Annotated in this window: 204 protein-coding genes and 5 pseudogenes (1 of these 209 only partly in view); 102 read left to right on the top strand and 107 right to left on the bottom strand. The window is 62.1% G+C overall.

All coding sequences use genetic code 11. The annotated features are described in order from the left end of the window. Window positions 1–952: 952 nt before the first annotated feature. Both LDZ21_RS22655 and LDZ21_RS22650 read left to right on the top strand, forming a co-directional pair. Complete coding sequence (locus LDZ21_RS22655) at window positions 953–1,687, top strand: Crp/Fnr family transcriptional regulator (RefSeq protein ID WP_035960356.1); 735 nt, start codon at window positions 953–955, stop codon at window positions 1,685–1,687. A gap of 268 nt (window positions 1,688–1,955) precedes the next feature. Then, window positions 1,956–3,758, top strand: coding sequence for a methyl-accepting chemotaxis protein (locus tag LDZ21_RS22650; protein WP_244796215.1), 1,803 nt, complete (start codon window positions 1,956–1,958; stop codon window positions 3,756–3,758). Between the two features lie 99 nt (window positions 3,759–3,857). On the opposite strand, the gene LDZ21_RS22645 is transcribed toward LDZ21_RS22650, so the two are convergent. From LDZ21_RS22645 to LDZ21_RS22635, 3 genes are read right to left on the bottom strand one after another with little or no spacing between them, the layout of a single operon-like run. Beyond that, a complete protein-coding gene (locus LDZ21_RS22645; RefSeq protein ID WP_244796214.1) occupies window positions 3,858–4,106 on the bottom strand; it encodes a pentapeptide MXKDX repeat protein in 249 nt (82 codons plus the stop codon). A gap of 59 nt (window positions 4,107–4,165) precedes the next feature. Beyond that, window positions 4,166–4,942 carry a molybdopterin-dependent oxidoreductase gene (locus LDZ21_RS22640; RefSeq protein ID WP_244796213.1) on the bottom strand — a complete coding sequence of 259 codons (777 nt, stop codon included), beginning with the start codon at window positions 4,940–4,942 and terminating at the stop codon, window positions 4,166–4,168. Beyond that, entirely contained in the window at window positions 4,939–5,586 is a 648-nt protein-coding gene (locus tag LDZ21_RS22635; protein WP_244796212.1) for a cytochrome b/b6 domain-containing protein, read from the bottom strand. The genes LDZ21_RS22640 and LDZ21_RS22635 overlap by 4 nt, the downstream gene beginning before the upstream one ends. Before the next feature lie 308 nt (window positions 5,587–5,894). Between LDZ21_RS22635 and LDZ21_RS22630 the strand changes: the two genes are divergently transcribed. Both LDZ21_RS22630 and LDZ21_RS22625 read left to right on the top strand, forming a co-directional pair. Beyond that, window positions 5,895–6,440, top strand: coding sequence for a sigma-70 family RNA polymerase sigma factor (locus tag LDZ21_RS22630; RefSeq protein ID WP_244796734.1), 546 nt, complete (start codon window positions 5,895–5,897; stop codon window positions 6,438–6,440). Then, window positions 6,437–7,078, top strand: coding sequence for a DUF1109 domain-containing protein (locus LDZ21_RS22625; protein ID WP_244796211.1), 642 nt, complete (start codon window positions 6,437–6,439; stop codon window positions 7,076–7,078). Before LDZ21_RS22630 ends, LDZ21_RS22625 begins: the two co-directional genes overlap by 4 nt. Here the strand turns inward: LDZ21_RS22625 and LDZ21_RS22620 are convergent, their stop codons facing one another. The 3 genes from LDZ21_RS22620 to LDZ21_RS22610 form a co-directional block, all read right to left on the bottom strand. Next, window positions 7,079–7,705: a TetR/AcrR family transcriptional regulator gene (locus LDZ21_RS22620; protein WP_244796210.1), complete on the bottom strand. Its 627-nt coding sequence runs from the start codon at window positions 7,703–7,705 to the stop codon at window positions 7,079–7,081. It lies immediately after the preceding gene. 13 nt (window positions 7,706–7,718) lie between these two features. Next, complete coding sequence (locus LDZ21_RS22615) at window positions 7,719–8,423, bottom strand: glutathione S-transferase family protein (protein WP_244796209.1); 705 nt, start codon at window positions 8,421–8,423, stop codon at window positions 7,719–7,721. A 371-nt stretch (window positions 8,424–8,794) separates the two neighbouring features. After that, a complete protein-coding gene (locus tag LDZ21_RS22610) occupies window positions 8,795–10,159 on the bottom strand; it encodes an MFS transporter (protein WP_244796732.1) in 1,365 nt (454 codons plus the stop codon). A 525-nt stretch (window positions 10,160–10,684) separates the two neighbouring features. On the opposite strand from LDZ21_RS22610, the gene LDZ21_RS22605 reads away from it, so the two are divergent. Further along, window positions 10,685–10,948: a DUF4148 domain-containing protein gene (locus LDZ21_RS22605; protein ID WP_244796730.1), complete on the top strand. Its 264-nt coding sequence runs from the start codon at window positions 10,685–10,687 to the stop codon at window positions 10,946–10,948. A 494-nt stretch (window positions 10,949–11,442) separates the two neighbouring features. Here LDZ21_RS22605 and LDZ21_RS22600 read toward each other — a convergent pair. Continuing rightward, a pseudogene (locus LDZ21_RS22600) lies at window positions 11,443–11,825 on the bottom strand (hypothetical protein). A gap of 249 nt (window positions 11,826–12,074) precedes the next feature. Between LDZ21_RS22600 and LDZ21_RS22595 the strand changes: the two are divergent. Then, on the top strand, window positions 12,075–12,515 hold the full coding sequence (locus LDZ21_RS22595) for an Hsp20/alpha crystallin family protein (protein WP_244796208.1): 441 nt from the start codon (window positions 12,075–12,077) through the stop codon (window positions 12,513–12,515). A 21-nt stretch (window positions 12,516–12,536) separates the two neighbouring features. Further along, on the top strand, window positions 12,537–12,944 hold the full coding sequence (locus LDZ21_RS22590) for an Hsp20/alpha crystallin family protein (RefSeq protein ID WP_244796207.1): 408 nt from the start codon (window positions 12,537–12,539) through the stop codon (window positions 12,942–12,944). Between the two features lie 424 nt (window positions 12,945–13,368). On the opposite strand, the gene LDZ21_RS22585 is transcribed toward LDZ21_RS22590, so the two are convergent. Further along, a complete protein-coding gene (locus LDZ21_RS22585; RefSeq protein WP_035960342.1) occupies window positions 13,369–13,596 on the bottom strand; it encodes a hypothetical protein in 228 nt (75 codons plus the stop codon). 476 nt (window positions 13,597–14,072) lie between these two features. Continuing rightward, entirely contained in the window at window positions 14,073–15,761 is a 1,689-nt protein-coding gene (locus LDZ21_RS22580; protein WP_244796206.1) for a methyl-accepting chemotaxis protein, read from the bottom strand. Window positions 15,762–15,884: 123 nt separating this feature from the next. Here LDZ21_RS22580 and LDZ21_RS22575 point away from each other — a divergent pair, with 123 nt between their 5' ends. The 3 genes from LDZ21_RS22575 to LDZ21_RS22565 all read left to right on the top strand — a co-directional run bounded on the left by LDZ21_RS22575 (window position 15,885) and on the right by LDZ21_RS22565 (window position 18,592). Continuing rightward, window positions 15,885–16,226: a cupin domain-containing protein gene (locus tag LDZ21_RS22575; RefSeq protein ID WP_244796205.1), complete on the top strand. Its 342-nt coding sequence runs from the start codon at window positions 15,885–15,887 to the stop codon at window positions 16,224–16,226. A gap of 160 nt (window positions 16,227–16,386) precedes the next feature. Next, complete coding sequence (locus LDZ21_RS22570) at window positions 16,387–17,196, top strand: class II aldolase/adducin family protein (RefSeq protein WP_244796204.1); 810 nt, start codon at window positions 16,387–16,389, stop codon at window positions 17,194–17,196. Window positions 17,197–17,287: 91 nt separating this feature from the next. Then, window positions 17,288–18,592 (top strand): MFS transporter, encoded by a 1,305-nt coding sequence (locus LDZ21_RS22565; protein WP_244796203.1) that lies wholly within the window; start codon window positions 17,288–17,290, stop codon window positions 18,590–18,592. Window positions 18,593–18,601: 9 nt separating this feature from the next. Here LDZ21_RS22565 and LDZ21_RS22560 read toward each other — a convergent pair whose 3' ends face one another. Then, window positions 18,602–19,513: a LysR family transcriptional regulator gene (locus LDZ21_RS22560; RefSeq protein WP_244796202.1), complete on the bottom strand. Its 912-nt coding sequence runs from the start codon at window positions 19,511–19,513 to the stop codon at window positions 18,602–18,604. Between the two features lie 166 nt (window positions 19,514–19,679). After that, complete coding sequence (locus LDZ21_RS22555) at window positions 19,680–20,684, bottom strand: NADP-dependent oxidoreductase (protein WP_244796728.1); 1,005 nt, start codon at window positions 20,682–20,684, stop codon at window positions 19,680–19,682. Window positions 20,685–20,925: 241 nt separating this feature from the next. On the opposite strand from LDZ21_RS22555, the gene LDZ21_RS22550 reads away from it, so the two are divergent. The 9 genes and pseudogenes from LDZ21_RS22550 to LDZ21_RS22510 all read left to right on the top strand — a co-directional run bounded on the left by LDZ21_RS22550 (window position 20,926) and on the right by LDZ21_RS22510 (window position 33,647). Next, window positions 20,926–25,791: an NAD-glutamate dehydrogenase gene (locus LDZ21_RS22550; RefSeq protein WP_244796201.1), complete on the top strand. Its 4,866-nt coding sequence runs from the start codon at window positions 20,926–20,928 to the stop codon at window positions 25,789–25,791. An 8-nt stretch (window positions 25,792–25,799) separates the two neighbouring features. After that, window positions 25,800–26,438 (top strand): annotated as a pseudogene (locus LDZ21_RS22545) (isocitrate lyase/PEP mutase family protein); the annotation flags it as partial. A 41-nt stretch (window positions 26,439–26,479) separates the two neighbouring features. Further along, window positions 26,480–26,872: a RidA family protein gene (locus LDZ21_RS22540; protein ID WP_244796200.1), complete on the top strand. Its 393-nt coding sequence runs from the start codon at window positions 26,480–26,482 to the stop codon at window positions 26,870–26,872. Between the two features lie 754 nt (window positions 26,873–27,626). Next, the gene (locus tag LDZ21_RS22535; RefSeq protein ID WP_244796199.1) at window positions 27,627–28,718 is read left to right on the top strand and encodes an ABC transporter ATP-binding protein; all 1,092 of its coding nucleotides are present in this window, start codon (window positions 27,627–27,629) and stop codon (window positions 28,716–28,718) included. Beyond that, window positions 28,705–29,829 carry an ABC transporter ATP-binding protein gene (locus LDZ21_RS22530; protein WP_244796198.1) on the top strand — a complete coding sequence of 375 codons (1,125 nt, stop codon included), beginning with the start codon at window positions 28,705–28,707 and terminating at the stop codon, window positions 29,827–29,829. The genes LDZ21_RS22535 and LDZ21_RS22530 overlap by 14 nt, the downstream gene beginning before the upstream one ends. Next, the gene (locus LDZ21_RS22525; RefSeq protein ID WP_244796197.1) at window positions 29,826–30,722 is read left to right on the top strand and encodes a carbohydrate ABC transporter permease; all 897 of its coding nucleotides are present in this window, start codon (window positions 29,826–29,828) and stop codon (window positions 30,720–30,722) included. The genes LDZ21_RS22530 and LDZ21_RS22525 overlap by 4 nt, the downstream gene beginning before the upstream one ends. Next, a complete protein-coding gene (locus LDZ21_RS22520) occupies window positions 30,712–31,524 on the top strand; it encodes a carbohydrate ABC transporter permease (protein WP_244796196.1) in 813 nt (270 codons plus the stop codon). Before LDZ21_RS22525 ends, LDZ21_RS22520 begins: the two co-directional genes overlap by 11 nt. Continuing rightward, window positions 31,524–31,805 (top strand): DUF2160 domain-containing protein, encoded by a 282-nt coding sequence (locus LDZ21_RS22515; RefSeq protein WP_244796195.1) that lies wholly within the window; start codon window positions 31,524–31,526, stop codon window positions 31,803–31,805. Before LDZ21_RS22520 ends, LDZ21_RS22515 begins: the two co-directional genes overlap by 1 nt. A 102-nt stretch (window positions 31,806–31,907) precedes the next feature. Continuing rightward, a complete protein-coding gene (locus LDZ21_RS22510) occupies window positions 31,908–33,647 on the top strand; it encodes an ABC transporter substrate-binding protein (RefSeq protein ID WP_244796194.1) in 1,740 nt (579 codons plus the stop codon). A 348-nt stretch (window positions 33,648–33,995) separates the two neighbouring features. Here the strand turns inward: LDZ21_RS22510 and LDZ21_RS22505 are convergent, their stop codons facing one another. The 4 genes from LDZ21_RS22505 to LDZ21_RS22490 are packed head-to-tail and all read right to left on the bottom strand — an operon-like array spanning window position 33,996 to window position 37,244. Then, on the bottom strand, window positions 33,996–34,691 hold the full coding sequence (locus tag LDZ21_RS22505; protein WP_244796193.1) for a hypothetical protein: 696 nt from the start codon (window positions 34,689–34,691) through the stop codon (window positions 33,996–33,998). 29 nt (window positions 34,692–34,720) lie between these two features. Continuing rightward, window positions 34,721–35,614: a fumarylacetoacetate hydrolase family protein gene (locus tag LDZ21_RS22500; protein ID WP_244796192.1), complete on the bottom strand. Its 894-nt coding sequence runs from the start codon at window positions 35,612–35,614 to the stop codon at window positions 34,721–34,723. Between the two features lie 9 nt (window positions 35,615–35,623). After that, window positions 35,624–36,436 carry a 2-keto-4-pentenoate hydratase gene (locus LDZ21_RS22495; RefSeq protein ID WP_244796191.1) on the bottom strand — a complete coding sequence of 271 codons (813 nt, stop codon included), beginning with the start codon at window positions 36,434–36,436 and terminating at the stop codon, window positions 35,624–35,626. Window position 36,437: 1 nt separating this feature from the next. Next, window positions 36,438–37,244: an IclR family transcriptional regulator gene (locus tag LDZ21_RS22490; protein ID WP_244796190.1), complete on the bottom strand. Its 807-nt coding sequence runs from the start codon at window positions 37,242–37,244 to the stop codon at window positions 36,438–36,440. Between the two features lie 86 nt (window positions 37,245–37,330). On the opposite strand from LDZ21_RS22490, the gene LDZ21_RS22485 reads away from it, so the two are divergent. From LDZ21_RS22485 to LDZ21_RS22460, 6 genes are all read left to right on the top strand, one after another. Continuing rightward, window positions 37,331–38,764, top strand: a complete 1,434-nt coding sequence (locus LDZ21_RS22485; RefSeq protein ID WP_244796189.1) for an MFS transporter — start codon at window positions 37,331–37,333, stop codon at window positions 38,762–38,764. Window positions 38,765–38,882: 118 nt separating this feature from the next. Beyond that, a complete protein-coding gene (locus LDZ21_RS22480) occupies window positions 38,883–39,335 on the top strand; it encodes a cupin domain-containing protein (RefSeq protein WP_244796188.1) in 453 nt (150 codons plus the stop codon). Between the two features lie 65 nt (window positions 39,336–39,400). Further along, window positions 39,401–40,237, top strand: a complete 837-nt coding sequence (locus tag LDZ21_RS22475; protein WP_244796725.1) for a shikimate dehydrogenase family protein — start codon at window positions 39,401–39,403, stop codon at window positions 40,235–40,237. 116 nt (window positions 40,238–40,353) lie between these two features. Further along, complete coding sequence (locus tag LDZ21_RS22470; RefSeq protein WP_244796187.1) at window positions 40,354–41,373, top strand: Gfo/Idh/MocA family protein; 1,020 nt, start codon at window positions 40,354–40,356, stop codon at window positions 41,371–41,373. 23 nt (window positions 41,374–41,396) lie between these two features. After that, a complete protein-coding gene (locus LDZ21_RS22465) occupies window positions 41,397–42,425 on the top strand; it encodes an alpha/beta fold hydrolase (RefSeq protein WP_244796186.1) in 1,029 nt (342 codons plus the stop codon). Between the two features lie 738 nt (window positions 42,426–43,163). Next, the gene (locus LDZ21_RS22460; RefSeq protein WP_244796185.1) at window positions 43,164–43,562 is read left to right on the top strand and encodes a hypothetical protein; all 399 of its coding nucleotides are present in this window, start codon (window positions 43,164–43,166) and stop codon (window positions 43,560–43,562) included. Window positions 43,563–43,809: 247 nt separating this feature from the next. Here LDZ21_RS22460 and LDZ21_RS22455 read toward each other — a convergent pair whose 3' ends face one another. The 5 genes from LDZ21_RS22455 to LDZ21_RS22435 form a co-directional block, all read right to left on the bottom strand. Then, entirely contained in the window at window positions 43,810–45,678 is a 1,869-nt protein-coding gene (locus tag LDZ21_RS22455) for a serine hydrolase domain-containing protein (RefSeq protein ID WP_244796184.1), read from the bottom strand. Between the two features lie 357 nt (window positions 45,679–46,035). Next, on the bottom strand, window positions 46,036–47,787 hold the full coding sequence (gene nikE / locus LDZ21_RS22450; RefSeq protein WP_244796183.1) for a nickel ABC transporter ATP-binding protein NikE: 1,752 nt from the start codon (window positions 47,785–47,787) through the stop codon (window positions 46,036–46,038). Further along, window positions 47,784–48,629, bottom strand: a complete 846-nt coding sequence (locus tag LDZ21_RS22445) for an ABC transporter permease (RefSeq protein ID WP_244796182.1) — start codon at window positions 48,627–48,629, stop codon at window positions 47,784–47,786. The genes nikE and LDZ21_RS22445 overlap by 4 nt, the downstream gene beginning before the upstream one ends. Then, window positions 48,626–49,564 carry an ABC transporter permease gene (locus LDZ21_RS22440; RefSeq protein WP_244796181.1) on the bottom strand — a complete coding sequence of 313 codons (939 nt, stop codon included), beginning with the start codon at window positions 49,562–49,564 and terminating at the stop codon, window positions 48,626–48,628. The genes LDZ21_RS22445 and LDZ21_RS22440 overlap by 4 nt, the downstream gene beginning before the upstream one ends. A 1-nt stretch (window position 49,565) precedes the next feature. Next, window positions 49,566–51,188: an ABC transporter substrate-binding protein gene (locus LDZ21_RS22435; RefSeq protein WP_244796180.1), complete on the bottom strand. Its 1,623-nt coding sequence runs from the start codon at window positions 51,186–51,188 to the stop codon at window positions 49,566–49,568. A gap of 626 nt (window positions 51,189–51,814) precedes the next feature. Between LDZ21_RS22435 and LDZ21_RS22430 the strand changes: the two genes are divergently transcribed. Beyond that, window positions 51,815–53,416, top strand: coding sequence for an ABC transporter substrate-binding protein (locus tag LDZ21_RS22430; RefSeq protein ID WP_244796179.1), 1,602 nt, complete (start codon window positions 51,815–51,817; stop codon window positions 53,414–53,416). Window positions 53,417–53,789: 373 nt separating this feature from the next. Here the strand turns inward: LDZ21_RS22430 and LDZ21_RS22425 are convergent, their stop codons facing one another. From LDZ21_RS22425 to LDZ21_RS22415, 3 genes are all read right to left on the bottom strand, one after another. Next, window positions 53,790–54,110, bottom strand: a complete 321-nt coding sequence (locus LDZ21_RS22425) for a hypothetical protein (RefSeq protein WP_244796178.1) — start codon at window positions 54,108–54,110, stop codon at window positions 53,790–53,792. Window positions 54,111–54,270: 160 nt separating this feature from the next. Beyond that, window positions 54,271–54,462, bottom strand: a complete 192-nt coding sequence (locus LDZ21_RS22420) for a hypothetical protein (RefSeq protein WP_244796177.1) — start codon at window positions 54,460–54,462, stop codon at window positions 54,271–54,273. Between the two features lie 189 nt (window positions 54,463–54,651). Beyond that, complete coding sequence (locus tag LDZ21_RS22415) at window positions 54,652–55,398, bottom strand: SDR family NAD(P)-dependent oxidoreductase (protein ID WP_244796176.1); 747 nt, start codon at window positions 55,396–55,398, stop codon at window positions 54,652–54,654. A gap of 216 nt (window positions 55,399–55,614) precedes the next feature. Here LDZ21_RS22415 and LDZ21_RS22410 point away from each other — a divergent pair, with 216 nt between their 5' ends. Continuing rightward, window positions 55,615–56,751: a CaiB/BaiF CoA transferase family protein gene (locus LDZ21_RS22410; RefSeq protein WP_244796175.1), complete on the top strand. Its 1,137-nt coding sequence runs from the start codon at window positions 55,615–55,617 to the stop codon at window positions 56,749–56,751. Between the two features lie 33 nt (window positions 56,752–56,784). After that, complete coding sequence (locus LDZ21_RS22405; protein ID WP_244796174.1) at window positions 56,785–57,930, top strand: acyl-CoA dehydrogenase family protein; 1,146 nt, start codon at window positions 56,785–56,787, stop codon at window positions 57,928–57,930. 116 nt (window positions 57,931–58,046) lie between these two features. Here the strand turns inward: LDZ21_RS22405 and LDZ21_RS22400 are convergent, their stop codons facing one another. The 9 genes from LDZ21_RS22400 to LDZ21_RS22360 form a co-directional block, all read right to left on the bottom strand. Then, window positions 58,047–58,949 carry an SDR family NAD(P)-dependent oxidoreductase gene (locus tag LDZ21_RS22400; protein WP_244796173.1) on the bottom strand — a complete coding sequence of 301 codons (903 nt, stop codon included), beginning with the start codon at window positions 58,947–58,949 and terminating at the stop codon, window positions 58,047–58,049. Window positions 58,950–59,000: 51 nt separating this feature from the next. Next, window positions 59,001–59,456, bottom strand: coding sequence for a MaoC family dehydratase (locus tag LDZ21_RS22395; RefSeq protein ID WP_244796172.1), 456 nt, complete (start codon window positions 59,454–59,456; stop codon window positions 59,001–59,003). Next, a complete protein-coding gene (locus LDZ21_RS22390; protein WP_244796171.1) occupies window positions 59,453–60,607 on the bottom strand; it encodes an acyl-CoA dehydrogenase family protein in 1,155 nt (384 codons plus the stop codon). The genes LDZ21_RS22395 and LDZ21_RS22390 overlap by 4 nt, the downstream gene beginning before the upstream one ends. A 13-nt stretch (window positions 60,608–60,620) precedes the next feature. After that, window positions 60,621–61,820, bottom strand: coding sequence for an acyl-CoA dehydrogenase family protein (locus LDZ21_RS22385; RefSeq protein WP_244796170.1), 1,200 nt, complete (start codon window positions 61,818–61,820; stop codon window positions 60,621–60,623). Between the two features lie 11 nt (window positions 61,821–61,831). Next, on the bottom strand, window positions 61,832–63,013 hold the full coding sequence (locus LDZ21_RS22380) for a lipid-transfer protein (RefSeq protein ID WP_244796169.1): 1,182 nt from the start codon (window positions 63,011–63,013) through the stop codon (window positions 61,832–61,834). A 19-nt stretch (window positions 63,014–63,032) separates the two neighbouring features. Then, window positions 63,033–64,160 carry an MBL fold metallo-hydrolase gene (locus tag LDZ21_RS22375; RefSeq protein ID WP_244796168.1) on the bottom strand — a complete coding sequence of 376 codons (1,128 nt, stop codon included), beginning with the start codon at window positions 64,158–64,160 and terminating at the stop codon, window positions 63,033–63,035. A 140-nt stretch (window positions 64,161–64,300) separates the two neighbouring features. Further along, window positions 64,301–65,443 (bottom strand): acyl-CoA dehydrogenase family protein, encoded by a 1,143-nt coding sequence (locus LDZ21_RS22370; RefSeq protein ID WP_244796167.1) that lies wholly within the window; start codon window positions 65,441–65,443, stop codon window positions 64,301–64,303. 28 nt (window positions 65,444–65,471) lie between these two features. Beyond that, complete coding sequence (locus LDZ21_RS22365; protein WP_244796166.1) at window positions 65,472–66,713, bottom strand: thiolase family protein; 1,242 nt, start codon at window positions 66,711–66,713, stop codon at window positions 65,472–65,474. A 27-nt stretch (window positions 66,714–66,740) separates the two neighbouring features. After that, window positions 66,741–67,511 (bottom strand): enoyl-CoA hydratase/isomerase family protein, encoded by a 771-nt coding sequence (locus LDZ21_RS22360; protein WP_244796165.1) that lies wholly within the window; start codon window positions 67,509–67,511, stop codon window positions 66,741–66,743. 183 nt (window positions 67,512–67,694) lie between these two features. Here LDZ21_RS22360 and LDZ21_RS22355 point away from each other — a divergent pair, with 183 nt between their 5' ends. Continuing rightward, entirely contained in the window at window positions 67,695–70,397 is a 2,703-nt protein-coding gene (locus LDZ21_RS22355) for a winged helix-turn-helix domain-containing protein (protein WP_244796164.1), read from the top strand. A gap of 27 nt (window positions 70,398–70,424) precedes the next feature. Here the strand turns inward: LDZ21_RS22355 and LDZ21_RS22350 are convergent, their stop codons facing one another. The 6 genes from LDZ21_RS22350 to LDZ21_RS22325 all read right to left on the bottom strand — a co-directional run bounded on the left by LDZ21_RS22350 (window position 70,425) and on the right by LDZ21_RS22325 (window position 78,486). Beyond that, the gene (locus tag LDZ21_RS22350) at window positions 70,425–70,712 is read right to left on the bottom strand and encodes a hypothetical protein (protein WP_244796163.1); all 288 of its coding nucleotides are present in this window, start codon (window positions 70,710–70,712) and stop codon (window positions 70,425–70,427) included. Between the two features lie 160 nt (window positions 70,713–70,872). Next, window positions 70,873–72,159 carry a DUF1254 domain-containing protein gene (locus tag LDZ21_RS22345; RefSeq protein ID WP_244796162.1) on the bottom strand — a complete coding sequence of 429 codons (1,287 nt, stop codon included), beginning with the start codon at window positions 72,157–72,159 and terminating at the stop codon, window positions 70,873–70,875. A gap of 322 nt (window positions 72,160–72,481) precedes the next feature. Continuing rightward, window positions 72,482–73,273 carry an SDR family oxidoreductase gene (locus tag LDZ21_RS22340; RefSeq protein WP_244796161.1) on the bottom strand — a complete coding sequence of 264 codons (792 nt, stop codon included), beginning with the start codon at window positions 73,271–73,273 and terminating at the stop codon, window positions 72,482–72,484. 32 nt (window positions 73,274–73,305) lie between these two features. Then, complete coding sequence (locus LDZ21_RS22335; protein WP_244796160.1) at window positions 73,306–75,168, bottom strand: acyl-CoA dehydrogenase; 1,863 nt, start codon at window positions 75,166–75,168, stop codon at window positions 73,306–73,308. Window positions 75,169–75,181: 13 nt separating this feature from the next. Next, window positions 75,182–76,360: an acetyl-CoA C-acyltransferase gene (locus LDZ21_RS22330; RefSeq protein ID WP_244796159.1), complete on the bottom strand. Its 1,179-nt coding sequence runs from the start codon at window positions 76,358–76,360 to the stop codon at window positions 75,182–75,184. A gap of 44 nt (window positions 76,361–76,404) precedes the next feature. Continuing rightward, window positions 76,405–78,486: a 3-hydroxyacyl-CoA dehydrogenase NAD-binding domain-containing protein gene (locus LDZ21_RS22325; RefSeq protein WP_244796158.1), complete on the bottom strand. Its 2,082-nt coding sequence runs from the start codon at window positions 78,484–78,486 to the stop codon at window positions 76,405–76,407. 290 nt (window positions 78,487–78,776) lie between these two features. Here LDZ21_RS22325 and LDZ21_RS22320 point away from each other — a divergent pair, with 290 nt between their 5' ends. After that, window positions 78,777–80,579 (top strand): acyl-CoA dehydrogenase, encoded by a 1,803-nt coding sequence (locus tag LDZ21_RS22320; RefSeq protein ID WP_244796157.1) that lies wholly within the window; start codon window positions 78,777–78,779, stop codon window positions 80,577–80,579. A 188-nt stretch (window positions 80,580–80,767) separates the two neighbouring features. On the opposite strand, the gene LDZ21_RS22315 is transcribed toward LDZ21_RS22320, so the two are convergent. The 9 genes and pseudogenes from LDZ21_RS22315 to LDZ21_RS22275 form a co-directional block, all read right to left on the bottom strand. Further along, window positions 80,768–81,442, bottom strand: a complete 675-nt coding sequence (locus LDZ21_RS22315; RefSeq protein ID WP_244796156.1) for a WS/DGAT domain-containing protein — start codon at window positions 81,440–81,442, stop codon at window positions 80,768–80,770. Window positions 81,443–81,617: 175 nt separating this feature from the next. Further along, window positions 81,618–82,376: pseudogene (locus LDZ21_RS22310) on the bottom strand (wax ester/triacylglycerol synthase domain-containing protein); the annotation flags it as partial. A 95-nt stretch (window positions 82,377–82,471) separates the two neighbouring features. Continuing rightward, the gene (locus LDZ21_RS22305) at window positions 82,472–82,852 is read right to left on the bottom strand and encodes a hypothetical protein (RefSeq protein ID WP_244796155.1); all 381 of its coding nucleotides are present in this window, start codon (window positions 82,850–82,852) and stop codon (window positions 82,472–82,474) included. A gap of 223 nt (window positions 82,853–83,075) precedes the next feature. Beyond that, window positions 83,076–83,867, bottom strand: a complete 792-nt coding sequence (locus tag LDZ21_RS22300; RefSeq protein WP_244796154.1) for an esterase/lipase family protein — start codon at window positions 83,865–83,867, stop codon at window positions 83,076–83,078. 158 nt (window positions 83,868–84,025) lie between these two features. Continuing rightward, entirely contained in the window at window positions 84,026–86,443 is a 2,418-nt protein-coding gene (locus LDZ21_RS22295; RefSeq protein WP_244796153.1) for an efflux RND transporter permease subunit, read from the bottom strand. Window positions 86,444–86,470: 27 nt separating this feature from the next. After that, window positions 86,471–87,580, bottom strand: a complete 1,110-nt coding sequence (locus tag LDZ21_RS22290) for a YCF48-related protein (RefSeq protein WP_244796152.1) — start codon at window positions 87,578–87,580, stop codon at window positions 86,471–86,473. Window positions 87,581–87,659: 79 nt separating this feature from the next. Next, window positions 87,660–89,036: a DUF1329 domain-containing protein gene (locus tag LDZ21_RS22285; protein ID WP_244796151.1), complete on the bottom strand. Its 1,377-nt coding sequence runs from the start codon at window positions 89,034–89,036 to the stop codon at window positions 87,660–87,662. Window positions 89,037–89,068: 32 nt separating this feature from the next. Next, window positions 89,069–90,823: a DUF1302 domain-containing protein gene (locus tag LDZ21_RS22280; RefSeq protein WP_244796149.1), complete on the bottom strand. Its 1,755-nt coding sequence runs from the start codon at window positions 90,821–90,823 to the stop codon at window positions 89,069–89,071. Window positions 90,824–91,206: 383 nt separating this feature from the next. Next, on the bottom strand, window positions 91,207–92,895 hold the full coding sequence (locus LDZ21_RS22275; protein ID WP_244796148.1) for an AMP-binding protein: 1,689 nt from the start codon (window positions 92,893–92,895) through the stop codon (window positions 91,207–91,209). Between the two features lie 519 nt (window positions 92,896–93,414). Here LDZ21_RS22275 and LDZ21_RS22270 point away from each other — a divergent pair. Further along, window positions 93,415–93,693, top strand: a complete 279-nt coding sequence (locus LDZ21_RS22270) for a hypothetical protein (protein WP_244796146.1) — start codon at window positions 93,415–93,417, stop codon at window positions 93,691–93,693. Between the two features lie 166 nt (window positions 93,694–93,859). On the opposite strand, the gene LDZ21_RS22265 is transcribed toward LDZ21_RS22270, so the two are convergent. From LDZ21_RS22265 to LDZ21_RS22245, 5 genes are all read right to left on the bottom strand, one after another. Further along, entirely contained in the window at window positions 93,860–94,141 is a 282-nt protein-coding gene (locus LDZ21_RS22265) for a hypothetical protein (protein WP_244796144.1), read from the bottom strand. Window positions 94,142–94,315: 174 nt separating this feature from the next. After that, the gene (locus tag LDZ21_RS22260; protein ID WP_244796142.1) at window positions 94,316–96,211 is read right to left on the bottom strand and encodes a putative bifunctional diguanylate cyclase/phosphodiesterase; all 1,896 of its coding nucleotides are present in this window, start codon (window positions 96,209–96,211) and stop codon (window positions 94,316–94,318) included. Next, window positions 96,208–96,732 (bottom strand): YfiR family protein, encoded by a 525-nt coding sequence (locus LDZ21_RS22255; protein WP_244796140.1) that lies wholly within the window; start codon window positions 96,730–96,732, stop codon window positions 96,208–96,210. Before LDZ21_RS22255 ends, LDZ21_RS22260 begins: the two co-directional genes overlap by 4 nt. Beyond that, window positions 96,732–98,777, bottom strand: a complete 2,046-nt coding sequence (locus LDZ21_RS22250) for a TonB-dependent receptor plug domain-containing protein (protein ID WP_404980708.1) — start codon at window positions 98,775–98,777, stop codon at window positions 96,732–96,734. Before LDZ21_RS22250 ends, LDZ21_RS22255 begins: the two co-directional genes overlap by 1 nt. Window positions 98,778–99,000: 223 nt before the next feature. Continuing rightward, window positions 99,001–102,069 carry a hybrid sensor histidine kinase/response regulator gene (locus tag LDZ21_RS22245; RefSeq protein WP_244796129.1) on the bottom strand — a complete coding sequence of 1,023 codons (3,069 nt, stop codon included), beginning with the start codon at window positions 102,067–102,069 and terminating at the stop codon, window positions 99,001–99,003. Here LDZ21_RS22245 and LDZ21_RS22240 point away from each other — a divergent pair. From LDZ21_RS22240 to LDZ21_RS22210, 7 genes are all read left to right on the top strand, one after another. Continuing rightward, window positions 102,068–102,349, top strand: coding sequence for a hypothetical protein (locus tag LDZ21_RS22240; RefSeq protein WP_244796128.1), 282 nt, complete (start codon window positions 102,068–102,070; stop codon window positions 102,347–102,349). The genes LDZ21_RS22245 and LDZ21_RS22240 overlap by 2 nt on opposite strands. 593 nt (window positions 102,350–102,942) lie before the next feature. Next, window positions 102,943–104,091: a porin gene (locus LDZ21_RS22235; protein ID WP_483305611.1), complete on the top strand. Its 1,149-nt coding sequence runs from the start codon at window positions 102,943–102,945 to the stop codon at window positions 104,089–104,091. An 82-nt stretch (window positions 104,092–104,173) separates the two neighbouring features. Next, window positions 104,174–104,503 carry a flagellar transcriptional regulator FlhD gene (locus tag LDZ21_RS22230; protein WP_244796127.1) on the top strand — a complete coding sequence of 110 codons (330 nt, stop codon included), beginning with the start codon at window positions 104,174–104,176 and terminating at the stop codon, window positions 104,501–104,503. Beyond that, window positions 104,500–105,042, top strand: a complete 543-nt coding sequence (gene flhC, locus LDZ21_RS22225) for a flagellar transcriptional regulator FlhC (RefSeq protein ID WP_244796125.1) — start codon at window positions 104,500–104,502, stop codon at window positions 105,040–105,042. Before LDZ21_RS22230 ends, flhC begins: the two co-directional genes overlap by 4 nt. A gap of 102 nt (window positions 105,043–105,144) precedes the next feature. Beyond that, the gene (locus LDZ21_RS22220; RefSeq protein WP_244796123.1) at window positions 105,145–105,447 is read left to right on the top strand and encodes a hypothetical protein; all 303 of its coding nucleotides are present in this window, start codon (window positions 105,145–105,147) and stop codon (window positions 105,445–105,447) included. 226 nt (window positions 105,448–105,673) lie between these two features. Then, entirely contained in the window at window positions 105,674–106,060 is a 387-nt protein-coding gene (locus tag LDZ21_RS22215; RefSeq protein WP_244796122.1) for a hypothetical protein, read from the top strand. Between the two features lie 9 nt (window positions 106,061–106,069). After that, window positions 106,070–106,627 (top strand): hypothetical protein, encoded by a 558-nt coding sequence (locus LDZ21_RS22210; RefSeq protein WP_244796121.1) that lies wholly within the window; start codon window positions 106,070–106,072, stop codon window positions 106,625–106,627. Window positions 106,628–106,759: 132 nt separating this feature from the next. Here LDZ21_RS22210 and LDZ21_RS22205 read toward each other — a convergent pair whose 3' ends face one another. The 3 genes from LDZ21_RS22205 to LDZ21_RS22195 form a co-directional block, all read right to left on the bottom strand. Then, window positions 106,760–107,575: a tyrosine-protein phosphatase gene (locus tag LDZ21_RS22205; protein ID WP_244796120.1), complete on the bottom strand. Its 816-nt coding sequence runs from the start codon at window positions 107,573–107,575 to the stop codon at window positions 106,760–106,762. Between the two features lie 77 nt (window positions 107,576–107,652). After that, on the bottom strand, window positions 107,653–108,990 hold the full coding sequence (locus tag LDZ21_RS22200) for an ATP-binding protein (RefSeq protein ID WP_244796118.1): 1,338 nt from the start codon (window positions 108,988–108,990) through the stop codon (window positions 107,653–107,655). Continuing rightward, on the bottom strand, window positions 108,990–109,718 hold the full coding sequence (locus tag LDZ21_RS22195) for a response regulator (protein WP_244796117.1): 729 nt from the start codon (window positions 109,716–109,718) through the stop codon (window positions 108,990–108,992). The genes LDZ21_RS22200 and LDZ21_RS22195 overlap by 1 nt, the downstream gene beginning before the upstream one ends. 155 nt (window positions 109,719–109,873) lie before the next feature. On the opposite strand from LDZ21_RS22195, the gene LDZ21_RS22190 reads away from it, so the two are divergent. Further along, entirely contained in the window at window positions 109,874–110,605 is a 732-nt protein-coding gene (locus tag LDZ21_RS22190; protein ID WP_244796115.1) for a response regulator, read from the top strand. Between the two features lie 12 nt (window positions 110,606–110,617). Here the strand turns inward: LDZ21_RS22190 and LDZ21_RS22185 are convergent, their stop codons facing one another. Genes LDZ21_RS22185 through LDZ21_RS22170 form a run of 4 tightly spaced genes read right to left on the bottom strand, consistent with a single transcriptional unit; the run spans window position 110,618 to window position 112,294 of the window. Beyond that, the gene (locus LDZ21_RS22185) at window positions 110,618–111,286 is read right to left on the bottom strand and encodes a flagellar basal body L-ring protein FlgH (RefSeq protein ID WP_244796113.1); all 669 of its coding nucleotides are present in this window, start codon (window positions 111,284–111,286) and stop codon (window positions 110,618–110,620) included. A 16-nt stretch (window positions 111,287–111,302) separates the two neighbouring features. After that, a complete protein-coding gene (locus LDZ21_RS22180; RefSeq protein WP_244796111.1) occupies window positions 111,303–111,929 on the bottom strand; it encodes a hypothetical protein in 627 nt (208 codons plus the stop codon). 1 nt (window position 111,930) lies between these two features. Next, window positions 111,931–112,113: a DUF6726 family protein gene (locus tag LDZ21_RS22175; protein WP_244796756.1), complete on the bottom strand. Its 183-nt coding sequence runs from the start codon at window positions 112,111–112,113 to the stop codon at window positions 111,931–111,933. A 7-nt stretch (window positions 112,114–112,120) separates the two neighbouring features. Beyond that, entirely contained in the window at window positions 112,121–112,294 is a 174-nt protein-coding gene (locus LDZ21_RS22170) for a hypothetical protein (protein WP_244796109.1), read from the bottom strand. A gap of 279 nt (window positions 112,295–112,573) precedes the next feature. Here LDZ21_RS22170 and LDZ21_RS22165 point away from each other — a divergent pair, with 279 nt between their 5' ends. Together LDZ21_RS22165 and LDZ21_RS22160 are read left to right on the top strand one after the other, a co-directional pair. Next, complete coding sequence (locus tag LDZ21_RS22165) at window positions 112,574–112,924, top strand: DUF6152 family protein (protein ID WP_244796107.1); 351 nt, start codon at window positions 112,574–112,576, stop codon at window positions 112,922–112,924. Between the two features lie 2 nt (window positions 112,925–112,926). Then, window positions 112,927–113,418: a DUF6644 family protein gene (locus LDZ21_RS22160; protein WP_244796106.1), complete on the top strand. Its 492-nt coding sequence runs from the start codon at window positions 112,927–112,929 to the stop codon at window positions 113,416–113,418. 13 nt (window positions 113,419–113,431) lie between these two features. Here LDZ21_RS22160 and argE read toward each other — a convergent pair whose 3' ends face one another. From argE to LDZ21_RS22140, 4 genes are read right to left on the bottom strand one after another with little or no spacing between them, the layout of a single operon-like run. Then, on the bottom strand, window positions 113,432–114,589 hold the full coding sequence (argE, locus tag LDZ21_RS22155) for an acetylornithine deacetylase (RefSeq protein ID WP_244796104.1): 1,158 nt from the start codon (window positions 114,587–114,589) through the stop codon (window positions 113,432–113,434). Beyond that, window positions 114,582–115,259 (bottom strand): DUF1028 domain-containing protein, encoded by a 678-nt coding sequence (locus LDZ21_RS22150; RefSeq protein WP_244796102.1) that lies wholly within the window; start codon window positions 115,257–115,259, stop codon window positions 114,582–114,584. The genes argE and LDZ21_RS22150 overlap by 8 nt, the downstream gene beginning before the upstream one ends. A gap of 10 nt (window positions 115,260–115,269) precedes the next feature. Continuing rightward, entirely contained in the window at window positions 115,270–115,707 is a 438-nt protein-coding gene (locus tag LDZ21_RS22145; protein WP_244796100.1) for a RidA family protein, read from the bottom strand. Between the two features lie 25 nt (window positions 115,708–115,732). Beyond that, the gene (locus tag LDZ21_RS22140; protein ID WP_244796098.1) at window positions 115,733–117,040 is read right to left on the bottom strand and encodes a flavin-containing monooxygenase; all 1,308 of its coding nucleotides are present in this window, start codon (window positions 117,038–117,040) and stop codon (window positions 115,733–115,735) included. A gap of 159 nt (window positions 117,041–117,199) precedes the next feature. On the opposite strand from LDZ21_RS22140, the gene LDZ21_RS22135 reads away from it, so the two are divergent. From LDZ21_RS22135 to LDZ21_RS22110, 6 genes are all read left to right on the top strand, one after another. Then, a complete protein-coding gene (locus tag LDZ21_RS22135) occupies window positions 117,200–118,126 on the top strand; it encodes a LysR family transcriptional regulator (protein ID WP_244796097.1) in 927 nt (308 codons plus the stop codon). Window positions 118,127–118,300: 174 nt separating this feature from the next. Continuing rightward, complete coding sequence (locus LDZ21_RS22130; RefSeq protein ID WP_244796095.1) at window positions 118,301–119,449, top strand: SRPBCC family protein; 1,149 nt, start codon at window positions 118,301–118,303, stop codon at window positions 119,447–119,449. A 30-nt stretch (window positions 119,450–119,479) separates the two neighbouring features. Next, window positions 119,480–120,661 (top strand): ABC transporter ATP-binding protein, encoded by a 1,182-nt coding sequence (locus tag LDZ21_RS22125; protein WP_244796094.1) that lies wholly within the window; start codon window positions 119,480–119,482, stop codon window positions 120,659–120,661. Between the two features lies 1 nt (window position 120,662). Next, window positions 120,663–121,709, top strand: coding sequence for an ABC transporter substrate-binding protein (locus LDZ21_RS22120; RefSeq protein ID WP_244796092.1), 1,047 nt, complete (start codon window positions 120,663–120,665; stop codon window positions 121,707–121,709). 43 nt (window positions 121,710–121,752) lie between these two features. Next, window positions 121,753–122,994 carry an ABC transporter permease gene (locus LDZ21_RS22115; protein ID WP_244796719.1) on the top strand — a complete coding sequence of 414 codons (1,242 nt, stop codon included), beginning with the start codon at window positions 121,753–121,755 and terminating at the stop codon, window positions 122,992–122,994. Window positions 122,995–123,019: 25 nt separating this feature from the next. After that, the gene (locus LDZ21_RS22110) at window positions 123,020–123,847 is read left to right on the top strand and encodes an ABC transporter permease (RefSeq protein WP_035960245.1); all 828 of its coding nucleotides are present in this window, start codon (window positions 123,020–123,022) and stop codon (window positions 123,845–123,847) included. A 13-nt stretch (window positions 123,848–123,860) separates the two neighbouring features. Here LDZ21_RS22110 and LDZ21_RS22105 read toward each other — a convergent pair whose 3' ends face one another. The 4 genes from LDZ21_RS22105 to LDZ21_RS22090 form a co-directional block, all read right to left on the bottom strand. Next, window positions 123,861–124,778: a LysR family transcriptional regulator gene (locus tag LDZ21_RS22105; protein WP_244796091.1), complete on the bottom strand. Its 918-nt coding sequence runs from the start codon at window positions 124,776–124,778 to the stop codon at window positions 123,861–123,863. 75 nt (window positions 124,779–124,853) lie between these two features. Further along, window positions 124,854–125,645 (bottom strand): phytanoyl-CoA dioxygenase family protein, encoded by a 792-nt coding sequence (locus LDZ21_RS22100; RefSeq protein ID WP_244796090.1) that lies wholly within the window; start codon window positions 125,643–125,645, stop codon window positions 124,854–124,856. Between the two features lie 148 nt (window positions 125,646–125,793). Beyond that, entirely contained in the window at window positions 125,794–127,464 is a 1,671-nt protein-coding gene (locus tag LDZ21_RS22095; RefSeq protein WP_244796089.1) for a cation acetate symporter, read from the bottom strand. Beyond that, window positions 127,461–127,766, bottom strand: a complete 306-nt coding sequence (locus tag LDZ21_RS22090; protein WP_244796088.1) for a DUF485 domain-containing protein — start codon at window positions 127,764–127,766, stop codon at window positions 127,461–127,463. Before LDZ21_RS22090 ends, LDZ21_RS22095 begins: the two co-directional genes overlap by 4 nt. A gap of 334 nt (window positions 127,767–128,100) precedes the next feature. On the opposite strand from LDZ21_RS22090, the gene LDZ21_RS22085 reads away from it, so the two are divergent. From LDZ21_RS22085 to LDZ21_RS22020, 14 genes are all read left to right on the top strand, one after another. Continuing rightward, window positions 128,101–129,177, top strand: a complete 1,077-nt coding sequence (locus LDZ21_RS22085) for a M4 family metallopeptidase (protein ID WP_244796087.1) — start codon at window positions 128,101–128,103, stop codon at window positions 129,175–129,177. Between the two features lie 42 nt (window positions 129,178–129,219). Further along, window positions 129,220–129,525 carry a protealysin inhibitor emfourin gene (locus LDZ21_RS22080; RefSeq protein ID WP_244796086.1) on the top strand — a complete coding sequence of 102 codons (306 nt, stop codon included), beginning with the start codon at window positions 129,220–129,222 and terminating at the stop codon, window positions 129,523–129,525. 278 nt (window positions 129,526–129,803) lie between these two features. Next, a complete protein-coding gene (locus tag LDZ21_RS22075) occupies window positions 129,804–132,728 on the top strand; it encodes a bifunctional glycoside hydrolase/polysaccharide deacetylase family protein (protein ID WP_244796084.1) in 2,925 nt (974 codons plus the stop codon). After that, entirely contained in the window at window positions 132,703–136,506 is a 3,804-nt protein-coding gene (locus tag LDZ21_RS22070) for a tetratricopeptide repeat protein (RefSeq protein WP_244796083.1), read from the top strand. The genes LDZ21_RS22075 and LDZ21_RS22070 overlap by 26 nt, the downstream gene beginning before the upstream one ends. Before the next feature lie 51 nt (window positions 136,507–136,557). Then, window positions 136,558–137,094 carry a penicillin-binding protein activator LpoB gene (locus LDZ21_RS22065; RefSeq protein ID WP_244796081.1) on the top strand — a complete coding sequence of 179 codons (537 nt, stop codon included), beginning with the start codon at window positions 136,558–136,560 and terminating at the stop codon, window positions 137,092–137,094. A gap of 6 nt (window positions 137,095–137,100) precedes the next feature. Then, window positions 137,101–138,528 (top strand): PelD GGDEF domain-containing protein, encoded by a 1,428-nt coding sequence (locus LDZ21_RS22060; protein WP_244796080.1) that lies wholly within the window; start codon window positions 137,101–137,103, stop codon window positions 138,526–138,528. Window positions 138,529–138,535: 7 nt separating this feature from the next. Continuing rightward, window positions 138,536–139,570, top strand: a complete 1,035-nt coding sequence (locus LDZ21_RS22055; RefSeq protein ID WP_404980723.1) for a tetratricopeptide repeat protein — start codon at window positions 138,536–138,538, stop codon at window positions 139,568–139,570. Then, on the top strand, window positions 139,567–141,138 hold the full coding sequence (pelF, locus tag LDZ21_RS22050; RefSeq protein ID WP_244796076.1) for a GT4 family glycosyltransferase PelF: 1,572 nt from the start codon (window positions 139,567–139,569) through the stop codon (window positions 141,136–141,138). The genes LDZ21_RS22055 and pelF overlap by 4 nt, the downstream gene beginning before the upstream one ends. 19 nt (window positions 141,139–141,157) lie before the next feature. Further along, a complete protein-coding gene (pelG, locus tag LDZ21_RS22045) occupies window positions 141,158–142,528 on the top strand; it encodes an exopolysaccharide Pel transporter PelG (RefSeq protein WP_244796718.1) in 1,371 nt (456 codons plus the stop codon). A gap of 243 nt (window positions 142,529–142,771) precedes the next feature. Beyond that, complete coding sequence (locus LDZ21_RS22040) at window positions 142,772–144,214, top strand: tyrosinase family protein (RefSeq protein ID WP_244796075.1); 1,443 nt, start codon at window positions 142,772–142,774, stop codon at window positions 144,212–144,214. 224 nt (window positions 144,215–144,438) lie between these two features. Continuing rightward, window positions 144,439–145,452: a zinc-dependent alcohol dehydrogenase family protein gene (locus LDZ21_RS22035; RefSeq protein ID WP_244796073.1), complete on the top strand. Its 1,014-nt coding sequence runs from the start codon at window positions 144,439–144,441 to the stop codon at window positions 145,450–145,452. Between the two features lie 68 nt (window positions 145,453–145,520). Continuing rightward, a complete protein-coding gene (locus tag LDZ21_RS22030; RefSeq protein WP_244796071.1) occupies window positions 145,521–145,811 on the top strand; it encodes a hypothetical protein in 291 nt (96 codons plus the stop codon). Between the two features lie 188 nt (window positions 145,812–145,999). Beyond that, on the top strand, window positions 146,000–147,670 hold the full coding sequence (locus LDZ21_RS22025) for an FAD-dependent oxidoreductase (RefSeq protein WP_244796069.1): 1,671 nt from the start codon (window positions 146,000–146,002) through the stop codon (window positions 147,668–147,670). 52 nt (window positions 147,671–147,722) lie between these two features. After that, on the top strand, window positions 147,723–148,289 hold the full coding sequence (locus LDZ21_RS22020; protein WP_244796067.1) for a hypothetical protein: 567 nt from the start codon (window positions 147,723–147,725) through the stop codon (window positions 148,287–148,289). On the opposite strand, the gene LDZ21_RS22015 is transcribed toward LDZ21_RS22020, so the two are convergent. From LDZ21_RS22015 to LDZ21_RS22005, 3 genes are all read right to left on the bottom strand, one after another. Continuing rightward, complete coding sequence (locus LDZ21_RS22015; protein WP_244796066.1) at window positions 148,286–148,591, bottom strand: DUF4148 domain-containing protein; 306 nt, start codon at window positions 148,589–148,591, stop codon at window positions 148,286–148,288. The genes LDZ21_RS22020 and LDZ21_RS22015 overlap by 4 nt on opposite strands. Window positions 148,592–149,284: 693 nt before the next feature. Next, a complete protein-coding gene (locus LDZ21_RS22010) occupies window positions 149,285–150,121 on the bottom strand; it encodes an alpha/beta fold hydrolase (protein ID WP_244796064.1) in 837 nt (278 codons plus the stop codon). A gap of 777 nt (window positions 150,122–150,898) precedes the next feature. Next, on the bottom strand, window positions 150,899–151,654 hold the full coding sequence (locus LDZ21_RS22005; RefSeq protein ID WP_244796062.1) for a FadR/GntR family transcriptional regulator: 756 nt from the start codon (window positions 151,652–151,654) through the stop codon (window positions 150,899–150,901). 501 nt (window positions 151,655–152,155) lie between these two features. Here LDZ21_RS22005 and LDZ21_RS22000 point away from each other — a divergent pair. Then, window positions 152,156–152,566 carry a hypothetical protein gene (locus tag LDZ21_RS22000; protein ID WP_244796060.1) on the top strand — a complete coding sequence of 137 codons (411 nt, stop codon included), beginning with the start codon at window positions 152,156–152,158 and terminating at the stop codon, window positions 152,564–152,566. A 25-nt stretch (window positions 152,567–152,591) separates the two neighbouring features. On the opposite strand, the gene LDZ21_RS21995 is transcribed toward LDZ21_RS22000, so the two are convergent. The 3 genes from LDZ21_RS21995 to LDZ21_RS21985 form a co-directional block, all read right to left on the bottom strand. Further along, window positions 152,592–152,840 (bottom strand): hypothetical protein, encoded by a 249-nt coding sequence (locus LDZ21_RS21995; RefSeq protein WP_035960221.1) that lies wholly within the window; start codon window positions 152,838–152,840, stop codon window positions 152,592–152,594. Between the two features lie 174 nt (window positions 152,841–153,014). Further along, a complete protein-coding gene (locus LDZ21_RS21990) occupies window positions 153,015–153,176 on the bottom strand; it encodes a hypothetical protein (RefSeq protein WP_244796059.1) in 162 nt (53 codons plus the stop codon). A gap of 32 nt (window positions 153,177–153,208) precedes the next feature. Continuing rightward, window positions 153,209–153,625, bottom strand: coding sequence for a hypothetical protein (locus tag LDZ21_RS21985; RefSeq protein WP_244796057.1), 417 nt, complete (start codon window positions 153,623–153,625; stop codon window positions 153,209–153,211). Between the two features lie 426 nt (window positions 153,626–154,051). Here LDZ21_RS21985 and LDZ21_RS21980 point away from each other — a divergent pair, with 426 nt between their 5' ends. The 5 genes from LDZ21_RS21980 (at window position 154,052) to LDZ21_RS21960 (ending at window position 160,155) form a co-directional block, all read left to right on the top strand. After that, the gene (locus tag LDZ21_RS21980) at window positions 154,052–154,303 is read left to right on the top strand and encodes an acyl carrier protein (protein WP_244796055.1); all 252 of its coding nucleotides are present in this window, start codon (window positions 154,052–154,054) and stop codon (window positions 154,301–154,303) included. After that, window positions 154,300–155,565 (top strand): acyl-CoA dehydrogenase family protein, encoded by a 1,266-nt coding sequence (locus tag LDZ21_RS21975; RefSeq protein ID WP_244796053.1) that lies wholly within the window; start codon window positions 154,300–154,302, stop codon window positions 155,563–155,565. Before LDZ21_RS21980 ends, LDZ21_RS21975 begins: the two co-directional genes overlap by 4 nt. A 4-nt stretch (window positions 155,566–155,569) precedes the next feature. Beyond that, window positions 155,570–156,628, top strand: coding sequence for an amino acid--[acyl-carrier-protein] ligase (locus tag LDZ21_RS21970; protein WP_244796051.1), 1,059 nt, complete (start codon window positions 155,570–155,572; stop codon window positions 156,626–156,628). Continuing rightward, on the top strand, window positions 156,625–157,617 hold the full coding sequence (locus LDZ21_RS21965; RefSeq protein ID WP_244796049.1) for a DUF1839 family protein: 993 nt from the start codon (window positions 156,625–156,627) through the stop codon (window positions 157,615–157,617). The genes LDZ21_RS21970 and LDZ21_RS21965 overlap by 4 nt, the downstream gene beginning before the upstream one ends. A 63-nt stretch (window positions 157,618–157,680) precedes the next feature. Next, entirely contained in the window at window positions 157,681–160,155 is a 2,475-nt protein-coding gene (locus LDZ21_RS21960; protein ID WP_244796048.1) for a glycosyl hydrolase 2 galactose-binding domain-containing protein, read from the top strand. A 9-nt stretch (window positions 160,156–160,164) separates the two neighbouring features. Here LDZ21_RS21960 and LDZ21_RS21955 read toward each other — a convergent pair whose 3' ends face one another. The 6 genes from LDZ21_RS21955 to LDZ21_RS21930 form a co-directional block, all read right to left on the bottom strand. After that, on the bottom strand, window positions 160,165–160,557 hold the full coding sequence (locus LDZ21_RS21955; RefSeq protein WP_244796047.1) for a tautomerase family protein: 393 nt from the start codon (window positions 160,555–160,557) through the stop codon (window positions 160,165–160,167). Window positions 160,558–160,680: 123 nt separating this feature from the next. Then, window positions 160,681–161,847, bottom strand: a complete 1,167-nt coding sequence (locus LDZ21_RS21950; protein ID WP_244796046.1) for an ABC transporter permease — start codon at window positions 161,845–161,847, stop codon at window positions 160,681–160,683. Between the two features lie 12 nt (window positions 161,848–161,859). Next, window positions 161,860–163,014: an ABC transporter permease gene (locus tag LDZ21_RS21945; protein WP_244796045.1), complete on the bottom strand. Its 1,155-nt coding sequence runs from the start codon at window positions 163,012–163,014 to the stop codon at window positions 161,860–161,862. Between the two features lie 3 nt (window positions 163,015–163,017). Next, window positions 163,018–163,710, bottom strand: a complete 693-nt coding sequence (locus LDZ21_RS21940; protein ID WP_244796044.1) for an ABC transporter ATP-binding protein — start codon at window positions 163,708–163,710, stop codon at window positions 163,018–163,020. 1 nt (window position 163,711) lies between these two features. Beyond that, window positions 163,712–164,866: an efflux RND transporter periplasmic adaptor subunit gene (locus LDZ21_RS21935; protein ID WP_244796043.1), complete on the bottom strand. Its 1,155-nt coding sequence runs from the start codon at window positions 164,864–164,866 to the stop codon at window positions 163,712–163,714. Between the two features lie 181 nt (window positions 164,867–165,047). Continuing rightward, a complete protein-coding gene (locus LDZ21_RS21930; RefSeq protein WP_244796042.1) occupies window positions 165,048–165,968 on the bottom strand; it encodes a LysR family transcriptional regulator in 921 nt (306 codons plus the stop codon). 117 nt (window positions 165,969–166,085) lie between these two features. Between LDZ21_RS21930 and LDZ21_RS21925 the strand changes: the two genes are divergently transcribed. The 4 genes from LDZ21_RS21925 to LDZ21_RS21910 all read left to right on the top strand — a co-directional run bounded on the left by LDZ21_RS21925 (window position 166,086) and on the right by LDZ21_RS21910 (window position 171,956). Then, the gene (locus LDZ21_RS21925) at window positions 166,086–167,171 is read left to right on the top strand and encodes a tartrate dehydrogenase (RefSeq protein WP_244796041.1); all 1,086 of its coding nucleotides are present in this window, start codon (window positions 166,086–166,088) and stop codon (window positions 167,169–167,171) included. Between the two features lie 140 nt (window positions 167,172–167,311). Further along, entirely contained in the window at window positions 167,312–168,643 is a 1,332-nt protein-coding gene (locus tag LDZ21_RS21920) for an MFS transporter (RefSeq protein WP_244796040.1), read from the top strand. 519 nt (window positions 168,644–169,162) lie between these two features. Then, window positions 169,163–170,218: a hypothetical protein gene (locus LDZ21_RS21915; protein ID WP_244796039.1), complete on the top strand. Its 1,056-nt coding sequence runs from the start codon at window positions 169,163–169,165 to the stop codon at window positions 170,216–170,218. Window positions 170,219–170,363: 145 nt separating this feature from the next. Further along, on the top strand, window positions 170,364–171,956 hold the full coding sequence (locus LDZ21_RS21910) for a sensor domain-containing diguanylate cyclase (RefSeq protein ID WP_244796038.1): 1,593 nt from the start codon (window positions 170,364–170,366) through the stop codon (window positions 171,954–171,956). Window positions 171,957–172,074: 118 nt separating this feature from the next. On the opposite strand, the gene LDZ21_RS21905 is transcribed toward LDZ21_RS21910, so the two are convergent. The 6 genes from LDZ21_RS21905 to LDZ21_RS21880 form a co-directional block, all read right to left on the bottom strand. After that, a complete protein-coding gene (locus LDZ21_RS21905; RefSeq protein WP_244796037.1) occupies window positions 172,075–173,223 on the bottom strand; it encodes a DSD1 family PLP-dependent enzyme in 1,149 nt (382 codons plus the stop codon). A gap of 120 nt (window positions 173,224–173,343) precedes the next feature. Beyond that, a complete protein-coding gene (locus LDZ21_RS21900) occupies window positions 173,344–174,582 on the bottom strand; it encodes a CaiB/BaiF CoA transferase family protein (RefSeq protein WP_244796036.1) in 1,239 nt (412 codons plus the stop codon). 142 nt (window positions 174,583–174,724) lie between these two features. Continuing rightward, window positions 174,725–176,014 (bottom strand): MFS transporter, encoded by a 1,290-nt coding sequence (locus LDZ21_RS21895; protein ID WP_244796035.1) that lies wholly within the window; start codon window positions 176,012–176,014, stop codon window positions 174,725–174,727. Window positions 176,015–176,244: 230 nt separating this feature from the next. Next, window positions 176,245–179,307 carry an FAD-binding and (Fe-S)-binding domain-containing protein gene (locus LDZ21_RS21890; protein ID WP_244796034.1) on the bottom strand — a complete coding sequence of 1,021 codons (3,063 nt, stop codon included), beginning with the start codon at window positions 179,305–179,307 and terminating at the stop codon, window positions 176,245–176,247. Between the two features lie 53 nt (window positions 179,308–179,360). Continuing rightward, the gene (locus LDZ21_RS21885; RefSeq protein WP_244796032.1) at window positions 179,361–180,143 is read right to left on the bottom strand and encodes a 2-keto-4-pentenoate hydratase; all 783 of its coding nucleotides are present in this window, start codon (window positions 180,141–180,143) and stop codon (window positions 179,361–179,363) included. Continuing rightward, a complete protein-coding gene (locus LDZ21_RS21880; RefSeq protein WP_244796031.1) occupies window positions 180,140–181,360 on the bottom strand; it encodes a pyridoxal-phosphate-dependent aminotransferase family protein in 1,221 nt (406 codons plus the stop codon). The genes LDZ21_RS21885 and LDZ21_RS21880 overlap by 4 nt, the downstream gene beginning before the upstream one ends. A 162-nt stretch (window positions 181,361–181,522) precedes the next feature. Between LDZ21_RS21880 and LDZ21_RS21875 the strand changes: the two genes are divergently transcribed. Next, a complete protein-coding gene (locus LDZ21_RS21875; protein ID WP_244796029.1) occupies window positions 181,523–182,266 on the top strand; it encodes a GntR family transcriptional regulator in 744 nt (247 codons plus the stop codon). A gap of 74 nt (window positions 182,267–182,340) precedes the next feature. Here LDZ21_RS21875 and LDZ21_RS21870 read toward each other — a convergent pair whose 3' ends face one another. Further along, entirely contained in the window at window positions 182,341–182,478 is a 138-nt protein-coding gene (locus tag LDZ21_RS21870) for a hypothetical protein (RefSeq protein ID WP_244796027.1), read from the bottom strand. 92 nt (window positions 182,479–182,570) lie between these two features. Between LDZ21_RS21870 and LDZ21_RS21865 the strand changes: the two genes are divergently transcribed. The 3 genes from LDZ21_RS21865 to LDZ21_RS21855 all read left to right on the top strand — a co-directional run bounded on the left by LDZ21_RS21865 (window position 182,571) and on the right by LDZ21_RS21855 (window position 186,305). Beyond that, window positions 182,571–183,494 carry a DNA-3-methyladenine glycosylase family protein gene (locus tag LDZ21_RS21865; RefSeq protein ID WP_244796025.1) on the top strand — a complete coding sequence of 308 codons (924 nt, stop codon included), beginning with the start codon at window positions 182,571–182,573 and terminating at the stop codon, window positions 183,492–183,494. Between the two features lie 151 nt (window positions 183,495–183,645). After that, the gene (locus LDZ21_RS21860) at window positions 183,646–185,655 is read left to right on the top strand and encodes an MFS transporter (protein ID WP_244796024.1); all 2,010 of its coding nucleotides are present in this window, start codon (window positions 183,646–183,648) and stop codon (window positions 185,653–185,655) included. Between the two features lie 197 nt (window positions 185,656–185,852). Continuing rightward, the gene (locus LDZ21_RS21855; protein ID WP_244796716.1) at window positions 185,853–186,305 is read left to right on the top strand and encodes a hypothetical protein; all 453 of its coding nucleotides are present in this window, start codon (window positions 185,853–185,855) and stop codon (window positions 186,303–186,305) included. Window positions 186,306–186,638: 333 nt separating this feature from the next. Here the strand turns inward: LDZ21_RS21855 and LDZ21_RS21850 are convergent, their stop codons facing one another. From LDZ21_RS21850 to LDZ21_RS31435, 5 genes and pseudogenes are all read right to left on the bottom strand, one after another. Next, a complete protein-coding gene (locus LDZ21_RS21850) occupies window positions 186,639–187,010 on the bottom strand; it encodes a hypothetical protein (RefSeq protein ID WP_244796022.1) in 372 nt (123 codons plus the stop codon). 203 nt (window positions 187,011–187,213) lie between these two features. Next, window positions 187,214–187,606, bottom strand: a complete 393-nt coding sequence (locus LDZ21_RS21845) for an AMP-binding protein (protein WP_244796021.1) — start codon at window positions 187,604–187,606, stop codon at window positions 187,214–187,216. A gap of 67 nt (window positions 187,607–187,673) precedes the next feature. After that, window positions 187,674–187,811: pseudogene (locus LDZ21_RS31440) on the bottom strand (AMP-binding protein); the annotation flags it as partial. Between the two features lie 68 nt (window positions 187,812–187,879). Continuing rightward, the gene (locus tag LDZ21_RS21840) at window positions 187,880–188,281 is read right to left on the bottom strand and encodes a hypothetical protein (protein WP_244796019.1); all 402 of its coding nucleotides are present in this window, start codon (window positions 188,279–188,281) and stop codon (window positions 187,880–187,882) included. Window positions 188,282–188,562: 281 nt separating this feature from the next. Continuing rightward, window positions 188,563–189,255: pseudogene (locus LDZ21_RS31435) on the bottom strand (condensation domain-containing protein); the annotation flags it as partial. Window positions 189,256–189,905: 650 nt separating this feature from the next. On the opposite strand from LDZ21_RS31435, the gene LDZ21_RS21830 reads away from it, so the two are divergent. The 4 genes from LDZ21_RS21830 to LDZ21_RS21815 all read left to right on the top strand — a co-directional run bounded on the left by LDZ21_RS21830 (window position 189,906) and on the right by LDZ21_RS21815 (window position 194,607). Further along, on the top strand, window positions 189,906–190,460 hold the full coding sequence (locus LDZ21_RS21830; RefSeq protein WP_244796016.1) for a TetR/AcrR family transcriptional regulator: 555 nt from the start codon (window positions 189,906–189,908) through the stop codon (window positions 190,458–190,460). A 285-nt stretch (window positions 190,461–190,745) separates the two neighbouring features. After that, on the top strand, window positions 190,746–191,504 hold the full coding sequence (locus LDZ21_RS21825; RefSeq protein ID WP_244796714.1) for a hypothetical protein: 759 nt from the start codon (window positions 190,746–190,748) through the stop codon (window positions 191,502–191,504). A 154-nt stretch (window positions 191,505–191,658) separates the two neighbouring features. Then, a complete protein-coding gene (locus tag LDZ21_RS21820) occupies window positions 191,659–193,014 on the top strand; it encodes a TAXI family TRAP transporter solute-binding subunit (RefSeq protein WP_244796014.1) in 1,356 nt (451 codons plus the stop codon). A gap of 12 nt (window positions 193,015–193,026) precedes the next feature. Continuing rightward, the gene (locus tag LDZ21_RS21815) at window positions 193,027–194,607 is read left to right on the top strand and encodes a phospholipase D family protein (RefSeq protein ID WP_244796013.1); all 1,581 of its coding nucleotides are present in this window, start codon (window positions 193,027–193,029) and stop codon (window positions 194,605–194,607) included. 31 nt (window positions 194,608–194,638) lie between these two features. Here LDZ21_RS21815 and LDZ21_RS21810 read toward each other — a convergent pair whose 3' ends face one another. The 4 genes from LDZ21_RS21810 to LDZ21_RS21795 form a co-directional block, all read right to left on the bottom strand. Next, on the bottom strand, window positions 194,639–195,616 hold the full coding sequence (locus tag LDZ21_RS21810; protein ID WP_244796011.1) for an aldo/keto reductase: 978 nt from the start codon (window positions 195,614–195,616) through the stop codon (window positions 194,639–194,641). A 177-nt stretch (window positions 195,617–195,793) separates the two neighbouring features. Further along, on the bottom strand, window positions 195,794–197,137 hold the full coding sequence (locus LDZ21_RS21805) for an MFS transporter (protein WP_244796010.1): 1,344 nt from the start codon (window positions 197,135–197,137) through the stop codon (window positions 195,794–195,796). Window positions 197,138–197,290: 153 nt separating this feature from the next. Then, window positions 197,291–198,199 (bottom strand): SMP-30/gluconolactonase/LRE family protein, encoded by a 909-nt coding sequence (locus LDZ21_RS21800; RefSeq protein WP_244796008.1) that lies wholly within the window; start codon window positions 198,197–198,199, stop codon window positions 197,291–197,293. Next, window positions 198,196–199,026 (bottom strand): NAD-dependent epimerase/dehydratase family protein, encoded by an 831-nt coding sequence (locus tag LDZ21_RS21795; RefSeq protein ID WP_244796007.1) that lies wholly within the window; start codon window positions 199,024–199,026, stop codon window positions 198,196–198,198. Before LDZ21_RS21795 ends, LDZ21_RS21800 begins: the two co-directional genes overlap by 4 nt. Before the next feature lie 185 nt (window positions 199,027–199,211). On the opposite strand from LDZ21_RS21795, the gene LDZ21_RS21790 reads away from it, so the two are divergent. Continuing rightward, window positions 199,212–200,222 carry a LacI family DNA-binding transcriptional regulator gene (locus tag LDZ21_RS21790; RefSeq protein WP_309774958.1) on the top strand — a complete coding sequence of 337 codons (1,011 nt, stop codon included), beginning with the start codon at window positions 199,212–199,214 and terminating at the stop codon, window positions 200,220–200,222. 29 nt (window positions 200,223–200,251) lie between these two features. Here LDZ21_RS21790 and LDZ21_RS21785 read toward each other — a convergent pair whose 3' ends face one another. Next, the gene (locus tag LDZ21_RS21785; protein ID WP_244796003.1) at window positions 200,252–201,541 is read right to left on the bottom strand and encodes an MFS transporter; all 1,290 of its coding nucleotides are present in this window, start codon (window positions 201,539–201,541) and stop codon (window positions 200,252–200,254) included. 388 nt (window positions 201,542–201,929) lie between these two features. Here LDZ21_RS21785 and LDZ21_RS21780 point away from each other — a divergent pair, with 388 nt between their 5' ends. Next, window positions 201,930–203,885 (top strand): methyl-accepting chemotaxis protein, encoded by a 1,956-nt coding sequence (locus LDZ21_RS21780; protein ID WP_244796001.1) that lies wholly within the window; start codon window positions 201,930–201,932, stop codon window positions 203,883–203,885. 368 nt (window positions 203,886–204,253) lie between these two features. Continuing rightward, window positions 204,254–204,511 carry a hypothetical protein gene (locus LDZ21_RS21775; RefSeq protein ID WP_035960173.1) on the top strand — a complete coding sequence of 86 codons (258 nt, stop codon included), beginning with the start codon at window positions 204,254–204,256 and terminating at the stop codon, window positions 204,509–204,511. 27 nt (window positions 204,512–204,538) lie between these two features. Here LDZ21_RS21775 and LDZ21_RS21770 read toward each other — a convergent pair whose 3' ends face one another. The 3 genes from LDZ21_RS21770 to LDZ21_RS21760 form a co-directional block, all read right to left on the bottom strand. After that, the gene (locus LDZ21_RS21770; RefSeq protein WP_244795999.1) at window positions 204,539–204,883 is read right to left on the bottom strand and encodes a response regulator; all 345 of its coding nucleotides are present in this window, start codon (window positions 204,881–204,883) and stop codon (window positions 204,539–204,541) included. 84 nt (window positions 204,884–204,967) lie between these two features. Then, window positions 204,968–205,762: an EAL domain-containing protein gene (locus tag LDZ21_RS21765; RefSeq protein WP_244795997.1), complete on the bottom strand. Its 795-nt coding sequence runs from the start codon at window positions 205,760–205,762 to the stop codon at window positions 204,968–204,970. 83 nt (window positions 205,763–205,845) lie between these two features. Beyond that, complete coding sequence (locus LDZ21_RS21760; RefSeq protein ID WP_244795995.1) at window positions 205,846–206,481, bottom strand: hypothetical protein; 636 nt, start codon at window positions 206,479–206,481, stop codon at window positions 205,846–205,848. 271 nt (window positions 206,482–206,752) lie between these two features. Between LDZ21_RS21760 and LDZ21_RS21755 the strand changes: the two genes are divergently transcribed. Both LDZ21_RS21755 and LDZ21_RS21750 read left to right on the top strand, forming a co-directional pair. Next, window positions 206,753–206,956: a cold-shock protein gene (locus tag LDZ21_RS21755; protein WP_008347993.1), complete on the top strand. Its 204-nt coding sequence runs from the start codon at window positions 206,753–206,755 to the stop codon at window positions 206,954–206,956. A 207-nt stretch (window positions 206,957–207,163) separates the two neighbouring features. Next, window positions 207,164–207,607, top strand: a complete 444-nt coding sequence (locus LDZ21_RS21750; RefSeq protein ID WP_244795994.1) for a hypothetical protein — start codon at window positions 207,164–207,166, stop codon at window positions 207,605–207,607. A gap of 218 nt (window positions 207,608–207,825) precedes the next feature. Here the strand turns inward: LDZ21_RS21750 and LDZ21_RS21745 are convergent, their stop codons facing one another. Continuing rightward, entirely contained in the window at window positions 207,826–208,593 is a 768-nt protein-coding gene (locus tag LDZ21_RS21745) for a sulfite exporter TauE/SafE family protein (RefSeq protein WP_244795992.1), read from the bottom strand. Between the two features lie 81 nt (window positions 208,594–208,674). Here LDZ21_RS21745 and LDZ21_RS21740 point away from each other — a divergent pair, with 81 nt between their 5' ends. Further along, window positions 208,675–209,559 carry a LysR substrate-binding domain-containing protein gene (locus tag LDZ21_RS21740; protein WP_244795990.1) on the top strand — a complete coding sequence of 295 codons (885 nt, stop codon included), beginning with the start codon at window positions 208,675–208,677 and terminating at the stop codon, window positions 209,557–209,559. Here the strand turns inward: LDZ21_RS21740 and ppk2 are convergent, their stop codons facing one another. Both ppk2 and LDZ21_RS21730 read right to left on the bottom strand, forming a co-directional pair. Next, window positions 209,560–210,624 carry a polyphosphate kinase 2 gene (gene ppk2, locus LDZ21_RS21735; RefSeq protein WP_244796713.1) on the bottom strand — a complete coding sequence of 355 codons (1,065 nt, stop codon included), beginning with the start codon at window positions 210,622–210,624 and terminating at the stop codon, window positions 209,560–209,562. A gap of 75 nt (window positions 210,625–210,699) precedes the next feature. Next, window positions 210,700–210,921, bottom strand: coding sequence for an HP1242/YdcH family protein (locus tag LDZ21_RS21730; RefSeq protein WP_244795989.1), 222 nt, complete (start codon window positions 210,919–210,921; stop codon window positions 210,700–210,702). A gap of 240 nt (window positions 210,922–211,161) precedes the next feature. Here LDZ21_RS21730 and LDZ21_RS21725 point away from each other — a divergent pair, with 240 nt between their 5' ends. The 3 genes from LDZ21_RS21725 to LDZ21_RS21715 all read left to right on the top strand — a co-directional run bounded on the left by LDZ21_RS21725 (window position 211,162) and on the right by LDZ21_RS21715 (window position 214,166). Beyond that, window positions 211,162–211,470: a hypothetical protein gene (locus LDZ21_RS21725; RefSeq protein WP_244795987.1), complete on the top strand. Its 309-nt coding sequence runs from the start codon at window positions 211,162–211,164 to the stop codon at window positions 211,468–211,470. 290 nt (window positions 211,471–211,760) lie between these two features. Next, window positions 211,761–213,134, top strand: a complete 1,374-nt coding sequence (locus LDZ21_RS21720; protein ID WP_244795985.1) for a sigma-54 dependent transcriptional regulator — start codon at window positions 211,761–211,763, stop codon at window positions 213,132–213,134. A 150-nt stretch (window positions 213,135–213,284) separates the two neighbouring features. Beyond that, window positions 213,285–214,166 (top strand): isocitrate lyase/PEP mutase family protein, encoded by an 882-nt coding sequence (locus LDZ21_RS21715; RefSeq protein WP_244795984.1) that lies wholly within the window; start codon window positions 213,285–213,287, stop codon window positions 214,164–214,166. Window positions 214,167–214,187: 21 nt separating this feature from the next. Here the strand turns inward: LDZ21_RS21715 and LDZ21_RS21710 are convergent, their stop codons facing one another. Beyond that, window positions 214,188–214,487 (bottom strand): DUF4148 domain-containing protein, encoded by a 300-nt coding sequence (locus LDZ21_RS21710; protein WP_244795982.1) that lies wholly within the window; start codon window positions 214,485–214,487, stop codon window positions 214,188–214,190. A gap of 223 nt (window positions 214,488–214,710) precedes the next feature. Between LDZ21_RS21710 and LDZ21_RS21705 the strand changes: the two genes are divergently transcribed. Continuing rightward, entirely contained in the window at window positions 214,711–215,004 is a 294-nt protein-coding gene (locus LDZ21_RS21705) for a DUF1330 domain-containing protein (RefSeq protein WP_244795980.1), read from the top strand. A gap of 45 nt (window positions 215,005–215,049) precedes the next feature. On the opposite strand, the gene treA is transcribed toward LDZ21_RS21705, so the two are convergent. Both treA and LDZ21_RS21695 read right to left on the bottom strand, forming a co-directional pair. After that, window positions 215,050–216,690 (bottom strand): alpha,alpha-trehalase TreA, encoded by a 1,641-nt coding sequence (gene treA, locus LDZ21_RS21700; protein WP_244795978.1) that lies wholly within the window; start codon window positions 216,688–216,690, stop codon window positions 215,050–215,052. Window positions 216,691–217,017: 327 nt separating this feature from the next. Further along, window positions 217,018–218,178, bottom strand: a complete 1,161-nt coding sequence (locus tag LDZ21_RS21695) for an aldose epimerase family protein (RefSeq protein ID WP_404980710.1) — start codon at window positions 218,176–218,178, stop codon at window positions 217,018–217,020. A gap of 145 nt (window positions 218,179–218,323) precedes the next feature. Between LDZ21_RS21695 and LDZ21_RS21690 the strand changes: the two genes are divergently transcribed. From LDZ21_RS21690 to LDZ21_RS21670, 5 genes are all read left to right on the top strand, one after another. Then, window positions 218,324–218,500, top strand: coding sequence for a hypothetical protein (locus LDZ21_RS21690; protein WP_244795977.1), 177 nt, complete (start codon window positions 218,324–218,326; stop codon window positions 218,498–218,500). 102 nt (window positions 218,501–218,602) lie between these two features. After that, window positions 218,603–221,239, top strand: a complete 2,637-nt coding sequence (locus LDZ21_RS21685) for a PAS domain-containing hybrid sensor histidine kinase/response regulator (RefSeq protein WP_244795975.1) — start codon at window positions 218,603–218,605, stop codon at window positions 221,237–221,239. Window positions 221,240–221,279: 40 nt separating this feature from the next. Continuing rightward, the gene (locus tag LDZ21_RS21680; RefSeq protein WP_244795973.1) at window positions 221,280–221,489 is read left to right on the top strand and encodes a hypothetical protein; all 210 of its coding nucleotides are present in this window, start codon (window positions 221,280–221,282) and stop codon (window positions 221,487–221,489) included. 54 nt (window positions 221,490–221,543) lie between these two features. Then, window positions 221,544–221,801: a hypothetical protein gene (locus LDZ21_RS21675; RefSeq protein ID WP_244795971.1), complete on the top strand. Its 258-nt coding sequence runs from the start codon at window positions 221,544–221,546 to the stop codon at window positions 221,799–221,801. A 65-nt stretch (window positions 221,802–221,866) separates the two neighbouring features. Next, entirely contained in the window at window positions 221,867–222,319 is a 453-nt protein-coding gene (locus tag LDZ21_RS21670) for a YaiI/YqxD family protein (protein WP_244795969.1), read from the top strand. Here the strand turns inward: LDZ21_RS21670 and LDZ21_RS21665 are convergent. Next, window positions 222,316–222,627, bottom strand: a complete 312-nt coding sequence (locus LDZ21_RS21665) for a hypothetical protein (RefSeq protein ID WP_244795968.1) — start codon at window positions 222,625–222,627, stop codon at window positions 222,316–222,318. The two genes, LDZ21_RS21670 and LDZ21_RS21665, sit on opposite strands and share 4 nt — an antisense overlap. Before the next feature lie 118 nt (window positions 222,628–222,745). Between LDZ21_RS21665 and LDZ21_RS21660 the strand changes: the two genes are divergently transcribed. The 4 genes from LDZ21_RS21660 to LDZ21_RS21645 all read left to right on the top strand — a co-directional run bounded on the left by LDZ21_RS21660 (window position 222,746) and on the right by LDZ21_RS21645 (window position 224,275). Continuing rightward, window positions 222,746–223,012, top strand: coding sequence for a DUF6566 family protein (locus LDZ21_RS21660; RefSeq protein WP_244795966.1), 267 nt, complete (start codon window positions 222,746–222,748; stop codon window positions 223,010–223,012). 62 nt (window positions 223,013–223,074) lie between these two features. Then, on the top strand, window positions 223,075–223,218 hold the full coding sequence (locus tag LDZ21_RS21655) for a hypothetical protein (protein ID WP_160174704.1): 144 nt from the start codon (window positions 223,075–223,077) through the stop codon (window positions 223,216–223,218). A 92-nt stretch (window positions 223,219–223,310) separates the two neighbouring features. After that, window positions 223,311–223,619: a hypothetical protein gene (locus tag LDZ21_RS21650; RefSeq protein WP_244795964.1), complete on the top strand. Its 309-nt coding sequence runs from the start codon at window positions 223,311–223,313 to the stop codon at window positions 223,617–223,619. 71 nt (window positions 223,620–223,690) lie between these two features. Then, the gene (locus tag LDZ21_RS21645) at window positions 223,691–224,275 is read left to right on the top strand and encodes a peroxidase-related enzyme (RefSeq protein WP_244795963.1); all 585 of its coding nucleotides are present in this window, start codon (window positions 223,691–223,693) and stop codon (window positions 224,273–224,275) included. A gap of 96 nt (window positions 224,276–224,371) precedes the next feature. On the opposite strand, the gene LDZ21_RS21640 is transcribed toward LDZ21_RS21645, so the two are convergent. Continuing rightward, window positions 224,372–224,899, bottom strand: coding sequence for a YdcF family protein (locus LDZ21_RS21640; protein ID WP_309774968.1), 528 nt, complete (start codon window positions 224,897–224,899; stop codon window positions 224,372–224,374). A 310-nt stretch (window positions 224,900–225,209) separates the two neighbouring features. Between LDZ21_RS21640 and LDZ21_RS21635 the strand changes: the two genes are divergently transcribed. The 4 genes from LDZ21_RS21635 to LDZ21_RS21620 all read left to right on the top strand — a co-directional run. Next, window positions 225,210–226,109 (top strand): LysR substrate-binding domain-containing protein, encoded by a 900-nt coding sequence (locus LDZ21_RS21635; protein WP_035960152.1) that lies wholly within the window; start codon window positions 225,210–225,212, stop codon window positions 226,107–226,109. Between the two features lie 93 nt (window positions 226,110–226,202). Continuing rightward, the gene (locus LDZ21_RS21630) at window positions 226,203–226,952 is read left to right on the top strand and encodes an SDR family NAD(P)-dependent oxidoreductase (RefSeq protein WP_244795961.1); all 750 of its coding nucleotides are present in this window, start codon (window positions 226,203–226,205) and stop codon (window positions 226,950–226,952) included. Window positions 226,953–227,038: 86 nt separating this feature from the next. Next, window positions 227,039–228,367, top strand: a complete 1,329-nt coding sequence (locus tag LDZ21_RS21625; protein WP_244795960.1) for an MFS transporter — start codon at window positions 227,039–227,041, stop codon at window positions 228,365–228,367. A 29-nt stretch (window positions 228,368–228,396) separates the two neighbouring features. Beyond that, window positions 228,397–228,653: the 5' portion of a transketolase gene (locus LDZ21_RS21620; RefSeq protein ID WP_244795959.1), read on the top strand. It continues 580 nt past the right edge of the window; 257 of the gene's 837 nt are visible here — the first part of the coding sequence; it begins with the start codon at window positions 228,397–228,399; the stop codon falls past the right edge of the window.

Here is a 228,653-nt window from a genome sequence, read left to right as displayed (position 1 = left end):
GGTTCGTCAGTGGCGTGCCGCGCACGAGGAAGCGATCTCGCGGATCGCTTTCTCACCCATCGCGACTGTCCGGCAGCTTGCCGTGAGTCCGCGGACGGCGCCGCACGCTGGGTAGCGGTCATGCCGCCCGCCTCCGCTTACAAGCGACGTGTGGACCGCTTAGCGGTCTATGCGCCTTTGTACATATGCCAAGCCGCTGACTTATCGCCTGCTACTGACTTTGCGTGGCGAGTGTCAGCGTCACGACTCAACCTCAGTAACGCGACCTACCGCGCGACCTGCCACCTCAATATCGGATGCGTCGCATTCGGCAGCATGCCCCATGTGCCACCGGCGTTGAAATCCCACGTGGGGCCGAAGCTCGCCCTCTTGCTCATCTGGACGGTCGTCGAGCCGTTGGCGACAGACACAGGCGTGCCCGAGCCGACGCCAGCGACGGTCGAACACGCGCAAGATTTTCGCCACCGTGCAAGTTTCTCTAGCCTCGTGCGATTTTGCGCATCGGAAGTCGCTTGGCCGGCTGACTGCCGCTTTCACGAGTCGCTCCGAACGCCTGTTTTTGATTCCTGCCTGCAACGTTTTGCAAACTGGGCGCGCTGGCCAATGGAAGCTCCCGAGTTCGAGAGAAGTGATCGATCAGACGGACAGCGCAAACGTTAAACATTTGGCGCATGCCACGGAATAAGTTAACCCGGCCATAGAAGCCGTCCATTTAGGGTTTCATGAATGAATCAAACCCGACGATTTGCAATTTTATTCGTCGGCTCGTATGAACTTTGGCACGACTCTCGCTTATGTATGACCAAGCACACAACAAATAACCAGCACTGTCTGCAAGCGGACAGCGCCAGCGTGCGGGGGCCGGATCGACACTTCAGCGCATTCAGCGCAATCGCGGATGAAGTGCGAGCCGGAGAAGCAAAAGTAAAAACGCATAGACCAACGAGAGAGTATGTTGACCCTTCAGTCGGACCTTCACGGAAATCACCTATTAGGCGCGCTTCCTACGCATGAATGGCAGGCCATCGCGTGCGATCTGGAGCTCGTTCAATTACGAGCGGGACAGCTGCTTTGTGATTCCGGCAAACGCATTCATCACGTCTACTTCCCCACTACGGCTGTCATCACTCTGCTTCACACCATGGAAGATGGTGGTTGCGTCGAGGTGGCCGCAGTAGGCCGCGAGGGAATGACGGGCGTGCCGATACTGACGGGCGGCGATACGATGCCGACGCGCGTTCAGGTCCAGGGCGCGGGGTCCGCGTATCGCATGAGCGCAAGCGCCCTGCGCAATCACTTCGGCCGTTCGGACCTTCTTCGGCGCATCACGCTGCTGTATATGCAGGCGCTGTTGACGCAGATCGCCCAGACCGCTGCCTGCAATCGTCACCATACGCTGAGCAAGCAACTCTGCCGTTGGCTGCTGATTCAGTCAGACCGCACCGGGTCGAACGAAATGCGAGTGACGCAGCAAATCATCGCTGACATGCTGGGCGTGCGTCGCGAAGGCGTCACCGAGGCAGCCGGGAAGTTGCACGACGCAGGGCTCATCCATAACAGCCGCGGCTGCATCAAGGTGCTCGACCGCGGCGCACTGGAGGCGAGTTCGTGCGAATGCTACGGCATCGTCAAGCGTGAATTTGACCGGATGCTGCCGCGAGCGCGTCAGGCCGAGGAGTTCGCGTGACCGGAGCGACTGCCTGACGCCCAGTGGGGAATCGGCAGAAGCGATCCTCCGCGACTGGGCGTCATCATCGAGAGAACGAGAAGCACGACTTGCGGGGCGCCGGCGACCGGATGCCCCCGCAACCACGCTGGCGAGCGTTCCGGCCAGAACTACGCGGCGTCGAGCCGGCGCCACCAGTTGCAACCGAGTACGCGAAACGCCATCAAGAGCGCGCCGCATCTGTCGTTAACTGAGCCATTGCGGATCTTCCACGGCTCATACGGCTTACATGTTCTCTTCCATTCGCAGTCGCGTCCTTGCCGCTTCCGTCGCCATCGTCGTTGCCGGACTTGCGGTCAATACGGGCGTCAACTACGGCGTCGCTCATCGCTACAACAGCGAATCCATCGAAAACAGCCTTGCGGCGGTTCTTACCGGCCACGAGGCGGGTATCGAGGAATGGGTCACATCGAAAACTCAGATGATCGTCTCGGTCGAAGACGCCGCGCTGAGTGCTGACCCGGTGCCCTTTCTCAAGCAGGTCGCGTCCGCAGGCGGCTTCACGAACGTCTATGTCGGCTACGCGGACAAAACGGCGAAGTTCTCTGATTCCAACGGCATTCCTCCCGACTACGACCCGACCGGACGGCCGTGGTACAAGCAGGCGGTCGAGGCCGGAAAGCCGGTGGTTACGCCGCCCTACGTCGACGTCACCACCGGCAAGCTCGTGGTCGCCTTCGCTGCGCCGATCGTTCGCGACGGCGCAGTGAAGGGCGTCGTTTCAGGCGACGTGGCGATGGACAGCGTCGTTGCAAACGTGAAATCGATCCACCCGACACCCGCCAGTTTCGGCATGCTCGTCGACCGCAGCGGCAATATCGTCGCCGCCTCCGATGCAAAGCTCACGCTCAAACCCGCGACGGACGTCGCCGCCGAACTGACGAAGGACGCCATCAATTCGGCTTCCGGGCAACAGCCGGCTGCCATCGAGGCCACCGTCGGCGGTGCGACGAAGCTGATACGTACTCGCGCAGTGCCGGGAACGGATTGGCTGACGCTCGTTGCGCTCGACAAGTCGGAAGCGACAGCGGGAATGCGATCGCTACTGGTTGCATCGATCGCCTCACTTGCGGTGCTGGCCGCAATCGCCGCCGCCGTTATCGGCGCCGTCACGGGCGTGGCCTTCAGAGGTCTCGCCAAGGTGCGCGACGCAATGGAGGGCATCGGCTCGGGCAGCGGAGACTTGACGCAGCGCCTGCCTGCGAATGGCAACGATGAGGTCGCGCAGATCGCCCGCTCGTTCAACGCGTTCGTCGGCAAGATCAACAGCGTGATGGTGCAGATCCGCGACACGAGTGAATCCGTGCGTCACGCCGCCAATGAGATCGCCTCCGGCAATCATGATCTGTCGCGTCGCACCGAATCCGCGGCAGCAAGCCTTGAGGAGACGGCTGCATCGATGGAAGAGATCACGTCCACGGTATCGCAATCGGCCAGCGCAGCCCGGCAGGCCGATCAGACCGCGACCACCGCAGCGAGCGCAGCATCGCGGGGCGGCGCGGTCGTCTCGGACGTCGTCTCGACGATGCAGGAGATCGAAGGCGCATCCGGGAAGATCAGCGACATCATTGGCGTGATCGAAGGGATCGCCTTCCAGACGAATATCCTTGCGCTGAACGCCGCTGTCGAAGCAGCACGTGCAGGCGAGGATGGCCGCGGCTTCGCTGTCGTGGCAGGCGAAGTGCGAACGCTCGCTCAACGGAGCGCGCAGGCAGCGAAGGAGATCAAGGAACTGATCGATTCAAGCGTGACCAGCGTATCGACCGGTGCGTCGCTGGTTCAGCAAGCAGGCGAGACGATGACCGAGATCGTCGGCCGTGTGTCGAGCGTCACCACGATCATCAGCGAGATAACCAACGCGGCAGACGAACAGACGCGCGGGATTCAGGAGATCAACCGTGCGGTCGCGCAGCTCGATGAAATGGTGCAGCAGAACGCGGCGCTGGTCGAACAGTCGGCGGCCGCCGCTTCGGCGTTGCAAACGCAAGCTAACGAACTCGCGAGCGCCGTTGGTCAGTTTCGCGTAGCGTAAGGCGCGACCGAAGTACTGTTTTCAGCGTGCAATGTGCGGCTCTAGCCCGATAGCACACGAGTGAAAGGGCCGGCCGCACGCGCCCGGCCCTTCGCCTCATTACTGTGACATCGCACCCGAAGCCGCGTGGTCCATGCCCGTCGAATCGTGCTTCTTCATCTTGCCGCTCTTCTTCATGGTGTCATGCGACATCGAGTCCTTGCTCATCGAGTCATGAGACATGGCGCCCTTGCTCATTGCGTCATGAGACATTGCACCGTTGGACATCGCGCCGCTCGCTTGCGCGAACGCAGCGGACGTCGCGAACGTCATGGTGATTGCAAACAATGCTGTCATCAGTCGCTTCATGGCACATCTCCTTCGGGTTGAAAGTAGGAACGCAAGAAAGCAGAAAACCGGTCCAGCAATCAAGAGCCGCCGAACCAGTTGTAGCCCTGGTCGACCCAATACCCGCCGGGGTATGTGTTCGTGACAAAAATCTCGACGATATGCTTCGGGTTCTTGTAGCCGAGCTTGGTCGGCATGCGCAGCTTCATCGGATAGCCGTATTTCGCGGGCAAGCGCTCGCCGTCGTATTCGAACGTGAGCAGCGTCTGCGGATGCAGAGCGGTCGGCATGTCGATACTCTCGTAGTAATCGTCGGCGCAGCGAAAGCCGACGTACTTCGCTGTCGTATCCGCGCCTACCCGGCGCAAAAACTCCACGAACGGCGTGCCGCCCCAACGCCCGATCGCGCTCCAGCCTTCGACGCAAATGTGCCGCGTGATCTGCTCGGCATGCGGCAGCGCGTAAAGCTGCGGCAGGGTCCATACGCGCTGTCCCGTGATGAGTCCGCTGACCTTCAGGCGGTAGTCGCCGCCGTCGACGCGCGGCACTTCATCTACGCCGTAATACGCATTGAAAGGGAACGGACGCGTGAGTTCTGCTTCGGTGTAGGTTGGCGCGAGGCGCGTCGGGTCGAACAGCAACGCCTGCGCGCGATCGTTCAAACGCGAGACGGCAGTGAGGAACGTGTTGACCGAATCTCCATCGCTGATCGAGCAGCCCGTCAACAGCGACAGTCCGCCCAGCGTCAGCAAGCGCTTGCCGAAGAGGCGCCTCGAAGGCATGTCGAGTTCGCGGCGCGCGTCCGCCAGTAGCGAAGCGCGATCGATCGTCATGATTCGCTTGTCTTTGGCTTTCATTTCTCGTCCCCCTTCGATCCACCGTGCAGCATCGTAAGAAGCGATCGCGGCACCAGCGCGACCATTGCGATATGCACGACGACGAACGCCGCCATCACCGCCATCGCGAGGAAATGCACGACGCGCGCGCGGTCATAGCCGCCCATCAGCTCGCGCAGCAACGGAAACTGCACTGATTTCCAGATGGCGAGTCCCGAAAGCACGAGCACGATCAGATCGGCCACAACCACGAGATACGCCAGTTTCTGCACCGCGTTGTACTGGCGCACGTCAGCGTGAGACAGCTTCCCTTTGAGCGCGGCGACGAGATCGCGCAGCACGGCACGCGGCGACAGCGGAAAAAACTTCGAGAGAAAGCGCCCGCTCATCACGTTCAACGCGAGATAGACGATGCCGTTGAAGACGAGCAGCCACATCGCCGCGAAATGCCATTGCAGCGCGCCGCCGAGCCAGCCTCCGAGCGTGATCGACGTAGGAATGACGAAGCCCGGAAACACAGGCGAGGCATCATAGATGCGCCAGCCCGAGAACATCATGAGCAGCGCGGCAAACGCGTTGATCCAGTGCGTGACGCGCAACCAGACCGGATGAATCGGCGATGCAGGTTGCGGCGCTTCCCCTGCGGGTGTGAGTGTCGTTGCCATGTCGTTCACCGTGTCGATGCGTCGGATACGAGTGAATTCGTCGACAACCATTGATCGGTTACAGCGGAATGCATGACCACGAATAAATTAATTCGCATGTAACCATTCTCAGCGCGCGAACGAAATAGAAAGCGACACGTAGGGGGAGATGCGTCATGCGAATCCGCACGGCATTCATTGCCGGGCATCACGGCTTCGGCTACTCTGGAACGATCGATCCAGAATGCGGCGTGCCGGGACTGCGCCCGCGCGTGGCCCGCATTGATCGAGCGTCGCCGTCCGGCCGTCTCGCCAATACAGGAACCATCTTGCAAGAAGCGGAAAACCGCCTGAGGGCGCTCTTCGTTGCGGGACTCGACGGCGACCAGCATGCGTATCGCGGTTTTCTCGAGGCGCTCGCGCGACATCTGCGCGGCTATCTGCGCCGGCGCATTCCACAGCATCGCGACGACGTCGAGGATCTCGTTCAGGAGATTCTGCTCGCCGTGCATAATGCGCGGCACACGTACCGCATGGATGAGCCGTTGACCGCGTGGCTGCACGCGATCGCCCGCTACAAGCTGATGGACTTCTTTCGCTCGCGCGCACGCCGCGATTCACTGAACGATCCGCTCGACGATCACGCAGAGTTTCTCGCCGTCGCCGACGACGAGCCCGCGCAAGCGCGGCATGACATCGGCAAACTTCTCGAAGACCTGCCCGACAAACAGCGCCTGCCCATCATGCATATGAAACTGCAAGGCTTGTCGGTGACCGAAACCGCGCGCATCACCGGGCTTTCTGAATCGGCGGTCAAAGTAGGCGTGCATCGCGGTCTCAAGGCGCTCGCCGCCCGCATCCGGGGGCTCAAATGAAAACCGACGACCTCATCGGCCTGCTCTCGAATCAGGTGACGCGCGTCGATCGCGGCGCCGTCGCGCGCCGTTTCACGAAGGCGCTGCTGCTCGGCGCGCTCGGCTCCGTGGTCCTGATGAGCATCGTGTTCGGCGTGCGGCCGGATCTCTCGATCGTCGCCCGTACGCCGGTCTTCTGGGCGAAACTCGCTTATCCGCTCGTGATTGCGACCGGCGCGTTGACCGTCGTTACGCGCCTCGGTCATCCGGGCGCGCGCGGCGGTCAGGCGTGGCTGCTCGTCGGCATGCCGTTCGTTGCGGTATGGCTCGCCGGCTTGGTCGTTCTCGAAGCTGCCGCGCCCGGCGAACGTCTGCCGACTCTGCTCGGGCATACATGGCGCACGTGTCCGTTCAATATCGTGCTGCTTTCGGCGCCGACCTTTCCTGCTGTCTTCTGGGCGATGAAAAGCCTCGCGCCGACGCAGCCGCGCCGCACGGGCGCTGTCGCGGGACTGCTTGCGAGCGCCATCGCGACGGTCGCGTATTGCCTGCACTGTCCGGAGATGAGCCCGGCATTCTGGAGCGTGTGGTACGCCATCGGCATGATCCTGCCTGCGGGCATCGGCGCGTGGCTCGGTCCGAAGCTGCTGCGGTGGTGATCAACTCTTGCGGCGCGCTTGGGTCGCATGCGTCGCTTTCGGCGTGACGTCGAGCATCGCGAGCACGGGCCGCAACGCGCCTTCCAGCAACTCGCGCTTCGGGTTGACACGTGCCAGCACGCGCAAGCCGATGAGTGACGCGAGCAGCGACTTGGCGATGTCGGCGGCGTCGATGTCGAGAGAAATGGCGCCGTCTTCCTGCCCCGCCGTCACGCAGCGCGCAAAGAAGCCTTCGATGTCTTTCAACATGCGATTCAACGCGCGCTGAAACTGCTTGTCGTGCGGCGCAAGCTCCATCGCCGAGTTCACGATCAGACAGCCCTTGCGATGCGGGTCATTCACCGAGAGCCGAATGATCTCGTCGAAGAACATGACGATGGCATCGCGCGGCGCGGCCTGATGTTCCAGCCGCTGCACGCGCTCGCGAAAGCCCCGTTCGACATAACGCTCTAGCGCGCGCTCATAGAGCGCACGCTTGTCGCCGAACGCGTTGTAAAGGCTCGCGGACGTGAGGCCCATCGCGGCAGCGAGATCGCGCACGGACGTTGCCTCGTAGCCGCGCGACCAGAACTGGACGGTGGCCGCCTCGAGCACGGCATCTTCGTCGAACTCACGCGGACGTGCCATGCGCCCTCTCCCTTTACGCAGACTTCGGATAGTTCGACGGGAACAGCGCGCGCTTCGTCTCGTCGTCGTTGACGGTCTTGAACGCATGCTTTTTATTGACGGTGCGCGCACGTTCGACGGCAGGCCGCGCGTCGATTTTGGCGAACCAGCGCTGCAACTCGGGATAGGATGCGAGCGGACCATCGCTATTCCTGAACACGCGCGATGCGCGATCGACCCAGCCCCATGCGGACATGTCCGCGATCGTATAGCTGTCGCCGACGATGAACTCGCGGCCCTTCAGCCTGTCGTTGAGCACCTCGTAATGGCGCTCGGCCTCGCGCCGATAGCGGTTCACCGCGTAGTCGAGCCCTTCGGGCGCTGCGTACTGGAAGTGCACCGCCTGCCCGGAGAACGGCCCGAGACCGCTCGCGATGAACATCAGCCACGAAAGCAGCTGCGGGCGATCTTCCGGCGCGCCGAGAAACTGGCCGGTCTTCTCCGCGAGATACAGCAGGATGGCGGTGGAATCGAACACGACCGCCGGTTGTCCGCCCGGCCCATCCGTATCGACGATAGCCGGCACCTTGCCGTTCGGATTAATGGCGCGGAACGCGGGCGAATGCTGCTCACCCTTGCTGGTATCGACGGGCTTCAGATCGTAAGGCAGTCCCGATTCCTCGAGAAAGAGCGCGATCTTCGCGGGATTGGGCGTCGGGTGAAAGTAGAACTCGATCATGCGGGTCGTCTCCGTGTCGTGATTGCTGCCGGGTCATTTTAGATCGGTCGATCCAGAATGGGCAATGAGCGGGGATGATGGCGGTACTTCCTTTGAGATGAACCGAGAGACAGCAAGTGTCCGTGGCGCACAAGGTCCTGGGCTTCAGGCAACCGGATATGCGAATGATGCACTGTTCATCGGGGGGCTGGCCCGCTTTGCTTCAGCGACTCGGGCGAGTTTGCAGGCGATGCGATCCCGAACTCTTTCTACAGGCGCAGTGCGTCGGCTGCCCGCGCACTTACGTGTCGCCGCAGCCGGACATCGCGCAACTGGAGGCCGTTGTCAACGTCGATGTGACACGCGATCCGTTCCCATCGAACCGACCCGGCTCACTCCCGCGCCATCCCCACCGACGTCTCACCGCCATCGCGAGTGACGAGCCGCAATCCGCTCGCGATGCTCGCCGCCCCCGCGAATCCCGCGCCGAGTGAAAGCGCCAGTCCCGGCCCGTGCTTGCCCGCGAGTCCGAAGCACAACGCCACGAGCGCCGCACCCAGCGCCTGACCAATCAGCCGCGCGGTTGCGACCACGCCGCTCGCGCCCCCGCTGCGTTCGCGCGGCGCGCTCGCCATGAAAGCCTTCAGGTTTGGCGATTGAAAGAAGCCGAAACCCGCTCCGCAAACCGCCATGCGAATGCAGATGTCGAGCGCATGCGGATCGGCTGGCAGCGCCGCGAGCGACACCATTCCCGCGCACAGAATCGCCAGCCCGATCCCCCCGAGCAGACCGGGCGGATAACGATCCGACAAGCGGCCGGCGATCGGCGCCATCAACGCGACGAGCACCGACCACGGCGTCATCAGAAAGCCCGTTTCAACCTGCGTCCGGCCGAGCACGCCCTCGAAATAGAACGGCAGCGATACGAAGGCGAGACCTTGGGCGGCGAACGAGCAGACGGCGGTCATCGTCGATAACGCGAACATGGGACGTCGAAACAGATCGACGGGCAGCATCGGCGCGGGATGTCCGCGCTCACGACGCAGCATCAACGCGCCTGCGACGAGCGCCACGCCGAGCGATGCCAGCACGATTCGCGACGGCGCGCGCTGCGCCGCTTCGCCCAACGCGAAGATCAGCGCCGCAAACGTGACGACGTTGAGCGCCGCCGCGATGCGGTCGAAGCCGTGCGCGCTACGCTTCGTCTGCGGAAGCGCGGACCAGGCGATCGCGAGTGCCAGCACACCGACCGGCAGGTTCACGGCAAAGAGCCAGGGCCATGTGCCGAGCGAGAGCACGATCGACGCCACTGTCGGCCCGACGGCGAACGCAATGCCGACGATCAGCGCGTTCAGCCCGACACCGCGTCCCAGCCGATGCAGCGGAAAAATCGCGCTGATGATCGCCGTGTTGACGCTCATGACCGCACTGGCGCCGAGCCCCTGCAGCAGACGCGCGGCGACGAGCGTCGGCAGCGACCACGACAACGCGCACACCGCGGACGCGATCGTGAATACGATCAATCCACCGAGATAAACGCGCCGATGCCCGATGATTCCGCCCAGCGCGGCGAACGGCAGCAGCGTGGCGACCATGGCGAGCTGATACGCGTTGATGATCCAGACCGACGCGGCGGGCGTCGCGTGAAGATCGGCGGCGATGGCCGGCAGCGCGGTATTGGCGATGGCGGTATCGAGCGTTGCCATCGCGACGGCGAGCAAAAGCGCGGCCATGCCGCGGCGCTCGAGCGAGGTCATGGGCGCGTCGGGGTCGCGGGGCGTCGAGGAAGCGGTATCGGCGGACACGTCGTGATTCCGTAAGTAAGCGGACAGAGAACAATCCGACACGATACGGGAACGCGACGCATCGCGCTCGTCGTGGCCAATGAGGCTTACGGGAAGCTATCGGCGGCGGTTATGTTGTTACGAAGCGAATGCGAGCACGCGCCGGACTTCGCCGGACGCACACCGACGCTGCGCGCATCTTTGAAGAACTCAGTAATGCGGAGAAGGCTTCGTGATCGCGCCCGGAATATGCTTTGCTGTATGCGACTGGAACAACGAAGAGGAGTTGAGAATGGCCGACCAACAAATTCGGCGTAAAAGATCAGACATCGGGCATCGATGGAGTGGTCAAGAAAGACGACGGCAACGCGGATTCCGAGGTGACGTGCGTCTGGGCGGCGACACTAACTGCGAGTAACCATCGTGAACGGAACCTTGAAAACGCTGACCCGCCTCCTTCCTTTGGCGTGCTTGCTCACGGGATGCGTCATCGGCCAGATGCCGCCGCCGGGAGCCGGGGTGCTTCCGCCGGGAAGGCATCTGACCGACGTCGAGTGCCGCGACCTGGCCGCACTGAAGACAAACACGAACCCCACGATGGCTCAACACCAAGTGGAGTTGGGCGCCCTCAGAAAGGCGGGATACGACCCATCGCCCTTCTGGGATGATCCCTACTACCCCGAGGATCTACAGTACGCACAGCGCCTCGTCGACTACTGGTTCCAGACGGAATGCCCGCCACCGCCACCACCCCCTCAATGACGCAAACGTAGCGACGGACGCATTGCAACTGCCGGTCGTGATTAGCAAGGCCTGTGTCACTCCGGGCACGCCAGACGGGTTCGCGTTCCTCTGCAAAGCCGCTGCGATCGCAATTTGGACATGGATAGCAGCGCCTTCTAGGGGAGCGGACGTAAATCGGCGCGCCAAGCACTCTCGAAAGCCGGTTCGGTTTACACCGTCAAAGATGCGGTCCACGGCCGTCTATGCGCAGCGAGCTATGCATTAACTGAGAGGCAATACCCACGACGTTCCTTGGAGCCGTTCCTGCGTTTGAGCCGCACCACTACTTCTCTGGACGTCCGTTCTACCGGCGGTCTCCCAATGAGTTGACAAAGACGCGCTTAAAACCACGGCTCGCTATCCCAAGCTTGAATGTTCGATCATTGAGCCAGACGACGAGTGCCTGAGCAAGGCACCATCGTGCTCTAAGCCGCCCAATTCAACTCACTAAAACTCACTGCAACTCACGCAACTCACTGCAACGGTGGCACGGTGCCAAGCTTCTCGGCGAGCATCCGTTCTAGACACCGAAGTGCAGGTCCACTTCCTCCTGCGTAACCGCCTCTACGAAAAGGTTGATCTGCTCCGGCAGGAGGCCCATCACGGTCGCGATCGCCGCTTCGAGCTGCGGCGCGCACACCCGGTCATCGGCCATTGTGGTGCCGATCGTGATGTCGTAAGCCTTCTCCTGCCGAAACACGATCTCGACGATGCGCGCCCGCGCGCTCATATTGTGATCGACCGCCAGACGAGTGACCTCGGCTACCCGGTGCATGATTTCGCCAGGGAAGCCCTTCGTTGAGCGCAATTTGATGCGATGCTTTCCGAGAGTGATCCAATCGGTATCGAATTCCACGACGTTTCTCCTACGACCTAGCTGGCCGGACTGTATGGTCGGAAAATCGATTTTCAAGTGCAATTGAACCGTCGACTCATGCGAGATTCACCCCTTGAAAATTCCAGAAAATTTTTTATATTAGGCGGTAGAAAGGCAGCCGCCATCCGCGCGCGCTGCGTGTTTCAACTTAATTTGTCCGCGGCATTGGGGCAGCTAAGCTGAAGCGCAAAAAGCAGCTTCCCCTCTTGCCGCCAGAGGAGAGCAAAGATGAATGAAGCTTTCACTGGGGCCAATCTCTTCACCGAACTGGAGAGACTGCAAAGGCAGTTGTCGAGTGTATTCGATGGCCTACCGAGCAGCCTGCGCTCAGGCCGCCTCGACGCGTTCCCGCAAATCAACATCGGCTCGACCGACGACACGATAGAGATCGTCGCGTTTGCGCCCGGTCTCGACCCAGCCAAACTGGAAGTGTCTGTCGACAAGGGCTTGCTTGTCATCGCCGGCCAACGCGTGACACAGAATGGCGCCTTGCCGGAAGGCACGCGCGAATACGCTCAGGAGCGCTTTAGCGGCGCTTTCCGGCGTGCTATCGAGCTTCCGCAGCACGCCGACCCCGAGAAGGTGCAGGCTAGGTACATCGACGGATGTCTGCTGATTTCAGTAGGCAAGCGCGAGGCGTCGAAGCCGCGTGCGATCACCGTCCAATGAAGACACGAACGAGGTGATGTCATGAGCGATACGACACAAGTTGCAGAGCGCGAACAAGATGCGGTGGCTCGTCAAGAGTCGAATGATCAACGCCGGCGCGAGACGCGGACGCCGACTGTGGACATTATCGAAGACGCGCACTCGGTCACCCTTTGGGCTGACCTGCCGGGTGTATCGAAGGACCGGCTGGAAGTGAAGGTCCAGGACGGACGCCTGACGATCGATGCCGACTCCGTCGTGCCAGTGCCAGCCAACCTGCGGCTCATCCACGCGGAGGTCCGGGCGCCGCACTTCTCACGCACCTTCACGGTGAGCGAGGACTTCGATACATCAAAGATCGATGCCTCGCTCAAAGACGGCGTGCTTCGGTTGACGCTGCCTCGCCGGGAAGAGGCCAAACCGCGGCGCATTGAAGTCGCCGTGAACTGAGCGACTGGACGTGGCGCAGCGGTTGCGCCACGTCCTTTGAAGCGTACGATTCGCGTGCTTCGTTCGAAGGAGGAACGTTACCGTAGGAAGCATGAGCGCAGTCCGATGGAGATGAACCGAAGCCGGTTCTCTCGGACGAAACGCTGCGAAATACGATATCTAGACATGTCGAGCAGTTCCTGAACCGTCCGCGACCAAGTGCCTGGTCGCATGGGACAAGCGGCCCCAACTGCCCAATTCCGGCGACAGCACTGGCAAGGAAGACGGCGTACCAGCCGTGCACGTGCACCACAGCACAACGGCTGACGACAGGACATGTGCGCGACAGCGACGTCGCGCTACGGCGCGACCGGTACTAGCCAGAAGGCGCAGGGCGCGCAGCGTGAACGTCAACGGGTCCAACACCGCTACGGCATGAGCCGAACTACGCAGACAGTCCGATGGGCGGCACAGGCAATTCATCACCCTCGAGGAAGGCCGTCGCCGACCGGATCGCGAACTGCATCGCGCAGTCTTCGCTAGCGAAAAAGCCCCACTTACCGAGGGAGGTCGAATGGCCATCCTCTTCCAGGATGGACGCCGTTGCCACGAAGGCTTTTCCATTACGCATGACGTTCGGCTCGAATGCGGCTCCGCCGTGATAGATGATCATCGGTTTCTCTCTCAAGTTATAAATTGCTCCGGCACTCGTCGATGCCGTTTGCTCCGCTCGCCTTCCACCGCAGGCGGATCGCGACGCGGCATGGTCGTCTGGTCCTCAGCTACGTCAAAGGTCAGCAAATTCGAGGGGTGATATTAACGGTTCAATTTTCGTCTAAGGGTAGTTTTAACTTTCCTTACAATTCCCCGGTGAGTCCTTAAGTCGGATGTTTAACAGCTAGAACTCAATGACTGCTGTCGACGGAGGACCGACCGGCTCGTAGGCCGATAAGAAAGCCCCGACCGATGACCCGGTCGGGGCTAACTTGGAACGGTAACAGCGAAGTCGGGCGTGCCTACGATCACCACCACGCTGGGAATCACCCACCACAATGAGTGAGACCGCAAAGCCCGTGTAGCGCGTGTCGGATCGCCCAAAACAAAAAGCCGCAGACAACTGCGGCTTTTCATCCGATGCAACATCCTCGATCAGAAAGTCGACCAGTCCCCGTCACTGGAAGCCACGACCGGTTGAGCGCGCTCGGCCACCGGCTTCGCAGGACGCGTGACAGCGCGCACCGGCACCGGAGCCGGCGATCGCTTAGCCGGAACTGCACTCGCCGCTACCGGCGATGCCGTGAACATCTGCCCCGTCCGAAACGCACCAACGGCTGCGGTCAGTTGCTTCGCCTGGTCGTCCATCGACCCGGCCGCTGCCGCCGCTTCTTCAACGAGCGCCGCGTTCTGCTGCGTGACCTCGTCCATCTGCGAGATGGCCTGATTCACCTGCTCGATGCCTCGCGTCTGCTCGTTCGACGCCGACGCAATCTCGCCCATGATGTCGGTGACTCGCTGGATCGCCGTGCCCACGCGCTTCATCGTTTCACCTGCCTGCGCCACGAGTTCGGATCCCTCGTGGACCCGGCTGCCGGACGTTTCGATCAGATCCTTGATCTCCTTCGCGGCGGTCGATGAACGCTGCGCGAGGCTGCGCACTTCGCTCGCGACGACCGCGAAGCCACGGCCCTGCTCGCCGGCGCGTGCGGCTTCCACCGCAGCGTTGAGTGCCAGAATGTTGGTCTGGAACGCGATGCCTTCGATCATCCCGATGATTTCAGCGATCTTGCCCGAGCTTTGCTCGATGCCGTCCATCGTCTGGATAACCTGACCGATGATCGCGCTTCCCTCGTTGGCGACCGCATTCGCGTTGTCGGCCAGTCCGCTCGCTTGCTGAGCGTTCTCGGAATTCTGCTTGACCGTCGCTGTCAGTTCCTCCATGCTCGCTGCCGTTTCTTGCAGCGACGCCGCTTGCTGCTCCGTGCGGCTCGAGAGGTCGGTATTGCCCGCCGCAATCTCAACGGCGCCGGACGAGACAGACTCCGAACTCGCACGGATCCTGGTCACCATCTCTTCGAGACCGAGGCGCATGTGTTCCACTGCAGCGAGAAGGCTGCGGTCATCACCGTTCTTGAGCACCGTTGGTGAACTCAGATCGCCGCCTGCGATGGCCCGGACAACGCCCACTGCATACCCGGGTTCGCCGCCGAGGGCGCCCGTCACGCTGCGAATGGTTTTCCACGCCAATGCGGCAATGACCGCGAGCGCCAGTGCTATTAAGCCCGCGGTTTCCAGCGTCGTGTGCAGGAAAGTGGCGGTGATATCGTCGGTGAAGAATCCCGTACCGATCCACCAGCCCCAGGGCTTGAACTCGACGATGCCGTTCATCTTGCCTGTCATCACGCCGGTCGATGGGTGTGTCGTCACCACCATCAGCACCGGAATGTGCTCCTTGGCGAGCATCTCGCGATAAAGCTCTGTGTCTGGCCGTCCGTCCGGCGCTTTACCAAGCAGGACTTTGCCGATGTTCTCCTGCTTCCGGTGCACGAGCGACGTCCCGTCCGGAAGACGCGCCCAGAAATAGCTCTGATCGGAATAATTCATTCTGTTCAACGCGGTCCTGGTCGCCGCCTGCGCTTGCTCCGTCGTCATCGCGCCGGCAACTTCCTGCTCGTGGTAATACTGGGCGAGGTGCTCGGCCATCTTCAACAGGTTGACGATCTGCGCCTGCTTGTCATCGAGCATCGCGCGTCGCACGCTATAGACGCTGTATCCACCGACTGCGAGCAGCGCGATAAGCGCTGTAACGGCTAGCAGCATGAGCCGAGTAGAGACTTTCATTCCAGATTCCGAGTGCGAGGTTGCGGTCGCCGCAATGCGCGGCTTTACCCCTGCTAACGGCAGTAACTTCGACCACTTGAATGGAGGAAGTCCCCAATCGGCGCATGGAGCCGCGCGAACGACGTGGCGAACGTTCAGCGCGACGCCATCGTCGGGCGTCCTGGTGCTCAGGTGCAAACCGTGCACGGCTTCAACTTCGCGCCGGATGTGGATGGTCTGGTGCTGACGGCCGCGCAACGTTCGCTCGAACCGCTCGCCGCGATGCGCGCGCCTGCGCTCGTCCCTTTGTTGCAGCGCGCCGGCGTGACGCGTGTGAACGTTCAAACGCACGAAAGCGCGGCGATGCCGCTCGTCGAACTGCTGGAAATGGAATACCGCGCGACGGATCGCGGGCACATGGTCGCCGGTCTGCCGCTCCTCATCGCGTTTTCGTGCATGTCGAACGCTTGTGCGAAGGAACGCTGACCGCACGCACGACGGCCACCGCGAGCGTCTCTGCAGCGGAGCGCCGAACTGACGCTCTGCACGACGATTTCCGTGCATAAATCCTATTCCCTACAGCCCCTGAATCCGTCGCAAACGCGCTCCTATACTGGCACCTCGAACTCAACAAGGGGACGCTTCGATGCTAATGGACGCCAAGGATTCGATTTACAGCCCGACACAGGATGGCCTCATCTTTCCACAGGAACCGACGTTTTCGAGTTCCGCCGAGGAGCGCCGGTATCGCAAGGAACATCTCGCCGCCGCGTGCCGGATCTTCGCCCGCCACGGTTTTAGCTTTGGCTTCGGCGGCCATCTGACGGTGCGCGATCCGGAGCATCCGGATCTTTTCTGGACGAACCCGATGTGCGTGCCGTGGTCGCGCACGAAAACGTCGCAACTGGTGCTGGTTGATCATTCGGGCACCGTGATCGAAGGCAAGTATGCGGTGAACCGCGCGGGTTACGTGCTGCATTCCGCGATTCATGCGGAGAATCCGGACATCATCGGCTCGTGCCATGCCCATACGGTGAACGGCGACGCATGGGCCGCGATGGGCAAGCCGCTTGATTACGTCACGCAGGACGCGTGCATGTTCTACGGCAGTCATACCGTGGTACGCGATGGAGCGGGCAAGGTGCCGGTGGCGGACGAATCGGGCAATCCTATCGCGCTCGCCTTCCAGAATCACAAGGCGATCATCCATCAGAATCACGGGCTGCTGACCGCCAGCCGCCACAGCATCGACGATGCCGTGTGGACGTTCATCGCGCTCGATCATTGCTGCAAGATGCAGTTGCTGATGGACGCGACCGAATCGCGCCCGATACCGATCGATCACAAGTTCGCCGAATATTCGCACCAGCACCTCGGCAATTCGTTCATCAGCTGGCTGCATTTCCAGACCATGCTGTACGAGATCGCAGAAGAGGAACCGGACTATCTCGATTGACGCATCGAGATCTGCCAGCACGTCGCGGCATGCGCGAAGTGATTGAGCATGCCGCACCAGGCGCACAAAAACATCTATACCGGAGACACGCATGGAAGCGCTATATGGCGAAGAAGCCGTCAGGCAGGCGGATACGAGCCGCACTTATTACCGCGCCTATTGGCGGCTCTTGCCGCTCTTGTTGATATGTTATCTGGTCGCGTACCTCGATCGAGTGAACGTGGGTTTCGCGAAACTCCAGATGCTCGACGCACTTCATTTCGACGACGCCATCTATGGCCTCGGCTCGGGCATCTTCTTCGCGGGATATTTTTTCTTCGAGGTGCCAAGTAATCTCGTTATGCGCAAAGTCGGCGCACGCAAGTGGATCGCGCGCATCATGCTGACCTGGGGCGTGATCTCGGCGGCGATGATCTTCGTGAAGACACCGACGATGTTCTACGTCGCGCGCTTCCTGCTCGGCGCCGCCGAAGCAGGCTTCGCGCCCGCAATCATGTATCTGCTCACGCTCTGGTTCCCAGCTCGATATCGCGGCCGCGCAATGTCCATCTACGTGATGGGCGCACCGCTCGCGTTCGTCGTCGGCGGGCCGATTTCCGGCTATATCCTCCATGCGTTCGCGGGCAACGAGTATCTCGCGGCGTGGCAATGGCTGTTTCTCATCGAGGCGATTCCGGCTGTCGTGCTCGCGTTCGTCGTGCTCGCCTTTCTCGACGACAACCCCGCTCACTCGCGCTGGATCACCGAAGAAGAGCGCAACGACGTGCTCAACGAAATCCGCGCTGAGAACGCGGGCAAGGTGGATCATTCGAGCGTGCGCGCATTTCTCGCCAACCGGAAACTCTGGGGATTCTGCGCGATCTTCTTCTGCCTCATCATGGGCCTTTACGCGCTCGGCTTCTGGATGCCCTCGCTGATCAAGCGCAGCGGTGTAACGGACCCGTTCGCCATCGGCCTGTACTCGGCGGTGCCGAATATCTTCGCGGCCATCGCCTTGTATATGTCGAACCGCAGCGCCGACCGCACCGGCGGACGCCGCGTGCACTTCGCCCTGTTCATGTTGATCGGCGCAGTGGGACTGGCAATGAGCATGTGGCTTTCGGCGGGACCGGTCGTGACGACAGTGTGCCTCTCGGTGGCGGCCGCAGGCGTGTATTCATGCGTTGCACTCTTCTGGGCGTTGCCGACGAGTCTGTTCGTTGGCGCATCGGTGGCCGCGGCGCTCGCGTTCATCAATTCAGTCGGCAATATCGCTGGATTCGTGTCGCCGTATCTCGTCGGCATGCTCAACGTGATGGTCGGCAACGCGAATATCGGCATGTACGTGATCTCAGCGTTTCTCGTGCTCGGCGCAGCCATGACCATGCGCCTGCCCAAAACGCTGGATGACAGGTGACGCCATCGCTTAAGCGGCCCACGGCGGCCGCTTGAGCTTTTCCCCCACATAGTCGATGAACGCGCGCACGCGCGGATGAAGCGACGAATCTCGCGGATACAGCGCATAAATCGCGGTTTCGTCGCTTGGCTGGAAGTCGGTCAGAAGCGGCACGAGCATGTTGCTGCGAATCGAAGGCAGCACCATATGCTCCGCCATGCGCGTGATGCCGACGCCCGCGAGACACATATAAACCGAACTCACGCCGCTGCTCGTCTGGAAGTTTCCGTTGATGAGCATGGACGTGCGTTCGCCGTCGACCATGAACGGCCAATGGTTCAGATGGTCCATTGGCGGCTCCCACATCAGGCAGTTGTGATTGGCGAGATCGGCCGGCACCGAAGGCACACCGTGACGCGCGAGATAGGAAGGCGACGCGGTCACCACGCGCTGCAGATGACACAGCTTGCGGCTGACCAGATTCGAGTCCTGCAAGCTGCCCATGCGGATCGCAACATCGAATCCTTCGCCGATCACATCTGCGAGCGTATCGGATAGCGACAGCCGAACGCGCAAGCCCGGATAGCGTTCGAGAAAGCCGGGAATGAGCGGCACGATCTGATCCATGCCGAATGAAGTCGCCACGGTCACGCGGATGGCGCCGGTCATGTGTTGACTCGCGCGAGACAGTTGCGCCTCCGCGACCTCGATGTCATCGAGAATGCGCTTGCACAGTGCGAGGTACTGGTGACCTTCCTGCGTGACCTGTAGACGGCGCGTCGAGCGCCTGAGTAGCGCCACACCAAGGCGTTTCTCGAGATTCGAGACGGCGCGGCTGACATAAGGTTGCTGAAGATCGAGCGTGAGCGCCGCGGCGGTGAAGCCGCCGGTTTCCGCGACGGCCCGGAATATCTTCATTTCGACGAGGCGTTCGTCCTTCATATCCGCGATACGAGCGTAAGCGAGATTAAAGGCAGCATCATAGCCAGCGCCGGTGGCTTGTCATACCGGGAATTGCACGAGGACCGCGCGACGCAATCCGATGCTCTGCGATATACGTCGCGCTTTAATGAAGCTCGCGCCCTCCATTGCGAAGGGCGTCATGCGTCTAGATCAGCTTGACCAACTGCTTTCCGAAATTCTTTCCGCGCAGCATGCCGAGGAACGCCTCCGGCGCGGCTTCGAGACCTTCAGCGATGCTTTCACGGAACAGTAGCTTCCCCGACGCGACGCGCTCGCCAAGTTCTTTAAGGGCTTGCGGCCACACGTCCATGTGCTCGGTCACGATGAAGCCCTGCAGTTTGAGCCTTTGCCGGAGAAAGATCGTCGGCGTCCTGATCGGCACGGGCTGGCCGTCGTATCCCGAGATCATGCCGCACAAGGCGATGCGCCCATGAGCGTTCATCTGTTCGAGCACGGCGTCGAGCACATCGCCGCCGACGTTTTCGAAGTACCCGTCGATGCCTTCCGGCGCCGCGGCTTCCAGGGCGTCGCGCAGCTTGCCTGCCTTATAGTCCACGCACGCGTCAAAACCCAGCGTCTCGACGACATAGCGGCATTTCTCCGGGCCGCCCGCAATGCCGATCGCGCGGCAGCCTGCCGCCTTGGCCAGTTGGCCGACGACACTGCCCACGGCGCCGCTTGCCGCGCTAACCGCGATGGTTTCGCCCGCCTTCGCCTCGATGATGCGGTTGAGCCCGAACCATGCCGTCACGCCCGGCATGCCGACTGCGCCGAGATACGCCGAGAGCGGGACGCGCGCGGCATCCACGACACGAAGCTCTGTGCCGTCCGACGTGCTGTATTCCTGCCAGCCGCCCACCCCGACCACCTTGTCGCCGACATTGAATGAGGGATTGCGTGACTCTGTTACTTCACCGACCGTCCCGCCGATCATCACCTCGTTGAGCGGCTGCGGATCAGCGTAAGACTTGGCGTCGCTCATCCGGCCGCGCATGTACGGATCGAGCGACAGATAGTGGTTGCGCACGCGCACTTCCCCATCGTTCAACGGCGCGAGCGGCGTTTCGACCAGCTTGAAATTCGCAGTCGTCGCCTCCCCTTCCGGCCGTGACGCCAGCAGGATGCGGCAATTGTTGTGTACATCGGCCATCTTGTCTCTCCGGTCTGAGGTGCGGGTTTCCATCGTAGCGCAGCAGCACGCAACGCGGCAGTCACGATTCGTTTGACGATAGCCGAAAGCCAATGTCCCGCGGCGTTCATGCGGCGCGACTATCGTGGAAGTTGTGCAAGCGCACATGGCCGAAGCAAGGCCAAACGCCCGGTGCGGCGCATAATCGGCATGCACTCGGAACAAGCAGGCTCCAATCAAGCGCCAGCCTCGGGAGGACACCATGCTCGTCAGAAACGAAGCGCGAGTCGAACGCCTCATCAACGATCTACTGGAGTTCGCACGCGGGCGAATGCCTGAGCCGGCCTTCCAGGTCATCGAGCCGCTGCTGCGCTATTACTACGAACAGGTGGATGTCGAGGACATCGCGAGCCGCGATGTCGCCGATCTCTACGGCGCGGCCATGGCGCACTGGCAGACGGCGCAGAAGTTCGTGCGCGGGCGCGAGGTGCTGCGCGTGTATAACCCGAATCTGGAGCAGCACGGCTGGCATTCGGATCACACGGTGGTGGAAATCGTCAACGACGACATGCCGTTTCTCGTCGATTCCGTGACGATGGAGCTGAACCGCCTCGGCCTCGCGCTGCATTCGGCGATTCATCCGGTGTTCCGCGTCTGGCGTTCGAGCACGGGTCCGCATGCGGGCGAGATCGAGCGCATCGGCCCGGGCCACGCCGAAGCGGGCGACGGCCATTCCGAACTCGAATCGTTCATCCATTTCGAAGTGGATCGTTGCAGCGACGCCGAACGCCTCGACGAAGTGCGCGACAACATCGCGCGCGTGCTCGGCGATGTGCGCGCGGCGGTCGAGGACTGGCCCAAGGTGATCGACGCCGCGCGCGCCGCGATCGGCGAACTCAGGACGCGCGACACCACACCCGACGGCATCGAATCGCGTGCGTTCCTCGAATGGATGGTCGCGGACCATTTCACATTTCTGGGCAGCCGCGATTACGACCTCGTCGAACACGACGGCGGCTTCGCGCTGCGCGGCGTGCCCGGTTCCGGAATGGGCATCCTGCGCGAGAACTTGCGCCCGACGCCTCCCGGCGATCTGACGCCGCTGCCTGCGGGCGCGGCCTCGATCATCGAAAGCGCGGCGCCGATCTTTCTGACCAAGGCCAACTCACGCGCGACGGTGCATCGTCCGGGCTATCTCGACTATGTCGGCGTGAAGCGCACGTCGGCGGACGGCAAGGTGACAGGCGAGCGGCGTTTTCTCGGGCTATACACCTCCACCGCGTATCTCGTGCCGACCTCGGAAATTCCGATCGTGCGGCGCAAGTGCGCGAACATCGTGCGGCGCGCGGGTTTCCTCGAAAAAGGCCATCTGGCGAAATCGCTCATCACGGTGCTGGAGCAATATCCCCGCGACGAGCTCTTTCAGGCCGACGAAGACGTGCTGTTCGAAATCGCGCTCGGCGTGCTGCGTCTGCAGGAACATCAACGCACGCGCCTGTTCGTGCGACGCGACCGCTTCGACCGCTTCGTGTCCTGTCTCGTGTTCGTGCCGCGCGACAAGTTCAACACCGATCTGCGCCGGCGCATCAGCAAAGTGCTGATGGAGGCGTTCAACGGCAAGAGCATCGAGTTCACGCCGCTGCTATCCGAGTCGCCGCTGGCGCGCATTCATATCGTCGTGCGCGCGGATCGCGGCGCCATGCCCGAAGTCGATACGCGTGAACTCGAAACGCGCATCGTGCAGGTGGCGCGCCGCTGGCAGGACGATCTCGCCGATGCGCTGATCGACAGTCACGGCGAAGAAGCAGGCAACCGGCTGCTGCAACGCTATGCGGATTCGTTCCCGGCCGGTTATCGCGAGGATTATCCGGCGCGCACGGCGGTGCGCGACATCGAACTCATCGAGGCCGCGCATACGCAGCCCGGCGGCTTGTCGATGAGTCTCTATCGGCCGATCGAAGCCGGGCGGCGCGCGTTCCGCTTCAAGGTGTATCGCGCGGGCGATCCGATTGCGCTGTCGCACAGCTTGCCAATGCTCGAACATCTCGGCGTGCGCGTCGATGAGGAGCGTCCGTATCTGATCGAGCCGACCGGCGCGCCGAACGCCTGGATTCACGACTTCGGCCTCGAGTTGCAGGACGATGTCGGCTTCGATATCGACCGCGTGAAGCCGCTGTTCGAAAACGCCTTCGCCAGCGTGTGGTCGGGCGAGATCGAAAACGACGACTTCAACCGGCTCGTGCTGCGCGCGGAATTCGGCTCGCGCGACGTGACCATCCTGCGCGCCTACGCGAAGTACCTGCGACAGGTCGGTTCGACATTCAGCGATGCGTATATCGAACGCGCGCTGATCGGCAATCCGCTGATCGCGAAAAAGTTGCTGCAATTGTTCATGGTGCGTTTCGATCCTGCGCGCGGCGGCGCTGCCGAGGATCGCGAGAAGGCCGCCGAGCGCGTGCTCGCGGATATCGAAGCGGCGCTGGACCAGGTGCCGAATCTCGATGAGGACCGCATCCTGCGCCAGTTCTTCGGCGTCATCACGGCGACCGTGCGCACGAATCATTTTCGTCGCGAAGCAAACGGCCAGCCGCGTCCTTATGTGTCGTTCAAGCTCGATCCGTCGAAAGTGCCGGGCCTGCCCGAGCCCAGGCCGATGTTCGAAATCTGGGTCTATGCGCCTCGCGTGGAAGGCGTGCATTTGCGCGGCGGGCGCGTGGCGCGCGGCGGGCTGCGCTGGTCGGACCGGCGCGAGGATTTCCGCACCGAAGTGCTCGGTCTCATGAAGGCGCAGATGGTGAAGAACACGGTGATCGTGCCGGTGGGATCGAAAGGCGGCTTCGTCGTGAAGAATCCGCCGCCCGTCACGGACCGCGAAGCGTTCCTTGCCGAAGGCGTCGCGTGCTATCAGATGTTCCTGCGCGGCCTGCTCGACGTGACCGACAACCGCACGCCCGATGGCATCGTGCCACCGCCCGACGTGGTGCGCCACGATCCCGACGATCCGTATCTCGTGGTCGCCGCGGACAAAGGCACGGCCACGTTCTCCGACTACGCCAACGCGATCGCGCGCGAATACGGCTTCTGGCTCGACGATGCGTTCGCGTCCGGCGGTTCGGTCGGCTACGACCACAAGAAGATGGGCATCACTGCGCGCGGCGCGTGGGAGTCGGTGAAGCGCCATTTCCGCGAGATGAACTTCGATACGCAGACCGCCGACTTCACCGTGGTCGGCATCGGCGACATGTCGGGCGACGTGTTCGGCAACGGCATGCTGCTGTCGCGCCATATCCGGCTGATCGCGGCGTTCGATCATCGGCATGTATTCCTCGATCCAGCGCCCGATGCCGCAACGAGTTTCGAGGAACGCGCACGCCTCTTCGCGTTGCCGCGCTCCAGCTGGGCCGATTACGACGCCTCGCTGATTTCGACTGGCGGCGGCGTGTATCCGCGCACCGCGAAGTCAATTCCGGTGTCGCCGCAAGTGCAGGCGGCGCTGGGCATCAACGCATCCGTGCTCGCGCCGAACGAGCTGATTCGCGCGATCCTGCTCGCGCAGGCGGACCTGCTCTATAACGGCGGCGTCGGCACGTATGTAAAGTCGAGCGCGGAGACGCATCAGCAAGTCGGCGACCGCACCAACGACGGCGTGCGCGTCAACGGCGCGGAGCTGCGCGTGAAGGTCGTCGCGGAAGGCGGCAATCTCGGCCTGACGCAACTGGGACGCATCGAGTTCGCGCAGCACGGCGGGCGCATCAACACGGATGCAATCGACAATTCCGCGGGCGTCGACTGTTCGGATCACGAGGTCAACATCAAGATTTTGCTCGGGCTCGTGGTCGCGGACGGCGAGATGACCGAGAAGCAACGCAACGCGCTGCTCGCCGAGATGACCGACGAAGTCGGCCTGCTGGTGCTGAAGGACAACTACGCGCAGACGCAGGCGCTTTCCATTGCCAAGCGCTATGTCGCCGAAACGCTCGATGCCGAAGCGCGCATGATGCGCTATCTCGAACGCGCGGGGCGGCTCAAGCGGCGCGTCGAGTTTCTGCCGAACGACGATGACATCGCCGAGCGCGCGGCGGCGAAGTCCGGGCTGACATCGCCCGAACGCGCGGTGCTGCTCGCTTACGGAAAGATGTGGCTCTACGACGAGCTGCTGGAATCCGACGTGCCGGAAGACGCGCTCGTCGCCGGCATGCTGCCCGAATACTTCCCGACGCCCCTGCAGCAACGCTATAGCGAAGCGATGCAGCGCCATCCGCTCAAGCGCGAGATTCTCGCGACGCATCTGACCAATGCGCTGGTGAATCGCGTGGGCTGCACCTTCGTGCATCGGCTGATGGAGGAAACCGATGCGCGCCCCAGCGATATCGTGCGCGCCGCGCTGATGTCGCGCGATGTCTTCGATCTCGACGACCTGTGGCGCCGCATCGACGCGCTGGACAATATCGTCGCGGATGAAGTGCAGGCGCGCATGTTCGTCGATGTCGTGCGCCTGCTCGATGAAACGTCGCTGTGGTTCCTGCGGCAACTCGGGCGCAGCGGCGCCAGCGCGCATGAGGTGAAGGGCTTGCTCGCGCGTTGCCGCGAGGCGGCGCAGCGGCTTGCGCCGCAATTGCCGGCGCTCTTGCCCGCGGCGCAGCTCGACGCATGGTATGGACGCCGGCGCGAACTGGAGGATGCGGGCGTCGAAAGCAGCATCGCGGCGCGCGTGGCAAGCGGCGATATCGCCACGGCGGTGCTGGACAGCGCGGAAGTCGCGGCATGCTCCGAGCGCAGTCTGGAACTGGTCGCGAGCGTGTATTTCGGCATCGGCACGCTGCTGGACTATCGCGGCATCGCCGAACGCGCGATGGCGCTGCCGATCTCGACGCACTGGGATTTGCTGGCGCGTGCAGCGGCGCTCGAAGAACTGGCGCGTCTCAAGCGCGCGTTGACGGTGAGCGCGCTCGAAGCATCACGCGGCATCGACGAGGCCGACGTGATCGTCGAGAACTGGCGCGCCCGTCGGCAAGATGCGCTCGATCGCTATACGCGTCTGCTCGCGGAACTGCGGGCCAGCGGCGGCGCGAGTCTTTCGATGCTGCTGGTCGTGGTGCGCGAGATGGCGGTGCTGGAGCGGGCTTAGAGGCGAGCCGCGAAGACATCCTCGCGCACTTGCGCGCGATGGTCGAGGCCACCGATCTGCCGGTCAATGCGGAGTTCGAAAGCGGCTTCGGCGACGATATGGCCGGCGTTGCCGAGAGCGTGAAACTCGCGGTCGCCACCGGCGTGGCTGGCCTGTCGATCGAAGATGCAACCGGCGATGCCGCCGCGCCTCTGTGACCGATAGAGATCACCGTGGCGCGGCTCGCGGCGGCGCGGCAAGCGATCGACGATAGCGGTGGCGTTACGCTGCTGATCGGCCGCGCGGAGAATTTTTTCGTTGGTGTCCCAGACCTCAACGACAGGCTCAAGCGTCTCAAGGCTTACGCAGCGGCTGGCGCGGATTGCCTGTACGCGCCGGGCATCCGCACGCGCGAAGAGATCGAGGCCGTCGTCGCGGCGGTATCGCCGAAACCGGTCAACGTGCTGATTGGCGCGAACTCGGCCCTGACATTGCCCGAACTGGCAGCGCTGGGCGTGCGACGCGTCAGCGTGGGCGGCGCACTCGCGCGGAGCGCCGGGGGCGGCTTCATGCGCGCCGCGCAGGCGCTCTCGGACGGACGTTTCGACGGCTTCGCAGATGCTCCACTGGGTTCGGATCTCAATGCACTGTTCGCTCGCGGCGCCTGAGGCGCGCCGTTCACATCGCTCGCCTGCTCGAGGAGAAACACATGGCTCGCGAGATCATCCGTGTTGAACCACTGTCGACTTGGCTCGAGCGCTGGAAGGCGCCCACCTCCGTTGCCACGCGTCACGGCGACACGCTTTACGTGTCGGGCTTGCCGCCATTCGATCCGCAGACAGGCGAAGTGCTGGATGCGCCGATCGAACAGCAGACTCGGCGCGTGCTGGAGCAACTGAAGCTCTGTGTCGAAACCGGCGGATCGTCGCTCGACCAGGTGCTCAAGTGCAACGTCTACTGCACCTCCGTCGAGATGTTCCCGATCGTCAATGAAATCCATGCACGATTCTTCGGCCCGCAGCCACCGGCTCGCATCTTCGTGAACGTGCCCGCATGGCCCGGACGTTTCGATATCGAGGTTCATTGCATTGCAGCGGTTTGAGCCGTGTTGCGCACGGCCATGGCTCGCTCGACCGACACTCAGATCGAAGCGGCACTCAACCATAAATTTTGGCCTCGCCGCGATCGCGCCTGCGACGGGCGAGATCGCGTCGCCGATGCGCGTCACTTCTCGACATCGGGTCAGGCGATCTTTCTGCCGTATTGCGCATGATTCACCCGCTTGTTCCCGTCACTGGCTGAAGACCACGGTCAATGACCGTTATCTCAACGGAACCGCCGTCTGAATGACTTCGCGACACTTAGGAAGAAAGCCTCTTCCCGGTGGCTCTGGCAATCTGGCATTGTCTGCCGAATCCACTCGTCCACCGCTTTCGCGAATGATCGCGTACGCACAGCCTCAGCGATGCGACCAACGATGCGTAACGTCACGCCAATGGCGATTCCGGGTGCGAGCGATGGGCCTCAGCAACTCGCTCGTCACTATCGAGATGGATAGCGCCCACCGCTACGATGACGCGCAAAGACCGCCTTGCGAGAACTGCTGCATCACGGAACGCCGACGTCGCGTGCTGAAAAAGGAGTCACATTACATTTTCAGAATCTCATGTCGATCATCTCCAACGCGCCGAGCAAGTTCTCTAATTCATCCTGTCGTAAGGTTTACCCCGATTTAAACGGAAACCAACAAAAGGGACATTTTGGCTGCTGCACGTAATCCAAGCGCAACCCAATTGACGCCACCTTAAAGCGCCGCCTCTTCGCCTGGCGTCGCGCACGCCGCAAAGGAGAGCGATTTGGTTCTGGAACTGGAGCGAGTCAGTGTCGTTTCTGGCGGGCAGCCGTATTTGTACGGCGTGGATTTGCGCCTCGTCCCAGGCGCCATCAATGTGCTTCTCGGACCCACGCAGGCTGGTAAAACCACGCTGATGCGCGTGATGGCGGGTCTGGACAGGCCGACCGACGGCCGCGTGCTCGTCGACGGCCAGAACGTGACAGGCGTCAGCGTCCGCGAGCGTAATCTCGCGATGGTTTATCAGCAGTTCATCAACTACCCGGCGATGACGGTTGCCGAAAACATCGCCTCGCCTTTGCGCCTGCAGAAGACCGACCCTGCTGAAATCCGCCGGCGCGTGCGGGAAGTCGCAGCCAAACTGCATATCGATCATTTGCTGGAGCGGCGGCCGGGCGAACTGTCAGGCGGCCAGCAGCAGCGCTGCGCGCTCGCGCGTGCGCTCGTGAAGCGTACGTCGCTGGTGCTGCTCGACGAGCCGCTCGTCAATCTCGATTACAAGCTGCGCGAGGAATTGCGCATGGAACTGGCAACGCTTTTCGCCGACGGCAACACTACCGTCGTCTACGCGACTACCGAACCTCTCGAAGCGTTGCTGCTGGGCGGCTATACCGCGATCGTCGATAAAGGCCAGATTCTGCAGTTCGGTCCCACTCTCGATGTCTATAACGCACCGGCCAACGTCGCGGCCGCAGCCGTTTTCAACGACCCGCCGATGAACATGCTGACGAGCGACTGCGGCAACGGCCGCGCGCGTCTGCCGATCGGCGTGGAGGTTCCGCTGCAGCATGGTCCCGCCGTGAACGGCGCGTGCCGCATTGGCATCCGGCCGGGGCATCTGCGTCTTCGGGCGAAGGACGCTCATGCGATCGCCGTTCCGTGCCGGCTCGAACTCGCTGAACTGAGCGGCTCCGAAACGTACCTGCACTTGCGCACGCTGACCGGCGCGGTCAACCTGGTTGCGCAACTGCAGGGCGTGCATCAGATCGAGCTGGGCACGCAGCTCGATGTTTTCATCGATCCTCGAGAACTGTTCGTGTTCGGCGCAGAGACCCAGCTGGTGTCCAGCCCGGAGGCAGCTTATGGCGCGCATTGAGTTCCAAGATCTCGCGCACGCGTACCGACCGAACCCCGCGACGGTCGACGACTACGCGCTTCAACCCATGAGCATGGTCTGGGATGACGGCGGCGCATATGCGTTGCTCGGTCCATCGGGTTGCGGCAAGACCACGCTGCTGAATATCGTTTCGGGGCTCGTCAAGCCGTCGGAGGGAAAGGTGTTGTTCGACGGACGCGACGTGACGGCGCTGGGCGCACGTCAGCGCAACATCGCCCAGGTGTTCCAGTTCCCCGTGGTCTACGACACCATGAGCGTATTCGATAACCTCGCGTTTCCGCTGCGAAATCGCAAGTTGTCAGCCGCCGAGGTCACGAAGCGCGTGCACGAAGTCGCGGAGATTCTCGATATGACGCGCGACCTGCCGCTCAAGGCGAGCAATCTGGCCGCCGACGCAAAGCAGAAGATATCGCTCGGGCGCGGCCTGGTGCGCAAGGACGTCGCGGCGATTCTCTTCGACGAACCGTTGACTGTGATCGACCCCGCGATGAAGTGGATGCTGCGCCGCCAGTTGAAGAAGATCCATCAGCAACTCAAGCTCACGCTCATCTACGTGACGCACGATCAGGTAGAAGCGCTGACTTTTGCCGACGAAGTCGTGGTGATGACCGATGGCCGCGTCGTTCAGAAGGGGGGAGCCGATGCGCTTTTTCTGCGGCCGGATCACGCTTTTGTTGGCTACTTCATCGGCAGTCCCGGCATGAACCTTTGTCCGGTCGAGCTAGACGCCGACGGCGCGAAAATCGGCTCGCAGCGCTTGCCGCTCGACGCCGGCACGCTCGCGACGCTACGCGGCGCGCATCAGCAGATGAACGGCGCGCTCAAATTGGGGATTCGCCCGGAATTCGTCCGCCTCTCGCAGGAAGGAGGAACCGGCGCGATCAACGGACGGGTGCTGCGCGCGCAGCAGCTCGGCAACTATCAACTGGTCACCGCGCAATGCGACGGCCATGTTTTCAACGCGCGACTCGAGCCGCACTTGCGGGTTGTCGACGGACCTGCCTGGGTGCATCTGGTTGCGCCTGAAACCGTCTACTTCTGCAACGACGAAAGAATCGAAACACGCCGCGCCGAAGGAGCCGCGCGATGAACAAGCCCGTCAATCAGAAAGCATGGCTGCTGGTCATTCCGGTGTTCATCTGCGTCGCGTTCTCCGCGATCCTGCCGCTGATGACGGTGGTCAACTACTCGGTGCAGGACATTATCGGACCGACGCAGCATGTGTTCGTCGGCACGGAGTGGTTTCGCAACATCATGACCGATCCGGATTTGCGCGAAGCGCTCGGCAGACAAGTCATTTTCTCGGCGTGCGTTTTGCTGTTCGAGATCCCATTGGGCGTGGGCCTCGCACTGTCGATGCCGGCGTCGGGATGGCGCGCATCGGCCACACTCGTCGTGCTTGCCATGCCGTTGCTGATTCCGTGGAACGTGGTGGGCACGATCTGGCAGATCTTTGGGCGGCCGGATATCGGACTGCTCGGCTACTGGCTCAACGGTCTTGGCTTCGACTACAACTACACGGCGAGTCCGACGGCTGCATGGATCACCGTGCTGGTGATGGACATCTGGCACTGGACCCCGCTCGTCGCGCTGCTGTGCTATGCGGGCTTGCGCGCGATTCCGGACGCCTTCTATCAGGCTGCGGAAATAGATGGCGCAAGCCGCTTTGCGGTATTCCGCTATATCGAATTGCCGAAGATGCGCGGCGTGCTGATGATCGCCGTGCTGTTGCGCTTCATGGACAGCTTCATGATCTACACCGAGCCGTTCGTGCTGACAGGCGGCGGTCCCGGCAATTCCACGACATTCCTTAGTCAGTATCTGACCCAGAAAGCGGTCGGTCAGTTCGATCTTGGCCCGGCTGCGGCTTTCTCGCTGATCTATTTCCTGATTATTCTGCTGCTGTGCTTCATTCTGTATAACTGGATGAGCCGCGTGGGCAAAGGTGGACCCGCCGCGCAAGGAGACGACCATGCAGGATAGGCGCCGCTGGATGCGGACGTTGATGCTCGTCGTCTATATGCTGTTCGCGCTGATTCCGCTTTACTGGATGGTTTCGATCTCACTGCGCACGAACGAGGAAACCATGTCGACGTTCGCGACGCTGCCGCAGCACGTGACGTTCGACAACTACAAGGTGATCTTCACTGATCCTTCGTGGTACTGGGGTTACATCAATTCGATCATCTACGTGCTAATGAACACGGTGATGTCTGTGCTGGTCGCGCTGCCTGCCGCGTACGCGTTCTCGCGATATCGCTTTCTCGGCGACAAGCACATGTTCTTCTGGCTGCTCACCAACCGCATGACGCCGCCCGCCGTGTTTTTGCTGCCGTTTTTTCAACTCTATTCGAGCGTCGGCCTGACCGACACGTATATTGCCGTCGCACTTGCGCACATGCTGTTCAACGTGCCCCTTGCCGTGTGGATTCTCGAAGGCTTCATGTCGGGCGTCTCGCGAGAGATAGACGAAACCGCGTACATAGACGGTTATACGTTTCCCGCTTTCTTCGTGAAAATCTTCCTGCCGCTCATCAAGTCGGGCGTCGGCGTCACGGCTTTTTTCTGCTTCATGTTCAGCTGGGTCGAACTTCTGCTCGCGCGCACGCTGACGTCGGTCAACGCGAAACCTATCGCCGCGGTGATGACGCGGACCGTGTCGGCGGCCGGCATGGACTGGGGCGTGCTGTCGGCGGCGGGCGTGCTGACTATCGTGCCCGGCGCGCTGGTGATCTACTTCGTGCGCAACTACATTGCGAAGGGCTTCGCGATGGGGAGGGTGTGATGTTCACCTGGATGTACTGGACTCCCGAGGTAGCGATCTTCTTCGCCTGCATAGTCGTCATGCTGGGCGGCATGACGGTATGGGAACTGCGCTCGCCAACTCATGAACGCAAGGGCTTTCTTCCTATCGCGACGACTCGCGGTGATCGCCTGTTTATCGGCCTTTTAGCTGCCGCGTATGTCAATCTCGCGTGGCTCGCAATCAGCGCCGAGGGCTCGAGTTCCTGGCCGGGCTTCGCGGCTTCGGTGCTGGTGGTGCTCGCGATCATGTGGAAGGGCTAGAAAGCGGAAGCATGCAACGAAGACTGGCAACTGCCGGCTCCGCTGATGCCCCGAGCGGATGCCGACCAGGTCGAAGGGGCACAAAAGACACAGGAGAAGACCATGCATCAGAGGAGACGGATCGTCGCACTGGCATTGGGAAGCATCGTGTCAGGCGTCTTCGCGAGTCAGGCTCTGGCGGGCACGCCTGAGGCGCAGAAATGGGTGGACAGTGAGTTTCAACCAAGCACGCTTTCGAAACAGCAGCAGATGGACGAGATGAAATGGTTCATCGACACCGCAGCGAAACTCAAATCGAAAGGCGTCAAGGAGGTTCATGTAGTGTCGGAAACCATCGACACGCATACGTACGAATCCAAAACGCTCGCCGCCGCGTTTAGTGAAATTACCGGTATTCAGGTCAAGCACGACATCATTCAGGAAGGCGACGTCGTCGAGAAATTGCAGACCTCGATGCAATCCGGGCAAAGCATTTACGACGGCTGGATCTCGGACTCGGACTTGATCGGCACGCACTATCGCTATGGCGTGATCGTTCCGCTATCCGATTACATGACAGGCGAAGGCAAGGAATACACCAACCCCGGTCTTGACCTGAAAGACTTTATCGGCACTAGTTTTACGACCGCGCCTGACAAAAAACTCTATCAGCTTCCCGACCAGCAGTTCGCGAACCTTTACTGGTTCCGCGCGGACTGGTTCGCACGCAAGGATTTCCAGGACAAGTTCAAGGCGAAATACGGCTACGATCTCGGCGTGCCGGTCAACTGGTCGGCGTATGAAGACATCGCCGAATTCTTTACCAACGATGTGAAAAATATCGACGGGGAGAAAGTTTACGGTCATATGGATTACGGCAAGAAAGACCCGTCGCTCGGCTGGCGCTTCACGGACGCATGGCTTTCCATGGCGGGCGAAGCCGACAAAGGGATTCCGAACGGCATGCCCGTCGACGAGTGGGGCATTCGCGTGACGCCTGACGGCTGTCATCCGGTAGGCGCGTCGGTATCGCGCGGCGGCGGCACCAACAGCCCGGCAGCGGTCTACGCGACGACCAAGTACATCGACTGGCTCAAGAAATACGCACCGCCGGAAGCGTCGGGCATGACCTTCAGCGAGGCTGGCCCTGTGCCCGCGCAAGGCCGGATCGCGCAACAGGTGTTCTGGTACACCGCGTTCACCGCGTCGATGCTCAAGCCGGGCAACGTCACGAATGCGGACGGCACGCCGAAGTGGCGCATGGCGCCGTCCCCGCATGGCGCTTACTGGAAGGACGGCATGCAGAACGGGTATCAGGACGTCGGTTCCTGGACGTTCTTCAAGTCGACGCCGCCGAATCAGCGAGCCGCCGCGTGGCTGTACGCGCAGTTCGTGACGTCGAAGAGCGTGTCGCTCAAGAAGTCGATTGTCGGTCTCACGTTCATTCGCGACTCCGACATTCATAGCGACTACTTCACGAAAAACGCGGACAAGTACGGCGGCCTGATCGAGTTCTATCGCAGCCCGGCGCGCGTCGCGTGGACGCCGACCGGCAACAACGTGCCCGACTATCCGAAGATGGCGCAACTCTGGTGGAAGAACGTCGGCACTGCTGTCGCCGGTGAAAAAACTCCGCAGGCTGCAATGGACAACCTCGCGAAGGAAATGGACCAGGTGTTGTCCCGTTTGCAGCGGGCCGGGATGAAGGTTTGCGCGCCGGAACTCAATCCGCCAAGCGATCCGTCCAAGTGGCTGTCCGACCAGCACGCGCCGTGGAAGCGGCTTGCCAACGAAAAACCCAAAGGCGAAACAGTGAAGTATGAGCAACTGCTGTCGGCCTGGAAGGCGGGCAAGGTGCGGTAGTATTTCTGACGGTGCCCTGGGGCTTTTATGAATGGGCGGCGCTTCATAGTGCCGCCTTTTCTATGGTTGCTAGACCTTCGGCATGCGGCCGGAACGATCATCGACGAGCGAGCTGGTACGGGCAGCAGCGGAGACAGCGATACTCCCGGACGGCGGTCCGAATCTGCATGCTGCCGGCCTGCTCGTGGAGTTGGGCGACGCTCAATTTCTCGTCGTCACCCATGTCGGCCATCGCAAGGCAGGCCGCCGATCGCACCAACGTGTGACCGCGGCCCTTCTCTGCCGCACCGAGACCGGCGGGGTATGCCGCGGTGCCGCGCCTTCTGCTTTAAAGGTACAAACAACCCTTCACCCGGCGCTCCACGGCGTCTTGCAGCGCGTGTACTCGAGCTGATAGAGCGTGCAATCAGCCCTGGCTGTCCCGAGGCCATGCAGAGCGACGAGTCCGGCATTGAAAGCGTCGACCGCTGCACGAACGCGGTCAGGACGGCATCCTTCAATCAAGACGATCCATGTCGGCACTTGAGTGCTGTCGGAACGTGCCCGCTTCTCCGCTGTCTCCACGTTGCTGACTGCCTCATCGGCCAGGCAAAGGTGGACTCCGGTAATGTCCGCCATGTCGACAAGCACTGGCAGGACGCGCTGACGCAGACTTTTCACGACTTCTGTCCGCGACGTCGAAGGCACGTCGAAACGCACCGTCACAAGATAGGCACCTTGTCCGACACCATCTGAATAAGCTACATGGCAGATGGAGCGCGCCACGCTGCGAAACGAGGGGACGACCCGCTTCGTCCACGGAGTCGGCGAATTCAACCGAAGAAGATAGTCCTGTGCGCCGAGCACCTCTACGGTGTCGGCTTCATAAAGATTGAAGTACTCGGGACCGGAGTCCAGCGCGATGTAACGCCGCCCGCGCCTGAACCCAGGGATTCCGGCGCGCTCGGGCATGTGTTCGCGGTTGTGCCACTCGTAGAATTCATCCTTCGCTTCCGGCAGCAGATCATGCCAGATCGCAACGACGCCTGTTCCAGCAAGGCTCATATCCTCTCCTTTTCGCGGATGAAGTTGTCTTATCGTGCCGACGGATACTCGCCACGGCTCCACGCCGCGCCAAGTGATTCCGAATACGGCACGACCTTTTGCGTTTGCTCGCCGAGTCCGCTACCGCCCAGGGTCATCGTATCGCCCGCTTTCAGGAAGACAGGCGGCTTTTGCCCGAGGCCCACGCCAGGCGGAGTTCCGGTGATGATGACGTCGCCAGCCATGAGCGGCATGAAACGACTCAGATACGAAACGATATGCGCGACGTCGAAGATCATCGTGCGCGTGTTGCCAGTCTGGCGTCGTGCGCCGTTGACGTCGAGCCACAGGTCGAGTACTTGCGGGTCGGGGACTTCATCACGCGTCACGAGCCATGGGCCGAGCGGCGCAAACGATAAGCCGCTCTTGCCCTTGGTCCACTGGCCTTCACGTTCAAGCTGGTATGCGCGCTCGGAAACGTCATTGGCAAGGCAGTAACCCGCCACATGATCCAGCGCGCTTGCTTCCTCGATCTGCCACGCGGGTGTGCCGATCACGACGCCTAATTCCACCTCCCAATCCAGTTTCTGCGCGTCTGTCGGCAAGATGACCGGATCGTTCGGCCCGCTTATTGATCCAGTATGTTTGTTGAACACGACGGGTTCGCGCGGGATCGGCGTATCGGTTTCGGCGGCATGATCGGAGTAATTCAGGCCGATGCAGACAAGGTTGCGAACGTTTCCAACACAAGCGCCAAGCCGCATGTTCGCCTCCGCGACAGGAAGGCTGTCGAAGTCGAGTCGGCGCAGCTTGTCCAGGGCTGCTGGCGAAACAGTTGTTCCATCGATGTCACCGACGATGCCGCTGAGGTCGCGGATCGCTCCGCTCGAGTCAAGGACACCAGGACGCTCTTGGCCAGGATTGCCAAAACGGACGAGACGCATTCAGTACTCCTATTCAGGAAAGATAAAACGAATGGGCAAGACACCAAGAGCACCGAATCCAATGTGCAACTGCCGGCCGGCCGGCAACTCGAGCACGCCCCCGTAGGAGCCCGTTATCACCGCTTGACCGGTTTGCAATCCCAGACCCCGTTCGCTCAGAAAATTGGCTAGCCACACAATAGGCAAGAGGACATTCCCATCAGGGTGCCGGCCTTCAAGACGCACCGGAGCTTCACCGGCAGCAGTCAGGCTAATGGTGAATTCGGCTGGAAGCTGGTTCGGCGTTGCGCCGTCAGAGAGTTCCACGCGCGACCCGATGACAAGCCCCGCATTGAACAAACCATCCGCCAGCAATTCAGGAAACGTTAGGGACGCCGGATGCGAGTAGCGACTGCCGAGCAATTCCAGCGCGAGGTGCACGTCCCCTAGGGCATCGCGCACCTCGGCTTCGCTGTATGCGGCCCTTCGCGGCGGCAAGTCCCGTTTCATAAAACAGGCGAGTTCGGGCTCTGCCTTCACCCTGGACTGCACCGAGCCAGCGGTGAAGGTGCATTCGACGCTGCGGTAGATCAGATTTGCGTAAATCGGCGCGGCGATGACCTTACCCGCTGTCGGCAGCGCGCATTTCCATGCACCGGTTTCGCGCCCAAAGGCATCACTCACCTTTTGCTGAATCGCGAAGCCCTCGTCAACCGTTGAAGGCCGCAGTTCGGCGGGCAGGCGGTCTACCTGCGTGCCTTGACAACGCGCTGCAATGAGAATGCTCGCTGCCTTTTCATGCCACGAGGCAACGCGCTGAGAAGCATGAACGGGGTTTGGCATCTCAGGCCGCCTCGTTGACGCGCCCATCGACGCCCTGTCGCGGCCAGACGGCTCCTAACTTCGCGGATGCCTCGCGCAGAAGCGCGTAGAAGGCGTCGTATCGCTGGGGCGGTATGCGTAAGACCGGCCCTGCAATGCTCATGGTTCCGACTACAGCCCCATCAGTCAGCGAGCGCACGGTCACGGCCATCGCGACGACACCTGGCTCCGCCTCCTCGACGACCAGACCATAGCCGCGCTGCCTGGTCAGCTCGAGTTCCGGTATCAACTGGTCGACGCTGTTGATCGCCTTCGACGTGCCCGCGCCGTTTGGCTTGCCGAGTCCTCCACGCAATGCGTGCCCGATAGCTTCGTCGTTCGACATCGCCGCCAACCACGCCTTCCCTACTGATGTTGCATGCAACGCGATGGGACTATGCATGGACGGCGAATACATGAGACCGGGCGCCGCGCCCTGGGACGCTGCGAGCCACGCGAGGGTCCCTTCATTGATCACCGTCAGCCGGACTAGCTCGTGGCACTGCGCTGCGACTTCGTCGAGGATCGGCTGCACCAAGCCGGGTAGCCCTAGACCATGCAGGTACTGCTGACCGAGCAAAGAGAGCTTCAACGTCAAGCGGTACTGAGACGTCTGCTCATCCTGCTCGGCCCAGCCCTGCTCGCACAGCTGTGCAAGCACTCGATGGGCGGGTCCTTTCTCCAGCTCGAGTTCAGTAGCGATATCGGACATGCGCATCCAGCGCGCTTGGCGCGCGAGCAACTCAATCGCCTGAAGCGATCGGTCAACTGCTCCCTTGACAACTCTCATAATGTAGGTAACATGATTCTTACTGGAACGGTGTTACAACAATAAAGAACGAACGCCGAAAAGTCAATCCAAGACGGAGACAAGTCATGAGTGGAAGCACCCAGGTTGAGGCCCATCGTCAGCGCCAGTCGAAGATAGCCGCGGCCAGCGGCTGGATCGGCTCAGCACTTGAGTACTACGACTTCTTCATTTACGCGACCGCAGCGTCGTTGCTTTTTCCGCAGCTCTTCTTTCCCTCGGGTAACCCTACGGTTGCCATCATCGCATCACTGGCAACCTTCGGCGTCGGCTATGTCGCCCGGCCGATAGGCGCTATGGTCCTCGGCCACGTCGGCGACCGGCACGGCCGGAAGACAGTGCTCATTTTCTGCATGTTCTTAATGGGCATCTCCACGATGGGCGTGGGCCTGTTGCCGACCTATCAACAGGTCGGCATCTGGGCTCCGTTGCTGCTCGTCATCCTCCGGCTCATTCAGGGCTTTGCCGTCGCGGGAGAGGTTTCCGGCGCCAGTTCCATGATTCTCGAGCATGCGCCGTTCGGCCGGCGTGGCTACTTCGCGAGCTTTACCCTGCAAGGGGTGCAAGCCGGGCAACTTCTGGCGGCAGCGGTCTTTTTGCCGTTGGCGCACTTCCTGCCGAAAGATCAGTTCGCCTCCTGGGGATGGCGCATTCCGTTTCTCCTCAGCTTCGTCGTTATCATCATGGGCTACATCATTCGCCGCCAGGTCGACGAAACTCCCGCTTTTCGCGAGGAGCAGGCTCACGGCGAGGTGCCTTCGTCACCGGTTGTCGAGGTTCTGCGAGAGAGCTGGGACGATGTCTTGCGCGTCGTCTGCATGGCGCTCGTCGCTGTCATCGCGCTTCTTGCTACGGTGTTCGGCGCCGCGTATGCAGTCCAGCCGGCCTACGGTATCGGCTTTCCCGTTGGCGTCTTTCTCTGGATTCCGGTTCTCGGAAACATCTGCTCGGTCATACTGATTCCCTTCGTCGGTAATCTGTCCGACAAGATCGGCCGCAGGCCGCCAGTGCTTGCAGGCGTGCTCAGCGCCGGGCTGCTCTCTTTTGGCTACCTGTACGCCATCAGCATCCATAACCTCTGGCTCACGATAATTCTTGCGGTGCTGATGTGGGGCATCGCCTATCAGGGCTTCAACGGAGTGTTCCCGAGCCTCTTCCCAGAACTGTTCCGCACGCGGGTGCGCGTAACGGGGATGGCGATCGGACAAAACGTCGGGACGACGCTTGCGGCACTGACGCCCACACTCTTTGTCGCCGTCGCGCCCCCGGGCACCGCCAACATTCCGCTGAAGATCGGCCTTCTAACGTTCGGTATCTGTCTCGTCGCCGCCTTCGCTGCGTTCACTACACGTGAGACGTATCGCATCCGTCTTGACGATCTTGGCGACCGCGACGCGGTGCCCGTACCCGAAGCCGAGTACGAGCGCGCGCGCGCCGAAGCGATGGCGGGACGAATCGATTCAACCGATGGGCGAGACCTCGCGAATCAGGCCCGCTCGTAACTGTTTTGCCATCCTAACTACCCTCGCTAATGTGTCGGTGCAACTTTGTTTGAGCCGGACATGAACGATTTGACCGCGGCTCCTGCGAGTAGCTTCACGCCGCGCAAAGGAAATGTACATGCACAACGAAGACACCCCCCGATACGACGGCCCGCGCGAGCTTGCGCAATCTCTAAGCGCGTTTGCGCGAATCAGTGCGGCCGAAGCGCCCTGGAATCAGGAGGGCCTGCGCGCCGATTCCGAGTACCGCGACCTCGGACTCGCCACGGTAACCAATGGACGCATCGGGGCGAAGCATATTCGCGCGCTCAAGCCGTTCACCGGTCCGACTGGCTGGCACTGGCACGACATGACTGGGCACTATCTGTACGTGTTGCGCGGATCCGTGACGTTCCGTTTCGCCGGAGTCGAGGGCGACGTGACGCTAAACGCCGGTGACGGCCTGTCGCAGCCCGCCGGTGTGCCACACAACGTGATGTGGCGATCCGACGATCTCGAGGTCATCGAGATCAACGAGCCCGCTGTCTACGGGACGTGGGATCTGGACGTACCGCCGGCACCCTGGAAGTGACTGTCACCGCTCCGGGCAGTCACGGCAAGACTGCGCCATCATCCAACATCGAACACCACGCAGCGATGGATCCACATATCACAGGAAAAGCGCGGCTCTATGGGTTAGTGGGCGATCCACTGACGGCAGCCAAGTCGCCACAATTGTTGAACCGGCTCTTTGCTGAACAGCGCGTGGACGCAGCTTGCGTTCCGTTCTGGGTGAAGGCGGAGAACCTGTCCGCGTTTGTCGCCGGTGCACGAGCGATGGGCAATCTCTCCGGCATGCTCGTCACCATGCCTCATAAGCAGCGGATGCTGGAATTCGTCGACGAGCTTGATCCGACTGCTCGCCAGGTCGGCGCGCTCAACGTCATCCGGTGCGAGGCGGATGGACGTTGGGTCGGCGCGATATTCGATGGCGTCGGCTGCGTTCTTGGAATGCAATGGGAAGGCAACCATCCCGCGAACAAATCTGTGCTTCTTGTTGGCGCGGGAGGCGCAGGTAGCGCCATCGCATTTGCGGTCGCGTCCGCAGGCGCCAGCAATCTCACCATATCCGACGCCAACGAGCATCGGGCTGGCGACCTCGCCGCATCTGTTGCTGCCGAGACCGGCTGCGACGCACGTTCGGGTCCGCCCGACCCGCGAGGCTTTGACGTCGTCATCAATGCCACGCCGCTCGGCATGAAAGTGGACGATGCCATGCCGATCGATCCGGAACGGCTCGCGCCCGGCGTCATTGTCGTCGACATCATCAATGCGTCCGAGCCCACGCCGCTTCGACGTGCCGCGCAAGCGCGCGGGTGCCGTACCCAGGACGGGGGACCGATGCATCAAGGGCAGGCCCTCTATGCACTCAGATTTCTGGGATTCGATTATCGCCCCGATGGGCGGCCAGCACCTGAGGACGGCCCGCGATAGACGCTGAATGGAACGCACGACCGTCATGACAAAACGCGTAGGAAAGCGCGCATTGTCAGACTTGCTACGGTTCGTTTTAGAACCACGCAGTCATGAGATTTCAAAAGGAGACACGCATGAGAGTTGCTTTACTGGAGGTCAGCCATTGGCACGTTCCGCTCTATCTTGATGCGCTGGAAGCGCCCGGGATTGAAGTGGTTGCCGTATCGGATGCGGAGCATGTCAAGGGCGAGGCAATTGCCGCGCGATTCGGAAGCAAGCTGTACTCGTCGGCCTATGATTTGCTCGAGCGCGAGGAAGTCGATTTTGCGTTCGTGTTCGGGCGGCATTCGGAGATGCCGGCTCTCGCCGAGGCCGTGGTCGCGCGCAACATTCCGTTCGCGCTGGAGAAACCATGCGGCGTCAACATGTCGCAAGTCACCAGACTTCGCGAACTGACTGAGCAAGCGAATCTTTATTGCGCAGTGCCATTGATCTTCCGAATGAGCGAGTTGCTCAGATCGCTCGAAGATGCGGAGGGGCGCGTACCGTCGGACTACAACTACATGTCCTTCCGTTTCATTGTGGGTCCGCCGAGCCGGTACGAAGCGGCCGGCGCGGGCTGGGCGCTCGATCCCGCGTATTCTGGAGGAGGATCGACAATCAACGTGGCGACTCACTTTATCGACCTGTTCAGATTGCTCACTGGAAAAGAGGTCGCCCGAGTCTCTGCCACGATGAACTCGAGAACGCATCGAGGGGCCGTTGAGGACTATTCGCTGCTGACCATGCAAACCGACGACGGCGTGATCGGCTTGGTGGAAACGGGATATAGCTTTCCCAGTACTCCCGACGAGCAGCGCGAATTCTCGTTCACTCTCGCATCCGATCGTATATACGCGAAGTCCGCTCCGGACCGAATCGAGATACGCGAAAGGAACAACCTTTCTGCCGGCACGCGAAGCCGCCGCCTTCAACTCGAGACTGATATTTACTACCCGTTGTTCGTCAAGCGGGTGCTCGCGGAATGCCGTACCGGCGCAAAGCCCATCGCGTCATTGCGTGATGCAGAGCTCATGATGCAAGTCATGGACGCGGCCTACGCGTCAGCTCGCCAAGGGGGTGCGCTTCAGATTCTTGAGCCGATTTCAAAGTGACGTATCCGTTAGACGGCACGCTCATGCTGCAAACATCACAGTGCGATGCGGCCGACTATCCTGCGCCACGGGAAGCGGACTGGATCGCGCGAGATTTCAGTTTCAGCACCGGCGACGTGATGCCGGAGGTACGGCTACACTACCGGACCATCGGCGACCCGTCCGGAGAGCCTGTCCTCGTCTTGCACGGCACGACAGGCACGGGCGCCAGCATGTTGACACCTGGTTTCGCTGACGAGTTGTTTGGCCCCGGGCAACCGCTAGATGCCCACAAGCATTTCATCATCCTTCCGGACGCGCTAGGAGCCGGTGGATCGTCCAAGCCGTCCGACGGACTGCGTACACGGTTCCCGGCTTATAACTACGACGACATGGTGCTCGCGCAGCACCGGCTTCTCACCGAGCACCTGAACATCCGGCACCTGCGTCTTTTGATCGGCAACTCGATGGGCGGCATGCACGCATGGATCTGGGGTGTGCGCTATCCGGATTTCATGGACGCGCTCGTGCCCATGGCGTCACAACCGACGGAGATGTCCGGCCGCAACTGGATGCTGCGCCGCATGCTCATTGAGATGGTCCGAAACGATCCAGCGTACCGGGGCGGCGACTACACGAGTCAGCCCAGTTCGCTGCGGCTTGCCAGCGCCTTTTTTGCGCTGGCTACCAACGGTGGCGCGCTCGCCTGCCAGAAGGCCGCGCCGACAACCGAACTCGCCGATCGGTACGTCGACGACAAGTTGGCACAGCCGTTCACATTGGATGCCAACGACTTCATCTATCAGTGGAGCGCCTCCCGCGGGTTTAACCCCGAACCTGACCTAGAAAACGTGAAGGCTGCGGTCCTCGCCATCAACGCCGCCGACGACGAACGCTATCCGCCAGAGACTGGCTTGATGGAGCACGCGATGCGGCGTGTGCGCAATGGCCGGCTGCTTCTGATTCCTGCCAGCGAGGATACGTGCGGCCACGGGACGAACGGCCTGGCTCGCTTCTACAAGCGCGAACTGCATGAACTGTTGCGAACGGCTTCACGCACGGTCGTGGAGTAACGCCTCTAAGGGTGGACCGCTAATCTCTTCCGCTTCGAGCCGTCGTTTCGCTGTCGCCTTCAACGTAATCTGTGTAAAGGACGACGGTCGCCGCTGTCGTCGTTTCCGCGCATCGGCTGTGACATCGCCAACGGCGGCCATTCAGATTGGCGACAAAATGCGCCCAGCGCCGTTTGAGCAGAGCCCGCTTGGGCCACTCGTCAGCGCAATGACCAATGCTTTCGTAATGCACGCGTGGCCCTTCGAGCGTTGATCATTGACGCGTTCTGATTTCGACATGCATTCCGACGGGGCGACCATTTAGCGATTGAGCCTATCGCCGCAATGCATTGTCACCGGTGCTAGCCCACGCCGGCACGATCGCGATGAACGGTGCACTGACGCTTATCGATTCACATGGACGTGCGCTGCCGCCGACGGCGCTCGCATGTGCAGTGGTCTGGTCCGCGGGGATGACACACAGGATCCATTGCGCCGACTCTTCGGCGCAGTCTGTGCAGGACGTACCGATCGAATGGCAGTGACAACATTGCAAGTGCGGAGAACCGGGAGTTTGTCCCATGGTGCGCGTCACCTTACGATGCGGGAATCGAAGTCACGAGCCTCGAATTGTAGTGTTCTATTTTCGTCTATCCTAAGTTTGCTTTGTTATATGGATGAGGACGCGTGGCATTTTGGGCGGTAGAAACCGACTTGAGCTAAGTGCACGCAGGGGGATCGAGAGAAAAGTTGCGGTTCATGATGGACCGCTTGCGTATACCTCATTGCTCGAGACCGTTCCGCACGATCGTCTCGATCAGCTTCAGTCTGTCCCATTTAATGCGCCCAGCAATCAGCTTTGCCACCGGTTCAGAACCCGACATTTTTATATCGCGAGAACGCGACGCAGTGAAATGGCCAGCCCGATCCCGCGACGGTTCCACGACAGGCAGTTCAGTCCACGTAGAAGCGAGTGCCACGAACGAGGTCACGCTTATCGGTATCGATCTGGGCAAGCATGTGTTTCATCTTCATGCGCAGCATGCGAAGGGGCATGATGTGTTCCACAAGCGCCTCGCGCGCCTGCAGTTGATTTTGTTCTTCAGTAATCCGAATCCAATAGCTATTGTTAAGGAAGCGAGCGCGGGCTCGCACTGACTGGCACGCAAACTCAACGGTGCGGCATGTTGCCAAGTTGGTTCAGCGCAATAAGGTGCGGCCGTCCGTGAAGGGTACAGGAATGATTGCATCGATGCATAGGCGATTTGCGAAGCCGCGACGCGGCCCACGATGCGCTCCGTCAAACCTCGCACGGAGGCATAGCGGCATCTCGCCGGGTAAGACAGGGAGCGTGAGGGCCTCATAGCGAACGCACGGCCGCCATCAACTCCACGTCCCACAACTGTTAGATCCGCGCGTAAATCGAACTGCCTATCGTCAACGTCGTCGCACCCGGGGACGCGAAACGGATGTCATAGAGGTCGCGTCCAAAATTGCCCGGCACTTTGACCGACATGCCGCCTAGCGTATCGCTCACCGGCACGATCAGTTGATAGCGAAGATCTTCGTTTCCGTACAGCACATAACCAGGAAGCTCGGCAAGCGTCGCGAAAAAACCAGGCGGATTGCCCAGCACGACAATGGGCACGGCGCTCGGCGAATCGTTGGTCAACGTCCATTGTGTGCCGACGCGTTGCTGCCAAACGGCGTCGAGCGCCGCCAGCGGTGCCAGTTGCTGACCAACCGGCAATGTCAGATACGCATAGCCCGCGCCCGGCGCGACGCGCTTCATCAGATAGCGATAGTTGAACGCATGTCCTTCGCTGTCGTTGCCGGACACGACTGTGAAGCGATACGAAGCCGTATCGGTATCGCTCCAGTACCAGCCGTCGCTGCGGTACTGGTACTTGCCCACTGCCGCCCAGCCTCGCGTATTCGCGGCCCACTGGTTGATCTGCAAACTACCGTCAGCATTGACGAGCACCTGATACGGCGAATCGGAATTACCGTAGATGCCCGCGCTGTTCGCGATGCCCGGCCCCGATGCGACTGGCGGCGCCGTTGTGCCGACTTTCGCCGGCAGCGACGAGATCGTGCCGTCTTCCTTCAACGCCGACAGCACCAGCGTTTCGGCAATTTCGCGCGCGTTGTAGCCGGCGTTGCCAGTCACCAGCAGCGCGAACTGCGAGCCGGGTACGACAAAAAACTCAGTCGAATAAAACGCAGTGCCGCCGTCTTTCTCCCAGCCCAGCACGCCTGCTGCGTTGAGCGCCGGCTGTACTACCGTGTCCCAACCCAGACCCCAGCGCCATTCCGGCGACGGGTTGATCGTCAGGTTCTTAGTCTGATCCTCGCCCATCTGCGCGATGCCCGCTGCGGACACGATGCGCTGCCCTTCGAACACCCCTCCCCCGTAGATCATCTGCGCGAGATTCATCATGTCGGCGGGCGTCGAACTCAGTCCGCCCGTCGCGTACGCATTGACGAATTCCTGACGCTGCACGCCGTCGACGTACGGCAGCGAGAACGACCCACTGGTCGGCACGCTCGTCAGATAGCTGGAGTGGGTCATCTTCAGCGGCGCGAGAATCGCCGACTGGACGAAGTCCGCGAAACTCTGCCCCGTCACGGCGAGGACAATCTGCTCGACCATCGTGAAGCCGTCGTTGCAATAGACCGCCAGTTCACCGGGCAGATGCTTCAGATGCGAGTTGGCGAGTTCGGCCTGCGTGTCGGCGGCGTAACCGGCGACCGGTTCAAATGTAAACAGATTGCGCCCGTTCGTGCCCGGCAGACCGGATGCATGCGACAGCAGATGCCGGGTGGTGATCTGCGCATATTCCGGCGACAGCATCGTGAACGTCGGCAGATATTTGACGATGGGTGTATCGAGCGTAACCAGGCCGCGATCCACGAGGATCATCGCCGCCAGCGCGGGAAACAGCTTGCTGACCGAGCCGATGTTGAAGCGCGTCTGCGGCGTCGCCGGGATTTTCCCCGGCACCGATGCCAGCCCGACCGCCTGCTGCCACACTATCGCATTGCCCTTGACCATCGCGACGGAGATCGCCGCGACGGGTTGCGACGGATCGCTGACTGCCTGCTGGATCATCTGTTGACCGAGCGCGATGGTCTGCGGATAAGGCGTCGAATGCGTGTCGTCGTGCCCGCAACCCGGCAGCACCGCCGCGAGCATCCCGGCGCCGGTGTAGCCTAGAAACTGCCGCCGGCCTGCGCTGAAAAGCATCTCTTGATTGCGATCGCACTTGGCCACGGCATTCACCTTCGTTATGGTTCGTGGGACTTGCGAGAAGCACTGTTCGCTGATTTCGGCGCCGCCAGCGCGGTGGCAATGGCCGCTTTGAGATTTGAGCTAGTGACCGGCGTTCTGCTTGCCGCCGATCCACTCAGCCCAAATTCATAGCCGTGCGATGTAACGCTGGTAGCAACCTGTCGGAATCCTACCAAGCTTTGACCCAACATTGCGAGCTTAATGGCAGCAACGCTTGTTCTAACGTCCTTGTGCATCATCGTGCCGATACGCATAGACACTTGGACGAAGCGTTATTTCAGACAAGTTCGGGAGCTGGAACTGCACGAATCGGCCCGCCGCACAGCGTGACGTCCAGGCTCAAAGTATCGGCTCCCGCGCGAGCGCGCTGGTCTCGTCGAGACTATCATCATGTCGATGCCGGAACGTCGGCGCCGATGCCTTGAGCAATCGCGTATAAGCGTGCCTCGGATGTACGAACACTGTGTCCACGTCGCCCTCCTCCACGACGCGCCCGGACTTGAAGACGAGCACCCGATCGCACAGATGCCCCACGACATCGAGGTCATGCGAGATGAAAAGCAGCGCAGTTGAATGCCGCGCCTGCACGGACACCAGCAGATCGAGCACCTGTGCCTGAACGTAGACGTCCAGCGCGGAAACCGGCTCGTCGCAGACGATCAGCGCCGGCTCCGGCGCAAGCGCCCGCGCGATCGCCACGCGCTGCCGCTGCCCGCCGGAAAGCGACACGGGCCGCCGATCCAGATACGCCGCGCCAAGCCCCACCTGTTCCAGCAATTCCACGCTGCGGTCGAGCACGTCCGCCCTGGAAAGACGCCGCGAATGCAGCCCTTCCGCGAGAAGCTCGCGCACGGCATGCCGCGGATCGAACGAGCTCAAAGGGTCCTGCGGGATGTATTGCATACGGGCGCGCAGCGCGCGACGCGACGACTCGGCGAGACCCGCGCCATTCCATTCGCTTCCCATGAAACGCACGGCCCCGCGATCCGGCGCAAGCAGCCCCAGCACGATATTTCCGCAGGTGCTTTTCCCTGATCCCGATTCGCCGATGATCCCCAGCACTTCGCCTTCGCGCACGCGAAACGACACGTCATCGAGCGCGGTGAAGCGTTCGTCGCGCGCACCGCCGCGCCGCCTGTAGGTTTTGCCGATGCCCTCAACGTCGAGCACCACGCGATCCGACGAAGCCGCCCGCGCCGGCAGCGGATCGCGCACGATCGCCGGCATCGAGCCACGCACCGTCGACGCGATGCGGGCCGAACTCAGCCGATGCCCGCGCGACTCCAGCGATGGCTGCGCCGCCAGCAACTGCCGCGTGTAATCGTGCGACGGATGGTGCAGCACGTCGCGCGTCGCCCCGCTATCGACGACATGGCCGCCGTGCATGACGAGCACCCGATCCGCGATGCCCGCGACCACCGCAAGATCATGACTGATCAGCAAGACGCCGACGCCCTGCGCGAGACGCTCGGCAAGCACCGCGAGCACTTGCGCCTGCACGGTGACATCGAGCGCAGTCGTCGGCTCATCGGCGATGACGAGCGCCGGGCCGGCCGCAATCGCCGACGCGATCAGCGCGCGCTGCCGCAAACCGCCCGAGAGTTCGTGCGCGTATTGCCGGGCGCGCATCGCCGGTTCGGGAATGCCGACATCGGTCATCACGTCATGCACCCGCGCACGGCGATCCGCCCGCGAGCGCAGCACCCGATGATGCGCCAGCACTTCGGCAATCTCCGCGCCGACCGTGCGCAGCGGATCGAGTGAGACGAGCGCGTCCTGCATCACCAATCCGGCAAACGGACCGCGCAAGCCACGCCAGTCGCGCTCGGTGAACGCGAGCGCATCGCGGCCGGCGATCTCGAAGCGCTGCGCGCCGATTTGCGCGCCGCGACCCGCCAGGCCGAGCAGACTGCGCGCCGTGAGACTCTTGCCGGAGCCGGATTCGCCGACGAGCGCGACGCATTCGCCCGGGCGAATCGTCAGATCGACGCCTTGCACGAGCGGCGCGCCGCCGTTCGCATTCGCAAAACCAATCGACAGCCCGCGAATGTTGACGAGCAGCCGATCCTGAACCCACGCCTGCGACTTCATGCGCGCACCTCGAACTTGCGTTGCAGGAAGCGGCCGATGACCGCGAACGACAGGACGGTCAGCGTGATCGCCATGCCCGGAAACACGCTCGGCCACCACGCGACGCGCAACACGTCGCGTCCCTCGGCGAGCATCACGCCCCATTCGGGCGTTGGCGGTTGCGGACCCAGGCCGAGAAAGCTCAGGCCCGATACGGCGATGATCGCGCTGCCGATATCGATCGTCGCGATGACCGGCACTGCGACGAGCACGTTCGGCAGCACATGCCGGAAGAAAATCTGCGTGCGCGAAAGACCGAAGCTGACTGCGTGCGTCACGTAATCGGCGCGGCGCACGACCAGCGCCTGCGAGCGCAGCACGCGCCCGAACTTCGGGATGCCCGCGATACCTACGGCTACGGCAATATTGACGATCCCTTGCCCAAGAAACGTCACCACGAACAGCGACAGCAAGACCGGAGGAAACGCGGACAGCACGTCGAACACGCGCGACGCGGCTTCATCGGCGAGACGGTTCGACAAGCCCGCGAACAGTCCGACGACGAGCCCGATCGCGAGGCTCACGATCATGCTCGCCAGTCCGATCAGCAATGAATACCGCGCGCCGTAGATCACGCGCGAAAGCACGTCGCGCCCGATGCGATCGGTGCCGAACCAGTGTTGCGAACCCGGCGGCTGCAGCGCGGCGGCGACATCGCTGACGAGCGGATCGAACGGCGTCACAATGCGCGGAAACGCCATTGCAATAGCAAGCGCCACGAGGAAAGCCGCAGCGATCAGCACGCCCGCAGGCAAGGGCGCGCTCGCACTCGGGGCGAATGCGATACGGTCGACGGTACTCATTGGCTGCGCAACCTCGGATCGATGAAGAGATAGGCGATGTCGAGCAACGTCGATACGACGACATGCACGAACGCCGCGAGCAACACGACAGCCAGCACCACCGGCACATCCTGCGAGGTCACCGCATTCAGCGTCACGCTGCCGATGCCCGGCCGGCCGAACATCTTTTCCGTGATGACCGCGCCGCCCAGCAGGCTGCCGATCAGCCAGCCGCCAAGCGTCACGACAGGCAGCAACGCGTGGCGCAATACATGACGCGCACGCAGTACGAGTTCGGACACGCCGCGTGCGCGGATCGTCGTGACGAACGGTTTCGCGAGCGCGGCTTCGATGGATTCGCGCATGACTTGCGAGAGTATCCCGGCGGTCGGCAACGCCAGCGTCACGGCGGGCAGGACGAGCGCGCGCCAGCCGTTCGCGCCCGATACGGGAAAGAGCCGCAATTCGAACGAGAACGCGATCAGCAGCAACATGCCGAGCCAGAAGACGGGTGTCGACGTGAACGTGAGTTCGAGCAGCGACGCGCATCGCGCACCGAGCGCGCTCCATGACCCGCGCGTGCCCTCGCCGCCCGCCGTGAGTGTCGCCACGAGAATCGCGAGCACCAGTGCGAGCGCGCCTGCGGACAACGCGAGCTGCATCGTCGGCCAAAGCTGGCTGCGAAGCACGTCGAGCACCGGCTGCTGCATCACGAAGGACGTCCCAAGGTCGCCATGCGCGAGCCGCAGCAGGAATTGCCCGTATTGCCACGGCAGACTGTGATCCAGCCCCCACTGCGCGGCGATCGCCTCGCGCAAGCCGGGGTACGCGAGATCGCCCGCCAGCACGTCTTCGATGCGGCCCGGCAACGCGTGAATCGCGACGAAGGCCACCGACGCTGCGAGCCACAACACGAGCAATCCCGTCAGCACGCGCGTCCCGATCTTTTTGCGCATCTCAGGCTCCCTGCTTGTCGATCCAGATGTCGTAAGCGCTCGCCGGGCCGTCCAGCTGCGGCTCGAACCCGACGCCATGCACGTTCGATTTCGACGCCAGGTGATACACCGGCGCGAAAAGCGGCACGATGAACGCCTGATCGACTGCGCGCTGCTGAATCTCGCCGAGCAGCTTGCGCCGTTCGTCGCCGATGGGCATGAGACGCGCGCGGTTAATATCGCCGGTGATCTTCTTGTCGGAACCGGGAATGGCGCTGTACAGGAAGCCCTTGTCGCCGAGCATGTCCCACAGTTCCATCGCGACATCGGACGGGTTGTCCGTGTTCGGGTAGATGAACCACACGCCCGTCGCCTTTTGATTGGCGAAGTCGCCCCCAGTCGTGATGCGCAGATTCAAATCGAGGCCGATGTTCTGCCGCAGCGCCGACTGCACTGCCCGGATCAGCACGTCGCGGCTGTCGCGCACATAGGGCTGGGGGTATCCGACTTCGACCGTTAGTCGCTTTCCGTCCTTGGTGCGGAATCCGTCCTTGTCGCGCGCGGTCCATCCGGCTTCGTCGAGCAGACGGTTCGCATCGGCGATCTTGTTGCCCCACGAGCCCGCGAGCTGCTTCGCATAGTCCGGATTGTCCGGACCGATGTTCGACCACGCGCGCCGCACCGTGCCCAGATACACGCTCTTTACGATGGCGTCGAGATCGAAACCGTCGCGCAGCGCGCGCCGCACGCGAACGTCGTTGGCAGGCGGCACCGTGTAGTTGATGTTCAGCGTGAACGATGTCGTCGCGGACGGGCCGTGCACGTACTGGAAGCCATCGACCTTGTCGAACACTGCGATGTCGGTCGGCTGAACGCCTTCGATCAAGTCGACCTGCCCCGAACTCAGCGCGCCCGTGCGGACAGCCGCCTCCGGCAAGAACCGATAAGTGACGCGATCGAGATACGCCGGCCCGCGATGCGCGGCGTTATCGGGCGCCCATTGATAATCCGGATTACGCTCGAACGTCGCCTGCTGTCCGCGTTGATACGACTTGAACACGAACGGCCCTGTTCCGACGATGCCGGGACCGCCGCCGCACAGATCCTTGTTCTCGGCGAGCGCCTTCGGTGAGATGAAGCCCAGCTTCACGCTCGACAGCGATTCGAGCGTCGTGGAGTCGGCCTGCTTCATCACGAGCTTGACGACATAAGGCGATACCACTTCGACGTGATCGAACGCGACGAGCAACGACGCCGAGGAGGACGTCGTGCTGACGTTCTTCAGGATGTAATCGAAGTTGGCCTTAACCGCGTCGCCATTGAAAGGCGTGCCGTCGGTGAATTTCACGTCGTCGCGCAGGGTGAAGGTATAGCTCTTGCCATCGGCGGCAATGGTCCACGACTTCGCGAGCCACGGCGCATAGGTGCCGTCGGTGCGCTTGGAAATCAGCGAATCGATGTAATTGCGGATGACCCAGAAAGAATTCTGCTGCGATGAACGATGCGGATCGAAGCAGGCGGGTTCGGTCGTCACGCCCCACGTGAGGTCTCCGCCCGCGACGGGTTGTTTCGCCGCCGCACTTGTAGCCGTTGCGGACTCCGTTTTGCTGCAAGCCGTGATCGCCGCGCTCAGTGCGATCGTCATGGATATGGTCAAAGCGCGTGCAAGCGCCGGTTGATTAACGTTCATCGAATGAGATTCCCCGGGCAGACAGAAGACGCGATGCGCCCGTGGCCTTGTCCGGCGCAGGAAGCAGGATTCAGGCGGCATCGCGAGAGAGGGGAAAGCTTACGGTCGCCAGAACGTGCCAGGCAAACAAGCAAACTTCATAAACTTATCTTTGGCGACATTCCTAGTATTTGCGCCGGATGCTTGCAAAGCGTAGCGAATGTTTGGACTATCGATATGGGTATCGCACGGTGTGGCACTTAGTCATCCGATATATCCATTTCATTGGCGAACACGGAAAAATCCTTCTGAACTCCCGTGCAATGGTTAGCTGTTTTTGTCGCTTTGCATTCGGACAAGAACACGTCATCATGTTCGGCTCTCGTCGATCGAGGAAACATTCCTGCTGGTCAGATACTCACCCGCCCAACAGCAGGCAGCCGCGATAGCAAGCCCAAATTCCCGGTATTCGCGCTTGCCTTGACAGTCCGCCCGTGTGGCCAGTTCATCCCCTTGGTACAGTACGACATCGAACCCATCCTTCTCGTGCTAAAGCGACAATGACAAGAAACGCCGCAACACACCGTTCATGCGCCGCGCCGATGCGTGCGCTCGCACTGTCCGCCTTGACCATCCTCTCAATCAGCGCCGCGCCGCCATCCGCACAAGCCGCTAGCAAGACGCTCGTGTTCTGTTCCGAAGGCAGTCCCGCCGGTTTCGAATCCGCGCAATATACGACCAGCACCGACTTCGATGCCGGCGCGCACGCCGTCTTCGACACACTGGTCGAATTCAAGCGCGGCACGCTCGATCTCACGCCGGGTCTCGCCGTGACATGGGACGCGTCGCCGGATGCAAAGACGTTCACTTTCCATCTGCGTCATGGCGTGAAGTTCCAGTCGACTTCATACTTCAAGCCGACGCGCGACTTCAATGCGGACGATGTCGTGTTCACGTTCAAACGAATGATCGACCCGAACGAACCTTTCCAGAAAGCGCATCCGGTCAGCTTTCCCTATCTGACCGACCTCGGGTACGACAAGAACATCGCGTCCGTCGACAAGCTCGACGATTACACCGTGCGCTTCACGCTCAAGACGCCCGACGTCGTGTTCGTGCGCAATGTCGCGATGGAATTCGCATCGATCGTATCGGCGGAATATGCCGCGCAGTTGTTGAAGGCCGGCAAGGTCGAGGACTTCAATCAGAAGCCAGTGGGCACGGGCGCTTTCGTTTTCCGCGATTATCAGAAAGACTCGACCATTCGCTACGATGCGAATCCGACTTTCTGGAACCGGAAAGACGTGCATATCGACAAGCTCGTTTTTTCGATCACACCCGACGCCGCCGTGCGCGAACAGAAACTCGAGAGCGGCGAATGTCAGATTACGTCGTTCGCACGCCCCGCCGATATCGCGAGTGCGAAGAAGAAGCCGAATCTTGCCGTACTGTCTGGCGTGGGTTTCAACGTCGCGTACGTCGGAAACAACACGACGCATAAACCGTTGGACAACGTGCTGGTGCGTCGCGCGCTCGACATGGCAATCGACAAGCAGGCGATCATCAAGTCCGTGTACGAGGGCGCGGCCACGGTTGCCACCAATCCGATGCCACCCTCGCAATGGTCGTATAACAAGGCGCTGAAGGACGCGCCGCGCGATCCCGCACGCGCACGAGCGTTACTGAAAGAGGCTGGTTTCCCCGATGGCTTCACGATCACGCTTTGGGCCATGCCTGTACAGCGCGGCTACAACCCGAACGCGCGGCTGATGGCGCAGCTCATTCAGTCTGACTGGGCGAAAATCGGCGTGAAGGCGAACATCGTTACGTACGAATGGGCCGAGTACAACAAGCGCGCCAAGACGAACGGCGAGCACGACGCCATCCTGTATGGCTGGCTCGGCGACAACGGCGATCCCGACAACTGGCTCGGCACGACGCTCGGCTGCGACGCCGTGCATGGCAGCAACATGGCGAAGTGGTGCAACAAACAGTTCGACGATCTGCTGGCGAAGGCCCGGCTCGATACGGATCAGAACGCGCGCACCAAGCTCTATGAAGAAGCGCAGGTAGTTTTCAAAGACCAGGTTCCTTATACGCCGATCGCTCACGCCGACACGTTCCAGCCTATTTCAAAGCGGGTGCATGGGTACTTGATCAGTCCGTTGGACGGGCATCGGTTCGATGGAATTACATTGGACTGAGTAAGATCATCGCGTTCGAAGTGATGGCGCTCTTTCAATGCGCTTGCGTTTCTTTACTGTTGATCGAACCGGCGTACGACGAACCGGTAAGCGTAAAGAGTCCACAGCCGCGATTACGCTCGCGCCGCAGTACACGCCACGTCGACGGCTCACCTACGCGCGAGAGCGATCCGCTCTTGCAGTGCTTCAATGCCGTGTCCACGCGAGCGCGCATGGTTCGGTCGTGCGAGCAAATATCGTGCTCGCACGACCGAACGTTCATCGGAGATTCGAAGCGCCTCAACGCGCCGGTAACGCGAAGCCGCCTGTGCGTAGAGCAACAGGCTAAACGACCGCCGCGTCGGCGCAGCGGTCACGTAATCGCGAAACTGCGCTACTTGCCTACCGGCGACTTCACGCCTGGCGTCGCGAGCGTATTGTTGCTGGTCGCAGGCGCAGCAGGCGCCACGTCGCTATTGGTGCTGCTCGGAAGGCCCGTACCCTTGGTGGACATGCCGCTCTCCGAATTGGTCATGCCGGGCGTGCCGTATCCGCCGGTCGCGCCGTTGACCTGATTCGCCGGGCTGGCCGTGCTGCCTGCCGCGCCGCCGCCGTTCGCGCCTCCGCCTCCGGCCCCGCCCGCTTGTGCATAAGCGCCGCCTGCCAGCGTCAGTGCCGCGACGGCCGCGACTAACGTGCTGATTGCCTTGTTCATGGTTCGGCCTCCTTTATCGGACAGAAATAAGGTGCAGACGTTCGCCGCCTGCTCCAAAAAAGAGCGCAACGTTCGTGCCGCGTGACGGCGTAACTGCATCGCCTGAAAGAAGCGCCTGCGTGCGCGGATGTTGCCGGCCATCCGCGCACGATTGCGCCGGTTACTTCGACCCGTGCTGCTGTTTCGCGCCTCCTCCAGCGCCCTGACCCTTGCCGGCTTTGGTGTGATTTGCAGCGTGCTGTCCGCTGCTGGGCTTGTCGCTGGATGTAGTCGCCGGCTTGCCAGAATTGGCCTCAGCCTTGGCGTCCTGTTCGGTTTGACTGCTGGGCGGTGCGGTCTTCATGGTGTTCATCCTCCCTCATTGCATGACGTCGAAAGCAGATCGACCGGCCGGCGAATCGCCGGACGCAGCCGTCCGCACAACGTTTTTTGCAAGCGTCGTTCCAGCGTTGTCGCTTGCGAATCCGCGATGAAAAAGGCCCGCTCGACAGAGCGGGCCTGTAACGCCCCGGCTTCGCTGACCGCCGTGTTCGAGCAACTCTCAGCGCACCCCGCAATCGATATCGATCGTCAACGCATTCAGATAGGCGTTCTCGACGATATGCCGCACCAGCCCCGGAAACTCCTCGGCCTTGCCCATCCGCTGAGGGAACAGCAACTTGCCGAGTATGGCGTCGGATACTTTCGGCGGCATGCCGGCCGACATGCCCGTTTCGAACAGCCCCGGCGCGACCGATACCACGCGAATGCCGTGTTCGGCCAGATCGCGTGCGATCGGCAGCGTCATACCGATGACCCCCGCCTTGCTCGCGCTGTAAGCAGCCTGGCCCATCTGCCCCTGCCGCGCAGCGCCCGATGACGTGTTGATGATCACCCCGCGCTCCCCGGTATCGTCGGGATCGTTCCTGGTCATCGCGAGCGCCGCGTGGCGGATCACATTGAACGTTCCCGTGAGGTTGACGGCAAGCACGCGATTCCAGAGATCGGACGGAAACGTCTCACCCTTCGATAGCGTCTTGCATGGACCGAGGATGCCCGCGCAATTGACCGCGACATGCACGCGTCCATGCAGTTCGACGACCCTCGCAATGCCCCTCTGAACGCTATGTTCGTTGGCGACATCGACGGCGATGCCCGTGATCTCGGGGCCGAGCGCGTCATCGAGCTTCGCCTGGTCGAGATCGAATCCGACCACCACGGCCCCGGCCTTCACGAGGCCCTTGCACGTGGCAAGGCCAAGCCCCGAAGCTGCGCCCGTCACGATCGCTACCTTGTTCGTCAGATTCATTGGCTTCCTCGTCTTGCCATTGGATTGCACTTGGCCGAAGCGACGCGGTCATGCATCACCCGATTGCATAACGCACGCGCGCACACGCGGTTCTCTTGCGGCAACGATCGAAGATTAAGGCGCGCGACTGGTTTTCCGCCCCCTCAAGAATAGGGGGCGTCACGCATGTTTCCGCTGTCTATCATTGGCCGGATCGAAAATCGTTCGGGACCGCCAATGACATCAGCGACATCACCAAGACAAGGCCCGCTCGCCGGAATCAGAGTGCTGGAAATAGCGGGCATCGGTCCGGGTCCGTTCTGCGGGATGCTGCTCGCGGATCTCGGCGCGGATGTCGTGGTGGTCGAGCGCATCGAGGCCGCCGCCGATGCGCTCGATCTCGGCAGCGTGCAGATCGCGAATCGCGGCAAGCGCTCCGTCGCCGTCGATATGAAGTCCGCCGAGGGCGTGCAGACCGTGCTACGGCTCGTCGAGCATTGCGATGCGCTCATCGAAGGCATGCGTCCGGGCGTCATGGAACGGCTGGGCCTCGGCCCCGATGTCTGCCTCGAACGCAATCCGCGTCTCGTCTACGGGCGCATGACCGGCTGGGGGCAACACGGTCCGCTGGCTCACGCCGCCGGCCACGATCTCAACTACATCGCGCTGTCCGGCGCGCTCTGGTACGCAGGCCAGCCCGGCGAAACGCCGGTCACGCCGCCGAGCCTCGTCGGCGATGTGGGCGGCGGGTCGATGTATCTCGCCGTCGGCCTGCTCGCCGGCATCATGAATGCGCGCGCGACGGGCATCGGGCAAGTCGTGGACGCGGCGATCGTCGACGGCAGCGCGCACATGACGTCCCTCCTCCTCGCGCTGAAGGCGTCCGGACAAATGAGCACCGAACGCGGTCAAAGCCTGCTGGATGGTCCGCACTGGTACAACACCTATCGCTGCGCGGACGGCGAGTGCATCTCAGTCGGTTCGCTGGAGCCGAAGTTTTATCGCGAGTTGCGCCAAAGGATCGGTCTCGAAGCCGATCCCCTCTTCGACGATCCCTACGATTGCCGCGCATGGCCCGAATTGCGCGAGCGATTCGCGGAGCTTTTCGCGAGCCGCAGCCGCGACGACTGGCGCGCGCTACTGGAAGGCACCGACGCATGCTTCGCGCCGGTGCTGACTCCGGACGAAGCCGCCGATCATCCCCATATGCGCGCGCGCGAGGTCTATACGCGCGAAGACGGCGTGCTTCAGGCAAGCCCCGCGCCGCGCTTCTCGGCGACGCCGCCCGCCCGCCCCGGCCCTATCCCACGACGCGGCGAACACAATCACGCCGTGTTCGAAGACTGGACGACTCAATCGACGCATCGCTCATAACCGGCACTCTTCGACCGACAAAGGCGGACCAGCATGACCGACACCAGCAACCCATTCTTCACCGAACAGCAGACGCTGATCTGCGATAGCGCGCGGCGCGTGGCACGCGAAATCGTCGCGCCGACGGCCGCCGAACGCGATCAGACATCGGCGTGGCCGCGCAACGAGTTGAAGGCGCTCGCCGAACTCGGCTTCCTCGGCATGCTGATTCCCGAGCAATACGGGGGCACCGGCGCGGGCGTCCTGGACTTCTGCCTTGCACAGCACGAAATCGCTGCGGTCGATGCCGGCCTTGCCACGATCGTCCACGTGCACAACTTCACGGCGTCGACAATCGCCGAGCACGGCACGGAGGCGCAGAAGCAACGCTATCTGCCCGCGATGGCGAGCGGCGAATCCATCGGCGCGTTCCTGCTGACGGAGCCGCATGCCGGTTCCGACACTGCCGCGCTGCGCGCCACCGCGCGGCGCGACGGCGATCATTACGTGCTCAACGGAACCAAGCAGTTCATCTCGAACGGCAGCGAAGCGGGCGTCGGCGTGGCGTTCGCCATCACCGACAAAGCGGCCGGCAAGCGCGGCGCGAGCACGTTCATCATCGACCCGAAGCAGCCGGGTTATCACGTCGCGCGTATCGAGCACAAGCTCGGGCAGCATACGGCCCACACCGCGCAGATCGTGCTGGAGGACTATCGCGTGCCGGCGTCGAACCTTCTGGGAGGCGAAGGCGCTGGCTATCGCACCGTGATGAGCGGCGTGTCGGACGGGCGCATCGGCATAGCGTTCATCGCGGCGGGCGTCGCCCGTGCGGCACTGGATGCAGCCGTCAAGTATGCGAGAGAGCGCGAAGCGTATGGCGCGCCGATCATCAAGTTACAGGGCGTCGCCTTCGACCTCGCGGACATGGCCGCGCAAGTGGACGTGGCGTTCCAGTATTGCCTGCATGTTGCGCGTCTGCGCGACGCGGGGATCGACTGCATCAAGGAAGCTTCGATCGCCAAGCTCTTCGCGAGCGAGATTGCCGAGAAGGTCTGCTCGGATGCGTTGCAGATTCATGGCGGTTACGGCTATCTGACCGACTTCCCGGTCGAGCGATATTTGCGCGATGTCCGCATCTGCAAGATTTATGAAGGCACCAGCCATGTTCAGAAGCTGATCATCTCGCGCAACCTGGGGTGAGCGCATTGCCGGGCGCGGATGTCGCGCCTTGCAATTCAGAACTATTCGGAACTTCATGCGATAGCAGCAAAAGCCGCCGCCCGTTCCCGGGCGGCGGCTTTGCTTTATACAAGACCCTACTGCCCGCAGACGAGCTTCAAAAATGCCTGCACTTGATGCCCCGATTCATCATAAGGACGCGCCGAACTCCAGTTCGCGATCTCGCCGAAATGCGCGGCGACACCCTCGGGCGTCACGTCCTGATCCGCGAGCAACACCGGCGCCGTCTCGACCACCGTCGCCGCTGCGAACGCGCCGCCGCCCGCCGCGATGATCGTCTTCGAAGGCGCATCGTCGCTGGCGAGGAAGAGCACGGCCGGCGTCACACGCTCCGGCTGGATGCGTTGCAGCATGGCTTCAGGGAGGATATCGGCGGTCATGCGTGTGGCCGCGACCGGCGCGATCGTATTGACCTTGATGTTGTTCTTGCGGCCTTCCGTCGTCAGTGCGTTCATCAGGCCGATCACGCCCATCTTCGCCGCACCATAGTTCGCCTGACCGAAGTTGCCATACATGCCCGACGATGACGTCGTCATCACGATGCGTCCGTATCCCTGCTCGCGCATCAGTTCCCAGACCGCTTTCGAGCAGTTGATCGAGCCCATCAAGTGGACGTCGAGCACGGCCTTGATATCGCCCATTTCGAGCTTCGCGAAGCTCTTGTCGCGCAGAATGCCGGCGTTGTTCACGAGGATATCGACGCGCCCGAACTCGGCCGCGGCACGCTCGACCATCGCGCGCACCTGATCGTAGTCGGCGACGTTCGCGCCGTCGGCAATCGCGGTGCCGCCCGCCTTGCGAATTTCGTCGACGACCGCGAGCGCGGCGTCGGACGAACCGCCGGTGCCGTCGCGCGCGCCGCCGAAGTCATTCACGACCACCTTTGCGCCGCGCTTCGCGAACGCCAGCGCGTGCGCGCGACCGAGGCCCGCGCCGGCGCCGGTCACGATGGCGACTTTCCCGTCGAAACGAATGCTCATGCTGTCTCCTGTTCTAGTGTCCGAATGTCACGTTGTTGTTGGAAAAATCATTTAGGGAAAGAGCCGCACGATGGTTTCCGCGACGCACGCCGGCTTGTTCTGGCCTTCGCATTCGACCGTCATTTCGATCTTGAGCTGCGCGCCCCCGCGATCGACCGCCGTCCACTCCATCAGCTTGAAATGCGCGCGCAGCCGGGTGCCGACCGGAACCGGCGCGATGAAGCGCACCTTGTCGAGCCCGTAATTGATGCCGCTTCGCGTTTCACTGATCCGGAACGCCGACGCCATGAAGGCGGGCAACAAGCTCAACGTCAGAAAGCCATGCGCGATGGTGCCGCCGAACGGCCCTTCTTTCGCACGTTCGACGTCCACATGAATCCATTGATGGTCGCCGGTCGCCTCCGCGAACTGATTGACGCGCTGCTGATCGACCAGAAGCCATTCGCTCGTCCCGATCGATTCACCGGCGAGCGGTTGCAGATCGACGATCTTGTCAAAGCTCTTCATGCGTGTCTGTCCTCCTGGAGCAGTTCTTTTTGCAGTTGAGCGGCGCATAGCGAGTCGTGCTGGTCGCTGGTGCCGAACAGCACGTCCGCGACGACCGCGCGCTTGTAGTAATGGCCGACGACGTACTCTTCGGTCATGCCGATGCCGCCGTGCAACTGAATGGCCTGAGCGCAAACTGCCCGCGCAGCCCGGCCGATGACCGACTTCGCCTGCGACACCGCAAGCAGTCGCGCGGGCTCGCTATCGTTCTGAATCGACGCGACGAGCGCATAGAGCATCGACCGCGCGATCTCCAGATCCGCCGCCATGTCCGCGATGCGGTGCTGCAATGCCTGAAAGCTGCCGATCGGCACGCCGAACTGCTTGCGCATCTTCAGATAGTCGGCGGTGAGTTCGATGGCCTTCTCCATCCCGCCGACGAGTTCCGCACACAGCGCCGCGGTCGCATGTGCGAGGCCGTGCCGAATGGCCGCGAGTCCCGCGCCCGGTTGACCGAGCACCGCATCGCGCGTGACGGCCACGTTGTCGAAGCTCAGTTCGGCGGCGAAGGCGCCATCGTGCAGAGGAAGCACGCGGCGCGAGAGGCCGGGCGTATCGGCGTGAACGAGGAACAGCGTGATGCCGTCTGCGTCCGGCGTGCGCGCGGAGACGATGAAGCTGTCGGCATCCGCGCCGCCCAGCACGAGCGTCTTTGTGCCGCTGATCGCACAGCCATTCGATACAGGCCGCGCGCGCACATCCACCGGCTCGGGCAAGCCTCGCGATTGCGCCTCGCCGTACGCGAGCGCCATGCGCAGCGATCCATCCGCCAGTTGAGGCAGCCATGATCTCTTCTGCGATTCAGTGCCCGCCGCCAGCAAGGTTTGCGCGGCCAGCACCGCGCAGCCGAGATACGGTTCGAGCACCAGCGCGCGGCCAAACTCTCGTGCAATGAGCACTGTGTCGATCAGCGTGCCGTCGAGACCGCCGCACGACTCGGGCAACGCGGCGGCGAGCCAGCCGTTGTCCCCGAAGGTTTGCCAGTGCGCGGGATCGCACGTCGAATGCACGCTGATGAGCGTGGTCCGCGCCTCGAAGCTGTATTCGCGTTCGACGAAACGCCGCACGCTGTCCTGCAGCAGTTGCTGCTCGGCATTGAGATTGAAGTCCATGATCGATCCTCGCTCAGAGTTGGAACAGCATCTTCGCGATGATTCCGCGCTGAACCTCGTTCGTGCCGCCATAGATGCTTGACGCGCGGCGGAAGAACATGTCGTTGGCAATGCCGCGTCCCACGTCCTGCTGCGGCAACGGTTCGCCGAGGCAGGCGTCGTGCGGCTCGGGATAGGCGACAGCGGCGTAGTCGCCGAGCGCCTCCGCCATCAATTCGGTGATGCGCTGCTGCGATTCGGTGCCGCGCACCTTGAGGATCGAACCCATCGCGTGCGCCAGCGGGCTGCGATCGAGTTCCATCGCTGCAACGCGCTGGACCATCATCGCGATTGCGTTCACTTCGGCTTCGAGGCGGGCCATGCGCAACGCGAACGCGGGTTGCGCGATGAGCGGCTCACGTCCCGCGCGCTGAGTCGCCGCTAGCTTGCGCACGCGGGCCAGGCCGCGACGCAGAATCGGCAGGTCAGCCGCGCTCGCGTGCTCGTTGTTCAGCAGGAACTTGGTGATCGCCCAGCCGTCCCCTTCAGCGCCGATGCGGTTCGCAACCGGCACGCGCACGTTGTCGAAAAAGGTTTCGTTCAGGTGATGACAGTCGTCGATACTGCGAATCGGCCGCACGGTGATGCCCGGCGTCTTCATGTCGACGAGCAGAAAGCTGATGCCCGCCTGCTTCTTGACGGCGGCATCGGTGCGGACCAGCATGAAAATCCAGTCCGATTCGTGCGCGTAGCTCGTCCACGTCTTCTGGCCGTTGACGACATAAAAGTCGCCGTCGCGCTCGGCGCGCGTGCGCAACGATGCCAGGTCCGAGCCGGAACCCGGCTCCGAGAATCCCTGACACCAGAGGCGCGATCCGTCGAGAATGTGCGGCACGTGCTCCGCCTTCTGCTCGGCGGAAGCGAACGCGTTGAGCGCCGGGCCGAGCAGCTTCTGCGCGAAGCCGTCCTGCGTCGGTGCGCCAGCCGCGACGCATTCTTCGTCGAACACCAGCCGTTGCAGCACGGTCCAGCCCGTGCCGCCGTCCGCTTTCGCCCAGTACGGCGCACCCCAGCCCTTGCGATTCAGGATCTGCTGCCAGCGCGCGAGGTCGGGGCGCATCGAGCGGACGCTGCCGACCGGCTTGTTCGCGAGATCGGGCGGAAGATTGTCGCGCACGAACGCACGCACTTCCTCACGAAAGGCGTCGAGTCCGGCATCATGTTGAAAATCCATCGGCGTCTCCCTCAGTTGCGGTACATCGTTACCACGCATGCGCCGCCAATGCCGACGTTGTGCTGCAACGCGACCCGCGCGCCTTCGACTTGCCGTTCCGCAGCGTTGCCGCGAAGCTGCTGAACCAGCTCGGTACATTGCGCGAGGCCGGTCGCGCCGAGCGGATGCCCCTTCGACAACAGGCCGCCCGATGGATTGACCACGTACCGGCCGCCATAGGTGTTGTCGCCATCGTCGATGAATCTGGCCGCGCCGCCTTCCGGGCACAGACCGAGCGCTTCGTAGGTGATCAACTCGTTGTGCGCGAAGCAGTCGTGCAACTCGACCACGTCGACGTCTTCCGCGCCGATGCCCGCCGCTTCGTAGACCTTCTGGGCCGCATTCTTCGCCATGCCGAAGCCCGCGACGTCGCGCAGGTCGTCGCCTTCGAGCGATTCCGGGCCGTCGGTGGTCAATGCCTGCGCCGCGATCCACACGCGCGTATCGAGGCCATGCCGGCGCGCGTAGTCTTCGCTGCACAGCACCGCCGCAGCCGCGCCGCAGGTCGGCGGACACGCCATGAGGCGCGTCATCACGCCGGGCCACATGACCTGATCGGCCATCACGTCTTCCGTCGACACGACCTTGCGAAACACCGCGAGCGGATTGTTCGCGGCGTGGCGGCTCGCCTTCGCGCGAATCTTCGCGAAACTCTCGAGCGGCGTGCCGAAGCGCTTCATGTGCTCCACGCCCGCGCCGCCGAAGATACGCAGCGCCGGCGGAATATCCGAAGGCACACCCAGTCGGTCGCACTGTTTCAGAAACAGTTCCGACGGTAACGGGCGATCGTTGAAATAGGTGCCGAGCGCACCGGGGTTCATCTGCTCGAAGCCAACCACCAGCGCGATGTCGAGCGCCCCCGCTTCGATGGCCTGACGCGCGAGAAAGAGGCCTGTCGAACCGGTCGAGCAGTTGTTGTTTACGTTGATGATCGGCAGGCCCGTCATGCCGACGTGGTAGAGCGCGCGCTGGCCCGCCGTGGAGTCTCCGTAGACGAAGCATGCATACGCCTGCTGGATCGTCTGATAGGCGACGCCTGCATCGGCCAGTGCGAGCTTTGCCGCCTGCGCGCCCATCAGGTCATAGGTTTCGCTTGCGCCCGGTTTCCTGAATGGGACCATCCCCACTCCGGCGACAACGACTTTGCGCGTCATATCTTCTCCTCCAGTTGTTTCAATGCGAGTTTCGACGCAGTGGCAGATCCCCTGCGGCCGCATCTGCGCGTTCATCGCATGCAATCGCATACCACAACACCCCGTGCGAATCGCAATGGACGCGCGCTTCATTGCGCGTCACGAGGAAGTTGAGGAATGCCATCGCCTCGCCGGTGGCGAGCGTATAGTGCATCAGGTCGTTGGAGTCGACGCTCTTTGCGAAGAGCGTACCGAACAGGTCGACCGCGCGCCTCGGCTCACATAGGCGCGCATGCAGCCGGCCGATCCCGCGCATCACGCCTTGCACGAGCCGCTCCAGCCTTTGGTGCAAGCCGATGAAGGGTTCGTTGTGCGCTGGCAGCACGAGCACGTCGGCGGGCAGGGATGCGTTCAGTTTCGCGATCGACTCGAGCCATTCGCCAAGGGGATCGGCATGCGGCTCGATCGGGTGAACCGACACGTTCGACGAGATGCGCGGCAAGACCTGATCTCCCGAGACCAGCACGCGAAGCGCCGGACAATAGAGGCAAGCGTGCTCAGGCGTATGTCCGCGACCGACGACGACCTGCCACTCGTTTTCGCCGATGCGCAAGCGCGCGCCGTCCTCGAGTCGCCGGAAGCTGTCCGGCAACGCATACACCATGCGCCCGGCGCGGCCATATTGCGTGCGGTATCGGCCAATCGCGGCTTCGTCCCATCCCGCCCGGCGATAGAAGCGGACACCGTCCGGCGGCGCCTCGCGGCCAACGTTCGCCACGTTCGACCGGCACGTCAGATACTCGACGCGCGTCATCCACAACGCGCAGCCGAAGCGTTGCGTCAGCCATCCCGCCATGCCGACATGGTCCGCATGCAGATGCGTGACGAGCACGCGCGTCACCGGGCGGCCGCCGAGCGGTCCTGCAAGCAGGGCCTCCCACTGCGCATCGGCGCCTGGCGCGAACAAGCCGGTATCGACGATCGCCCAGCCGTCGCCGTCTTCGATCGCCCAGACGTTGACATGCAGCAGCGAGCCCGGCAACGGCAGGCGCATCCACAGGACGCCGGGCGCAACTTCGAGCGCGCCGCCCGACGGCGGCGCTGCGTCGAACGGGTAGCGCAACGCGACGCCCGACGCGGGCGAAATCAGCGAATCGTCGGGGCTCATACGCACTCCAGGATTCGGCTACGGTCCGAAATCTCGCATGCCGTGAGCAAGATTTGAAAAAAAGGTTCCTCGCCGCGCTGCGTGAAGAACCGCAAGAAGGCCGGTGTCAACGGGGACGGAGCGGACACCGGCCAGACCACTCAAACGAAAGCGGCCACGCCGGTCAGCGCCCGCGCGATGATCAATTGCTGAATCTCGGTCGTGCCATCGGGAATCGGGATGATGATGGCCTCGCGCAGCAGGCGCTCGACGTTGAATTCCTTGGTGATGCCATTGCCGCCATGCAATTGCACCGCGTCGCGACATACCTTGACCGCCGCTTCGGTGGCAAATGCCTTCGCCATCGAGGCTTCGACGTCACAGCGCACGCCCGCATCGATCAATCCGAACACGCGCTGGCACATCAAACGCGAGGCGTCGAGCATGATCGCCATGTTCGCGATCTTCGCGGCGATCAACTGATGAGCGGCAATGACCTTGCCGAACTGCTTGCGCTCCTTGGAGTACGCGATGGAGTCCTCCAGCGCCGCGCGCATGATCCCGACCGACAGCGTGCCGACGTGCGCGCGCGCGTTCTCGAACACCTTCATCGTGTTGCGCAAGCCCTCGCCTTCCTCGCCGATCAGGTTCGTTGCCGGCACGCGGGCATCGGTAATGAAAATCTGCGCGGTCGATTGCGAGCCGAGCGCGATCTTCTCGATGTTGCGCGACTCGTACCCATGCTCCTTGCGGTCGATCAGAATGTGTGACAGCCCTTTCTCGCTGCGCACGGTGCAGATCAGCACGTCCGAATACACGCCGTTGGTGATCCACGTTTTCTCGCCGCTGATGATGAAGTGATCGCCGTCACGCACCGCACGCGTCTTCACCTCGGCCACGTTGGAACCGACGTCCGGCTCGCTGATGCAGATCGAGCCGAAGATCTTGCCGGCGAGCGCGTCCGGCATGTAACGTTCGCGCACTTCCGGGCGGGCGTTCGCGAGCATTGCCGTGAGACCCATGTTCAGCATCACGCACAACGCAATGTCGCATGAGCATGCGACCAGTTCTTCGAAAAGCATGCCTTGCGTGGTGAAGGACCATCCCATCCCGCCGTATTCGACAGGAATCGTGCAGCCCGGCAACCCGAATTCCGCGATGCGCTGCGTCAGTTCGCGCATCCTTTCCTTCGGAATGAAGCGGTCCCGGTATTCCCTCGCGATCGGCTTGATTTCGGCTTGCAGAAACTTGCGGAAGCTCTCGACCGCGAGGTTCTGGTCTTCGGTGGGCAATTGGTACGGCATGTCGTGTGTCCCCTGATTCGTTTGTCTGTTATGCGCGTCCGAAGATGCCGATATGGTCGATGCTCTCCTCGACCCCCCACAGGCCGCCGCCGTTGCCTTGAATTGCGAAGCGCGCGCCTTCTACTTGACGCGGGCCGCATGCGCCGCGCAACTGCTCGACGAGCTCGAAAATCTGCCCGAGTCCCGTCGCGCCGATGGGATGCCCCTTCGATTCCAGCCCGCCCGAAGGATTGATCGGCAGACGGCCGCCCAGCGCGCTATCGCCACGCTCGGCCATCACGCCGCTCTCGCCCGGCTTGCACAGCCCGAGGTTTTCGCACAGCGCGATTTCGCCGATAGCCGACGCATCGTGCAGTTCCGCGACGTTGATATTTTCCGGGCCGATGCCCGCTTCCTCATACGCGAGCTTCGCCGCGTGCACGGTGATGTGATTCGCGAGATCGTCGCCGGCGCGCTGCGATGCCGAACGCACGATGGTCGCCAGCACGCGCACGGCGCGGTTGCGGTCGAAGCCGTAGCGGCGCAGTGCGGAATCGGTGCAGATGATCGCAGCGGCCGCGCCATCGGAGATGGGCGAGCACATCGGCAACGTGAGCGGATAGGTGATGGGCGGCGACGCGAGAATTTCTTCGATCGTCATCGCCTTGCGGTACTGCGAGCGCTCGTTATGAACCGAATGCCCGTGATTCTTCGCCGATACCGCCGCGAACTGCCTTTGCGTGATGCCATGACGCGCCATCAACTGGCGACCGATGCCCGCATAGACATCCATGAAGATGCTGTACGGCTTGGTGGACGTGGCGCCCTCGGGCACGGTCACGCCCCGGCCCAGTTCGACCATCTGTGCGGCGTTCGCCTCGGCGGTTTCGACGTCCCACGCGGAATCGAAGACGGAGAACATGCGCGCCTTGTCGTGCGAGTACATCTTCTCTGCACCGACGGCCAGCACGACATCGGCCATGCCCGCGCGCAACTGCGTGACGGCGAGATGGAACGCGCTGCTCGCTGACGCGCAAGCGCTCTCGACGTTATGAATCGGGATGCCGCCGAACCCGAGCGGGATGAGCGAGACCTGACCGCGGATCATGTGCTGACCCTGCATGTGACCTTGCGTCGTGTTGCCGAAGTACGCGGCCTCGATCCACTTGCGATCGCAGCCCGAATCCTTCAGCGCGTCTTCGACGGCCCATGCGGTCAACTGCTTCACCGACTTGTCCAGATGCCGGCCAAACGGCGTCATCCCAACGCCGACGATGTAGATGTTTTCCATGTTCGCTCTGTGATTTTTCGAATGTTCTCAGCAACCCCTGAACTGCGGCTCCCGCTTTTCCGCGAACGCCCGCAGCCCTTCCTGGACGTCGTAGGAGCGCTGGTGATCGCGCAGTTCCAGCAACTCGTGACGCAGCGCATCGGCGGCGGATTTGTCGGGCGCTTCGCTCGCCACGCGTTTCATGCGGGCAAGGACGAGCGGGCTCTTCTTCGCGAACTTGTCGGCGAGCGCCTGTGCGCGCGGCTTGAGTTCGCCATCGGCGAGGACTTCGTTGACGAGGCCATAGCCCTTCAACTCGGCGGCGGTCATCGAATCGCCGGTGAAAAGCAGATAACGCGCGACGTTCGGCGGAACCTTCCGCGGCAGGATTGCCGCGCCGCCTGCACCGGGAAACACGCCGAAGTTCGAATGCGCGTCGCCGAGACGCGCGGATTCGGCGGCCAGCACGACATCGCAGGCCATCACGACTTCTAGCCCGCCCGCAAGCGCAAGACCGTTGACCGCAGCAATGACCGGCTTCGGGAAGGCGCGCAAGGTATCGAAAAATTCGACGATCAATTCGAGAAATTCACGTTTGTCCGGATGCGGCGGCTCCGCCGCTTCGATAAGATCGGCGCCCGCGCAGAACGCTCGGCCATTGCCGGTCAGCACGACCACGCGCACCGCGTCGTCATTGCGCCAGGCCTTCAGTTGCGCGGTCAGGCCCGCGGCCATTTCGCGGTTCAGACTGTTCATGGCGGCCGGACGGTCCATCGTCAGCCAGCCTACCGAGCCGATCAATGCTTGCGAAAAACTCATGTCCCCTCCGAGTGGTGTCAGACGTTCTTGATGACGTTGCGGTTGTGATAAGTTAGGTTCCCAGACCTCATTAATCACCCCTCGTTGTGAGGGGGGCACCAGGCGTCCGGATAAGACAAGGTTCGGGATAAGGATTGCTGACGGAGCGGTTCGCCCGCCGCTTCGCATGGACTGGATGACGCTTTGACCACGCCTTTCACGAGACAGCTCGTTTCCACCCGGTTTTCGCCGCCGCGTATCGGCGCCAGGCACGTCTCGCGTGCGGAGTTGCTCGCGCAACTGCAACGCATGCAGCATTGCCGTCTTGCGCTCGTGACGGGCAGCGCGGGCTATGGCAAGACCACCTTGCTCGCGCAATGGCGGCAGACATGCCTGAAAGCAGGCGCCGAAGTCGGCTGGCTTTCGCTCACGTCCGACGACAAGGGCTACGTCGATTTCTGCACCGCGCTCTTTTCGGCGATGCAGCGCAGCGGTCTTCCCGTCGAGATGGACCTGCCGCCTGAGGGCGCGAGCGCGGTCGCGATGGATACGTCGATCGGCGCGATTGTCGAAGCAGCGGTCGAGCTGCCGAAAGACCTGTATCTATTCATCGACGATTACCACTACGTCGAAGCCCCGCTCGCGCACAAGTTTCTGCAGAAGCTGCTGGACCACGGCCCGAGTAACCTGCATTTCGTGATCGCGTCGCGCACCGCGCCGCCACTCGGCCTGAGCCGGCTGCGGATGATGGACCAGATCGTCGAAGTGGATAGCGCCGGCCTGCCGTTCGATCTGGCGGAAACCCGCGCATTCGTCGATGAGAACCTCGGCCCCGGCAAGGTCAACGCCGACGAGCTGGCGCTGATTCACGAACTGACGGGCGGATGGCCGTCGTGCATTCAGTTGATCGTCATCATGCTGAAGAACCGTCCGCAAACGCGCGCCGTGCTCGACGATCTCGTGTGGCGCTCCAGCGATTTGCAGACCTATCTGAGCGAAGAGGTCATGGCGCATCTGCCGGCGGAACTCGCCGAGTTTGCCGAAGCACTGTCGATCTTCCGGCGCTTCAACGCTTCGCTGGCGCGCTTCGTCACGGGCGATCCGAATGCGGACGAGCTGCTCCGGCGCATGGAGGACGAAAACCTGCTGCTGATCCGCGTCGATCTCGACGACCGGCTGAGCTGGTTCCGCTTTCATCCGCTATTCGGCGAATTTCTCGCGACGCGGCTCGCGCGACGCGAACCGGGCGCCGTGCGCGAACTGCACCGGCGCGCGAGCCAGCGCTTCGCCGAACACGGCTTTCTCGCCGAAGCGGTGCGCCATGCAAGCGCCGCCGAGGACGTGGAATTCGCGGCGTCCGTGATCGAGCGCGCCGCGCCCGCCACCTGGAGCCTCGAATACCTGAGCCCGATGCTGCATCTGCTCGAGCAATTGCCCGAAGAGACCTTGCTGCGGCATCCGCGGCTACTGTTCTTCGCATGCCTCGCCGTTGCGATGACCACGCGGCCGGCCAAGGCGAGCGCGTGGCTGGCTCAACTGGAAGCGAGCGACCTCACGGCGCATCCGGAAATCGCACGCAGCCTGCCGATCATTCACGCGGCAATCGCGTTCCAGCACGACGATACGCAGCGCATGATCGAACTGCTCGAGCCGCATCGCGATGTGCCGCTCGAAAATCCGTTCCTGCAATACATGCTCGTCGCGGAGTTATGCGCGGCCTACAACGCCGCGGGCCGCTACGCCGATGCCCGCCGCCTCTTCGAGACCCAGCCGATTCCGCCCGCCGACGAGGACAACGACATGGCGCTCGTCGCGCAAGCGACGCTCGTCTCCGGCATGCTGATCGAAGGCAACATGCTCGAGACGGAGCATCTCGGTTCGGCGCTGCTGACGCGATCCGTGCACGCAGTGGGGCGGCATTCCATCAGCGCGAACATCTGCGCAAGCCTATTGGCCGATGCCTATTACGAGCTAGACCGCATCGACGATGCGCGCGAGACGATCGCCAATCGCCGGGGCCTGTTGCAATCGTCCGGGCCGGACATGCTGATCCGTGCTTCGCTGTGCCGCGTGCGGCTCGACCTGCTGCAGGAAAGCCTCGACGTGGCGCTGGCGTTCCTGCAGCGGCAAATCGCGCATCTGCGCAGCATGCGTCAGATGCGCGCCGTCGCGCACCTGCTGGCGGAACAGGTGAAGATGCTGCTGCTCAAGCGCGAACGCGCGCGCGCTCAGGAAGCGCTGGACTCGCTGGACAACCTCGCGCAGAGTCATCCCGCACGGCAAGGCTTCATGGGCGAGATCCCGGCGCTCGCCGCGCTCGCCCGCGCCCGCCTGTTGCACGATGAATCGCCAGAAGAAGCCTTGCGCGCGCTGCAGGCCGCGCGCAGCCACGCCGACGCCTTCGGCCGGGGCAGGCTGACGGCACAAAGCGACCTGCTCTCCGCTGTCGTCTATGCCGATCTGAAGCGCACCGACGACGCCATCGTCTGCCTGCTGCGCGCCATCGAAGCCGGGCAGCGGCTAGGACTCGTGCGGACGTTCCTCGACGAAGGCGCGCCCGCTGGCAAGCTCATCGCGCGCATGATGCGCGAGAAAAGACTGGATGGCCCCGCATTGAGATACGCGGCGGAACTGATCGAGAAGTTTCCGGAATCCGTCGTCGCCGATGGCCCCGCTTCGAGTTCGCGCCGCGTGTCCGCTTCGAAGCTGCAACCGATGCTGACGCCGCGCGAAGTCGAGATACTCGGTCTGGTCGCGCAGGCGATGTCGAACAAGCGCATTGCGCTGGCGCTCAACATCACGCTGGAAACGGTGAAGTGGAACCTGCGCAATATCTTCGCCAAGCTTGGTGTATCGAGCCGTTATGACGCGATGGTCTGGGCTCGCAAGCAGGAGCTTATCGAGTAGGCGTCCAGCGTGCGGCCGCGGTGCGCCTTAAGAATCGCTGCGGTGGCATCCGGCCAGTACTTGCGCTGCATCAGCGAGAACGGCGCCCTTCGGCACGGGCAGCCAGTTCGATTCCTTCACCGTCGACGAAGGCGTGCGGAAATTCCCGGCGATGTTCTTCCGCACCGTCCCGTTACACGTCGCCCCGGCGGCGAGGCGGCTGTCGTAGACGTTGACCATCGGCCAGGCGCAGAACCTCGCGTCGAGCGCAACGAGGCGCCCGTAGCTCTCCGTGACGTGCACCGCGTTGCCGGGGCCGGGCGGCGACGAGGGCATGCGGCGGCACGGTCCCGGTCGCATCGGCGTGAGCCACCGGCGGCTAACAGCGAAGAGCGCGGCAGGCCAAGGGACGGCGTGAGCGCGCTTGACTTCGGGGTTCGACACATCATGGCGGCGCCCGTTGCTCGCGCTCCGCATGGGCGTCAGCCGGGCCGTATCAGTTGACTGTTTCGATGTCGCCGGGCTTCCAGCTCTGGTCGAAATACGCCTGCGTCGGCCCGTACAGCCGCAGCATCGCGAAGAAGCCTTTGCCAGGAACGGTGCGCCGCCAGTTGCGCTCCTTGCCCGGCGGCGCGTCCGGTCCAAAGTACAGGTCGACCGATCCGTCCGCATTGCCCACCGGCTTGTCACGCGATCCGATGGACGGCAGCGGCTGTCCGTTGTCGAGACCCGAGGCGGTTTGCGTGTCGTACAGCGTGACAGACCAGAATATTGCCGCCGGGACATTCGGAGGCAAATGCAATCGATAGTTTCTTTCCCCGCTCAGGAAACGCCCGTCCGCGCTCTTGAATGTGGTCAGGAACCGCGCGCCCTGACCCGGCACGCTCGAACCCATCGCCGGGCTGGTGCCATAAACGATGCTGTACGCGGCAGTGCGTGCATCGAGATCGAGAAAGCGCCCGGCCTTGTCCGTCCACTCCCAGTCGGTCACGAAATTCCGTGTCGGCGTCACGTATTGCCGGTCACTGTAGATTAGTCCTCCGGGCCGCTTCGCGAGTTCCTCGTACATCATCGACCGGCTCATCTTGAATGCGGTGCGCGCGGCTGCATCGAGGATCGCGCGCGTATGCGCGTCCGGCTTGAACGGCTGTCCCTTGACGATGCCAATTGCCGCCATCATCCCGCGCCAGTCGGAATCGGCAGTGTCGAGCGGTTCGCTGTCGACGAAGCGCGCCAGCATGTCGAAGAAGCTGCCATCGGACGGGAAAAGCATGTCGACCGGCTTGCCCGATGCATCCGGAAAACGCATGGACGCGCCGGGCTTGCCGAGCGGGTAGATTCGCGTCTGTTCAATCAGTCCGACCGACGGCGCGAGATTCTCCGGGTCCGCGAAGAAAGCGCGCCAGAACGCCAGCACGCTGTTGGTGCGGCTGCGGTAGACGAAGTAGCCATCCGGCACCGCGCCCTGGTAGCCCGGCGGCAGCACGAGAAACTTGCCGCCCTTGCCACGGTCCGGGCCTGCAAACCCGACGTCGCCCGCATACTGTTTTCCATCGATGTCCGGGCCTTCGATCGGACGCTGCCAGAAATCGTTCAGGATGCCTTGTTGCTTCGGCGGAATTTCGAACACCATCGGACCGTCTCGTCCGAGGTCGATGTAGCCCATCGCATAAATGACGTCCGAGTTGGGCGTAGCGACGCGCGTGCGTGCATCGAGGCGCTTCTTCCACACGGGGAACACGTTGTAGCCCGCACCGAACACGCGTTCGGAGCTTTCCTTCATCGCGTACAAAATTTACCGCCGGCAGCGCCCACAAATAAACCTGCGTCGCGCGCTGGAACAGCAGTTCGTCCCTGAGCGCCGATGCCGCGCCCTTAGTCGGATAGCCCTCCGGGAACGGCAGGTCAGCAAGCGCGTCATACCGCGCGATGGGAGACTGCGCGTCGCTATCCGCAGGGCCGACGGTCGAAGAACAGCCGCTCACCAGCGTCGAAACGGTGACGCATCCGAGCAGCACGCGCGTCAAAGCGCGTCTGATCATGTGGCGACGATCCAATGTTTGCATGACTCCCCCTGCACTTGATTAATTGCTTCAACGCCCATCTCACAGCACCGCGCTCACGCCCCCGTCCACCGCGAGAATCTGCGCCGTGATGTGCTTGCCCGCGTCGCTCGCAAATAGCAGCGCGGCACCCTTCAGGTCTTCATCGTCGCCGAGGCGATGCAGGGGCACGCGCGCGCACATGCGATCGGCGCCCCAGTTGTCGAGCGAGCCCTGCGTCATCTTCGTCGGAAAGAAGCCGGGCGCGAGCGCGTTCACCGTGATGCCGTGCTCGCCCCATTCGGCAGCGAGCGTCCGGGTGAAGTTCACGAGCGCGCCCTTCGACGTGTTATAGGCGATGGTTTCCATCGTACCCGGCGCATTGCCCGCGAGGCCGTAAATCGACGCCACGTTGATGACACGGCCGTTGCGGCGGGGAATCATCGACAGCTTGCCGATGCGCTGCGTCAGCAGGAAGATACCCCGGATGTTCAGATTCATCACCTTGTCCCATGCGTCGACTGGGAAATCTTCCGCCGGCGCGCCCCACGCGGCACCGGCATTGTTCACGAGAATATCGACACGCGAAAATCGCACGAGTGTTTCGTCCGCGAGGCGCGCGATGTCTTGTTCGCGTGCGGCGTCGGCGGCGATCCAGTCGGCCTCGATGCCGCGCGATCGCAGGAGGGCCACCGCCTCCTCCAGTTCGCCGGTCTTGCGAGCCGAAAGCATCACCCGCGCGCCCTGTTCGCCGAGCGCTTCGGCGATTTGCAGCCCGAGTCCGCGCGAGCCTCCGGTAATGAGTGCGGTCTTGCCCTTCAGGTCGAACAGTTGCGATACGGTACGTGCTGTCATGCTCATCTCGTCCTGACTAGTTGAATTGGAATTCAAAACCACGCGTCCCGCATGTCGAGCAAGGTGCGATCGAGCGACGCGAGCAGATCGAACTGCGAGGAAACACGCGGCAGTTCCCAACGGAAGAAATAATCTGCCGCCGCAAGCTTGCCGCGATAGAACGCTTCGTCTTCCGTGCGGTCGGCGGCGATCGCACGCGAGAGCGCAGGGCGCGCGGCCACCGCCTGTTCCAGCCAGACCCACGCCATCACCACATGCCCGAATGCTTCGAGATACAGCGACGCATTCGCGAGCGTCAAGCCGGCGTTCGCCGCCGCCCACATTCGCTTCGTCACGCTCGTGAGCCGCGCCGCCGCGAGAGCCAGTTCGTGCGCGTTGCGCTGAAGATTGAACGCTGCCGATTCCTGCGCGCGCAATGCGGTCGAGCGCATCGCGTCTTCCAGCAACCGCAGCGCCGCGCCATCGTGCATGACGACCTTGCGTCCGAGCAGATCGAGCGCCTGGATGCCATGCGTGCCTTCGTGTATCGCGTTGAGGCGATTGTCGCGATAGAACTGCTCGACGTTGTATTCGCGCGTGTAGCCGTAGCCGCCGTGGACTTGAATGGCGAGGCTGTTGCCTTCGAGACACCACTGCGACGGCCAACTTTTCGCGATCGGCGTGAGGATGTCGAGCAGCAGCGAGGCGCGCTTGCGCGAGGCGTCTTCCTGTGCGCCGCGCGCCTCGTCGACGAGCTTCGCGCAGTAGAGATTCAGCGCCAGCGCGCCCTCCGCATAGCTCTTTTGCGCGAGCAGCATGCGGCGGATATCCGCGTGCTCCACGAGCTTGACCTGCGGACTCGCGGGGTCCTTGCCGCCCGGCCCGGCGCTGCGTCCCTGCGGCCGGTTGCGCGCGTAGTCGAGCGCATGCAGATAGCCGGTGTAACCGAGCATCGACGCTGCAAGGCCGACGCCGATGCGCGCCTCGTTCATCATGTGGAACATGCACGCAAGACCCTGCCCCGGCTCGCCGACGAGATAGCCGACCGCCCCGGCCTGCCCGCCCGGGCGGTACTGCGTGCCTTCGCCGAAGTTCAAGAGGCAATTGGTCGTGCCACGATGGCCCATCTTGTGATTGAGACCCGCGAGCACGACGTCGTTATGCTCACCGAGTGAGCCGTCGTCATTGATCAGAACCTTCGGCACGACGAAGAGCGAGATGCCCTTGACGCCCGGCGGCAGCTTGCCGTCGCTGCCCGGAATCTTCGCGAGCACGAGATGCACGATGTTGTCGGAAAGCTCATGCTCGCCGCCCGAAATCCACATCTTGTTGCCGCGCAGGCGATACTGCCCGCCGAGCGGCGAGTCGCCCTCGTACTCCGCGCGCGTCGCGATATCCGATAGAGACGATCCCGCCTGCGGCTCGGACAGGCACATCGTTCCAAAAAACCGCCCCTCGAATTCCGGCCGCACGAACGCGTCGATTTGAGCAGACGTACCGTGGGCGAGCAGCAGGTTGGCGTTGCCGATGGTCAGGAACGGATAATTGGCCGTCGCGACATTCGCGGCCATGAAGTACGCGAAGCCCGCCTTCTCCACGACGAGCGGCAACTGCATGCCGCCGAGTTCGTAATCCTGCCCCGCCGCCATCAGCCCGGCGGCGCAGAACGCATCGAGTGCGGCCTTCACCTCGGGAATGACATGCACGGTCTTGCCGTCGAAGTGCGGCTCCTGCTGGTCGTTCTTCTTGTTGTGCGTCGCGAACAGATCGGTTGCGATCTTCTCGCAGGTATCGAGCGCCGCGTCGAACGTCTCGCGCGAGTGGTCCGCGTAGCGAGGCATAGCGGTCATCGTCTCGACCTTCAGCCACTCGTAAAGGAGAAAGTTCAGGTCTCGCCGGGAAAGGATCAGGGACATGCCGCACTCCCTCTCAAAGCACTTCGAAGAGGCCCGCGGCGCCCTGCCCGCCGCCGATGCACATCGTCACGACGACATGCTTCACGCCGCGCCGCTTCCCTTCGATCAGCGCATGTCCGACAAGACGCGCACCCGATACGCCGTACGGATGCCCGACCGCGATCGCGCCACCGTTCACGTTGAGCCGGTCCATCGGGATGCCGAGCGTATCGGCGCAATACAGCACTTGCACGGCAAACGCTTCGTTCAGTTCCCACAAGCCGATGTCATCGACGGTGAGACCCGCTTTCTTCAGCAGCTTGGGCACCGCGAACACGGGACCGATGCCCATCTCATCCGGCTCGCAGCCGGTCACGGCGAAGCCGCGAAACACGCCGAGCGGCTGCAAGCCCTTGGCGGCAGCCGTGCGCGCGTTCATCACGACAGCCGCCGACGCACCGTCCGAGAACTGCGACGCATTGCCCGCCGAAATGACGCCGCCCGCGAACGCGGTGCGAATCTTCGAGACGCCTTCGAGCGTGGTATCGGCGCGTATGCCTTCATCCGCGGCGATCGTGACCTCGCGCGTGACGATCTGGCCAGTAGCCGTGTCGGTGATGCCCGCGAGCACGGTCATCGGCACGATTTCCTGATCGAAACGTCCCGCCGCGTGCGCCGCCGCCGCGCGCTGCTGGCTGCGCACGCCGTACTCGTCCTGGCGCTCCTTCGATACCCCGTAACGCTTCGCGACCTGCTCGGCGGTTTGCAACATGCTCCAGTAGATCTCCGGCTTCTGCCTGACAAGCCACGGATCGGCAGCGAAGGTCTGGTTCATCTGCCGCTGCGTCCATGAGATGCTCTCGACGCCGCCCGCCACGAACACATCGCCTTCCCCGGCAATCACCCGCTGCGCCGCCATCGCAATGGCCTGAAGGCCGGACGAGCAGAATCGGTTCACGGTCGCGCCCGGCACATTGACCGGACACCCTGCGCGCAACGCAATCTGCCGCGCGATGTTGCCGCCCGTCGCGCCTTCCGGGTTCGCACAGCCGATCAGCACGTCCTCCACCTCGCCCGCTTCGATGCCCGCGCGCGCGATGGCGTGCTGCACCACGTGTCCGCCGAGGGACGCGCCATGCGTCATGTTGAACGCACCCTTCCAGCTTTTCGCGAGCGCGGTGCGCGCGGTCGATACGATTACTGCGTCAGTCATGTCGTGTGTCCCCTCTGCCGTTCTGGTGGAAAGCGCCGCGCGCGTCAGTCGTTGAAGCCCTTGCCGTCGCTTGCCAGTTGTTCTAGCGAGCGGGCGATGCGCCACGCGTGCCCCTGATAGCCCTTCGCATAGCGGCGCATGGCCTGCGCGACGTTGAAGAGTCCGACCTGATCCGCATAGAGCATCGGGCCGCCGCGAAACTTGGGAAAGCCGTAGCCATTGAGATAGACCATGTCGATGTCCGACGCCTTCGACGCGATGCCTTCTTCGAGAATCAGCGCGCCCTCGTTGACGAGCGCATAGACCAGCCGTTCGACGATTTCGGCGTCGCTGATCTTGCGGCGTGTGATGCCAAGCTCGCCGGAATGGCGCACGATCATGTCGTTGACGACCGCGCTCGGATACGCCTTGCGATCGCCGGCTTTGTAGTCGTACCAGCCCGCGCCCGCCTTTTGGCCGAGGCGTCCCATCTCGCACAGCAAGTCGCCGGTCTTCGAATAGTTGAACTCCGGCCGCTCGACCGCGCGCCGCTTGCGAATGGCCCATGCGATATCGTTGCCGGCCATGTCGATCATGCGGAACGGGCCCATCGCGAAGCCGAACTTCTCTATCGCGCGATCCACCTGTTCCGGCAGCGCGCCTTCATCGAGCAGAAAGCCCGCCTGACGGCTGTACTGCTCCAGCATTCGATTGCCGATAAAACCATCGCACACACCGGACACCGCGGCGACCTTGCCGATCTTCTTTGCAAGCTGCATCACGGTGGCGAGCACGTCGTGGGACGTCTTCTCACCGCGCACGACTTCGAGCAGCTTCATCACGTTGGCCGGGCTGAAGAAATGCAGGCCGACCACGTCTTGCGGCCGCCGCGTAAACGATGCGATGCGGTTTACGTCGAGCGTCGATGTGTTCGATGCGAGGATCGCGCCCGGCTTCATCACTTCGTCGAGCGTGCGGAACACCGTTTCCTTCACGCTGAAGTCTTCGAAAACCGCTTCGATCACGAGATCGGCGTTCTTGATCTCGTTGTACGACAGTGTGGTCGACAGAAGCCCCATGCGCGTTTCGACCGCTTCCTGACTGAGCTTGCCTTTCTTCGCGGTGTTCTCGTAGTTGCGGCGGATGGTTGCGACGCCGCGCTCCAGCGCGTCGCCTTTCGTTTCGAGCACGGTGACGGGAATGCCCGCGTTCAAGAAAGTCATTGCGATACCGCCGCCCATCGTGCCCGCACCGATGATCGCGACCTTGGCGATGTTGCGTGCGGGGGTATCGGCGGGTACGTCGGGAATCCGGCTCGCGGCGCGCTCGCCGAGGAACGCGTGACGCAGCGCGCGTGCTTCGGACGTGCCGAGCAGTTCCATGAACCGGCGGCGTTCTTCGCGCAGGCCTTCTTCGAACGGCTTGAGCGATGCGGCGACCGCTTCCACGCATTGCAGCGGCGCGGGGAACGGTCCCGCGCTTGCCGCGACTGTCGTGCGCGCGAAGCCGAGATAGGCTTCGGCGCTCTGGTGACGGACCGCGAGATCGCGAACTTTCGGATGCGATGCCGACGCGCGCGCGGCACGGCGCGCGAAACCGGTCGCGGCTTCGAGCACGTCGCCGTCGACGAGTTCGTCGAAGAGGCGCGCATCGGCGAGCTTCCCGGCGAGCACCGTCTTGCCCGACACGATCATGTTCAACGCCGCTTCCAGGCCGATCACGCGCGGCATACGCTGCGTGCCGCCCGCGCCCGGCAGCAAGCCGAGATTGACTTCCGGCAACGCGATCTGCGTGCCCTTCGCCGCGATCCGATAGTGACAGCCCAGCGCGAGTTCGAGGCCGCCGCCCATCGCGACGCCATGCATCGCCGCGACGACCGGCTTGCCCGACGCCTCGATCGTCGCGATGACCGCATGAAGGCTCGGCTCCTGGAAGGCTTTCGGCGTGCCGAATTCACGAATGTCTGCGCCGCCCGAGAATGCCCTTCCCGAGCCGGTCAGCACGATTGCCTGCACTGATGAGTCGTCGAGCGCGCGTGTCATGCACTCCACGATGCCGACGCGCGTGCGATGGCCCAGGCCATTGACAGGAGGATTGTCCAACGTGATGACGGCTACTGCGTCACGGACCTGATAGTGCGCTGTCATGCGGGTTCCTTGTATGTCTCGATATGGTCGTCGGCGCGGCGAACCGGCGCAAGCGAGCAACACGCGCCTCGTGCCTGCGCGAACTGCCCGCCTGAATATGTATCAGGTTAAACACCTTTGCCCGCCCCCTTCCCCCTCGTTAGGAGGGGGACGTGCCCGCTACGGCCCATCCTATTCTGCCGAGGCAGGCCGGCGCGACGGCGCTTTTCGCAGGCTCTTGCAACGCAACGCCGGCCCACATGTTCGCGCCGCGACATCCGTAGATATCCCAACTTTTCAGGTGAAGCGACATGACTTATCACGCGCCCATCAAGGACATGATGTTCGTGATGACCCGGCTCGCCGGACTCGACCGTATCGCCAGCCTGCCCGGCTGCGAGGAGGTGACGCGCGAGACGGCGCAGGCGGTCCTCGAGGAAGGCGCGAAGTTTTGCGGCCATGTGCTTGCACCGCTGAACGCCGCCGGCGACCGCCATCCGGCCACTTACGCGAATGGCGACGTCACGGCGAGTCCCGGCTTCGAGCAGGCGTTCCGGCAGTTCGTCGAAGGCGGGTGGCAAGGGCTGGTTCATCCGTCGGAGTTCGGCGGACAGGCGCTTCCGAAGCTCCTCGCCACGCCGTGGCTCGAAATGATGAAGGCGGCCAATCTGTCGTTCGCCACGTGCCCGTCGCTGACCGATGGCGCCATCGAAGCCATCCTGCTCGCGGGATCGGAGGAACAGAAGCGGCGCTATCTGCCGAAGCTGATCGCGGGCGAATGGACCGGCACGATGAACCTGACCGAGCCGCAAGCCGGCTCCGATCTGGCGATGCTGCGCGCCCGCGCCGAGCCACAGGACGACGGCACGTACCGGGTTTTCGGCACCAAGATTTTCATCACCTGGGGCGAACACCGGATGACGAAGAACATCGTGCATCTGGTGCTCGCACGCCTGCCCGATGCGCCGGCTGGCGTGAAGGGAATCTCGCTCTTCATCGTGCCGAAGTTTCTCGTCAACGAAGACGGTTCGCCCGGGCCGCGCAACGACGTGCACTGCCTGTCGATCGAGCACAAGCTCGGTCTGAAGGCGAGTCCGACAGCCGTGTTGCAGTTCGGCGACAACGGCGGCGCGACGGGCTACCTCATCGGCGAGGCGAACCGGGGGCTCGAATACATGTTCGTGATGATGAACGCGGCGCGCTTTTCCGTCGGCGTGCAAGGCATTGGGATCGCGGAGCGGGCGTATCAGAAGGCCGCCGCCTATGCGAAGGAGCGCGTGCAGGGCCGCGCGGTCGATGGTTCGTCGGACGCAGCCGTGCCGATCATCCGTCATCCGGACGTGAAGCGGATGCTCGCGACGATGCGTTCGCTGACCGAAAGCGCCCGCGCCCTGTCGTACGTCGCGGCGTCGCATAGCGATCTGGCGCATCGCCATCCCGATCCGGCGGTGAGCGCGCAGCATCGCGGCACCTACGAATATCTCGTGCCCATCGTGAAAGGCTGGAGCACGGAGCTGGCGGTCGAAGTCGCGAGCCTTGGCGTGCAGGTGCATGGCGGGATGGGGTTCATCGAAGAGACCGGCGCGGCGCAGTATTACCGCGATGCCCGCATTCTGCCAATCTACGAAGGCACCACCGCCATCCAGGCCAATGATCTGATCGGCCGCAAAACGGTGCGCGACGACGGCGCGGTGGCGTACGGACTGCTCGCGGGCATCGACAGGACACTCGGCGAACTCGAAGCGCACGCCGGTTACGGAAAGAACCCGGCGTTCGCTGCGCTGCGCGTGCATCTCGCGGCTGGCCGCGCTTCAATGGCCAAGGTGATCGAATTCATGCTCGCGCATTTCCGCTCCGATCCGAACGCGGCCTTTGCCGGCGGTGTGCCGTATCTGAAGCTTGCGGGGATCGTGCTGGGCGGCTGGCAGATGGCGCGGGCATTGTTGGCGGTGTCCGATCAGGAAGCGGACGATCCCGCGTTCCATCGCGCAAAGGTGGCAATGACGCACTTCTACGCGACGCATATTCTGCCGCGAGCCGCTGCGCTCGAAGCGGCGATACTGGGAGCGAGCGGCGCGGAAGGCGTGCTGGCGTTGCCGGATGAGAGCTTTTGAGAGCAACGGTCGCTGCTCTTCAACGCGGCAAAGGCAAGAGCAGCCGCTACGCTTGACGCGGGCGCTGCTGTAACAGATGAGCGGCAGCCGGCGGCGTTTCACTCGGGCTACGCGGCGGTTCGCAGCACGTGACACCTCGAGAAGCGCCTCGTGCCTCGCACGAGAGCGCTTCGAACACCCTGCCCGCGTTAGCCCATCGCCCGAGCCGTCGCCTTGCGCGCAGCGCGCTTGCCGTTCGCCGAACGCCGCGCGGCGGCAATCTCAGGCTCGATCGAAACCTCGTCAGCATCGACGGGTTCCGCGACCTCGATCTCCTCCGGCGCTTCCTCTGCATCGGCGACTTCCTCCGCATCGGCAGCCTCTTCGGCCCGGGCTTGATCGTTTGCGTCGGCAAGCTGGCGAATGGCTTCGAGTTCCGCCGCGAGATGCCCGATCAGTTCCTGGGACTCTTCCTGCGACAGCGCATGACGGCACGCGATGATGGCAAAGTCCATCGACCAGGCATAGCTCTGCACGGTGATGTTGACCGCGAGGCTGTGATACGGGAAAGGCACCGGATAGTAATGCACCATGCGAGCGCCGGCCATGTAGAGCTGAATCGGCAAGCCCGGCACATTCGAGATCAGCACGTTGGCGATGCTCGGCAAGCGGCTCGGCAAACCCGAACGGCCATAGAGCGACGCCAGTCCCGTCAGCAGCCATGGCGCGCCGACGAGCGGAACCTGTGCGCCGAGCACCGGTTTCAGTTCGCGAACCATCGCCTTCGCCGCCTCCGACGACTCGTGGATCGCCTTGAAGCGCTCGCCGAGGTCCGCGATATCGGTCGCCAGGTCGACCCGCACCGCCGAAACCTGGTTGTTCATCGACTTGTCGTCGTCGGTGCGCAAGCTCACCGGCACCTGCCGCGATCAGCGGCGAATCGGGCAGCAGATCGCGCTCGGCCAGAAAGCGGCGCAGCGCGCCGCTGCACAGCGCCATCACGAGCGTATTGACCGTGCCGCCGACGCGCGCGCTGAGCGTCTTGACCTCGTCGAACGGCAAGGACATCGTGCTGTACGAACGCTGGTTGGTAATCGACTCGTTGAAGATGGTCTTCGGCGCGAGCCCGAGATTCAGCGAGCGATTGCCATCGGTCAGCCTGCGCGTGGCGATCACATGGCCGGCGGTGCCGATCGCCTTCAAAGCCGTCGGCAGCAGCGCGCCGATTTCGGTGTACAGCTTCGTCGTGTTCGTGGCCGCGGCGCGCAGCAGTTCCAGCATGCCGAGTTGTGACGAGTAGCTACGGCGCGAACGGCGCGGCGGCGGCACTTCGCGCACCACCGGCGATACGTCGTAAAGCACCTTGCCCATCTCGACAGCGGCCTTCCCGTCGATCGTCGCGTGGTGCACCTTCGTGTAGTACGCGACCTGCCCGTTGTCGAGCCCGTCGATCACGTAGGCTTCCCACAGCGGACGGCTGCGATCCAGCAGCGACGAATGCAGCCGCGCGACGAGTTGTTCGAGCTGCGCCTTCGTGCCCGGCTTCGGCAGCGTGAGGCTATGGACGTGATATTCGATGTCCACGTCGTCGTCTTCGACCCAGATCGGATCGGCCAGTTGAAAAGGCATCTGCGCGAGCTTGCGATGAAACAGGCTGCACAAGTGCAGGCGCTTCGTTAGCAACGCCTTCACATCCTCGTAGAAGTCTCCCTTATAGCCCTCGGGAAGCTCGAATAGCATGAGACTGCCGATGTGCGTCGGCGTCTCCGGCGTTTCCAGATGCAAAAACGCGGCGTCTGTACTGCCCAAATGTTCCATTGCTTTTCTCCAATGTGTCTGGTCTTGTCGCCGCGCGCGAGCGGTCGATGCGATGTCCCGGTCGGAGCCTTCCCGCCGCGCGCGTCCGGGATGCCTTACGACGCGTCCGTCGCCTGCACCGGTTCCGGCATTCTTTCGAGCCGTGCCTGCAGCCGCTCCTGCAACACCCTCCACGCTCTGACGCGCACGCACGCGTCGAGCTGCACCAGCTCATTCCAGCCCTGCATGGCCCGCTCGACGCTCTTCTGCGCCAGCACCGGGCCCTGAGCGAAGGCCATCGGGTTCATCAGGCTCTTGAACAGCTCTCTGACCTGCGTCAGCTCTTCGGTGACGAGCGCATTGCGCCGTTCGCGCAGCGCCCGCAGACCCTCGTACATCTCGCGGTTCGCCTGATGCAGCGCGTCCACGTCCTTGCGATGGAACTCCGCCATGCGCCCGAGATCCATGCCCATGCGAGGGACTTTGAGACTTTCCATGAATCTGCCAATTGCGCCCAGGCCCGGGATCGACGATGGCCTTGCCGTTGCCGATGCCGTCTCTCGTGTCGTGCTCGTTTCCATTTTTTATCCTCTAGTGAAGTCCAGCGGGTTGTGAAGCATGAGATGCAGCGAGAAGCGAGTGTGAAGCGAAAATTGAAGCGCGTTGAAGCGCGTTGAAGCGGGGTGAAGCGGGTCGATGCGAGCGATGAGGCAATAAAAATCAGGCGTTGACGAATCGTTCTCCGCGGTTCGGGTCGCGATAGACGAAGCGCCGCAAGCCCGACTCTCGATCGAACGGCCGCCATTGGCCTTCCGCTTGCGCGAGACGGTCGGCTATTGCAAACATGACGGCGGGGTGATGAGCGAGCCCGCAATGACTGCTTTCCACCTCGATGTTTTCGGACGTCGCGCTCACTCGTTCCAGACAGCCTTGCCAGTTGACGACGCCATCGGTGCGCGTGAAGATCGCGGTGGCCGGAACCGGCGGCGGCTGCTTCATGAGATCGCGGTCGGGCCAGTCATCCGCTTTGCGGCCGCTGAGCTTTTCGTAGCACTTCCAGCCGTGGTTCGCATACGGTTCGCCCGCGAACGGACTGCCGAGCGTGATGACGCTGCGCACCAGCTCCGGTGCTTGCCGCGCCAGCTCGCGCGCGAAGATGCCGCCGAGACTCCAGCCGATGACGCTGACCTTCTGTCCGTAACGCTCCGCCAGTGATTCGAGGCGCTTGCGCATGTTGTCCTCGACGCCTTGGCGCGGCCCCAGGTTCGTGCCGAGGCTCCATCCATGGGGTTGATATCCACGATTGCGCAGAAACATGCGCAGCGGTTTCGTCGACAGATCGCTGGCGATGAAGCCCGGCAGCACCAGCACCGGATGGCCGTCGCCGGAAGGGGCGAACTGCAGCAGCAATGGCGCGACGGCGCAACAGACACCAAGTTCGCCGATGGCCCGCGACTCGAGCATCAGCCAGTATTTCGACGGCGGCGCTGAAGGATCCAACTGTGAAAACATAGAGCGTTCCTCTTGTTATTGATGCAAGGATTCCGCGCTGCGTGACAAGACCGGAGCGCGGGCGTTGAACGTGGAGTCGCGGCCGTTGTTGCGTCCAGCCGCTGCGATGCGAAAGGCCGGGCAGGAGCGAAATGGCACGCTCCTGCGCCGTATGTCGCTTAGGCGATATCGCCGTTGGCGATCGGTTGTCTCGCCTGCGCCGCCTTGCGCGGCTGCAGGACGAAGTGGGACAACGCGGGAATCAGGACGAGCGCGCCAACCATGTTCCAGAGGAACATGAACGTGAGCAGGATGCCCATATCGGCCTGGAACTTGATCGGCGACCACGCCCAGGTCACGACCGCCGACGCCAGCGTCACCCCGATCAGCGCGATCACCTTGCCGGTGAAATTGAGCGCCTCGCGATACGCATCGGCGAGTGAGCGGCCCTGGCGTTGCAGCGACAACTGCACGCTCAGCAGATACAGCGCATAGTCCACGCCGATGCCCACGCCCAGCGCGGTCACGGGCAGCGTCGCCACCTTCACGCCGATGCCGAGCACGACCATCAGCGCCTCGCACAGAATCGACGTGATGACGAGCGGCACCACCGCGACGACGACCGCGCGCCAGTTCCGAAACGTGATGAAGCACAGCACGATCACCGCTGCATACACGAGGAGCAGCATCCTGTGGTTCGCCTTCTCCACGGCGATGTTCGTCGCCGCTTCGATGCCCGCGCTGCCCGCTGCGAGCAGGAACTGCCGGTCGGGACTGCCGTGCTGCGCGGCGAACGTCTCGACCGCCGACACGACCCGCTTCAACGTCTCCGCCTTGTGATCCGACAGATAGGCGACAACGGGCGCGACCGAGCGCGTGTTGTTGACGAGTTCGGGATTGGCGACGGACGCGTTGTTCACGGCATCGGTGGAGACGCTCGGATCGCGGCTGATGGTCATCCAGCGCGGATCGCCCTCGAAGCCCGCCGCCGTGTTGCGCCGGCTCACGCCGCTGATCGACATCGTCGTCTGGACGCCCGGGAGATCGCGCAGCGTCTGCTCCAGGTTGTCCATCTCGATGAGCGTCCAGAAGTCGTTCACCTGTCCGGCGGGCGTCTTCGTGATGACCGCGAACTGGTCCGTCGACAGGCTGTAGTGCCCGGTGATGTACGCGTTGTCGCGGTTGTACAGCGAGTCCGGCCGCAACTCGGGCGCGCCGGGATCGAGATCGCCGATCTTCAGATGTTGCCCGATGAGCAAGCCGCCCGCCGTCAGCAAGCCCGCGCACAACACGGCGGCCGTGGCCGGGCCGCGCCGCGTGAACGGCGTCAGGAGCCGCACGAACGGATGGTCGTCGCTGGCGCGCAGGCTGCGCGTCGCCGCCGCTGGATTGACGCCGACATACGACAGCAGCACGGGCAGGAACACCAGATTGGTGAAGATGAGCACGGCCACGCCGACGCTCGCCGACAGCGCGAGACCGCGGATCACCGGAATGTCGATCAGCATGAGCACCGCGAAGCCGACCGCATCCGCGAGCAGCGCCGTCAGCCCCGCGAGGAAGAGGCGGCGGAACGTGTAGCGCGCCGCGACGTAACGGTCGGTGCCACGGCCGATGTCCTGCATCACGCCGTTCATCTTCTGCGCGCCGTGCGATACGCCGATCGCGAAGATCAGGAACGGCACGAGCATCGAATACGGATCGAGATCCACGCCCATCAGATGCACGATCCCGAGCTGCCAAAGCACCGCCGTCAGCGAGCACCAGATGACGAGCGCGGTGCTGCGCAGACAGCGCGTATAGCCGAAGATCACCACCGCCGCGATCGCCGCCGCAACTGCGAAATACAAGGCCACCTGCATGAGCCCGTGGATCAGATCGCCGACCAGTTGCGCGAAGCCGATGACATGCACGCTGACGCCATTGCCGGCCTGCTGACGCGCCTGCTCGACGGCATCGCGCACCGCGCGCGCATCGACGGGGCGGCCCGTATCGGCGTAGTGATCCAGCAGCGGGACGAAGATCATGCTCGAACGCAGATCGTTGCCGACCAGCGAGCCGGCGATGCCCGCGCGCCCCACGTTCGTCTGCAACTGCGCGATGCTCGCCGCCGATCCATCGAAATTGTCGGGCATCACCGGCCCGCCGCGAAACCCTTCTTCGGTCACCTCCGTCCAGCGCACGACCGGCATCCACAGCGACTTGACGAACGAGCGGTCCACGCCCGGAATCAGATAGATGCGGTCGTTGATCTCGCGCAGCGTCTTGAGATAGGCGGCGTCGTAGATATTGCCGTTACGATTCTCAACGACGATGCGCACCGAGTTGCCGAGCCCCCTCAGCGAACCGACGTTGTCGAGATAGTTCCGAATGAAGGGACTCGACTGCGGCATCATCCGTTCGTATTGCGCGGTGATTTCGGACCGCGCCGCGAAGAAGCCGAGCACGACCGTCAGCAGCGCGCACACCGCGACGATCCACACGCGATGATTGAAGATGAGCCGCTCCAGCCGCGACCCGGATGCCGATTGGAAGTCCGCACGGTTGCGGATGACCGGCATCGCGTCGACGCGCTGCCCGTCTGAAGACATAGCCATGTTGAGTGTTTCCCGAAGTCAGCGTTGTTACTGGAGTGCGGCCGTGCGCATGCCATCCATTCCTGAAAGCACCACATCCTGTCCGGACGATGCCTGCACGCCGGTCGTCGTCACGGTGCGGCCGGCCTTGAGCATGCGAAACGCAACCGCGTTCCGGTCGGCGAGCGCGATTTCGCCCGACGCCGTCACGAAGACGAACGTCTGCCGTTGCGCGATATAGACCCCGCTTGTGACGAGACCGTGCAGCGGACTGTCGATGCGCGTCCAGCTCGCGCCGCGATCGGTGCTTCGGTATAGCGTGCCCTTCAGCCCGTACGCGACCAGCACCTGCTCATTGCCCGTCACGCCGAAGAGACTGCCGGCATAGCCCGTTTCGACTGCGCGGAACTTGCCTGCGGCCTTGTCGAGCCGGAATACCGTGCCTTTCTCCGCCGCGATGAAGACCTCGCCCCCGACCTCGCTCACGCCCTGCAGATGCAGAAACCGCGGATCGTCGATGCGTTCCAGCGCCGGCACCCAGGTCCTGCCGCCGTCTTCGGTGGCGACGGCCATGCCGAATGGCCCGACCGCCAGGCCGTGCTGCGTGTCCTTGAACCACACGCCGAGCAGCGGCAGCGATGGCCCGGCCTTGTAGTTGAGCGCCAGTTGATCGAGATACGGCTGCAGCGTGGCGTCGCCGGCGTCGATGCGCACCTTGTAGTCCTGGATCAGCGCGGTGGCCGCGACGCGGCCGTCGAACTGCTTCTCCCAGGTCCGCCCGCCATCCGCGGTATGCAGGATGACGCCGTCGTGGCCAGCCGCCCATCCTTCGCGCGGTACCGGAAAGGTGACGGCGAGCAGGTCGCTGCGCACCGGCGACTGCACCTGGGTCCAGCTCTTGCCGCCGTCATCGGACGAGACGATCAGCCCGCGCATGCCGACCGCAATGAAACGCTGCCCCGCCCGCGCAACCGACATGAGCGGCCGCCCCGCGACGCTTTCGTGCATCACCGCCGCGATGTCGAGCGGATCGGCGAACGGGTCACGGGTTGTCGCGCCCAGGCTCGACTGAGCGCCCGCGAAACTCACGACCGCGGTAATCGACGCGGCAAGCAGCGCCCGCCTGCAAGCCGGGCTTGCGTGATAGTGCTTGAACATCCGATGCCCTCCTTCGTTTGAACGCGGGCCGCCGCGCGGCGGCCCGGTCGACTACCTCAGACTCGAATGCTTGCTTCGCTTAGCGAAGCCCCGTTCCCGCCATGCCCGCAGGTGTGAAGAGATTCGGCTTCTCGAGCTTCTCGGCGACGCGAAGCTCCGGCTTGCCGCGCGAGTTGGCTGTGAAGTACGAGAAGTAGTTGCCCTTTTGCAGGTCGTAGAAGGTGTTCGCGCTGATGAACACGCCGCCGCCGCCGTCGTAGTAATTGATCGGATAGTCGAGACCCACGCGCCACAGCTTGCCGTCATGGCCGTAGCCATCCGCTTCCATCAGCGTCCAGCTATCCTCGTCCACGAAGAAGACACGTTTGGAGTACGCATGGCGCGCATCCGGCTTGAGCGTCGCTTCCACCACCCACACGCGATGCTTCTCCCAGCGCAGCGCTTCAGGCTTGATGTGCTTCGGGCCATACACGTCGTCGACAGGAAGCTGCGAATACTCGTAGTTGTTGTACGGAACGTACATCTCCTTCTTGCCGATCAGCTTGAAGTTGAACTTGTCCATGCGGCCGGCGAAGAGCTTGGCCTCGTCCCAGAAAAGCGCTCCGCCATAGGCGGCCGTCGGCGTGTCGTACTTGTAGTCGGGCGCCATCCGCACACGGCGTTGCGCCGGGAAGTACGCCCAGCTCACCTGATCGGTTTCCGAATAATTGATCGAGTAATCGACGAGGTTCGCGGAGCCTGCCTGCGTGGCCGGCGTAAGCAGCGTCAGCCACATGCGGTCCTGCGGCCCCTTGAACTTGCCGCCCGCGAGCGCCTGATCGTAATACGGCTTGTACTCGATGACGTTCATGATCGGCAGTTCCGTGCGCCCGCCCGCGGAGTCGACGAGATAGGCACCGACGTTCTTCGCTTCGTACTGCGTGCGGCGATACCCGAGCTGCGCGTTCCACATCACTTCGTAGCCGGACTTCGGAATCGGGAACGGGATGCCGCCGAACGCGCCATCGACGCCATCGCCTTCGACCTTGCCGACCAGGTTCGCGCTCGTCGCGTTCTTCAGCGTGTTGTCGAGCACCCATTGCGGATAGTGCATCGTCCGGCGCGTCGGGTAGACGTCGAGGCGGAACTCCGGGAAGCGCTTCAGCAGCGCCTGCACGCCCGGCGTCAACTGGTCCGCGTACTGCGCCATGTTCGCCGCGTTGATGCTGCGGATCGGCTTGTCGTTCTTGAACGGGTCCGGCCACGTGCCGCTGTTCGGAACGAAATCGGCCGGTCCCTTCGTCAATCCGCCCTTGTACTCGGGAATCGAGCCATCGCTCGAAGCGGCCTTCTCCGCGCCGAATACGGTGAGCGTCGTGCCGAGCTGCTTCGCCTCTTCCGCCGATATCGCCGCGAGCGCCCCGGCGGCATGCAGCGTCACGACGCCTGCTGCGACGAGTTGAATGAATGTCTTCATGGACTTGTCTCCTTTCATTATCGATGTATGCATCAGAACCACGATTGAACGGTCAGCGAAACCCACGGGCGATCGTTGAGATCGAAGAGCCCGCTGCCGCTCGACGCGTACGTGAGCCCGCTCGGCGTGACCGAGGTGCCGTTGACGTGCGCGTGATAGCCATTGAAGGCAAGAGTCACGGTGGCCTTCTGGCGCACGAGCGCCTGGAGGCCGACCGAGAAATTGAAGAATCCCTGGCCCGCTGCCGACGAGCCCGGATTCTGCGGATTGTTGCCGTACAGGCCGACGGTCATCGACGTCGGCATGCTCAGATCGACGCCGGGGAAGACCTGCAGCCATTGCGGATTGAACTGCATGCCCAGGCCGACATAGTCCCTCGTCGAGCACCCGTTCCACTTGTTGTTGCTCGGGCAGCCGCGATAGCCCACGCCGTTATAGATGGCCGCGTTGTTCCTCACGGACAGCAGGTGCGAGTACGCCAGTTCCGTGGTCAGGGAGCCCGTTTGCCAGAACGGCGTGTTCGGCAGCGGGATGATCGCGTTGGCGATCAGGTTGAGCACGTCGCCCGTTGCGCCTTCCGTCTGATTCGCGATGTTCGAGCTCAACGCGGTGTTGAGCGCCGTGCCGCGCCGCCATGACGCCTCGAAGCCCGTCGCCGCGTTGCCGATCGTCGTTTCCATGCTGATGCCGAACAACTGCGCGCCACGGTTGTAGGCGAGGCGATAGTCGGTCGGCAAGCCGTTCTTCCAGTTCGTCAGCACCCACGGCTGCGACTCGTCGAAGCGGCGATAGTAGAAGCCAATCTGGCCGCTGAGAAAGCTCGGCGTCCAGCCGAGCTTGACGCCGAAGTTGTTGTCGATATCGGGCGGCGTGATCGACGGCCCCTGATGAACGAAGACGGGCACCCAGCCACCCGGACGGCCCACGCGCGAACCCGGCAGCGTCGTCACGAGAAGACCGGAGGGGCCCTGCGCGATGGAGTCGTTCGCCTGGAGGTAGGTGCCGCCCGTCGCCAGCCGGTTATAGGTCCAGCCGAGCGCGTATTGTCCCGAGAGCGATACTTCCGGCGTCACCTGCGCCGTCACGCTAACCTGCGGGCGCGGCAGCAGCAGTTCCTTCGTTTGCGTGCCGGGCGAGCTGAGGCCCTTGATGCTGTCGAGCGCGCCCTGCGCCACGGAGATGCCCGCGAAGGGGAACAGCAGCGAGTTGCCCCAGTATTCGGTGAACTGACCGGCCTTCACGTATACGGCCTTGCCGGCGACGTCCGCGTTAAGGAACGCGAAGCCGTCGAGCAGTTGTGCGCCCTGCACGTAGTAGCGGTTCGTGAACGAGCCGTACTGCCGGTTCGGATAAGCCGCTAGCGACTGATACGTGACCGCCGGCAAGCCGCCGCCTGCCGGGGCGAACACGCCGGGATTGGTCGCGTTGCCGCTGCCGTACGCGAAGTCCTTCCACGCCGATCCCGACAGCTTGAAGCCCACGTAGCCCTTATACGCAGCCGTGAACTCCGACACCATCGACACCCGATTCGTGACGATGTCGCCCGCATGACGAAACTTGTAGTCGCCGTCATCGAAGTTCGGATTGTTGCCGATCAACGGATCGATTCCTCTCGCGCGCATGCCGATGGTGTACGTGACTGTGTTGTCCCAGTTCACTTCCCAGTCGGATGAAGGCGTGTCGATCTTGAAAGCGTACGCATTCGACGTCAGAACCGCTGCGATGAGCCCGGCGAGAATTGTCAGGCGTGGCGGCTTCTTGTTCTCTTCTCGGATAAAGCAAGACATGCTTGTGCTCCCCCAACCAATATTGTCGGTGACTTATTATCAAGATACCTAATCAGTAACGCGTTGATGAACCTTGCCGATACGCTGTCTGCTACGTTCATCGAGACACATCGTCTTCGCACAGGAACGCCCGGGAAGCGACGGAACAAGAGGCTAGTGGTCTCCTCGCACTGCTTTGTCCTGCTGATGTTCCTGACTGCTAGGTTGCCAGCAGTGGCACCCTCGACGCCCCCTTGAAAAGAGGGGGGTGGGGTTTACGTCATTTTTTGGATTGCGAAGCGAGCGTGGCTCACCGCAGCGACGGCTGCACGGCAGATCTCAATCGACGCGCCCGGACAGCCGGACGGCGCTTTCCGCCCGGCTGCGGTTCACGCTAGAAAGCCTCAATCGACTTCGACGATGACCTTCTGCCCTAGCTCCGCCCAGATCGGCGCACGCGGCAAATAATATTTCTCGATGGCTGCGCGCCGGAACTTCATCGTCGGCGTCATGAAACCGTTTTCCACGTTCCAGATGTCCTTCACGAGCACGACGAAAGCGAGCTTCTCGTGGCCTTCCAGCGCCTCGTTGGCGCTGTCGAGCAGCCCTTGCATGTCGGTGCGCAACGCGTGCGCCGACTGACCGTCCTTTAGCTCGTCGCGCGCAGCCGGCGACAGCATCAGCAGCGCGAATGGCTGCGCATAGCCCGGACCCGTCACGCAGACAGCCTCCACTTTCGGATGGCTCAGCCGATGTTCGATCGGCACCGGCGCGACGTACTTGCCCTTGCTCGTCTTGAAGATTTCCTTGACGCGCCCGGTGATCTTCAGCCGGCCCATCTCGTCGAATTCCCCGCGATCGCCGGTGCGGAAAAAACCGTCCTCGCTCATGCTTTCCTTCGTGAGCTCGGGTTCGCGGTAGTAGCCGAGCATCATCGTCGGCGACTTCAGCAGGATTTTCCCGTTATCGTCGATACGGCATTCGACGCCCGGCATCGCCTGACCGGAATAGCCGAGCCGCACCTGACCGGGACGGCTGTAATGCGAGTACGAGAAGTTCTCCGTCATGCCGTAGACATCGAGAAGTTCCAGCCCGATCGCTCGATACCACTCCGTGATTTCCGTCGACAGCGGCGCGGAGCCGGTGAACGCAATGCGGGTGGCGTCCAGTCCGAGCGATGCGAGGACGCGCCGCTTGAGCGCGTCAGCGTCGGGCGACGCGGTGTGCAGCAACGCCTGATCGGTCGCCGACAGACGCGCGCCGGCCGCCTGATAGAACTTGGTCCAGAGCCGCGGCATCGAGATGAACACCGTGGGCCGTGCGCGCAGCAGATCCTGCATGGAGGTGGCGAGGCTGTCGTTGAAGAAGACGCGGAAGCCGTGGCACAGCGAGTTCGCCTCGACGAACGACCGCTCCGCCGTATGCGCAAGCGGCAGATAGGACAAGACGCGATCGCGCGGATGCATGTCGCAGAATTTCCCGGCTTCGACCGCATAGGTGTAGATGGCCTCGAAGCTGTGCATCGCGCCTTTCGGACGGCCTGTGCTGCCCGACGTGAAGATGATCGTGGCGACGTCCCCCGGTTGCGGCAGGAACACGTCCTGCAACGGTTGATGCCGTGCGGCGAGCGCGTCCCATTGCGGCGCATCCGGCACGGCGGACGTCCGCGGCAAGCCGACCAGTTGCACGCGCGATGGCAAGGCCTTTCGAACCTCGTTCCAGCCGTCCGTGTTCTCATCCAGCTTGCCGACGAACATCATCCTCACGTCGCAATATTCGACGATATAGCGCGCCGTCTCGGCGCCGATGCTCGGATAGAGCGGCACCGACACATGCCCCGCGAACCAGATGGCCAGGTCCGCGATGATCCAGTGCGCCGAGTTCTTCCCCGCGATGGAGATGGCGCTGCGCGGCGGCAAATCCTGTGACTGCAGCCACGCCGCGATGCGCCTCGCTTCGTCGCCCACTTGACGCCATGTGTAGTCGATCACCTGCCCGTCAGCCGTGGGCTCGGTCAGATAGATTGCATCGGGCTGCACCTGTTCCCAGTGCAGGAAGCGATGCACCAGGGTGTTCGTCTCTTTGCCGCTCATGTCTGTCTCCACTCTTGTATTTTGTCTGGCCCGACTTTTCAGCAATGCGTAATTCTCAGGGTCTTGCTACTGCATAAAACGTGTCTCACGGGAAGGTTTGGCGAATCGCCGCACGCCAATGCCTTCGGCGGTAAGCGACAGCAATCAATGGCCCGGAAAGAAAGATACGCATTTGGCATGCACAGATACCCACCCGTTTATAGGGGGGACCAAGCGGTGGATCGCGTCAGTTTATGCCTGAAGAAGCGCGCCGTATCGCGCGGCGAGGCGTTGAACCCGGCGGGGAGCGGATCGCCATCGTGGTTTGACCGGACTGGCAACAATCGATCGAATATTGCTAGCACCCGTCATGTGCGATTTTGTCTCAGCGATCCCGCCGCCGGATCAGGCGCGTGATCACCAGAAAGCTGGCGAACATCGGCACGCTGCCCGGAAGAGACTCGCGCCGATCACCGCAGGGCAGCCGCGACGTCAGGCATATAGACCGGCCACACGGGATGCGAGGCAGGCGCGAATTCGATGGACGCGATGGAGAAACGTTCCCAGGGTCGATCGACTGGTCAAGCGCATAAGCGCCATGGACTGGATCTGCTCAACGCTGGCATCGGATTCTCGACGTCGGCTTCGGGCTTCATGGCGCCGGTCGCCGCGCGCGTGCGCGAAGAAGCCGGTATTCCGGTGGCGACAGCATGGGGCATGGACGAACCGGCGACCGCGACTGCGGCGCATCGAATCGATTTTGCGATGATCGCCCGCGCATCTCGCCGATCCGCACTATCCGTTGAGTGCGGCACGTGAGTTACAGGTGCGCAAGTCGTCGACGGTGTTGCCAGCCCAATATGCGTACTGGCTGGCGCGTTATCCGGGTCCGAAGAACGGCAACCGGTGGATTGAACCTGCTCGCGCGGCCATCGACGGCGACGCGTCTGAAGCGCGCATCGCCGACACTGGCCGCGTAGTCACATCAAGAGCCTTTATAGACGTTACACGGCAGCCCCGCCGGGCAGTTGGCCGGGTTGCGTCCCCGCACCCACTCGCCATAGTTGCGCGCACCGGCGTTGGTATCGCCATAAGTGGAACCGCCGTAGTCCGAGCCTTTATACGTGGATGGGCCGTAGGTGGCCGTGCTTGCGTCGGTGGTGTGCGATCCGCCTGCCATCGGCGCGCTCTGCTCTTGTGCGATAGCAGCCCCACTCGAGATCAGAACGCCAGCGGCGGCAACCGTGAAAAGATGACGTAGTTTCATGTTGATTCCTCTCGCAAGTTAGTTCGCTGCGGCGGAACATTGCAGCTCGTATCCGCGCCCTCAGCGGTATTCGTCTGAGCAACCGGCATACCTGCTATACGCATGCAACTCCCGCTGACGAGTCGCTTTTCACTTCAATATGCGTACGACCATGTGCCGGCTAACGCACGGCATTCACGCGAGCTGGCTGTCAAACGCCTCGTTCTCAACAAGAGCGCGGAACTGATCGAGCGACATCGGACGACCGGTCAGAAAGCCTTGCACGACATCACAGCCCGCATCGACGAGCCAGGCTAGCTGCCTTGGCTCTTCGACGCCTTCGGCCACCGCCTGCAAACCGAAGCTATGCGCCATCGAGAGAATCGCCGTCACGATGGATTGCCCATCCTCGGGAATGCGCTCGATGAACGAGCGGTCGATCTTGAGCGCGTTCACGGGGAACGCATGCAGGTACGAAAGCGACGAATAGCCCGTGCCGAAATCGTCGATGGACAACAGCACGCCCGCCTCCCGAAGCCGGTTCATCACGTCGATGGCGGTTTCGCGATTCGCGATCAGATGACTCTCGGTAAGCTCCAGTTCCAGCAATGCCGGAGCAAGTCCGCTTGCACCGAGGGCGGCCATCACGTCGGGGACAAAGTTCGGATGCCTGAGCTGTCGCGCCGACACGTTCACCGCGACGCGCACGGCTGCGCCCGGGCACGAGGCATTCCACGCCGCCGCGGCCACGCATGCCCGCTGCAGCACCGTACGCCCGAGCAGTACGATCAGATCGCTGTTCTCGGCGATCGGAATGAACTCTCCCGGCGATACGTCGCCCTCTTCTCCATGCGTCCAGCGCGCCAGCACTTCCGCTCCGACCAAGGTGCCGCTGCCGCATTCGAACTGCGGCTGAAAGACGAGGTCGAGCGCATCGCTCTCCACGGCCTTGCGCAACTCCGCTTCGAGATACGCGCGGCGGTGCGCGGCGTCCATCATCTCCGCGGAGAATCCCACGACCGTATTCTTGCCCCGGCTTTTCGCTTCGTACAGCGCGATATCGGCGCTCGTCATCAGGCTGCCGCTATCGTTGCCGGCTTCGGGGAAGCTCGCGTAGCCGATGCTCGCCGTCACGTTGATCTCGCGCCCGCAAAGCGGGGCCGGCCGGCAAAGCGCGGCGCCGATCTCGCCCGCGAGTTCCGCGACCGCCGCGCGCTTCCACGTGCTCGTCAGCGTCACCGCGAATTCGTCGCCGCCCATGCGGCTGACCATCGCGCGTCCGCCAACGGTGCTTTCGAGTACATAGGCGACGTGCTGAAGCAGTTGATCGCCCGCGCCGTGGCCGAGCGTATCGTTGACGGTCTTGAAGTCGTCGAGGTCGATCAGGACGAGCCCGAGATAGCGGCTCGGCTCCTTCGCGCTTGTGAGCCGCTCATCGAGCGACTCATAGAACGTGCGGCGGTTAGGCAGTTTCGTGAGCGGATCGGTGCGTGCGAGATATTCGAGCTCACGTTCGGCCTCGCTCACGCGCCGCCGCATGCGGTTCATCACGAGCGTCGAAATCGATAACGCGCCGAGACACGCGACACCGAGAAAGCACGCGTATTGCAAGAGCTGCCGGCGCACAAGATCGCTCGTTGCGACCAGCACCACATATCCAAGCAGATGGCCATTGTGTTCGATGGGCGCACGCACGAATACATCATCGAGCGAGAGCGTGGTGCGATGTTCCGTCGATTGCAGCGTGCCCTCTGCCGCTTCCTCCGGCGTGATGCCTCCACGCGCATAGCGAGTGAACAGCTGCCCATCCTTGCGATAGACGCTCAGGCTTTGAACATAAGCCACGCGCCCAAGCGAGCGCAGCACGTCTTTCGTCGACCGTTCGTCTTCGAACATCAGCGACGCACTGATGTTCTCCGATATCACCGACGCCTGCAGCGTCGCATCGTCATATAACGCGCTGCGAAAGGCCACGGCCTGATACAGCAACAGGACGATGCTCGCGGCCACGAGCGCGATGCCGACACTCACCAGATTCGCGCGGACCGTGAGGCGTCCCGTGCTGCCCTTACGCGTGTTCGTGGCTATCACTTGAGCCTCCTTGCGAGCCGCAGCAGCTTGGAACTGAGCACGAGCTTGCGGCGCGTGGCTTCGCCATTGTTGATTTCGAAGCGCAGATGATCGTCTTCGGCGACCAGCGCGATGACGGCCTCGCCGTGTGTGATCGCGCCAACGCCCGCGATGATGAGCAAGGCATCGTCGGAGGCGAACGCTTCGCGCATTTCGCCGCTCGTTCCGTCGTTGCCGGCGATGGCCAGCACGTCGCAATCGGCGAGCGGCTTGTCGGCGAGGCTCGTAAACCGCCACACGCGCGCACCGACCGCACGGCCATTCAATGCCGCCAGTGCTTCGCGCAGCGGGCTGCGCGCGCTGGCGCAGACGCGCAATTCAGCGTTGCCCATGCGATCGGCGGGCCACTGCGTGAATTGCGTGAAGTTGAAGATGTACGCGCTTTCGAGCCTGCGAAGATCGGTTTGCGCATGCGCGCACCATGCCCCGGCCCCACCGGCCGTGAAGAGACATAGTGCAAGGCATCGACGCAATGACATCATCAGAATCCGTAGACCAGTCTGGCGAGCAGCGTGCGGCTCTGCTGCGCGATCACGTTCTGCTTGAAGCCGGGCCCGGCGGGATCCGCATAGCGGCGATCGAACACGTTATAGAGCGACACCGACGCATCCGCACGCGGCACCAGCTTCCGGCTATGCACGGTCACATTCGCGATGCAGTACCCGCTCGCTGAGCCGGTTTGAGCAAACCGCGACGACATGCACTGCACCTCCGCGCCCGCGCGTGCACGCGCCGCGAAAAACGGCGCGCTGACGTTGAGCTTGCCCACGTGAAGCGGCGAGTTTTGCAATGCGCCGCCCGCGATGGAGTCCCGCGCGAGTTGATACGAATAGCTCGCGCGCACGCGCAGGCTCGTTGCGAACTGTTGCTGCCACGCGAGTTCCGCGCCGAGTGCCTGCGCGCGCTCGACGTTGCGAAAGACATAAAGACCCGTGCCAGGATCGATGGACTCGGTGATGACATCGCGCAGTCTGTAGCGATACAGCGTGACGGTCGCGCGTCCCATGCCGCCCAGCGCGCGTTCATAGACGAGTTCCTGCGTGCCGATATGCTCCGATTTCAACAAGGGATTCGCGAGCTGCCCGCCTTCGCCCGGAATGGCGTAGTACATCTCGTAGGCGTTCGGCGCACGGTATGCAGCGCCATAGATGAGCTTGAAGGTATCGCTCGGTGTTGGTTGCCAGATCAGCGCAATGCGCGGACTGAAGTTGCCGCCGACGTTGCTCTCGGTGTCGTAGCGGCCGCCGATATCGAGTGTGAGCGATTCGGCCAGTTTGATTTCATCGTCGACATAGACGCCGATGCGGTGACTCACCCGATGATCGTCGAGCAACTTCTCGTATGGATCGACGTCGTAGTTCCACTGGTCGCGCGCCGCGTTCATCGTGAAATCGACACCGAATACGATGCGATTGCGCGGCAGGGTTCGCACCGTCGCATGCACGTCGCCGCCGTACCAGAGCGCGTGATCGCCATCAACGTTCAATGTGCCGGGCGCGGGCACGCTGACTTGCCGGCTCGTGTAGTCGTAATGGCCGCCGTACAGTTCATAGTCGATCGCGATGTCGTCACGCACGGCCTGCCGGTAGGTGGCATCGACGAACGTATGCGTGTCCGTCACGCTGAACGGTGCGTTGAATGCCGCATCGTAAGGCGCGCCCGGCACGTTCTTCGTTCGATTGCCGTATCCGGCGCTGATGCGGAAATCGCCGATGCCGAACTTGGCGAACAGCTTCTGATTGCGCTCGCCATCGAGATTCCGGGCGACGCCATGATTCTGATCGGGGGTATCGAATTCGGGGTAATACAGGTCTTGGCCGTGACGTTCATACGCCGTGGCCGACAGCACGAGGTCGGCATTGCGTTCGCCGTGCCAGCCATAGGTCACGCGCGCCTGTTTCTCGCCGAAGCTGCCGAGCGCGCCTGCGATCTGCGCGCCGCCGATATCCGCGCCCTTCTTCGTGATTACGTTGACCGTGCCGAACAGCGCGTTCGATCCATACACGGCCGAACCCGGACCCGGTATGTATTCGATGCGTTCGACGAGATCCATGTCCACCGGAAAGTCCGAGCCGAGCGGCGCCTGATCGTAGACCGCATCGTTCAGCCGCATCCCGTCGACCAGCAGAAGGAAGCGGCTATTGTAGTCGCCCGGACGCTGAAACCCGCGCGCGCCGAGATACGAATACATGCGATCGGACGTGACATACAGCCCCGGCAGCGTGGCGAGGGCATCGGCAAGCGTGCGCCAGCCGTGGTCGCGAACATCGGCGGCCGTCAGGATCACGACCGCGGCGGGCGCGCTCGATGCCGGCTGCTCGATGCGCGTCGCTCCGCTAACGGTCATGTCCATCAGCGATTCGAGCGGCAGTGACGCGAGGTCATCGCTCGCCAGCGAGGAGGCGGCCGAGGCTTCGACAGGCGGCGTCCATATGCCGAGCATCACCGCCATGAACAGCCCGACAAGCGAAGGCAGCCATGCAACGGCGAAGCACGAAGTCAATGGAGAGGCAGCTGGGAGCAACATCTGTACGGCTTGTTATATTAACGTCTGTGCCTCCTTATCGGCATATGTGTCCGACTCCTTGAGCCGATAGCGCAAAGATCCCGCTTTGCGGCGGCCTCGATCGGCAACATTTGCTGATGACGCGCCGCTAGCGACAAGGCGATGTACGAAGCCAAGTGAAATGGCCGAAACGGCTGTGGCCTCGCACCGCGCATTACGACGTGCAGCGGCTGCCCCTGCTGACTCAGGAATTCTCGACAACGCGCCGAAGCGCGTGCGCAAGCGACGCCGTATCGTACGGCTTGCGCAACAGCACGACGCCGTCGATCGGCGGTGCATCGTTCTGGCCCGTCGCGAAGATGACGGACAGGCCCGGTTGACGCTGGCGTGCGAGCAGTGCGAGTTCGTCGCCGGGAATGTCGGGCAGGCCGATGTCCGTCAGCAGGACATCCACGCCGTGTTTCTCGAGCAAGGCGAGCGCCGAATTCGAATCGGTCGCTTCGAGTACGACATGACCGAAGCTTTCGAGCAGTTCGACTGTGACGGCGCGAATGAGGTCATCGTCTTCGACATAGAGAATGCGCAGCGACGCCTCCTTGTGTTCACGCTCGGGTTCCGGACGCAACGGATGGCTGCGCTTGACCGACTCGTTGCCCAGCACGCGACGTATCTTGCGCGCAAGCGCCTCGCGCGAGTATGGCTTGCTCAGCAATTCGACGCCCGCATCCAGCCGGCCGCCGTGCACGATCGAGTTCTCGGTGTAACCGGAGGTGAACAGCACCGCAATGCCCGGAATGCGTTCCCTTGCCTTGCGTGCAAGTTCCGTGCTCTTCATCGTGCCGGGCATCACCACGTCCGTGAACAGCAAGTCGATATGCACGCCGCTTTCCACGATGGCGAGCGCGCTGATCGCGTCGTTGGCGCGTAACACGCGGTAGCCCAGATCGTTGAGCATGTCGATGACGGTGGCACGGACCTGTTCGTCGTCCTCGGCGACAAGCACGACCTCCGTGCCTCCTTCGGTAGCGCGCGAATCCGCCGCTACGGGCTGAACTTCTGCTTCGAGCGTGCGCGGCAGATAGAGCCTGACCGTCGTTCCGTGACCCGGCTCGCTGTAGAGCTTGATGTGTCCGCCCGATTGCTTGACAAAGCCATAGACCATCGATAAGCCGAGCCCCGAGCCCTTGCCTTCCGGCTTCGTCGAAAAGAACGGCTCGTACGCCTTGCTCATGACCTCGGGCGTCATGCCGCTTCCCGTATCGGTCACCGCGAGCATGACGTACTGGCCCGGTTCGACTTCCGGATGGCCATAGGCATACGTGTCGTCCAGCACGGCGTTGACGACTTCGATCGTCAGTTTGCCCTGGCCCTCCATCGCATCGCGCGCATTGATCGCCAGATTGAGGATGGCGTTTTCGAGCTGCCCGGGATCGACGAAGGTATTCCAGAGTCCGCCGCTCATGACCGTTTCGACTTCGATTGCGTCGCCGAGACTGCGCCGCAGCATGTCGTCCATTTCGGCGACGAGTCTCGCAAGGCGCACCGCCTTCGGTTCGAGCGCCTGCCGGCGTCCGAACGCAAGCAACTGACTCGCGAGCCGGCCGCCACGGTTCACGCCGGCCAGCGCCTGCTGCAAGCGACGTTCCGCTTTCTCGTTGCCCTGCACGTCCTTCGATAGCAACTGCAAGTTGCCTGATATCACCTGTAGCAGGTTGTTGAAGTCATGCGCGACGCCGCCGGTAAGCTTGCCGATCGTCTCCATTCTCTGCGACTGCTGCAACGCCAGTTCAGTTTGCCGCAGCGCTTCGGCCGCCGCCACGTCCGCGCTGATATCACGCCCCACGGCGTGAATGATGTCGTTATCGGGAACAGCGGTCCACGAAAGCGTGCAATAGCCGCCCTCGCGCCGGCGGAAGCGGTTCACGAACTTCAAGGTCCGGTTGCCGTCGGAGAGGCGCCGGACTTCATCGAGCGTCGCGGCGACATCGTCTGGATGAACGAGGCTCATGAAAGACTGCCCGATCAGTTCGACCGCCGTCCAGCCGAGCAGATCGGCCCACGCGGGATTGACGGATATGATCGACCCGTCGAGACCGGCGACGAGCATCAGATCGGTCGAAAGACGCCACATGCGCTCTCGGTCCGCCGCACTTTCAGCGACTTTCTGTTCGAGATCCTCGTTCACGCGCTCGAGAAAATGCGCCGCTGTCTTCTGATCGTGGATGTCCATGTTCACGCCGATCCATCGCGTGATCGCGCCGTCCGCGTTGCGAACCGGCAGCGCCCGGCTCAGGTGCCACCTGTACACGCCGTTGACCCCGCGCAGGCGCACTTCGCGTTCGAACGCCTCTTCCGCGCGGACTGCCTGGCTCCACAAGTCCAGCGCGCCGGTTACGTCGTCCGGGTGTGTCACGGTCGACCAGCCTTCATCGCGCAGGCTGCCTTCGGCCATGCCGGTGTACTGATAGCTTCGCTCGTTGATCCAGTCGATGCGTCCGCACGCATCCGCCGACCACACCTGACAGGGCAAAGCCTGAGCGAACGTGCGAAACCGCTCTTCGCTTTCGCGCACCGCTCGCTGCGCTTCGATGTGCGCGGTCACGTCATTGCCCTGCACGAACACGCCCAGAATCTCGCCCGCGGCGTCCCTCACGGGCTGATAGCTGAAGTCGAGATAGCGCGTCTCGCCCGCCATGCCCGCACTCCGGTTGAGCGTCAGCGGCTCCGCGAGACGCGCGGTAGGCACGCCTTCGAAGAAGGCCGCATCCAGCAGTTCGAAGAAGCCTTGACCCGCCACTTCGGGCAGCGCCTCCTTGACGGTCTTGCCGATGAGTCCGCGTTCCCCGACGAGTTCCATGTAGGCGGGGTTCGCCAGCTCGAACACGTGTTGCGGTCCCGTCATCATCGCGATGAAGCCGGGCGCCTGCTCGAACATGCGGCGCAGACGCTCGCGATCGTTCTGCAATGCACGTTTCGCACGGACCTTGCCGGTGGTTTCGACGACGATGGCCATCACTGCGACCGGCTGCCCCGACTCTCCGAAGATGGGCGAGTAGTCGAGGTTCATCCACACCTGTTCGGGCACGCCGTTACGATGCAGCGTCAGTTCCTGATCCTCGTATCGCAAGGTTTTGCCGCTGAGGCCGACTTTCATCACGTTATCGTTGAAGTCCGCGACTTCCGGCCAGCCTTGGCGAACATTCGAGCCGAGTAACACGGGATGGCGGCCCGCAGCGAAGCCCGAATAGGCGTCGTTGTATAGCATGACGCCCGGTTCACCCCATAGCGTGACGATGGGAACCGGCGACGACATGATGATCGACAGCGTGTTCTTCAGAATGGCCGGCCATGTCGCGATGGGGCCCAGCGGTGTGGCCGACCAGTCACGAGACGCGATGATTTCGGAACAGTTTCCACCTCCCGTCAAGAATGGCGGCATGACTTCGGTAGTTTTGGGAGGTGTCATCGAGGAGAGAAGGGGCGAAAAATCCGCAGGCGGGATAGTCGAACGATTGTACCTTTGCGTGGACTTCCCTCTTCAGACCCGGATTGAACAGGTGATTCGTCAGCACGAAAAAAAACCCCGCCGTTAATCACACGACGGGGCCTGACAAACGGCAATGCCGCTTACTTGCAGTGACGTTCCCAATGATGATGAACGCGGACCTTATGGCAGACCGCATGGTGATGCGATGCTGCGAAGGCGGGTGCAATAGCGAAGAACGTGGTGCCTGCAACGAGAGCGGCGAGAACGGCCTTTTTCATGACTTGGCAATGTGTGAAATGAAGGAGGTGTCATGCTAGCAGCGCGAGTTTACGGACTCTTTGCAACCACCACCGATATGAATGGACGCCGTCTTCGTGTGGCGCGCATCCCACATCATCTTTCTGACCGGCTCAAGAAATTACCGTGTGTAATGAGATGCCCCAGTGAATGCGCACGCGCGCACTCAACACACATCGCGCATTTACTTCCTTCGCAGCACTTGCCCCGCAGTACTTACGCAATATTCCGTAACCCGCACGACGCCGCTTAGCCGATTTCTTCGCAATTCTCCGTGCTTTAATCCGCGCTCCGATGCGTCGACAGATCGATCGGAGAGCCGGTCCGCGTCGCCGATGCATGCGAGCGGCGCGTCGACCGACGCACTAGCCATCCTGGAGAAACAGAGTGAAGAGATTCTTTATTGCCTCGAATGCGTTCAAGACGCTCACGGCGTTGACCGCGCTCGGCACCATTGCAAGCGCAGCGCATGCACAGAGCAGCGTGACGCTATACGGCCTCATCGACGCGGGCCTGACCTACACGAACAATCAAGGCGGATCGCACAACGTTCAAGCGACGAGCGGAGCGGTCAATGGCAGCCGCTGGGGCCTGCGCGGCGCGGAAGACCTGGGCGGCGGCCTCAAGGCGATCTTCACCCTTGAGAACGGCTTCAACATCATGAACGGCAAGCTCGGGCAGAACAGCCGTGAATTCGGCCGACAGGCTTTCGTCGGACTGTCGAGCAACGTCGCGGGCGCACTGACGCTCGGCCGTCAATACGATTCCGTCGTCGATTATCTCGGCCCGCTGGCTCTCACCGGCACGCAATACGGCGGCACGCAGGCAGCGCATCCGTTCGATAACGACAACCTCGACAACTCGTTCCGCATCAGCAATTCGGTCAAGTATCAAAGCCTGAACTATGCCGGCTTCAAGTTCGGCGGCCTTTACGGCTTCTCGAACGATGCGGGCGGCTTTGCAACGAACCGCGCTTATAGCGTCGGTGCGTCGTACAACTACGGTCCGTTGAACGTGGCGGCGAGCTACATGCAGTTGAACAACGCGGGCGCGACGCTGAACGCAAGCGGCGCGGTCAGCGATGACGCCACGTTCAGCGCAGCGCGTCAACGCACGTTCGGCGCAGGCATCAGCTATGCGTTCGGGCCGGCGCAAGCGGGCTTCGTGTTCACGCAAACGCGCCTCGACGGTGCAACGGGCATTGGCGCATCGGCATCGGGCACGACCAGCGGCATCACGCTCGACGGCGGCAGCGCGCGCTTCACCAACTATGAATTGAACGGCCGCTACAACCTCACGCCCGCATGGTCGCTGTCCGGTGCATACACGTTCACCGACGGCCATCTCGATGGCGTCGATCCGAAGTGGAATCAGTTCAGCCTGCAAACCGCTTACGCGCTGTCCAGGCGTACCGACGTCTATCTCCAAGGCGTGTATCAGCACGTGAGCGATGTGGGCGATTCCGGCATCAACGCTGCGATCAACGGACTGTCTGCCTCGTCGTCGAATAGTCAGGTGTCGGCAACGGTCGGCCTGCGCCATCGCTTCTGATGCGATTGATCTCGTAACACCGTGAGCAAGAGCGGGCGCATCGCGCGAGAGGCGATGCGCCCGCTTCCCCATCATCGAACACATGTCAACGATGACAATCGCCCCGGAAAGCCTCGCGCAGATTCGCGAACTCAACCTCGCCTATCTGCTGCTCGCACGACGCCTGCTCGATGAGGACCGCATCATGGCTGTGTACCGGCTCGGGCTGGACGATACCGCCGCGCGCATCCTGTCGGCGTTGACGCCCGCGCAAACGCGACGCCTCGCCGAATCGACCGAACTCGTCTGGCAATTGCGGCTCAACGATGTCACGACGCTCAGCGCACTGGTCGATAGCGATCAACGCAAGCCGCTCTCGCATCTTCATGTTTCGATCGTCCTCGGAGAAGAAGCGTGCAAGCGCAGGTCATGAACGCTAGTTCCGCGCGCGCGCCTGTCGCAGGCAAGAGCATCGTGGCGGAAGTGCGAGAAATCAAGCTCGCCGAAGAACTCATCCGGCTCGGCGCGCGGCTGCAATTGCTCGAAGCGGAAACGACTCTCTCGCGTGACCGGCTGCTGAAGCTCTACAAGGAAGTCAGAGGCGTATCGCCGCCCAAGGGCATGCTGCCCTTTTCGGCCGACTGGTTTCTCACGTGGCGGCCCAATATTCATTCGTCGCTCTTTCATTCGATCTTTCGTAACGTCCGCCCGCTCGTCGCCGGGACCGACGCACGCGCGACGCTGCGTGCGCTCATCGAGAGCTATCGGCTTTATCTTCAGACGGTGGGCGCGCATGGCGAAGAGGCCGTGCTGTCTTTCACGAGGGCTTGGACGCTGTCGCGCTTCTTCGATGCAGGCGTGCTGCATCTCAACACATGCACGCGCTGCGGCGGCCGCTTCATCGGGCATGCATGCGATGACTTCACATGCGGTCTGTGCCAACCTCCATCGCGAGCGGGCAAGACCGTTTGATCGCGCAAGACGGGTAAGGATTCGAAAGGATCGACAGCCTCAAGCGCGTCGGGCATGCGCCGTTATGCCGGACTGGCAAAACGTCTTTCGAAGAGGCACACGATGCAGATCGGCAGTTCGACTCCATCCCCTTATGCGGGCATGACTGACATGCCCCCGCGACGCGACACCGACGCCGACGCCATGAAACAGCCGACCGCACCGGACACGGTCACGGCACGGGCAGTCGAACCAGCACCGGTAGCGACAGAGGCGGCGGCCTCGTCGGTCAGGCAGTTCGCATCGGGCGCGCTCGGCCTCGATAGCCCCGGCACATCCAGCGACGACACCAACGCGTTTTATACCGCCGGCAAGTGGGTCGCGGCGGCAGTCACCGTTGGCAAGATCGTTTCGCTATTTATCTGATGGTCCGGAAAGATTCGATAACATCCGGAAAGAACCTCGTCACCCGTAACGCTTCTCGCCGCATTGATTGCGGATGTGCTGAGCGAACATATCGATGCACGCTGCGTGAACCCTTTCATCGCACGCAGCGGCTTTTCAACGATAAACGTCCAGGCTCATGCACGCTCATACTCATAGAAAGTCTCTCCATTCTTCATTGCATGCCGTGCTCGCCGGCTTCGCGCTCATGCTGCCCATGTTGCACGCATCGGCGGAAGAGTTGCCGGATGTTTGCTCCGCACTGAAGTCCATCGTCGCGGCCGAATCCTTCGCGACGCTTGGCAAGAACGCCGCGCTGATGCCCGCTGGATCGCCCGGTCAAGGCACATGCCGCGGCAGCCGCCATGTCTACGATTGCCGCTGGAAGGCGCACTGGGGCGCCGATGGCGTAGTCGCCGATCCGCTGCAGGAACTCGGCGCGGATATCGCCGCATGCTTTCCCGATGTGCGCCATGACGTCAACACCGGGACGCGCCAGCACTTCATCGTGCGCGACGAAACGGCAAGGCATGCTGTGAGTCTGACCGCGAGCATCGACGGTCCTTCGTCGCTGCGTCTGCGCGTAGTGCGTTAAGTCGACACGATGCGCACAACCGGCATGCTCACGCACGCGCTGCGGCGATCCATACGATGCGTTGCAATCGCCGTATGCGCGAGCGTATCGTCCGGTTGCACGTGGACGCTCCTCACCGCCGCCGATACCGCGGGCTCACTGGTTCAGGCGGGCATGTCGGTCGCATCGAAGTACTCGTCGCCGAACTACGTCATGGGTGCGCCCGCCTCGCTGCGATCCATCTGCATCGAACTGAACCAGACGATGCCCGCCGGCGATATCGTCCCCGTGCTGCAGATAGCGTTGCAGCGTCGCGGTGTCAATTCGATGGTCTATAACCCCGGCACGTCGCCGCCCGGCTGCGAAGCGATGCTCGTCTATGCAACGACCACGAGCTGGGGCAATCCGAGCTTCAGCGACGATCCCGAAGCGTATCTGTCCGCCATCGACCTGACCTTGTTGCGTCAGGGGCACGTACTCGTGACGGCGCGTTATCAGGCGCATGGTTACACGCTCGATCGCTTCTCGAGCGCGCAGCAAAAAGTGGATGCGCTCGTCGACAAGATGGTGGCGTCGCGCGGGCCGTAGTTCCTTTCCGTGCCTTTCACAAGGCAAGACTTGCCCGCAGGCGATGCTATTCTGGCCCGGCCTCTGGATACGTCCTCGTTTCCGGCTCGTTTTGCGGGCGCAGACGAGCCGGTCTTTTTCGAGCGATGGCGTCTAATGCACGAGCTTGGCGCGCAGCATGGCGATATCGCTCTGCCCGAGCGCCAGACCGCGCGTGAGATATTCGTTCAATGTGCCGAAACGGTTCTGAAGTTCATCGAAAGCTGATTCGATGGTCGAACTTAGCGCCTGATGCAGCGGCGCGACAGCAAGCAGCGGCACGCCCACGCGCGCCGCATGCGCCGACATGCGCGCCGCAATCTGCGCCTCCGCCGCGACGTTCGTCACCAGATAGTCCTGAATGATCACATCGAGCGGCACATCGGCGATGGCAAGAATCAGCGCCGCCGCCCAGCCCGTTCTGTCCTTGCCCGTTGCGCCGTGCACGACTTGCCGCCCCGCCGTGCGTGCGAGCCGCGTCAGCAACGCGCCGAACTGTGCGCGCGCCGTCGCATCAGCGATCATCTGGCGCTGATGGTCGATCATCCATGCGAGTGCGACCGCGGCATCCGTGGGACGCTCAGCGGTTATGTCGATGGGCGCGATCTCATGCGTCTCGCGCAATACGCCCTCAGGCACGCGATCCGGCGTGACCGTGGCTTCGTTCAACGTGCGCAGATCGTGGATCGTAACTAGCGATAGATGCTGGATCGCGATCAGGTCCGCATCGTCCGCATTCATCGCGCCGGAACGATAGAACACGCCGCGCCGCACGCGACGGCCATCGGCTGTGGGATAGCCATCGCCCGTGCCGGCCATGTCGCGGAAGTTTTCTATCGACGTCAAGCGCGGCGCTTCGGGCACGGCGGCGCTGTCGCTCGCGCCGCCGCACGCGGAAAGCAGGCTCGTGCCCGCGCCAGCGAAAAGCATGGCGCTCGCACTGCTGCGCAAGAAGCGACGGCGCGACGACGAAACCGATAAGGAAGAGAGGGACATAGGTTTTGTTCTTATGATCGAAGCGACCGCGCACGCGCATCTGGGTCAGGCAAGATGATGCGCACGATCAGCCCGCCGCCCGCCGCGTTGCCGATTTCGCATCTTCCATCTAGTTCGCGCGCGAGCCTTGCGACGATCGCCAGTCCGAGGCCGCAATGACCGTCGCCGCTGCGCGCCGGATCGAGCCGGACGAACGGCCGCATCGCATCTTCAATACGCTCGTCGGGAATGCCGGGGCCGTGATCGCTTACTTCGATGAGCCATGCATCGGCGAGGCGCGCGGTACGAATCTCGACTGGCGGTTCGCCATGTTCGAGCGCGTTGTCGACGAGGTTCGTCATCAACCGGTCGATTACTGTGCGCGGCAGGCAGAACGCGTCGCCCGCTTCGAGCGCGAGCGAGAACAATGCATTGCCGCCATCGTCGGGCGCGGGAAACTGCTCGGCGATGAACGCATCGACATGGCTTACCGATGTATCCGCCGGCGCGCGTGCGGCGAACTCGAGAAACTGCTGCACGATGCGCGTCAACGAGTCGATATCGCGCAGCGTGTCCTTGCGTCCGCTCGAAGCGTCGTCCTGTTGCACGGTTGCGCGCAGGCGCAGACGCGTGAGCGGCGCTTTCAGATCGTGCGCGACGCCCGCGAGCATCACGGTCTTGTCGTCCTCGGCGTCTGACACGCGGCGCATCATCCGGTTGAAAGAGCCGATGAGTTCGCGCAACTCGCGCGGCCCCTTCTCTTCGACGGGCGCGGGACGCTCGCCATCGCCGAAGCGTCGGGCGGTCTGTGCGACGCGTGCGAGCGGACGCTGCAATTGCCACGTCGCAATCAGCGACAGGAGAACGGCCCCGAGCAACATGACGACCGACTCTGCGACGAACGGCGCGGGATGCGGCACGTCGATCGGGGTGACGATCCAGAAGCTGCTCGACGGATAGCGCACCCACAGGCGCGACATCGCGTTCGCATCGGTATCGACCGCGATGCGCGTGCCGGCGGGAAGCCCTTCTTCCAGCTGCCGCGCGAGATGCGCGTGACGCGTTCCGGCGGGCGCATGCAATTCGACAGGCTTCGGCATGTTCCACACCGGCACCGTATGCACGCGCATCGCGCGAGCGAGGCGGCCATCGAGCGCGGCATCGCTATGTGCCGCTTCGAGTACGAGCAGCAAGCCGCGCGCATAGCCATCGGCTTCGTTACGTTTTCCCTGATTCATCAGGATGGCGAACCATCCGCCCTGCACGATCAACAACACGACGATCGATATGAGCGCCGTGCGGCCGAAGAGCGTGTTGCAGACGCCCGCCGCCTGAAGACGCAGCCACCGGACCACCGCCTGCACACGCATCAGACCACGCGCGAGTCGAATGCGGCGCCGTCGACATCGGGCACGAACACATAGCCCTGACCTCGCACGGTCTGCACGTGACGCGGACTCGAAGGATCGTCCTCGATGATGCGGCGCAGCCGCCAGATCGGCACGTCGAGTCCGCGATCGCGAAACGAGAGATCGTCGCCGCGCAGCAGATCATGGATGAGCACGCGCGAAAGCACCTTATACGGATGCTTCATGAAGATCTTGAGCAGCGCGAACTCGCTGTCGCGCAGCGCGATGCGCTCGTCGCCATCGACCAGCGCACGCGTCACGAAATCCAGTTCGAAGCGGCCGACGCGTTCGCGCGCGCACGGCTCGGGACGGCTCGGCACGCTCGCGCGACGGCGCAGTACGGTCTCGATGCGCGCGAGCAGCTCGCGCGGATCGAAGGGCTTCGCGAGGTAATCGTCCGCGCCCGCCTGGAGACCCGCAATCTTGTCGTTCACGTTCGTGCGGCCAGTGAGCAGGATCACCGGGATATCGTCGCCGTTTGCGCGCAACATCCGCAACGCGCGCAGGCCATCGGTATTCGGCATCATGATGTCGAGCACGACAATGGAAGGCCGCTCCAGTTCGAGCCGATGCGCGAGCCCACTGCCGTCATGCAGCACGGACACCTGTACGCCGCGTTCGTGCAGGAACTGGCGCAGCAGGTCGCGCACCACGGAATCGTCGTCGACAATGAGAACCGAAATAGCCATCCCGAAATTGTAATGGCGAGCCTGTAAAACAGGCCTCTCTTCTAATAAGCAATGACATTACGGATTCTTACGAGGGCTCACAGGAAGTCACCGGGAAAGAATCGGAAAGCTTTTCGTATCGCGATTTGCATAGTGCCGCGCATAGAATGCGGCCCATGACTCAACATGTATTGATAGTCGATGACGACCCCGTGGTGCGCGACCACGTACGCGAATATCTGCAAAGCCACGGCTTCGCCGTGTCGGTGCTGCACGATGGCGCGGCGCTGAAGCGCAGCATCGAAGCCGAGCGTCCGTCGCTCATCGTGCTCGACGTGATGATGCCCGGCAAGGACGGCATCAGCGCACTGCGGGAACTGCGCAGTACCGGCGAGGACGTACCGGTGATTTTGCTGACCGCTCGTTCGGATGTGATCGACCGCGTGATCGGCCTCGAACTCGGCGCCGACGATTATTTGTCGAAACCGTTCGATCCGCGCGAGCTGCTCGCCCGCATACGCTCGGTCCTGCGGCGCCGTCATGTCGATGCGCCGGGCGCGCCGGAGATGCGGCCCGCCTATCGCTTCGGCCCGTTCGAAATCGACTTCACCGCACGCGAGTTGCGCCGCGACGGTGCGCGGCTGCCGCTGCGTTCTGCGGAGTTCGCGTTGCTCAAGATTCTCATCCGGCACGAAATGGTCGTGCTGACGCGCGCGCAACTCAACGAACGGATGCGCGGCAACAGCGCGAACCGCGATCGCAGTCTCGACGTCGCCATCTGGCGGCTGCGGCGTCTCATCGAAACAGACCCGTCCGAGCCGCGCTATGTGCAGACGGTGTGGGGACGCGGCTATATCTTCGTGCCGCATGGCGATCCGGGCGCAGCCGAGCACGCGCCGCCCTTGTGACGCCCGCCTGAATCAAAACGTGAGCACGCTCATGAAGAGGCGCTGAAGCCAGCCCATCGTGGTCGAATCCGCGAGCATGCCCACGCCGACCTGTTCGATACGTGCGTTCGCCACCTTGTTCGATGCGACGTAGTTACCTGCTTCGACATCCTTAGGATTGACGATGCCAGAGAAGCGCATGCGGCCCTGATTGCCGCCCATCGCAATGATCTTGTCGCCCGCGACCACCAGATTGCCGCCGGGCAAGGTGCCGATGACCGACACCGCGAGCGTGCCGTCCATCGCGCTGATGCTCGACGTGCTGCCCGAACCGTTGAAGCTCGTCGATGCCGAGCCTACGTTGAAGAGCCGCGCAAGCCGCGCCGCTGCGCCGGTGCTCTTGTCGGCGGCCTCGGCGCTGATCGAGCTGTCGCGGCTCGCTTTCGCATCGGCGGAATTGCTGCCCCGATAGGACTCTGACAGGCGAATCGTAAGCACGTCCCCCACTTTTTGCGCGCGCGGCGTTTCATAGAGCGAGTAGGCGCTGCCTGTCTGGAAGATTGCGCCTTGCGTGTTGACGTTGACGGGTTGCGAGACGCTCGGTGCGAAAGTCGGCATCTCGACGATCGAACGCGAAGACGACGACGTGGACGAGCACGCGCATAGCGCCAGCGCCGCGCATGCCGAAAGCGCGATTCTCATGATGTGATGTTCCTGTTCAGGGCGTATCCGCGGCAGCCGCACGCCATTGTTCGGTGAGTCGCGCGAGCCACGCTTCGTGGTCTTTCAGGCGATAGATGACGCGCGCCGTCGTTGCGCCCGCATTCGCTTCGAGCGTGATCGTGCTTGCGGCGTTTTCCCAGATGTATCGCGTATAGCCGTGCTCGCGCTTGACGCGGCTCGCGCCGTACTTCGATGCGAGCGCATCGGCGAAATCGCTGGCCAGGTGCGCGTCGAACACGAAGGACATGCGATAAAGAAGCGGCTCGCTTTCGCCTGGCATCGCGGCGAAGCGCATCACGTGATCGAACGACGGCGCACAATCGACGACCGCCTGCGATGGACGCCAGCCTTCCTGCGTCCGATGCGCCCACTTGCACGCGATGGACACGCCATGCGGATCGCTCAGTTCCATGCCGAGCGAAGCGGCTTCGGGGTCCGTCGTGCAGATCGCGAGACTGCCGGCCGGAAGCGCGCGTGCATGTTCGTGGCGACGGAAGTCATCGAGCGATACGCCCAACTGCAGGCCGCGAAACGCGTAAGGTTTTTCTGCGTGCGCGAGCACCGGCAGCATGAGCGTTGCAATGACGGCGCGCGCCGCAATGCGTCGAAAACGATTGTGCATGTCAGTCGATCGCGGCGGCGCAGGCATCGAAAGGCGTCGCCGCTGCATGACCGACGACGGGCACGATCTTCAGCGTCGCGGATGTCAGGCGGCATGGCAGCGCGGCGACCGCGCAAGCATCGAGCATGAAGGGGCATGCGGCGGCAATCGCGAGCAGCAGCGCGGATTTGATGCGCGTTTGCATGAATCGCTCAGGCCGTAGTGTCGATGGTGGCCCCGAGATGCGCGGGATTGGACGGCTTGGCTGGCGCTGCCGGTGACGTCGCGGGGCTGGCGCCGGTGGCGGCGTTCTGGCCGCGCTTGATAGGCAGCGTCGATGCGCTTGCCTGCGGCGCGTGTGTGGCGAGTGGATTGGTGACGTTCATCGTGTGCGCTCCTGTGCGAGAAAGCCCTAAAAAAGGGACCATCGCATTGTGGCGTTGCGCACGGTCACGCGATCGCGCGATGTGATTGCGCTTTTCGCCGCTGCTTACCAGCGGTTACAGCGCGTTAGAAATGATGCGTAGCGCCCTTTCCCCCCGCGACGCATTCTTGTCTACCTTGCAAAATGCTGTCGAAAGTTTCTATAGTGATCGGATGCGTCCGGGTTCCAGACATCGACGGAATCACGCGCCGCACACCCGGACACGGACAAAGGTGATGACATGCGCATTCGACACTGCCTGATGGGCGCTGCTGCCGCACTCGCCGTCGCGACGGCATCGGCGCACCACGGATGGAGTTCCTACGACGTCTCGAAGACGGTGAAGATCGAGGCCCCGCTAGTCGATGTTCAGTATCGCAATCCGCACGTGGAAGCGGCGATCGACTATCAGGGTGCGCGCTGGAATGTCGTGCTGGCTCCGGTGAGCCGCATGGAGTCGCGTGGTCTGCCGAGAGATTCGTTAGCGGCGGGCAAGGTCGTCAGCATCGAAGGCTATCCGCGTTCGGATGGAACGCATGAATTGCGCGCTGAACGCATTACGCTGGATGGCAAGACAGTCGAACTGCGTTAGCAATGGAGCTGGCCACTTCAGCGGCCTCGCTCGCGGCGTCTGTAGAAGCGTCGGCTTTTGCGTTATGGATTCGCAGTTCGCCGTGGGCGTATCCCCTCGTCAATCTCATTCATTTGCTTGGACTGACGCTCCTGATCGGGCCTATCGGCTTACTCGATCTGCGCTTGCTTGGCTTCGGCCGGCGATTCCCGATTGCCGCAGTGTCCGACGCACTCACGCCCTATGCGGCGACTGGTCTCGTGTTGCTGATCGCAAGCGGCGCAATGCTTTTCTGTGCGGATGCGGTCCCGCTGCATCGCAATGCCTTGCTGCAAGCGAAGCTGTGCTGCATCGTGCTCGGGCTGATCAACGCATTCGCGTTTCGCCGCATCTGGTCGAGGCGGCTCGTCGACTGGGACCAGCAGCCGCCGTTGACCGGGCGCGTGCAGGCGGCGCTGTCCTTGCTATTGTGGCCATCGGCGGGCGTGCTGGGGCGGCTGCTCGCTTATCAATGACGGTATCGCTTGCTCACTGCGCGAGATGATCCGCGAGGCGTGTCAACATGGCATCGCAGGCGTGGAGTTGTTCGATGGTCACGAACTCATCGGGCTTATGGCCCTGGTCCATGCTGCCCGGCCCGCATACGACCGCAGGAATGCCCGCCTGATCGAACAAACCGCCTTCCGTGCCGAACGCCACGGTGCCGAATTCGTTCGACCCGCAAAGCTGCGCAAGAAGACGCGCTGCATCGCTTTCAGGCGATGTCGCCAATCCCGGGTACGCAGATAGCGGCTGCAAACGAATGCCGGTATCGGGCTTGACCGCGCGCATCCGTGGAACGAGTTCCGCCTCGGCGTAGTCTTGCAGATGATGGGCGACCTCATTTGCATCGAAGCCCGGCAGCGCGCGCACTTCGAAGTCGAACTCGCATTCCTCGGGCACGATGTTCAGCGCCCGGCCACCCTTGATCACACCGGTCTGCACAGTCGAATATGGCGGATCGAATCGCTCGTCATGAGGCTGCGGATGCGCGAGCTGCTCGCCAATTACCTCCAGACGATTGATGAGACGCGCTGCATATTGAATGGCATTGACGCCATACGGCGCATACGCCGAATGACAGGCGGCGCCCTTCACGTGACAGCGCATCGCGAGCTTGCCTTTGTGACCGAGGACTGGCTTGAGTTCGGTCGGCTCGCCGATAAGGCAAAGCACGGGCTTATGCGGTCGCTTTTCGAGTTCGGCGAGCATGGGACGTACGCCCAGGCAGCCCACTTCTTCATCGTATGAGAAAGCGAGATGCACGGGCAAGCGCAAGTCACGTCCGGCGAAATGCGGCACTGCTGCCAGCACCGACGCAATAAAGCCCTTCATATCGGCGGCGCCGCGTCCGTATAAACGGCCTTCGTGCTCGCTCATGCGAAACGGTTCGACCGTCCACGCCTGACCGTCGACCGGGACGACATCCGTATGACCCGACAGCACGATGCCGCCACGATCGCGCGGACCGATGGTCGCAAAGAGATTCGCCTTGGTGCGAGCGTCGTTATAGAACAACTCACTCTCGACGCCATGTTGTTTCAGATAATCGCGGATGAACGCGATCATCTCGAGGTTCGAATCGCGGCTGACCGTGGCAAAGCCGATGAGTTTTTCGAGCAGCGCACGGCTCGACGAGTCATTCATCGCCCGGCACTCCATAGCTCGGCGCGGCGGTCGGATTCAATGCGCGCGTGATGTAGTCCTGCATCTGCGGCGCATAGGCTTGCCATAGAACTGCGAGCTTGCCGATGGGGTCGTCATCGGCCCAGTCGATGCGCAAATCGACGATAGGCCAGACCTGATCGCCCACGATCCTCAGTGCAGCCGAATGCACCGGCCCTGCCTCCCCGCCCATCTCCATTGCAGCACGCATCGCGGCAAGCAGCCGGTCCGCAAGCGCGCCCGATGTGCGTTCGAATGCAGGCGTCATCGCTCCTATCACGTCGATGCTGGTCAGCATATTGCCGGCCGCGACGCATTGATTGCCTGCCACCGCGTGGTTGATTCCGAGTGCCTGCTTGCCGCTAAAGAACGCGGTGCGGCCTCGCGCGTCGAGCGCGGTGACTTGCCGATAATCGCTATACGCGTCTGTTCCCAACGCACGATCGAGCGCAACGGAAGGATCCATTTCGCGGTCATTCAGATGATCGAGAATCAAAGGGCCAAGCGCGGGCAGCGTCACGTTCTGCGTCGCTACCGCACCGACATTCGCGCGCAGCCATGGACACCGCGCACCGACCGCGATGCTCGAAGAACTGATGGCAATGCCAAGCTGCCCCGTCTTTTCGCAACGTCCGGCAATCGAGAATGTCATCTACGCTCCTTTACGCGGAAGGCCGCGTCCATCCATCGGGAATGACCGCAATTACATCGATTTCCATCAGCCATTCCGGCTGGCCCAATGCTACGACGACGAGTCCGGTCGAAATAGGAAACACGCCCTTTAGCCATTTCCCGACTTCACGATACACAGGTTCGCGATAGCGCACATCGGTAAGGAACGTCGTCGTCTTCACGATGTGGGACATATCGCTGCCCGCTTCTTCCAGCAACTGCTTGACGTTCTTCATCGCCTGCTCGGCCTGCGCACGCGGATCGCCGAGACCAACGAGATTGCCTTCGAAGTCCGTGCCGATCTGACCTCGCACATAGACCGTATTGCCCGCGCGTACGGCCTGGCAAAGATCGTTATCGAGCGTCTGATTGGGATACGTATCCTTCGTATTGAACATGCGTATACGGGTGTGCGTGGGTTGGCTCATCAATACACCTTTTCTTGGGACTCAGTTAAATCGCTTCGCTGACTTTCAGCGCGGGTGCATCGCCTGGCTCTTTCATTTGGGCATCGTAGTAAGCGAGATACTTGCGCTGCGTGACGATGTGATCGGCAATGTGCTTCGCGTCGTGCCACACGCCCCAGATGAACGCGGAACCGCGCCGCGAGAGCCACGGCAAACCCAAAAAATAGACGCCGGGTTCCTTCGACACCCCGCGCTGATGCTTCGGCTTTCCTTTCTCGTCGAATGCGTCCACTTGCAGCCAGCCGAAGTCGACCGCGTAGCCCGTCGCCCAGATGATCGACGTGACATTCGCCTGCGCCAGATCGAGCCCGAGAATGGGTTGCGTCACACACGGCGGATCGGACGGAATATCGCGCGCGTGCGGCTCTTGCGGAAGATCGAGCCCGTTGCGCCGAGCATAAGCGTCGGCTGCGTCCAGTAGCGAGAGATAGTTCTCGTCGCCACGCCGGATGTTGTCCGCAAGGTCAGGCTGAAACGTGGCGATGCCGTCATCGAATGCCTTCGTGAGGCCGACGAGCGTCACGCTCTGATGCGCGAGACGCCTGAAATCGACGGTATGCCCGCCGCGCGCACCGCTCACGGCGATGGTCACGTGCTCCTTGCCCGGCCGCATGACTTCCGCATCCCATTCTCCAAGCACGCCGAGCCACCAGCAAAAGTCGCGTCCGCGATACGCGCGTGGCGGGCGATCATGCGGCCCCACGGACAAATAGACTTGCCTTCCCGCACGCTGCAATTCATCGGCAATTTGAACGCCCGACGAGCCCGCGCCCACGACGAGCACCGCGCCTTCGGGCAATTGCTGTGGATTGCGATAGTCGGCGGAGTGAATTTGAGTGAGTCGCGTGTCTCGTGGCGCAATCGGCGGAATGACCGGGCGCTGAAAAGGACCCGTCGCGACGACGACTCGGTTTGCTTCAACCGTGCCGTCAGATGTCTCGACCGTGAAGCCGGGACGCCCTGAGTTGCGCACCACTTTCTTCACTTCGACGCCCGTGCGGATCGGCGCATCGAACTTCTTCGCGTATGCGACGAAATACTCCGCCACCTGATCCTTCGACGCAAAGCCGTTCGGGTCGAACTCGCCGAACTCGAGATTAGGGAAACGGTCGTGCCAGGCCGGCCCGTTGGCGACGAGCGAATCCCAGCGTCCTGTGCGCCAGCGCTCCGCAATGCGGGCGCGTTCGAGCACGAGATGCGGAACGCCCGCTTTGCTCAAGTGCTCGCTCATCGCAATGCCGGCCTGACCGCCGCCCACCACCAGCGTATCGATCGACGTAGTTTCCACTGTCATGGCTATGTCCCTTAGGAAAGCAGATTCGTATGCGTGGCAATCTACGCGTCCCGCGAGGATTCGAAAAATATATAAAAAAAATGCCGAGCATCGGATTTGCCTATGCAAGGAATTTTGAGCACCGCAGAATGAAGCTGATCGAACATGGAGTCATCGGCGATGGAAAGCCACCCTTTGCGCTACTCACTGCGCCAGTTACGCTATTTCGTCGTCACCGCCGAAGCATTGTCATTCACGGCTGCGGCCAAGCGGCTGCATATCTCGCAGCCGTCCATCTCGACGGCGCTCGCGGATTTGGAAGTGTCTTTTGGCGTGCAGCTTTTTATCCGGCATCACGCAAGCGGCCTGTCGCTCACGCAAGCAGGACGCGATCTCCTCGGGCAAGCGCGCAATCTTCTGAAAATTGCGGAAGAACTGCAGATGGCCGCGAAAGAACTGGACGGCGGCATGACGGGAGCGATCACGCTGGGCTGTCTGGTTTCACTCGCGCCGCCGCTCATGCCGGGCCTCATCAGCCGCTTCACTGAAGAGCACGCGGGCATATCCTTTCGAACCGTCGAGGCACACCAGGATGCGCTGTTGAGCGGCTTGCAGGACGGCTCGCTCGATATTGCGCTGACCTATAGCCTCGACATGACGGAAGACATCGCCTTTACGCCGCTGCTGTCGCTGCCGCCTTACGCCATCCTGCCGAGGACACATCGACTCGCGCGTGCGCGCAAGGTCTCGCTTGCCGATCTGCTGCCGGAGCCTTACGTCATGCTCGATTTGCCGCACAGCCGCGAGTATTTCGCCGCCCTCTTCGATGCGGTCGGCAGCCGCCCGGTGCCCGCGTTCCGCTCTTCGCAGCCCGAGGTCGTGCGCGGCATGGTGGCCAACGGACTCGGCTATAGCCTGCTGAACTTTCCGCTCAAATCCAATCGCACAGTGGATGGCGAAGAGTTCGTGATTAAACGTTTCAAGGACAGCGTCAACGCGACGACGCTGGGCATAGCCCAATCGCGCACGATGAAGCCGAGACAGGTCGTGCACCGGTTTGCGTCGTTCTGTGAGAACTACATCCGGCGCTTGCGTCTGGAAGCCTGAGACGCGCCGGCAACTCATTGACTTTGTATGCCTGTATAGCCAAAAACTTTGCTTTGTATCCGAAAACAATATTTTGGCTGGAAATTTGGCTTGATAGATTGATGACCATGTTGGAGCGCGATGCAGAAGCCTTGCGTCGGCGCGCTCTCTATGCAATGAAAGAAGGAGGGCTTTATGGCTGACCCGGCAGGCAGGAATACACTGCAAGCGCTCGTCGATGAACTGCGCACCGGTTGCGAACGATCATTCGGTGATGCGCACGCGATGCCGCCGGGCGTCTATACGTCCCCCGACTTTCTCGCGCTGGAAGAGCGCGACATCTTCGCGCAAGAATGGCAATGCGTGGGCCGCGCAAGCGCGCTCAAAGCGGCTGGAGACTATCTGACGGCGCGTATCGGCGAGCAGCCCATCGTCGTGTTGCGCGACGAGGACATGCGACTGAAGGCCATGTCTAACGTGTGCCTGCATCGCATGTCGGTGCTGTTGGAGGGACGGGGCAATGTACGCCGCATCGTCTGTCCGTATCACGCATGGAACTACTCGCTCGATGGCGCATTGAAGGGCGCGCCGCTGATGGACCGGCAAGCGGGCTTCTGCAAGGAAAGCTATAAGTTGCCGCAGATTCGCTGCGAGGAATGGCAAGGATGGATCTACGTGACGCTCGCTCAAAGCGCCCCGCCCGTCCATACGCAGCTCGCAAAGCTGAATGAACTGATCGATGCATACGGCATGTCCGATTACATCGAGACGTTCCATGAAGAACACGTGTGGAACACCAACTGGAAGATCCTCGCGGAAAACTTCATGGAAAGTTACCACTTGCCAATGCTTCATCGCGCGACGGTCGGACCGCATTCGAAGCTGGAAGAAATGGAATGCCCGCCTGGCTATCCCGCGTTCAATTATCACTGGATCACCAAAGAGGCGAGCTTGCCCATTGGCAATGCGCATCCTTCCAACACGCGGCTGACCGGACACTGGCGCAAGACGACTGCGCTGCTTGCCATCTATCCGACGCATCTGATCACGCTCACGCCCGGTTATTTCTGGTATCTCGTGCTGCAGCCGCAAGGCGTCGGGAAAGTGCATATCCGTTTTGGCGGCGGGCTCGCGCCTGAATTCATTGCCGATCCCGAAGCCAATGCCCATATGGCGACGCTCAAGCAATTGCTCGACGAGGTCAACGCCGAAGACAGGCGCGGCGTCGAAGCCGTATTTCGCGGCGTGCATGCCCCGCTTGCGAGGCCAGGGCAACTGAGTCATCTCGAACGGCCCAATTACGACTTCGCGCGCTATCTGGCAAGCAAGATCGGCGCGCATTGAATATCGCATCAAAGACAGGACGCAATCACGATGTCAGACCCTTCCTTCATCTCGTTCTCGGGCGTGAGCAAATCGTATGACGGCGCGAACTATGTCGTCGACGATCTGAACCTCGACGTGCGCAAGGGAGAATTCCTGTCCTTGCTCGGGCCGTCGGGATCGGGCAAGACGACCACGCTGATGATGCTGGCGGGATTCGAATCGCCCACGCATGGCGAGATTCGTCTGGACGGCAAGCGGCTGGACGACAAGCCGCCGCATCAGCGCGATATCGGCATGGTGTTTCAAAACTACGCACTGTTTCCCCATCTGACGATTGCCGAGAACGTCGCGTTCCCCCTCTCTGTGCGGCGCATCAGCCGCGCCGAGCAGAAAACTCGCGTGAAGCGTGCGCTCGAGATGATCGAACTGCCGCATCTCGCGAATCGTCGCCCCTCGCAATTGTCGGGCGGACAGCAGCAGCGCGTCGCGCTGGCGCGTGCGCTCGTGTTCGAGCCGAGCGTCGTGCTGATGGATGAACCGCTCGGCGCGCTCGACAAGCGCCTGCGCGAAACGATGCAATACGAAATCATGCGGCTGCATCGCGAGTTGTCGCTAACCATCGTCTATGTGACGCACGATCAGGCCGAAGCCCTCACGATGTCCGACCGCGTCGCCGTGTTCTCCGATGGCCGCATTCAGCAAGCCGCGACGCCCAGCGAACTGTATGAAAACGCGCAGAACGCCTTCGTCGCGAACTTCGTCGGCGAGAACAACGGACTGACCGGACGCGTGGTCGGCGTCGATGAACCGTGGGCCACGCTCGCGCTATCGGATGGCAGCACGATTCGCGGCCGCTACGAGCACGGCCTGCGCGCCGGCGACGAGGCCATGCTCGCGCTGCGCCCCGAACGCGCCCATATTCCGGATGCCGAGGGCACGCACGTGGATCAGCACTGCAACGTCGTGCGCGCACGCGTCGACGAGCTCGTGTACTGCGGCGATCATCATCGCGTGCATCTGACGCTGGGTTCGCGCGATGCGATCGTCGTCAAGGTGCCGAACACGCAACGGCATGCACTGCCCGCACCCGGCGATGTGATTCAGGTCGCCTGGCGGCACGACGACTGCAAGATTCTCGCGGCAGCCGCGCCACGCAGCGCACCCGCCATTCAATCCCCCACCGCGCCATCACCTTCCATCATCACGACCGCACCAGCAGGAGCCAACTGACATGCGCACTCATATCAAAGCACAATGCGCCGCACTCGCCGTACTCGCTTTTGCCACCGTCACGACGCAAGCAGCAGAAACGCTGTCCGTTGTGACCTTTGGCGGCGCTTTCGAAGCCGCTGCAAAGAAGGCCTGGTTCGATCCGTTCACGCAATCGACGGGCGTCACGTTCTCGACCGAATCGTATGACGGCGGTCTCGCCAAACTGTCGGCCATGGAACAGGCGAAGAACACGACATGGGACCTGATGGACCTGGAAAGCAACGACGCCATCACCGCTTGCGATGAAGGCTTGCTCAAGAAGATCGACAAGAATTCGCTTGGCAAGACGAGCGATTTCATTCCCGGCTCGATCACGGATTGCGCGGTCGCGAGCATGGTGTGGTCCACCGTCTATGCCTACGACACGAGCAAGCTCAAGACCGCGCCAACGACCGTCAACGACTTCTTCGACTTGCAGAAATTTCCCGGCAAGCGCGGGCTGCGCAAGTCGCCAAAGGTGGCGATGGAATGGGCGCTGATCGCCGACGGCGTCGATCCCAAGGACGTGTACAAGGTGCTCGGCACGCCCGCCGGCGTCGATCGCGCGTTCAAGAAGCTGGATACGATCAAGAAAAACATCGTGTGGTGGGAGTCGGGGGCGCAAGCGCCGCAGCTTCTCGCGGACGGTGCCGTCGTGATGGTGCAGGCCTATAACGGCCGCATCGACGACGCCGTCAAGCGCGACCAGAAGCCCTTCAAGGCGGTATGGGACGGGCAGCTCTACGACTTCGAATGGTGGGGCATTCCCGCCGGCGCCAAGCATGCGGATACGGCCGCGAAGTTCATCGTATCGCAGGCACAGCCGAAGGCGTCGGCCGATCTCTCGAAGTACATCGCATATGCGCCGCCGCGCAAGGACGCGATTCCGCTCGTCGACAAGCAACGTCTCGCCGACCTGCCCACTGCGCCCGACAACTTCAAGCGCGCGGTGCAGGTTAACGCGAGCTTCTGGGCCGACAACGCGGATGCGATCAACAAGCGCTTCCAGGCGTGGTTGACGCAGTAACGGCCCTGTAGAACGAGAGTCCATCTTGACCGTGACCACTCATCTGCACGCATCGGCCCAGGGCGCTCCGACCGGAGCCGCGGGCCGTGCGTCCTATCAGAAGGCCCAACGGCGCGCATCCATGCAGGCCTTGATGCTTGCGTTGCCGTTGATCGTGTTTCTGCTGTCGACATTCATCGCGCCGATTGCGCTGCTGCTCGCACGCAGCGTGCAGAATCACGAAGTGCCCGACAGCATGCCCGCGCTCGCGCGCGCCCTCGATGCGTGGGACGGTCACGGCGTGCCGGACGAGCGGACGTTCGCATTGCTCGCGTCGGGCCTCGCGCAGGCACGCGAGAGCGGACAGCTCGGCAATGTGGCGCGCCGGCTCAACTTCGCGCAGCCCGAGTTTCGCAGCCTCTTGATGCGCACGGCGCGCGGCATTCGCGACGATGCTTCGCCCGCGTGGAAGCCCGCATTGATCGGCATGGACGAGCGATGGAACTCGCCCGAAATATGGCGTTTGCTCAAACGTGCGGCCGCATCGCCGACGCCGGATTATCTGCTTGCCGCCGTCGATGCGGAAGTCACGCCGCAAGGCGCGATCGCATCGGTGCCGTCGAATGCGGCGGTATATCGCGATGCGTTCACGCGCACCATCTCCATCAGCGCAACGGTCACGCTGCTATGCCTTGTGCTCGGCTATCCCGTTGCGTGGCTGCTCGCGAATCTGCCCGCGAAAAGCAGCAACCGCCTGATGCTTTTCGTGATCGTCCCGTTCTGGACGTCCCTGCTCGTTCGCACGACCGCATGGTACGTGCTCTTGCAGCCGGGCGGCGTCATCAATAGCGTATTGACGGGGCTCGGCATCGCGACGCATCCGGTGCCGCTCATCTTCAATCGCACCGGCGTGCTGATCGGCATGACACACGTGCTCCTGCCGTACATGATCCTCGCGATCTACTCGGTGATGAAGAGCGTTTCCCCCGTCTACGTGCGCGCGGCGAAATCGCTCGGGGCGCATCCGTTCACGGCTTTCATGCGCGTGTACGTGCCGCAGACACTGCCCGGCGTCGGCGCGGGATGCTTTCTGGTATTCGTGCTCGCGCTCGGTTACTACATCACGCCCGCGCTGCTCGGCGGTGCAGGCGACGAGATGATCAGCCAGCTCATCGCGATCCAGACCAACACGCAACTGAACTGGGGGCTCGCGGGCGCGCTGTCTGCGTACCTCGTGATCTTCACGGCGATCTTCTATTTCCTGTTCAACCGCATCGTGGGCATCGACCGTCTGCGCTTCGGCTGAGGCACTCGCATTCGAAGGAACGTTCATGCAAGACAAACGCAACACGGTGCTGACCGAACGCATCGCCGCGCGCTGGGTGCGCTTGCATACCGCGCTCGTGCTGTTCTTCCTGATCGCGCCGATCCTCGCGATCATCCCGCTCTCGTTCAACTCGGGCTCGTATTTCTCGTACCCGTTGCAGGGCTTTTCGTTGCGCTGGTATCAACAGGCGCTTACGAGCGCGGACTGGCAGCGCGCGCTGCTCAACAGCATCGGCATCGGTGCGGCCTCGACATTGATCGCAACCTGTCTCGGCACGCTTGCCGCGCTCGGTCTTTCGCGCGCGCAGTTTCCGCTACGCTCGGTCATCATGCCGATCATCATTTCGCCGATGATCGTGCCGATCGTCGTCGTCGCGGCGGGCTTCTATCTCATCTTTGCGCCGCTCGGTCTCGTCAACTCGTATCCCGGCGTGGTGCTTGCCCATGCGGCTCTCGGCACGCCGTTCGTGGTCATCACGGTGACGGCGTCGCTGCTATCGTTCGATCAGAGCTTGTTGCGGGCGGCGTCGGGGCTAGGTGCAAAGCCGTGGACCGCGTTCAGGCGCGTGACCTTGCCGCTTATCACGCCTGCAGTGGCCACGGGCAGCGTGTTCGCGTTCGCTACTTCGTTCGATGAAGTCATCGTGATCCTGTTCATCGGCGGTCCGGAGCAGAAGACCGTGCCCCGGCAGATGTGGAGTGGCATCCGCGATTCCATCGATCCGTCGATTCTCGCCGTCGCAACGATGCTGATCGTGTTCGCCGTGCTGCTGTTCGCAAGCATCAACTGGCTGCGCGCCCGTGCGGCGACGGCGAGCGAGGCGCTGGCTTAGTCAGCGCCCGAACTCATCGCCCGAGTTCTTCGCCGAGCATCTTCTCCGCATAGTCGACGAAACGACGCGCCGGCGTGGTAAGCCGATTGCGCCTGAGCCACGCCGCGACGAGCGCGGAACGCGATACGTCCTCGGCAATCTCCGCCGCGACCACTTCATTGCCGTCATAAGTCAGCGACGAAGGCGGGCGCGTAACAAGAAGCGAATAGCCAAAGCCCTGCCCCACCATGCCGCGCACGAGTTCGAGCGACGGCGAACTGAAGGTGACGCGCGGCGTCACTCCGAACGGCTCGAACAGATCGACGAAGTAATTCCGGCTCGGCGCGACATCGAGCAGAATCAGCGGCTCTTCATATAGATCGAAAAGACTGACCATCGCCTGCCCTGCGAGACGATGCGACGCCGGCAGCAACACGTAGGGGCTTTGCGGACGCGTCAGCCGATGCGTATCGATGGCCGCATCGAGCCCGAGTTCATACACCATGACGAGATCGAAGCGGCCGCTGAATAGCCCTTGCAGCAATTCGTCCTGATCGCCATCGCGCACGCGAATCTCGATGCCGGGATACACCGTGTTGAAGCCGCGAATCAGCGACGGAAGATAGAGCGGCGCGAAGGTCTCGAAGCAACCGATATCCACGCTGCCCGACGATACATCTCCTTCCGCGAGTGCGTTTTGCTCGAACTCTCTCGCGCTGCGCAAGAGTTCGCGTGCCTGTTCGTAGAACCGCGCGCCCGCTGGCGTCAGCGATACACCCTGTGCATGACTGCGGATGAAAAGCTGCGTGCCAAAGCCTTCTTCCAGCCCCTTGATGGCGGCGGATATCGACGGCTGCGCGATAAAAAGCTGCCGCGATGCCTCCGCGACACTTCCATGATCGACAGTCGCAACGAAGTATTTGAGCTGACGCAGCGTGAAGGAAGTGGCCATGCGCGCGCTGTATCGAAAGGACCGGGAAGTCGATGGTAGCAGGACAGAATCACTCCGTGCCGCCCGGTCTTTCGATCAGCCGATGAAGGGAAACTCCTTCTCCGGCAGCGGATCGCCGTGCCGGAGCTGCCCCGCGAGATGCCGATAGGGCGGTGACGTCTCGCCGCCGCGATCGACATACATTGCTTCATCGCCGAGCCATCGGAACGACACCACGCGGCGCGAGTTGCCCGCTTGCCGGTTGCCGGGCGCGCCGTGCACCGTCAAGTAGTTGAACGCGATCGCATCGCCCGGCTGCAAGTCCCAGCCGAGAATGTCGTATTCCTCGCGATGCGCTTCGATATCCGGCATGTCTTCGAGACCGTCGACGCTTCGATCGTAACTTACGCCGGTGAACTTTCGTGGCCTGAAGAGCTTGCCCCAGCGATGCGAACCCGCGACGAATTCGACGCATGTATCGCGCGGAACGGTATCGAGCGGTACCCACATGCTGACGCTTTGCCGCGCGCTCACGCAGTAGTAGGGCTCGTCGTGATGCCAGGGCGTCGGCTTGTCCGCGCCGGGCTCCTTCACGAGCACATGTTCGTGAAAGATGCGCGCACGGTCGGACTGCATCAGTTCGCGTGCGATACGCGCAGCCGGACTCTCTTCGACGAAGCGTCGAAACGGTGGGATGCGCTCCCAGTTGCAATAGTCGCCAAAGAAGCGTCCTGTCGCTTTCCCAGCCGTATAGTCGCGAAAATCCGGACCCGGCTCGGCAATGTTCATCGCGACGCCCTCACGCAGCGTCGGAATCCATTCCGTGAATACGCCGCGTAGCACCGTAACGCCATCGCGTGCGAACGCTTCTTTCTCTTCTTCGAACATGTGATTCTCCAGGTGAGAAGATCGCTGATGTTCGATAAGGGTGTCACGACATATTGCCCGGGGAAATAATGAAAAACCTATAACCCCGAAAGGAAAATGCTGGAGCGCGACCAGCGAGCATCCTCACCGGCCGCGCCTATGGAAAGACTCAGTGACTCGCGCCTTCCACCGCGCCGATGCCCGTTTCCGAACGAACGGTCTGCGCATCGAAGCCGGCCTGATCGATCCGCGCACGCGCGGACTTGTCCGTCACCGAGAAGAGCCAGATGCCGGCGAAGCCGATCGCCATCGAAAACAGCGCGGGCGATGCATACGGAAACGGCGCATTGGCGAAGTGGAAGACATCCACCCACACGGCCTTCGAGAGCACGGTCAGCGCCACTGCGGAGAGCAGCCCGAGGAAGCCGCCGACCGCCGCGCCGCGAGTCGTGCATCCTCGCCACAACACGGACATGAACAGCACCGGGAAGTTGGCCGAAGCCGCGACCGCGAACGCAAGCGACACCATGAATGCAATGTTCTGCTTCTCGAACACGATGCCGAGCACCACCGCCACGAAGCCGAGCACGACCGTCGTCACACGCGATACATGCAGTTCGCTCTTGCTCGACGCGTTGCCGTGCTTGAACACGGTCGCATAAAGATCATGCGATACCGCCGACGCCCCCGCGAGCGTCAGGCCCGCAACCACCGCGAGGATCGTCGCGAACGCAACCGCCGATATGAAGCCGAGGAACACGTTGCCGCCCACCGCGCTCGCAAGATGCACCGCCGCCATGTTGGTCCCGCCGAGCAGCTTGCCGCCCGCATCCTTGAACGCAGGATTGGTGGACACCAGCACGATTGCGCCAAAGCCGATGATGAACGTGAGAATGTAGAAGTAACCGATCCACGTCGTCGCCCAGAACACCGACTTGCGCGCTTCCTTCGCATTCGGCACCGTGAAGAAGCGCATCAGGATGTGCGGCAGGCCAGCGGTGCCGAACATCAGCGCAATGCCGAATGAAATAGCCGAGATCGGGTCCTTGATGAAATTGCCCGGCCCCATGATCGAGGCCTTCTTTTCATGCACATCGACGGCTTTCGCAAAGAGCGCCTCGGGGCTGAAGTTGAATTGCCAGAGCACCATGAACGCCATGAACGATGCACCCGCGAGCAACAGACACGCCTTGATGATCTGCACCCAGGTGGTCGCGGTCATGCCGCCGAACAGCACGTACACCATCATCAGCGCGCCGACGATCACCACCGCGATCCAGTATTCGAGGCCGAACAGGAGCTTGATGAGCTGTCCCGCGCCGACCATCTGCGCGATCAGATAGAACGCCACCACGACAAGGGTTCCCGATGCCGCGAACGCACGAATGGGCCCCTGCTGGAAGCGATACGCGGCAACATCGGCGAAGGTGAAGCGTCCGAGATTGCGCAGCCGCTCGGCCATCAGGAACGTGATGATCGGCCAGCCGACGAGAAAGCCGATCGAATAGATGAGACCGTCGTAGCCATTCGTATAGACCGCCGCCGAGATGCCGAGAAACGATGCCGCCGACATGAAATCGCCGGCGATCGCAAGGCCGTTCTGAAAGCCGGTGATGCCGCCGCCCGCTGTATAGAAGTCGGCAGCGGAGCCGGTTCTTTTCGCGGCCCACTTGGTGATGAAGAGCGTCGCCACGACGAACGCGATGAACATGCTGATCGCCGTCCAGTTCGTGGCCTGTTTGACCGCCTGCCCGAGATCGCCGCCCGCTGCGAATGCAGTGCTGGAAGCGGTTGCAGTGGCGATGAGCGCGCTTGCAGTAAAGATGCGTCGAGCGTTCATTCGACCTCCCGCTTGATCTTCTCGGTGAGTTCGTCGTATGTGCTGTTGGCGTGACGAACGTAGAGTCCGGTAATGGCGACGGTGAAGACGATCACGAACAGGCCGATCGGCATGCCCCACGTCATCACGCCCGCGCCGATCTTCGATGCGAGCAGATCCTTGTCGAATGCAATCAGCAACACATAGCCGTAATAGACGATTAGCACGAGCGCCGTGAGCGTCCAGCCGAGCGTCGAGCGTTTGCGGACGAGTTCGCGATAGGCCGCGCTCGATTTGATGGTCTGTGCGACCTGTACATCCATGATGTGTCTCCTGCCAAGGTGATGTTTGCGCGCGCGATGCATGATCTCTGAATCTTCTTTTTGCGCTGACGCACTAAGGTACGTGCGCCGGCTTACCCGTTTCTTACGCGAAGGGACGGTAAGCGGCGGGGTTTACGCGGGGGTATCGGCGGCAAACTGCGTGAAGCGCGGCATGAAACGTGATGATTGCGCGTGATTCACGTATCGTTGTAACGGCTCCGCAGAACTTCCTCACGACGACACGCGCCGCACGGACGAGCCGATCGACCGTTCGGCATCGCCGAAGTCAACGTGCGCCAAGCTGTCTCGCTCACTCGAAATCAGGGAGAAGACCATGTGCAATCAAGCCAGCCATGAACGAGCCCATCCGATCTACTGCATCCTGCCGCCGCATATGCTCAAGGAGATCGCTAAAAAGGGCACGCCGCAGCAGCGCTCGCTCGCCATCGAAGCCCTGAGCGCCGACCACACGTTCCGGCAGATCCGCTCCGTTCAGGCGGCGATGATCGCGCCCAGACGCGGCGTGCACCCGAAGCCGGCTGCCGCGCCGTCGGCTCACCGCAGCATCTACACGGCGAACAATACGGAGACCTTGCCGGGCACGCTCGTGCGATCCGAAGGCGCTCCCAAGTCCGACGATGTCACCGTCGACGAAGCCTATGACGGCCTCGGTGCGACCTTCGATTTCTATCTGAAGGTATTCCAGCGCAACTCCATCGACGATGCAGGCATGCCGCTGGTCGGCACCGTGCATTACGGCGTCGAATACGACAACGCGTTCTGGAATTCGCAGCAGATGGTGTTCGGCGATGGCGACGGCTCGCTGTTCAATCGCTTCACGATTGCGCTCGATGTCATCGGCCATGAACTCACGCATGGCGTCACCGAGCACGCAGCCGCCCTCGCCTATTCGGGTCAGTCCGGCGCGCTGAACGAATCCGTGTCCGACGTATTCGGTGCGCTCATCAAGCAATACGCGCTGCAGCAAACGGCGAGCGAGGCGGACTGGCTGATCGGTGCGGGCCTGTTGACGAGCAGCGTGAACGGCGTCGCACTGCGTTCGATGAAAGAGCCCGGCACCGCTTACGACGATCCCGTGCTCGGCAAGGACCCGCAACCCGCCGACATGGCGCACTATGTCCAGACGGCGCAGGACAATCACGGCGTCCACATCAATTCGGGCATTCCGAACCGCGCGTTCTGTCTGGCCGCGCTCGACCTTGGCGGCTACGCCTGGGAGAAGGCCGGGCGCATCTGGTATGAGACGCTCAACGATACGCACCTGAAGCCGAACGTCAACTTCAAGACCTTCGCGAAGCTCACGGTATCGAACGCTGACCGCATCTTCGGCGCGGGCAGCGCAGAGTCGAAGGCCGTCAGCAAGGCGTGGGATACGGTCGGCGTATTGTGATCCGCGAGCATCACTTCGCATGGCATGCAGAAGGAGTCGTCTGTGCGCGCTGAACTGATCATCGACGGGGGCGTCGGCTTTTTTCCCGGCCTTGCACGGCCCATTGTCATCGACGAATGCGATCTGTCGCCCGCTGACCGCGAAGAGTTGTCACGCCTCGTATCGGCCGCACGCGAGCAACGGGCTGCCGCGCCACGGGCCGAAGCAAAGCCGGTGCCGGACGGGCGAACGTATCGCATCGTCATCGTTTCGGGCGATGGGGACATCGAACTGCGATGCGCCGATCCTGCCGTGCCGCCCGCTTGCTCCGCGCTGATGGTGTTCATCAGGCAGCATGGGCGCCGGTGATTGCTCGCGAATGCTGTCGGATCTACCTGTCGCATTGTAAAGCGGCGGGGGTCTGTCCTTGTCAGAGCCAGAGTGCAGACGCAACGGCGTGCGAACGTCTGCTGGCACTCAATTTGCTCTGAACATTCGGCGCGGCGTCGCGAGCCGCGCGGATAACGCCTGTCCAACTTCAGCGAGCACGCCGCGATGGCCCACGATATGAGACGACACGACATTCCAATCGAACCCGCCGCATCTCGCGCAGCAAACGCGCGCCGCTCCCGCGATCACGCTGCCTGATGCTCACGCTGTCACGCAGCATTGGAGGCACCCTCGCGTCGATATTCGCCGCAGCACTCGCGATCACGCTGCTTCCCGCACGCGCCGACGAACCCGCGCGCGAGCCATCCATCGCGCTCTACTACGGCGCGCCGGTGCCGGTCGGCCAGTTGTCGGCGTTCGATGCCGTCGTCGTCGAACCGGACAGCGGCTTCTCGCCGTCCGCGCACGCCGCCCGATCGGCGCAGTCGAAGTGGTTCGCTTATGTGAGCGTCGGCGAAATTACGCCCGCGCGTGCATATTACAAGGACATGCCGCCCGCGTGGCTCAAGGGCAGCAATGCGGCGTGGGCGTCGCGCATCGTCGACCAATCCGCGCCCGGATGGCCGCAGTTCTTCGTCGAACGTGTCATCGCGCCGCTGTGGGAGCGCGGTTATCGCGGCTTCTTTCTGGATACACTGGACTCCTATCAATCCATCGCCCGCTCCGACGACGAACGCGCGCAACAACAAGCCGGCGTCGTCGCGGTCATCCGCGCGATCAAGGCGCGCTATCCGGACGCGCGGCTCATCTTCAATCGCGGATTCGAACTGATGCCGCAGGTTCACGACCTCGCGTATGCGGTCGCGTTCGAGTCGCTGTATCGCGGATGGGATCAGGCGGCGAAGCGGTATGTCGCGGTGCCGCAAGCCGACCGCGAGTGGCTTCTCGGCCAGACGCGCACGCTGCGCGAACGTTACGGACTGCCCGTGCTGTCGATTGATTACTGCCCGCCGGCGGATCGCGAATGCGCGCGCGATGCTGTCGACAAGATCGCCGCGCAGGGCCTCATTCCCTACGTGACGGACGGTGCGTTGCAAACCGTCGGGACCGGCCCCGCCCGCGCCGCGATGCTACCGGCTGCGAGTGCATCGCGCACGATTCTCGTCGTTCAGGACGTGGCGCCCGGCGCGGATCTCAACGTGACGCCGGGCGTGCGCTATGTGTCGATGCCGCTCAACTGGCTCGGCTATCGCGTGGAATTCGCGGACATTGCGAAGCCTTTGCCCGAAGGCGATTTGTCGAAGCGATATGCGGGCGTCGTCGTGTGGCTCGACTATCCGGTGCCTGACCCGTCGGCGTTTCGCGACTGGCTCGAAGCGCAGGTCGACAATCACACGCCCGTCGCGATGCTGACGACGTTCGGTGTCGACATGAGCGGCGACCTGGCGCGCAAGCTAGACCTCGAACCCGTTGCAGGCCGCGCTGGCAAACGATTGCGGGTCGAATCGATGGATGCCTCGATGATGGGCTTCGAGATGCAGCCACAACCCGATCCGCACGATACGGCGAACGTCCGCGTCGGCGCGCGCAGCCGCTCGCTGTTGCGGCTTGCATCGGCGGATGCGGGCAACGCTTTCACTATCGACGCTGCCGCGATCACCCCGTGGGGCGGCTACGCGATGCGCCCCTTCGCCGTCTTCGACATGCCGATGGCCAATCAGGCGCGTTGGGTTCTGCAGCCGATCCGCTTCTTTCGCGCGGCGCTGCGCCTTCCCGAAGACATGCCCGCGCCCGATCCGACCACGGAGAACGGCCGGCGCTTGCTGATGACGCACATCGACGGCGATGGCCTCGCCTCGCGCGCGGAGTTCGACGTGAACGGCGGGACGATGAAGGTATCGACGAACGCATCGCCGCAGTATTCCGACGACGCGCTCTACAACGTGATCCGACAGTTCGGTCTGCCAACTACTGTGTCCGTCATCGAGGGCGAGATTTCGGACAACGGCCCCTACCCTAAAGATGCGCCACGCCTGCGCGCCATCGCGCGCGAGCTGTTTGCGCTGCCGAACGTCGAGATGGCGAGCCACACCTACACGCATCCGTTGCAGTGGATGCGCGTGACGGGCCTCGGCAAATCCAGCGGCGACGACACCGCCGAGGGCGCGAGCCGCGCGAACTACAACGGACTGTCGATCGACATTCCCGGCTATCGCTACGACACCGATCGCGAAATCGAAGGCTCCATTCGCTACATTGATAAGCTCGCGCCCGCCGGCAAGCGCGTGAAGATGCTGCTGTGGAGCGGCGACTGTCAGGTTCCGGCGAGCGTCATCCAGGCGGCGGACAAGGCGGGCGTCTACAACATGAACGGCGGCGACACGCTCATCACGAAGCGCTATCCGAGCTGGGCTGCGATTGCGCCGCTCGGCGTGAACAAGGATGGCTTCTTTCAGGTGTTCGCGCCGAACCAGAACGAAGAGCCGTACACGGACCTGTGGCATGGACCGTACTACGGCTATCAGCGCGTGCTCGAAACCTTCGACATGACGGAGACGCCGATTCGCTTCAAGCCGGTCGATGTCTATTACCACATGTTTTCCGGCACCAAGTATGCATCGGTGAAGACCTTGTCGGAGGTGTATCGCGCATTGTCGGCGCAACCGCTGATGCCCGTCTACGCGTCCGAATATGCGCGCAAAGTGCAGGACTTCGAGCGCATGGACGTGTCGCGCGACGGCGACTTCTGGCGCATTCACGGCAGTGGCGATCTGCGCACCGTGCGCCTGCCGGAAGGCCGCGTGCCGGACCTTGCGAGCGCGGAAGGCGTCCTCGGATATAACGCGGGGCCGGGCGGCGTTTATGTCAGCCTGAGCGGGGCCGATGCGCGCTTTCGCATCGTCGATGCAGCGCATGCGGCAAAGCTGCCGTATCTCGCGGAAGCCAACGGCGTCGTCGATCGCTTCACGCGCACCGCGCAGGGCTTTTCGTTCGAACTCGCGTCGCATGTCGCGCCGCACTTTGCCATCGGCGGCGAGGCGCGTGCGAATGCATGCGTTGTCAGGGCAAATGGCCGTGCGCTTGCTCCCGCCATCGCGCAGGGACGTCGCGTGTATTCGCCGCCCGCATCGAAGCGCATTGAATCGGATGCCGTTCATGTCGATGTCGTCTGCGCAAGCTGATCGCCAGCGGCTTTTCTCGCCCTTCGTCATCGCGGCTTTCGGGCTGCTGGTCGCGCTCATGCTCGTGCTTGCGTTTCCGCGCGAACGCTTGCAAGAGCGGCTGCTGCAAGGCCGCGAAGCCGATACGCTGACCATTGCCTATCTCGAAGCGTGGCTGCGCATCGAACCCGACAACACCGACGTGCTGAATGAATTGACGCGCGAGTATCTGAAGGCACAGCGCGTTGCAGATGCAAAACGGATGCTCACGCGGCTGTCCGTTTCGAGCGATCCACAGGCGCAGTCGCGGGCGCTGAAAGTGCGTATCGAGCTTGCCGAGACAGAGGCGTATGCCCTTGCGCCGGGCGATCCTGCACGCACCGCGCGGCTTGCCCAGTTCGATGCGCTGCTCAAAGAGGCCATCGACAAGCCGTGGGATGCGGCCGAACTCGAAGCCCTTGCGGCGAAGGCGCGTGCATTGAACGACGGCGCGCTCGCCGGTCGGTACTATGAGCGGCTCGCGCGACTGAAGCCCGATGAAGCCTCGCGTTGGCTCGCGCAAAGCGCCCAGTTGAAGCTCGCTGCGGGCGATCACGCTGCCGCTGCCGATGCATTCTTCGCAGCGCAGACGCATGCCGCGACACCCGACGACGAGCGTCGTCTGTTCCTCTCGGGCGTGCAGGCGTTGCAGGCCGGGAACCGTCTCGCCGATGCGCTCGCTGCCGCCGATGCGCACATCGGCTCGCTCGGGGGCGATCGTGAAACGCTGCGCTATTTGACACGGCTTGCGCTGGCCGCCGGGCGACCGGACATCGCGGGCCGCTATGCGAAGCGCCTGCTCGATATGTCGGCGCGCAAGAACGCGGCGCGATTGGCGACGTTCGCTAGCGCACGAACGCCACGCGCGGCGATCTGCGCCCGCGCGTGCATGCGCGGCTCGCCGGGGCGTTTCATCAGGCGCATAGCGGATGTACAAGCGACGCGCAAACTCCCCGATGCCGCCGACTACGAACTTGGCTTCAAAGTCTTTCTGGCGAATGGTGATCTCGCAGCCGCACAACGCGTTGCACAAACGGCGGTCGATCGCGATCCCGCATCCGTCGAATGGCGCGAACGTCTGGCGCAGGTCGCCGAATGGAACCATGCGCCGGACGTCGCGCTCGCCAACTATCTCGTGCTCGCCCGCACGCATGGCGATGACAAATACTGGAAGCAAGTGGAGCGCTTCGCCCCTGCCCTCGGCGACATCGACGCAATGCTCGCCGCGGCCATCCACGAATCGGACCGTGCGCCCGGCGACATGAAGCAGCTCGATCGCGTCGTGAGCGCCTATGAAGCGCAGGCCGATCCCGATGCCGCGCTTCGCTTTCTGCAAGCGCGTGCAAAGGGTGCTTATCGCCGGCAAGTGCTTGAGCGTTATGCGAGCCTCGCCGAACGCAAAGGCGATGACGATCTCGCCATCGAAACATACGAACACCTGATGACCGAGTTCGGCCCCGATCCTGCCTACGCGCTCAAGCTGAGTCTCATGTACTACACGCGCGCTCGTTTCGATCGTTCGCTCGCCGTGCTGGATGCCGCTAAGAGCCACGCCAGCGCGGAGAACGGCGACTTCTGGCGCTTCTACACGATGATGGCGACGCTGCGCCAGCAAGACCAGAAGGCGCGCGAAGGCTACGACAGACTTGTCGAAGGCGGCCAGGCATCTCCCGACGATCTCACCGCGATGGTCTCGCTCTACGATGACGAGCCGCTTGAAGCGGGACGCATTGCCGAGTTCGCGTATCGCCGCACGGGCCGCGAGCCTCTGCTCGAACTGGCCATCTACGACTACCTGCGCGCCCGTGCGACTGCCCGCATCGGCGCATTGCTGGCCTCGCTCGATCCCGCCGCTCGTGAGCAAGCCGAGCGCTCGCCGCGCTTCTTGCTGGCGCGTGCGCAGTATCTCCGGCGCGCGGGCGACCCCGACGGCGCACTCGCCGACACCCGCGCGGCGCTCGTCATTGCACCCGCCGATCAGGAAGCCCGCGCCGCGCTGCTCTGGGCTTTGAACGAGCGCGGCAGCGATGCCGAACTGCGCGCCGCCCTCGCCCGCTACGCACGCTCCAGCGAACGCGACAGCGCGCTTTGGGCGCCGTATGCAGCCGCGTATTTGCGGCTCGGCAATGCGCGTGGCGCGCTGCACATGATGCACAAACAGGCCGCGTCGCGCCGCGACGATCCGTTGTGGGCGCTTGGCTATGCGGATGCGCTGGAACTCAACGGGCGCATCGACGATGCATGGCGCGTGCGCAACGCAGTGTGGCGCAAGCAGATGGCGCTGCGTGCATCGGGCAAACAACCGCTTGCCCTCGACGATGAACAGCGCGACGACCTGCGCGGCCGCATGGTGGGCCTCACCGACCAGTTCGCGGGCGGCGACGCATCGCGGCAAGTCTTGATCGAGCTGCTGCGGGAAGACGACCAATCCATCGGTACCCCGAATCAAATCATCGCGAGCGACGACGCAATGCAAAGCGCCGCGCATCGCGAAGAGAACGAGCAGCGCCTCTATTCCGCCGTCGCCCGCGAAGCCGCGCTCGGCTGGCTGCAATCACACGAGGCCTACGACGCCGAAAGCCTGTGGCTCTTGCGCCAGTACATCGACAGCGCGACGCGCCCGGTCTACGCCGAAGTGACGATCGCGCTCGCCGAACACGATCGCGCGACGCTGAATCGCCTGCTCGATACCGAAGCTGACTGGATACCGCGTCAAAACCGGCTCGACGCCGAAGCCACGACTGGCCGCTTTGGCGACGTGCAAACGCACGCGTTCGAACAGCAGTTCACGCTGCCAGACGATGAAATCGTCAATCAGATATTGCGCGAGCAATTGCTGCGCAACGCGCAGGCCATCGCGCCGCACTTCAGGATCGTCGATCAGGGCGGACTGTCGTACACGGAAACCGGCATCGGCGCAGGCCTGCGGCTGTCGCCGACGCAATCGCTCGCGCTTTATTACGCGGAACGCAACCAGCACGGCGATAACACACTCGTCAACGTGCCGCGTCATGACCGCCAGCTGTTGCTCGCGTGGCGACATCTCGGCCTCGACGACAGCGAGCGCGTGAGCATCGGCCGTCGCAATGCACTCGATGACTTCACGACGGTTCGTATCGACGGAACGCTTTTCGAACAACAAACGCTCAGCTTCAACTACGCGCTCGGCTTCAATCAGGCGGCGACGGAAACGAGCCAGTTGATCGTCGGCGGAATGAAGGATCTCGCGAGCGTGGGCTTCAATTATCGGCCGGACCCGCATGTGTTCGTCGGCGGGCGCGTGGAATACGACCGCTTTCATGGACAAGACCGGTCGTTTCTCGGCACGGGGGCGGTGGTGGATTTCAACGCGGGCTACAAGCTGCGAGCGGACTATCCCGACTACACGATCCGCGCGGTCTTCACGCATGGACAGTACAGCGCGTCGGGCACTCCCGGCAGCCAGCTCGCGCGGCTGTTGCCCGCCGGCACGCCACTGACCGCGACCCAGTTCATGCCGCAGTCGTTCACGCAGGAAGGCGTGCTGTTTTCTTTCGGCGACGATCTGCCCGAAGGCTATACGCGCGGCTGGCGGCCATTCTTTGCTGCCGGGCCGATCCACGATTCCAACCAGGGCTGGACCGCGCAAGTGCGCGTGGGACTCGCGGGCAGCGTGCTCGGCAACGACCAGGCGCTCGTCTACTACGAGCATGCCGGCGCAACGGCCGGACGCACGCAGGCGTTCACGGAATACGGCGTGCGTTACCGCTGGCTGTACTAGCGACGCTCGCTCGACATATACATCGAACAACGAAGCAAGCGGAGAGGACATATGAGACTGCCACGACGACTGGAAGCCGCGTTATTGACCACATACGCGGTGCTTGCGCTCAACGCATGCGCAGTGATGGATCACAGCGACACCGCCGCCGCCGCGCTCGACAGGAACGCAAGCTGGACCGTGCTGCCGATCGCCAATCGCACGGAAACGCCGCAAGCGGGCTTGCGCGCGTCGGCGATTGCGCAAAGCCTGCTGACATCGAATGGAATACAGCTCACGCGATACCCCGACACCGGCGACGAAGAAACGCTCTTCGATACCGCCAAACCCGACGCTAACGCGAAGGCGCTCGCCTGGGCGCGATCGCAGAACGTGCGTTACGCGCTGACCGGCACGGTCACGGAGTGGCGCTACAAAGTCGGCGTCGATGGCGAGCCGGCCGTGGGCCTCACCTTCGATGTCGTCGATGTCGCGAGCGGCAAGGTCGTCTGGAGCGCGGCGGGCAGCCGCACCGGATGGAGCCGCGATGCTCTTTCGGGCGTCGCACAAAAGCTCGAGAAGTCGCTTCTCGGCGCGTTGACAAAGTAAGCCGCCATGCCCGCAATCGAAGGTAGCGGCAAGAGCCAGGACGACGCCAATCCGCGACGCCAGCGCGTCGCGCAAAGCGGACAGTCCGTCGCCCGCGACATGCCGTGGGCGCGCGTGTTCGCGCCATCGGGCATCTCGCGCAGGCGGGCCGCGTTCATCGCGATGGAAGTCGTCGTCGCGACCATCGCGCTGCTCGTAGTCTGCTGGTTCGTCGATCCCGCCGACCCGCTGCTCTCGCGCACCGGCTTCGGCTGGGTCTGGCTCGTGCCTGTGGTCTTCGCGCTGCGCTACGGGACGCTCGCGGGCACGGGCAGCGCACTGTTGCTTTTGCTCGCATGGCAAGCGCCGCAGTGGGCCACCGGCACCCACGCGCACGCCGCATTTCCCGGCGGCTTCTTCTTCGGCGGATTCGTGCTCACGCTGTTATGCGGGCAATTCGGCGATATCTGGATCGGACGTCAGCGGCAGGCGCGCATTGCCAACGACTATCTCGCCGAACGGCTGTCGATACTCACGAAAAATCAGTTTCTGTTGCGCCTGTCGCATGAGCGGCTCGAACAGGATGTGCTTGCGCGCCCCGCGACCTTACGCGATTCTCTCGCGCGTCTGCGTTCGCTCGCGCTCAACGACGAGGACGATGGCCCGCTGCAAGGCGCCGCGCGCTTTCTGAAGACGGCTGCGCAGGCGTGTCAGCTCGAAACGGCGAGCCTCTTTGCATGGACCGGAAGCACGGTTGCGACGACGCCGGTTGCCAGCGTCGGCGATCCCTTCGAACTCGACATGGGCGATCCGCTCGTCAGCGAGGCGCTGGACAAGCTCGTGCTGACGCATCCCGAATCGAATGCGACCGATGCAGGCACGCGCTATCGCGCGGTCGCGCCCTTGCTCGACGCCGCCGGGCGGCACGTGGCGCTGCTCGTCGTGGAACGCATGCCCTTTCTCGCGATGACCCGCGACAATCTCCAGTTCCTGCTCGTGCTATGCGGCTATTACGCCGACAGCGTGCGCCATGCGGATGTGAGCCGCTCGATCCTGCAAGCGTTCCCACGGTGTCCTTATGATTTCGCACTCGACTATGCCCGCCTCGTGCATCTGCTGCGCGATACGGCTGTGGAGTCGTCGCTCGTCGCGCTGGTCTTCGATACGACCGAGTTCGGCGCATCGCTGCATGAACACGTGCTGCGTCTGCGACGCTCGCTCGATGCGCAGTGGCCGATCATCACGCCGGCGCGGCGCGTCGTGCTCACACTGATGCCGCTTTCGGGCGAAAGCGCGGTGGCGGGCTATCTGCTGCGCATTGAAGAGAATCTGCGCGCGCAGTTTGGCGCCGACTTCGAATCGGCTCACGTCGCGACCCACGCAATGCGCCTTTCCGCCGATTCGCCCGTGGAAGGCCTGCATCACTTTCTGAGGCTGTGTCATGTCGAAGACTGAGCGCGCGATGCATCGCACGATTCTGGCGCTCGCGTGGCTGTCAGCGATCTGTGGCGTCGTCGTGCAGGCCTACGCTTTCGTGCTCGCTGCGCAAGGCGGCCCGCCAACGCGGGTGCTGCTTATATGCCTCGCGCTGCAATGCGTCGCTGCTGCGCTGATCTCGTTTGCGTGCTGGCGGACCCTGCCGCAGCGATATCGCTCGAAAGGGGCATGGTGCTATCTGTGGCTGCTGAATTTCGCGGTACCGGCGGGCGGCGCGCTGGTTTCCGTGGGCGCAATGATCGTGGCGCTTGCGTTGCCGCGTCGCGTGCAGGCTCGCCATATTGCTTACGTCGAAGAACCGGAGTTCGCGACGCATTTGATTCCGCATGTTTCATATGGACGCGGCGCGCGCCTGAAGGCCGAGTTACAGAACGCCGAAGCGGTGACATCGCTGCGCATGACTGCCTTGCTCGCGATGCAGTCGATGCCCGCGCATACCATCAGTCCGCTATTGCGCGGCATGCTCGCCGATCCGCTCGACGATATCCGCCTGCTCGCCTACGGGATGCTCGACAGTCAGGAGAAGCAGCTTACGCAGCGCATCCTCGCGCAACGGCCGAAGCTCGCGATGCAGCTTGAGCCGCGCGAGCGTTACGAAGTCAACAAGACGCTCGCCGAACTCTATGGCGAGCTGATCTACGCGCATCTCGTTCAGGGCGACGTCTATCGGAACGCAGCCGATCAGGCCGATGCCTACGCCGCCGCTGCACTCGATATCGAGCCCTCCGACGCCGCGTTGTGGCGCATGCGCGGACGGCTCGCGCTGGACCGCGGCGATCTCGACGCCGCCGACAGCTTGCTTGAACGCGCGATCGAACACGGCTTCGCACGGGATCGCATGCTGCCCTATCTCGCGGAAGCCGCTTATTTGCGCGGCGATTTCGCGCGGGTTAAAACGCTGCTCGGACAAATGAGCCCGTCCGCGATCCTGCCCGTCATGAAGCCCGTGCTCGACTATTGGCGCGGCTCGCTCGCCACTCTTCGCAAAGGCTCGACATGAACACCGTTGCCCTTCCCGATGCAGCGTCCGTGCAGACCTGGCCTGCGCTCAGCACTGCGTTACCCAAAGCCACGCGCGCGGATGTCGTGTTGCTCCTCGAAGGGACGTTCCCGTATGTAAGCGGTGGGGTATCGAGCTGGGTCAATCAGATGATCCGCGCGTTTCCCGATCTCACCTTTGCGCTCTGCTTTCTCGGCAGCCGTCCACAGGATTATCCGAAGGCATCGTATGCATTGCCGCCCAACGTCGTGCATCAGGAAAATCACTTCCTGTACGACTTTGAAGCCGCGCCCGAAGCCGAGAAACGCCGTGGGGATCGCGCGGCCTTTGCGCAATCGGCAGAACTGCACGAAGCCATGCGCAATCCGGCGATGCGTGCCGCCGCCGGTTCGATGCTGCGCGATATGCTCAAGGACCTCGCCCCCGATGGCCGCCTGTCGGAGAGCGAATTTCTCTATTCGCACGAGGCCTGGAAGACCATTACGGAGCAGTATCGGGAGCGCTGCACGGATCCTTCCTTCGTCGATTACTTCTGGACCGTACGCGTGATGCACAAGCCCTTGTGGCTGCTCGCACGCATTGCCAATGGCTTGCCTGATGCCGGTGTCTATCACACGGTGTCGACGGGATACGCGGGGTTTCTCGGCGCGCTCGCGCACTTCCGGACCGGCCGGCCTCTGCTCGTTTCGGAACACGGCATCTATACGAAGGAACGCAAGATCGACCTGTTCCAGAGCCAGTGGATACGCGACAACCGCAGCATTTTCGAGCGCGACGTTTCGCAGGTCGGTTATTTCCGCGATCTATGGGTGCGCTTCTTCGAGACGCTCGGGCGCGTGTGTTACGACGCCGCGGCCGATATCATCGCGCTCTACGAAGGCAACCGTCAGCGACAGGTCGCCGATGGGGCGCCGTCGCAAAAGACCGCGAGCATACCGAATGGCGTCGACTTGCCGAGGCTTTCGGCGCTGCGTGACAAGCGTGCGCCCGGCGTGCCGAAGACGCTGTGCCTGATTGGCCGCGTCGTCCCGATCAAGGACATCAAGACCTTCATTCGCGCGATGCTGACGGTCGTGCGCAAGGAGCCCGATGCGGAGGCATGGATCGCCGGACCAGAGGACGAGGACGCCGAATACGCACGGGAATGCCGCAGTCTCGTGGAAAGTCTCGGTCTCGAAGGAAAGGTCAAGTTTCTCGGCTTTCAGAGGATCGACGAGTTGCTTCCGAAATGCGGCGTTCTCGTCCTTAGTTCGATATCCGAAGCATTGCCACTCGTGGTACTGGAGGGTTTTGCAGCGGGCGTGCCTTCCGTGACGACCGATGTCGGCTCGTGCCGTCAGTTGATCTACGGCTTGCCCGGCGACGACGGGGCGCTGGGTGCGGCAGGCCGCGTCGTGCAGATTGCCGACCCGCGCGCACTCGCCGATGCCGCGCTCGAACTGCTGAAAGAAGACAACTGGCGCGCGGCGCAGGCGGCGGGCATCGCGCGCGTCGAACGCTTCTATACGCAGGAACGCATGGTCGGCGCATATCGCAAGCTATATGAGCGGCTTATCGGCGACGCATAACGACTACACGGGAATCGTCATGGCGGGAATCGGCTTCGAATTGCGCAAGATGCTCCGGCGCGACACGCTCGTCGGACTGATGCAGGCGTATGCGTATGCGGGACTCATCAGCGCGGGTCCGTGGATTCTGTCGATCATCGGCATGCTGCTGATCGGCATTCTGAGCCTGCCGTTCGTGCTGCCGTCCGGGCTCATCACGCAGTTTCAGGTATCGGTGACGTATCTGATCTCGCTGTCCCTCGTGCTGACCGGACCGCTGCAACTCGGCTTCACGCGTTTCACGTCCGACCGCCTGTTCGAGAAACGCGGCGACATGGTGCTTCCGAACTATCACGGCGCGGCGCTGGTTGCGACCCTCGCCGCGATCCTGCTCGGCGGACTCGCGGTGGTGTTTCTTTTTCCCGGGCAGACGGCGGCGTATCGGCTATTGATGCTCGCGGGCTTCGTCGTCATGAGCAACATCTGGCTCGCGACGATCTTCTTGTCGGGCATGAAGCAATACACGTCGATACTGTGGGTGTTTTTTATCGGCTACACGCTGACGGCGGGTGCGGCCATCACGCTCAATATCTTCGGATTAACGGGACTGCTCGGCGGGTTCGTGTTCGGGCAGACCGTGCTTCTTGCGGGCCTGCTGACGCTGATCTATCGCGACTACACGAGCGATCGCTTCATCTCGTTCGAATTCTTTTCGAAACGCTACCGTTACCCGACTCTGATGGCGACGGGCTTTATCTACAACCTCGCGATCTGGGTCGACAAGTTCATGTTCTGGTACGCGCCGGGGACCGGGCAGGATGTGATCGGACCGTTGCGCGCGTCGATCATCTACGACATTCCGGTCTTTCTGGCCTATCTTGCGATCATTCCGGGCATGGCGGTCTTCCTGATGCGTATCGAGACCGACTTCGTCGAGTACTACGACGCCTTCTATGGCGCGGTGCGGGAAGGCGCTTCCCTGCAGCATATCGAACGCATGCGCAACGCAATGGTCGAGGCGCTGCGCAACGGACTCTATGAGATCGTGAAAGTGCAGGCGACCGCTGCGTTGTTGCTCTTCGCGATCAGCGCGGCGCTGCTCGGATGGCTGCGCATTTCGGCGCTCTATTCGCCGCTGCTGTATATCGACGTGATCGCCGCGAGTTTGCAAGTGCTGTTCATGGGCGTGATCAACGTGTTCTTCTATCTCGACAAACGGCGTGTGGTGCTCGCGCTCGTCGGCTTGTTCGTCATATCGAATGTCGCTCTGACGGGGGTGACGCTCGCGGCCAACCCCGCTTGGTATGGCTATGGCTTCGCGGCGTCGCTGCTGCTGGTGCTGCTCGTCAGTCTCGTGTGGCTCGATCGCAAGCTGGAGATGCTCGAGTACGAGACGTTCATGATTCAGTAGATGAAGCCTTACACCGGCGCACAGATGCCTTTGTGACGGAGTGATGCTTCATGCAAGCCTGTCTGTTCGTTACCGAACATTCCATTCGTTCGCGATTCTAATTACCGGATTGAATGTTCCCGCACGTGATCCATACTTCTTTTGCCCACTGTGGAGGGCGAATCCGTTGCAGGGTCTTTGCGGCAGTGCGGCGGAAGCCAGTCGCTCGCTTTATCTGGGCTTTCCACGTTCACGAGGTTCCGTATGGACTCCAATTCGATCAAGCGGCGCACGTTCGTCAAGGGAACGGCGTCGGCGCTCGCGCTCTTATCCCTGCCCAAACTGAGCGTGGCGGTGACGCCCCCGGTTATCAGGCTCGAATGGCAAGCATTCAAATCACAGTATCTCGAAGCGTTCTACATAGCCGTTCGACAGATGAAAAGCAACACCGACGCAAGCAAGCCGGCATCATGGCAATACTGGGTGAATGTCCATCGCAACTATTGTCCGCATAGCGAGCCGTATTTTCTGGCGTGGCATCGCGGCTATATGTATTGCATCGAGCAGCAGTTGAAAGCCATCAATCCATCCCTCACTCTGCCGTATTGGGATTACTACACTTATCCCGTCATTCCTTCTGAATTCACCGATTCGGCGAGCGGCAATCCGCTGTACGTCTCGCGCGTGAATACCAACGTCTATCAGGCGCTCGATCTGAGTCCGTTCGCCTCGACCGTGGTCAATATGCAGCGGGGCACGAGAAACGCATTCGAAACGAAGTTCGAGAATGCACCGCACAATCCGGTGCACGACATCATCGGCGGCTACATGGGCAACATTCTGACGGCGCCCATCGATCCAATCTTCTATCTGCATCACTGCAACATTGACCGCCTGTGGAGCGCATGGGAATCGCGCGCGACGAGCAAAGTGCCCGCTGCCAGCAACAGCTACTGGAGCGGCAGTTTTACGTATGCAAACGGCCTTACCATGGCGAAATCGAAGACGCGGACGGTGGCCGGCCTGGGTTATACCTATGCCAACAACACCATGCCGGTCGTGTTGCCGCCGCAAGCGCAGCGTGGAGGGATCGTGCGAGTACAGGCGCAGGTATCGGCGATTCACGCACGGCCGCAAGCCGGCAGGTTCACGGCAAGCCCGGGCCGCAGCATCTCGGCGACGCGACGATCGTTAGGCGGCGTCAGAGGCGTCGGACTGGGCAATGCCTCGCTGAGCGCGGCCATTCCGCTCGCAGCCACAAGCGCGACCGCGCTGAAGGACGTGCTTGCGTCGTCACCCGCGGCGAGTCTCGACGAATCATCGCAAGCGCCGCAGGCAGTGGCCCCCGGCAAGGCATCGTTCCGTCATGTGAAGCTCGTGCTCGACGGCCTCGCGATAACAACTGAGGGTCAAAACGGCGGATTCTTCTACAACGTCTATTTGAATCTGCCCGCCGCCGGCGACATCGATGCGGTGAAGAGCGACCATTTTGTCGGCACGGTCGGCGCGTTCGAAATATCGACGGCCACGCATCACGGGATGAAGATGCTTTCCTACGATGTGACGGATCAACTGGCGCGGCTCGGCATCGGCAATGCGAACGAGATGGTCGTGTCGTTCGTGCGCGTGAGCGGGCTGAACGCGCCGAAGGGCAACGTCGTTTCCGTCGACGAATTGCGCGTCGAACTAAGCACCGATGCGCCTTGAATTTTGAGTGCAATCTCTTACGACGCGGCGCTCGGCCGGGCCGCGTCGCCGCTCGCCCGCCCGTAGTCTACCCACGAATCAATCGCCGAAATGGCCCGCTCGCGCGTCTCGATCGCGCAGGGCATCGATCAGGTCCGCCAGTTGCACCGCACGCGGCGTTTGCATGATGCATGCAAAATGCACATCTACCGATACGCTGCCGCTAACGGCAAAGGAGAAACCCGATGAAGGCATTCGCTATCCGCGCGCCTGGCGGACTGGACAAGCTCGAAATCCGCGACATTCCGGATCCCGGACAACCAGGACCGGGACAGATTCGCATTGCGCTGCACGCCACGTCGCTCAATTTTCATGACCTGCTCGTCGTGAACGGCACGAGTCCGACCGCCGATGGCCGCGTGCCGATGTCAGACGGTGCGGGTGTCGTCGAAGCGGTCGGCGATTGCGTCACCGAGTTCGCAGTCGGCGATCACGTCGTGTCCTGCTTCTTTCCGCAATGGAGCGACGGCCTGCCGCAATCCGAAGTCGGCAATTTCGCGGGCACGCCGGGCGATGGCATCGACGGCATGGCGGCGATGCATGTCGTGCGCGCAGCCACCGCCTTTACGCACGCGCCGCGCGGCTGGAGCCATGCCGAAGCAGCCACGATCACCACAGCCGGCCTCACCGCGTGGCGTGCGCTCGTCGTGGATGGCGGGCTCAAGGCGGGCGATACAGTGCTCGTGCTCGGCACCGGAGGGGTATCGATTGCGGCGCTGCAAATCGGGAAGACGATGGGGGCGCAAGTCATCGTTACGTCTTCGTCGGACGAGAAGCTCGCGCGCGCGAAGGCGCTCGGAGCTGATCATGCCCTCAACTACCGCACGCACGAGAAATGGGGCGCTCTGGTGCGCGAGATCACCGATGGGCGCGGCGTCGATCATGTGATCGAGGTCGGCGGCCCCGGCACGCTCGCCCAGTCGATCGAAGCAGTGCGCGTCGGCGGACATATCGCGCTGATCGGCGTGCTGACAGGGCGCGAAGGCATGGTGCCGACGTCGTTATTGATGGCGCGTCAGGCGAAGCAGCAAGGGCTGATCGTCGGCAGCCGGCGCCATCAACAGGAATATGTGCGCGCGCTGGAGCTGAACGGCGTACGTCCCGTCATCGATCGAACCTTTGCTTTCGACGCCCTGCCCGATGCGTTCCGGCATCAGGAGAGCGGCGCGCACTTCGGGAAGATTTGCGTCGAGTGGTAACGCTCAGCAGTGGCGTCGGGCGGCATGCGCATTGCAGACATCGTGCGTCGACATAACAGGAGTCAACCATGATGATCCAACGCACGCGTATGTTTGCATTGATGCTGTCGGTTGCCGGCGCCTCTGCAATCGCAGCGCCCTCTTACGCCACCGAAGCCGCCGCGCCGGGCAATCAGCAGCGCAACGAAGGAGTGGGCGTGCGCGGCGGGCAATCGGCCCATAGCGCTCAGAGCGGTCAAGGCGCGAGTCCGCAGGGCGGCCAGGGCGCAGCAACGCAGATGGGCACGCCGCCGGGTCAACTAAAGCGTGAGGAAGAAGCGCGTCAGCGCGGACAGGCATCGGGCGCAGCAGGGAAATAGCGAAGCGTTCGCTCGCAGCCGGCCTCGCGGCATTGCCTTCAACGTCGCGAGCCAGTATTTCACATCCATTACATTTCACCCGCCGCTCTTCTATGATGAGGAAGCGCGCCCGTCGCAACGACGATTGAATCAACGGCTTCACATCGCATCACGCGCGCTGTTTCATCCATCAGCGGAGGATGGCCTCGATGAGCATGCGTTCGACTGAAAGCGATGACGCCAGCGCGCGTGATCACCCGCGCTATGCGCAGATGTTTCCGGTGCTCTCTGCAGCCGACGTCGAACGCCTGCGCCGTTTCGGCGCCATCGTGCATTACGGCCATGGCGCGTTCCTGTATCGCGCAGGCGGCCTCTGCCCCGGCGTGTTCGTGCTGTTGTCGGGCAAGGTGCGAATCGTCGCGCGCGAAGGGCTGCTGCGTGAACGCATGATCCACACTTACACGCAACCCGGCGAGTTCACGTCGGACGTTGCACAGCTTTCGAACAAGCCCGCCGTGGTCGATGCACATGTCATCGAGGACGTCGACGCGATTCTGCTGCGCCCCGACGCGCTCAGAGCCGTGATGGTGGCCGAAGCCGATCTCGGCGAACGCATCATGCGTGCACTGATCCTGCGGCGCGTGCTCGTCTTCGAGCGAGGCCACGGCGTCGTACTGGTGGGCGCATCGGGCAATGCGCGGCTGCGGGCTTTGCAAAACTTTCTCAACCGGAATGTCTTTCCGAGCGTCACGCTGGATGCCGACAAAAACGCCGAAGCGCTCGCGCTACTCGAACGTCTCACGCCGCAGCCCGACGATTTTCCGCTCGTCGTATGCCCGAGCGGGACGGTATTACGCAATCCGGATGAAGGGCAACTGGCGTCGTGCCTCGGCCTAGTGCCTGAATTCGATCCGGCCCACGTCTACGATGCGTTGATCGTCGGCGCGGGACCAGCGGGGCTCGCCGCAGCCGTCTATGCGGCCTCCGAAGGATTGTCGGTCGCGGGCATCGACTGCCGCGCGCCCGGCGGACAGGCGGGCAGCAGTTCGCGCATCGAAAACTATCTCGGCTTTCCGACCGGCATCACGGGACTCGCGCTCGCAGGACGCGCGTTCGTGCAGGCGCAGAAATTCGGCGCGCATATCGGCATTCCGTGCGAAGCCAAAGCGCTGCATTGCGGTGCCGACGCGCTCGCCGTCGAACTCTGCGATGGCCGGCGTATCGCCGCGCGCACGGTCGTCGTTGCGAGCGGTGCGGATTATCGTCGTCCGGACGTCGACGGTCTCGCGCATTTCGAAGGCAGCGGCGTTTATTACTGGGCCACGCCGATCGAAGCGAGGCTGTGTCGCAAGGAGCCCGTTGCGCTCGTCGGCGGCGGCAATTCAGCAGGGCAGGCCGTCGTCTTTCTCGCTTCGCACGCCGAGCATGTGCATCTGTTCTTTCGCGGTCCGAGCTTGAAGCAGAGCATGTCGCACTATCTCATCGAGCGGATCGCGGGCTTGCATAACGTGACGTTGCATGCGGGCACGGCGCTGACTTCGCTGGAGGGCAATGCGCGTCTCGAATGCGTGCGTTATCGCAATCGCGACGGCATCGAATGCGCACTCGATACGCATCATCTTTTTGTCTTCATCGGCGCGCAGCCGCGAGCGGGCTGGCTGAAGGAATGCGGCGTGGCGCTCGACGCGAAAGGCTTTGTGCTGACGGGCGCAGACGTTCCCGGCTGTAATCCCCGCGCGATGTCGCTTCAAACGAGCATGCCGGGCGTCTATGCAATCGGCGACGTGCGCTCGGGTTCAATCAAGCGCGTGGCGTCGGCGGTTGGCGAAGGCGCGGCGGTCGTCGCGCAGATTCATGCTTATCTGGCGGTGAATGCCTGAGTGCGTTTCATGGGGCGAACTCATAGGCACGTCACGTGCTGTGGCTCGGAGCATGAAAATCGTATGCATCGCCTGGGGCTCCATGCTATGGAATCTGAAAGGCTTTCCAATCGAAGGGGAATGGCGCGAGGGCGGTCCTTCGATACCGCTTGAATTCGCGCGGCATTCCGATGGCGAGATTGCGAGTCTCGTCGTCCTTGCGTCCGGTCCCGTATCGACGACTTATTGGGCTCCCGTTGCGGTGGACTCACTCGATGCCGCTCGCGAAGCGTTGCGTAAGCGCGAAGACGTACGCATCAACGAAAGAGAATGGATCGGTAGCGTGCCGCGACCGGCGGGCGTCGACTATCCGCAATCTCACGCATTCGCTGAGTGGCTCGCGCGTAATGGCGCGGACGCTGTCGTCTGGACCGCGCTCCCTCCAAAGTCGCACGATCGCAATGGCCGCATGCCAAGCGTCGACGAAGCAATCACCTACCTGAACTCACTCAACGATGAGGATCGCGGCCGTGCTGAAGCCTATATCCGGCAGTCTCCACCGCTCATTCGTACTCCCTTTCGCGAGCGCTTCGAAAGCGTATTCGGATGGACGCCGGTGAATTCAGGCGATCAGTTCTAGCGTGAGTTTCCGCTTGCGTCGGCTGTAGCGCACGTATCGACGCCTTCGAGTCCGCGCGCGCGTTTCGCTGCTTCCAGACGCGCCTGTGCCGCCTGCAAGTTACGCGGGTAGTAGAAGTCCTCCTGCCACGGTTGGTACCCCACGCTTTCCAGCTCGCGCAACTCACACAACTGATGCGCGCGGGTGGGCGACACCTGTGACGATGATTGGCCAGTCGACTGGCAAGCGGCCAAATTCAATGCGACGACGAGTGCAAGCGCGACCTCAGCGCGCGACAGGCGACGGCCAACGCTATCAGGCATGGGGAATGCTCCTTTTCTCTCGACTTAATGTCCGCGATAAGTACCCGTTCTCAACGTACGCGGTCCGAGTCAGTAAACAGGGCTATAAATTACGTTGCGGTCGAGGTAACGATCATGGTCATCAACTGCGCCCATTGCGGCAAGCTTTATTTCGTGGATAGCGAGGACAGAGCACTCAAGGCGTGTCCGGTTTGCGGTGCGGAAGACGCAGAGCAACTAGCGACGACGATTGTCTTCGCGCAAGCAACGAGCGATCCGCCACCCGTTCTCAGTCAGAGGCAGGATGTTCATCGAACGCATTCCTGATCTCACAGTACGCAGCGGGTCAAGCGACACGCCACACGAATTCTGGGCACGTTTCAAATCAGACCTCTCTGACCCACGCGTGCCAAGCGACGTTCTCTAGACAAGCGGGCACGTCGATGGGGGCGTCGACGTTCCCGAGTACTTCGCCGGGACGGCCTACCCGGCGCGGCACCAGCGCGATTAAGTCGCGGCAAACGGAAATGCGAGGCAGCACGAGACAGCTCGTCCCCGACAACACGACGCGCAATGCACGCCTTAGTCTGGCGAGGGCCTGGTCGAGCGTGCGCAATAGATGACAGACGATCCGCTTTGTTTCACCGAACTCAATGACGGTGCCCGGTGAGGCACTCGCGGAAACATACTAGGCATTCCCGCGAGTAAAACAGCTTAAGACTGCACGAATGCGAGCAGATCGGCGTTGAGGATTTCGGCATTGGTCGTCAACATGCCATGCGGGAACCCCGGGTACGTCTTGAGCGTTCCGTTCTGGAGCAGCTTGATCGACTTCAGCGCTGCATCGGCGATCGGCACGATCTGGTCGTCTTCACCATGGAGAACAAGCGTCGGCACCTTGATCGACCGAAGATCTTCGGTCTGGTCAGTTTCCGAGAATGCTTTGATGCCCTCGTAATGGGCCTTGGCGCTGCCCATCATGCCCTGCCGCCACCAGTTCTGAATGACGCCCTGTTGCACCGTCGCACCGGAACGGTTGAAGCCATAGAAAGGACCGGCCGGAACATCAACGAAGAATTGAGCGCGGTTGTCGGCAAGCGCTTTACGAAAACCGTCGAAGACTTCACTGGGCAGCCCTTCGGGATTCGCTTCGGTTTTAAGCATCAGCGGGGGCACTGCGCTGACGAGCACTGCTTTCGCAACGCGCCCTGCCGGTTCGCCGTGCTTCGCCACATAGCGTGCTACTTCGCCGCCGCCCGTCGAATGGCCGATATGTACTGCATTGCGCAAATCCAGTGCTTCCGCGACAGCGAAGGCGTCCGCTGCGTAGTGGTCCATGTCGTGCCCGTCGGAGACTTGCGACGAGCGGCCATGGCCGCGTCGATCGTGCGCAATCACGCGATATCCTTTCTGCACGAAGAAGAGCATCTGTGCGTCCCAATCGTCGGAGGACAGCGGCCAGCCGTGGTGAAACACGATGGGCTGTGCGTCTTTCGGGCCCCAGTCTTTATAGAAAATCTCGACGTTGTCCTGCGTGGTCACGTACGGCATGGTGCTTCTCCTTTTTCGACGTTATCGGGCAATAGCCGGGCATCCATCATCCGGCGCGATTGTTACAAACGCCACCGTGGTGGCAAAGACATTAATGGCAAAGTGCGGAAAGCGACGAGAAGGATACGGGCGTCATAATTCTGGCGGAAGTGCGCCAGATGGAACGTAATGTTGCGCAGGTGGGATGCTGAGTGAGTTTAGTCGGTCGGCCGGGCAGTTGAGTACGTTATGCGCCCGTGCTCATTCTTTGGGACGCGCGGCGGTCTCTGATGCGCAGATATGCTTCGTTGCGGGCGCTTGCTTGGCAATTCGTCACTGTATGATTTGCCGGCTTGGTGCAAGTTAGTCGCGTCGTGCGATCGACGAATCGGCTCGACGTGTGCAGATCTGCTTGCTGTAGACGCGCACGGCTCTGGCTCGAAAACGCTGTCGCGTCGCAGCGCCTAGGAAATGGCGCGCGATTGCATTGCCGCTGTTGCATCCGCGCTTGGAAGCTGCTGTCGCTAGCGCGCTACTTCAACGCAGAGCTTCTCCTGTAGCTCGCGAAGTAACGGAGTGCCTCGGAAAAACCGCTGCGAGTTGTATAGACGTGCGGACATATGCCGGTTGCGCGTTCTGGTGGACTCAGGTGGATGCAGCACGAGAGCTGGACTTCGGGCCTAGTGTCAAATGCACCGGCGAAGATTGAGTCGAAACACCGAACGGCATTCTGAATGCCGCATGCAGCATGCGATTCGCGCAGCAAGCACCTCGCCTTACAGACGGAGCACCGCTGCCCTAGCTCGCATCCGAGACCTTGAGCGACGCCTCTTGAGCCCGCCGCAGCCGCTCCCGGCTGTTCGACAGATGCATACGCATCGCTGCGCGGGCAGCCTCGGCGTCCCGGCGTGCGATCGCATCGTAGATATCCTCGTGCTCGCGATTGACGCGATCGAGATAGCTGCCCGGATCGTGATGCGCAAGCGCGGCCGAATTCACTCGCGTGCGCGGAATAATTGTGTTGCCGAGCTGGCTCAGGATGCTATGGAAGTAGCGATTGCCTGTCGCCTTCGCCAGTTCGAGGTGGAATGCGACATCGGCTGCCACTGCGTTGCCGGTGCCTTCGGCGATGTGCCGTTCAAACTCGTCCAGCGCGCGGCGCATCTGCGCGAGGTTCTCGTCGGTGCGACGCATCGCGGCGAGACCTGCCGCCTCGGCTTCAAGGCTGATACGTAACTCGAGAATCGCCATCACATCGCGCACGGTCAGGTCACCAGCAGCCTCGATCTGGAACCGGTCGTGATCCCCCGCTTCGAGCACGAAAGTCCCGATGCCATGACGCGTCTGCACCAGCCGCGCCGCCTGCAATCGGGAAATGGACTCGCGCACGACGGTGCGGCTCACGCCGAGTTGGGCCATGATTTCCGACTCGGTCGGCAGCTTGTCTCCGGGCTGCAGCGCCCCGCTGCGAATGCGCTCGGACAGCTCGGCGACGACTTCCTCAGTGAGGTTGCGGGAACGGCGAAGCGCGCCGGGTGCGGTTGGTTGTGACATGAAAGAACCGGATTCGAATGCGGATGGCCCATTATAGGGCGCGACGAAGCTTGTACGACGACTTATCGGCAGTGCGGGCTATGGAAGCAATGTAGTGACGGCTGCATGCGGCTTGACTCTGGCGATTGAATGCAAAGAACAATTCGTTGAAACGCAGCGCGGTGCAGCGTACAGTTCATGTACCGCCTGAAGTGACAACAGCGCCCGCGCCGGCAACCCGGCTGCTGCTTGTTCGTCGTCAAGTGCGCCACCCCGCACGTACGCATCTGTTCGATTTCTAACCATCGCGTACAGGCGAGTTTTGAAAGCTCGATAATCGATTCGTCCTTTCTTGGGTAGAACGGCTTTCGCTGGTCAGGCATCACGTTTACCCGGACGAGTCGAAGCGGAGCAAGACAAAACACAGCAACGATTTGCAAGCAAGCGGCCACTTCCACTCAGGAGGCGCGAACGCGCTGACTGTGCGCGATCACCTCAACGCTGGCCGCCAGGAGACGAGCAATGATGCGAGAAGTATCCGGGGCGTTTTGCGGCTCCCGCAAGCTGGATGAAGCACTCGGCGATCTGCACGCAGAAGGCATCGCCAGCGACCGAATCCGCGTGGCGCGTATGAGCGGATTTGCCGACTTCCAGATGTCGATTGCGCTGAGCGCCAGTTCGCCGACGCAATGGATCATCGCCGAGCACGTCGGCCAGGGTGACACCTATCACGCGTTGGACATCGCGTCGTCGGGCGACGATATCCTTCCCGACTTCGGCCGCGCCGACACGCGCGGCCCCGGGGCGGAAGACTTCGGCAGCATCACGCGAGTCGTCGTAACCATACGCGACGAGGCCGAGATGCGTGCCGTATGCGATATCTTCTCGCGCCTCGGCACCGACGACCTCGACGCCGAGAGCGCGGCAACCTAGCTCGTCGCGTTCGACCGAACGCGGCTCACTGCGTGGTCGATTCGACCGGCTTCGCTTTTTTCTTGTGCTTGAAGTGAAAGCCGCCTTTGCGGGTGCTTCCGGGCGGGGATGCATTGTCTCCCCCGACCGTCGGTCCGGCTGTCGCGGCGCCGTGAGCGTTGCCGCCGCCCGATCCCCCGTTGCCGTTGCCCCCGGCCTGAGCCAGTGCGACACCCGAGGCGAATGTCGCGCCTGTCACCACGACAGCTAACAACGTCAATCTGCGTTTTTTCATGTCATGCCTCTTCGGTGAAGTTTGTCTGAACGGCAAGGCACGAGTTGCATGCTGCGCACCACATTCGGCATGCAGCATGCAATCGGCGTGATGCGGCGATCGGCTAACGACTACGGCGCCGAAGCATCACAGCACATTTCGTGCGCGTTCCTACGCGTCGTCGAAGACATTTCTTCATGCAACTGTCCACGCTTCGTCGTAGACCGCATCGGAGAGCGCTTCCCATGCGGGATCGACGCCGCCCGGTTGGTTAACTGCGCTCTTCCCCGCGTCGAAGTCGTCCAGCCTCCTTTGCGTGCGGTAATCGGCGAACGGCGCTTCGGCGATGTCGCGCAAGTTGTAGATCCGGGCCGTACTTTTGATGAGCTTCACTTCATCACTAACATGCGCCGCAACGTCGAGGTTGCCGCTTGAGTTCGGTCGGGAGAGAAAGACTTGTCGTCGCTGACTTCTATAAGGATGCGCGCAGTCTCACCGGTTTCGTCATGCGACGCGTCGGTGTCTTCAATAGCGTCGTAAAGAATGTCCGCAACCAGCACGGCCCCGCCCGCGAAGCTCGCTTCATCCGCCGACGCGACCGGATGATTTATATGCGGCGGCTTCTGAAGTCTCTGCGCCGTCTGGTCGCGCAAACGCAAGACTTTGGACAACCCCAGTCGCCGTTCTTTTGTGTGTGGTGAACCGTACAGATTTCCAGCCCTGTCCGACGCCAGTCCAAGCGCCCACGCACGAGGTGCACCACTTAAAAGAGCGCTAGACAACGCGAATAAGAGCACCAAAATCACGCGCCATCAGAAACAAACTTTGTTTAGTTTTCATCCGCTGATTATTTCATTAACCTTGCAATAACGAATAAAACTTACTGCCTAGGGTAAATACAGCAGGTAAAAATCAACGTCCGAAAATGCGCCTGAACGGCTAACGTAATCTAGCGAGCACGACTAAGACATCCGTCAAGCCGGACGCTCGGCTCATGGGGGGCGACCGTGCGCCATCGCACGGACGGGCACCCCCACAAATTCGTTAAATACGATAAAACTACCTCGACGGTGAGTGCGAGGGCTCCAGGAACCTGAACAACACTTTGAGCAAATCACCACCATCTGTACGTCCCGGCCTAAATAACCTGAGTGGGCCTTTGAAACGTAGACCCGTTTCAGACCCGATTGGCCAAATGCGCTTTGGCCAAGTACAAGGGAAACCAGACACAAATGAAAACTGAATTGCGCCGCATCCTTTCCGAGTCCGCACGCCTCGACGTGCCCATCGACACTCTCTCCGATAGCGACGATCTTTACGCCGCCGGTCTCTCATCGCTTGCCACGGTTCACGTGATGCTCGCAATCGAAGATGAATTCGGCGTAGAGATTCCCGATCACATGTTGACGCGCCGACTTTTTTCCAGCGTCGATTCGCTCGCTGCGGCCGTCGAAGAACTGCGTCGTTCACAGGCGGACGCATGAACGCCGCCGCGCAGGAACTGGAAGCGTCGCAGTTCGCAAGCGTCGATAAGCGTGCGGCGCCGCGCAGCGAAGGCGAATTGCTCGAAGCGGCGCATCGCGTAGCGGCGATCGCAGCCCAGCACGCCGATGCAGTCGACAAGGAAGCGCGCTTTCCTGCCGAAGCAATTGCGGCCATGCGCGAAGAGCGGCTTTTCTCCGCCATGGTGCCAGTCATTCATGGCGGTGATGGTCTTTCGATAACAAGCGTCGCCCGCTTGTGCGAGGCGCTTGCCAAAGGCTGCGCTTCATCCGCCATGATCTATGCGATGCACCAAAGCCAGGTCGTGTGCATCGTCGATCATGGTGTGGCCGTGCCCTGGCAGCGCGACTTCCTTGCACGCATGGTCAACGAGCAGTTGCTGCTTGCTTCGGCGACGTCGGAAGAGACCATCGGCGGCAACATGCGCACGAGCGCATGCGCCGTCGATCTCGTCGACGATGCGTTCACCATCGAGAAGCTCGCGACCACCATCTCGTACGGCAAGTTCGCGGACTGCATTCTCGTCACTGCGCGTCGTCATCCCGATGCACCGGCATCCGATCAGGTATTGATCGTCGCGCCGCGTGAGACGTTCACGCTCGAACAGCGCGGCACATGGGACACGTTGGGGATGCGTGGCACGTGCAGTGAGGGACATCGGCTCATCGCAAAGGGCGCTGCAGAACAGATCCTGCCGGTACCGTTTTCGAAGATCGCGGATGAAAGCATGCTGCCCGTCTCGCATACGTTGTGGTCATCGGTATGGATCGGGATTGCATCGGACGCATTGCATCGCGCGCATCAGTTCTTCCGAAATCAGTCACGCGGTAAGCCGGGAGCGTTGCCGCCATCCGCATCGCGGCTTTCTCAAGCGGTCACCACAGTGCGCATGATGCAGGCGCGTCTGCGTGAATCGCTTGCCGCTGTCGAAGCAGCGCAAAGCGAACGTGCAACGCGTCACGCGAATCGCACGGACGATATCGATGCGCCGCTCACGGCGTCCATCGGTCTTGCTTCAGATCTCAACATGCTCAAGCTCGCGATTTCGCAATCCGCAGTAAGCGTCGTGCAGGAAGCGCTGATGATCTGCGGCATGGCGGGCTACAAGAACGACACACCGTTTAGCGTGGGACGGCATCTGCGCGACCTGCATTCCGCGCCGCTCATGATAAGCAACGACCGCATCGAATTGAATACGGCGAACCTGCTGCTTGCGCAGCGCGCCGCAACCGGGGACCTATAACGATATGAACATGCCGACCGAACAAGCCGCAATCATGGCTGAGGCACAATCACAAGCGACGCAGGCAGGTTACGACAAATCGGATCTCACCTTGCGAGACCGCCTGATCGAAGCAGGCATTCTCATCGATACGGGTGAAGACGGACTCTATGGCCGCAGCGCGATTTTCGAAGATATCGTCGAGCGCCTCAATCAAGCAATCACTCTGCTCGGCGCGGACCAGCACGCCGAAGTGCTGCGCTTTCCGCCGGCCATGCGTCGCCGCGACTTCGAGGACAGTGAGTATCTGAAGAGCTTCCCGAATCTGGCCGGCACCATCCATTCTTTCGCGGGCAATGACCGCGGACATCATCGCCTGCTCGAAGCACTCGACAAGATCGTGCATATCGGCGAGGAAGAAGAGCGTTCGGACGAATGGATGGATCAGCAAAAGCCGACGCGCCTCGTCCTGACTCCCGCCGCTTGCTATCCGATCTACCCGCTCGTCGCCAAGCGCGGCAACCTCGCGAAGGACGGTGCAACGTTCGATGCGTTCTCTTATTGTTTCCGTCACGAGCCTTCCATCGATCCGGGCCGCATGCAGATGTTCCGCATGCGCGAATATATTCGCGTCGGCAGCCCTGAACAGGTGATGGCGTTCAGACAGAAATGGATCGAGCGCGGATCGCTGCTCGTGCGCCTTCTGCAATTGCCGTTCGAAATCGACCTCGCTAACGATCCGTTCTTCGGCCGTGGCGGCAAGATCGTCGCGGACAGCCAGCGCGCGCAGCAACTCAAGTTCGAATTGCTGGTGCCGGTTGCCACGCCCGACCGTCCGACCGCTTGCCTCTCGTTCAACTATCACATGGAGCACTTTGGCGAGCTGTGGAATATCCGCCAGGCCGACGATAGCGTCGCGCATACCGCATGCGTAGGCTTCGGCATGGAGCGCACGACGCTTGCGCTCTTCCGTCATCATGGCCTCGATGTGAAGGCATGGCCTGCTCCGGTGCGCGCACTGCTTTGGGGCAACGCCGAGCCGATCATCGCCGATGGTCTCGCCAACATGGGCGAAGAGGCATGAACGCACGCTCGCCCGCAGAAGCGCTGACCGGCACAGACGATGAAGCAAGCCGCCATGCACTGCATCGCGGCGAGCGTGTCTGGCTGGAAACGAATTGCTATGTCGACTTGTGGATCGAGCTCTTGCATCATCTGGGCTGCGATCCGCATGCGGCGCTAGGCTTTACCGTGACGCAGGACTTCGAGGGCGATCAGTTCACGTTTCCGAAGTTCTCGCTCGACGACATCGGCAGGCTCTACGGATTGCAGGCGCAGGAGCTTGCCATTTACGACACCTTCGAAGCGCACGTCCGCGAGCAGACGAAGCGCGGTCATGTGGTCGTCGCCGAGGTCGATGCTTTCTATTTGCCCGACACGCGTGCGACAGCGTATCGTCAGACTCACTCGAAGACGACGATTGCAATCGACACGATCGATGCTCACGCAAAGCACATCACCTACTTCCATAACGCTGGCTATTTCGCGTTAGCCGGCGAGGACTACGACGGCGTCTTTCGCCTGATGCCGAATCTCGCCGGCGACGTGCATGCGCTCTTTCCGTACGTGGAGTTCGTCAAACGAGCGCGTGCACCACTCGAAGGCGACGCGCTCGTGCAACGCTCGGTGGACTTACTCAGGTTGCGTCTTGCGGATCGCCCTGCTCTCAATCCAATCTCGCAATGGCGCAGAGAGTTTCCTGAACATTTGCGCACATTGCTTGAACGAGATGTCGCTTATTACCACCTGTACACGTTCAATGTCATGCGTCAGTTGGGATCGAACTTCGAGTTGTTGTCGAAGTATCTGGCCTGGCTCAATGAAAACGGCGTCGATGTGCCCGTGGACATACAGACGAGCGCGCAAACCATGGCAAGCGAAGCTATGGTGATGCAGTTCCGGCTCGCACGTGCGCGCATGCGTTCACGTTCCGATCCGTGCACGGACTGTTTCGACTCGCTCGAAGCATCTTATGACAAGGTCATCGAGCCGCTTGCTGCGCGCTTTCTATAAGGGCTTGGCCGCGCGCTAGCGCGGTTTGGACACGCAAAAGAAAACGAATAAAAAGGAAAGTCTATGCAGGCCTCGCCGCTCGCGCCGCGCGCCCTCGACGCTGGCTGGCAATGCGTGAGTACGCCCGCCGGCGCATGTGAAACGCCTGACATGCTCGACGCCCATTCGGACTGGCTCGATGCTCCGGTGCCTGGAACGGTGGCTTCCGCGCATCGCACGGCAGGCGTGAAAGACGACTCACTCGCGCAGGCCTATGCATTGTCGGACCACTGGTATCGCGTCACGCTTCACGCGACTGGCAAGCGACGTCTGCGCTTCAATGGCCTTGCGACGATCGCCGAAGTATGGATCGACGGCCGCAAGCTGCTCGAATCCGATTCGATGTTTCTAGCACATGACCTTGACATCGAAATGGCGGGCGAAACGACGCTCCATATCTGCTTTCGATCCATCGCTCCGGCGCTCGCCGCCAAACGCGGACGCGCACGCTGGCGTCCGAAGCTCGCGCAGCCCGCAACGTTGCGCAATGTTCGCACGACGCTGCTCGGGCATATGCCGGGATGGTGCCCTGCGATTCAGCCAGCAGGACCGTGGCGTGCGGTGGAAATCATCGGCGAGTCTCAGGCATCGATGGATCGCGTGGAGGTGGCGTCGAGCGTCGATGGCAGCGATGGCCTGCTCGATGTGACCGTGCGTTTCTATCATGCCCAAGCGCCTGAAGATATGCGGCTTGAGTGCGGCGATGCATCGACGGCGCTTCACTGGCGCGATGCGCATACCCTGACCGGGCGAGTCCGCGTAGCGCACGCGCGCTTATGGTGGCCGCACACGCATGGCGAACCTGTACGCTATCCGGTCATGATCACACGCGCATCGCATGAGGATATTTCGCTAGGCGACGTTTCCTTTCGCACGATCGAAGTCGATCGCGGCCCGGATGGCGCGGGCTTTCAACTCGTCGTGAATGGCGTGCCCGTCTTCGCGCGCGGAGCATGCTGGACATCAGCTGATATCGTCGCACTGGACGCGCCACGCGAGAGGCTAAATGCGATTTTCAAGGCATGCCGTCGAGCGGGCCTCAATATCATTCGCGTAAGCGGCACGACGCTCTACGAATCCGATACGTTCTATGAACTCGCCGACGAACACGGCATCATGGTGTGGCAAGACTTCGCATTCGCCAACTTCGATTACCCGACTGACGATGCGTTTCAGCGGAGCGTACAACTGGAAGCGCAGCAATTCCTTGCGCGCACGCGACGCTTCGCATCGCTTGCAGTGTTGTGTGGCGGAAGTGAAGTGCACCAGCAGGCGGCGATGCTCGGTCTGCCCTTCGACGCCTACCAACAGCCGCTATTCACAGAGCAATTGCCTTCGATCATTGCGGCGATGCGGCCAGACGTTCCTTATGTCGTCAATTCGCCGAGTGCAGCGCCAGGGGACAGACTGTCGATGCCATTCGGAACCCGCGGCGGCATCACGCACTACTACGGCGTTGGGGCCTATCAACGCCCTCTTGACGATGCACGCCGCGCGCAAGTCCGCTTCGCATCGGAATGCCTTGCGTTCGCCAATGTTCCCGATGGTGTCACTCTGCGCGCAACGCCTAACGCATCACGGCCACACGAGCCGCGATGGAAAATCGCCGTGCCGCGCGATCCCGGCGCGGCCTGGGATTTCGACGACGTGCGCGAACATTACCTGCGATCGCTCTATGGCGTCGACGTGGCGCGATTGCGCTACGAAGATCCCGAGCGCTATCTGACGCTATCGCGAGCCGTCGTTGCGGATGTCATGGGCGCAGTGTTTTCCGAATGGCGACGCATGGGATCGACATGCGCGGGTGGCATCGTGTGGAACTTGCTCGATCTGCGGCCCGGCGCCGGTTGGGGCGTGATAGACGTATTTGGTGTTCCGAAGAGTGCGTTGCATGGCCTTGCCCGCGTGCTGCAACCCGTGCAGGCGCTCATCACCGATGAAGGCCTCGACGGTCTGGACGTTCATCTCGTCAATGAAACGGCGCGTGACATTCGCGCGCGCGTGGAACTGACCTGCCTGCGCGATGGCGCGGTGAAAGTCGCGGGCGGTTCACGCGAAATCATTCTGCAGGCTCACAGCATTCATAAAATCAATTCCGGCTCGCTCATTGGCGCGTTCTTCGATACTGCATACGCATACCGTTTTGGTCCGCGCGCACACGATACAACGCAAGTGCGTCTCACCAATGCAGATACCGGCGAGCTGCTGTCCGAGGCTTTTCACCTTCCCGATATGTCCGTTAGCGAACGCCGCGATGTGGGCTTGAGCGTCTCACTCGATCAAGACGATAACGGATGGGCGCTCAACGTCAGTGCAACGCAGTTCGCGCGCTGGGTGCATGTGGTGGACCATCACTATTACGCAGAGCTCGACTGGTTTCATCTAGCCCCTGACAGCACGCGGAGAATTCCACTTATCCCGCGCAACGGCAAAATGGATCATGCACCGGAAGGCGATGTGTTCGCGATCAACGGTACGCGCGGCGCGTCATACAGGTAGCGGATTCAATCAGGCGTCCGGCTCAACATACGACGCAAGCCCGTGTCCGAACGACCAGTCTTCTCGACGGTTGGGCGCCAGTACGATCAGCACGTCTTCCGGCCGCAAGCCGGGCGACGCCGAAAGACGCGTAGCAAGCGTCTTGTAGAAAGCCTTTTTGGTCGCAAGGTCGCGCCAATCGCTAGCGGTGATGTGAATGAATACCAGATCGTCGCTTCGCTCGACGCCGAGATAACTCGCGTCGTAAATGAAGTCGTCCCGGTCACGTTGTTCTATAAGCTGAAAGCGGTCCTTGGCCGGAACCTGGAACGCTTCGACCAACGCCTCATGGACCTGATCAGAAATCGCGCGGATATGTTCTCGCGACTTGCCTTTGATGAGCGAAATTCGAACGAGCGGCATGATGAACCTCCCAGCAGCCTAAGAATGCGATGCAAGCATCGCTTGCGAAAACCCACTCTACTGCGGGCTATCGATTTCGAATATTCAATACTTTGGTATCGACATGTCAGCCGAATCGAACGATCAACGCGCCCGCAGTGCATCCACGATACTCAAGCGCGATGCCCTGAGCGCGGGAAGGAACCCGCCGACGAAGCCCATGACGAGCGAGAACACCACCGTGCGTGCGACAACAGACGGCGTAAGAATGAAGCGAAAGGACAAGTCGGCGAACGTCTGAAAGTTCGTCGTGGAGAACGAGGCCAACTGCATCAGCGCGGCGCAGCCCAGACCGGCCATTCCGCCGACAAGTCCGAGCAAGAGCGCTTCGAGCAGAAACGCAAACAACACGTCGATTCGCTTGAACCCAAGCGCACGCAGTGTGCCGATCTCTGCGACGCGATTGGCGACCGACGCATACATCGTGATCATTGCGCCGATCATCGCCGCTATCGAGAAGATAACGGACAGCGTGACACCAAGAATATTGATGAAGGTTGAAAGCGCTTTGGACTGGTCGCCATAAAACACTTGTTCGCGTTTCGCTTCGTCAGCGAGACGCGGGTCCACATCGATATCGCTTTTGAAGCGCTCAAAGGCATCGCTGCGCGTGAGGCGCACGATCATCGACGAGAACGTAGTCCGGCGAAAAGACTGCATGAGCTGATCGGCATCGCCCCAAATCTCGGAGTCGAAGCCGCTGCCGCCGGCATCGAAATGACCGACGACGGTCCAGTCGCGCTGCGCAAAGCGCAGATGCTCGCCAATGCGCGTGCCGCCAAAGCCCTTGGCAATGCTGCTTCCGACGATTATCTCGGAAGATCCATGCTTGAACATACGCCCCGCCGTGAGCTTCACTTGCGGACGCAGTTGGACGCCCATCGCAGACAGGCCGCGAATGACGACATTGGCCGGCGTGTTCGTGCCGAGTTTCGTCAGCGAGATAAGCACCACGGTTTCTTTCGATGCCAGCGGCTCGCCATTGCCATTCAGCGCGACCGACGGATGCATTTCCAGAACATTGGCCTGTGCCCGATCAATCGAGCTTTGAATCTCTGTCTCCGCGCCTTTGCGAATGACGACTACGTTGTCGCGCTCACCCGTCGAAACCAGTGTCTTTTTGAGCCCCGCATCGAGCATCAGCACCGTTGCAAAGACGAACACGACGAGCGCAAGGCCGCTTGCGGTCAGCATCGTCGTGAGGCGGCGCGCCCATAAATTGCGTGCGACGTAGGAAACGGGAATGGCCATCGTCGTATGTTCCTAGCCGATGGCGCGCAAGCCTTCGACGATACGCACACGGCTTGCCTGAACCGCCGGCACGACCGCCGCCGCAAGGGCAACGGCGAACGCGCAGACAGCCTGCAAGAGCATGGTCTCGTGCGATACCTTGAATACCGGAAACACGCCGCCCGTTGCGTGCTGAAAGACCACGGCAGCGGGCGGAGTGAGTAACATCCCTATGCCGCCGCCAATGGCGCAAATAGCAAGGGATTCGCCGAACACGAGCATCGAGAGAAACGCCGGGCCAAAGCCGAGCGCCTTGAGCGTTGCATACTCGACGGTTCGCTCGCGCGCGCTCATCGCCATGGCATTGGCCATCACGGCCATGATGATCAGGATCACCACGTATGACACCACCCGTATCGCCGCGATGATCTGATTCGACATCGCAACGAAGCCCAACTGGAATGCCTGTTCCGTCTCCGTCAAGGTCTCCGCGAGTGAGTTCTTGAAGACGCTGTCGATATTGCGTGAAACAATCGCAGCGTGATCCGGATTGTCGATGCCGACGACATACACCCCGACCTGATCCACACTGCGCTTCGTCGTCTTGCGAATGGTCTCGTTCAGGTATTCCCAGTGGAACACCAACTGCCGCGTAATGGTGGATTCGTCACGTCCTTCCATGATGCCGCGCACGACGAAGTCCCACGTACCCGGATAGATCGTCCCCTTCAGCGGAATGACGTCGCCGACCTTGAAGCCGTATTGCGTTGCGAGTTGTCGTCCGATGAGACAGCCCTTTCGATCACGCTGATAATCCGTACGGGCTTGCGGCGAAATAATGAACTCCGGATAAAGATCGAGGTAATTGTCCGACACCGCGAATTGCGCGAAGAAATTCTTGGGGTCGCGATAGACGCCTCCAAACCAGTTCGAGCGCGCGACCATCGTGACGCCATCGACGCCGCGTATGCGGTTCTCATAAGCTAGCGGCAAAGGGAAAACGAGCGAAATGGCATTGCGCGTCACGAGCCGGGCATTCGAAGCCGCCGCCGCGCCCGCATACCAAGCGTCGACAACCGTATGCAGCAAGCCATAAGCGAGCACGGCGATGGTGAGTCCCAGCACCGTCAATGCGGTGCGCAGCTTGTGACGTGGCGCGTTGCGCAGAATCAGCTTGAGAACGTACATGGCCTAGCGCGCCTTGCCATCGATCAGTTCGCCTTTCTCGAGATGCACGAGGGCTTTTGCGGCATTGGCAGCATGTGCGTCGTGCGTGACCATGATGATGGTCTTGCCGAGGCGTTCGTTCAGGCGCTGCAACATTGTGAGCACTTCGCCAGCGGATGTGCGATCGAGGTCGCCAGTCGGCTCGTCGGCGACAATAAGCTTTGGATCGCTAATCAACGCACGCGCAATCGCCACGCGCTGCTGTTGTCCGCCCGACAGCTCCGATGGATAGTGACTCGTCCGTTCGCTCATGTTGACCATGTCGAGCACCATCGCAACGCGCTCGCGACGCTCGGCGCGCGAGAGCCGCGTGAGCATCAACGGAAGCTCGACATTCTCGAACGCGGTCAACACGGGCATCAGGTTATAGAACTGAAAAATGAAACCGACATGCGATGCGCGCCAGTCCGCGAGCGCGGCTTCTGGCAAGCGCGTGATATCAAGGCCGCCGACCAGCAACTCGCCGCTATCGGGCCGGTCGATGCCCGCAATGAGATTGAGCAGCGTACTCTTGCCGGAACCGGACGGTCCCATCAACGCAACGAAATCGCCTTCCGCAATGGACAGTGTGATGTCGGTCAGTACCGGCACCGTCTGCACGCCGCGCCGATAAGACTTCGCGACGTGGCTGATCTGAACGAGGGGCGCGGTGCTCACGCTATTTCTTCGTCACGGTAATGCTCGCGCCGTTTTCGAGCTTGTCGCCGGGCGCGAGCACGAGCGTGTCGCCTGGCTTCACACCGGACACGGCCAACAGATCACCGACGCGCTCGCCCGCCGTCACGGGCACTTCGCGTGCCTTGTCTTGATCGACGATATAAACGACCTGCTTGCCGCCACGTGTGACGACAGCCGTTGGCTGCACCGCCACGACCGCTTTCTTGTCCTCGGGCGGCACAGGCTTCGAGAGGAACGCGATCTTCGCGCTCATGTCAGGCAACACGCGTTCATCGCGCTCGACAAAACGCACTTTCACGAGAACGGTGGCCTTCGAACGATCGACTGTCGGCACGATGCGCGACACGCGGCCTGCAAAGCGCGTGTCGGGCAACGCATCGAGTTGAACCTCGCATGGCTGATCGACTTTGATACGCGCGATATTCGATTCAGCGACGTCCGCTTCGACTTCGAGCGTCTTCATATCGGCGATGGTGACGACAGCGCCCTTGCTATCCGATGCGGACGAGAACGGTGTGATGTTGTCGCCGACGTTCGCGTGCTTTTCGAGCACGACGCCATCGAAGGGCGCACGAATCACGGTCTGATCGACGGCCACTTGCGCGGCCCGCGCATTGGCTTGCGCAGAAAGAATCGCGGCTTGTTCGCTATTGATCGACGCCCTGGCCTTGTCATAGCGTGCGCGGTCAGCATCGAATTGCGACGCGGACATCGCACCGTGCGGTGCAAGCACCTGCGAGCGCTTGAGATTGGCAGTAGCGTTCTCCAGTTCGGCGCGCTGCAATTCGAGATTGGCCTGCGCAACCTTGACTTGCGCCTGTGCCTGCGCAAGCGACGCCGCCACGTCCGCGCTTTCCAGCCGCGCGATGATCTGGCCTTCCTTGACGACTGTCCCTTCGAGCACGCCCAGCCATTCCACGCGTCCCTGCGCCTTCGATGCCACGGCCGCCTTGCGCTGCGGCACGACGTAGCCGGTTGCATTCAAAAGCGTATAACTCTGCGATGGATACACGGACGTGACAGTGACGGTCTCCACGGTCTGCGGCCCGGCGAGCTTGACGCCAACGCCGATCAACACGGCAATGATGGCCGCAATAGCCGCATAACGAATCCAGTTGCGCCTGCGCCGCGGCATGACCGGGGCGGCCGCAGGTCCGCGGTCGATTCTAAGTTTTTCGAGGTCGTGTTCAGCCAATTTATTCGGACTTACGGAGCCGTTTTCGCTGTTTTTGACAGCTTTCCGGCGATTGTTGCGTTGAGGGTTGCTCAGTATAGCGCCGCGCTTGGCTCCGCTTTCGGCTTCCTTGCGCGAGTCGTCAAACGCTGCGCGCCTGTTTCAGATCGAGCGCGATGAAGTCGACGAACGCCCGAATGCGCGCGGACATCTGATGGCGTTTTGAATACACGGCGTAGATGTCGGCGTTCGGCGTCTCGTGCTCCGGAAGCACAGCGACGAGCCGGCCATCGGCAAGATAGTCTTCGATATCCCATTCGGCGCGCATCAGGATGCCGTGCCCTTCCAGCGCCCACTTCACCGCAATCTCTCCGTCATTGGTCGTGAGATTGCCTTTGATGCGCACGGCTTCCGTCTTGCGCGATGCGCCGCGCCCGGTCGTCAGCCGCCACACGCCGTAGGCTTCATCGCCCTGACGAATGCCGATGCAGTTGTGGCGCGCGAGATCGTGCGGCGTCCCGGGCATGCCGTGCGCCGCGATATACGCCGGCGACGCACAGAGCAGCCGCCGGTTCGCCGCGAGCCGGCGAGCGATCACGCGCGTGTCCGGCGGCTCGCCGAATCGAATGCAAACGTCAAAACTGTCGTCGGTAAGCGGCGGCGGCGCAACGGATAGCTGAAGCTGGACGGACACCTGCGGATGGCGGGCGACGAAGCGCGAAATGGCCGGCGCGACGTGACTGCGCCCGAAGCCGAGCGTCGCATTCACGCGCAGCAAACCCTTCGGGCTCTTTCTGGCGCTGCCGAGCAGTTCAGCGAGCTCGTCGATCTGATCGAGGATGCGGCGCGCGTGTTCCAGATACAGCTCGCCTTCGGGCGTCAACATCATTCGCCGCGTCGTCCGGTTGACGAGCGGCACACCCGCGCGAGCCTCCATCTGCGTGAGACGCTTGCTGACGGCCGCCGCCGTCAGGCCGAGTTCGCGCGCCGCGGCGCTCAGGCTGCCCGAAGCGGCGAGGGTCGAAAAGAAGCTGAGATCGGTCGGCTGGACAGTTTCGGCCACGAATCACTTGTGAAATGAAGTTAAAGATGCTTTGAGTCTAGCACCGGTTCCGTCGGCCAGAGTTAGGTAGAGTGGTTTCACGCTGACGTGACATTCAAACCATAGAGGAACGGAGACATGAAGACCTATCGCATCGCAACGATTCCCGGAGACGGCATCGGCAAGGAAGTCGTCCCGGCTGGCCAGCAAGTGCTCGAAGCGCTCGCTCGTTGCACGCAAAATTTTGAATGCCAGTTTGAAAACTTCGACTGGGGCGCGGACTACTATCGCCAGCACGGCGTGATGATGCCCGCAGACGGCCTCGCCGCCCTGCGCAACAAGGATGCAATTCTGTTCGGCTCGGCAGGCGACCCCGACGTGCCCGACCACATCACGCTGTGGGGCCTGCGCCTGAAAATCTGCCAGGGATTCGACCAGTACGCGAACGTGCGTCCCACGCGCATCCTGCCGGGCATCGACGCGCCGCTGAAGCGCTGCACGCCCGACGACCTGAACTGGGTGATCGTCCGCGAAAACTCGGAAGGCGAATATTCGGGCATCGGCGGCCGCGTGCATCAGGGTCATCCGATCGAAGCCGCGACGGACGTGTCGATCCTCACGCGCGCCGGCGTCGAACGCATTATGCGTTTTGCATTCAAACTCGCGCAGTCGCGTCCGCGCAAGCTGCTGACCGTGATCACGAAGAGCAATGCACAGCGTCACGCGATGGTCATGTGGGACGAAGTGGCGCTCGAGATCTCGAAGGAGTTTCCGGACGTGAAGTGGGACAAGGAACTCGTCGATGCCGCCACCGCGCGCATGGTCAACCGTCCGGCGACGCTCGACACCATCGTCGCCACCAATCTCCACGCGGACATCCTGAGCGATCTGGCCGCCGCGCTCGCCGGCAGCCTCGGCATCGCGCCGACGGGCAACATCGATCCGGAGCGCCGCTATCCGTCCATGTTCGAGCCTATCCACGGCTCCGCATTCGACATCATGGGCAAGGGCCTCGCCAATCCGATCGGCACGTTCTGGTCGGTCGTGATGCTGCTCGAGCATCTCGGTGAATTCGAGGCTGCCAAGCGCGTGATGGCCGCAGTCGAGGCCGTGACCGCCGATGAATCGCTGCACACCGGCGACCTCGGCGGCAAGGCGACCACCGCACAGGTGACGGCCGCCGTCTGCGCATTGGTTGAACGCACGGAAGCCGCTGTCGCCTGATTCATTCGTCGTCCGTAGGATTTCCGTTTCGGTTCTTTGCCCGCGGTGCATCGCACATCGCGGGCAAGGGGGACGCACGCATCGCGTCTTTCCATCGCCAGCATTCAAAGAGCACCGCTCGCCTCCCAAGGAGGAGACACATGCAACCCGCCAATCAAGCCGCCGGCGATGCCGGTATCGAAGCTCGCGTGTCCCGCAAGCTCGCGTGGCGCATCATTCCGTTCGTGATGCTGCTTTACTTCATCAGCTTTCTCGATCGCGTCAACGTCGGTTTTGCGGCAATGACGATGAACAAGGCCATCGGCCTGTCACCCACCGCGTTCGGTTTGGGCGGCGGGCTGTTCTTCATCGGCTATTTTCTTTTCGAGGTGCCGTCGAACCTGATTCTGCATAAAGTCGGCGCGCGCATCTGGATCGCACGCGTGATGGTCACGTGGGGCATCGTGTCAGTGGCGTCAGCGTTCGTCACGGGGCCGAACAGTTTCTACGTTTTGCGCTTCCTACTTGGCGTTGCCGAAGCGGGCTTCTTTCCAGGCGTCATCCTCTATCTGAGTTTGTGGTTCCCGGCGAAACAGCGTGCGGTGGCTGCCGCATGGTTCATGGCCGCCGCGCCGATCTCGACAGCCATCGGCTCGCCGCTCTCCGGCGCGATCATGCAGATGCCGCCGATGTTCGGGCTTGCAGACTGGCAATTGCTATACATCATCGAGGCGATTCCCGCGATCGTACTTGGCTTCGTCGTCCTAAGGTTTCTCACCGATACCCCCGCGAAAGCTCATTGGCTGTCGACCGACGAGCGGGAGTGGCTCATCGCGAAGCTCAAGGCCGAGGCGGACGCCAAGCAGGCGCATGCAGGTCATACGGCGGGCGCGTGGAACGCGTTGCGCGATCCTCGTGTCCTGGCGCTGGCTCTGATCTACTTCGGCACATCGGCGGGGCTTTACACGCTCGGGCTATGGGCGCCGCTCATCATTCGCCAGTACGGGTTCACGGCAATGGAGACCGGTCTCATCAACGGTATTCCGAGCGTGATCGCAGTCGTCGCGATGATCTTGTGGGCCCGCCATTCAGACCGCACGCAGGAACGTACGTGGCACGTGGTGATTCCGTGCGCGCTGGCATGTGTTGGCTTCGTGTTCGCGGGTCAGGCGGCGACGGCCCTGTTCGTGGTCCTTGCGCTCGTCGTGGTGAACGTTGGGATCAGTGCGGCCAAGGCCCCGCTTTGGGCGATGCCGAGCATGTTTCTCTCCGGCGCCGGTGCTGCCGCGGGCATCGCGATGATCAATTCGATCGGCAATCTGGGCGGCTTTGTCGGACCGTTTGCGATCGGCTGGCTCAAGAACGTGACCGGCGGATACGCGGCGGGTCTGTATGTCGTCGGGGCAACGCTTGCGATGTCTGCTGTCATCACCTTGATGTTGAGTCGTAAGGCGAAGAGTGAAAGGGAGCATGGGGTTACGGCCAGGTCATGATTTCATGCGTGCATGTTGTCATGCGCTCCGCTTGCGTGTGAGTTGTGATGGGGCGCGAGCGGGCGTCCCATTTCAGTTTACCGAATGCGTCCGCGCGAAGGGCGCATGTCGGGCGACTACCGGCTGTCGTGGCGCTCGTGCGTTCATTGTCAGCAGCCGGCGTTTCGACGTATCGATGTTCGCATTCGCCGATCTTGCTTAAATGAGGCCCGCTTGTAGTTGAATTGAGTACGGGCTTCGCACGCAGCGGCGTTGTAAAACAACGAATCCGAAGAATGGGCGGCCGTGCCGGGAACCCAAGAATTCGCATCTTCTTCAACTGCGACTGCCGGTGCGACGAGGCACGCAGATAGAACACGGCGTGACTCGTCAACTCTCAAGCGGCCTTTGAGACGTTCGTTCACTGAACGGCGTTGTACACCTTCGACCGACCATTTCTACAAAACGGCTAGGTGTTCTCCATTACGTGGACGCGTCTGACAGGGTCCTTGCGGGTGAACAGGAAGCGGACAGAACTTCATGAAAAGCGCCGCTTACCGCCCGAGCATCTTTAGCCTCCCGACAACGACGTCGGCACAAGCTTTCGAGGCGAAATCTCAGCGGCCGCAGATCGACGTCGGCCCGGCACTCGTCGCGCTTTCCGACAGCATCGCGCGACGAAATGCTCAGCTTTATTTTAAGATAGCCCCTTTCAGCGGCTCGGCAACGTGTGCCAGGGGTAGTTTCGTGTTTTCTTGGAATCAAAGTCGAGATGCTGCGGTGTGGGCCTTCGGCGCGGCGTTGTGCCTCTCTGCGGCAGTCCACGCGCAGGACGCCCGCTGCGCAGCGCCGACGCCGACAGCAGCTACGGCGACCGCAGCGAGCACGTCCGGGGAAAGCATTCTGTCGTCAACGGCTCTGCCGCGGCAATTCGCAGGCGACGATCCAGAGCAGGTAAGGGACGCCTTGGCCGCCGCGACATCGCCAAACAAGAAATCTGCGACGAACCCGACCATCGCGGGCCGCGTGCGCGGGTTTTTGGCGCGTCCGTTTCATCGCACGTCGAGCGCTTCGGTGCCTTCGAGCGATGACCAGTCCAAGGCTCAGCGGACTTTTGCATTCGTAATACCGGCGTCGTACGGCGTGCGTTTTCAATCCAAAAAGAAACTGTTGTCCGTCAACGTGTCGCTTGCGGCACCCGAGCAACCCGACGTAATTCTGCTCAAGCGCAAGGTGGAAGGCCAGAGCGGCCGGAAACTCGTTATTGCGCCGGAAGCCAAGGCGAAGGGCTTCATTCAGACTATCGACACGATTCAGCTGCAAACGGACGACCGCGGTAAAACGAGCGTGCGTGGCACCGCATTGCTTCCCGACTTCGATCCGTCGCGTGGCAACGGCGACTTCGCGATCATGCTGGTCTGTTCGCTGGAACCGCCTTATTTATCCGATCGCTCGGAGCACAGCGATCCCACTGATGAAGAGCCCACCGACATCACGCGGAGGACATCGACATTGCACGGGCGTATCGACGCGGTGTGGCTCATCGACAGGAACAAAGGGACGATCGTCACAAGGCGCCTTCGTCTCGTCAAATAGATGCAACTGATCCCCTCGAGGTGGAATGACGACGCCGGCCGCGCGCTCGACCGACACGAAAAGCCCCTGTTTCATGGTGTTTTCGTTACGCAACGAGGTCGCGCCGTAGGTCGACGAACGACAAGCCCGCGTCTTGGAGAGACGAATGCCCCGTAGTTTGAAAGCCGTACGCAAGACCGGCCGCGTCGTCGGACTGCGCTTGTTCCGGCGTAACAACAACGCGTGGCTGCGCGTCGCTGACGTGTTCTCGCGCTTCCCGTTGCTGGCCGGGATTATCGGCACGGCAATGGCCCTGTCGATGGGCGTGCTTTCGTTTGCCGCGCTCTGGCAGGGGCGCGCGCAGGCGCTGCAGAATGCGCATGAGGCGTCCGAGAATGTCGTCGCGACGCTCAGTGCGGATATTGCACGCAATGTGGAATGGAGCGATCTGTCGTTACGCACCATCGTGAGCAGCATGGAGAATCCCCAAGTCGCGAAGATGTCGCCGGCACTGCGCCCGCTCGTGCTGTTCGACGGCGCGACGGCCGCGAGCTATATCGGCGGCGCGTTCGTCATGAATGCGCTGGGGCAAATCACCGATGCGCGCGACCCATCCAACCGCACGGACCTCTCATTCAGCGATCGCGGCTATTTCCAGGCCCACGCGCAAGACGCGAATGTCGGGCTGTATATTTCGGGGCCTTACGAATCTCGTTTGCGCGGCGGCAAGCCGTCTCTCGCATTGAGCCGGCGCCTCAACGCGCCCGACGGCTCGTTCGCTGGCGTCGCGGTCATTGCGCTGAACACGAGCTACTTCGATGCTTTGCTATCGCGCGTGAACGTCGGGCGCGCGGGGTCGGTATTCATTGTGCAGCGCGACGGCGTAATGCTTGCACGCAAGCCTCCCCTGCAAAACGATGGCACGGGGAAGGCAGCGCGAAACGTTTCGGTTTCGCCAACCTTCGTCGCGATGAAGGATCTGCCTTCGGGCTCGTACATTTCCACGTCCCCGCTCGATGGTGTCCGCCGTCTCTATACCTTCGTGCGGGTGCCGAGCACCAATCTCATCGCTGCCGTCGCGCCCGCCGAGGATGATGTGCTTGAAGGCTGGCGGCATCGAAGCGCAATCATCGGCGGCCTTACGCTGATGTTCGGCGGCGGCTTCATCGCCATCTCGTGGCTGCTGGCGATTTCGCTGCGATCACGCGCCATCGCGCTAGAGAAATTACAGAGGCTCGCCGGTACCGACTCATTAACCGGCCTGAGCAATCGTCGCGCGCTGGATCGCCGTCTGGGCGAGGAGTGGCGCCGCGCGCGCCGCAACGATCAGCCGCTATCGGCCCTCTTCGTCGACGTCGATCATTTCAAGCTCTATAACGACACATACGGCCACGCAATGGGCGACGACGCACTCGTCACCGTGGCCGATTGTATTCAGCATGCAGTGAAGCGCCCCGGCGATATCGTCGCGCGTTATGGCGGCGAGGAATTCGTGATCGTACTGCCCGACGCAACGGCGGCGAGCGCGGTATTGTTCGCCGATCGACTGCGACGGAAAGTCGAATCGCTTGCCATTCCGAACAGCGGTTCACCGAGAGGGTTCCTCACCATCAGCATCGGGGCCGCGACGACGATGCCTCGCCAGGGCAGCGACGCGCTCAAGCTGCTCAACAGTGCGGACGCCGCGCTTTACCGGGCGAAACGCGCCGGACGAAACCAGGCCATTCACGAAGAATTTCTCGCTGGCCGCACGGTGTAGAGATACGGATGGCGTGGTGCATGCCGTGTGTTTTGGCATTTTGCATTCGAACGAGGTCCACAATGAAGGCGTCTGCCATCCTGCTGGCCCTCCACCCGCGCAACGCGGAGCAGAACGGCTATCGGGACAAACCGCGGGCGTCGATTGCCCAGAAGTCGACCACTTCGTCGCCGCGATAGCACACGTACTCGTCGTAAAGATTGACGGTCGGATCGCAATGACCCGGTGGCAGCAGGATGCGTTTGGCGAGTAGCGCCGCTGTATCGTGCTGTTGGCCGTCTTTTGCATGCAGCATGCCGTGTTCGTCATTCGCGGCGGCGTACGTGAGCGCCGGGTCGTCGCTGCCATCCAGCCAACGCACGCTGCGGGGAAGGCCCGAATCCACCGCAAGCCCTTTCAGTCCGACATCGAAGACGGCCATTCCGGGCCGCGTCGCGCTCATGATCGTCGACAACACGAAAAGGCTATGACGCCAGCGCAGGTTGCCCTTCCATGCGAGCGAACCGTAATCGCCATCCATGAAGACATACGATCCCGGCTGGACTTCCGTATAGACGCCGCTCGCGGCATCGAACTCGACGGTGCCGGTGCCGCCGCCCGTCACGATTGCGCTTTGGATGCCGCGTGCTTCAAGTGCGCGCACGAAGTTCGCGGCACGATCGGCCGCGTGACCTGCCTCGGTTTTGCGCGCCTTCCAGTCGGCAATGTGCTGTGCGCCGCCGTGATAAGCCTGGATGCCCGCAAAGCGCAGCGCCGGCTGGTCGGCGATCGCATCGACAAGCGACAGCAGCGCGTCCTCGTTCGTCACGCCGCAACGATGCTGACCGGCATCGACTTCGGCGAGCACATCGATTTTCACGCCTGCGCGAGCGGCGGCATCGCCGAGCGCGTTGACTTGCGGCAAGGCATCGACGCAAACGGAGAGGCGCACGTGCGCTGCGAGTTCGACCGCCATTGCGAGCTTGTCCGCGCCGATGAATTCATTGCTGATATAGATGCTCTCGATACCGGCAGCCGCAAACGGATAAGCCTCCGATACCTTCTGACAACACACGCCGACCGCCCCCGCCTCAATCTGACGCTGAGCAATGGAAACAGACTTGTGTGCCTTCGCATGCGGTCTAAGCGCGACGCCGCTGCGCGCGACAAATGCCGCCATCGTCGCGAGATTGGCTTCGAACGCATCGAGATCGATCAACAGCGACGGCGAAGCGACAGTCGAGAGCGCATCGCCGACACGGCAAGCGGGAGGGGGCACGAGCTTCATGGTTAGCTTCGACGAGTAGGCAGGCGGTCCGTCATCTTACCGTCCGGCGTTTGCACTCTGCATGCTGCGTGCTGCATGCTGCATGGTGCATGGTGCATGCAAGATGCAAACGCCCAGCCATCACGCCAGCGCATCGACCTCCAGAATCGCGCCCTCGTTCTTCAGCGACCGTATGCGCGCATCGTCGAAGCCGTATTCGTGCAGCACTTCCGCCGTATGCTGTCCGAGCGTCGGCGCCGAACGCGATGGCCTCGTGCACCCATCGGAGAAGTGAATAGGCAACCCGATACCGCGCATAGAACCCGCAAGCGGATGTTCCGTCTCGACGATCATCCCGCGCGCAATGGCCTGTTCATGCGACGAAGCCTCCGGCACGCTGAGCACGGCGCCGCTGGGCAAGCCGATTGCATCGAACGCTGCAAGCCAGTCGGCGGTATCGCGCTCGACCAGCCTCACGGTCAGAATCTCCACCAACGTCTCGCGATGCCTCAAACGGCCAGCGTTGGTCTGAAAGCGTTCGTCTTCCGCAAGGCCTGGAATGTCGAGCACACCCACGAGCCGCTCGTAGTTGCTCTGATTCGCGGCGCCGATGTTTACCCAGCCGTCCCGCGTGCGAAATGCCTGATAGGGCGCGCTCGTCGGGTTCGCGGAGCCTGCCTTCGGCAGCACCGTGCCGTCCGCGAAATAGTTTGCGAATGCCCAGTACATCTGTTGCAGTCCCGCTTCGAAGAGCGACGTGTCGACCATCTGCCCTAAACCCGTCGTCATCTTTCTCGCATAGGCCGCGCTGATGCCGAGCGCCGCGAGAATGCCCGCGTTGATGTCCGTCACCGGCGATCCCGCCTTGATCGGCGCCTGGCCGGGCTCGCCTGTCATGCTCATCAGTCCGCTCAGGCCTTGCGCGATGAGATCGAAACCGCCCTTGTCGGCCATCGGCCCGGTGCGCCCGTAACCGGAAATCGCGCAATAGATGAGGCCAGGGTTGACCTCCCTCAGCGCTTCGTAGCCCATGCCGAGTTTCTCCATCGTGCCGCGACGATAATTCTCCGTGACGACATCCGCCGTCGCGAGCATCGTTCTCAGCACCTCCTTGCCGCCTTCCATTTTCAGATTCAGCGCGATGCCGCGCTTGTTCCGGTTCACGATAAGGAACGACGCAGACTCTCCGCTCGGAAGAATCGGCGCAAAGCGCCGGCAATCGTCGCCGTTCGGTATCTTTTCGACCTTGATGACATCGGCGCCCATGTCCGCGAGCATCATCCCGCAGATCGGTCCCGACATAATGTGCGCCAGCTCGATCACGCGCATGCCCGCGAGCGGCCCTCCACCCTGTTCCGTCGATGCAGCTGTTTGTTCCATGCCTGCCATATCGATATTCCCGGTAAGTCGCTGTCACGGTGTGATGAAAAGCAGCCGCAAACGTCGTCGGTGCATGTTGCATGTTGCATGTTGCATTCGGCACACAACATGCAATTCTGTCGCCGCGCGGCCACCTCGCGCCTCACACCAGCTTGCCCGCGTGCGCGGCCTGAGTCTTCTCTTCTTCGGCTTCCAGCGAACGGTCCGGCCGCATCGTGAACGAAAGAATGATGCCGGCCGCCATGACGATCATCGATACGGTGAACGGCAGATTCCAGTTGCCTGTGCGGTCGATGATCCACCCGCCAATGACCGGGCTGATGATCGCGGCGAGCGCCGATCCTGAATTCAAAATGCCGGATGCCGTGCCCGCATGCTTCGGTGCGATGTCCATGGGCACCGACCACATCGGCCCGATAGTCATTTCGTTGAAGAAGAACCCAGCCGAGAGGCAGATGGCGACGAACGTCATCGATATGTTGGACACCAGCAAGATCGGGGCGAGCGACAGCAGGGTAAGCAGCATGCACACGCCGACCATTACATTGCGCGCAAGACGCACGTTGCCGCTCTTGCGCAGGATGCGATCGGTCACCGAACCACCGAGATAATCACCCAGCACACCCGCGAAAAACACGCCTGACGCAAACAGCGCGGACTTGCCGAGCGGCATGTGATAGTTGTGCAGGAAGTACTGCGGAATCCAGCCGAGAAAAAGCCACAGCACCCAGCCATAGCAGAAGTACACAGCCGTGACCGGGGCCATGCGGCCAAGCAGAAGGCGCCACGGCACGGGTTTGCGTTGCTTGACGCCCGAGTAGTCGGCAAGGGTCTCGCATTCGCTCTCGGTGATGCGCGGATGATCGCGCGGGTTATCGCGGAAATAGAAGACCCATGCGATGGCCCACGCGAAGCTGATGATACCGGTGATAATGAATGCACCGCGCCAGCTCGTAGCCACCATCAGCCACACGATCAATGGCGGCGCCACTGCATTGCCGATGCGCGATGCTGCATGCGTAATACCTTGCGCGAAGCCGCGCTGATCGGCCGGCATCCAGTTGGACATGGCGCGCGTCGCCGTCGGGAACGTCGCGCCTTCGCCGAGCCCGAGCAGCACTCGCGCGACGATCAGCGACACGAAGCCGCCTGCCATGCCGGTGAGCACCGTTGCACCCGCCCAGATGATGGCGCACAGCGTGAGCGTCCGACGCGGGCCAAAACGATCGCCGACCCATCCGCCGATGATCTGGAAAATCAGATACGGATAGGCGAATGCAGAAAACACAAAGCCGATTTGCGTGTGCGACAGGCCGAGTTCGGCGCCGAACTGACTCGCGGCGGTGCTGACATTGACGCGGTCGATATAGGTGATGAAATACATCGCGCATAACAGCAATAGAACGCGCGTAGTGGCTCGACGGAACATCATCGTCTCCTTGAGATCGCGTGCGTATCCCCGGCGCAGCAATGCGCCGTGATTACGGCATACGGAACATCGTTGGGTGCGTCGAATGAGGGCGTAGTACCCGCGTTCACTGCTACGGTCTGCGTCTATGCAAGCGGCGGGTGCGAGGTTTGCGATGTGATGTCATGGCGTCGTCTCCTGTCTCGGATCATCTGCATGTCCGCTGTTATGGTTTCGATAAAAACCTGCTTTATTCACCTCAGGCTCGAGTGAGTTCTTGACAGCGCGCGTTCGAGCACTCGCGCCACATGCCATGCTTCAGTCCGCGCGCCGTCCGCAATTTGATGCCGGCAGCTCGTGCCGTCCGCGACGATCAAGGCATCGCCTGCATCCCTTGCCTTTCGCACGGCCGGCAACAGCGACAGTTCGGCCATCGCTTGCGATGCCGGATAGTGCTCCGCCTCATAACCGAAGCTGCCCGCCATTCCGCAACACGAGGACTCGATCGTCTGCACATCGAGGCCGGGAATCCAGTTCAATACCGTCTCTACGGGCCGTACCGCATCGAATGCTTTCTGGTGACAATGGCCGTGCAGAAACGCCTTTTGCTTGTCGATCGGTTCGAGTTCAAGCTTCAGGCGTCCGGCCGCTCGCTCTCGGACCAGGAACTCTTCGAATAGAAACGATGCTTCGGATAGCTTACGAGCCGCATCGCCGTATCCGTAGCCGAGGAACTCATCGCGCAACGAAAGCAGGCACGATGGCTCGAGTCCGACGATCGACACGCCCCGCTCGACGAAGGGCAGCAATGCATCGAGCGCACGGCGCGCTTCGGCTTTGGCTTCGTCGACGAGGCCTGAGGAAAGGAAGGTGCGGCCGCAACATAAAGGACGCTCGCCTGCCTTCTCGTTGAGATGAACCACATAGCCCGCAGCTTCGAGCACTCGCTTTGCTGCGTGCGCGTTTTCCGGCTCCATGTAGTTGTTGAAGGTATCGACGAACAAGAGCACTTCCTTGTCGGCGGACGTGGTGCGCTTGTTGCGCGCATCGCCGAGGAAGGGCTTTTTGAAGACCGGGAAAGCACGCTGCGGCGCAAGCCCGAGTGTTGTCTTCAGCCAGTGCGCTGCGCGGGGCATGCGCGATTCGAACGCACCGCTCAGCGCGGGCATGCGACTCGCATACGGCGCATAACGTGGCAAGAACGCAATCAGTCTTTCTCGCAAGCGCAATCCATGACGCGCGGTCCATGCTGCACGCGCTTCGATTTTCATGCGCGCCATATCGACGCCGGTCGGACAATCGCGCTTGCATCCCTTGCACGAAACGCAGAGATCCAGCACGTCTTTGACTTCCTGACTTGCGAGTGCGTCGCCGTCGTCACCGAGTTGACCGGACAGCGCGAGCCGCAGGGTATTCGCGCGGCCTCGCGTGACATGTTGCTCGTCTTTGGTGATGCGATAGCTCGGGCACATCGTGCCCGCGTCGAACTTGCGGCAGTGGCCATTGTTGTTGCACATCTCCACGGCTTTCGCGAGCCCGTGCGTAAGGTCGCCGCCTGAGTGCGCCGCGCCCTCTTCGCCGGTCAGCGGATTACGCGTCACGTTCCATAGAGACCAGTCGAGTCGCGGTTCGAATGCGCGCTCGCGATACGTCGGCGGAAAACGAAAGTTTGCGGCATCGTCCATTTTCGGCGGCGCAACGATGCGATCCGGGCTCATGCGGTTGTCGGGATCGAAGAGCCGCTTGATATCGCCGAACGCTTCATTGATGCGCGGCCCGTACTGCCATGCGACCCATTCGCCACGGCATAGGCCGTCGCCGTGTTCGCCTGAATAGGCGCCCTTGTATTCGCGTACGAGCGCCGCCGCTTCTTCCGCGATCGCGCGCATCTTGATTGCGCCATCGCGGCGCATATCGAGAATCGGCCGTACATGCAGCGTTCCGACGCTCGCATGGGCATACCAGGTTCCTTCGGTGCCGTGCTTCCTGAAGACTTCCGTGAGACGGTTCGTGTACTGCGCGAGATGCTCAAGCGGGACCGCGCAATCTTCGATGAAGGACACTGGCTTGCCATCGCCCTTCATGCTCATCATGATGTTGAGGCCAGCCTTGCGTACTTCCCACAGGGCTTTTTGCGGCCCGGCATCGGGCATCTGCACGACTGACCCGGGCAAGCCGAGATCGCTCATCAACTCGACGAGTTGTGCGAGCTTGCTCATCTGCGTGCCATGGTCCGCGCCCGCGAATTCCACCAGCAGCACTGCTTCCGGCTTGCCGACCAGCGCTTTTTCGATGACAGGACGAAACGCGGGATTCGACATTGCCAGTTCGATCATCGTGCGATCGACGAGTTCGACCGCAACGGGACCGAGCTTCACGATGTGCTGCGTCATGTCCATCGCATCGAAGAAGCTCGGAAAGTTCACGACGCCAAGCGTTTTATGCGCGGGCAGCGGCGCGAGCTTCAACGTCAACTGACGGCTGAACGCGAGCGTTCCTTCTGAACCGACCAGGAGGTTCGCGAGGTTAGCTTCATCCGCACTGAAGGGCAGCGGACTCTGGCAGTCGAAGAGGTCGAGGTTATAGCCTGCCACGCGCCTCAAGACTTTTGGAATGCGTTCGCGCATCTCATCGCGCTCACGCATGGCGATATCGCGCACGCCATCGATGAGAACGCGCGTGCGAGCATCGCTCTGCATCGTCGAAAGCGTGCCGAAGCGCGCTTCGTGACCATCGGCGAGTATGGCGTCGATAGCGTCCACGTTATGCACCATGATCCCGTATTCCATTGAACGGGAGCCGCACGAATTGTTGCCTGCCATGCCGCCGATCGTGCATTGCGCGCTCGTCGATACATCCACCGGAAACCAGAGGCCGTGCGGTTTGAGCCAGGCATTCAGGTGATCCAGCACCACGCCCGGCTCGACTGTGACGGTGCGCGCTTCCTTGTCGAAGTGGACAATGTTGTTGAGCCACTTCGTCGTGTCGATCACGAGCGCTTCGCCGACGGTCTGCCCGCATTGACTGGTGCCCGCTCCGCGAGCAAGCACGCTCGCGTTGCTATCGCGCGCGATATCCAGTGCGCGTCGCAAGTCGTCCTGATCTTTCGGCACGACGACACCAATCGGCATGATCTGATAGATCGATGCATCGGTCGCATAACGTCCGCGCGATGCTCGATCGAACAGCACGTCGCCCTTAAGCTCTCGTTGAAGACGCGCCTGCAAGGGCGTCGGCGTTGCGTCGGGCCGTGCGCGCGCCGACGCGGGCACGAGATGAATCGGCTTGACCAGACGGTCGGTCGTGGAATTGAGCATCGTCGCTGCCGGTGAGTGCCGGATGGTCTTTTGAATGCCTTATGCGGCATGCCTTATTCGAAATGCAATTCGACAGGCGGTAGGCCTTCGATTGCTCCGGTCGCAGTGCCCGGCTTAGCCGGAAACGCGATGCCGGTATACGAACCTGCCGTGATCACCGTGCCCTGCTCTACCGTCAGTCCGCGCGAGACCGCATGGTTGATCGTCCACGCGAGCAGACGGCGCGGATCGCCAGCCGGATTTGCGGGCACACCCTGAAAGAGCGATGCATCGTCGTACGTGAATGACATCGACGGCGACACGAACGGGAACGCTTCGTCGTACGGCACGCCGTCACCGACGACGAGCGCGCCGTGATTCTGCAAGTCCGCAAGCTGCCACAGCTTGTCTATGTCGGGCCACGCGGCGAAGCGGCTCGCGACCACTTCGATCGCCGCATGCACGCGATCGATTGCATTCAAAATGTCCGCATCGCTGTAGGGCCCGCTGCTCGCTGCAAAGCTGCGGTCGAAGGTGAAGGCCACTTCGAGTTCGAGCCCCGCCTTGCCGAAGCCCTGCATCGAAAGTCGGGCGCCCGAGCGATGCACGCCGCTTGCAGGAAGCAACGCGCCCTGGATGGGGCCCTCGGCGGACTTCGCGCCGACCTTCCAGCCGCCGATCGCCTTACTATCGTTGCTGTCGGCGCCCAGCGCGCGGAGCGTCGCTTCCTGCACGGCGAAAGCGTCGTCCACGCTCGTGGGGCGTGCGGTTTCGGGCAGATCATCCAGCTTCGCCCGATGCCCGCGTGCCTCGGCGAACAGACGCGCAAGCGCGGCTACGTCGAACGCGGCGCTCATGCCGCGACCTTCAGTTCGGGCTTGGCGACGTGTTCCGTCAAATAGTCCATGGCGGCCGCGACGCCGCTCTCTTGCAGCGGGATTCCCGCCAGTTTCAGCCCCATCTCACAGCCGGTGAGCGCGGCCATCAGCGTGAGATCGTTGCAGTCACCCAAATGACCGATGCGGAACATGCGCCCTTTCGCCTTGCCGAGCCCCGTGCCGAGCGACATGTCGAAATGCTCGTAGATGAGCTTGCGCACCGCGTCGGCATCGACGCCTTCGGGCGTCATCACGCCGGTCAGTACGGGCGAGCACACCTCCGGATCCGCGCACTGGATCTCGAGACCCCACGCGGTCACCGCCGATCGGCACGCGGCGGCGAGCCGGTTATGCCGTGCGAACACATTGTCGAGTCCTTCGCCGAGGATCATGTCGAGCGCTTCGGCGAGGCCGTACAGCAGATTCGTGTTCGGCGTATAGGGCCAGTAGCCCTGCTTGTTCATCTCGATGATCTCTTTCCAGTCCCAAAACGCGCGTGGCAGTTTCGCGTGCCTGGAGGCCTCGATCGCCTTTTGCGAAACCGCATTGAAGCTGATACCCGGCGGCAGCATGAGGCCCTTTTGCGAGCCTGAGACGGTCACGTCGACGCCCCATTCGTCATGGCGGTAGTCTGCAGACGCGAGACCCGAGATCGTGTCGACCAGCAACAGCGCGGGGTGGCCGGCCGCATCGATCGCGCGGCGCACTGCGGCGATGTCCGACGTCACGCCGGTCGAGGTCTCGTTATGCACGACGCAGACGGCTTTGATCAGGTGCTGTGCGTCGTCGCGAAGACGCTTTTCGATCATGTCTGGCTGCACGCCGCGACGCCATCCATCGATGCCCGGCAAGCCAAGGAACTCGGGCTTGAGGCCGAGGTTCTCGGCCATCTTTTTCCACAGCGTCGCGAAGTGGCCGGTCTCGTACATGAGCACGGTATCGCCGGGGCTGAGCGTGTTTGAAAGCGCCGCTTCCCACGCACCCGTGCCGGACGCGGGATAGATGACGACCGGCTGCGTCGTCTTGAAGATCTTCTTGATCCCCTCCAGCACCTTCAAGCCGAGCACGCCGAATTCCGGTCCACGATGGTCGATCGTCGGATAGCTCATTGCCCGCAGAATCCGGTCGGGCACCGGGCTGGGTCCGGGAATCTGCAGGAAGTGTCGGCCAGCGGGATGGAAATCGAGCTTCAGCATGGTGGCAAACCTTTTCAATTGAATTTTGCATGCAAAATACTTTAGCGCAGTGGGTGAGTCAGGCAAAGGTTTTATTAGGCCGAATGGCCTAGGGATAACCCGCTGGCGGTTTTTTCCGCTTTCGGTGCGCTAAAATTGCCGAAACGAATTTCGAGGTATTGAATGCAAAATCCTGACGTCCCGGAAGCGCGCTTGTCGCCCGCGCTCCTGCCGAAGCTGGAACGGCTCCGTTTGCACGACACGGTTGTGGACAATCTGCGCAACTTCATCGTTGAAGGAATGCTCGCGCCCGGCGTCAAACTCAACGAGCGCAAGCTGTGCGAAACGCTCGGCATCTCGCGCACGCCGCTGCGGGAAGCGCTCAAGGTGCTGGCTGCCGAAGGTCTCATCGACATCGCGCCGAACAGGGGCGCGTCGGTGTCGCAGATGAGCGACCTCGAGATCCGCGAGATGTTCGAGCTGATGAGCGGCCTGGAGGCATTCTCGGGTGAACTGGCATGCGAGCGCATCACGCCCGCCGAGATCGCGGAGATCAAGTCGCTGCACGAAGCGATGATTGTCTGTCGCATGCAAAATGACCTGTCTGGGTATTACGCACGCAATCGCGCGATTCACGACAAGATCAATGAGGCGGCGCGCAATACCGCTCTCAGGCAAACGTATGTGTCGATCAACCGACGCTTGCAGGCGCTACGCTTCCGCTCCAATTTCCAGACGCCGAAGTGGGACAGCGCGATACGCGAACACGAAGAGATGATCGCGGCGCTGGAGACGCGCGACGGACCGCGCATGGCTGCGATCCTGCGTCGGCACCTACTCGGCAAGCGGGATGCGGTGCTCGCCGAGCGCACGCTAACGACGGTGAAGCCTGCCTCACCGGCCGGGCGTGGGGCAAAGCAAGCGTAGTTCGCTGCGTGCGAGAATGATTTGTCCGAACGGACAGTCGGCAGCACGCTCGAGCATGCTGCGGAGAGCTGCAACTAAACACGGGCGACCCATGCCGCGTGATAGTCGCTGCCCGCGACGCTCTTATGTTCAACGTGGCGTCCGATCGGAGAGATCACGCCCAGCGCAGCCGTGATGACGATTGCGACGATACTGATAGTGATGGCGTTCATGTTGGCCTCCGTTTCGATGAAGCCATTGTCGACGTGAAAACTTAGCCGTAAATGAGCGCCCTCGTCATGGCATTCATCATTCCGCATACAAGATGCATTCGACGCAGTTACCCTCCGCCGCGACCATCGAACTACCGTACAAGCGCCCTTTCGACTGGGCACGGCTGATCGCATTTCTCGGCGGGAGAGCGTCGGCAGGCGTTGAATCGGTGGAAGGAGGCGTTTACCGTCGCGCGATCGAATGGCGCGGCGATGTCGGCATCGTCGAAGTGCGGCCGCATGCACGCACGCATTGCCTGATCGCGACCGTACAGGGCGATGTGCACTGCCACGCCGATGAACTCGTCGTCCCGCTTTCGCGCCTGTTCGACGTACACGTCGATCCGCACGAAATCGCGCGCTGCCTTTCGCACGATCCGCTGCTCGGGCCGCTCGTCGAGGCGACTCCGGGGCTGCGTGTACCGGGCGCGTGGTCCGGATTCGAGCTAGTGGTGCGAACCATTGTCGGCCAGCAAGTCAGCGTGAAGGGTACATCGACGATCATGGGCCGCATCGTCCAGCGCGCGGGCCGGCGCATCGACGGCCATCCGCACGAAGGCACGGCGTGGCGGTTTCCTACTCCACGCGAACTTGCCGATGCGGACCTCGCCCATATCGGCATGCCGGGCAAGCGCGTCGAGACCGTGCAGCGTTTCGCGCACGCGGTCGCGACAGGTGCGCTGCCGATCGACACACCAGGCGCGGACCGTGAGCATTTGAAGCGCGAGTTGCTCGCAATGCCCGGCATCGGTCCGTGGACTGTCGGCTATGTTGCGACGCGCGCCCTGCGCGATCCCGACGCCTGGCCCGATGCCGATCTCGTTCTGATGCAGGCGATCGCGCGACGCGAGCCATCGCTGCTGAAGCCAGCGCAGCAACGCGCGTACGTCGAACGCTGGCGTCCGTGGCGCGCTTATGCGGCGATGCACCTTTGGAACGGCGTCGCGCTGGATGCAGGGCTTGCGCGAGGCGGTTGAATCTTGCATGCGGTCGATTGCATTCAGCATGCCGAGCGGTCGCAAAATAGCCTAATCTCAATCGTGCAGGACTGCTCTGCGGCACCGGGGCAACGGCAGCGGCAGCTCGCACCGAAAGACGCATTGCAGGATCACCGGCGGGGAGTCGCACATGGACGCTGCATCACAGGATACGGCGAGTGGACGCGGTGAACGCACTGCATCAGCATTGGACACCGCGAGTGCATCCAGTGTACCGATTGCGCCGCGCGTGCAGAAAATCGTCGTCGCGATACACGGTATCGGCAATCAGTTGCATAGCGACACCGTACGCTCGGTCGCCAGCCAGTTCGGCGCGCGTTACGATCCGCCGTTGCCGGTCATGCCGCTCGGCTATTTCGATATCGCGGGCGTCGGCGAAGTCGATGTGCGTCAACTCGACCTGCCACAGGGCGGCCCTTACACCGCCGAGCAACGCGCCTTCTATTCGGCGCTCGGCTTTGCCGAAGTCTATTGGGCCGACATACCGCGCGAAGTGGTCAAGCAGGACGACACGCTAGAAGAAAGCAAAGCGTGGGGCCTGTCCATCGTGAGCCGCGCGCAGGCCGCCTACATGCTGAACGTGAGGGAGCGAAAGCTCGAACCCGCCGACTTTTCGCTTGCGGCGGGCGTCGTCGAGGAGGTCGTCGAGACCGTCGCGGTCATGCAGAGCCTGCTCGCGGTGACGGAAAAGACCGGCGTCTTCAAGTTCGATCTCGCACCCGTCCTGCGCGACTATGTCGGCGACGTTCAACTCGTGGCGGATTTCAAGCAGCATCGCGACACGATCGTCTATCGCTTCCATCGCGTGATGAAACGCCTGGTCGACCTCGTCACGACGCGCTGCAACTGCGCGCCCGAGGTGTACCTCATCGCCCATAGCGAGGGCACCGTCATCAGCTTCCTCGGCATTTTGCATGCACTCTCGCAGTCTTCTATACAAGACCCCAAGGACAAGAAACAGGCGATCAGCACCGATTGGGTGAAGTGCTTGCGGGGCTTCATGACCATAGGCTCGCCCATCGACAAGCACGTGTTGTTGTGGCCTGACCTATGGAGAAACATGGCGCTCACCACGCGCGAAACAGACGGCGGGATCATGCTGCCCGACCGGACTGGCGATCCGTTGCGGCTCGATGCGCGTATCAAATGGCGCAACTACTATGACTTTGGCGATCCCGTCGGCTTTGCCCTCGACACCACGCGAGCTTATCTAAGCGCAGCAGGCTGCAAAGCCTTCGAGTTCGAAGACAAGCACGACTATGGATTCGCCCGCTACTGGCTGCCCGGCAAAGCGCACACTGACTACTGGACCGATGCCGGCGTTTTCAACCACTTCATCGAGGACGTCATGCTCGGCAAACCGACCGCGCGCCCTCCGATAAGCCGCCGTGCGCGGGGCATCGTGAGTACGTCGATCCCCTATCTCCTGAGCTTTGCGTTGCATCTTGCAGCCGTGTTTTTTGTGTACAAAGCCGTGACCGCGTCATCCGACGCCGATAGTTCGAGCGGCGCGCCTGCGTTCATCCATCTCACGCGCTCGGTCTTCGCGCTCGCGTGCCTCCTGATGGGCACGACCGTCGCTGCGCGCATTCCTCGCCTCGTCAAGGCACGCGGTGCGATGCGCACCGATGCATGGCTGCGATGGCGCGTCGTTGCGCTGGCGGCATTCGGCGCTGGTGCGCTTCTTTTCTGGGTGGTGCTGCTGCCGGATGTGGCCGAGTTTCTTGCGGGGCCGTTCGCGAACGTCGTGCACGATCGCATGCAAGATTCAATCGTCGGCAAGCTCGTGTTCGTCGCGGCAGGCATCGTCGTTGCGCTTTCGGGCTGGTTCGCACCGCGAAAGCCGCGCTGGGGACGGCGGGTGATCGTCGGCATGGGAACGCTGATGACGGTGCTCATCGTCGGCGTGCGGCTCTGGGGCGATCTCGAAGACAAGGCGCTATGGCCCGTGGTGCTCGGGGGTCTTCTGTTCCTGTACGCGTGGTGGCTTGCGATCCTGATTTTCGATCTCGCGTTCGTGTGGCATCGCTATGTGCGCAACTCGGTCGCCCTCGATACGCTGCGCGCGTGGCGGTTGCAAGGGCGTGACGCGGAGCCTCGGCCGATCGTGCGAATGCACGGAAAACAGCCGACACATTAGATTGCATGCTGCATGCCTCGTGCTGCATGATGAATGCCGAATGCAAATCGGCTAATTGCATTGCCGGCGTATCAAACGGATCGTGCCTCGGACATCATTTGCGCAGCGCCAAGGTACAAAGACTAATCAAACAAGGAAGCGTCAGCGCTACGCTGAACGCATTGCTGCCGCCGAATACTGCTCTGGAGGAGACTTCAATGAACGAGAGGTCAAACTACGATTGGCAATATCAGGTGCGCGTCCGCCTAAGCCCTCGATACGCGGAACTGGCGCGCAAAGATGGAAGCAATCCGGCGCTATCGTCTCTCAACACATTGCTCGAGCGACACGACGCTCAATTGAAGTGCCAGTTCGATGCCTTCGCCGACTATGTGGCCGAAGCGGAGCGCGAAGGCACGGAGCATTACCCGTTGTATCGATGGACACGCGAAACCATCGAAAATCCCGGGAAGAAAGCGAAATATCTCGAAGCCTTCACGCTGTATGTGAATGGCGATGAAGTCTACGACAAGGCCATCGCCGATGCGCTCGAACTCGATCTCCAGGAACTGGCAGCACACGCAAGCGATGTCATCGTGGAAGTCCGAAAGTTCGACACGAACCCGGCCCACAACCCGCAACCACCGTCTTACGATCGGTCCGGCGCATAGCTCGTCGTCGATCACGCGCACGGCTTCGGCGTGCTCGGTCCGAGCATCGCGTCTATGTCGGCACGCTTGGCAAGCCAGCGGGCGTATCGGGTGCGTTCGTCGTGGCGAGTGAGGCCGTCATCGAATGAATCATTCAATGCGAATAAGTTCAATACGCTCGATCACGGCGCATATCTAGTGAACGCGGCCCGCGCGGATATTGCACCATCACATCCGCGTAACGCTGCCGCCTTGCCGCAACGAAACGAAACGAAACGAAACGAAACGAAACGGCAGCGTGCCACGCCCTACATCACTTCCGCGTCGCGCGTGTTGGCAGGAAGAAAGCCTTCGTCACGCAGATAACGCACGTAGACCCTTATCAGTTGCGCATAGTCGATTGCGAAACGCACATCGAACTGCGCGAGCCGCGCGATGGTCCCGATCTGATCGACAGGCCTGTCGTGGAAGGTGGAGATCGCCGGTATAGAAGTCGCGCAGCAGCGCCAGACCGTTAGCCGAGTCCAGTGTGGCCAGCCGCCGCTTCCATGCTTCCGGCGCTTCTGGCAAAGCACGCAGCCCTTCTTTGCCGAGCGCCTCGAACCACGCATCCTGACTCATGCACTCCGGGTTGTGCAGATTGGCGACATGCAAGCCTTCGCGCGGGTGCAGCGCAAGCGCGCACAGGGCGCATAGGGCGCGCGCCAGCACATCGACCGGCGTCATCTCGACGGTTTGACCGGTGGCAGGATACGCGCCTAGCTGAATGCATCCCTGATTGAAGAGCCAGAACTGTCTTCATCGATTTGCGGGTTCCCGGCAAGCACGTAGTACGCCGCGATAGCGCTGCTCGCCCGCGCCGCGAATGGCGCAGGCCACGTTCACGACGCCAGGCAGGGCGGCAAGCTGGTTCTCGATCTCGCCGAGTTCTATGCGAAAGCCGCGCAACTTGACTGCTCGTCGTTGCCGCCAAAGTACTCGATCACGCCGTCTTCCAGATAACGGCCCAGATCGCCCGTGCGATACATCCGCGCATACGGCTTGTCCGCGCACGGATCGGCGTCGAAGCGGCGCAGGGTCAGCGTCGCTTCGTTGCGGTAACCGCGTGCGAGATGGTCCCCGCCGATGCACAACTCGCCGACCGACTCCGCCGGCACGAGTTGCGACTGCGCGTCCAGCAGATACACGTCGTAACCCGGCAAGGGCTTGCCGAGCACGCGCACACGGCCGTCGGGCGCGATCTGGCCGAAGGTCGCCATGACGGTGGTCTCGGTCGGACCGTATAGCGAGCAAAGACGCGTCTTGCCGGCCCACGCTGGCATCGAAATTCGTCGACGCAGCGAGCGTGCTGACACAGCCCGCTGCATAGTCGAGCGCGATAGCCACGCCCGCGATCGTTCGCGCGACGCTGTGCTGTTCGATCAGCACGCCCTTCGGCTCGCCCGTCGAACCGGCGGTGTGAATGACGTAAGCGAGCGCATCGGGCGAGACTTCCGCCAGCGCGCGTGACGCCGCTGGCGCGAGCACGCCGGCGTCGAGGAAGACGAGGTGCGAGAGTTGCGCGGCTTCGAGTCCGGCGCGGCCGTGCGCATCGGTTATTCCAGACCGCCCAGCGCGGGCGCATCGGGCTGGGCGTGCACGATATCGTCGAAGCAAGCGAGCACATCGCGCGGCGCCGCCGCAAGCGGGCCGCCGTGCGACCACGCGCGACGGCGCGCCGCGAGCAATGGGGTATTCAAATCCAGCCCGCCGAGGGGTGTGTCGAGTTGCGTGTCAAGCCGCGACAAAAGCGCCACATAGTGTTCGAGCGCGATGGCCAGTCCACGCGCGCTTGGCGGATGACGGACCTGCGCATCGAGCGTGATGTCCTCGCTCGTGCGCAGGTAGATCGAGACGTCGTGGCGCTCGGGACGCCGGCACATGTGCGTGAGAAGTTCGCCGCGAATGCCGCCGAGAAGCAGCGCGTCGTGCGGCAGGTAGTCGCGCTCGCACAGCACGGTGGTCGCGCGGCGTAGTCCGGCCGCAGACGCTTGAGTTCCTCGAAGACATCGCTGGCGGGGATGTTGCTGTGCAAATTCGCCATCGCGAAGCGCACCGCCGCGTGTTGCGGAAACTGGCGCAGCGTCATGGTCTCGTCGAGGTCGCTACAGATGATGTGCACGCGTTCGTCGTGACCTGCGCGGTCATAGGACTGCTGGCCGCCACGCCGATGATGCGCCGTGATCACCGCCGACCGACGCGACATCTTCTGCAACGCGACATGCAGGCTGCTCTGCAACATGAATTCGACGCTCAAGGCCAACGCATGCGCCTGTTCGCGCAGAGCGCGGCTCAGTGCGCCGCCAAGCGGCATCGTGAAACCCGACTCGCCGGGCGCGCCTTCTACGCACGGCGGTTGCCATGCGAACTCGCCTTCTCCGAGTTGCCGGACCCAGAATGCGAGATCGCTCTGCCATTGCTGCGGTTCCACCGATACGCGTTCGGCTTCGAGAATGTATTGCTGATCGAGCGCGAGATCATCCGCGAATGTTTCGCCTGCATAAGCGCGCGATAACGACGCAAAGAGCGGCTGCAAAGAGAACCGGTCGAGCAGCGCGGGATGACAGAAGAACACCAGATAGCTATTCGCGGCCCCGCGCAGCAGCGTGATCGACCAAGGCGCGCCTGCGTCGATTCGAAGCGGGCGGACGCACAATGTCTCGATCGCCGTCGTGACGCGGGCTTCGTCAGTGTCGTCGAGATCGGCCACTTCGAGGCTTGCAAGTGCGACATCATGCAGCAGGTAGCATGGACCATCGTCGCCGCGAATCACTCGCCAGCGCAAGGGCTCGCAGTGCCGCGCGACATGCGCCACCGCGCGGCCGAGGTGCTCGCTATCAGGCGCGCCATTCAGCCGAAAAGCTGCGCACAGATTGTGCGACGCAGTCGTGGGCGTGGCCGCACGCGCTTGCGTACGGGACGTGGGAAGCATGTGTGTATTTACGATGACCTACGCTGTTTGACGTTCTTCTCGTGGGGAAATGTTCAGCGCGGACTCGGTGTGCAATGCTCAATCAAACCGGCTGAGGATCTCGGGTAGCCCATGATAGTAAGCACACCTTTCGTTTACGCTCGGATGGCCCTAGCGGATACAAAACTGCTGCAACATCGAGTCGGGTCGGCAAGCAAATCGTCCATGTAGCACTCGCAAAACAGCGATATGCGCGACCCTCCGTTGTAACGTATGGGGACAGGCATGATCCCCGCCAAAATAGAAGTCGTCGAAGTTCTTCGATCCATTCGATCGCGCGTCTGACGACCTCCGGCATCGACTTCGGTTCGTCGTCCACCGTCGATCCTTCTGTCGGATGCATCACAAGACTCTGCGCCGCATCCATCTGCTGACGCGCGTCTCCCGGCTCGTATGCGAGTTCTTCAAGCCTGCGAGCTGAGTCGATCAATTGCGCTTCATGCGGCGTTCAACGATGACCTCCGCGTACTTACGAGCGTTTGGGGCCGAGAGCGTTCCGCGAAGAATGTCCGCAAGGTGCTCCCGGCTCGACGAGCGCACGGTTGACGTTACGAGTGTCGCGCGATAAGGTCTTGGTCAACCAACCAAGTTCGTCCCGCGAGGCAGCCAGCGTGCAGGATCGAAGACAAACCATACTCGAGGCCGCCCTCGCCACGTTGCGTGAAGAAGGCTATTCCGGCTTCACGCAACCGCGCGTCGCCAAGCGTGCGGGCGTGCGTCAAAGCCATCTCACGTATTATTTTCCGACGCGGCTCGCGCTGATCGAAGCGGTCGCGCGTACCGCGGTCAACGGACAACTCGGTGCGCTCGATGCTTTCGCCGGCGAAGCATCGCCGAAGATCACCGCTGCCTCGATCGCGAATGTCGCCATGCGGCACGAGAATACTCGCGTGCTGATGGCCCTCGCGCAGGCCGCAGACGAAGAGCCCTCGATACGCCATCTGTTTCGCGAATTCGCAGACGCCATTGCGACGCGCATCACGCGCATGCTCGAAGCGATGGGACTTGCTGTAAGCAAGGAACATGTCGCGATGGTTCATGCGCTCGTCGTGGGCTTTGCCGTCGTGGAGCTTGCGGTCGGACACAGCGACGGCAAGCGCCGTGCAAGCGCGGCCATCGAAGGGTTATTTTCGATGCTGCCGCGTAGCGACGAAAGCGCCCACTAAACCATCGCACGGCCACGCTTTCAACGACCCACCGCAGCGCGACGCAATTCCCTCCCTCGACCGATGCCTCAGACCTTTTGCATGCTGCATACAGAATGCGCCGGACTGATGACATCGCATGAAATAAGTCTGCACAAGACTGCGCGAATGCCTTCCCCTATAGTGAGTCCGTCGCCACAGTAAAACGCCACATGGCCCACGAACCCGGAGGGACGTCCCGTGAACGACCAATCGAATTCTGCATGCAAGCTCGTTTCGTCTGCCTCCAAAACGGGACTGCGCCGGATGATGATCGCCGCCGCGGCCGTCGCCCTCACGCTTTCGAGCGGCTCCGCTTTCGCCGGCTGGGCGCGCGGCGGCACGGCCTACACGGGGCGAGGCGAATATAACAGCGCGCATTTCGGCTCCTGCGGCGGCGGAAGCTGTTCCCATGCGGGCGGCGTGACGAATCCGTGGGGCGGCGTCGCGACTAACTCCGGCACCGTCACCCGTACCTCGCCGGGCCAGTTCTCGAACTCAGGCACGGCCTATGGCCCCAACGGACGTTCGATGCAGCATGCAGGCGACACGAGTTGCGCCAGCGGCTCGTGCTCGCATACCGGCGCCATGACCGGCTCCCAAGGCAACACGGCGACCACCGCGAACACTATTACACGCAACGCGCCCGGGCAGTATTCATCCTCTGGCTCGGTCACCGGACCCAACGGCAATACCTCGACGCATGCGGCATCCACGAACTGTGCGGGCAACACGTGCAACCGCTACGGAACCGTCGATACCGCGAGCGGCGGCACCGTCACGCATTCGGGCAGTGCAACGAGCGTCGCGCCGGGCGTCGTCGTGACATCGGGATCCGCGACCGCGACGAACGTCTCGCATAGCACCACCGTGGTGACGGCCGGGACGGTGACCACCGGCACGGTGATCGTAGCGCCGCCGCCTCCGCCGCCCGCTGTCGTCTACGTGGCGCCGGCACCGGCGCCCGCCGTGTGGGTTCCGGGTCACTGGGTCGGCGCAGTCTGGGTTCCGGCGCATTGGGCCTGAATGCAAAATGCCAACGCTTGGGCGCTCAGGATCGCGTTGACGAGTGCCGCTCACGCGGCGGCTGGCGGTACACTGCGAGTCAACGCCGCGTCCAAACCAGGCTCGACATGCTCAGTGTCAAACCCGATGCGCAGGAATCGAAGGCAATCCGCTCATGCGGCCGCATCGCATGAAACGCCCGCACATGCCGCGGGACCATGCGAAAGGGGTGCTGCACGACCTCACCTGGACAGTCGGGCCTGTAGTGCTCGCTTTTGCGCTCGCGACTGCGCTCGTCGTCTGGCTCGTCGACCCCGCGCCGCCCAAAACGATCACGATGAGCGCCGGGCAACCCGACAGTTCGCTTTACCAGACTGCGCAGGAATACGCGAAGATCCTCGCGCGCAACGGCATCACGCTCAAGGTACTGCCTTCCGAAGGCTCCGTGCAGAACCTGGAGCGCCTGCTCGATCCTAAAGCGCAAGTCGACCTCGCGCTCGTGCAAGGCGGCATCGCTACAAAAGAGCAGGCATCGTCGCTGACCTCGCTCGGCAGCGTGTCCTATGTACCGATCGTCGTGTTCTATCGCGGCAAGGGACTCACGCTGCTATCGCAACTGGAAGGCAAGCGCGTCGCCATCGGACGCGTAGGCAGCGGCACGCGCACGCTATCGCTGAAACTGCTCGAGGCCAATGGCATTACGCCCGGCGGCAGCACGCAGCTTCTGTCGACGGACGGCCTGCAAGCCGCCACCGAACTGGTCAGCAACGAAGCGGACGCCGTGTTTCTAAGCGGTGATTCGGCCACGCGCGGGCTCATGCTTCGGCTGCTGAAAGTGCCCGGCATATCGGTGATGGACTTCAACGAAGCGCGTGCATACACGCGGATCTTTCCGTATCTCGACGAGATCGAGTTGCCGCCCGGCGTGCTCGATCTCGGGCGACGCATTCCACCGCAGACGGTGCATCTGATCAGCCCGACTGTCGAGCTCGTCGCGCGCAACAGCCTGCATCCGGCGTTGTCGGACTTATTGATCGAAGCCGCACAGGAAGCGCATGGAATGGCCGGGCTATTACAGCGCGCGGGCCAGTTTCCCAGTCCGGTTGCGCATGAGTTTCCCATCAGCGAGGATGCCAGCCGCTATTACCGCTCGGGGAAGAGTTTTCTTTATCGCGCGCTTCCGTTCTGGCTTGCGAATATCGCGGACCGCGCGCTCGTGTTGCTTCTGCCCGTCGCGGTACTGGTCTTTCCGATGCTGCGGCTCGTGCCCGCGCTCTATCGATGGCGAGTGCGTTCTCGCATCTATCGCTATTACGGCGCGCTGATCGCAATCGAGCGAGGTGCAATGCATATGTCGAACGATGAAGAGCGGCGCGCATTGCTGGTCGAACTCGACCACATCGAAGAGTCACTGGATACGCTCAAGCTACCGCTTGCCTATGCCGATGCACTCTACGTGCTGCGCGAGCATATCGGCTTCGTGCGGGCGCGATTGAGCACTGCGGCACGCAAGGAACAACACACGGCTTAGGAGGCGACGCCAATGCTCAGGCAAGCATGGATGCGATTGCTCTACGCAATGGCGATGCTCGCCTTGATGACCGCATGCGCAAGCCTGCCGCCTCAAACCGGGCGCACGCCGAGTCATACAATTGCCAAGTCGCCGGATACGCGCCTGGGCCAAGCAGTGTCGGAAAGCGAAGCCGCGCATCCCGACGACAATGCATTTCATCTCTTGTCCGACGGAGCCGATGCGCTCGTCGCTCGCATCGTGCTTGCGGAAAGCGCGGACCGTTCGCTCGATCTTCAATACTACATATGGCACGACGATCTCACGGGGCGCGCGATGGCCGCGTCGGTTCTGCGTGCGGCGGATCGTGGCGTGCGCGTGCGACTACTGCTTGACGATCTCGGCACCAATGCCGATGACGATCTTTTGCTTGCGCTCGCTTCTCATCCGAACATACAGGTGCGTCTCTTCAATCCAGTGGCTAACCGCAGCTTCAAGCGGCTCGGCTCCGCACTCGAATTCGTTAGAGTGAATCGCCGCATGCACAATAAGTCCCTTGTCGCGGATAACCAGTTCGCCATTCTCGGAGGAAGAAACATCGGCGACGAATACTTTGGCGCATCGAGCACGATCGCATTCGGCGATCTCGATGTACTCGTGCATGGCCCCGTCGTTGCTGAAGTATCGGATGCGTTCGATCTCTACTGGAACTCCGATGCGGCCTATCCCATTGAGAACCTCGTGGGCCGCCGCGCGGATTTCAATGCGCTCGCCACATATCGAAAGGGACTCGATTCCTATTTGCAGTCTGAAGCGCATTCTCCCTATGTCGCACAGGCAAGGCAACGTATCTCACAAGCGATCGAATCGCGCGATGCAACGTTTGCGTGGGGCAAGGCCACCTTGCTCTACGATGACCCTGAAAAAATTACGCGTGATCCCAGTGACAGTGAAGGCCGTTTGATGTCGAAATTCAGGGCGCTGCGGCTCGCGCCCAGACATGAATTGCTGATCGTGTCGCCCTATTTCGTTCCGCGCGAGATCGGTGTCGAATGGCTGCGGTCGATGACGGCTCGCGGCGTGCGCGTGACCGTGCTCACCAACTCTTTAGCGGCTACCGATGTCGCGGCAGTTCATGCGGGTTATCAACGCTATCGCAAGGACATGCTCCAAGCGGGCGTGCGGCTATACGAGCTAAAGCCGGTCACGTCCAAAGATGGCAAGAAAGACGATCAAGACAAAGACAAGAAAACGATGTTCGGATCGTCGAAGGCGTCGCTGCATGCAAAGACTTATGTATTCGACCGCGAGCGAATCTTTATCGGCTCCATGAATCTCGACCCGCGTTCAGTGGAATTGAACACGGAGATTGGCGTGTATTGCGAAAGTGCGGCGGCGGCGCAGCAAGTGGCGGATGGCATCGGGATGAGGATGGACCGCATCGCATGGCGCGTCGAAATGCAGCCCAACGCCGGCGGCGGTCAGCGTATGGTCTGGATCGATACGGACGATAAAGGCGCGACGACCACGCTGGAGAGCGAGCCCGGCGTGTCCGCGCTCAAGCGTGCGACGATATGGATGCTTGGCATTCTGCCGATAGAGTCGCAATTATGAGTTTCGAGCGCGACTCTATCGGCGCGCAGATTTACTTGAAGCCTGCGACTGCATGCGGCACATAGGGCGCTTCGAGTTGCGCAATCTCTTCGGCCGTAAGGTCCAGCGACAAGGCGGCAACCGCATCGCTCACGTGATGGGGTTTCGATGCTCCGATGATCGGCGCGCTAACGGGCGCCTTCTGCGCGACCCATGCAAGCGCCACTTGCGCCCGTGGCACACCGCGTGCCTTTGCCACCGAGGCAACGGCTTCGACGATAGCGCGGTCCGCATCGTGCGTTTGATACAGCGTGCTGCCAAAGGCATCCGTTTGCTGACGCTCGCTCGTGGCGTCCCATTCGCGCGTGAGACGGCCGCGCGCAAGCGGGCTCCAGGGCAATACGCCTATGCCCTGATCTTCGCATAGGGGCAGCATCTCGCGTTCCTCTTCGCGATAAAGCAGGTTCAAGTGATTCTGCATCGTCTTGAACTCTGTCCAGCCGTTCGCTCGCGATGTGTAAAGCGCCTTGCTGAACTGCCACGCATACATCGACGACGCACCGATATAACGCGCCTTGCCCGCCTTGACGATATCGTGCAGCGCCTCCAGTGTCTCTTCGATTGGCGTCGTGTAGTCCCATCGATGAATCTGATAGAGATCGACGTAATCGGTGCCGAGTCGCTTCAGGCTGTTATCAATTTCATTGAAGATGGCTTTGCGTGAAAGGCCAGCGCCGTTTGGACCCGGCCGCATGCGATTGAATACTTTCGTCGCAATGACGATGTCATCGCGCTTCGTCATGTCTCGCAACGCGCGGCCAACAATCTCTTCCGATGTGCCATCGGAATAAGTATTGGCGGTATCGAAGAAATTGATGCCGGCGTCCAGCGCCTGCTGAAGGATGGGACGGCTTTGCTCTTCATCGAGCGTCCACGGATGCGTGCCGCGTTCAGGTACGCCGAAGGTCATGCATCCGAGACACAGTCGCGACACTTCAAGCCCGGTCGTGCCGAGTTTCACGTAGTCCATCGGGATATCTCCTTGCCGTCGATTGCTTTTCGAAAGAGTGCGCGAAGGCTCGAAAGCCTTCGCGCACGAGAGGAAAAGCCTAGACATTAGCGCAGCGTGGCGGAACCTGCTTGCCTTACGATCGCTGACGCCGCCTTGCGGCTTGCAAGGAAATCTATGTGCTTCTTCCAGTGCAGACTAAGATCGCGCAGGCTCGCCATCTTCCATATCCCGCGTTCCGGAAATCGTCTCCAATGCCGAGTCATGGTGCAGCAACAAGACTGCGGCGACACCGACCATTCCGGCGCCTGCGAGACAGAGCAGGCCCGCGCCAAAACCGCCGGTGCTGTCCTTGATCCAGCCCATCGCATAAGGTCCAAAGAAACCCGCGAGATTGCCCAGTGAGTTGATCGCCGCAATGCCGCCCGCGGCAGCTGCTCCCGACAGGAACGATGCAGGCAGCGTCCAGATGATCGGCAAGCAACCGAAGATGCCGAAGCCCGCAATCGACAACGCGATCATCTTCAGCACGGGGTTGTCCAGTCCTGCGGAAGCTGCGATGCCACCCGCTGCCACCATCAACGCGATTGCAACGTGCCAGCGTCGTTCGAGTGTGCGATCCGAATGACGTCCCCACAGAACCATGCTGATGACGCCGACTGCGTACGGCAAAGATGTCACGAAGCCAGTCTGAAGATTGCTCAGCCCGAACGCCTTCACGATTTGCGGCAGGAAGAAGCTCAACCCGTAGTTGGTTGCGTTCGCACCGAAATAGATCAGTGCGATCGCCAGCACGCGCGGATTGAAAATCGCTTCCTTCACGCTAAACGAATGCACAGCTTCGCGATGCGCGCGCTCTTGCGCTTGCCGGTCGACGAGCCAGTTGCGTTCATCGTCAGCAAGCCAGTGTGCGTTTTGGGGCTTGTCGGTGAGGTAGAAGAACACGACGAATGCGAGCACGAGCGCGGGAAGCGCTTCGATCAGATAGAGCCACTGCCAGCCCTGCATCCCGCCGATGCCGTCCATCTGCAGCAGCGCGCCGGAGATCGGACCGCCGATCACTGTGGACAACGGAATGGCCGCCATGAAGTAGCCCACGACGCGTCCGCGATATTTCGCCGGGAACCAGAGCGTCAACAGATAGATGATGCCGGGGAAGAAGCCGGCTTCCGCGACGCCCAACAGGACACGCAAGCCATAGAACACATAGGCATTGGACAGGCCCGTTGCTTGCGCAATATGTGGGATGTAAGCCATCAACGCCGCGAGCACGCCCCACGTGAACATGATCCGCGCAATCCACTTTCTTGCACCGAAGCGTTCCAGGAGCAAGTTGGACGGGACTTCGAAGAAGAAATAAGCGATGAAGAAAATGCCTGCTCCAAAGCCAAAGGCGCTCGCGGAAAAGCCAAGCGCCTTGTTCATTTGCAGCGCAGCAAAGCCGACGTTGACGCGATCGAGATAAGCGATGAAGTAGCAGAGAATCAGGAACGGCACGAGACGAAGCATCACGCGCTTCATGGTGCGGGTTTCAAGGTCCATCAATATCTCCTCGAATAGGGAATCGGCAGATCGTTCGGTTTGAAGCGACCTGCGCAGCCTACTCTTTAAGGAGAAACTCCAGAACTGGTGTTTAGCCTGTATAGCGCTAAAAAACTCACTCGCCAAGGCTATGCCAGCGCCTCGGCGTGGCGTTTATGCGACCGGTAACATACCAGCGTAGATTGGTTCCGGTAATCCTTGCACGCCGGGGTGTAACGCGAAGACGCAGCCGTCGGCGTCGGTTGCGTTGGCGGCAGGACGAATCGACGTCACGTAGAGGGTAGACAGATCGTCACCGCCGAATGCGCACATCGAGGGCTTCGTCGCGGGCAGTTCAATCGTGCGATCCAGCTTGCCTTCAGGCGTGAAGCGCAACAGGCAGCCGGCATCATTCGCGCAGGTCCAGTAACAGCCGTCCGCGTCGACCGTCGCGCCGTCCGGACGCCCCACGTGATGGTGCAAGTCCGCGAACACGCGACGGTTATGCGGCGTGCCGGTGTCGGTGGCGAAGTCGAAGGCCCAGATCAGCCGCTTCTGCGGATGCGAATCCGACAGATACATCGTCGCGCCGTCCGGCGAGAAAGCGAGGCCGTTCTGCGTGATGAGTCCGTCGACGATCGGCGCGGACAACGTGCCGTCCGCATCGAATCGAAAGAGCGCGCCTGCCGTACTCGCGAGTGACATGTCCTGAACCATCGTGCCGGCCCAGAAGCGGCCCTGCCGGTCACAGCGGCCGTCGTTGAAGCGCATGCCAGGCGCATCGAAGCGCGGCGCGGCGAGCCTGATCAGGCGAACGTCGCCCGCATCCGGCAGCGTCACCGCGAAGAGCCCCGTTTCCATGCCCGCGACCAATGTGCCCGCCGCATCGAATGCAAAACACGCGACCTGCTCAGGCAACGCCCATTCGCTGCGCTGTCCGGTCGCCACAGCCAGCCGCACGATGCGCCGCGCGGGAATGTCGACCCAATACAACGCATGGTCTTTTGCATGCCAAACGGGACATTCGCCGACTGCTGCGCGCCCCGCCGCCTCCAGCCGTTCCACGCGCGGCGCGCTGTTCATCGGCTGCTATCCATCGGTTCGCCGAGCACGAACGCGCCGCCCTGGAAGCGTTGCGCGGGGTCGTCGTGGTCGTCGGTCGGTGCGCGCACCGGAAAGCGATCGTTGAACTCGACTGAACTGTCTTGCGGGTTGAAACCGAGGAAGCCGGCCTTGCTGTTGTCCCACCACTTGACCGGGTTGTCCGACGCGCCGTAGACCACGGTGTGTCCGACGCGGTTCGTGAAGAGCGAACAGCGCACCAGTTCGATGAAATCCCGGTAGCTGAGATACGTCACGAGCATGCGCGGATTCTTTGGCTCTTCGAACGACGACCCAATACGCAGGCACACCGTCTCGATCCCGAACCGGTCGAAGTAATAGCGCGACAGCGACTCGCCGAAACACTTGGTCACGCCGTAAAGACTATCGGGGCGCTGCGGCGCATCGGCATCGAGCACTTCGGTCACGGGATGAAAACCGATCGCGTGGTTGGAGCTTGCGAACACCACGCGCCGGACGCCGTGACGGCGGGCCGCTTCGTAGATGTTGTAAGTACCGCGGATATTCGCCTCGATGAGATCGTCGAACGGCGCATCGATCGAAATGCCGCCCAGATGCACGATGGCATCGACGCCTTCGACCAGACGCATGACCGCGCCGCGATCCGCGAGATCGACCGCGCTGACTTCCTCATGTGCGGCAGCGTCGTCGATCGGCACGATGTCCGACGCACGCACCACATCGGCCCACTGCGCGAGCGCCCCGCGCAGTTGACGGCCGAGGTTGCCGGCGGCGCCGGTGAGAAGCAGGCGTTCGAACGGCTTGCCCGTTGCAGTTGACTGGTCCATCGAAACTCCTGTCGAATGCGTTTGAACCTGAATGAGTAAAACGTTTTCCGCACTATAGCGATCGGCGCAAGCCGTCGTCAATTGGCATTTTGCACGCTGCATGCAGCAAGCAAAAAACGTTTCAGCGGCGTCGTTTTCTGAGACAATCCGAAAACATTGGAAAAGCGCGAGAAAACGTTACCTCGATGAAGAAAATGTCTCCGACCATTCGCGACGTCGCCGCTGCAGCGGGCGTCTCGGTCGCAACGGTCTCCAAGTACATCAACGGCGCCCAGCGTTTCTCGGCGCCGGTCGAAGCGCGGCTCAAAGAAGCCATCGCTACGCTCGGGTATCGGTCGAATCCGCTCGCGCGTTCGATGATCACCGGCCGCACGCGCACTATCGGCCTCACGATTCTCGATATCAGCAATCCGCACTTCACCAACGTGGTCAAGGGTGCGAACCGTATCGCGCTGCGTCACGACTACACGCTGCTGCTCGTCGATATCGACGAACAGCAGGCACGCGAGCGGCCGTTGATCGAAGCCCTCTCGCAACGCGTCGACGGACTGATCGTAAGCTCGCGCTTGCCCGACGAGGAGGCGCAATGGATGCTCGACCTCGGCAAGCCCGTCGTGCTGCTTCGCAATGCCGAGGCGCTGCCGATTCCGAGCGTCGGCATCGACAATCGTCTCGCTTCGCATATGCTCGCGCGGCATCTGCTGAACCTGGGGCATCGGCATATTGCATACCTTGGCTTCGGCCAGGCGCGCATCAACGATGAACGCATTCGCGGCGTGCGCGAATGCCTCGAAGAAGCCGGCCTCGAACTCGATGTTCACGATGCCCACGCGCCGACCGCGCTCGCTGGCGAACATGCGTGCTCGCGGGTGATGCTCGGCCCGAAGCGCCCGCAAGCGGTGATCTGCTACAACGACTTGATTGCGCTCGGGTTCATGAAGGAAGCCGCGACGCTCGGCATCCGCGTGCCTCAGGATGTCTCGGTGACGGGCATCGACAACGTGCCTTACGGCGCATACGCCGCGCCGGGTCTCACCACCATCGACATTCAAAGCGAGCGGATGGGCGAGCTCGCCATGCAAAAGCTCATCGACGCACTCGCCGGCCATCCGGACCCCGGCAACTCCATGTTCGAGCCCCGCCTGATCGTGCGCGAATCGACCGCCGCGGCTGCGGCCCGGACTGCGAGTGCGTGAAGCGCGGCGCATGGCGTCGATGCTCGCGATCAGGCGTTGAGCTTCGCGGGCGTCATCTTCGGCGTGAGGACGTGCATCACGCCGAACGCCACGAGATACGCCAGTGCGCCGATTGCGAAGAGCGCCCAGTATTGACCCGTGCGCTGCAGGACCTGACCGATTACTTCGGAGAACAGAACGCCGCCGATCGAGCCCGCCATGCCGCCGATGCCGACGACCGCCCCGACCGCGCGCTTCGGGAACATGTCCGATGCCGTCGTGAAGAGATTCGCCGACCAGCCCTGATGCGCCGCCGCCGCAAGTCCGACGATGGCCACTGCCACCCACAGATCGTGCACTTGCGAAACGAATGCAATCGGCAACACGCAGCATGCGCAGATCAGCATGGCAGTTTTGCGTGCAGCATTCACGCTCCAGCCCGAGCGCAGCAATGCCGATGAGATCCATCCGCCGCCAATGCTTCCGACCGTGGTGATCGCGTAGATCACGACGAGCGGCAGGCCGATATGCTGCATGTCCATGCCGCGCGATTCGTTCAGCCACTTCGGCAGCCAGAACAGGTAGAACCACCACACCGGGTCCGTCAGGAACTTGCCGACGATGAACGCCCACGTCTCGCGCTTGCGGATCAGCACGCCGAAGCCCGGTGCGCCCGCTTTGGCGTTGCCGGCATCGGCGGCGGCGGCTTCGTCGCTTTCGAGCGCGAGGTCGTCGTCATGCGCGCTGCCGTCAGGCTGGCGATACATCACAAACCATACGGCGAGCCAGACGATGCCAATTGCACCGACCATCACGAACGCCGCCCGCCAGCCGAAAGCGACAGCGAGCGCGGGGATGATCGCGGGTGCAAACACCGCGCCGATATTCGCGCCTGAATTAAAAATACCAGTTGCGAGCGCGCGTTCGCGGCGCGGAAACCACTCCGCCGTCGTCTTGATCGCCGCCGGGAAGTTGCCGCCCTCGCCGATGCCGAGCAGCGCGCGAACCATCGCGAAGCCCATCACCGAGCCGACCGCCGCGTGCAGCATGGCGGCGACGCTCCAGACGAACATCGCGAGCGCATAAGAGATGCGGGTGCCGAGCCAGTCGACGATACGCCCGAAGCACAGCAGGCCGATCGCATAGAACGCGGAAAAAGCGATCACGATGCGGCCGTACTGAACCTGCGTCCATCCGATGTCGTGCTGAAGCACGGGCGCGAGCAGACCGAGGATCTGCCGGTCCATGTAATTGATGACGGTCGCAAAGAAGAGCAACGCACACACGGTCCAGCGATAACGGCTCGCGGCCCGCGCGACGCCGACGACGGCTGTTTGCATGAAAGTCTCCGGTACGCGGCGGCGCTCGTCGGACCGCGTGTCTTGTTTCATGGACGGCGACGAGCGCCGTGGGCGCGGCGTCGTGCAAAGAGCGCGCGCCACTGTATCTTGGAAAACGTTTTTCCAAAGGATATAGCCGTTGTCTGCCGAGCGACAGCCTAGGATTTTCCCTAGTTTTTTCCTGTCTACGCGGCCCGAGCGCTTGGGTCGGCTTACGGAACGGCGGTGGCTGCGTTAATCGTTTTCTGCTGTCCTGACGCACGATGATTTTGCATGCGGCGCGCTGCATGCCGCATGCAAAACGCCAAACCTGCCGACCGTTTTCTCAAGTCCCGGTGAGATTTGCCGATAGATATCGTGATTCCGTTTCAACTCCTTGCGTCTCTACATGCCTCTTATCAATCTGGCCCGAACGAGTGTCGGGACTAAGTTCGCCGCTTTAGCCTGCACGCTGGCGGCTGTCGTCGTTGCCGCTTTTACACTTGCTGTCACCCGATCGGCGGGCGAGCAGATCGACGCCCACGCGCTCGCTCGCGTCGAGAGTCAGAACCGTTCGATCGCCACGATGATCGGTCTCTACGACACTGCAGTGAGCGCCGAAGTCTCGCGCTTCATGACGATGTTCTCGAATCGCGTGCCCGGGAATTTCGCGCTCGACGAAGCGCATACCGTCGATATCGGCGGTGTTGCGACGCCGACCATCCTTGCCGGCGATAAAGCGTTGAACGGCGATTTCTCGATTCCCGATGCCTTCCTCGCGGAAAGCGGCGCCATCGCGACGATCTTCGCCCGCACCGGCGACGACTTCGTGCGCGTGTCCACATCGCTCAAAAAGCAGGACGGCACGCGCGCCATCGGCACGCTGCTCGACCGCAAAGGCCCCGCCTACGGGCCAGTGTTCAGCGGGAAGCCGTATATCGGCATTGCGGCGCTGTTCGGCAAGCAGTACATCACCGAATACAAACCCGTGACGGACGCTTCGGGCCGCATCGTCGGCGCGCTGTTCGTCGGCGTAGACGTGACCGCCGAAATGACCGCGCTGCAGGACGATATTCGCAAGTTGACCATCGGCGAGAGCGGATATCACTTCGTCGTCGATGCTTCGAGCGGCGCGAATCGCGGCAAGCTGCTCGTTCATCCCGGCGGCGAAGGGCAGGTGGCCGACGAACGCGTGGCGCCCTTCAAGCAGATGCTCGACACACGCGAAGGCAAGCTTGCCTTCGACGGCGCCGACATCGACGGCTCGAATGCGCGCGTGCATGGCGGCGCGAAACAAGTCGTCTACATGACGGTGCCGCAGTGGAACTGGGTAATTGGCGGCGTCGCCTATCGCGACGAGTTGCTGGCGAGCGTTCATGCAAGCCGCAATCGCTTCTTGCTGCTCGGGCTCGCGGTCATCGCGGCGCTCGTCGGCGTGCTGCTTTACGCGGTCAAGCGGCTCATCGGCCGTCCGATCGATGACGTCACGCGCGCGTCCGAGCGTATTGCGGCGGGCGATCTGACTGTGCGCATCGACACTGCCCGCGAGGACGATATCGGTCGACTGATGCGCTCCATCGACGGCATCGCACAAGGGCTCGCGGGGATCGTCGCGCAAGTGCGCAGCGCTTCCGCCGACATGACGGATAGCACCGCCCGCATCGCGTCGGGCAGCAGCGACATCGCCACGCGCATCGCGACGCAGGCGGCGAGCGTCGAAGAGACGGCGGCCAGCATGGAACAGATCACATCGACGGTGCAGCATAACGCCGCGAATACCGAACAGGCGGGCAGGCTCGTGTCATCCGCAACGGACGCCGCGCGCGAAGGCGGCGAAGCAGTGGGCCGCGTCGTCCAGACGATGAACGAAATCGATGCATCCGCGCGACGCATTGCCGACATCACGTCGACGATCGAAGGCATCGCATTTCAGACGAACATTCTCGCGCTCAACGCGGCAGTCGAGGCGGCGCGGGCGGGCGAGCACGGTAAGGGCTTTGCGGTCGTCGCGTCGGAAGTTCGCGCGCTCGCGCAGCGAAGCGCGGCTGCGGTCAAGGAAATCGAAGCGCTGATCGCCGAATCGGCCGCGAGGGTTTCGCACGGCTACAAGATGGCCGAGCAGGCGAGCGGCACGATGACCGGCATCGTCGAGCGTGTGACGCGTGTGAATGCGCTCGTCGGCGACATCGGCGTGGCGTCGCGTGAACAGGCAAGCGGCATCGAACAGGTCAATAGCGCCGTCATGCTGATCGGTGAAGCCACGCAGCAGAACGCGGCGCTGGTCGGCGAGGCCGAGCAATCGACCGTGGAACTGCGTGGTCATGCCGATCGGCTTGCGCATGCGGTCAGTATGTTCCGCGTTTGATCTTTGAATTGGCTGAAAAGCGGCGTTAGAAAGCCTTGCGTGCTGCAATGCTGTCCATCGGGCGGCGGCAGCATCATGCGCAAAGCGACGCTGCGGGACTTGCGCATCAACCGACAGAAAGCCCCTGCGACGCAACGGACGATATCTGCCCGCGCATCCCTCAGGCCGGTGGGAACCCGCTGTCGAATATGGCGAAGTCATTGCAGCACGCAGCCGAAGCCATTCGATCCATCCTCTCAAGGCGTTCGCAAAGAAGGTACTGCGACGCACGCCCGATCATCCTCAGCGAGAACGTAGACGCATCGCGTCAACCAGTCGCGCGGCAGCCTACGCAGGCGTGCACTTCCCGTTCGCAGTAAACTGCATGAATGGAGAAGTGCCCTTACTGCGAGCGAATCCGCGACGAATGGGACTGTCACGGACAAACATGCCGCACCGCCATCGCACGCGCGCTGCGCCGACAGCGCATGGGTTTGCCGATGGTGCCCAAAGTCATACGCAATGAAATCCCTGCAGGCGCGAGCACCGGCGAGGTCATCACGCAGCTTTCGCGTCAGCGCCTGCGTGCGCGCCGCGCAAACGAAGAACGTCGCGCGCGCAAGGCTGCGGAAGATCAGGATCTGTGATTCGATCCAGACCAGAACGCCCAGCGGTCAGCAGGCGTTGAGCACTGCTCTGAAGCCGTCGGCGGTAAATGGCTTGAGGAAGAAACCATCGAAGTGCTCTTGCGCCTCCTTCTGGTGCCGGTCATCGCCGGTGACCGCCACGACGCACGCGAGCTTGCTTGGTCCTGCCGCGCGCAAACGCCGGCATAGATCGCGGCCATCCACGTCGGGCAGGTTGAGGTCCAGAAAGATCGTATCGTAGCTGTTGGCTGCCGCGAGCAGCATCGCCTGGTGGCCGTCGTACGCGACGTGCGCGACATGCCCCAGCGATATCGCGAGATCTCTGAAGGCATCGCAAAGTCGGACGTCATCTTCTACAAACAGGACGAGCATGATCGGTCATCCAAAAGCGTTGATTCCCTCTGCATGCAGGGGCGTTGCTCTCGCATCGCTCTTCACGCAAAAAGCGAGCCACGCTCAGGCCGCGAACGATTCGGCGTTCAGCATCGGCACGGCCGCGAAAGCTGGCTTGGCGAAGAAATAGCCTTGCATGAGCCGGACGTCATTGGCGGTGAAAAAATCGCGTTCGCCTTTTGTCTCGATGCCTTCCGCGATGACACGAATGCCCAGATCGCGGCAAATGGCGAGCACTCCGCACACGATGCGCTGCCGCACCGAATCCGTGTCGACGCCGCGTACCAGATCCATGTCGAGCTTGATGATGTCCGGCTGAAAGTCCGCGAGCAGCGTCAGGCCGGAATAGCCCGCGCCGAAATCGTCGATGGCCGTCTGGAAGCCGAACCGCTTATAAGCGCGGAAAATATCGACGAGATGCGGTCGGCTGATGATGTCCTCGCCTTCCACCGTCTCGAAGATGATCCGCTCGATCGGGAAGTCATGCTTCTCCGCAGCTTCGAACGTACTGCGGATACAGGCTTCCGGCCGATACACCGCATTCGGCATGAAGTTGATCGAGAGGAAGCCTTGCAGCCCGAGCTGCGCGGCCTGCGCGATGGCCGTCGTGCGGCAGCGCTGGTCGAAGTGGTAGCGGTTTGCTTCGCTGACCTTGCCGAGCACCGTACCGGCCGGCTCGCCTTGCGGTCCGCGCACCAGCGCTTCGTGCGCGTAAGCGACGCCCGCCGCGACATCGACGATAGGCTGGAAAGCAAATGCTAGCGCGAGTTCGGAATCGGGATCCGTCTTGCACCCTGCACAGCCCGAAGAAACCGAATGAATGGCGACTGTGCTGACAGCGCCTTGTGCATCGTTCATGAAGTCTTGTCCTGTATCTTTGTCCGATTCGGCGCGTTACAGGATGTCAACATGACCGATCATGCAAGCGCCCATCAAGCGTTTTATCGGCATGTACTCGTGGCTTCTTTAGCATCTTCGGCATGTGCGCAACGTTCGCGCATGACGGTCAAACGCACTGCATCGATACGGCCGCGTTTCGCCATGATTTCCATTGCCTCTAATGCAAATCGCGCGCCGCAGAGGGTGGCCGCTTTCGCATCGGCATCGAGTTCCAGCGCCGTCGCGCGTTGGACCGTACGCGCTCGCCATGTTGGCAACAGCAGCGCCATCAGGATGGCGAACAGCGCACCGGGAATGGATATGCGCCATAGGTCCTCTCCGGGCCATGCCGCAAACATGAAGCACGGCCCCGCGATAAGCGCAGTGACGCCGAACACGGTCTTGGTAAGATCGAAGAGAAGCGCGGTTCGTTGCGTGGCATGCCCCACTTCATGCGCAAGCACGAGACACAGCAGGGGCTCGGGCAACGCAAGGGTAGGGACGTCTACCTCGATACGATTGAACAGCGGCTCATAGCAAGGCCCGCAATGACTCGCGGCCAGTCGCACCGTCGGCGGCGCGATGCCCAGAACCGCCGCATAGCGTGCAACGAGATGCATCACGTGTTGCTCGGGCGCTTCCATATGAACAGCAAAGAAGTCATAGAGGCGGCCGCGCGTGCTGATACGGGCCTTCATCCATTCTGAACTCAACCGCGAGGTTGGTGAGTTCGACCGCCGCAGTTAATAGTTTTGTCCGTGACCGAACAGACGCCCTCAGGCGCAATGTGGAAAATTAAACCGACCGATTGCCATGCGACAGGTAATTTTCGGTTTTATGACGCCCGTGCGGCAATAAGCTAAGCAAAAACGCTTATTGGACCAAAATACCAAGGCATGGTAAAAATCAGTGTCGCTCGAAACGGCGAGCGCATCATCAACGTTTATTCGTCTCATAGGGTTTGGAAAAATGGCAACAGGTACGGTCAAGTGGTTCAATGATGCAAAGGGTTTCGGTTTCATCACGCCGGACGACGGCGGTGAAGACCTGTTTGCACATTTCTCCGAGATCCAGTCCAAGGGTTTCAAGTCGCTTCAAGAAAACCAGAAGGTGAGCTTCGAAGTCAAGCAAGGCCCGAAGGGCAAGCAGGCTTCGACGATCCAGCCGCTGTAATACGGGCGGTTTCGCATCGGTGCACGACGGCCCTTCGGGGCCGTTTGTTTTTTGCGCGCGCCATCCAACATCGCTATAAATCAGTAGAATCGCGCATCGGCCTGCGTGCCGTCGCTATGCTGGAAGCCACCTTTTCTTCGTATCCGTGTGAAGCCGCGAAGCAGTCGACTAGAATTCCGCGCCTGGGCGCGGCCAACAATAAGCGCATTGCTCGCCCTGTTCTGGTGCGTGATGTCGAGCGCGCATGGGCAATCGTTCGCCGTCAACGCACACGCGGCCCGCTTCGTGACTGCGGTCGTGATGAATGACTTCCACACGGCTCAGGCGGGCGGCGGCTACGTGTTCTCGTATGAGAAGCACGAAACAGAGTCGACGCTGACGGCCAAGCTCGAACGATGGTTCTCCGGCGCCGCGCCCGACGCGCTGCGAATGGAACCCGCCGAAAAGCAAACTCTCTTCGGCTTCTACTGGGCGGCCAGCATGATGCCCGCGAACTCGCCATGCTTCGAATCCATCGCCAATCCGTCATGCAGCGACGAGTTGTCGAAGTGGATGGCGCGCGAGTTCGCCGACGATCCGCGTTTCATTCACGCCTATGAATCGGCGACCAAGCCGCTCGGCTTACCGCCGCTCATTCGAAACGCGCGCTGACGAGCGATGTCTGCGCCGGCGGCGTCGCGATTCACGGTCGATGCAGCGATGCGGCCGCTTGCTTGGCGCCGCCTGCTCGTCGATGACTTCATCGCGGGCGTCGCGCATCCATGCGATCTTTGCGGCCACGCTTGCAAGCACGGAAAGCGCACCGATGGTCTCGAGCAGAGCAGCGATCATGATCGTTCGACAAGAAGGGTGAGGCGTCAGCGACCGGTTCAGCGATGCGAGAGCATCGGTCCATAAGTCCGCACGAAGAACGCGACCGTGATGCCCGCGCTCACGAGCAACGTCCCTGTTCTGATCAACGCCGGCGATGCGCGTCGACCCAGTTGCGCGCCGCCGTATCCGCCCGCGATCGCCGCAACGAGCATCGCGATGGTCTCGGGCCAGCGCACCGCATGCGCCACGGCGAACGTGACGACAGCAACCGAATTCGCCGCGCTGACGAGCAGCGTGCGCGGCGCGTTGAGGCTCTTGAGATCGCGGGTATCGAGCAGGCCCCATACGGCCATCATCATGATGCCGACCGCGCCTCCGAAGTAACCGCCATAGACGCCGAGCAAGAGCTGAATTGCGAGCACGGCGGGCGCTCCGATACGCCAGCGCTTGCGCAACACCTCGCCGAGACGGCGGCCGAAGGCGAGCGCGAGACTCGCGCATAGCAGCAGCCAGGGCAGCAAGAACGAGAATGTCGATGAGGATGTCGACAGCAACAGCGCCGCGCCGATCATTCCGCCGATGAGTGTCGTGACGAGCATCGCGCGCATGGGCACGGAGCCGACGGGACCGAGGCCGTCGCGATACGCCCATGCGCTGACCACGCCGCCCGGAAACAGCGCCACCGTCGACGATGCGTTCGCCTGAACCGGCGGCACGCCTGCCGCGATCAGCGCCGGCAGGCTGACGAACGATCCGCCGCCGGCCAGCGCGTTCATCGCGCCCGCAATGAATCCCGCGACGATCACTACGATAAGAGGTTCCATGCGGCAAATCGTAGCGAGCACGGCGCGCGCTTACAATCTGGCATTTCCTATGCGAGGCTTCGGCGCGACCGAAGGCACGGCATGCGTTTCGATCTCACCGACATGCGCCTGTTCCTGACCGTGATCGAACGCGGCAGCATCACGGCGGGCGCACAAGCGATGCATCTCGCGCTGGCGTCCGCGAGCGAGCGGATTGCGGGCATGGAGGCCGCGCTTGGCGCCCCGCTTCTCGAGCGAAATCGACGCGGCGTGCAAGCCACCGCAGCGGGCGAGAGCTTCGTGCGCCACGCACGCATGATTCTTGGTCAGGTCGAGCAGATGCGCGGAGAGTTGCGCACTTATGCAACGGGTCTCAGAGGCCGCGTTAAGCTCATGTCGAATACCGCGGCATTGGCCGCGTATTTACCGCCGCGCCTGACGCGGTTTCTCGCGGCTCATCCCGATCTGTCCATCGACCTCGATGAGCGGCCCAGCGCGGACATCGTGCAGGCGGTGATGGAAGGCCGCGCGGATCTCGGCATCGTCGCGGACATTACGGATCTCGGCGGAATCGAGACGCGGCTGGTGACGCAGGATCAGCTCGTCGTGGTGGCGAGTCGCACGCATCGCGTGGCGAAAGAGAGTGCGGTGGCGTTCGCCGATATCGTCGGCGAAGCGTTCGTCGGACTCGCGGATGCGGCGCTCGAAATGCATCTAGCCGAGAAGGCGTCGCGGCTTGGCAGGCAGATCAATTACCGCATCCAGATGCGAAGCATCGATAACGTCGGCATGCTGATCGAAGCGGGCATTGGCATCGCGATACTCTCGCGTGCATCGGCGCAACTGCTCGGCCGTCCCGAGCTTGCCATTGCGCCGCTGTCCGAGCCGTGGGCCGCGCGCCGGCTGCATGTGTGCGCGCGTTCCTTCGATGCCCTCACGCCGCAAGCGAACCTGCTCGCTCACGCCATCATGGCCGACGACGCCTGATTAAAAAGCGCGTCCCACGATGAGCGGATCGACGGGGCCGATCGTCCGGATGTCGCGATTTGCGTAGGGCAAGCGATGCAGCACATACCGCATGGCGTTGAGCCGCGCGCGCTTCTTGCAGTCCGACCGCACGACCGTCCACGGCGTGTCGGCCGTATCGGTATGAGCGAACATCGCTTCTTTTGCTGCGGTGTAGCCGTCCCACTTGTCGAGCGAAGCAAGGTCCACCGGACTCAGTTTCCATTGCTTGAGCGGATGAACTTCACGCTCCTTGAAGCGGCGACGCTGTTCCGCGCGGCTGACGGAAAACCAGAACTTGACGATGTGCACGCCGCTTTGCGTGAGATGACGCTCGAACGCCGGCACCTGCTGCATGAACGCGTCGTACTCCTGGTTCGTGCAGAAGCCCATCACACGCTCGACGCCCGCGCGGTTGTACCAGGAGCGGTCGAACATGACGATCTCGCCCGCGGTCGGCAGATGCTCCACGTAGCGCTGAAAATACCATTGGCCGCGTTCGCGCTCGGATGGCTTTTCCAGCGCGACGACACGCGCGCCGCGCGGATTGAGATGCTCCATGAATCGCTTGATCGCGCCGCCCTTGCCCGCCGCATCGCGGCCTTCGAACAAAATGACGACGCGCTGGCCGGTTTCCTTCACCCACGCCTGGAGCTTGAGCAGTTCCACTTGCAGCCGATACTTCTGCTTCTCGTACGCTTGCCGCGACATGAGATGCTTGTACGGATAGCCGCCGTGACGCCAGCCGGCAGATAGTTCGTCATCCTGATTCTGCCGGCGCGAGCCGGGCGCACCGACCGGCGACATGCCGTCGAGCAGATGCGCGCGCAAGGTGGCGATTTCGTCCGGCGAGAGGCCGCCCATCAACGCCTTCATCGTGTCGATGCGCGTCTCGCTGCTGTTCGATGCCGCGTTCGCCAGCGCGTCTTCCATGCTGCCGGCAATGAGTTCGTTCGCCGCATCGATTGCCTCTTGCGTCTCACGACTCTCGAATTGCGCGGGCGTCTCGACGACGCCGACGCCGCCGTCAAGGTCTTCCTTCGCCATGTCCTGCGAGGCTTTGCTCCCACGTCCCTCGGATGCGCGTGTGCTTCTCACGTTCGATTTCTCCCTATCTCTGCTTCAGGCGGCCTGCGCGGCTTTTCGCAGCACGACATACATCCTGTCCTTCAAAAGCAGCTTTTCCTTCTTGAGCGATTCGATCGTGAACGAGTCTGCGGGCGTTGCGCCGGACTCCATGTTTTGAATCTCATGGTCCAGTTGGTTGTGGCGCTCGAAGAGCTTCGAGAAGTGCCCGTCTTCGGTCTTCAGGCGAGAAATGAGGTCACGGTATTCGGGAAACATGCGGATCTCCAGTGCATGATTGCTTCAGGTCTACGTAGTACATCTTACCGATCGAAGACCGCGCTTTCGTCTTGTTTCTGCACATTGTCATGCGTGAAAACGCCGCAGCATGCCCGGGCCTTCGTCAAGCAATAAAGGCGATGCGCCGCCTAGGCACAAACCCTCCTGCCCTCAGGCAAGTGGCTTGCGCACAATGGATTGGCCTGCTGGGCGCATCGAGCGCCGATCGTGGAGGGCATCATGACAAGCAATCGCATCGCCGTTGCGTCACTCGCGCTGGGTGTAGCCGCAGTCTTCGTCGTCGAAGCCGCGCACGCCGATAACCGCGCCGCGCAGAAGCTCGGGCAGATCGGTGTCATCAACCAGACGCTGCAGCCGAAACCGCCGAAGTCGTCTCCGGGCGCGTACTCGAATTCGCCGAACGCGAATGCGCCGACCCCGGGTTACACGGGCAACACGGCGAACAGCGCGAATGGTGCCAACGCCGCAAATTCAGCGAATGCGGCCGCGAATGCGCGCGCCGGCGCAACGATGCGCAACGGCAAGTGAGCTCAGAGGGTTAACCCTCGACAGCAAGAGATGCGTCAATCAACTCGTTTAGCGGCCGAGTAAAACATTCCGCCCGCTCGCCCTTATATGGCGGCGCTTGACGTTAAATGCCTGCATCTTCACCGCAGATAAGTACGCCCGTTTCGCAAAATGTGCTCAAGCTTTTTCAATCGCAATGCTTAGACCAATGTAAACATTTAAAAGACGCATATCGTTTGCGCCGCTTTTTGCCTCGGCGATTCCAATGGATACTGTGCTTACAAACACACAAATATCTGAGAGAAGAAGCCATGTACGGGGAACCTAGAACGCTCTACTACGTCGGCCGTACCGTTTCGGAGGACTTGTCCGAACGCCTGCACGCACGCGGCTGGAAGATCGAATACGTCAATCCCGCGAAACAGGGCAAATTGTCGAGGCACGGAAAAGGCGCCGCGGCCGGCATCGTGGACTTGACGAGCGGCGAATGCGCGAAAGATATCGCCGCCCTCACCGCTTTGCTCGCGGGCTATCGCATCGGCTGGGTCGCGACGGTCGCTGCCTCTCAGGCCGACGATCCCGAACTATGCCGGCTGATACGCGACTACTGCTTCGACTACGTCACCGTGCCGTCGTCGGCGGACCGCATCGTCGATGCCGTGGGTCACGCTTACGGCATGGTCTCTTTGCACGATGCAGCCAGCAATGATCCGCTCCGGTCCGACTCTGCCGAAGGCGGCATGATCGGCGACTGCGAACCGATGAAGGCGTTGTATCGCTCGATTCGCAAAGTCGCCATGACCGACGCGCCCGTCTTCATCTCAGGCGAATCGGGCACCGGCAAGGAACTGACGGCGCATGCCATTCACGAACGCTCGGCGCGCCGTGCGCAGCCGTTCGTCGCGATCAATTGCGGCGCGATTCCTCCACATCTGTTGCAGTCCGAACTATTTGGCTACGAACGCGGCGCATTCACCGGCGCGAATCAACGCAAGATCGGTCGCGTCGAAGCGGCGGACGGCGGCACGCTGTTTCTCGACGAAATCGGCGATTTGCCGCTCGAAAGCCAGGCGAGCCTGCTGCGTTTTCTACAGGAGCGCAAGATCGAACGGCTAGGCGGCCAAGGCTCGACGCCCGTCGATGTCCGCATCATTTCGGCGACGCACGTCGACATGCAAAGCGCGATGCTCGCAGGACGTTTTCGCGCTGACCTGTACCACCGTTTGTGCGTGCTGCAGATCGACGAACCGCCGTTGCGGGTGCGAGGCAAGGATATCGAACTGCTCGCCGAGCATATGCTCGAACGCTTCCGCAAGGATGCGAGCCGGCGGCTGCGCGGCTTCTCGCCTTGCGCCATCGCGGCGCTTCACAACTACAACTGGCCGGGCAACGTGCGCGAGCTGATCAATCGAGTGCGACGCGCCATCGTCATGTGCGAAGGCCGGCAGATTCTCGCGAGCGACCTCGAACTCGGCGATTATGTCGAAGCCGCGCCGACGACGCTTGCTCAGGCACGCGAAGCGGCGGAACGGCAGGCAATCGAAGTGGCGCTGCTGCGTCACCGGGGACGGCTCGGCGAAGCAGCCGATGAACTGGGTATCTCGCGCGTGACGCTTTACCGGATGCTCACGGCGTACGGCTTGCGCGCGAAAGCGGATCGGCCGCTTCAGGTCTCGGGCGGTTAGCGCATCCGGCAAGCGCAACGGAAATAGAACGGGCTTTGGCGTTAGCGCCGAAGCTCCGTACGCTTTAACATGGCGGGCTATGGCATGCATGCACTGCACATCGGCATGGCGTGCCTCGACGCCCGATCTTCTATTTCCGGATATTCAGCCATGACCACATCTTCTTCCCGCCGCCGCGCCGCGTTCCGTGAACTGGTGAATGCACGCCGTGGCCTGCTCCTGCCGGGCGCATTCAACGCAATGAGCGCGCGCGTCGCCGCCGATCTGGGATTCGAGGCGCTTTACATCACCGGCGCGGGCGTCACCAATATGTCGCTCGGCATGCCGGACCTCGGCTTCATCGGGCTTGCGGAAGTGGCGGAACACACGACGCGCATCCGCGACGCCGTCGATCTGCCGCTCGTCGTCGATGCGGATACCGGCTTCGGCAACGCACTGAACGTGCGCCACACGATACGAACGCTCGAGCGCGCGGGCGCCGACGCGGTTCAACTCGAAGATCAGGTGATGCCGAAGAAATGCGGCCACTTCGCGGGCAAGGCCGTCATCTCGACGAACGAGATGGTCGGCAAGATTCGCGCTGCCGTGGATGCACGCGAGGACGAGAACTTTCAGATTATCGCGCGCACGGATGCCTGCGCGGTCGAGGGCTTCGATGCCGCGATCGAACGCGCAAACAGGTTCGTCGAAGCGGGCGCGGACATTCTCTTCATCGAAGCGATTGAAACGCAAGAGCAGATTGCGTCGTTGAACAAGCTCGTCGCTGCGCCGCAATTGATCAACATCGTGATCGGCGGGAAAACGCCCGTGACGGGCCGCGAAGAATTGCAGCGGCTGGGCTTCAGCCTCGTGCTGTATGCGAACGCGGCTTTGCAAAGCGCGGTGCGCGGCATGCAGACGGCGTTGGGTGCGCTCAAGGAGCATGGCAGGCTCGACGAAGATCCTGCTATCGTCGCGCCCTTTGCAGAGCGCCAGAGACTCGTCGACAAACCCCTGTTCGACGAGCTTGATCGCAAATACGCCGCAGACTAAACCATTTGCCGGCTGGTGCGCTTAGCGCGTGTACATCGCGTTCCAGTCGGCTTGCGAGACGCCGCTTCCCGACTGCGCCGTGCCATTCGACACACCGCCATAGGCGGTCGCGCCCTGACGAGCCGCGAGCTTCGCTTCGGCTTGTTGAATGGCTTGCGGGTAATGCGCCTGATCGCCGTCGCCGGCGCGATAACCGACGCTTTGCAATTCCGCGAGTTCGGCACGGACCTGGGCGCGCGTGATCTGGCTACCCTGCGCGAACGACAACGCGGGAACAACGAGAGCGGTTGCGATAACTACTGCGCGAATCGAAGACTTCATTTTCTAGACTCCAGTGATTGGGTGCTTGCCCCGTGCGCTACGCGTCGAAGCAATGAACGAAGTCTAGGCTCATCGTTTTCCCGGGTTAACCCCTAGCCAAGGAAAGCACTCTTCACTGGTTTGCGCAGAATCGGGTGCATGAAATCGAACGCGATTTTTTGCTATGCTCGCCCTCGCATCGACGCATCGCGCCAAGGCGCTCAACGACAAACAGGAGATTCAGATGGCTAAAGCATATTGGGTCAGTGCATACCGCAAGATTCATAAGCCCGAGCAAGTCGCGGAATATTCGAAGCTCGCGACGGTAGCGATCAAGGAAGCCGGCGGACGTCCGCTGGCTCGCGGCGTCGCATCGACGGTGCATGGCGCAGGCATCGCGGAGCGCACGGTGTTGATCGAGTTCGATTCGCTCGAACAGGCACTCGCCACGTTCAACGGCGACAAGTATCAGGAAGCGTTGCGCGTGCTCGGCGACGCCTGCGAGCGCGACTTCCGCGTGGTCGAAGGGCTGGAGTAAGCATCACGCGAGGCGGCGAAACGCATGCCGCCTCGCAGCGCGCGGCTATTGTCCGGGCGCGTAAAGATCCAGTAGACGCAACGTCACGCCGTTCGTCCATCCGAAGCCATCCTGCAGCGGATATTCGCCGCCCCCGCCGCCGCCCGTGCCCGTTCCTTCCACGATGTACTTCTCCACGAGCTTCTGCTGCGTGGCATAGACGTTATTCACGTCGCTGAGAAAGCGCGTGCCTATTTGCTGCGCGAGATCCCCGCGGCCGTAACGGCGCAATCCCTGCACGGCGATCCAGTGCAGCGGCGCCCAGCCATTCGGCGCGTCCCACTGTTGCGTGGTGTTATACGTCGTCGTCGTGAGGCCGCCGGGTTTGAGCAGCAAGGTCTCCACGGTACGCGCGGTGACATGCGCGCGATCCGGCCACGCCGCCCCTGCAAACAACGGATAAAGCATTGCCGCCGATGGGTTGTTGCGCGGCTGCCCGAGCTTCCAGTCATAGTCGCCGTAATAGCCGTTGCTGTTCCAGAGATACTTGTTGATGCCGATGGCGCGTTTTGCCGCCTTGCCGATGAATTCGGCGACGCATCCGAAGTCGCGCACTTCGCCGCAGCCCCGCGCTATCGTCGTTTCCAGATGGAACATCAGGCTGTTGAGGTCGATGGGCACGATCGACGTCGTGCGGATCGTCGCAAGCGTCCGGTTGTCGCCAAACCAGCGGGAACTGAAATCCCAGCCGCTTTCCGCCGCCGCGCGCAGATCGCGATACACCTCGTTCGCGGGGCGGTCATGGACGGCGCTGGCAGTCGTCACGTCCTGAAGATACGACTCGTCGCGCGGCGTGTCGCGCTCGTCCCAGTAGCGGTTGAGCACGGTACGGTCGGGCAGCATGACCACGTTGCGCACCGCGCCGCGCGGCTCGAGCGAATGCGCGCCTTTCATCCAGTACTGATACTCGCGGCGCATTTGCGGCAAGTAACGCTGATACACGCGTCCGCCTTCCTTGTGCGCGGCAAGTTCCACCATGTACGAGAAGAAAGGCGGCTGCGAGCGGCTCACGTAGTAAGAGCGATTGCCGTTGGGAATGTGGCCGATGGTGTCGATCAGATACGCGAAGTTGTCGAGCATGTTGTCGACGAGATCTTCACGGCCGGCTTCCTGAAGACCGAGCATCGTGAAATAGGTGTCCCAGTAATAGCCTTCGCGAAAACGCCCGCCCGGCACGACGTAAGGCTTGGGCATCGGGATGAGCGTGCTGTACGGCGGCACCGTCGACGTATTGCGAGTCAGCGCGGGCCATAGCCAGTTGATGTGATCGCGCAGTGTCTGGTTCGGCGGCGGCGTGATGACCTGATCGGTCGGCGGCGTGAAATACTGCGCGACGAACGCCGAAAGGCTGAAGCCCGGCACCGCGCGTTGTTGCAGGTAGAGCGCGTTGATTTGCGCAGGGGCTATTTTCGGCGTGGCATCGACGAAAGTCTTCTGGTCCGGATAAATCTGCTGCGTCTGCACGGCGACGAAAAGCTCGCCATATAACTCACTGGGCGGCGGCGGGACGACATAGCCGTTTTGCGCATCGGCATGAGCGACGCTTGCCGCGCTCAACAGAATCCACGCACCCAGCAGACGGCGCGCATCATGCGCCAGGTGCTGCGACGCATCACGCGCCTGACGATACCGCGACAGTACGATCATGTTCACTCCTTCAAAGGGCGATGACCCGGACTGGTCCCGCACGCGCCTTCCATTTTCATGGGATATGAAGCACAGCGAAGCATCGCACGTTCTCGTGGTCGGTGGCAATGGATTCGCGTCTTTGACGATCGCCTATGAAATCGCAAGCGCGAAGGGGTTTCGCGCTGCATCGACCGTTTCATTTACATTGCACGCGTGATGCGAAAGGTTGACGTAAAGCCCGCGGTCTTCTACGTTCGCAGCAGGCTTCACCGCGCATGAACCGCTCGATGACGGTACGGTCGTGTTGAGGACGACCGTATCGGTTACTCGCGCAAGCGCAGCGTGTCAACGCACGCCAAACTTCCAGACCGTGACTTCGTGATACTCATCCCCGGGCCGAAGTTCGGTGGACCGAAAAGACGGACGGTTCGGCGAATCGGGGAAATGCTGGGCTTCGAGCGCGAAGCCGTCGGTCTGACGGTATGTGGTTCCGGAAACGCCGGCCACGCTGCCATCCAGTCCATTCGATGTATAAAACTGCAAGCCCGGCTGCGTCGTATAGACATCGAGCACGCGGCCGCTCGCGGGATCATAGGCGCGTGCGGCGAAGGCAGGTTCGCCGTCGCGCTGTCCCGGCTTGTCGAGCTTGAAGTTCTGGTCGTAGCCGCGCGCATGACGCAACTGTGGAAACGACGAGCGCAGGCGCGCGCCAATCGGCGTCAGTGCGCGCAGGTCGAGCGGCGTGCCTTCGACGGATGCGATCTCGCCGGTCGGTATCGAATCGGCGCGCGTGGGCGTATACGTGGACGCGGCGATCATGATGAGCTGCCCTTCCACGCTTCCGCTGCCCTCGCCCGCCAGATTGAAGTAACTGTGGTTCGTGAGATTGACGACAGTGGGCTTGTCCGTCTTCGCGCGATAGTCGATACGCACTTCGTTATCGTCGGTCAGCGTGTACGTCACGTCGACAGTCAACGTGCCGGGGAAGCCGTTCTCGTTGTCGGGGCTGACATAGCGCAATTGCACGCCAGCGACCGTGTTGTTCTGAAACGTACGCACGACGCTCCAGAGCTTTTCATCGAAGCCGCGCGGTCCGCCGTGCAGCGTGTTGGGCGGATCGTTGATCGGCAGTTGATAGGTCCGGCCATCAATCGTGAATCGGCCTTGTGCAATGCGATTCGCATAGCGGCCAATGACGCTGCCGAAATGAATATTGCCGTTGTATCGCTCGTAGTCGGCAACGGAGCTGAAGCCGAGGACGACATCCGCGCGGCGTCCGCGTCTGTCGGGCACATCGATTCGCGTGACGATGGCGCCATAGGTCATGCAGGTTATCGACACGCCACGCGCGTTCGCGAGCGTGTATTGCACGACGGGCTGGCCTTGCTGCGTCGCGCCAAAAGGTGCGGACGTGATGGTCGCCGCATCAGTGGACAAACTGCCTGCAACAAGGAACGCCATCGATGCGGCCCAGTGTGCAGCGGCGCGCCGGGAAAACGTGGTCATAGGTGTTTGACGAGGCATGCGAAGCTCGAAGGTTCTTCGCAGCATCGACCATACCCAAGGTGTTGAGGCACGACCAGGCGTCAGGCACGCGTGATGCAACCAGCGCCCTGAGCAACACGCTCATCCAATGACAGAAGGAGTGTATATGGCCGAGTCAACCGATCGCCCGACGCCGCCCAGGCAGACCACCACGGATCCGACTACTGCGGATCGACGCCTGAGCGACGAACAAAAGCAGAACCTCACGAACGAACCCGATCCGCCACAGGAGAACAAAGGCCAGCCGTTGCCGGATCCGAACGCGGTCGGCGAAGCGGGTTGAACGCATCAAACGCACGGCCGTGCGTGCGTCTCTAAGTGCGATGTGGTATCCGTACGCAGAAAGCAACGACGCGCCGCGCCGTCAACCGCAGCAAGGACGACCATGTACGATCCTGCTCACTTTCTTCCCTCGTTCGTATGGCGGGCGGCGCGCGACGGACTCATTCAGTACGCGAATCCGTGGGCGTGCCGCTATCTGGGCCTTGCGTCTGAGGAATTGGTCGGCAGGCATTGGCGCGAATTCATTCATCACCAGGACGAGGAGCTCGTGCGCGACGCCGTGCGTCAGATGCGCAACGACACGCTCCTGAATAACGTCGACGTGCGCCTCTTGCGCGCGGACGGCGAATTCCGCTGGCATACGCTCCATCTTCAGGCGCGGCGCGACGAAGAAGCGCGCATCGCCGATACCGTGGGCGTCGCCATCGACATTCACGAATGCCGGCATGCATGGGAGCTTTACGAAGCAAGCGAGCGTCGTCTTCAACTGGCCTTCGCGGGCGCGCGAATGGGCGCGTGGGAATGGGACATGACGACGCGCGTCGTGCGCATGACGCAGCAACTCGCGGCAATGTACTCGTTTCCGGCAGGCACTGAAACCGCCATGCTCTCGGAGATTTGGGACCGCGTCGCGCCCGAGTCCCGCGAACTCTTTCAACGCAATCTCGCGCAGGCGCTGCGCGACGGCGGCCCGTTCGAATTCGACTTCATGCTCGACGGCGGCCCTGCTACCCGCCGATGGCTGCGCATGCGAGGCAACCCCGAATTCGATCCGCGCGGCACGCTGGTACGCGTCTATGGCGTGAGTTTCGATATCAGCGAACAACGCGCCGATGAAGAGCGCCTGAGCCTGAGCGAGCGGCGTTATCGCGCGCTCGTGGAATCGACGGGTGCGCTCATCTGGTCCGCCGACGCCAACGGCGAGATTCATCCGTCGAGCGGCGACTGGGAGAACTTCACGGGCGCGCGGCACGAGCGACTGGCGCGCTGGGGCTGGCTCGACTTCGTTCATCCCGATGACCGCGAGCAGACGCGCGAGGCATGGCTCGAAGCCGTGCATCAGGGCGGCCCGACGACGCTCACATTCCGCATGTATCGAAGGGATGGCGTCTATCGCATGGTGCAGGCGCAGGCGGCGCCGCTTTACGACGAGCAAGGCCATTTGCAGGAATGGTTCGGCACCACGACCGATGTCACGCCGCGATACGAAGCGCAAGCAGCGATAGAAGCACGCAGCCTGCGCCTCACGGTTGCGATGCAGGCCGCGAAGATTCATATCATTTCGCTGGAACTGGCTACGTGGTCATTGATGTTCGAGACCGTCGGCAAGCTGCGCACGGAGCCGATCGAAACGATCACGTATGAAGAGGCGCTGGCCCGCGTGCATCCCGACGATGCGCCGGCGCTCGACCGCTTCGTGCGCCGTCTTGCAGCCGGCGAAGACCCGCGCGAGCAGTTCGAATTTCGCGTGAAAGACGAACAGGCCGAGCGATGGATGCAAGGCAGCGCGCTGCTTCAGCGCGGCAAGGACGACAAGCCGCTTCGCATCATCGGCAGCCTGATCGACATTACCGAGCGCAAGCACATGGAACTGGTGCTGCGCGAATCGGGCCGCCGCAAGGACGAATTTCTTGCGATGCTCGCGCACGAACTGCGCAACCCGCTCGCGCCGCTGCGCACGGCCATCGCGCTGTTGCAGAAAGACGAAGGCGTATCCGCGCGCACGAGTGAGCTTGTCGAACTGATGCGCCGGCAAGTCGAGCACATGACGCGCATCGTCGATGACCTGCTCGAAGTGTCGCGGATCACGCAAGGGCGTATCGCGCTGAAGACGGAGCCGGTGCTCGTCGGCACGGCCGTCTATCACGCGGTCGAAGCCATCGCCGCGATGGTGGAAGCGCGCAAGCAGCACATACAGGTCGATGTCCCCGATGCGACGACCTGGGTCTGCGGCGACGTCACGCGCCTCTCGCAGATACTCGTCAACGTGCTCAACAACGCCACCAAGTACACGCCGGAGCAAGGGCAGATTTCGGTCAGCGTGAAGGCCGAGCAGGACTGGGTGTCCATCGTGATCGCCGATACGGGCACCGGCATCTCCGCCGATCTTCTGCCGAAGGTGTTCGAGCTTTTCTCGCAAGGCGAGCGCACGCTCGACCGCTCGAATGGCGGACTCGGCATCGGGCTATCGCTGGTGAAGAAGCTCGTCGAGATGCACAAGGGGACCATCACCGTGCAAAGTCCGGGGCCGGGCCTCGGCACGACCGTTACCGTGCGCCTGCCACGGCTGCATCATCACGAACGGCATTCGGCGCTCGCGCTGTCCGAAGCGGGTTCGATAGGCACGCAAGCCGCGTTGCGCGTGCTGATCGTGGACGACAATCGCGACGCCGCCGACTCTCTCGCGATGCTGTGCGAATCCGAGGGACATGTCACGCGCGTGGCGTATTCGTCCGAGGAAGCGCTGGCGGCATCGCAGTTCGAAGCCGATGTCGCGTTGCTCGATATCGGCCTGCCGGACATCGACGGATACGAACTTGCGCGCCGCTTGCGACGCAAGGGCGCGAGCGCACCGCTGCTCGTCGCGATCACTGGATATGGACAAGCGGAAGACCGCTTGCGCGCGCAATCCGCAGGCTTCGATTATCACTTCGTCAAACCCGTCAACGTGGAAAGCCTGCTGAAGCTGTTGTCTTCCCTCACCGCCGACCGCCCCGCCGGACGCACCGCGGAACGATGATTGCTTTACCCGTGTCACCGAAACTCAACGGGAGGCACGCATGGCCGAGCAACACAAACCGGGGCAAAAGGTCGAAACCTCGGGCATCTATCGAGTCGTCAGGGAAGGCGATGGCGGCTCGGCTTTCGAAGTGACGTGTGTGGAAGGCGAGCACTTTCCGCCGACACGAAGCGGCAAGGGCGCCCATTTTGAACTCGTCCATGCCGCGACGCATTCCCACAAGCACCCCGAGCTCGGCAGCGCAGGTTGATCATCACGAGAGGGCAGCGCGTCGCGTTGTCCTCGAATCGCAAGGAACATGTATATGAAACCCGAACCATCCGATCCGGTCGAGCGCGCGGACAAACGGCGCGAAGCGATCGGCGAAGGCGACGTCACGGAGAAATCGGACGGCACCATCGAGCAGCGTGAACACGGCAACATGGACGCGTCGCTCGTGCCCAAGGGCAAGGATCATCCGGAGCAAGGTCCTTATACGCCTGAGAACGATCACATCGATCCGGACGTCGACCCCGCCGCGAGCAGCGATCATCCGCGCAGCAAGCCGGACTCGGAAGCGTAGTCGCCGAACCTTGAACCGGCTGAGCGTGCGTTAAGATGCGCGCTCTTCGTTGTTCGAGCCGCCCCATGCAAATTCTCGTCGATGCCGACGCGTGTCCCGCCGTCGTCAAGGACATTCTGTTCCGCGCAGGACCGCGCGTTCAGGTGTGCGTGACCCTCGTTGCCAATCAATTTCTGCGCACGCCGCCTTCCCCTTACATCAAGGCCATTCAAGTGCCTGCCGGCTTCGACATTGCCGATGCGCGCATCGTGGAACTGACGCAGCCCGGCGATCTCATCATCACCGCCGATATTCCCTTGGCCGCTGCGGTGCTGGCCAAGTCCGCGCATGCGCTCGACCCGCGCGGAGTGTGGTTCAGCGCGGAGAATATCGAAGAACGGCTGACGATGCGCGCGATGATGGATCAGTTGCGCAGCAGCGGCGTCGATACAGGCGGCCCGTCGCCCTATAGCCCTCGCGATGGCAAGAACTTCGCCGCGCAACTCGATCGTTTTCTCGCGAGACAGCGCGCGTCCTAGGGACGCGGCCCTTCGCTGTCCGGTCCCGGCATGCGGCGATCCGCGCCCGGATTGCTCCTGTAGTGGTCCGGGAAATCCTTGCCGACGAGTGAATCGTAGTCGCCCGGCGGCGTCTTCACGATCGCATGAAGCATCTTGATGAATGCATTGCCATCGGCAAGGTTATCGACGATCACGCGCGCCGTTCGCAAGGAAATCGACTCCGTCAACGGCGGCGCATTGCCGTCGTCCAGTTTGAAGCTGAAGCGATGAATCTCCGCCGCGGACGACTCCGGCGGCACTTCGTGCGACACGATGGTAGCTCTCATATTCGTCGTGTAGTGCATGGCAATTGACGACCTATAGCAAGTCCTGCACCACGGCGCGGCGACCGGCACGTTGCCTGCTTCATCGCTTTCGAGCAGGACACCATCGAGCGGAGGTCGCATGCAAAGCGAAAAATTTTCATTCGACGGATACGACGTGACCGTCACGGCGGAACAGATCAGTACTGGCGACTGGACGCCCCGTATCGAAGCGTTCCGCGAGAACGTTCCGGTCGCGTTGCCCGATGTCGAACCCGTCGGCCCAAACTGGGCGACGCCCGATGAGGCTGTGCGGGCCGGCGTGGAGCAGGCGCGCCGGTTGATCGACCGCTATTGCCGGGGACATGACGATCAGCACACCGATGGCGGAATCGGGCGCGCTTCGTGAGGGATGCAGGAACGCGGTATGCAACATGGAGAGTCCCTACCCTCATTGCAAGGAGTAAGCAGATGCCTGAATCCAAGCTGGGAAACAAGAATCCGACTAACCCGACGAACCCTCGCAACGATCAACAGAAGGGCAAGGCGGAAGGACAATTGCAGCAGAATCAGCAGAAGCAACCGATGCATCAGGGCGGTCAACGGCAGCCGTGATTACGCTGCCGTGCAGTGACCGATTCGCGCCGCGCCGTCATGGACATGGCGGTGCGGGCGACGCACGCATCGCCACTGTCAGGAGAGTGAACATGAAAGCGCGAACGATTAAGCGACTACTGGGCGTGCTCGCGCTGGGCGTGTCGAGCGCCGTATTCGCTGCGGATGCGGGTACGCCTTCGCAGAGCGGCGGCAATGCGGGCCAGGGATCCACTGGCGGCATGCAACCGCGCACGCCGGGCGGCGGAACTGGCGGCGCCGGCGATGGCGTTCGCACGCCGGGGCAAGGTTCGTCGGGCGGCATGCAGCCGGCCACGCCGGGTGGTCAGGGTGGCACGTCGTCACAGCCGGGCGCGCCAATCAGCTCCTCTTCGGTCAGCGGCGGCAATAAAGGTCAGTGAACTCAGTAAGCGGCTTTGCGCTGCGGCATACTGCGTGATCGAGCAATACTCGATCCCATAACGGAGACAATATGCGCAGTTCGCCCATCAGCCGCTTTCCCGTTCCGAATCCAGCAGACTGGCCTGACGACATCCGCACTCGCATTCTCGAAGTGCAGGATAAGGCCGGCTTCGTGCGCAACGTCTTCTTGACGCTCGCGCATCGGCCGGAAGAGTTCCGGGCGTTCTTCGCCTATCACGATGCATTGATGCTGAAGGACGGCGGCCTCACGAAGGGCGAGCGCGAGATGATCGTCGTGGCGACGAGCGCGGTGAACGATTGCCTCTATTGCGTCGTCGCGCATGGCGCAATTCTGCGCATCTATGAAAAGAATGCGTTGCTCGCGGATCAGGTGGCGGTCAACCATCGCAAGGCGGATATCACGCCACGGCAGAAGGCCATGCTCGACTTTGCGCTCAAGGTGTGCCGCGCGTCGGGCAGTGTCGGCGAAGCCGACTTTGCGATGCTGCGAGGACACGGTTTCAGCGACGAAGACGCGCGGGATATCGCCGCCATCACTGCGTTCTTTGGCTTGTCGAATCGCATGGCGAATGTCATATCGATGCGGCCCAACGACGAGTTCTATCTGATGGGACGCGTGCCGAGGGAAGCCTGAAGCAAGCGCTTCAACAAGCTGTCGATGCACGCGTAGAGCGTGCGATTGCAAGGCGCCTTCAACGAATGACCGTTAGATGCGTATTGCGAAAGTGAATCACGCCCGCGACCATCCCAACGCCTTGAGAAGGAACAGCACCGGCCGAAACGACACCGCCTTGGCTTCCGGATTCATCGCAAGCCGCACGCGATACACCGCATACGCTGGCACTTCGCGCCACGCCGAATAGAAATCGATGAGCCGCAGCGTGCGCGGATACGTTCCGTGAATATCCATTGCCCCCGCCCGCTCGAACGCAAGCCGCGCACGCGCAAGGTGATGGCATTGACTCACGAGCATCACGCTCGACATGCCATGCGCGCGCATGTAGGCCAGCGCATGACGCGCCGTGGCGAGCGTGTTGTCGCCCTCGTTGTCGACGATGACTCGACTCGCGGGCACGCCGCGCTCGATGAGATAGCGCTGCATCGCCGCCGCTTCGTCGAGCCCTGGTCCGTCGATGCTTCCGCTGACGAAGAACGTCGTGCACAGGCCGTCGCGATGACATTGCAACGCGGCATCGAGCCTCGCCGCGAGGATGGGTTTAGGGGCGGCGGCGCCGGTCAGCGCATTGCCGAAGACCACGGCAAGATCCGCTTTGCGATAAGGCAGCCTCGCACCCGACCAGCAAACAAGAACGGCGGCAAGTAACCACGCAAGCGCAAGCGCGCCACACATCGCGGCCCAGCGCGAGCGAAGGCAGTTCAACATCGAATAGTAAGAGACAGTAGAAAAGGACCGCTATCCTCGTGTAGCAACGCATTTTCGTCAAGCTCGATCGCTTCGCATGCCATATTAATCTTCATAAAATGACTTTCAATGGCGGTCGCTTCCAAGCCCTGCATTTCCATCCGCGATAAACTTGCTCCAGCCGATATCGAGCGAATAAACAACAATGCGCCTGCCTCCGCTGAAATCCATCATCGCGTTCGAAAGCGTCGCGCGGACCAAGAGCGTCAATCGCGCAGCCGATGAACTCGGCCTCACGCCGTCAGCGGTCAGTCATCAGCTCGCGAACCTGGAAAGCATCGTTGGGCGGCCACTCTTCACACGGCTCGGACGCGGACTCGTGCTGACGCCCACGGGCTCGCAATATCTCGCGGACGTCACCGGCGCGCTTGCCGAACTCAATCGCGCGACGGAGCGTGCATCGAGCGAAACATCCGTCGAGATATTGCGCATTCATTCGAGCCCGAGCTTCGGGCTCATGTGGCTGCTGCCACGCCTCGCTGCGTTCCAGGAAGCCAACGGCGACATTCAGATGAACCTCGCCTGTTCATACGAAGACGTGTCGTTCACGTCAGGCTTTTACGATGTCGATGTGCGCCACGGCTACGCGCACTGGACCGATGTGGAAGTGAAGACGCTACGCCATGAAACCATCGCGCCGCTCGCATCGCGTGCATATCTGGAACGCTTTCCAGTGGCATCGCCGGACGATCTGCTCGAACGCCGCCTGATCTTTTCCGAGTCGCCGCTCGTGCAATGGCAGCAATGGTTCGGCAAGTTCGGCGTCGCGGCAAAGCGCAAGGCGTTCGACTTCTCGTTCGACCGCTCGTACATGTCGCTCGAAGCCGCCGCGCTGGGGCACGGGATTGCGCTCGAAAGCACGATGCTCGCGTCGGTACATCTCGAACGCGGCTCGCTCGTTCCGGTTTTCGGACGCGAGTATGCGGTGGAAGTCGGCGCGCATCATCTGGTTTACCCGAGCCAGAATGCGCAGTTGCCACGCGTCGCGAAGTTCCTTGCGTGGATGGACGCGCAAATCGAGAGCCGCGCATCCCGCCATACCTGAAAATTTCTCAGCAATAGTTGAGGCTAACTGCGTTGATCGTCAGGTCCAGTGCGAACACACTGCGTCTACACCAGACAACCAACGGAGACAGTCATGTTGCTAGAGAATCGTGTTGTGATCGTGACCGGCGCGGCTTCGGCGCGCGGCATCGGCAAGGCGACGGCCAAGGCGCTCGCCGCACAGGGCGCTCGCATCGTCATCCTCGATCTGCGGGAAGCCGACGCCCAGGCGGCTGCACGCGATATCGGCGAAGACCACCTCGGCCTCGCCTGCGACGTGACCGACAAAGCGGCCTGCGTCGCCGCCGCCAACGCGGCCATCGAGAAATATGGCCGCATCGATGCGCTCATCAACAACGCAGGCATCACGCAGCCGATCAAAACGCTCGAAATCAGCAGCGACAACTTCGACGCCGTCATCGACGTCAATCTGCGCGGCACGCTCTACATGTCGCAAGCCGTCATCGGTCAGATGAAAAAGCAGCAGAGCGGGAGCATCGTGTGCATGTCGTCGGTATCGGCGCAGCGCGGCGGCGGCATCTTCGGCGGACCGCATTACAGCGCCGCGAAAGCCGGCGTGCTTGGTCTCGCCCGTGCGATGGCGCGTGAATTCGGCGGCGACCATATCCGTGTCAACTCCATCACGCCGGGCCTCATTCAAACCGACATCACCGGTGACAAGCTCACGCCCGACATGCGCGCGGACATCATCAAGGGCATTCCGCTCGGCCGTCTCGGCGATGCCGCGGATATCGCCAACGCGTGCCTGTTCCTCGCGAGCGATTTGTCGAGCTACCTCACCGGCGTCACGCTCGACGTGAACGGCGGCATGCTGATTCATTGACGTTCCCCCGCGCCCGTTACGCGGGCGCTTCAGGCGCACCCGGAAGAACCGGGGCGCAACCCGCCGACATACGGTAGGAGACAAGCATGAAGAGCAGACTCAACGCGCCGCCCATCGCGGCCGACCTCGCATCGTCGACTGACACGGCGAGCTTCGAAGCGAAGACCTATGCCAAGGTCGGACGCCGCCTCATCCCCTTTCTGATGTTGTGTTATCTCGGCGCCTATCTGGACCGCGTGAACGTCGGTTTCGCGAAGCTGCAAATGCTGAACGACCTGCGCTTCTCCGAAACGGTGTACGGCATGGGCGCGGGCATCTTCTTTCTCGGCTACTTTCTGTTCGAAGTACCAAGCAATGTCATTCTTCACCGCGTCGGCGCACGCAACTGGCTCGCGCGAATCATGCTGACGTGGGCGGTCATCTCTGCATGCTTCGTTTTCGTGAAGACGCCAACGATGTTCTATGTCCTGCGCTTCCTGCTCGGGGTGGCCGAAGCGGGCTTCGCGCCCGGCGTGATTCTTTACCTGACGTACTGGTTCCCCGCTGCGCGACGCGCCAAGGCACTGTCCCTGTTCTTCATGGCGATTCCGCTTGCAGGCATCGTCGGCGGGCCGCTCTCGGGATACATCCTGCATGCCTTCGCCGGCGTTCACGGTCTTGCCGGATGGAAGTGGCTGTTCATTCTCGAAGCGTTGCCTTCGCTGGTGCTCGGTGTCGTCATCCTGTTCTATCTCGACAACGGCATTGCCGGTGCGAAGTGGCTCACCGATGCCGAGAAGGCGCTGCTGACCCGCAACGTCGAGAAGGACAAGTCGCAAACCGTCGAGCACGTGTCGATTCGTGCGTTCATCGGCGACCGCCGTCTGTGGCTCATGGCTTCGATCTACTTCTGCGTCGTGCTCGGTCAATACGGCCTCACGTTCTGGCTGCCGACGATCATCCGCCGCGCCGGTGTCGCGGACCCGCTGTGGGTCGGCATCTTCACCGCGATCCCGTATCTGTGCGCCATCATCGCCCTGCCGCTGATCGGTGCGAGCGCCGACAAGCGCCGCGAACGCCGCCTGCATCTGGCCATTCCGATGCTCGTCGCCGCAGCGGGCTTCGCCACCTTGCCGATGCTGGGCAGCGTAGGAGCGTCGATCGTCTGTGTGAGCGTGGCCGCCGCGGGCATCCTGGCTTCATCGTCGCAATTCTGGTCCTTGCCTACCGCCGTGCTGGGCGGCATGTCGGCCGCTGCGGGCATCGCCGCCGTGAACTGCTTCGCCAATCTCGCGGGCTTCTTCTCGCCCGCCATCGTCGGCTGGCTGAACGATCTCACGGGCAAGTCCACTGCCGGCCTGATCTTCATTTCGACGGCGATCGTCGTCGGCGCGGGGCTGGTGTTCCTCGTGCCCGCCAAGACCGTGAACCGCTAAGCGTCATCAACTAACTTCAGGAGACAAACATGAGCACACCCGTCATCGAGGAGGTCACGCTCGCCGAGCGCGCCTATCGTATCCGCCGCAACGCCCTGCTGATGGGCGAAGTGCAAGGCCAGGGCTATATCGGCCAGGCGCTCGATATCGCCGACGTGCTCGCCGTCGCCTACTTCGGCGCGATGAACTACCAGCCCGGGAATCCCGACTGGGAAGAGCGCGACCGCTTCCTGCTGTCGAACGGTCACTACGCCATCGCACTGTACGCGGCGCTCTTTGAAGCAGG

Source organism: Caballeronia grimmiae (assembly GCF_022879615.1).
Taxonomy (GTDB): Bacteria; Pseudomonadota; Gammaproteobacteria; order Burkholderiales; family Burkholderiaceae; genus Caballeronia; species Caballeronia grimmiae.
Note: the sequence above shows the minus strand (reverse complement) of the source record. Positions and strands in the feature narration are given on the sequence as shown.

Excerpts from the sequence above, each read along its gene's own strand:
- LDZ21_RS21845 (WP_244796021.1), bottom strand. The coding sequence starts at position 187,606 with ATGCCAGCGTGGGCCGGCAAGACGCGTCTTTGCTCGCTATACGGTCCG.
- LDZ21_RS22605 (WP_244796730.1), top strand. The coding sequence starts at position 10,685 with ATGCCGCCGCCGGGAGCCGGGGTGCTTCCGCCGGGAAGGCATCTGACC.
- LDZ21_RS21955 (WP_244796047.1), bottom strand. The coding sequence starts at position 160,557 with ATGCCGCTCGTTCGAATTTCGCTCATCAAAGGCAAGTCGCGAGAACAT.
- LDZ21_RS22580 (WP_244796206.1), bottom strand. The coding sequence starts at position 15,761 with ATGAAAGTCTCTACTCGGCTCATGCTGCTAGCCGTTACAGCGCTTATC.
- LDZ21_RS22170 (WP_244796109.1), bottom strand. The coding sequence starts at position 112,294 with ATGAACGTCACCAATCCACTCGCCACACACGCGCCGCAGGCAAGCGCA.
- LDZ21_RS21935 (WP_244796043.1), bottom strand. The coding sequence starts at position 164,866 with ATGCCGCGGCGCAGGCGCAACTGGATTCGTTATGCGGCTATTGCGGCC.
- LDZ21_RS22125 (WP_244796094.1), top strand. The coding sequence starts at position 119,480 with ATGTCAGACCCTTCCTTCATCTCGTTCTCGGGCGTGAGCAAATCGTAT.
- LDZ21_RS21790 (WP_309774958.1), top strand. The coding sequence starts at position 199,212 with ATGAAGAAAATGTCTCCGACCATTCGCGACGTCGCCGCTGCAGCGGGC.
- LDZ21_RS22205 (WP_244796120.1), bottom strand. The coding sequence starts at position 107,575 with ATGCTTTTCGCTGGCGCGGGCACGAGCCTGCTTTCCGCGTGCGGCGGC.
- LDZ21_RS22325 (WP_244796158.1), bottom strand. The coding sequence starts at position 78,486 with ATGACAGCGCACTATCAGGTCCGTGACGCAGTAGCCGTCATCACGTTG.
- LDZ21_RS22570 (WP_244796204.1), top strand. The coding sequence starts at position 16,387 with ATGCTAATGGACGCCAAGGATTCGATTTACAGCCCGACACAGGATGGC.
- LDZ21_RS21655 (WP_160174704.1), top strand. The coding sequence starts at position 223,075 with ATGCCTGAATCCAAGCTGGGAAACAAGAATCCGACTAACCCGACGAAC.
- LDZ21_RS22085 (WP_244796087.1), top strand. The coding sequence starts at position 128,101 with ATGTGCAATCAAGCCAGCCATGAACGAGCCCATCCGATCTACTGCATC.
- LDZ21_RS21775 (WP_035960173.1), top strand. The coding sequence starts at position 204,254 with ATGGAGAAGTGCCCTTACTGCGAGCGAATCCGCGACGAATGGGACTGT.
- LDZ21_RS21960 (WP_244796048.1), top strand. The coding sequence starts at position 157,681 with ATGCAGGCCTCGCCGCTCGCGCCGCGCGCCCTCGACGCTGGCTGGCAA.
- LDZ21_RS22315 (WP_244796156.1), bottom strand. The coding sequence starts at position 81,442 with ATGAACAACCAGGTTTCGGCGGTGCGGGTCGACCTGGCGACCGATATC.
- LDZ21_RS22320 (WP_244796157.1), top strand. The coding sequence starts at position 78,777 with ATGACTTATCACGCGCCCATCAAGGACATGATGTTCGTGATGACCCGG.
- LDZ21_RS21650 (WP_244795964.1), top strand. The coding sequence starts at position 223,311 with ATGAAAGCGCGAACGATTAAGCGACTACTGGGCGTGCTCGCGCTGGGC.
- LDZ21_RS22135 (WP_244796097.1), top strand. The coding sequence starts at position 117,200 with ATGGAAAGCCACCCTTTGCGCTACTCACTGCGCCAGTTACGCTATTTC.
- LDZ21_RS21915 (WP_244796039.1), top strand. The coding sequence starts at position 169,163 with ATGAAAAGCGCCGCTTACCGCCCGAGCATCTTTAGCCTCCCGACAACG.
- LDZ21_RS22000 (WP_244796060.1), top strand. The coding sequence starts at position 152,156 with ATGATGCGAGAAGTATCCGGGGCGTTTTGCGGCTCCCGCAAGCTGGAT.
- LDZ21_RS21730 (WP_244795989.1), bottom strand. The coding sequence starts at position 210,921 with ATGTTTCCCGAATACCGTGACCTCATTTCTCGCCTGAAGACCGAAGAC.
- LDZ21_RS22510 (WP_244796194.1), top strand. The coding sequence starts at position 31,908 with ATGCATCAGAGGAGACGGATCGTCGCACTGGCATTGGGAAGCATCGTG.
- LDZ21_RS22615 (WP_244796209.1), bottom strand. The coding sequence starts at position 8,423 with ATGATCGAGTTCTACTTTCACCCGACGCCCAATCCCGCGAAGATCGCG.
- LDZ21_RS22070 (WP_244796083.1), top strand. The coding sequence starts at position 132,703 with ATGTCGATGTCGTCTGCGCAAGCTGATCGCCAGCGGCTTTTCTCGCCC.
- LDZ21_RS21870 (WP_244796027.1), bottom strand. The coding sequence starts at position 182,478 with ATGAACGCCATCACTATCAGTATCGTCGCAATCGTCATCACGGCTGCG.
- LDZ21_RS21820 (WP_244796014.1), top strand. The coding sequence starts at position 191,659 with ATGCGGCCGCATCGCATGAAACGCCCGCACATGCCGCGGGACCATGCG.
- ppk2 (WP_244796713.1), bottom strand. The coding sequence starts at position 210,624 with ATGGCGAAGGAAGACCTTGACGGCGGCGTCGGCGTCGTCGAGACGCCC.
- LDZ21_RS22300 (WP_244796154.1), bottom strand. The coding sequence starts at position 83,867 with ATGTTTTCACAGTTGGATCCTTCAGCGCCGCCGTCGAAATACTGGCTG.
- LDZ21_RS21850 (WP_244796022.1), bottom strand. The coding sequence starts at position 187,010 with ATGACGCCGGTCGATGTGCTGGCGCGCGCCCTATGCGCCCTGTGCGCG.
- LDZ21_RS21900 (WP_244796036.1), bottom strand. The coding sequence starts at position 174,582 with ATGGAACAAACAGCTGCATCGACGGAACAGGGTGGAGGGCCGCTCGCG.
- LDZ21_RS22655 (WP_035960356.1), top strand. The coding sequence starts at position 953 with ATGTTGACCCTTCAGTCGGACCTTCACGGAAATCACCTATTAGGCGCG.
- pelF (WP_244796076.1), top strand. The coding sequence starts at position 139,567 with ATGAACACCGTTGCCCTTCCCGATGCAGCGTCCGTGCAGACCTGGCCT.
- LDZ21_RS22565 (WP_244796203.1), top strand. The coding sequence starts at position 17,288 with ATGGAAGCGCTATATGGCGAAGAAGCCGTCAGGCAGGCGGATACGAGC.
- LDZ21_RS22555 (WP_244796728.1), bottom strand. The coding sequence starts at position 20,684 with ATGGCCGATGTACACAACAATTGCCGCATCCTGCTGGCGTCACGGCCG.
- LDZ21_RS22265 (WP_244796144.1), bottom strand. The coding sequence starts at position 94,141 with ATGAAACTACGTCATCTTTTCACGGTTGCCGCCGCTGGCGTTCTGATC.
- LDZ21_RS22290 (WP_244796152.1), bottom strand. The coding sequence starts at position 87,580 with ATGTTCAAGCACTATCACGCAAGCCCGGCTTGCAGGCGGGCGCTGCTT.
- LDZ21_RS21825 (WP_244796714.1), top strand. The coding sequence starts at position 190,746 with ATGATGATCGCCGCCGCGGCCGTCGCCCTCACGCTTTCGAGCGGCTCC.
- LDZ21_RS22285 (WP_244796151.1), bottom strand. The coding sequence starts at position 89,036 with ATGAAGACATTCATTCAACTCGTCGCAGCAGGCGTCGTGACGCTGCAT.
- LDZ21_RS22105 (WP_244796091.1), bottom strand. The coding sequence starts at position 124,778 with ATGGCCACTTCCTTCACGCTGCGTCAGCTCAAATACTTCGTTGCGACT.
- LDZ21_RS22520 (WP_244796196.1), top strand. The coding sequence starts at position 30,712 with ATGCAGGATAGGCGCCGCTGGATGCGGACGTTGATGCTCGTCGTCTAT.
- LDZ21_RS21765 (WP_244795997.1), bottom strand. The coding sequence starts at position 205,762 with ATGAACGATGCACAAGGCGCTGTCAGCACAGTCGCCATTCATTCGGTT.
- LDZ21_RS21685 (WP_244795975.1), top strand. The coding sequence starts at position 218,603 with ATGTACGATCCTGCTCACTTTCTTCCCTCGTTCGTATGGCGGGCGGCG.
- LDZ21_RS21800 (WP_244796008.1), bottom strand. The coding sequence starts at position 198,199 with ATGAACAGCGCGCCGCGCGTGGAACGGCTGGAGGCGGCGGGGCGCGCA.
- LDZ21_RS22595 (WP_244796208.1), top strand. The coding sequence starts at position 12,075 with ATGAATGAAGCTTTCACTGGGGCCAATCTCTTCACCGAACTGGAGAGA.
- LDZ21_RS21925 (WP_244796041.1), top strand. The coding sequence starts at position 166,086 with ATGAAGACCTATCGCATCGCAACGATTCCCGGAGACGGCATCGGCAAG.
- LDZ21_RS22035 (WP_244796073.1), top strand. The coding sequence starts at position 144,439 with ATGAAGGCATTCGCTATCCGCGCGCCTGGCGGACTGGACAAGCTCGAA.
- LDZ21_RS21630 (WP_244795961.1), top strand. The coding sequence starts at position 226,203 with ATGTTGCTAGAGAATCGTGTTGTGATCGTGACCGGCGCGGCTTCGGCG.
- LDZ21_RS22005 (WP_244796062.1), bottom strand. The coding sequence starts at position 151,654 with ATGTCACAACCAACCGCACCCGGCGCGCTTCGCCGTTCCCGCAACCTC.
- LDZ21_RS22390 (WP_244796171.1), bottom strand. The coding sequence starts at position 60,607 with ATGGACTTCAATCTCAATGCCGAGCAGCAACTGCTGCAGGACAGCGTG.
- LDZ21_RS22140 (WP_244796098.1), bottom strand. The coding sequence starts at position 117,040 with ATGACAGTGGAAACTACGTCGATCGATACGCTGGTGGTGGGCGGCGGT.
- LDZ21_RS21780 (WP_244796001.1), top strand. The coding sequence starts at position 201,930 with ATGCCTCTTATCAATCTGGCCCGAACGAGTGTCGGGACTAAGTTCGCC.
- LDZ21_RS22350 (WP_244796163.1), bottom strand. The coding sequence starts at position 70,712 with ATGCCCTCGTCGCCGCCCGGCCCCGGCAACGCGGTGCACGTCACGGAG.
- LDZ21_RS22055 (WP_404980723.1), top strand. The coding sequence starts at position 138,536 with ATGCATCGCACGATTCTGGCGCTCGCGTGGCTGTCAGCGATCTGTGGC.
- LDZ21_RS22385 (WP_244796170.1), bottom strand. The coding sequence starts at position 61,820 with ATGGATTTTCAACATGATGCCGGACTCGACGCCTTTCGTGAGGAAGTG.
- LDZ21_RS21905 (WP_244796037.1), bottom strand. The coding sequence starts at position 173,223 with ATGAAGCTCGTGCCCCCTCCCGCTTGCCGTGTCGGCGATGCGCTCTCG.
- LDZ21_RS21795 (WP_244796007.1), bottom strand. The coding sequence starts at position 199,026 with ATGGACCAGTCAACTGCAACGGGCAAGCCGTTCGAACGCCTGCTTCTC.
- treA (WP_244795978.1), bottom strand. The coding sequence starts at position 216,690 with ATGATCGTACTGTCGCGGTATCGTCAGGCGCGTGATGCGTCGCAGCAC.
- LDZ21_RS22295 (WP_244796153.1), bottom strand. The coding sequence starts at position 86,443 with ATGGCTATGTCTTCAGACGGGCAGCGCGTCGACGCGATGCCGGTCATC.
- LDZ21_RS21945 (WP_244796045.1), bottom strand. The coding sequence starts at position 163,014 with ATGTACGTTCTCAAGCTGATTCTGCGCAACGCGCCACGTCACAAGCTG.
- LDZ21_RS21755 (WP_008347993.1), top strand. The coding sequence starts at position 206,753 with ATGGCAACAGGTACGGTCAAGTGGTTCAATGATGCAAAGGGTTTCGGT.
- LDZ21_RS21665 (WP_244795968.1), bottom strand. The coding sequence starts at position 222,627 with ATGAGAGCTACCATCGTGTCGCACGAAGTGCCGCCGGAGTCGTCCGCG.
- LDZ21_RS22090 (WP_244796088.1), bottom strand. The coding sequence starts at position 127,766 with ATGGATGTACAGGTCGCACAGACCATCAAATCGAGCGCGGCCTATCGC.
- LDZ21_RS22020 (WP_244796067.1), top strand. The coding sequence starts at position 147,723 with ATGAAAATCGTATGCATCGCCTGGGGCTCCATGCTATGGAATCTGAAA.
- LDZ21_RS22275 (WP_244796148.1), bottom strand. The coding sequence starts at position 92,895 with ATGAGCGGCAAAGAGACGAACACCCTGGTGCATCGCTTCCTGCACTGG.
- LDZ21_RS21760 (WP_244795995.1), bottom strand. The coding sequence starts at position 206,481 with ATGAAGGCCCGTATCAGCACGCGCGGCCGCCTCTATGACTTCTTTGCT.
- LDZ21_RS22495 (WP_244796191.1), bottom strand. The coding sequence starts at position 36,436 with ATGCCAAACCCCGTTCATGCTTCTCAGCGCGTTGCCTCGTGGCATGAA.
- LDZ21_RS22025 (WP_244796069.1), top strand. The coding sequence starts at position 146,000 with ATGAGCATGCGTTCGACTGAAAGCGATGACGCCAGCGCGCGTGATCAC.
- LDZ21_RS22500 (WP_244796192.1), bottom strand. The coding sequence starts at position 35,614 with ATGCGTCTCGTCCGTTTTGGCAATCCTGGCCAAGAGCGTCCTGGTGTC.
- LDZ21_RS22610 (WP_244796732.1), bottom strand. The coding sequence starts at position 10,159 with ATGACCTCGCTCGAGCGCCGCGGCATGGCCGCGCTTTTGCTCGCCGTC.
- LDZ21_RS22430 (WP_244796179.1), top strand. The coding sequence starts at position 51,815 with ATGCGTGCGCTCGCACTGTCCGCCTTGACCATCCTCTCAATCAGCGCC.
- flhC (WP_244796125.1), top strand. The coding sequence starts at position 104,500 with ATGAACGCTAGTTCCGCGCGCGCGCCTGTCGCAGGCAAGAGCATCGTG.
- LDZ21_RS22160 (WP_244796106.1), top strand. The coding sequence starts at position 112,927 with ATGGAGCTGGCCACTTCAGCGGCCTCGCTCGCGGCGTCTGTAGAAGCG.
- LDZ21_RS22200 (WP_244796118.1), bottom strand. The coding sequence starts at position 108,990 with ATGCGTGTGCAGGCGGTGGTCCGGTGGCTGCGTCTTCAGGCGGCGGGC.
- LDZ21_RS21770 (WP_244795999.1), bottom strand. The coding sequence starts at position 204,883 with ATGCTCGTCCTGTTTGTAGAAGATGACGTCCGACTTTGCGATGCCTTC.
- LDZ21_RS21890 (WP_244796034.1), bottom strand. The coding sequence starts at position 179,307 with ATGCTCAATTCCACGACCGACCGTCTGGTCAAGCCGATTCATCTCGTG.
- LDZ21_RS21855 (WP_244796716.1), top strand. The coding sequence starts at position 185,853 with ATGAACGAGAGGTCAAACTACGATTGGCAATATCAGGTGCGCGTCCGC.
- LDZ21_RS21740 (WP_244795990.1), top strand. The coding sequence starts at position 208,675 with ATGCGTTTCGATCTCACCGACATGCGCCTGTTCCTGACCGTGATCGAA.
- LDZ21_RS22185 (WP_244796113.1), bottom strand. The coding sequence starts at position 111,286 with ATGAGAATCGCGCTTTCGGCATGCGCGGCGCTGGCGCTATGCGCGTGC.
- LDZ21_RS21745 (WP_244795992.1), bottom strand. The coding sequence starts at position 208,593 with ATGGAACCTCTTATCGTAGTGATCGTCGCGGGATTCATTGCGGGCGCG.
- LDZ21_RS22550 (WP_244796201.1), top strand. The coding sequence starts at position 20,926 with ATGCTCGTCAGAAACGAAGCGCGAGTCGAACGCCTCATCAACGATCTA.
- LDZ21_RS22220 (WP_244796123.1), top strand. The coding sequence starts at position 105,145 with ATGCAGATCGGCAGTTCGACTCCATCCCCTTATGCGGGCATGACTGAC.
- LDZ21_RS22440 (WP_244796181.1), bottom strand. The coding sequence starts at position 49,564 with ATGCGCAAAAAGATCGGGACGCGCGTGCTGACGGGATTGCTCGTGTTG.
- LDZ21_RS22095 (WP_244796089.1), bottom strand. The coding sequence starts at position 127,464 with ATGAACGCTCGACGCATCTTTACTGCAAGCGCGCTCATCGCCACTGCA.
- LDZ21_RS22110 (WP_035960245.1), top strand. The coding sequence starts at position 123,020 with ATGCAAGACAAACGCAACACGGTGCTGACCGAACGCATCGCCGCGCGC.
- pelG (WP_244796718.1), top strand. The coding sequence starts at position 141,158 with ATGGCGGGAATCGGCTTCGAATTGCGCAAGATGCTCCGGCGCGACACG.
- LDZ21_RS21725 (WP_244795987.1), top strand. The coding sequence starts at position 211,162 with ATGACAAGCAATCGCATCGCCGTTGCGTCACTCGCGCTGGGTGTAGCC.
- nikE (WP_244796183.1), bottom strand. The coding sequence starts at position 47,787 with ATGAAGTCGCAGGCGTGGGTTCAGGATCGGCTGCTCGTCAACATTCGC.
- LDZ21_RS21920 (WP_244796040.1), top strand. The coding sequence starts at position 167,312 with ATGCAACCCGCCAATCAAGCCGCCGGCGATGCCGGTATCGAAGCTCGC.
- LDZ21_RS21995 (WP_035960221.1), bottom strand. The coding sequence starts at position 152,840 with ATGAAAAAACGCAGATTGACGTTGTTAGCTGTCGTGGTGACAGGCGCG.
- LDZ21_RS22465 (WP_244796186.1), top strand. The coding sequence starts at position 41,397 with ATGCTGCAAACATCACAGTGCGATGCGGCCGACTATCCTGCGCCACGG.
- LDZ21_RS22480 (WP_244796188.1), top strand. The coding sequence starts at position 38,883 with ATGCACAACGAAGACACCCCCCGATACGACGGCCCGCGCGAGCTTGCG.
- LDZ21_RS21675 (WP_244795971.1), top strand. The coding sequence starts at position 221,544 with ATGAAACCCGAACCATCCGATCCGGTCGAGCGCGCGGACAAACGGCGC.
- LDZ21_RS22375 (WP_244796168.1), bottom strand. The coding sequence starts at position 64,160 with ATGAGCCCCGACGATTCGCTGATTTCGCCCGCGTCGGGCGTCGCGTTG.
- LDZ21_RS22245 (WP_244796129.1), bottom strand. The coding sequence starts at position 102,069 with ATGTCGTCGCCGGTTCCCATCGTCACGCTATGGGGTGAACCGGGCGTC.
- argE (WP_244796104.1), bottom strand. The coding sequence starts at position 114,589 with ATGAATGACTCGTCGAGCCGTGCGCTGCTCGAAAAACTCATCGGCTTT.
- LDZ21_RS22210 (WP_244796121.1), top strand. The coding sequence starts at position 106,070 with ATGCGCACAACCGGCATGCTCACGCACGCGCTGCGGCGATCCATACGA.
- LDZ21_RS21660 (WP_244795966.1), top strand. The coding sequence starts at position 222,746 with ATGCAAAGCGAAAAATTTTCATTCGACGGATACGACGTGACCGTCACG.
- LDZ21_RS22420 (WP_244796177.1), bottom strand. The coding sequence starts at position 54,462 with ATGAACACCATGAAGACCGCACCGCCCAGCAGTCAAACCGAACAGGAC.
- LDZ21_RS21670 (WP_244795969.1), top strand. The coding sequence starts at position 221,867 with ATGCAAATTCTCGTCGATGCCGACGCGTGTCCCGCCGTCGTCAAGGAC.
- LDZ21_RS22345 (WP_244796162.1), bottom strand. The coding sequence starts at position 72,159 with ATGAAGGAAAGCTCCGAACGCGTGTTCGGTGCGGGCTACAACGTGTTC.
- LDZ21_RS21885 (WP_244796032.1), bottom strand. The coding sequence starts at position 180,143 with ATGAGCGCCGCGTTCGACGTAGCCGCGCTTGCGCGTCTGTTCGCCGAG.
- LDZ21_RS21645 (WP_244795963.1), top strand. The coding sequence starts at position 223,691 with ATGCGCAGTTCGCCCATCAGCCGCTTTCCCGTTCCGAATCCAGCAGAC.
- LDZ21_RS22585 (WP_035960342.1), bottom strand. The coding sequence starts at position 13,596 with ATGATCATCTATCACGGCGGAGCCGCATTCGAGCCGAACGTCATGCGT.
- LDZ21_RS22635 (WP_244796212.1), bottom strand. The coding sequence starts at position 5,586 with ATGGCAACGACACTCACACCCGCAGGGGAAGCGCCGCAACCTGCATCG.
- LDZ21_RS21875 (WP_244796029.1), top strand. The coding sequence starts at position 181,523 with ATGCAAAATCCTGACGTCCCGGAAGCGCGCTTGTCGCCCGCGCTCCTG.
- LDZ21_RS22100 (WP_244796090.1), bottom strand. The coding sequence starts at position 125,645 with ATGTTCGAAGAAGAGAAAGAAGCGTTCGCACGCGATGGCGTTACGGTG.
- LDZ21_RS22270 (WP_244796146.1), top strand. The coding sequence starts at position 93,415 with ATGGACGCGATGGAGAAACGTTCCCAGGGTCGATCGACTGGTCAAGCG.
- LDZ21_RS22120 (WP_244796092.1), top strand. The coding sequence starts at position 120,663 with ATGCGCACTCATATCAAAGCACAATGCGCCGCACTCGCCGTACTCGCT.
- LDZ21_RS21715 (WP_244795984.1), top strand. The coding sequence starts at position 213,285 with ATGACCACATCTTCTTCCCGCCGCCGCGCCGCGTTCCGTGAACTGGTG.
- LDZ21_RS22485 (WP_244796189.1), top strand. The coding sequence starts at position 37,331 with ATGAGTGGAAGCACCCAGGTTGAGGCCCATCGTCAGCGCCAGTCGAAG.
- LDZ21_RS22515 (WP_244796195.1), top strand. The coding sequence starts at position 31,524 with ATGTTCACCTGGATGTACTGGACTCCCGAGGTAGCGATCTTCTTCGCC.
- LDZ21_RS21705 (WP_244795980.1), top strand. The coding sequence starts at position 214,711 with ATGGCTAAAGCATATTGGGTCAGTGCATACCGCAAGATTCATAAGCCC.
- LDZ21_RS21810 (WP_244796011.1), bottom strand. The coding sequence starts at position 195,616 with ATGGACTACGTGAAACTCGGCACGACCGGGCTTGAAGTGTCGCGACTG.
- LDZ21_RS22380 (WP_244796169.1), bottom strand. The coding sequence starts at position 63,013 with ATGACGCGCAAAGTCGTTGTCGCCGGAGTGGGGATGGTCCCATTCAGG.
- LDZ21_RS22145 (WP_244796100.1), bottom strand. The coding sequence starts at position 115,707 with ATGAGCCAACCCACGCACACCCGTATACGCATGTTCAATACGAAGGAT.
- LDZ21_RS22400 (WP_244796173.1), bottom strand. The coding sequence starts at position 58,949 with ATGAGCATTCGTTTCGACGGGAAAGTCGCCATCGTGACCGGCGCCGGC.
- LDZ21_RS21880 (WP_244796031.1), bottom strand. The coding sequence starts at position 181,360 with ATGCTGAAGCTCGATTTCCATCCCGCTGGCCGACACTTCCTGCAGATT.
- LDZ21_RS22530 (WP_244796198.1), top strand. The coding sequence starts at position 28,705 with ATGGCGCGCATTGAGTTCCAAGATCTCGCGCACGCGTACCGACCGAAC.
- LDZ21_RS22590 (WP_244796207.1), top strand. The coding sequence starts at position 12,537 with ATGAGCGATACGACACAAGTTGCAGAGCGCGAACAAGATGCGGTGGCT.
- LDZ21_RS22180 (WP_244796111.1), bottom strand. The coding sequence starts at position 111,929 with ATGCACAATCGTTTTCGACGCATTGCGGCGCGCGCCGTCATTGCAACG.
- LDZ21_RS21980 (WP_244796055.1), top strand. The coding sequence starts at position 154,052 with ATGAAAACTGAATTGCGCCGCATCCTTTCCGAGTCCGCACGCCTCGAC.
- LDZ21_RS21950 (WP_244796046.1), bottom strand. The coding sequence starts at position 161,847 with ATGGCCATTCCCGTTTCCTACGTCGCACGCAATTTATGGGCGCGCCGC.
- LDZ21_RS22625 (WP_244796211.1), top strand. The coding sequence starts at position 6,437 with ATGAAAACCGACGACCTCATCGGCCTGCTCTCGAATCAGGTGACGCGC.
- LDZ21_RS22435 (WP_244796180.1), bottom strand. The coding sequence starts at position 51,188 with ATGACGATCGCACTGAGCGCGGCGATCACGGCTTGCAGCAAAACGGAG.
- LDZ21_RS22650 (WP_244796215.1), top strand. The coding sequence starts at position 1,956 with ATGTTCTCTTCCATTCGCAGTCGCGTCCTTGCCGCTTCCGTCGCCATC.
- LDZ21_RS22540 (WP_244796200.1), top strand. The coding sequence starts at position 26,480 with ATGGCTCGCGAGATCATCCGTGTTGAACCACTGTCGACTTGGCTCGAG.
- LDZ21_RS22505 (WP_244796193.1), bottom strand. The coding sequence starts at position 34,691 with ATGAGCCTTGCTGGAACAGGCGTCGTTGCGATCTGGCATGATCTGCTG.
- LDZ21_RS22255 (WP_244796140.1), bottom strand. The coding sequence starts at position 96,732 with ATGATGTCATTGCGTCGATGCCTTGCACTATGTCTCTTCACGGCCGGT.
- LDZ21_RS21805 (WP_244796010.1), bottom strand. The coding sequence starts at position 197,137 with ATGGACCTTGAAACCCGCACCATGAAGCGCGTGATGCTTCGTCTCGTG.
- LDZ21_RS22060 (WP_244796080.1), top strand. The coding sequence starts at position 137,101 with ATGCCCGCAATCGAAGGTAGCGGCAAGAGCCAGGACGACGCCAATCCG.
- LDZ21_RS22015 (WP_244796066.1), bottom strand. The coding sequence starts at position 148,591 with ATGCCTGATAGCGTTGGCCGTCGCCTGTCGCGCGCTGAGGTCGCGCTT.
- LDZ21_RS21720 (WP_244795985.1), top strand. The coding sequence starts at position 211,761 with ATGTACGGGGAACCTAGAACGCTCTACTACGTCGGCCGTACCGTTTCG.
- LDZ21_RS21815 (WP_244796013.1), top strand. The coding sequence starts at position 193,027 with ATGCTCAGGCAAGCATGGATGCGATTGCTCTACGCAATGGCGATGCTC.
- LDZ21_RS22190 (WP_244796115.1), top strand. The coding sequence starts at position 109,874 with ATGACTCAACATGTATTGATAGTCGATGACGACCCCGTGGTGCGCGAC.
- LDZ21_RS22395 (WP_244796172.1), bottom strand. The coding sequence starts at position 59,456 with ATGAAGAGCTTTGACAAGATCGTCGATCTGCAACCGCTCGCCGGTGAA.
- LDZ21_RS22340 (WP_244796161.1), bottom strand. The coding sequence starts at position 73,273 with ATGACAGCACGTACCGTATCGCAACTGTTCGACCTGAAGGGCAAGACC.
- LDZ21_RS22490 (WP_244796190.1), bottom strand. The coding sequence starts at position 37,244 with ATGAGAGTTGTCAAGGGAGCAGTTGACCGATCGCTTCAGGCGATTGAG.
- LDZ21_RS22280 (WP_244796149.1), bottom strand. The coding sequence starts at position 90,823 with ATGTCTTGCTTTATCCGAGAAGAGAACAAGAAGCCGCCACGCCTGACA.
- LDZ21_RS22410 (WP_244796175.1), top strand. The coding sequence starts at position 55,615 with ATGACATCAGCGACATCACCAAGACAAGGCCCGCTCGCCGGAATCAGA.
- LDZ21_RS21690 (WP_244795977.1), top strand. The coding sequence starts at position 218,324 with ATGGCCGAGTCAACCGATCGCCCGACGCCGCCCAGGCAGACCACCACG.
- LDZ21_RS22620 (WP_244796210.1), bottom strand. The coding sequence starts at position 7,705 with ATGGCACGTCCGCGTGAGTTCGACGAAGATGCCGTGCTCGAGGCGGCC.
- LDZ21_RS22445 (WP_244796182.1), bottom strand. The coding sequence starts at position 48,629 with ATGAGTACCGTCGACCGTATCGCATTCGCCCCGAGTGCGAGCGCGCCC.
- LDZ21_RS21895 (WP_244796035.1), bottom strand. The coding sequence starts at position 176,014 with ATGATGTTCCGTCGAGCCACTACGCGCGTTCTATTGCTGTTATGCGCG.
- LDZ21_RS22415 (WP_244796176.1), bottom strand. The coding sequence starts at position 55,398 with ATGAATCTGACGAACAAGGTAGCGATCGTGACGGGCGCAGCTTCGGGG.
- LDZ21_RS22175 (WP_244796756.1), bottom strand. The coding sequence starts at position 112,113 with ATGCAAACGCGCATCAAATCCGCGCTGCTGCTCGCGATTGCCGCCGCA.
- LDZ21_RS21625 (WP_244795960.1), top strand. The coding sequence starts at position 227,039 with ATGAAGAGCAGACTCAACGCGCCGCCCATCGCGGCCGACCTCGCATCG.
- LDZ21_RS22075 (WP_244796084.1), top strand. The coding sequence starts at position 129,804 with ATGCTCACGCTGTCACGCAGCATTGGAGGCACCCTCGCGTCGATATTC.
- LDZ21_RS22010 (WP_244796064.1), bottom strand. The coding sequence starts at position 150,121 with ATGCCGTACGTGACCACGCAGGACAACGTCGAGATTTTCTATAAAGAC.
- LDZ21_RS22330 (WP_244796159.1), bottom strand. The coding sequence starts at position 76,360 with ATGACTGACGCAGTAATCGTATCGACCGCGCGCACCGCGCTCGCGAAA.
- LDZ21_RS21680 (WP_244795973.1), top strand. The coding sequence starts at position 221,280 with ATGGCCGAGCAACACAAACCGGGGCAAAAGGTCGAAACCTCGGGCATC.
- LDZ21_RS22030 (WP_244796071.1), top strand. The coding sequence starts at position 145,521 with ATGATGATCCAACGCACGCGTATGTTTGCATTGATGCTGTCGGTTGCC.
- LDZ21_RS22475 (WP_244796725.1), top strand. The coding sequence starts at position 39,401 with ATGGATCCACATATCACAGGAAAAGCGCGGCTCTATGGGTTAGTGGGC.
- LDZ21_RS21965 (WP_244796049.1), top strand. The coding sequence starts at position 156,625 with ATGAACGCACGCTCGCCCGCAGAAGCGCTGACCGGCACAGACGATGAA.
- LDZ21_RS22645 (WP_244796214.1), bottom strand. The coding sequence starts at position 4,106 with ATGAAGCGACTGATGACAGCATTGTTTGCAATCACCATGACGTTCGCG.
- LDZ21_RS22305 (WP_244796155.1), bottom strand. The coding sequence starts at position 82,852 with ATGGAAAGTCTCAAAGTCCCTCGCATGGGCATGGATCTCGGGCGCATG.
- LDZ21_RS21710 (WP_244795982.1), bottom strand. The coding sequence starts at position 214,487 with ATGAAGTCTTCGATTCGCGCAGTAGTTATCGCAACCGCTCTCGTTGTT.
- LDZ21_RS22365 (WP_244796166.1), bottom strand. The coding sequence starts at position 66,713 with ATGGAAAACATCTACATCGTCGGCGTTGGGATGACGCCGTTTGGCCGG.
- LDZ21_RS21970 (WP_244796051.1), top strand. The coding sequence starts at position 155,570 with ATGAACATGCCGACCGAACAAGCCGCAATCATGGCTGAGGCACAATCA.
- LDZ21_RS22130 (WP_244796095.1), top strand. The coding sequence starts at position 118,301 with ATGGCTGACCCGGCAGGCAGGAATACACTGCAAGCGCTCGTCGATGAA.
- LDZ21_RS22525 (WP_244796197.1), top strand. The coding sequence starts at position 29,826 with ATGAACAAGCCCGTCAATCAGAAAGCATGGCTGCTGGTCATTCCGGTG.
- LDZ21_RS22195 (WP_244796117.1), bottom strand. The coding sequence starts at position 109,718 with ATGGCTATTTCGGTTCTCATTGTCGACGACGATTCCGTGGTGCGCGAC.
- LDZ21_RS21785 (WP_244796003.1), bottom strand. The coding sequence starts at position 201,541 with ATGCAAACAGCCGTCGTCGGCGTCGCGCGGGCCGCGAGCCGTTATCGC.
- LDZ21_RS21695 (WP_404980710.1), bottom strand. The coding sequence starts at position 218,178 with ATGACCACGTTTTCCCGGCGCGCCGCTGCACACTGGGCCGCATCGATG.
- LDZ21_RS22240 (WP_244796128.1), top strand. The coding sequence starts at position 102,068 with ATGATGATCGACAGCGTGTTCTTCAGAATGGCCGGCCATGTCGCGATG.
- LDZ21_RS21635 (WP_035960152.1), top strand. The coding sequence starts at position 225,210 with ATGCGCCTGCCTCCGCTGAAATCCATCATCGCGTTCGAAAGCGTCGCG.
- LDZ21_RS22040 (WP_244796075.1), top strand. The coding sequence starts at position 142,772 with ATGGACTCCAATTCGATCAAGCGGCGCACGTTCGTCAAGGGAACGGCG.
- LDZ21_RS22065 (WP_244796081.1), top strand. The coding sequence starts at position 136,558 with ATGAGACTGCCACGACGACTGGAAGCCGCGTTATTGACCACATACGCG.
- LDZ21_RS21865 (WP_244796025.1), top strand. The coding sequence starts at position 182,571 with ATGCATTCGACGCAGTTACCCTCCGCCGCGACCATCGAACTACCGTAC.
- LDZ21_RS22460 (WP_244796185.1), top strand. The coding sequence starts at position 43,164 with ATGATGGACCGCTTGCGTATACCTCATTGCTCGAGACCGTTCCGCACG.
- LDZ21_RS22405 (WP_244796174.1), top strand. The coding sequence starts at position 56,785 with ATGACCGACACCAGCAACCCATTCTTCACCGAACAGCAGACGCTGATC.
- LDZ21_RS22470 (WP_244796187.1), top strand. The coding sequence starts at position 40,354 with ATGAGAGTTGCTTTACTGGAGGTCAGCCATTGGCACGTTCCGCTCTAT.
- LDZ21_RS22165 (WP_244796107.1), top strand. The coding sequence starts at position 112,574 with ATGCGCATTCGACACTGCCTGATGGGCGCTGCTGCCGCACTCGCCGTC.
- LDZ21_RS22425 (WP_244796178.1), bottom strand. The coding sequence starts at position 54,110 with ATGAACAAGGCAATCAGCACGTTAGTCGCGGCCGTCGCGGCACTGACG.
- LDZ21_RS21910 (WP_244796038.1), top strand. The coding sequence starts at position 170,364 with ATGCCCCGTAGTTTGAAAGCCGTACGCAAGACCGGCCGCGTCGTCGGA.
- LDZ21_RS22150 (WP_244796102.1), bottom strand. The coding sequence starts at position 115,259 with ATGACATTCTCGATTGCCGGACGTTGCGAAAAGACGGGGCAGCTTGGC.
- LDZ21_RS22360 (WP_244796165.1), bottom strand. The coding sequence starts at position 67,511 with ATGAGTTTTTCGCAAGCATTGATCGGCTCGGTAGGCTGGCTGACGATG.
- LDZ21_RS22230 (WP_244796127.1), top strand. The coding sequence starts at position 104,174 with ATGTCAACGATGACAATCGCCCCGGAAAGCCTCGCGCAGATTCGCGAA.
- LDZ21_RS22640 (WP_244796213.1), bottom strand. The coding sequence starts at position 4,942 with ATGAAAGCCAAAGACAAGCGAATCATGACGATCGATCGCGCTTCGCTA.
- LDZ21_RS22560 (WP_244796202.1), bottom strand. The coding sequence starts at position 19,513 with ATGAAGGACGAACGCCTCGTCGAAATGAAGATATTCCGGGCCGTCGCG.
- LDZ21_RS22215 (WP_244796122.1), top strand. The coding sequence starts at position 105,674 with ATGCTGCCCATGTTGCACGCATCGGCGGAAGAGTTGCCGGATGTTTGC.
- LDZ21_RS21975 (WP_244796053.1), top strand. The coding sequence starts at position 154,300 with ATGAACGCCGCCGCGCAGGAACTGGAAGCGTCGCAGTTCGCAAGCGTC.
- LDZ21_RS22370 (WP_244796167.1), bottom strand. The coding sequence starts at position 65,443 with ATGCCGTACCAATTGCCCACCGAAGACCAGAACCTCGCGGTCGAGAGC.
- LDZ21_RS22335 (WP_244796160.1), bottom strand. The coding sequence starts at position 75,168 with ATGTCCCTGATCCTTTCCCGGCGAGACCTGAACTTTCTCCTTTACGAG.
- LDZ21_RS22250 (WP_404980708.1), bottom strand. The coding sequence starts at position 98,777 with ATGTTGCTCCCAGCTGCCTCTCCATTGACTTCGTGCTTCGCCGTTGCA.
- LDZ21_RS21860 (WP_244796024.1), top strand. The coding sequence starts at position 183,646 with ATGGACGCTGCATCACAGGATACGGCGAGTGGACGCGGTGAACGCACT.